Source organism: Actinokineospora terrae (assembly GCF_900111175.1).
GTDB lineage: Bacteria > Actinomycetota > Actinomycetes > Mycobacteriales > Pseudonocardiaceae > Actinokineospora > Actinokineospora terrae.
Map to the genome: position 1 here is coordinate 1 of NZ_FOGI01000007.1, position 230686 is coordinate 230686.

Annotated in this window: 203 protein-coding genes, 2 tRNA genes, 2 pseudogenes and 2 riboswitches (1 of these 209 cut by a window edge); of the genes and pseudogenes, 122 read left to right on the plus strand and 85 right to left on the minus strand. The window is 71.2% G+C overall.

All coding sequences use genetic code 11. The features are described 5' to 3' along the window. Positions 1–187 (plus strand): transposase (locus tag BMY07_RS16465; protein ID WP_425426309.1); only part of this gene is annotated, 187 nt, incomplete at its 5' end. Positions 188–834: 647 nt separating this feature from the next. After that, positions 835–1722, plus strand: coding sequence for a Gfo/Idh/MocA family protein (locus tag BMY07_RS16470; RefSeq protein WP_425426310.1), 888 nt, complete (start codon positions 835–837; stop codon positions 1720–1722). 186 nt (positions 1723–1908) lie between these two features. On the opposite strand, the gene dnaN is transcribed toward BMY07_RS16470, so the two are convergent. From dnaN to BMY07_RS16490, 4 genes are all read right to left on the minus strand, one after another. Continuing rightward, on the minus strand, positions 1909–3003 hold the full coding sequence (dnaN, locus tag BMY07_RS16475) for a DNA polymerase III subunit beta (protein WP_092779184.1): 1095 nt from the start codon (positions 3001–3003) through the stop codon (positions 1909–1911). A 39-nt stretch (positions 3004–3042) separates the two neighbouring features. After that, entirely contained in the window at positions 3043–4281 is a 1239-nt protein-coding gene (locus BMY07_RS16480) for an MFS transporter (protein ID WP_092779186.1), read from the minus strand. A gap of 396 nt (positions 4282–4677) precedes the next feature. Then, on the minus strand, positions 4678–5352 hold the full coding sequence (locus BMY07_RS16485) for a Crp/Fnr family transcriptional regulator (protein WP_018683904.1): 675 nt from the start codon (positions 5350–5352) through the stop codon (positions 4678–4680). Between the two features lie 166 nt (positions 5353–5518). Then, positions 5519–5767, minus strand: coding sequence for a hypothetical protein (locus BMY07_RS16490; RefSeq protein ID WP_092779188.1), 249 nt, complete (start codon positions 5765–5767; stop codon positions 5519–5521). 207 nt (positions 5768–5974) lie between these two features. Between BMY07_RS16490 and nth the strand changes: the two genes are divergently transcribed. Genes nth through BMY07_RS16510 form a run of 4 tightly spaced genes read left to right on the plus strand, consistent with a single transcriptional unit; the run spans position 5975 to position 9151 of the window. Next, positions 5975–6691 carry an endonuclease III gene (nth, locus tag BMY07_RS16495; RefSeq protein WP_218150680.1) on the plus strand — a complete coding sequence of 239 codons (717 nt, stop codon included), beginning with the start codon at positions 5975–5977 and terminating at the stop codon, positions 6689–6691. Beyond that, complete coding sequence (locus tag BMY07_RS16500; protein ID WP_092779192.1) at positions 6688–7284, plus strand: TlpA family protein disulfide reductase; 597 nt, start codon at positions 6688–6690, stop codon at positions 7282–7284. The genes nth and BMY07_RS16500 overlap by 4 nt, the downstream gene beginning before the upstream one ends. Next, a complete protein-coding gene (locus BMY07_RS16505) occupies positions 7281–7970 on the plus strand; it encodes an NUDIX hydrolase (protein ID WP_092779194.1) in 690 nt (229 codons plus the stop codon). Before BMY07_RS16500 ends, BMY07_RS16505 begins: the two co-directional genes overlap by 4 nt. Then, positions 7967–9151, plus strand: coding sequence for a MarP family serine protease (locus BMY07_RS16510; protein ID WP_092779196.1), 1185 nt, complete (start codon positions 7967–7969; stop codon positions 9149–9151). The genes BMY07_RS16505 and BMY07_RS16510 overlap by 4 nt, the downstream gene beginning before the upstream one ends. On the opposite strand, the gene BMY07_RS16515 is transcribed toward BMY07_RS16510, so the two are convergent. The 4 genes from BMY07_RS16515 to BMY07_RS16530 all read right to left on the minus strand — a co-directional run bounded on the left by BMY07_RS16515 (position 9148) and on the right by BMY07_RS16530 (position 12621). Next, positions 9148–10077 (minus strand): alpha/beta fold hydrolase, encoded by a 930-nt coding sequence (locus tag BMY07_RS16515; protein ID WP_177215612.1) that lies wholly within the window; start codon positions 10075–10077, stop codon positions 9148–9150. The genes BMY07_RS16510 and BMY07_RS16515 overlap by 4 nt on opposite strands. A gap of 10 nt (positions 10078–10087) precedes the next feature. After that, complete coding sequence (locus BMY07_RS16520) at positions 10088–10573, minus strand: phage holin family protein (RefSeq protein ID WP_092779198.1); 486 nt, start codon at positions 10571–10573, stop codon at positions 10088–10090. Then, positions 10497–11816: a Na+/H+ antiporter NhaA gene (gene nhaA / locus BMY07_RS16525; protein ID WP_092779200.1), complete on the minus strand. Its 1320-nt coding sequence runs from the start codon at positions 11814–11816 to the stop codon at positions 10497–10499. Before nhaA ends, BMY07_RS16520 begins: the two co-directional genes overlap by 77 nt. A gap of 76 nt (positions 11817–11892) precedes the next feature. Then, positions 11893–12621, minus strand: a complete 729-nt coding sequence (locus BMY07_RS16530) for a VIT1/CCC1 transporter family protein (protein WP_092779202.1) — start codon at positions 12619–12621, stop codon at positions 11893–11895. Between the two features lie 90 nt (positions 12622–12711). Between BMY07_RS16530 and BMY07_RS16535 the strand changes: the two genes are divergently transcribed. Continuing rightward, positions 12712–13428, plus strand: a complete 717-nt coding sequence (locus tag BMY07_RS16535; RefSeq protein ID WP_092779204.1) for a lysophospholipid acyltransferase family protein — start codon at positions 12712–12714, stop codon at positions 13426–13428. A 25-nt stretch (positions 13429–13453) separates the two neighbouring features. Here the strand turns inward: BMY07_RS16535 and acs are convergent, their stop codons facing one another. Continuing rightward, positions 13454–15430 (minus strand): acetate--CoA ligase, encoded by a 1977-nt coding sequence (gene acs / locus BMY07_RS16540; protein ID WP_092779206.1) that lies wholly within the window; start codon positions 15428–15430, stop codon positions 13454–13456. Between the two features lie 527 nt (positions 15431–15957). Beyond that, positions 15958–16173 (minus strand): hypothetical protein, encoded by a 216-nt coding sequence (locus BMY07_RS33735; RefSeq protein ID WP_143073522.1) that lies wholly within the window; start codon positions 16171–16173, stop codon positions 15958–15960. A 389-nt stretch (positions 16174–16562) separates the two neighbouring features. On the opposite strand from BMY07_RS33735, the gene BMY07_RS16545 reads away from it, so the two are divergent. Both BMY07_RS16545 and BMY07_RS16550 read left to right on the plus strand, forming a co-directional pair. Further along, the gene (locus BMY07_RS16545) at positions 16563–17840 is read left to right on the plus strand and encodes a GGDEF domain-containing protein (RefSeq protein ID WP_177215613.1); all 1278 of its coding nucleotides are present in this window, start codon (positions 16563–16565) and stop codon (positions 17838–17840) included. A gap of 32 nt (positions 17841–17872) precedes the next feature. Continuing rightward, entirely contained in the window at positions 17873–18604 is a 732-nt protein-coding gene (locus BMY07_RS16550) for a Fic family protein (protein WP_092779210.1), read from the plus strand. A gap of 455 nt (positions 18605–19059) precedes the next feature. Here BMY07_RS16550 and BMY07_RS16555 read toward each other — a convergent pair whose 3' ends face one another. The 6 genes from BMY07_RS16555 to BMY07_RS16580 all read right to left on the minus strand — a co-directional run bounded on the left by BMY07_RS16555 (position 19060) and on the right by BMY07_RS16580 (position 27207). Further along, positions 19060–19986 (minus strand): N-acetylmuramic acid 6-phosphate etherase, encoded by a 927-nt coding sequence (locus BMY07_RS16555; protein WP_092779212.1) that lies wholly within the window; start codon positions 19984–19986, stop codon positions 19060–19062. Positions 19987–20029: 43 nt separating this feature from the next. Beyond that, positions 20030–20947: a MurR/RpiR family transcriptional regulator gene (locus BMY07_RS16560; protein WP_092779214.1), complete on the minus strand. Its 918-nt coding sequence runs from the start codon at positions 20945–20947 to the stop codon at positions 20030–20032. Between the two features lie 167 nt (positions 20948–21114). Continuing rightward, complete coding sequence (locus BMY07_RS16565) at positions 21115–22791, minus strand: serine hydrolase domain-containing protein (RefSeq protein ID WP_092779216.1); 1677 nt, start codon at positions 22789–22791, stop codon at positions 21115–21117. 3 nt (positions 22792–22794) lie between these two features. Beyond that, positions 22795–24024, minus strand: coding sequence for an exo-beta-N-acetylmuramidase NamZ family protein (locus BMY07_RS16570; RefSeq protein WP_092779217.1), 1230 nt, complete (start codon positions 24022–24024; stop codon positions 22795–22797). Positions 24025–24029: 5 nt separating this feature from the next. After that, positions 24030–25889 (minus strand): glycoside hydrolase family 3 protein, encoded by a 1860-nt coding sequence (locus BMY07_RS16575; RefSeq protein WP_425426311.1) that lies wholly within the window; start codon positions 25887–25889, stop codon positions 24030–24032. Between the two features lie 487 nt (positions 25890–26376). After that, on the minus strand, positions 26377–27207 hold the full coding sequence (locus tag BMY07_RS16580) for an HAD-IB family hydrolase (RefSeq protein ID WP_092779219.1): 831 nt from the start codon (positions 27205–27207) through the stop codon (positions 26377–26379). A 479-nt stretch (positions 27208–27686) separates the two neighbouring features. On the opposite strand from BMY07_RS16580, the gene ssd reads away from it, so the two are divergent. The 8 genes from ssd (at position 27687) to BMY07_RS16620 (ending at position 34245) form a co-directional block, all read left to right on the plus strand. After that, on the plus strand, positions 27687–28748 hold the full coding sequence (gene ssd / locus BMY07_RS16585; RefSeq protein WP_092779221.1) for a septum site-determining protein Ssd: 1062 nt from the start codon (positions 27687–27689) through the stop codon (positions 28746–28748). Further along, on the plus strand, positions 28738–29877 hold the full coding sequence (locus tag BMY07_RS16590) for a TadA family conjugal transfer-associated ATPase (RefSeq protein ID WP_092779223.1): 1140 nt from the start codon (positions 28738–28740) through the stop codon (positions 29875–29877). The genes ssd and BMY07_RS16590 overlap by 11 nt, the downstream gene beginning before the upstream one ends. A 331-nt stretch (positions 29878–30208) precedes the next feature. Beyond that, positions 30209–30739, plus strand: a complete 531-nt coding sequence (locus BMY07_RS16595; protein WP_143073523.1) for a type II secretion system F family protein — start codon at positions 30209–30211, stop codon at positions 30737–30739. 1207 nt (positions 30740–31946) lie between these two features. Further along, complete coding sequence (locus tag BMY07_RS16600) at positions 31947–32387, plus strand: type II secretion system F family protein (RefSeq protein WP_245782441.1); 441 nt, start codon at positions 31947–31949, stop codon at positions 32385–32387. A gap of 17 nt (positions 32388–32404) precedes the next feature. Then, positions 32405–32578, plus strand: coding sequence for a DUF4244 domain-containing protein (locus tag BMY07_RS16605; protein ID WP_092779229.1), 174 nt, complete (start codon positions 32405–32407; stop codon positions 32576–32578). Continuing rightward, positions 32575–32901 (plus strand): TadE family type IV pilus minor pilin, encoded by a 327-nt coding sequence (locus BMY07_RS16610; protein ID WP_092779231.1) that lies wholly within the window; start codon positions 32575–32577, stop codon positions 32899–32901. The genes BMY07_RS16605 and BMY07_RS16610 overlap by 4 nt, the downstream gene beginning before the upstream one ends. Beyond that, positions 32898–33311, plus strand: a complete 414-nt coding sequence (locus tag BMY07_RS16615) for an Rv3654c family TadE-like protein (protein ID WP_092779233.1) — start codon at positions 32898–32900, stop codon at positions 33309–33311. The genes BMY07_RS16610 and BMY07_RS16615 overlap by 4 nt, the downstream gene beginning before the upstream one ends. Positions 33312–33621: 310 nt before the next feature. Continuing rightward, a complete protein-coding gene (locus tag BMY07_RS16620; protein ID WP_092779966.1) occupies positions 33622–34245 on the plus strand; it encodes a bifunctional DNA primase/polymerase in 624 nt (207 codons plus the stop codon). Positions 34246–35359: 1114 nt separating this feature from the next. On the opposite strand, the gene BMY07_RS16625 is transcribed toward BMY07_RS16620, so the two are convergent. After that, entirely contained in the window at positions 35360–37681 is a 2322-nt protein-coding gene (locus tag BMY07_RS16625; RefSeq protein WP_245782442.1) for a DEAD/DEAH box helicase, read from the minus strand. Between the two features lie 254 nt (positions 37682–37935). Between BMY07_RS16625 and BMY07_RS16630 the strand changes: the two genes are divergently transcribed. From BMY07_RS16630 to BMY07_RS16660, 7 genes are all read left to right on the plus strand, one after another. Next, on the plus strand, positions 37936–40233 hold the full coding sequence (locus BMY07_RS16630; RefSeq protein WP_092779237.1) for a sodium-translocating pyrophosphatase: 2298 nt from the start codon (positions 37936–37938) through the stop codon (positions 40231–40233). A gap of 153 nt (positions 40234–40386) precedes the next feature. Beyond that, on the plus strand, positions 40387–41022 hold the full coding sequence (locus tag BMY07_RS16635; RefSeq protein WP_092779239.1) for a hypothetical protein: 636 nt from the start codon (positions 40387–40389) through the stop codon (positions 41020–41022). Positions 41023–41051: 29 nt separating this feature from the next. After that, complete coding sequence (locus tag BMY07_RS16640) at positions 41052–41555, plus strand: hypothetical protein (RefSeq protein WP_092779241.1); 504 nt, start codon at positions 41052–41054, stop codon at positions 41553–41555. Between the two features lie 93 nt (positions 41556–41648). Then, complete coding sequence (locus BMY07_RS16645; protein ID WP_245782443.1) at positions 41649–42251, plus strand: hypothetical protein; 603 nt, start codon at positions 41649–41651, stop codon at positions 42249–42251. 142 nt (positions 42252–42393) lie between these two features. After that, the gene (topA, locus tag BMY07_RS16650; protein ID WP_092779243.1) at positions 42394–45264 is read left to right on the plus strand and encodes a type I DNA topoisomerase; all 2871 of its coding nucleotides are present in this window, start codon (positions 42394–42396) and stop codon (positions 45262–45264) included. 283 nt (positions 45265–45547) lie between these two features. Next, on the plus strand, positions 45548–47557 hold the full coding sequence (locus BMY07_RS16655) for a bifunctional MFS transporter/dTMP kinase (RefSeq protein WP_092779970.1): 2010 nt from the start codon (positions 45548–45550) through the stop codon (positions 47555–47557). Then, a complete protein-coding gene (locus BMY07_RS16660) occupies positions 47557–48747 on the plus strand; it encodes a DNA polymerase III subunit delta' (protein WP_092779245.1) in 1191 nt (396 codons plus the stop codon). Before BMY07_RS16655 ends, BMY07_RS16660 begins: the two co-directional genes overlap by 1 nt. Here BMY07_RS16660 and BMY07_RS16665 read toward each other — a convergent pair. Next, on the minus strand, positions 48744–50279 hold the full coding sequence (locus BMY07_RS16665) for a hypothetical protein (protein ID WP_245782444.1): 1536 nt from the start codon (positions 50277–50279) through the stop codon (positions 48744–48746). The two genes, BMY07_RS16660 and BMY07_RS16665, sit on opposite strands and share 4 nt — an antisense overlap. 90 nt (positions 50280–50369) lie before the next feature. Between BMY07_RS16665 and BMY07_RS16670 the strand changes: the two genes are divergently transcribed. Continuing rightward, positions 50370–50443: transfer RNA gene (locus tag BMY07_RS16670), tRNA-Thr, on the plus strand. Between the two features lie 65 nt (positions 50444–50508). On the opposite strand, the gene BMY07_RS16675 is transcribed toward BMY07_RS16670, so the two are convergent. Then, on the minus strand, positions 50509–51285 hold the full coding sequence (locus tag BMY07_RS16675) for a TetR/AcrR family transcriptional regulator (protein ID WP_092779249.1): 777 nt from the start codon (positions 51283–51285) through the stop codon (positions 50509–50511). Between the two features lie 44 nt (positions 51286–51329). Between BMY07_RS16675 and BMY07_RS16680 the strand changes: the two genes are divergently transcribed. Next, positions 51330–52073, plus strand: a complete 744-nt coding sequence (locus tag BMY07_RS16680; protein ID WP_218150681.1) for a bleomycin resistance protein — start codon at positions 51330–51332, stop codon at positions 52071–52073. Next, entirely contained in the window at positions 52049–52675 is a 627-nt protein-coding gene (locus BMY07_RS16685; RefSeq protein ID WP_092779251.1) for an MSMEG_1061 family FMN-dependent PPOX-type flavoprotein, read from the plus strand. Before BMY07_RS16680 ends, BMY07_RS16685 begins: the two co-directional genes overlap by 25 nt. A 311-nt stretch (positions 52676–52986) precedes the next feature. On the opposite strand, the gene phnE is transcribed toward BMY07_RS16685, so the two are convergent. The 4 genes from phnE to BMY07_RS16705 form a co-directional block, all read right to left on the minus strand. Then, the gene (phnE, locus tag BMY07_RS16690; protein WP_092779253.1) at positions 52987–53754 is read right to left on the minus strand and encodes a phosphonate ABC transporter, permease protein PhnE; all 768 of its coding nucleotides are present in this window, start codon (positions 53752–53754) and stop codon (positions 52987–52989) included. Next, positions 53751–54410, minus strand: a complete 660-nt coding sequence (locus BMY07_RS16695; RefSeq protein WP_245782474.1) for a phosphonate ABC transporter ATP-binding protein — start codon at positions 54408–54410, stop codon at positions 53751–53753. Before BMY07_RS16695 ends, phnE begins: the two co-directional genes overlap by 4 nt. 324 nt (positions 54411–54734) lie before the next feature. After that, positions 54735–55628, minus strand: coding sequence for a phosphate/phosphite/phosphonate ABC transporter substrate-binding protein (locus tag BMY07_RS16700; RefSeq protein ID WP_092779257.1), 894 nt, complete (start codon positions 55626–55628; stop codon positions 54735–54737). Continuing rightward, positions 55625–56740 (minus strand): TIGR03364 family FAD-dependent oxidoreductase, encoded by a 1116-nt coding sequence (locus BMY07_RS16705; protein ID WP_092779259.1) that lies wholly within the window; start codon positions 56738–56740, stop codon positions 55625–55627. The genes BMY07_RS16700 and BMY07_RS16705 overlap by 4 nt, the downstream gene beginning before the upstream one ends. A 145-nt stretch (positions 56741–56885) precedes the next feature. Here BMY07_RS16705 and BMY07_RS16710 point away from each other — a divergent pair, with 145 nt between their 5' ends. Then, complete coding sequence (locus tag BMY07_RS16710) at positions 56886–57632, plus strand: GntR family transcriptional regulator (protein WP_245782445.1); 747 nt, start codon at positions 56886–56888, stop codon at positions 57630–57632. Further along, positions 57629–58303: a phosphonatase-like hydrolase gene (locus BMY07_RS16715; RefSeq protein WP_092779262.1), complete on the plus strand. Its 675-nt coding sequence runs from the start codon at positions 57629–57631 to the stop codon at positions 58301–58303. Before BMY07_RS16710 ends, BMY07_RS16715 begins: the two co-directional genes overlap by 4 nt. 448 nt (positions 58304–58751) lie before the next feature. On the opposite strand, the gene BMY07_RS16720 is transcribed toward BMY07_RS16715, so the two are convergent. Both BMY07_RS16720 and BMY07_RS16725 read right to left on the minus strand, forming a co-directional pair. Further along, entirely contained in the window at positions 58752–60473 is a 1722-nt protein-coding gene (locus tag BMY07_RS16720) for a serine/threonine-protein kinase (RefSeq protein ID WP_092779264.1), read from the minus strand. Continuing rightward, positions 60470–61312, minus strand: a complete 843-nt coding sequence (locus BMY07_RS16725; protein ID WP_245782446.1) for a hypothetical protein — start codon at positions 61310–61312, stop codon at positions 60470–60472. Before BMY07_RS16725 ends, BMY07_RS16720 begins: the two co-directional genes overlap by 4 nt. Positions 61313–61420: 108 nt before the next feature. Between BMY07_RS16725 and BMY07_RS35425 the strand changes: the two genes are divergently transcribed. Further along, entirely contained in the window at positions 61421–62368 is a 948-nt protein-coding gene (locus BMY07_RS35425) for a hypothetical protein (RefSeq protein WP_245782447.1), read from the plus strand. Here the strand turns inward: BMY07_RS35425 and BMY07_RS16740 are convergent. Continuing rightward, the gene (locus tag BMY07_RS16740; RefSeq protein ID WP_092779972.1) at positions 62351–63337 is read right to left on the minus strand and encodes an LLM class F420-dependent oxidoreductase; all 987 of its coding nucleotides are present in this window, start codon (positions 63335–63337) and stop codon (positions 62351–62353) included. The two genes, BMY07_RS35425 and BMY07_RS16740, sit on opposite strands and share 18 nt — an antisense overlap. A 24-nt stretch (positions 63338–63361) precedes the next feature. On the opposite strand from BMY07_RS16740, the gene BMY07_RS16745 reads away from it, so the two are divergent. Beyond that, a complete protein-coding gene (locus BMY07_RS16745) occupies positions 63362–63880 on the plus strand; it encodes a gamma carbonic anhydrase family protein (protein ID WP_092779266.1) in 519 nt (172 codons plus the stop codon). Positions 63881–64054: 174 nt separating this feature from the next. Next, a complete protein-coding gene (locus tag BMY07_RS16750; RefSeq protein ID WP_092779268.1) occupies positions 64055–65056 on the plus strand; it encodes a LysR family transcriptional regulator in 1002 nt (333 codons plus the stop codon). Between the two features lie 5 nt (positions 65057–65061). On the opposite strand, the gene BMY07_RS16755 is transcribed toward BMY07_RS16750, so the two are convergent. Next, positions 65062–65514 carry a DUF4442 domain-containing protein gene (locus BMY07_RS16755; protein WP_092779270.1) on the minus strand — a complete coding sequence of 151 codons (453 nt, stop codon included), beginning with the start codon at positions 65512–65514 and terminating at the stop codon, positions 65062–65064. Positions 65515–65564: 50 nt separating this feature from the next. After that, positions 65565–65653: riboswitch (ZMP/ZTP riboswitch) on the plus strand. Positions 65654–65686: 33 nt separating this feature from the next. On the opposite strand from BMY07_RS16755, the gene BMY07_RS16760 reads away from it, so the two are divergent. The 3 genes from BMY07_RS16760 to BMY07_RS16770 all read left to right on the plus strand — a co-directional run bounded on the left by BMY07_RS16760 (position 65687) and on the right by BMY07_RS16770 (position 69306). Further along, entirely contained in the window at positions 65687–66940 is a 1254-nt protein-coding gene (locus tag BMY07_RS16760) for a serine hydroxymethyltransferase (RefSeq protein WP_092779272.1), read from the plus strand. 162 nt (positions 66941–67102) lie between these two features. Beyond that, on the plus strand, positions 67103–67651 hold the full coding sequence (locus BMY07_RS16765; RefSeq protein WP_245782448.1) for a MarR family winged helix-turn-helix transcriptional regulator: 549 nt from the start codon (positions 67103–67105) through the stop codon (positions 67649–67651). Continuing rightward, positions 67651–69306, plus strand: coding sequence for an MDR family MFS transporter (locus tag BMY07_RS16770; protein ID WP_092779274.1), 1656 nt, complete (start codon positions 67651–67653; stop codon positions 69304–69306). Before BMY07_RS16765 ends, BMY07_RS16770 begins: the two co-directional genes overlap by 1 nt. A 47-nt stretch (positions 69307–69353) precedes the next feature. On the opposite strand, the gene BMY07_RS16775 is transcribed toward BMY07_RS16770, so the two are convergent. After that, the gene (locus BMY07_RS16775; RefSeq protein ID WP_245782449.1) at positions 69354–70199 is read right to left on the minus strand and encodes an intradiol ring-cleavage dioxygenase; all 846 of its coding nucleotides are present in this window, start codon (positions 70197–70199) and stop codon (positions 69354–69356) included. An 84-nt stretch (positions 70200–70283) separates the two neighbouring features. On the opposite strand from BMY07_RS16775, the gene BMY07_RS16780 reads away from it, so the two are divergent. Then, entirely contained in the window at positions 70284–70952 is a 669-nt protein-coding gene (locus BMY07_RS16780) for an SMI1/KNR4 family protein (RefSeq protein WP_143073524.1), read from the plus strand. A 63-nt stretch (positions 70953–71015) separates the two neighbouring features. On the opposite strand, the gene BMY07_RS16785 is transcribed toward BMY07_RS16780, so the two are convergent. Together BMY07_RS16785 and BMY07_RS16790 are read right to left on the minus strand one after the other, a co-directional pair. Then, complete coding sequence (locus tag BMY07_RS16785; RefSeq protein ID WP_092779278.1) at positions 71016–71513, minus strand: inorganic diphosphatase; 498 nt, start codon at positions 71511–71513, stop codon at positions 71016–71018. A 321-nt stretch (positions 71514–71834) separates the two neighbouring features. Continuing rightward, positions 71835–72362, minus strand: a complete 528-nt coding sequence (locus BMY07_RS16790; protein ID WP_092779280.1) for a hypothetical protein — start codon at positions 72360–72362, stop codon at positions 71835–71837. Between the two features lie 159 nt (positions 72363–72521). On the opposite strand from BMY07_RS16790, the gene dacB reads away from it, so the two are divergent. The 17 genes and pseudogenes from dacB to BMY07_RS16875 all read left to right on the plus strand — a co-directional run bounded on the left by dacB (position 72522) and on the right by BMY07_RS16875 (position 89181). Continuing rightward, positions 72522–74045, plus strand: a complete 1524-nt coding sequence (gene dacB / locus BMY07_RS16795; protein WP_092779282.1) for a D-alanyl-D-alanine carboxypeptidase/D-alanyl-D-alanine endopeptidase — start codon at positions 72522–72524, stop codon at positions 74043–74045. Between the two features lie 30 nt (positions 74046–74075). Continuing rightward, positions 74076–75146, plus strand: a complete 1071-nt coding sequence (locus BMY07_RS16800; protein WP_092779284.1) for a zinc-dependent metalloprotease — start codon at positions 74076–74078, stop codon at positions 75144–75146. After that, positions 75143–76111, plus strand: coding sequence for a tRNA lysidine(34) synthetase TilS (gene tilS, locus BMY07_RS16805; protein WP_092779286.1), 969 nt, complete (start codon positions 75143–75145; stop codon positions 76109–76111). The genes BMY07_RS16800 and tilS overlap by 4 nt, the downstream gene beginning before the upstream one ends. A gap of 10 nt (positions 76112–76121) precedes the next feature. Further along, complete coding sequence (gene hpt / locus BMY07_RS16810; RefSeq protein ID WP_092779288.1) at positions 76122–76670, plus strand: hypoxanthine phosphoribosyltransferase; 549 nt, start codon at positions 76122–76124, stop codon at positions 76668–76670. Positions 76671–76901: 231 nt separating this feature from the next. Then, positions 76902–79259: an ATP-dependent zinc metalloprotease FtsH gene (ftsH, locus tag BMY07_RS16815; protein ID WP_092779290.1), complete on the plus strand. Its 2358-nt coding sequence runs from the start codon at positions 76902–76904 to the stop codon at positions 79257–79259. A gap of 45 nt (positions 79260–79304) precedes the next feature. Then, positions 79305–79622 (plus strand): annotated as a pseudogene (locus BMY07_RS16820) (GTP cyclohydrolase I); the annotation flags it as partial. A 459-nt stretch (positions 79623–80081) separates the two neighbouring features. Beyond that, positions 80082–80429: pseudogene (gene folE, locus BMY07_RS34990) on the plus strand (GTP cyclohydrolase I); the annotation flags it as partial. Next, positions 80426–81259: a dihydropteroate synthase gene (folP, locus tag BMY07_RS16830; RefSeq protein ID WP_092779292.1), complete on the plus strand. Its 834-nt coding sequence runs from the start codon at positions 80426–80428 to the stop codon at positions 81257–81259. The pseudogene folE and the gene folP, both read left to right, overlap by 4 nt. Then, entirely contained in the window at positions 81256–81621 is a 366-nt protein-coding gene (gene folB / locus BMY07_RS16835; RefSeq protein ID WP_092779294.1) for a dihydroneopterin aldolase, read from the plus strand. Before folP ends, folB begins: the two co-directional genes overlap by 4 nt. After that, positions 81618–82103 (plus strand): 2-amino-4-hydroxy-6-hydroxymethyldihydropteridine diphosphokinase, encoded by a 486-nt coding sequence (folK, locus tag BMY07_RS16840; RefSeq protein WP_092779296.1) that lies wholly within the window; start codon positions 81618–81620, stop codon positions 82101–82103. The genes folB and folK overlap by 4 nt, the downstream gene beginning before the upstream one ends. Further along, the gene (locus BMY07_RS16845) at positions 82100–82561 is read left to right on the plus strand and encodes a DUF3180 domain-containing protein (RefSeq protein WP_092779298.1); all 462 of its coding nucleotides are present in this window, start codon (positions 82100–82102) and stop codon (positions 82559–82561) included. The genes folK and BMY07_RS16845 overlap by 4 nt, the downstream gene beginning before the upstream one ends. Before the next feature lie 55 nt (positions 82562–82616). Further along, entirely contained in the window at positions 82617–84818 is a 2202-nt protein-coding gene (locus BMY07_RS16850; protein WP_092779300.1) for a DUF6779 domain-containing protein, read from the plus strand. A gap of 27 nt (positions 84819–84845) precedes the next feature. Then, positions 84846–86000, plus strand: coding sequence for a PrsW family intramembrane metalloprotease (locus tag BMY07_RS16855; RefSeq protein ID WP_092779302.1), 1155 nt, complete (start codon positions 84846–84848; stop codon positions 85998–86000). A gap of 136 nt (positions 86001–86136) precedes the next feature. Next, on the plus strand, positions 86137–87027 hold the full coding sequence (locus tag BMY07_RS16860; protein WP_092779304.1) for a Rossmann-like and DUF2520 domain-containing protein: 891 nt from the start codon (positions 86137–86139) through the stop codon (positions 87025–87027). Continuing rightward, positions 87024–87917 (plus strand): pantoate--beta-alanine ligase, encoded by an 894-nt coding sequence (gene panC, locus BMY07_RS16865; RefSeq protein WP_092779306.1) that lies wholly within the window; start codon positions 87024–87026, stop codon positions 87915–87917. Before BMY07_RS16860 ends, panC begins: the two co-directional genes overlap by 4 nt. Positions 87918–87929: 12 nt before the next feature. Next, positions 87930–88403, plus strand: a complete 474-nt coding sequence (gene panD, locus BMY07_RS16870; RefSeq protein WP_092779308.1) for an aspartate 1-decarboxylase — start codon at positions 87930–87932, stop codon at positions 88401–88403. A 1-nt stretch (position 88404) separates the two neighbouring features. Continuing rightward, a complete protein-coding gene (locus BMY07_RS16875; protein WP_092779310.1) occupies positions 88405–89181 on the plus strand; it encodes a type III pantothenate kinase in 777 nt (258 codons plus the stop codon). A gap of 393 nt (positions 89182–89574) precedes the next feature. On the opposite strand, the gene BMY07_RS16880 is transcribed toward BMY07_RS16875, so the two are convergent. After that, positions 89575–90315: a class I SAM-dependent methyltransferase gene (locus tag BMY07_RS16880; RefSeq protein ID WP_092779312.1), complete on the minus strand. Its 741-nt coding sequence runs from the start codon at positions 90313–90315 to the stop codon at positions 89575–89577. Between the two features lie 127 nt (positions 90316–90442). Here BMY07_RS16880 and lysS point away from each other — a divergent pair, with 127 nt between their 5' ends. Further along, positions 90443–91897 (plus strand): lysine--tRNA ligase, encoded by a 1455-nt coding sequence (gene lysS / locus BMY07_RS16885; RefSeq protein ID WP_245782475.1) that lies wholly within the window; start codon positions 90443–90445, stop codon positions 91895–91897. Between the two features lie 182 nt (positions 91898–92079). Further along, a complete protein-coding gene (locus BMY07_RS16890) occupies positions 92080–92421 on the plus strand; it encodes a histone-like nucleoid-structuring protein Lsr2 (RefSeq protein ID WP_092779316.1) in 342 nt (113 codons plus the stop codon). A gap of 160 nt (positions 92422–92581) precedes the next feature. Here BMY07_RS16890 and BMY07_RS16895 read toward each other — a convergent pair whose 3' ends face one another. Further along, complete coding sequence (locus BMY07_RS16895) at positions 92582–93415, minus strand: (2Fe-2S)-binding protein (RefSeq protein ID WP_092779318.1); 834 nt, start codon at positions 93413–93415, stop codon at positions 92582–92584. Positions 93416–93791: 376 nt separating this feature from the next. On the opposite strand from BMY07_RS16895, the gene BMY07_RS16900 reads away from it, so the two are divergent. Together BMY07_RS16900 and BMY07_RS16905 are read left to right on the plus strand one after the other, a co-directional pair. Further along, positions 93792–96341, plus strand: a complete 2550-nt coding sequence (locus tag BMY07_RS16900) for an ATP-dependent Clp protease ATP-binding subunit (RefSeq protein ID WP_092779320.1) — start codon at positions 93792–93794, stop codon at positions 96339–96341. Positions 96342–96439: 98 nt separating this feature from the next. After that, complete coding sequence (locus BMY07_RS16905; protein ID WP_143073525.1) at positions 96440–99706, plus strand: AfsR/SARP family transcriptional regulator; 3267 nt, start codon at positions 96440–96442, stop codon at positions 99704–99706. 606 nt (positions 99707–100312) lie between these two features. On the opposite strand, the gene BMY07_RS16910 is transcribed toward BMY07_RS16905, so the two are convergent. Next, entirely contained in the window at positions 100313–101332 is a 1020-nt protein-coding gene (locus tag BMY07_RS16910; protein WP_177215615.1) for an endonuclease/exonuclease/phosphatase family protein, read from the minus strand. A 115-nt stretch (positions 101333–101447) separates the two neighbouring features. Here BMY07_RS16910 and BMY07_RS16915 point away from each other — a divergent pair, with 115 nt between their 5' ends. Both BMY07_RS16915 and BMY07_RS16920 read left to right on the plus strand, forming a co-directional pair. Beyond that, entirely contained in the window at positions 101448–102416 is a 969-nt protein-coding gene (locus BMY07_RS16915) for an ATP-binding cassette domain-containing protein (protein WP_092779326.1), read from the plus strand. Further along, positions 102413–103210, plus strand: coding sequence for an ABC transporter permease (locus tag BMY07_RS16920; RefSeq protein WP_092779328.1), 798 nt, complete (start codon positions 102413–102415; stop codon positions 103208–103210). Before BMY07_RS16915 ends, BMY07_RS16920 begins: the two co-directional genes overlap by 4 nt. A 48-nt stretch (positions 103211–103258) precedes the next feature. Here BMY07_RS16920 and BMY07_RS16925 read toward each other — a convergent pair whose 3' ends face one another. The 3 genes from BMY07_RS16925 to BMY07_RS16935 all read right to left on the minus strand — a co-directional run bounded on the left by BMY07_RS16925 (position 103259) and on the right by BMY07_RS16935 (position 105822). Beyond that, positions 103259–103981 carry an SIR2 family NAD-dependent protein deacylase gene (locus BMY07_RS16925; protein ID WP_092779330.1) on the minus strand — a complete coding sequence of 241 codons (723 nt, stop codon included), beginning with the start codon at positions 103979–103981 and terminating at the stop codon, positions 103259–103261. Positions 103982–104061: 80 nt separating this feature from the next. After that, the gene (locus tag BMY07_RS16930; protein WP_092779332.1) at positions 104062–104379 is read right to left on the minus strand and encodes an antibiotic biosynthesis monooxygenase family protein; all 318 of its coding nucleotides are present in this window, start codon (positions 104377–104379) and stop codon (positions 104062–104064) included. A gap of 9 nt (positions 104380–104388) precedes the next feature. Next, complete coding sequence (locus BMY07_RS16935; RefSeq protein ID WP_092779334.1) at positions 104389–105822, minus strand: M1 family metallopeptidase; 1434 nt, start codon at positions 105820–105822, stop codon at positions 104389–104391. Between the two features lie 84 nt (positions 105823–105906). Between BMY07_RS16935 and BMY07_RS16940 the strand changes: the two genes are divergently transcribed. Next, positions 105907–106692, plus strand: a complete 786-nt coding sequence (locus BMY07_RS16940; RefSeq protein WP_092779336.1) for an alpha/beta fold hydrolase — start codon at positions 105907–105909, stop codon at positions 106690–106692. Here the strand turns inward: BMY07_RS16940 and BMY07_RS16945 are convergent. Genes BMY07_RS16945 through BMY07_RS16955 form a run of 3 tightly spaced genes read right to left on the minus strand, consistent with a single transcriptional unit; the run spans position 106654 to position 108557 of the window. Beyond that, a complete protein-coding gene (locus BMY07_RS16945) occupies positions 106654–107160 on the minus strand; it encodes a 2'-5' RNA ligase family protein (protein ID WP_092779338.1) in 507 nt (168 codons plus the stop codon). The two genes, BMY07_RS16940 and BMY07_RS16945, sit on opposite strands and share 39 nt — an antisense overlap. 21 nt (positions 107161–107181) lie before the next feature. After that, on the minus strand, positions 107182–108051 hold the full coding sequence (locus tag BMY07_RS16950; RefSeq protein ID WP_177215616.1) for an HhH-GPD family protein: 870 nt from the start codon (positions 108049–108051) through the stop codon (positions 107182–107184). A 14-nt stretch (positions 108052–108065) separates the two neighbouring features. After that, on the minus strand, positions 108066–108557 hold the full coding sequence (locus tag BMY07_RS16955; RefSeq protein WP_092779986.1) for a beta-class carbonic anhydrase: 492 nt from the start codon (positions 108555–108557) through the stop codon (positions 108066–108068). A gap of 173 nt (positions 108558–108730) precedes the next feature. On the opposite strand from BMY07_RS16955, the gene BMY07_RS34390 reads away from it, so the two are divergent. Further along, entirely contained in the window at positions 108731–109432 is a 702-nt protein-coding gene (locus tag BMY07_RS34390; RefSeq protein ID WP_092779340.1) for a hypothetical protein, read from the plus strand. A 194-nt stretch (positions 109433–109626) separates the two neighbouring features. Here BMY07_RS34390 and BMY07_RS16965 read toward each other — a convergent pair whose 3' ends face one another. Further along, positions 109627–110727, minus strand: coding sequence for a LacI family DNA-binding transcriptional regulator (locus tag BMY07_RS16965; RefSeq protein ID WP_092779342.1), 1101 nt, complete (start codon positions 110725–110727; stop codon positions 109627–109629). A gap of 193 nt (positions 110728–110920) precedes the next feature. On the opposite strand from BMY07_RS16965, the gene BMY07_RS16970 reads away from it, so the two are divergent. From BMY07_RS16970 to BMY07_RS16980, 3 genes are read left to right on the plus strand one after another with little or no spacing between them, the layout of a single operon-like run. Next, positions 110921–111904 carry a metal ABC transporter solute-binding protein, Zn/Mn family gene (locus BMY07_RS16970; protein ID WP_092779344.1) on the plus strand — a complete coding sequence of 328 codons (984 nt, stop codon included), beginning with the start codon at positions 110921–110923 and terminating at the stop codon, positions 111902–111904. Next, positions 111901–112740 (plus strand): metal ABC transporter ATP-binding protein, encoded by an 840-nt coding sequence (locus tag BMY07_RS16975; protein ID WP_092779346.1) that lies wholly within the window; start codon positions 111901–111903, stop codon positions 112738–112740. The genes BMY07_RS16970 and BMY07_RS16975 overlap by 4 nt, the downstream gene beginning before the upstream one ends. Beyond that, entirely contained in the window at positions 112740–113585 is an 846-nt protein-coding gene (locus tag BMY07_RS16980) for a metal ABC transporter permease (protein WP_092779348.1), read from the plus strand. The genes BMY07_RS16975 and BMY07_RS16980 overlap by 1 nt, the downstream gene beginning before the upstream one ends. 92 nt (positions 113586–113677) lie before the next feature. Here BMY07_RS16980 and BMY07_RS16985 read toward each other — a convergent pair whose 3' ends face one another. From BMY07_RS16985 to BMY07_RS17025, 9 genes are all read right to left on the minus strand, one after another. Further along, a complete protein-coding gene (locus BMY07_RS16985) occupies positions 113678–114913 on the minus strand; it encodes a DUF445 family protein (RefSeq protein ID WP_092779350.1) in 1236 nt (411 codons plus the stop codon). A gap of 52 nt (positions 114914–114965) precedes the next feature. Then, positions 114966–116195 (minus strand): DUF445 domain-containing protein, encoded by a 1230-nt coding sequence (locus BMY07_RS16990; protein ID WP_092779352.1) that lies wholly within the window; start codon positions 116193–116195, stop codon positions 114966–114968. Positions 116196–116410: 215 nt separating this feature from the next. Next, the gene (gene rlmB, locus BMY07_RS16995; protein WP_092779354.1) at positions 116411–117364 is read right to left on the minus strand and encodes a 23S rRNA (guanosine(2251)-2'-O)-methyltransferase RlmB; all 954 of its coding nucleotides are present in this window, start codon (positions 117362–117364) and stop codon (positions 116411–116413) included. 1 nt (position 117365) lies between these two features. Next, positions 117366–118757, minus strand: coding sequence for a cysteine--tRNA ligase (cysS, locus tag BMY07_RS17000; protein WP_092779356.1), 1392 nt, complete (start codon positions 118755–118757; stop codon positions 117366–117368). Positions 118758–118883: 126 nt separating this feature from the next. Then, positions 118884–119585, minus strand: coding sequence for an HAD family hydrolase (locus tag BMY07_RS17005; protein ID WP_245782450.1), 702 nt, complete (start codon positions 119583–119585; stop codon positions 118884–118886). 11 nt (positions 119586–119596) lie between these two features. Then, a complete protein-coding gene (locus BMY07_RS17010; RefSeq protein WP_092779358.1) occupies positions 119597–119989 on the minus strand; it encodes a PPOX class F420-dependent oxidoreductase in 393 nt (130 codons plus the stop codon). Positions 119990–120023: 34 nt separating this feature from the next. Then, the gene (gene ispF / locus BMY07_RS17015) at positions 120024–120509 is read right to left on the minus strand and encodes a 2-C-methyl-D-erythritol 2,4-cyclodiphosphate synthase (protein WP_092779360.1); all 486 of its coding nucleotides are present in this window, start codon (positions 120507–120509) and stop codon (positions 120024–120026) included. Beyond that, a complete protein-coding gene (ispD, locus tag BMY07_RS17020) occupies positions 120506–121240 on the minus strand; it encodes a 2-C-methyl-D-erythritol 4-phosphate cytidylyltransferase (protein ID WP_092779362.1) in 735 nt (244 codons plus the stop codon). The genes ispF and ispD overlap by 4 nt, the downstream gene beginning before the upstream one ends. Positions 121241–121311: 71 nt before the next feature. After that, positions 121312–121803 carry a CarD family transcriptional regulator gene (locus BMY07_RS17025; protein ID WP_018682461.1) on the minus strand — a complete coding sequence of 164 codons (492 nt, stop codon included), beginning with the start codon at positions 121801–121803 and terminating at the stop codon, positions 121312–121314. Positions 121804–122133: 330 nt separating this feature from the next. Between BMY07_RS17025 and BMY07_RS17030 the strand changes: the two genes are divergently transcribed. Further along, positions 122134–122853 carry a copper chaperone PCu(A)C domain-containing protein gene (locus BMY07_RS17030; RefSeq protein WP_092779364.1) on the plus strand — a complete coding sequence of 240 codons (720 nt, stop codon included), beginning with the start codon at positions 122134–122136 and terminating at the stop codon, positions 122851–122853. 49 nt (positions 122854–122902) lie between these two features. Then, complete coding sequence (gene radA / locus BMY07_RS17035; protein ID WP_092779366.1) at positions 122903–124261, plus strand: DNA repair protein RadA; 1359 nt, start codon at positions 122903–122905, stop codon at positions 124259–124261. Positions 124262–124293: 32 nt separating this feature from the next. On the opposite strand, the gene BMY07_RS17040 is transcribed toward radA, so the two are convergent. The 7 genes from BMY07_RS17040 to BMY07_RS17070 all read right to left on the minus strand — a co-directional run bounded on the left by BMY07_RS17040 (position 124294) and on the right by BMY07_RS17070 (position 134380). Beyond that, positions 124294–124899 (minus strand): hypothetical protein, encoded by a 606-nt coding sequence (locus tag BMY07_RS17040; RefSeq protein ID WP_092779368.1) that lies wholly within the window; start codon positions 124897–124899, stop codon positions 124294–124296. Continuing rightward, positions 124886–126499 (minus strand): VWA domain-containing protein, encoded by a 1614-nt coding sequence (locus BMY07_RS17045; protein WP_092779370.1) that lies wholly within the window; start codon positions 126497–126499, stop codon positions 124886–124888. The genes BMY07_RS17040 and BMY07_RS17045 overlap by 14 nt, the downstream gene beginning before the upstream one ends. Further along, positions 126496–127650, minus strand: coding sequence for a toxic anion resistance protein (locus BMY07_RS17050; RefSeq protein WP_092779372.1), 1155 nt, complete (start codon positions 127648–127650; stop codon positions 126496–126498). The genes BMY07_RS17045 and BMY07_RS17050 overlap by 4 nt, the downstream gene beginning before the upstream one ends. Then, entirely contained in the window at positions 127647–128738 is a 1092-nt protein-coding gene (locus tag BMY07_RS17055; RefSeq protein ID WP_092779374.1) for a hypothetical protein, read from the minus strand. Before BMY07_RS17055 ends, BMY07_RS17050 begins: the two co-directional genes overlap by 4 nt. Before the next feature lie 183 nt (positions 128739–128921). After that, positions 128922–131450: a trehalose-phosphatase gene (gene otsB, locus BMY07_RS17060; protein ID WP_092779376.1), complete on the minus strand. Its 2529-nt coding sequence runs from the start codon at positions 131448–131450 to the stop codon at positions 128922–128924. Between the two features lie 35 nt (positions 131451–131485). Beyond that, a complete protein-coding gene (locus tag BMY07_RS17065; RefSeq protein WP_092779378.1) occupies positions 131486–132916 on the minus strand; it encodes an alpha,alpha-trehalose-phosphate synthase (UDP-forming) in 1431 nt (476 codons plus the stop codon). A 117-nt stretch (positions 132917–133033) separates the two neighbouring features. Beyond that, positions 133034–134380: a threonine/serine exporter family protein gene (locus tag BMY07_RS17070; RefSeq protein WP_245782476.1), complete on the minus strand. Its 1347-nt coding sequence runs from the start codon at positions 134378–134380 to the stop codon at positions 133034–133036. 214 nt (positions 134381–134594) lie between these two features. On the opposite strand from BMY07_RS17070, the gene BMY07_RS17075 reads away from it, so the two are divergent. The 21 genes from BMY07_RS17075 to BMY07_RS17175 all read left to right on the plus strand — a co-directional run bounded on the left by BMY07_RS17075 (position 134595) and on the right by BMY07_RS17175 (position 162974). Beyond that, positions 134595–134670 (plus strand) — tRNA-Thr (locus BMY07_RS17075). 218 nt (positions 134671–134888) lie between these two features. Further along, positions 134889–135362: a DUF4265 domain-containing protein gene (locus tag BMY07_RS17080; RefSeq protein WP_177215617.1), complete on the plus strand. Its 474-nt coding sequence runs from the start codon at positions 134889–134891 to the stop codon at positions 135360–135362. A gap of 142 nt (positions 135363–135504) precedes the next feature. Then, on the plus strand, positions 135505–136233 hold the full coding sequence (locus BMY07_RS17085) for a PP2C family protein-serine/threonine phosphatase (protein WP_245782451.1): 729 nt from the start codon (positions 135505–135507) through the stop codon (positions 136231–136233). Between the two features lie 394 nt (positions 136234–136627). Then, positions 136628–137605 (plus strand): FHA domain-containing protein, encoded by a 978-nt coding sequence (locus tag BMY07_RS17090; RefSeq protein ID WP_177215618.1) that lies wholly within the window; start codon positions 136628–136630, stop codon positions 137603–137605. Then, positions 137602–139065: a serine/threonine-protein kinase gene (locus BMY07_RS17095; protein WP_092779388.1), complete on the plus strand. Its 1464-nt coding sequence runs from the start codon at positions 137602–137604 to the stop codon at positions 139063–139065. The genes BMY07_RS17090 and BMY07_RS17095 overlap by 4 nt, the downstream gene beginning before the upstream one ends. Positions 139066–139142: 77 nt before the next feature. Further along, complete coding sequence (locus BMY07_RS17100) at positions 139143–145343, plus strand: Ig-like domain-containing protein (protein ID WP_245782452.1); 6201 nt, start codon at positions 139143–139145, stop codon at positions 145341–145343. Positions 145344–145395: 52 nt separating this feature from the next. After that, a complete protein-coding gene (locus BMY07_RS17105) occupies positions 145396–146361 on the plus strand; it encodes an AAA family ATPase (RefSeq protein ID WP_092779390.1) in 966 nt (321 codons plus the stop codon). Between the two features lie 3 nt (positions 146362–146364). Next, positions 146365–147549, plus strand: a complete 1185-nt coding sequence (locus tag BMY07_RS17110) for a DUF58 domain-containing protein (protein ID WP_092779392.1) — start codon at positions 146365–146367, stop codon at positions 147547–147549. Continuing rightward, positions 147546–149825 (plus strand): transglutaminase TgpA family protein, encoded by a 2280-nt coding sequence (locus tag BMY07_RS17115; protein ID WP_092779394.1) that lies wholly within the window; start codon positions 147546–147548, stop codon positions 149823–149825. The genes BMY07_RS17110 and BMY07_RS17115 overlap by 4 nt, the downstream gene beginning before the upstream one ends. 184 nt (positions 149826–150009) lie before the next feature. Further along, complete coding sequence (locus BMY07_RS17120; protein ID WP_092779396.1) at positions 150010–150552, plus strand: hypothetical protein; 543 nt, start codon at positions 150010–150012, stop codon at positions 150550–150552. A 27-nt stretch (positions 150553–150579) separates the two neighbouring features. Then, positions 150580–151527 (plus strand): methionyl-tRNA formyltransferase, encoded by a 948-nt coding sequence (locus BMY07_RS17125; RefSeq protein WP_092779398.1) that lies wholly within the window; start codon positions 150580–150582, stop codon positions 151525–151527. A 65-nt stretch (positions 151528–151592) separates the two neighbouring features. Then, on the plus strand, positions 151593–152450 hold the full coding sequence (locus tag BMY07_RS17130; RefSeq protein WP_092779400.1) for a hypothetical protein: 858 nt from the start codon (positions 151593–151595) through the stop codon (positions 152448–152450). A 54-nt stretch (positions 152451–152504) separates the two neighbouring features. Next, positions 152505–153845 carry a lysine N(6)-hydroxylase/L-ornithine N(5)-oxygenase family protein gene (locus BMY07_RS17135; protein ID WP_092779402.1) on the plus strand — a complete coding sequence of 447 codons (1341 nt, stop codon included), beginning with the start codon at positions 152505–152507 and terminating at the stop codon, positions 153843–153845. A 58-nt stretch (positions 153846–153903) separates the two neighbouring features. Beyond that, positions 153904–154695 carry a PIG-L family deacetylase gene (locus BMY07_RS17140; protein ID WP_092779992.1) on the plus strand — a complete coding sequence of 264 codons (792 nt, stop codon included), beginning with the start codon at positions 153904–153906 and terminating at the stop codon, positions 154693–154695. 60 nt (positions 154696–154755) lie between these two features. Then, the gene (locus BMY07_RS17145) at positions 154756–155343 is read left to right on the plus strand and encodes a hypothetical protein (protein ID WP_092779404.1); all 588 of its coding nucleotides are present in this window, start codon (positions 154756–154758) and stop codon (positions 155341–155343) included. An 85-nt stretch (positions 155344–155428) separates the two neighbouring features. After that, positions 155429–156472: an L-glyceraldehyde 3-phosphate reductase gene (gene mgrA / locus BMY07_RS17150; RefSeq protein WP_092779406.1), complete on the plus strand. Its 1044-nt coding sequence runs from the start codon at positions 155429–155431 to the stop codon at positions 156470–156472. 140 nt (positions 156473–156612) lie between these two features. Beyond that, a complete protein-coding gene (ectA, locus tag BMY07_RS17155; RefSeq protein ID WP_092779408.1) occupies positions 156613–157131 on the plus strand; it encodes a diaminobutyrate acetyltransferase in 519 nt (172 codons plus the stop codon). 47 nt (positions 157132–157178) lie between these two features. Further along, positions 157179–158435 carry a diaminobutyrate--2-oxoglutarate transaminase gene (ectB, locus tag BMY07_RS17160; RefSeq protein ID WP_092779410.1) on the plus strand — a complete coding sequence of 419 codons (1257 nt, stop codon included), beginning with the start codon at positions 157179–157181 and terminating at the stop codon, positions 158433–158435. Positions 158436–158452: 17 nt separating this feature from the next. Then, positions 158453–158851, plus strand: a complete 399-nt coding sequence (locus BMY07_RS17165; protein WP_092779412.1) for an ectoine synthase — start codon at positions 158453–158455, stop codon at positions 158849–158851. A gap of 9 nt (positions 158852–158860) precedes the next feature. Beyond that, entirely contained in the window at positions 158861–159778 is a 918-nt protein-coding gene (thpD, locus tag BMY07_RS17170; RefSeq protein WP_092779414.1) for an ectoine hydroxylase, read from the plus strand. Between the two features lie 460 nt (positions 159779–160238). After that, positions 160239–162974 carry an AfsR/SARP family transcriptional regulator gene (locus BMY07_RS17175; RefSeq protein WP_092779416.1) on the plus strand — a complete coding sequence of 912 codons (2736 nt, stop codon included), beginning with the start codon at positions 160239–160241 and terminating at the stop codon, positions 162972–162974. A gap of 187 nt (positions 162975–163161) precedes the next feature. Here the strand turns inward: BMY07_RS17175 and BMY07_RS17180 are convergent, their stop codons facing one another. After that, positions 163162–163947 (minus strand): SGNH/GDSL hydrolase family protein, encoded by a 786-nt coding sequence (locus tag BMY07_RS17180; protein ID WP_092779418.1) that lies wholly within the window; start codon positions 163945–163947, stop codon positions 163162–163164. A gap of 176 nt (positions 163948–164123) precedes the next feature. Here BMY07_RS17180 and BMY07_RS17185 point away from each other — a divergent pair, with 176 nt between their 5' ends. Both BMY07_RS17185 and BMY07_RS34395 read left to right on the plus strand, forming a co-directional pair. Next, the gene (locus BMY07_RS17185; RefSeq protein WP_092779420.1) at positions 164124–164774 is read left to right on the plus strand and encodes a DUF3159 domain-containing protein; all 651 of its coding nucleotides are present in this window, start codon (positions 164124–164126) and stop codon (positions 164772–164774) included. Between the two features lie 485 nt (positions 164775–165259). Continuing rightward, positions 165260–165412: a hypothetical protein gene (locus BMY07_RS34395; protein ID WP_177215619.1), complete on the plus strand. Its 153-nt coding sequence runs from the start codon at positions 165260–165262 to the stop codon at positions 165410–165412. A gap of 37 nt (positions 165413–165449) precedes the next feature. On the opposite strand, the gene BMY07_RS17190 is transcribed toward BMY07_RS34395, so the two are convergent. Then, complete coding sequence (locus tag BMY07_RS17190) at positions 165450–166346, minus strand: N-acetylglucosamine kinase (RefSeq protein WP_092779422.1); 897 nt, start codon at positions 166344–166346, stop codon at positions 165450–165452. Further along, on the minus strand, positions 166343–166873 hold the full coding sequence (locus tag BMY07_RS17195; RefSeq protein ID WP_092779424.1) for a winged helix-turn-helix transcriptional regulator: 531 nt from the start codon (positions 166871–166873) through the stop codon (positions 166343–166345). Before BMY07_RS17195 ends, BMY07_RS17190 begins: the two co-directional genes overlap by 4 nt. A gap of 546 nt (positions 166874–167419) precedes the next feature. Between BMY07_RS17195 and BMY07_RS17200 the strand changes: the two genes are divergently transcribed. After that, positions 167420–168175, plus strand: coding sequence for a GntR family transcriptional regulator (locus BMY07_RS17200; RefSeq protein ID WP_092779426.1), 756 nt, complete (start codon positions 167420–167422; stop codon positions 168173–168175). 1 nt (position 168176) lies between these two features. After that, on the plus strand, positions 168177–169625 hold the full coding sequence (locus BMY07_RS17205; RefSeq protein ID WP_281245071.1) for an MFS transporter: 1449 nt from the start codon (positions 168177–168179) through the stop codon (positions 169623–169625). Positions 169626–169660: 35 nt separating this feature from the next. On the opposite strand, the gene BMY07_RS17210 is transcribed toward BMY07_RS17205, so the two are convergent. Then, entirely contained in the window at positions 169661–170608 is a 948-nt protein-coding gene (locus tag BMY07_RS17210; protein ID WP_092779428.1) for a threonine ammonia-lyase, read from the minus strand. Between the two features lie 76 nt (positions 170609–170684). Next, positions 170685–171356 carry a thiamine phosphate synthase gene (thiE, locus tag BMY07_RS17215; RefSeq protein WP_092779430.1) on the minus strand — a complete coding sequence of 224 codons (672 nt, stop codon included), beginning with the start codon at positions 171354–171356 and terminating at the stop codon, positions 170685–170687. 32 nt (positions 171357–171388) lie between these two features. Continuing rightward, a riboswitch (TPP riboswitch) is annotated at positions 171389–171496 on the plus strand. Between thiE and thiO the strand changes: the two genes are divergently transcribed. The 4 genes from thiO to BMY07_RS17235 all read left to right on the plus strand — a co-directional run bounded on the left by thiO (position 171490) and on the right by BMY07_RS17235 (position 174474). Beyond that, positions 171490–172605: a glycine oxidase ThiO gene (gene thiO, locus BMY07_RS17220; protein WP_092779432.1), complete on the plus strand. Its 1116-nt coding sequence runs from the start codon at positions 171490–171492 to the stop codon at positions 172603–172605. Its footprint overlaps the riboswitch before it by 7 nt. Beyond that, complete coding sequence (gene thiS, locus BMY07_RS17225; RefSeq protein ID WP_092779434.1) at positions 172602–172802, plus strand: sulfur carrier protein ThiS; 201 nt, start codon at positions 172602–172604, stop codon at positions 172800–172802. The genes thiO and thiS overlap by 4 nt, the downstream gene beginning before the upstream one ends. Positions 172803–172804: 2 nt before the next feature. Then, positions 172805–173560, plus strand: coding sequence for a thiazole synthase (gene thiG, locus BMY07_RS17230; RefSeq protein ID WP_092779996.1), 756 nt, complete (start codon positions 172805–172807; stop codon positions 173558–173560). A 476-nt stretch (positions 173561–174036) separates the two neighbouring features. After that, positions 174037–174474 (plus strand): MarR family winged helix-turn-helix transcriptional regulator, encoded by a 438-nt coding sequence (locus BMY07_RS17235; RefSeq protein WP_092779436.1) that lies wholly within the window; start codon positions 174037–174039, stop codon positions 174472–174474. 39 nt (positions 174475–174513) lie between these two features. On the opposite strand, the gene thiD is transcribed toward BMY07_RS17235, so the two are convergent. Together thiD and thiC are read right to left on the minus strand one after the other, a co-directional pair. Next, positions 174514–175347 (minus strand): bifunctional hydroxymethylpyrimidine kinase/phosphomethylpyrimidine kinase, encoded by an 834-nt coding sequence (gene thiD / locus BMY07_RS17240; RefSeq protein ID WP_092779438.1) that lies wholly within the window; start codon positions 175345–175347, stop codon positions 174514–174516. After that, positions 175344–176996 (minus strand): phosphomethylpyrimidine synthase ThiC, encoded by a 1653-nt coding sequence (gene thiC / locus BMY07_RS17245; RefSeq protein WP_092779440.1) that lies wholly within the window; start codon positions 176994–176996, stop codon positions 175344–175346. Before thiC ends, thiD begins: the two co-directional genes overlap by 4 nt. A 296-nt stretch (positions 176997–177292) precedes the next feature. Here thiC and BMY07_RS17250 point away from each other — a divergent pair, with 296 nt between their 5' ends. Then, on the plus strand, positions 177293–177898 hold the full coding sequence (locus BMY07_RS17250) for a hypothetical protein (protein ID WP_092779442.1): 606 nt from the start codon (positions 177293–177295) through the stop codon (positions 177896–177898). A gap of 18 nt (positions 177899–177916) precedes the next feature. Here the strand turns inward: BMY07_RS17250 and BMY07_RS17255 are convergent, their stop codons facing one another. Both BMY07_RS17255 and BMY07_RS17260 read right to left on the minus strand, forming a co-directional pair. Continuing rightward, a complete protein-coding gene (locus BMY07_RS17255; RefSeq protein WP_092779444.1) occupies positions 177917–178519 on the minus strand; it encodes a LysE family translocator in 603 nt (200 codons plus the stop codon). Between the two features lie 40 nt (positions 178520–178559). Beyond that, positions 178560–179132 (minus strand): peptide deformylase, encoded by a 573-nt coding sequence (locus BMY07_RS17260; RefSeq protein WP_092779446.1) that lies wholly within the window; start codon positions 179130–179132, stop codon positions 178560–178562. 194 nt (positions 179133–179326) lie between these two features. On the opposite strand from BMY07_RS17260, the gene BMY07_RS17265 reads away from it, so the two are divergent. Together BMY07_RS17265 and BMY07_RS17270 are read left to right on the plus strand one after the other, a co-directional pair. Further along, positions 179327–179632 carry a DUF3263 domain-containing protein gene (locus BMY07_RS17265; protein WP_092779997.1) on the plus strand — a complete coding sequence of 102 codons (306 nt, stop codon included), beginning with the start codon at positions 179327–179329 and terminating at the stop codon, positions 179630–179632. Continuing rightward, positions 179629–180267: a LytR C-terminal domain-containing protein gene (locus BMY07_RS17270; protein ID WP_092779448.1), complete on the plus strand. Its 639-nt coding sequence runs from the start codon at positions 179629–179631 to the stop codon at positions 180265–180267. Before BMY07_RS17265 ends, BMY07_RS17270 begins: the two co-directional genes overlap by 4 nt. 260 nt (positions 180268–180527) lie before the next feature. On the opposite strand, the gene BMY07_RS17275 is transcribed toward BMY07_RS17270, so the two are convergent. The 4 genes from BMY07_RS17275 to moeA all read right to left on the minus strand — a co-directional run bounded on the left by BMY07_RS17275 (position 180528) and on the right by moeA (position 185998). Then, positions 180528–182765: an AAA family ATPase gene (locus tag BMY07_RS17275; protein WP_092779450.1), complete on the minus strand. Its 2238-nt coding sequence runs from the start codon at positions 182763–182765 to the stop codon at positions 180528–180530. Positions 182766–182820: 55 nt separating this feature from the next. Next, positions 182821–183810 carry a CDP-diacylglycerol--serine O-phosphatidyltransferase gene (pssA, locus tag BMY07_RS17280; protein ID WP_092779452.1) on the minus strand — a complete coding sequence of 330 codons (990 nt, stop codon included), beginning with the start codon at positions 183808–183810 and terminating at the stop codon, positions 182821–182823. A gap of 3 nt (positions 183811–183813) precedes the next feature. Then, positions 183814–184527 (minus strand): phosphatidylserine decarboxylase, encoded by a 714-nt coding sequence (locus BMY07_RS17285; RefSeq protein ID WP_092779454.1) that lies wholly within the window; start codon positions 184525–184527, stop codon positions 183814–183816. Between the two features lie 256 nt (positions 184528–184783). Then, positions 184784–185998, minus strand: a complete 1215-nt coding sequence (gene moeA / locus BMY07_RS17290; protein WP_425426314.1) for a molybdopterin molybdotransferase MoeA — start codon at positions 185996–185998, stop codon at positions 184784–184786. Positions 185999–186069: 71 nt separating this feature from the next. Here moeA and BMY07_RS17295 point away from each other — a divergent pair, with 71 nt between their 5' ends. From BMY07_RS17295 to BMY07_RS17305, 3 genes are all read left to right on the plus strand, one after another. After that, positions 186070–187299 carry a serine/threonine-protein kinase gene (locus BMY07_RS17295; RefSeq protein ID WP_092779456.1) on the plus strand — a complete coding sequence of 410 codons (1230 nt, stop codon included), beginning with the start codon at positions 186070–186072 and terminating at the stop codon, positions 187297–187299. 170 nt (positions 187300–187469) lie between these two features. Beyond that, a complete protein-coding gene (gene groL, locus BMY07_RS17300) occupies positions 187470–189095 on the plus strand; it encodes a chaperonin GroEL (RefSeq protein WP_092779458.1) in 1626 nt (541 codons plus the stop codon). 219 nt (positions 189096–189314) lie between these two features. Further along, a complete protein-coding gene (locus tag BMY07_RS17305; protein ID WP_092780001.1) occupies positions 189315–191528 on the plus strand; it encodes a HelD family protein in 2214 nt (737 codons plus the stop codon). Here BMY07_RS17305 and BMY07_RS17310 read toward each other — a convergent pair. The 6 genes from BMY07_RS17310 to BMY07_RS17330 all read right to left on the minus strand — a co-directional run bounded on the left by BMY07_RS17310 (position 191506) and on the right by BMY07_RS17330 (position 193912). Then, on the minus strand, positions 191506–191982 hold the full coding sequence (locus tag BMY07_RS17310; RefSeq protein WP_092780003.1) for a carboxypeptidase-like regulatory domain-containing protein: 477 nt from the start codon (positions 191980–191982) through the stop codon (positions 191506–191508). The genes BMY07_RS17305 and BMY07_RS17310 overlap by 23 nt on opposite strands. 5 nt (positions 191983–191987) lie before the next feature. Beyond that, positions 191988–192593 (minus strand): RNA polymerase sigma factor, encoded by a 606-nt coding sequence (locus BMY07_RS17315; protein ID WP_177215620.1) that lies wholly within the window; start codon positions 192591–192593, stop codon positions 191988–191990. Positions 192594–192727: 134 nt separating this feature from the next. Then, positions 192728–193045, minus strand: coding sequence for a protease inhibitor I42 family protein (locus BMY07_RS17320; protein WP_092779460.1), 318 nt, complete (start codon positions 193043–193045; stop codon positions 192728–192730). A 90-nt stretch (positions 193046–193135) separates the two neighbouring features. Then, positions 193136–193264 (minus strand): hypothetical protein, encoded by a 129-nt coding sequence (locus tag BMY07_RS35890; protein WP_281245072.1) that lies wholly within the window; start codon positions 193262–193264, stop codon positions 193136–193138. Between the two features lie 109 nt (positions 193265–193373). Then, the gene (locus tag BMY07_RS17325) at positions 193374–193673 is read right to left on the minus strand and encodes a hypothetical protein (protein ID WP_092779462.1); all 300 of its coding nucleotides are present in this window, start codon (positions 193671–193673) and stop codon (positions 193374–193376) included. A 17-nt stretch (positions 193674–193690) separates the two neighbouring features. Next, on the minus strand, positions 193691–193912 hold the full coding sequence (locus tag BMY07_RS17330; protein WP_092779464.1) for a PspC domain-containing protein: 222 nt from the start codon (positions 193910–193912) through the stop codon (positions 193691–193693). A 95-nt stretch (positions 193913–194007) separates the two neighbouring features. Here BMY07_RS17330 and BMY07_RS17335 point away from each other — a divergent pair, with 95 nt between their 5' ends. Beyond that, positions 194008–194850 carry an AAA family ATPase gene (locus BMY07_RS17335; protein ID WP_092779466.1) on the plus strand — a complete coding sequence of 281 codons (843 nt, stop codon included), beginning with the start codon at positions 194008–194010 and terminating at the stop codon, positions 194848–194850. Positions 194851–195295: 445 nt separating this feature from the next. On the opposite strand, the gene BMY07_RS17340 is transcribed toward BMY07_RS17335, so the two are convergent. Continuing rightward, the gene (locus tag BMY07_RS17340; RefSeq protein ID WP_092779468.1) at positions 195296–196654 is read right to left on the minus strand and encodes a M1 family metallopeptidase; all 1359 of its coding nucleotides are present in this window, start codon (positions 196652–196654) and stop codon (positions 195296–195298) included. A gap of 43 nt (positions 196655–196697) precedes the next feature. Beyond that, positions 196698–200570, minus strand: coding sequence for a Pls/PosA family non-ribosomal peptide synthetase (locus BMY07_RS17345; RefSeq protein ID WP_092779470.1), 3873 nt, complete (start codon positions 200568–200570; stop codon positions 196698–196700). Between the two features lie 266 nt (positions 200571–200836). Between BMY07_RS17345 and BMY07_RS17350 the strand changes: the two genes are divergently transcribed. The 9 genes from BMY07_RS17350 (at position 200837) to BMY07_RS17390 (ending at position 210404) form a co-directional block, all read left to right on the plus strand. Then, positions 200837–201136, plus strand: a complete 300-nt coding sequence (locus BMY07_RS17350) for a PadR family transcriptional regulator (protein WP_092779472.1) — start codon at positions 200837–200839, stop codon at positions 201134–201136. Between the two features lie 34 nt (positions 201137–201170). Next, positions 201171–202268 (plus strand): vWA domain-containing protein, encoded by a 1098-nt coding sequence (locus BMY07_RS17355; protein ID WP_092779474.1) that lies wholly within the window; start codon positions 201171–201173, stop codon positions 202266–202268. Beyond that, positions 202261–203373 (plus strand): XdhC family protein, encoded by a 1113-nt coding sequence (locus BMY07_RS17360; RefSeq protein ID WP_092779476.1) that lies wholly within the window; start codon positions 202261–202263, stop codon positions 203371–203373. The genes BMY07_RS17355 and BMY07_RS17360 overlap by 8 nt, the downstream gene beginning before the upstream one ends. Before the next feature lie 179 nt (positions 203374–203552). Continuing rightward, on the plus strand, positions 203553–204044 hold the full coding sequence (locus BMY07_RS17365) for a (2Fe-2S)-binding protein (protein WP_092779478.1): 492 nt from the start codon (positions 203553–203555) through the stop codon (positions 204042–204044). Then, a complete protein-coding gene (locus BMY07_RS17370; protein WP_092779480.1) occupies positions 204044–206479 on the plus strand; it encodes a xanthine dehydrogenase family protein molybdopterin-binding subunit in 2436 nt (811 codons plus the stop codon). Before BMY07_RS17365 ends, BMY07_RS17370 begins: the two co-directional genes overlap by 1 nt. Next, positions 206476–207330, plus strand: a complete 855-nt coding sequence (locus tag BMY07_RS17375; RefSeq protein WP_092779482.1) for an FAD binding domain-containing protein — start codon at positions 206476–206478, stop codon at positions 207328–207330. Before BMY07_RS17370 ends, BMY07_RS17375 begins: the two co-directional genes overlap by 4 nt. Before the next feature lie 13 nt (positions 207331–207343). Further along, a complete protein-coding gene (locus BMY07_RS17380; protein WP_092779484.1) occupies positions 207344–208237 on the plus strand; it encodes an SRPBCC family protein in 894 nt (297 codons plus the stop codon). A 104-nt stretch (positions 208238–208341) separates the two neighbouring features. Beyond that, positions 208342–209280 (plus strand): ribose-phosphate diphosphokinase, encoded by a 939-nt coding sequence (locus tag BMY07_RS17385; protein ID WP_092779486.1) that lies wholly within the window; start codon positions 208342–208344, stop codon positions 209278–209280. Between the two features lie 5 nt (positions 209281–209285). Beyond that, positions 209286–210404: a CapA family protein gene (locus BMY07_RS17390; RefSeq protein ID WP_092780007.1), complete on the plus strand. Its 1119-nt coding sequence runs from the start codon at positions 209286–209288 to the stop codon at positions 210402–210404. A gap of 309 nt (positions 210405–210713) precedes the next feature. On the opposite strand, the gene BMY07_RS17395 is transcribed toward BMY07_RS17390, so the two are convergent. After that, on the minus strand, positions 210714–211667 hold the full coding sequence (locus BMY07_RS17395; RefSeq protein WP_092779488.1) for an o-succinylbenzoate synthase: 954 nt from the start codon (positions 211665–211667) through the stop codon (positions 210714–210716). A 65-nt stretch (positions 211668–211732) separates the two neighbouring features. Between BMY07_RS17395 and BMY07_RS17400 the strand changes: the two genes are divergently transcribed. Then, positions 211733–212539, plus strand: coding sequence for a serine hydrolase domain-containing protein (locus BMY07_RS17400; RefSeq protein WP_177215621.1), 807 nt, complete (start codon positions 211733–211735; stop codon positions 212537–212539). Here the strand turns inward: BMY07_RS17400 and BMY07_RS17405 are convergent. Beyond that, positions 212536–212718: a hypothetical protein gene (locus tag BMY07_RS17405; RefSeq protein ID WP_092779490.1), complete on the minus strand. Its 183-nt coding sequence runs from the start codon at positions 212716–212718 to the stop codon at positions 212536–212538. The genes BMY07_RS17400 and BMY07_RS17405 overlap by 4 nt on opposite strands. Then, positions 212715–214370 carry a DNA repair helicase XPB gene (locus tag BMY07_RS17410; RefSeq protein WP_092779492.1) on the minus strand — a complete coding sequence of 552 codons (1656 nt, stop codon included), beginning with the start codon at positions 214368–214370 and terminating at the stop codon, positions 212715–212717. Before BMY07_RS17410 ends, BMY07_RS17405 begins: the two co-directional genes overlap by 4 nt. A gap of 170 nt (positions 214371–214540) precedes the next feature. Between BMY07_RS17410 and BMY07_RS17415 the strand changes: the two genes are divergently transcribed. Continuing rightward, positions 214541–215131: an LppU/SCO3897 family protein gene (locus tag BMY07_RS17415; protein WP_092779494.1), complete on the plus strand. Its 591-nt coding sequence runs from the start codon at positions 214541–214543 to the stop codon at positions 215129–215131. A 140-nt stretch (positions 215132–215271) separates the two neighbouring features. Beyond that, on the plus strand, positions 215272–216120 hold the full coding sequence (locus tag BMY07_RS17420) for an LppU/SCO3897 family protein (protein ID WP_092779496.1): 849 nt from the start codon (positions 215272–215274) through the stop codon (positions 216118–216120). Between the two features lie 57 nt (positions 216121–216177). Here BMY07_RS17420 and BMY07_RS17425 read toward each other — a convergent pair whose 3' ends face one another. The 4 genes from BMY07_RS17425 to BMY07_RS17440 are packed head-to-tail and all read right to left on the minus strand — an operon-like array spanning position 216178 to position 219605. Next, the gene (locus tag BMY07_RS17425; RefSeq protein WP_092780011.1) at positions 216178–216945 is read right to left on the minus strand and encodes an ABC transporter ATP-binding protein; all 768 of its coding nucleotides are present in this window, start codon (positions 216943–216945) and stop codon (positions 216178–216180) included. Positions 216946–216952: 7 nt separating this feature from the next. Further along, positions 216953–217753, minus strand: coding sequence for an ABC transporter permease (locus BMY07_RS17430; protein WP_092779498.1), 801 nt, complete (start codon positions 217751–217753; stop codon positions 216953–216955). Then, positions 217750–218526 (minus strand): ABC transporter permease, encoded by a 777-nt coding sequence (locus tag BMY07_RS17435; protein ID WP_245782453.1) that lies wholly within the window; start codon positions 218524–218526, stop codon positions 217750–217752. Before BMY07_RS17435 ends, BMY07_RS17430 begins: the two co-directional genes overlap by 4 nt. Positions 218527–218567: 41 nt before the next feature. Then, positions 218568–219605, minus strand: a complete 1038-nt coding sequence (locus tag BMY07_RS17440; RefSeq protein ID WP_092779500.1) for an ABC transporter substrate-binding protein — start codon at positions 219603–219605, stop codon at positions 218568–218570. 653 nt (positions 219606–220258) lie between these two features. On the opposite strand from BMY07_RS17440, the gene BMY07_RS17445 reads away from it, so the two are divergent. From BMY07_RS17445 to BMY07_RS17460, 4 genes are read left to right on the plus strand one after another with little or no spacing between them, the layout of a single operon-like run. Further along, positions 220259–223207 carry a sensor histidine kinase gene (locus BMY07_RS17445; RefSeq protein ID WP_143073529.1) on the plus strand — a complete coding sequence of 983 codons (2949 nt, stop codon included), beginning with the start codon at positions 220259–220261 and terminating at the stop codon, positions 223205–223207. Beyond that, entirely contained in the window at positions 223204–223629 is a 426-nt protein-coding gene (locus BMY07_RS17450; RefSeq protein ID WP_075978064.1) for a roadblock/LC7 domain-containing protein, read from the plus strand. The genes BMY07_RS17445 and BMY07_RS17450 overlap by 4 nt, the downstream gene beginning before the upstream one ends. 29 nt (positions 223630–223658) lie before the next feature. After that, positions 223659–224369, plus strand: coding sequence for a DUF742 domain-containing protein (locus tag BMY07_RS17455; RefSeq protein ID WP_092779504.1), 711 nt, complete (start codon positions 223659–223661; stop codon positions 224367–224369). Continuing rightward, on the plus strand, positions 224350–224955 hold the full coding sequence (locus tag BMY07_RS17460) for a GTP-binding protein (protein ID WP_092779506.1): 606 nt from the start codon (positions 224350–224352) through the stop codon (positions 224953–224955). Before BMY07_RS17455 ends, BMY07_RS17460 begins: the two co-directional genes overlap by 20 nt. Positions 224956–225019: 64 nt before the next feature. On the opposite strand, the gene BMY07_RS17465 is transcribed toward BMY07_RS17460, so the two are convergent. After that, a complete protein-coding gene (locus BMY07_RS17465) occupies positions 225020–227254 on the minus strand; it encodes a helicase-associated domain-containing protein (protein WP_092780015.1) in 2235 nt (744 codons plus the stop codon). 73 nt (positions 227255–227327) lie between these two features. Here BMY07_RS17465 and BMY07_RS17470 point away from each other — a divergent pair, with 73 nt between their 5' ends. The 4 genes from BMY07_RS17470 to BMY07_RS35895 all read left to right on the plus strand — a co-directional run. After that, positions 227328–227510 (plus strand): hypothetical protein, encoded by a 183-nt coding sequence (locus BMY07_RS17470; RefSeq protein ID WP_092779508.1) that lies wholly within the window; start codon positions 227328–227330, stop codon positions 227508–227510. Positions 227511–228105: 595 nt separating this feature from the next. Beyond that, positions 228106–229488: an NAD-dependent malic enzyme gene (locus BMY07_RS17475; RefSeq protein ID WP_092779510.1), complete on the plus strand. Its 1383-nt coding sequence runs from the start codon at positions 228106–228108 to the stop codon at positions 229486–229488. A gap of 14 nt (positions 229489–229502) precedes the next feature. Beyond that, on the plus strand, positions 229503–229979 hold the full coding sequence (gene moaC, locus BMY07_RS17480; RefSeq protein WP_092779512.1) for a cyclic pyranopterin monophosphate synthase MoaC: 477 nt from the start codon (positions 229503–229505) through the stop codon (positions 229977–229979). Beyond that, positions 229976–230686, plus strand: the 5' portion of a protein-coding gene (locus BMY07_RS35895; protein WP_092779514.1) for a molybdenum cofactor biosynthesis protein MoaE. Its footprint extends 204 nt past the window's final position; only the first 711 of its 915 coding nucleotides appear in the window; the start codon lies at positions 229976–229978; its stop codon lies beyond the right edge, outside the window. The genes moaC and BMY07_RS35895 overlap by 4 nt, the downstream gene beginning before the upstream one ends.

The following is a 230686-nucleotide window of genomic DNA, read 5'->3' on the forward strand; positions in this document are numbered from 1 at the left end:
GAACACCAACCGGTTACTCCGCCAGTACTTCCCCAAGGGAACCGACCTCTCGGTCCACTCCCAGGCCCACCTCGACGACGTGGCCCACGAACTCAACGGCCGCCCCCGCCAGACCCTCGACTGGTACAAACCCATCGAAAAGATGAACGAACTGCTGGTCAACCACGGCGGCGCGATCACCGGTTGAGGTCAACGGCCCCTGAACCACCCGTGGCAGGACCGCAAAGCAGGGGCCGAAGAGCATGGCCCTGTCCGCGAACGACGCTACGGGCAGTTCTCCCCCACACAAAACAAGTCCGCCCCATCGAGCCGGGTTGGCACCAGCGACTCCGAGGAGCGGTTGTCGGCCACCGTTGTTCAGGGGTGCGTGGTTGGCCAACGTTGTTCGGGGCGAGTGGTTGGCCAACGGCTGTGAGGGTCGGGGACGGGCCAACGTCTTGGAGGGGCGTGTGGGCCAGTGCACTGGAGGGCATGTGTGGGCTGGCGATCGCCTTGAAGGTGTTGTTCTTGAACTGGCACTCACGATTGTTGGGCTAGGCGTGTCCTTTGTGGCCGTGGTCTTCACCAAGTCCTTGCAGGTGTTGATCCGATGCATTCCTCTATGACATTGGCATAGGCGCCCCGCGCGAACGCTTGGCTCCGCCCGACCCTCGCGGCCGTTGGCTTAAACGTGCGCCTCTGCAACGTTTGGCCCCGGCGCGCCTCTCACAGTCGTTGAGTGGGGGTGGTCTCGCGATCATTTCTGGGTGTGGAGGACGGCAGTGACTGGCGTTGTGGGGGTGGGGAGTGTGACCCGGGCGGTTGGGTGGGGGGCGGATGTCGCAGGATGGGGGCATGGCTGCTGGTGTGCTTCGGGTGGGTCTTGTCGGTGCGGGGCCTTGGGCGGGGGCGGTGCATGCGCCGGGGTTGGTGGGGCATTCGGGGACTGAGTTGACGGCGGTGTGGGCTCGGCGGCCGGAGGCGGCGGTGGGGTTTGGGGCGCCGGTCGTGGGGGACTTCGAGGAGTTGCTGGAGCGGGTGGACGCGGTGGCGTTCGCGGTTCCGCCGTCGGTGCAGGGGGAGATGGCGATCCGGGCCGCTGAGGCGGGGAAGCACGTGATCCTGGAGAAGCCGGTGGCGGGGAGCGTCGCTGAGGCGGAGCGGGTGGTGGCTGCGGTCGAGCGGGCCGGGGTGGCGTCGATCGTGGTGTTCATCCGGCGGTTCGCGCCGGAGGTGGTGGCGTGGCTCGCGGAGATCCACGCCAGGCAGGGCTGGGCGGGCGGCAGCGTGCGCTGGCTCTCCGGCGCGCTGCTCGGGGGCGCCTACTCGCACTCGCCCTGGCGGCACACCGGTGGCGCGCTGGCCGACATCGGCCCGCACGTCATCGACCTCCTCGACGCCGCGCTCGGGCCGATCACCGACGTCCTGGCCGCCCACCGGGGCGAGCCGGACATCTGGCAACTCCTGCTCCAGCACGAGGCGGGCCCGACCAGCACCGCCACCCTGTCGATGGCGCTGCCGACCCGCCCCACGGTCACCGAACTGGCCGTCTTCGGCGTGAACGACCTTGCCAACCTGGAGCTCGCGGGCCGCGCGACCCCCGCCCAGGACTCCTACGCCCTGCTGCTCGACGACTTCGTGCGGATGGTCCACTCCGGCACCACCACCCACCGAGTCGACGCCGCCCGGGGCCTGCACGTCCAGCGCATCCTGGACAAGGCCCTCCGCCTGACCACCAGCTGACCGTCTGACCACCGCTCGCCCGCTTGACCGTCTGACCACCGCTCGCCCGCTTGGCCGCCGCCTGACTGGATCGCCGCCTGGCCGCCGGGACCAGGTCACGCGCCGGGCACCGTCGGTCAGCCGCTCAGGGTGGATGACTCGACGCAGTGCCGCAGATGTCCACTGTGGTCAGGAACCGGTGCGGGCTCAGGGCTTGGGCGGCAGCATCGGCATGAGGATGTAGCGCAGGTCCACCTCCCCGGGTTCCACGGCCGTGACCACGGTTGCCCGCATCCCCGGCTGGATCGCCAGTTCGACCTCCCCGCTGAACGGCCGCAGCGCGTCCAGCAGGTACCGCGACTGATACGACGGACTGGTTCGCCCACCCGACACCGTCGCCTTCACGGACTCCTCCGCCTCGCCGGCGTTGTGGTCCGTCGCGCGCAGTCGTAGTTCGGAGTCGCCCACCTCGATCTTCACCACGCCCCGGGCGTCGCTGTACAGCGCGACCCGGCGGGTGGCGGCGACCAGCGACTCCGCGTCCACGACGACCCGGGTGTCCACATCGGACAGGGCGAGCTTCGTCTCGCTCAGGTAGCTGCCGTCCAGCACGGCGGTGGTGACGGCGGTGCGACCCCACGTCACCCCGAACTGGTTCGCCGCGGCGGTCAGCCGGGCCTGGCCCACACCGGACACCTGCTTGCCCACCTCGGCCAGCAGCGTCGCCGGGACCATCACGTCGATCTCGCCGTCCGGTTCCCACGGGAGGCTGGCGATCGCCATGCGGTACCGGTCGGTGGCGCGTAAGACCAGGTGCTCGCCCTCGGACCGGATGCGCACGCCGGTGAAGACCGGCAGGGCCTCGTCGCGCGCGGCCGTGCTCGCCGCTGTGGCCAGGGCGGTGGCGAAGGCGGAGCCCGAGACCGTGCCGCCGGGTCCGGACACCGTGCTGACGCCGGGGTGCAGCGTGTGGTCCAGCAGCGGCAACGCGAAGCGGGCGCCCGACGCGCGGATGGCGAGGCGGTTGCCCTCCACCACGAGCCGGACCTCGGGGTCGGTCAGCGCCCGCAGCGTCTCGGCCAGCGGCTTGCCGGGCACCAGCACCTGCCCGTCGGTGTGCGTGACCGCGCCGCACGACACCGTCGCGGTGCGTTCCCGATCGCTGGCCGCTAACCCCACCCCGGCGGCCGTCGCGGTCAGCAGGACGCCGCTGAGGACGGGGTCGACGAACTTGCCCGGCACGAGCCGGACGAGGTCGGCTGCGGCTGAGGCGAGTGCCGCGGTGGGCGCGGTGAGATCCATGCGGCCAAGGTAGCGGCGGGGTCCGACAGCCGGGAGAAGTTATCCACAGGCCATGGCGGGGGCTTGCGCCGGAGCAGGCACCCGTTCGCCGACGGTGGCCCGGCGGGCGTAGACGATGCCTGCGAACACCAGCCCGACACCCGTCGCGACCAGGTACGACGACCAGATCCCCACGTGCTCGACGAGCTGGCCGCTGACCAGTTGCCCGAGCGCCAGCCCGAGGGTGACCGCGGTGATGATCCAGCCGAACGCCTCGGTCGCCGCGGTCGGGGGCGCGACCAGGTCGATCGCCGCCGAGTGCGTGGTCGCCTGCGGGGTCACCATGGTGCCGACCAGCAGCAGCGCCACCGCCAGCCACACCAGCGTGGTCGGGATCGCCAGCACCGCCACCAGCACCGCGAACACCGCGAGCAGCGCCGAGAGCCGCAGGTTCATCGCCCGCGGCCACGGCCGGACCCCGTAGACGACGCCGAAGAGCACCGAGCTGATCGACAGCAGCCCCAGCAGCAGCCCACCGGCGGGGGTGTTGCCCGCCGCCGTCGCCGCCGCGGGCACCGCGACCTCGATGAACCCGAGCATCATGCCGAAGCCCATGGCCGCGATGGCCAGGGTCCGCATCCCCGGGAACGCCAGCGGACCGAGCAGGCCCGTGTGCTCGACCGGGTCCGGCCGGTGGCGCCGGATGGTCGGGGTCAGCGCGAACCACACGCTGCCCACGACCATGCACACCGCGGCGGTCGCCAGGCCGGTGCCCGCCCAGGGCAGGGCGATGAGCAGGCCGGAGATGGCGGGGCCGAGGATGAAGAAGACCTCCATGCTGATCGCCTCGTAGGCCAGCGCGGCGTCGCGCACCGGCCCGACCGGGGTGACCCTGGTCCACATCGTCCGCGACGCGGAGGCGACGACCGGCTCGGTCATGCCCACGGCGACGCCGAGCACGATGAGCAGCGCGGTGGGCGCCCCGGACTCGGTCGCGATCAGGGTCAGCCCGACGAAGACGCCGAAGAGGGCAGTCGTGACCAGCAGCGGGATCGCGGCCCCGATCCGGTCCATGATCCGCCCCTGGCCGACCGACCCGATGGCGAGACCGACCAGCGTGCCCGCGGAGACCAGGCTGGCGGTGGCGTAAGAGCCGGTGGACTCGCGGATGTAGAGCAGCATCGAGAAGCCCACCATCGCCACCGGCAGCCTGCCCAGCAGCGAGGCGAGCGCGGGCCCCCGAGCGCCCGGGGTGGTGAGGGCAGCGCGGTAGTCGGCGAGACCGGCAGACTGGGACATGCGTACCAGTATGCATTTTCCGGTACGGCCGTACCAGTATTTACCCGGTGGTTTCCGCCACTCCGCTGTGGGGTATATCTCGGTTCAGTAACGGAAGCGGGGATTCTCCGTGAACCCGGGCAACGTTCAGGGCCTGCGGTGAGTCCTTGAGGGTGAAACCGCTCAAGGATGGGTGGGGCGCCGTGTGCGGGCTGCCCCATGGGGAACCCACCACGAGTTCCCTCCGGTAGCAGGTCGGGGCCTGGTCGGAGGGGCGGGGAGCGTGAGCCGTCGGGGGATGGTTCACGCAACAGCGGGAGGTCGGTGCGCCGCGTCGGGGGCGGCGCCCGGCCTTCCGTCCACGAACGCACAAGAGGACCCGGTCTACCCAGACCGGGTCCTCTTGCCGTGTCAGCTCTAACGCGCGCGCCTGGCCAACCGCTCGGGGTCCAGGATCAGCACGCTCTTGCCCTCAAGCCGCAGCCAACCGCGGTGGGCGAAGTCGGCGAGCGCCTTGTTGACGGTCTCCCGGGAGGCGCCGACGTACTGGGCGATCTCCTCCTGGGTGAGGTCGTGGGTGACCCGCAGCAGCCCGGCCTCCTGGCTGCCGAAGCGCTGGGCCAGCTGCAGCAGCGCCTTGGCGACCCGGCCCGGCACGTCGGTGAAGATCAGGTCGGCCAGCATGCCGTTGGTCCTGCGCAGCCGCCGGGCGATCACCCGCAGCAGCTGCTCGGCGATCTCCGGGCGGGTCGCGATCCACTGCCGCAGCGCGGGCCGGTCCATGGTGACCGCGCGGACCTCGGTGACCGTGGTCGCCGTGGACGTGCGCGGACCGGGGTCGAAGATCGACAGCTCGCCGAACATGTCGGACGGGCCGAAGATGCCGAGCAGGTTCTCCCTGCCGTCCGGGGACTTGCGGCCGAGCTTCACCTTGCCGGACTGGATGATGTAGAGCCGGTCCCCCGGCTCACCCTCTGCGAAGATCACGTGCCCGCGCGGGAACTCCACGGCTTCCAGCGTCTGGGCGAGCGCTTCGGCCGCGGCCGGCTCGACCCCTTGGAAGATGCCCGCACGGGCCAGGGTCTCGTCCACCTCGGTCCTCCAATTTCCACCCGACGCAGGCGCATTCCCGCCAGCGTCGATCACGACATACAGTGTAGGGCGTTGCTCGGGGATCTCCCGTCGGCTCGCCGCCTAGCGGTGGTCGGAACCACCCGTGACGTGCCTGCTCACGCACCCAGCCGCATGACCTTAGCGCCTACGCCCCGCCCCGGCGACCGCGCTTGGCCGCACGGCCACCCAGCCTGCGCAGCCGGAACAGCTCCAGCGCCCGACCGATGCCGTGCCCGTAGAGCGCCCGCACCTCGTCCGGCCGCGCCGACTCGAGGAACTCCTCGACATCGGTCTCCTGCACGGCCACGTGCCGCAGCCGGGCTTCGACGCGCTCCATGAACAGCGCGAAGAACATGATCACCAAAGGTACCGCGAACACGAACCAGACAGCCATGTGTCGTCGATCCTCGCTCCGTAACCGCTGGCCCCGGGTCCGCCTCCGGCCCCGGCGCCGTTGTCACCCTGGTTGACGTCCGGGGCACATCCCGGGTTGTCCGACGGCCCGTAGGCTAGCGAGGTGCCGCCGACCACCCGACGCCCGCCCCGGCCAGCAGCCGAGGAGACCGGGCGCGACCTAGGCCTGACCCGCAGGGTGCGCCGCATGACCCGAGCGCTCGCAGAGGGCTACCCGGACGCGCATTGCGAACTGGACTTCACCAATCCGTTAGAGCTGTCCGTGGCGACGATCCTGTCGGCGCAGTGCACGGACGTCAGGGTCAACCTGACCACTCCTGCCCTGTTCGCCCGGTACCGCACGGCTGCCGACTACGCCTCCGCCGACCGCACCGAGCTGGAGGAGTTCATCCGGCCGACGGGGTTCTACCGCAACAAGACGACGTCCCTGATCGGTCTTGGTGCCGCGCTCGTCGAGAAGCACGGCGGGGAGGTGCCCGGGAAGCTCGACGAGCTGGTGAAGCTGCCAGGCATCGGCCGCAAGACCGCGAACGTGATCCTGGGGAACGCGTTCGGCGTACCCGGGATCACCGTGGACACGCACTTCGGCAGGCTTGTCCGCCGCTGGGGTTGGACAGAGGAAGAGGACCCGGTCAAGGTCGAGCACGCGATCGGCGCTCTAGTCCCGCGCAAGGACTGGACGATGCTGTCGCACTGGGTGATCTTCCACGGCCGCCGGGTCTGCCACGCGCGTAAGCCCGCCTGTGGCGCCTGTCTCCTCTATCGCGACTGCCCGTCCTTCGGTGCCGGTCCTACCGAGCCGGAGCAGGCCGCGAAGCTGGTCAAGGGAGCCGAAGGACCGCATCTGATCGCGCTTGCCGAACGGACCCGTGAGGGTTACCGGCCGGGGAAGCCGACCGAGTGAGCACAGCCGCGAGGTGGGCGCTGGTCGCGGTGATCCTGGTGGTCGCCGGGGCAGTGGCGGTATGGCCTCGCGGAGCTGAACCCACCGCGCCCCCACCCCCAGGACCGGACCTCACAGCGGCTAGGGCGGCTGCGGCGCTCACCGCGTGCCCGACCGGCGCGGGTGTGCAAAGCCTCGTTGACGCTCACGCGGAATGTCTGGCCGATGGCGCGCAGGTAGTCGCGGGCAACGTGTTCGGTGGCCGACCCGTCCTGGTCAACGTGTGGGCTACCTGGTGCATGCCGTGCCGCGACGAACTCCCGCTGCTCGCGGAGTACGCGACCGGTCCCGGCGCGGTTGAGGTCGTCGGGATCGCGGTACAGAGTCAGGACAAGGACGCGCTAGACCTGTTGAGCGCGCTCGGGGTGCGTTTCCCGAACCTGCTCGACCGCGACGGGCAGGTCCAACGCGGCCTGAGGGTGCCGGACGCGTTGCCCGCCTCTTACCTGGTGGCGGCGGACGGCACCGCCACGTTGATCACGCAGCCGCGGCTGTTCCGGTCGGTCGACGACGTGCGCTCCGTCGTCGACCGCCACGTCGGAGGGGGCCGATGAGCACGCATGGACCGCTGGTGGACCCGGGTGGGCTGCCGGACTGGCTCGGCCCGGTGGTCGCCGCGACCGCCGACCTCGACCTCGGGCTGTGGAAGCGGTTCGCCGCGCCCGGCCCCGGTGCCCGCCCCGCCGCGGTGCTGATGCTGCTCGGTGAGACCGCCGAACACGGCCCCGACCTGCTGTTCCAGCTGCGCGCCGACACCGGGGGCAACCACTCCGGCCAGGTCGCCTTCCCGGGCGGCGGCGCCGAAACGGTCGATGGGGGACCGGTCGACACCGCCGTGCGCGAGGCCGTCGAGGAGACCGGGCTCGACCCCGCCGGGGTCCGGCCGGTGGCGTTGCTGCCGACGCTGCACGTGCCGGTGTCCGGGTTCGACGTGACGCCGGTCCTGGCGCACTGGGCCGAACCGAGCCCCGTGCGCGCCGTGGACCCCGCGGAGACCCAGGCGGTCGCGCGGATCCCGATCTCGCACCTGGCCGACCCGGCCAACCGGTTCCGCGTCGCGCACTCCGGCGGCTACGTCGGTCCCGCGTTCGCCGCGCCGGGCATGCTGATCTGGGGCTTCACCGCGGGTCTGCTGACGATGCTGCTGGCCGTGGGCGGCTGGGAGCGGCCGTGGGACACCGGCGACGTGCGCGACCTCGACGCCGCGTGGCGCGCGGTCGGAGCGGGGGTCCAGTCGTGAACTGGGTGGATGTCCTGGTGGTCGCGCTCGCGGTGCTGGCAGCGGTGTCCGGTGCGCGCCAAGGTGTGGTGACCGCGCTGCCCGCCTTCATCGGGGTGCTGATCGGCGCGGTCGCCGGGATCAAGCTGGCGCCACTGGTGGTCGAGCAGATCGACTCGACGCCGACCAGGGTCGCCTTCGCGGTCGCGGTGTTCGTGCTGCTGGTGGCGCTCGGCGAGACGTTCGGGGTGTGGATCGGGCGCACCATCCGGCAGAAGATCTCCTCGCCCAAGCTGGCCGGGGTGGACAGCGCGCTCGGGGCGGTCGTGCAGGGCGCCGTGGTGTTCGTGGTCGCCTGGCTGATCGCGTTGCCGCTGACCACGGTCGGCGGGCTGCCCGGGCTGGCCTCGGCGATCAACAACTCCGCGGTGCTCGGCGGGGTCAACGACGTCATGCCGCAGGCGGCCAAGGGCCTGCCGAACGAGCTGCGGCAACTGCTCGACGTCTCCGGCTTCCCGGCCGCGGTGGACCCGTTCAACCGGACCCCGAACAAGGAGGTCGACCCGCCGGACCCGGCGCTGCAGGCCAGCGAGGTGGTGCAGCGGGTGCGGCCCAGCGTGCTGAAGGTCAACGCCAAGGCGCCGTCGTGCGAGCGGGCGTTGGAGGGCAGCGGCTTCGTGGTCGCACCGCAGCGGGTCATGACCAACGCGCACGTCGTCGCGGGCACCAACGAGGTCAGCGTGGAGTCGGGCGACCGCACACTCAAGGCCACCGTCGTGCACTACGACCCCGACACCGACTTGGCCATCTTGAGCGTGCCCGCACTGAGGGCACAGGCCTTACCGTTCGCCCAAGGCGACGCCTCTAGCGGCCAAGACGGCATCGTGCTCGGTTACCCCCTCGACGGGCCTTACACCGCCGCGCCTGCTCGTGTCCGCGACCGAATCCCCCTGCGGGGACCGGACATCTACGACGCGAACACGGTCAACCGGGACGTGTTCACGTTGCGCGCGAAGGTGCTCAGCGGGAACTCGGGCGGTCCGTTGGTCAATCCCGCCGGTGAGGTGATCGGCGTGGTGTTCGGCGCGGCCATCGACGACTCGGAGACCGGTTACGCGTTGACCGCGGCCGAGGTGCGCGCGGAGGTCGGCCAAGCGGCGGCACTGCGGGAACCGGTTGGCACCGGGCGCTGTTCGAGCTAACCCTTCACGAAGGCCGTTAGCAGCGCGTTGGTCGCTGCTGGCGCCTCTTCGTGTGGGAAGTGCCCGACCTTGGGCAGCTCGTGGTGCTCGGCAGTGCCACCGATCCACTGTCCTGACGCGATGCGCGTGCGAGGTAGTACACACGGGTCGTCAGCGCCGTAGAGCTGGAAGACCGGAACCTCGATCTCGCGACCCAGGGCCTCGGTGAACCGTCGACCCTCGCTGCGGAGTTGGGATCGTGCGGCCCACCGGTAGTACTCATGCGAGCTGTGCGCGGTACCGGGAACCAGCATCGCGGTCCGATAGCGCTCAGCGGCTTCCGGTAGCCCCGACCAGTACTGGCCGGACCAAGATCGGATCCGACGTTCGACGAGCGCGGCGCCGTCCTGGGTGATGCGCCGCTCGGGCAGCATCGGGATCTGGGCGGCGAACAGGTGTCGCATCGCTCGGGCTTGATTCCGCGGCGCCTTGCGCAGGGCCGTGCGGCGGATTTGTCCTCTTAGGGCAAGAGGGTGCGGGGCCGAGATGGTCGCCAAGGAGTGCACAACGCGCGGGTGCAGCGCGGCGACGGTCCAGGCGAGCTGCCCGCCCCAGTCATGGCCGACCAGGTGGGCCTTCGGCTCACCGAGGGACTTCACCAGCCCCGCCACGTCGCCCGCCAGCGTCCACGCGTCGTAGCCGCGGGGTGGCTTGTCGGAGTCGCCATAGCCGCGCAGGTCGACGGCGACCGCCCGGAACCCGGCATCGCCCAGCGCGGTCAACTGGTCGCGCCAGGACCACCAGAACCCGGCGAAGCCGTGCAGCAGCAGGACGAGCGGGCCCTCGCCGGTCTCGGCGACGTGCAGCCGGATGCCGTTGGCGTGCACGTCGCGGTGCGCCCACGGTCCATCGATGCGGACGACCGAGGGATCCGGGTGGGCGGGCACGGGTGGTCGCTCAGGACTGGCGGTCGCCGCGGTGGGTCAACGCGGCCGCGGTGTCCTTGACCGAGGAGATCGTGCGCTCCGGCGCCCGCAGCGACTTGAGCTTGCGGATGCCGAGCAGCGTGAAGACCGCCGCGACGACCAGCATGAAGCCGAACACGATGGCGAAGGCGCCCGAGCGCACCACGCCGAGGTCGGCGATCAGCTCGGCCAGCGCGAAGAAGAAGAAGAACGAGCTGTAGAGCACCACGGTCAGCGCGATGATGAAGAAGACGCTGCCCTTGATCCCCTTCTTCACCTCCTTGGTGACCTCGGACTTGGCCAGCTCGACCTCGGCCCGCACCAGGGTCGACAGGTGCGTGGTCGCGTCCTTGACCAGGTGCCCGATGGACTGCTCGCCCGCTGCCGCGATGGCGCGGTCGTCAGCGAGGGGGATCGAGGGGACTTGCGGCAGCCCCGAACCGTCTGCTTTTCCGTGCGCGCTGGTCACCTGCGTCATCGTGCCATGCTCGGTCATCGGAGGCCGGGCGGGCGGTACCCTCCGCGTTTCGCCGCCGCGCCCGTCCCCGACCGACCAGGAGCGCGGCGGCCAGCAGCGCGGCCACCGCGGAGGCGACCAGCACCGCGGCCTTGGCCAGGTCGGCGTCGGCGGGGTCGAGGGCGAGTTCGGCGATCAGCAGGCTGACGGTGAAGCCGACGCCGCCGAGCATGGCGACCGCCACCAGGTCTCGTTTGCCCAGGTCAGCGGGCAGGGTGGCCAGCTTGAGGCGGACCGCGAGCAGCGCGGCGCCGGTGATGCCGACCAGCTTGCCGACCACGAGCCCGGCGAACACGGCCAAGACGACCTTGTCGCTGGTGAACTGCCGCAGGACATCCCCGCCGACCGAGACCCCGGCGGCGAAGAAGGCGAAGACCGGCACCGCGAGCCCCGCTGACCACGGCTGGAGCCGGTGCTCCAAGCGCAGTGCGGGTGCCTCTCTCTCGTAGGAGTCCTTCTTGACCCGCGTGAGCAACGCCAACGCCACACCGGCGATCGTCGCGTGGACCCCGGAGGAGTGGACCGCGACCCACACCGCGACCGCGAGCGGCACATAGATCCATGCGGAGGTCACCCGGCGGTGCTGAAGGTAGGCATAGAGCCCCAGCAACGCGGCCGCCACCGCCGCGGCGATGAGGTTGAGCCCGCTGGTGAACAAGACGGCGATCAGAAGGATCGCGCCGAGGTCATCCACTACGGCCAGGCTGAGCAGGAACACGCGCGCGCTGCTGGGCATGCCTGACCCCGTTAGCGCCAACACGCCCAGCGCGAACGCGATGTCCGTCGCCACCGGTACCGCCCACACGTCGCCCGCGCGCGGATCACCCCACGCGACCGTTAGCGCCACCAGGGCTGGGACGACCATCCCGCCGACGGCAGCGACAACGGGCAAGATCGCCGCCTTGAAGTCAGACAGCTCGCCCAGCACTAACTCGCGCTTGAGCTCCAGGCCCGCGACGAAGAAGAAGAGCGCCAGGAGTCCGTCCTTGGCCCACTCGCCCGCAGTCAGGTTCAGGTGCAGGAAGTGCGGACCGAACTCGACATCGCGCACCGCCGTGTACACACCGGACAGCGGCGAGTTCGCCAACACCAGGGCCGCGGCGGCGGCCACGAGCAGGACGACCCCGCCGACAGTCTCGGTCCGCAGGTAGCGGGCGAACTCGGTCAGCGCGGCGGGCGGCGATGGACGGCGGCGGTGCGACAAGGGCTGCTCCTAGGCATGGCTGGACCACTTGCCGACCAGACTTCCCGGCGCACCTGGTTCCCACCCTAGTGCCGCGCTAGCCCACAGTCACGCCGAACAGCACTCCTACGAAGTAGGTGACCACCATCGCCAGCACGCCCACTACGACGTTCCGCAAGACAGCGCGCCTAGCGACCGCCCCGCCCAGCCTGGCGCTGACGTAACCAGTCAGCACGAGACCGGCTACGACGGCCGCGATGCAGGTGAGCACTCGCGCGTCCACGGGCGGTACGGCAATCGCGATCAGCGGGATGAGAGCGCCAACGGCGAACGAGAGGAACGACGCCCACGCGGCCTGCCACGGGCTGGTGAGGTTGTCCGGGTCGATCTGCAGCTCCGCCTCGGCGTGCGCGTGGAGGGCGTCCTTCACGGTCAGCTCGTGCGCCACCTGCGTCGCCAGCTCCGGGGACAGCCCCTTGGCCTCGTAGATCTCGGCGAGTTCGCGTTCCTCGGCCTCGGGCATCTCCCGCAGCTCGCGTTCCTCTTTGCGCAACGCCGCCAGCTCGGTGTCGCGCTGGGTGCTGACCGACACGTACTCGCCGCCCGCCATCGACAGCGCGCCTGCCACCAGCCCGGCCACCCCGGCGGCCAGGATCGTGGTCCGGTCCGCGGTCGCCCCCGCCACGCCGACCACGAGACCGGCGGTCGAGATGATGCCGTCGTTGGCGCCCAGCACCCCGGCCCGCAACCAGTTCAGCCGCCCGGCCAGTCCGTTGTGGTGCGGCTCACCCTCGTGCGGGACGCGGCCGTCGCTCTCGGTGCTCACCCGGGCATTCTTCGCGCAACATGGGTGGTTCCACCAAGACCTGTCGGTGTGATGACCGAAGATTGTGGTGTGTCTGACTCGAACAAACCCATGCCGACCTGGCGTGCCCTCGCGTTGATGTTCCGCGTCCCGCGCCGGGGCAGGGGGTTCTGGTTCAGTTTCGCCATCGACCTCATCTGGCCGTTGCTCGCCGTGGTCACCCGGTTGCGATTCCGCGGCGGGGAAAAGCTCCCCAAGTCCGGTGGCGTACTCCTGGCGTCGAACCACCTGTCGTTCGCCGACCCGGTGACCGTGACCGCGTTCTCCCTGGCTTCCGGACGCATCCCGCGCTACCTGGCCAAGGCGAGCCTGTGGCGCATCCCGCTGGTCAAGCGGGTCCTCACGGGAGGCGGCCACATCCCCGTGGAACGCAACACCGCGCAGGCCCGTCACGCCTACCTCGGCGCGGTAGAGGCGGTGAACAAGGGGGAGTGCGTGATGTTCTTCCCCGAGGCAGGGTTCTCCGACGACGAGAACCACTGGCCGTCGCGCAAGGTGAAGAACGGTGTGGCCCGAGTGGCGCTAGAGACAGGAGCGCCGGTCGTCCCAGTGGTGAACTGGGGGACACACGCGCTCTTGCCCGCTACGGCCAAGTTCCCGAAGCTGTTCCCCCGCAAGACGGTCGACATCGTCGCGGGTGACCCGGTAGACCTATCCGACCTCAACGGGACCGACCGCGAGACCATCAACGAGGCGACCAAGCGGATCATGCACGCCATCACCGAACTGCTGGCCACCCTGCGCGCCGAGACGCCCCCCACCCGGTAGGGCAGGGGGCGTCCGGGTGGGCGTCTCAGTCCTCGCTGGGGGCGGACTTCAACCCGGAGCTGATGAGGTCCATCACCGCCGAGTCGGCCAGCGTGGTGGTGTCGCCGATGGCCCGGTTCTCCGCCACGTCGCGCAGCAGCCTGCGCATGATCTTGCCGCTGCGGGTCTTCGGCAGCTCGTTGACGATCAAGACCTGCCGCGGCTTGGCGATCGGGCCGATCTCCGTGGCCACGTGGTCGCGCAGCGTCTTCACCGTGCTGTCGTCCGGCTTCGCCGAGCCGCGCAGGATGACGAACGCGACGATGCCCTGGCCGGTGGTCGGGTCGCTGGCGCCGACGACCGCGGCCTCGGCCACCGTCGGGTGCGACACCAGCGCCGACTCGACCTCGGTGGTGGAGATCCGGTGGCCGGAGACGTTCATCACGTCGTCGACCCGGCCGAGCAGCCAGATGTCGCCGTCCGCGTCGTACTTGGCGCCGTCACCGGCGAAGTAGAAGCCCAGGTCGGTGAACCGCGACCAGTAGGTGTCGCGGTAGCGCTCGTCATCGCCCCAGATCCCGCGCAGCATCGACGGCCACGGCTGGTCGAGCACCAGGTAGCCGCCGCCACCCTTGGCGACCTCGACGCCCTGGTCGTCGACCACCTTCGCCGAGATGCCCGGCAGCGGCTGCTGCGCCGAGCCCGGCTTGGTGTGCGTCACCCCGGGCAGCGGGCTGATCATGATGGCGCCGGTCTCGGTCTGCCACCAGGTGTCCACGATCGGGGTGCGGTTGGCGCCGATGTTCTCCCGGTACCAGATCCACGCCTCCGGGTTGATCGGCTCGCCCACGCTGCCGAGCACCCGCAGGCTCGACAGGTCGTAGCCAGCCGGGATGTCCGCGCCCCACTTCATGAAGGTGCGGATCAAGGTCGGTGCCGTGTAGTAGATCGACACCTGGTGCTCTTGGATGATCTCCCAGTGTCGACCTTCGTGCGGGGTGTTCGGCGTACCCTCGTAGACGACCTGGGTCACGCCGTTGGACAGCGGACCGTAGACGATGTAGGAGTGCCCGGTGATCCAGCCGATGTCGGCGGTGCACCAGTACACGTCGGTCTCCGGCTTGAGGTCGAAGACGGCGTGATGGGTGTAAGAGGCCTGGGTGAGGTAACCGCCCGAGGTGTGCAGGATTCCCTTGGGGTTCCCCGTGGTGCCGCTCGTGTAGAGGATGAACAGCGGGTGCTCGGCGTCGAACGCCTGCGCCGCGTGCGTCTCCGACTGGCGATCAACCAGGTCGTGCCACCACAGGTCGCGGCCCTCGGTCCAGCCGACCTCGCCACCGGTGCGGCGGACCACCAGCACGTGCTCGATGGACGGCGTGTGCGCGGTCGCCTCGTCGGTGTTGTCCTTCATCGGGGCGGGCGCGCCGCGCCGGTACTGCCCGTCGGAGGTGATCAGCAGCTTCGCCTGGGCGTCGTCGATGCGCGAGCGCAGCGCCGTCGAGGAGAACCCGCCGAACACCACGCTGTGCACCAGGCCGAGCCGGGCGCAGGCCAGCATCGAGTAGATGGCCTCGGGGATCATCGGCATCTGGATGGCGACCCGGTCGCCCGGCTCGAGGCCGAGCTCGGCGAGCGCGTTCGCCGTCTTGCTGACCTCGCGCAGCAGGTCGGCGTAGGTGATCGTCCTGCTGTCACCCGGCTCGCCAACCCAGTGGATGGCGACCCGGTCACCCAGGCCCGCCTCGACGTGACGGTCGACACAGTTGGCCGCCACGTTCAGTTTGCCGCCGACGAACCACTTGGCGAACGGCGCGTCGTCCCAGTCGAGCACCCGCTCCCAGCGGGTGTCCCAGCTCAGCCGCTCGGCCTGCTCGGCCCAGAACGCCTCGCGGTCGTCGGCGCCCTGCTCGTAGGCCGCCGCCCCGACGTTGGCCGCCGCGCTGAACTCGTCGGTCGGGGCGAACACCCGGCTCTCCGTCGACAGGTTGTCCAGCGTCGGTGTCTGACCGGACTGCTCGGTCATGGACCTGACCTCCTCGGTGAATCTCCGGTTCCTCCGGCGGGCGCGGCCGGTTGTCGAGAGGAATCTAGTGCTCCCGGCGCCCGCCCGACAGTCCGACACCGCATAGGTATAGACCAGTGGGGCACGGTTCGGAGTTCGGCCGATCGGTGGGTATCTGCTCCGTTCGGCTGTCCTCTTCCGATTCGGCGGAAAGTAGCCTGGTGGGGACGTACCGTGGTCGGCGGTGATCCGGGTAGGGAATGCCGAGAGGTCGACGTGGTGGGGGGATGATGGGTGGGCGTTCACCACTGGCTGCCCCGGAGTTCCGGGCGAAGCGGGTCGCCGACGCGATCCCGACCCCCGTGTTCGCCGCGCTGATCGCGCGCGCAGGACTCCGGCTCCCGATCACGGGGTCGACCACCCGGCGTGAGACCGGGCACGGGGAACTGCGGTTCGGGCCGCGGCCCCGGCCCGCCGCCAGGACCGCCGCCTTCGCCGGGGACGGTGTGGTGCTACCCGACCAGCGCGGGCACGCGGTGGTCGGGCTGTCACGGTTCGCGGCACCCGGAGCAGGTGGCACTTACCTCGCCGGGGCGGCCTGCGTCGAACTTCTCCCGGATCCGATCACCGGGCTTGCCACCGGGGCGGTCCGAACGGGCCTGCGTGCAGGGCAGGGCCAGTCGGTGCTCGTCGGTGGCCGGTCCGCCGTGATCTCCCGGTCCCGCTACGCCGACCAGCACGCTTGCCGGTGTGGTGGCGACCATAGGCTGCGCGGTGGTGGGCTTCGCCTGGCGTCAGGGATGAGCCTCAGTACCGAGAGGGGCGGTGGCATGGCTGGGGATCAGTACTCGCGGTTGCGCATCGCGGCTTCCTCCTCGAGGGGTCGGACTGCTGGGTCGACTCGAACTGCCGTGGCAGCAGTTCGGCTCAGTACTCGCGGTTCCGCACGGTGTTACCTCCCTCTCGGGTCCGGGGGGACCGAACGTACCCCGCCCGCCGCGGGTCACGTTCAGTGTCCCGTCTGTCGCAAAGGGGGACAATGCCCAGTCTGACAAGTCCCCAGGACACCCGCTTGTCCGGCATACCCCTACCGAGGCGGATAAGGGCCCTCGACCTCCTGTCCCACACGACCACCTCCGGATTCGCGTGGATCGTGGCGACCGAGGTGGCGATCTTCGCATGGGCGGTGGTCGGCGCGGTGTCGGCCGGATGGCCGGATTCCCTGTCACTGCGGCTGTTCGCGCTGCTGACGGCCTTCGCGATACTGCACATGGAGGCAACCCGACCGGCGGAAGAACGACGCAGGGCCGCGCATTTGTCGGGTGAGCACATCGACCACACGGGGGTATGGACCTGCGCGGGTGCGCTGGTGCTGCCGATCCCGCTGGTTGTGGCGCTCGTCCTGGTCATCCGCGTCCGGCGGTACTTCATCGCGCGGAAACCGCCAGGACGTTATGTGTTCACGACTTTCGCGATCACCTCGTCCGCGCTGGCGGCCCAGGCGCTCGCCACGGCGACCCCCCTGCACAACTGGGTGCGCGGCGCAAGGGTGGAGCCGAATGAGGTCCTAGCCGCTACAGCGGCGGTGGCGGCCGCGTTCGGTGTGTACTACCTCGCGCAGACAGTGGTTATCGGAATCGCCCGCGGTCTGCGCGGCGACTGGTCGTGGGTGTCGATCCTGGGCCACCGCAAGGAGAACGCGGACCTGGCGATCACGCTCTGCCTCGGCCTCATCGCGGCCTGGGGTGCCGGTGTCGCTTATGGCCTGCTGCTGGCAGCGCTATCGGTCGTGGTCGTCGGCTACACCCGGCACACCCAGCGCATCGAGCAGTTGGAGCTGGAGCGCGACCGGCTGGAGGTCGACGCGCTGCACGACCCGCTGACCGGCCTGGCCAACCAGCGCGGGTTCAACCCGGCCGCCGCCCTCGCCCTCGTCGCCGACCAGGCCCGCCGCCGCCCCACCGCGGTCATGATGTTCGACCTGGACCGGTTCAAGCAGGTCAACGCCCGGCTCGGGCACCTCGGCGCCAACGAGGTCCTCAAGGCACTCGCGGGCGTCCTGCGCACCAGCGTCCGCCGCGACGACCTGGTCTGCCGCTGGGGCGGCGAGGAGTTCACGGTCCTCCTGCCCAGCACCTCCCGCGCCGACGCCTGGGCCATCGCCGAACGCATCCGGAGCGCAGTGGAGTCCATGACGGTCGAACTGACCAAGGCCGCCGGTGGCCGTACCGAGCAGGTCGGCAACTTCACCATCTCCGGCGGGATAGCGCTATCGCCCGAGCACGGCACAGACCTGGCGACGCTCCAGGAGTACGCGGACCAAGCCTTAGCCGAGGCCAAGGACAGTGGCCGAAACCAGATCAGACTGACCCCCGCGGTACCGCTACCCGGCCCGCGTTCGAACCGGGAACGCACCCTGGACCCGAGCTAGCACCCCGGTGACCCGCCGGTAATGTTCGACCGGTGACCGACCCGCTGGCCCCGCTCCTGGACCTCCCCGGCGTCCCCGACGCCGTCGCCCTAGCCAGGGACGCCGTGGCCGAGGTCCACCGCCACCCCACCAACCGCCGCGGCTGGCCCGCCACCGCCGCCGAGGCCTCCGTCCGAGCCGCCCGCGCCTCCGCCGTCCTCGACGGCGGCCCCGCCGACATCCCGGCGGACGGCGAGGTCACCGACCCCACCCTGGCAGGCGCCCTCCGCGTAGCCGAGGCCTTGGGGCCGCTGCTCCCCACCTGGGAACGCGCCCCCATGCAAGCCCTAGCCCGCCTGCACGTTCTCGCCGCTGCCGACCTAACTGGACCCGATAGCCTCGGCCGCCCTCGCGCGGGGCTAGGTGTCGCTAGTCGCTTGGACCTGCTTGCGGGTCTTATTGCGGGCGGCACAAAGGTTCCTGGACCGGTTCTAGCCGCCATCGTCCACGGTGAACTGTTGGCTCTGACTCCATTTGGTACTGCGGACGGGGTTGTTGCCCGCGCCGCCGCTCGCTTGACTCTTATCAGCACCGGTCTGGACCCCAAGGGCCTAGCTGTTCCCGAAGTAGCGTTCCTGCGCAACCCCAACCGCTACCGAGACCTAGCCGCCGCCTTCGCTTCTGGTGCTCCTGACGCCATTGGTGAGTGGATCATCTACAGCTGCGAGTCTCTAGAGGCGGGTGCTCGGGAGGCCGCATCGATCGCGGACGCGGCGACGGCTTGAGATCGTTGGTTGTCCACAGGGCGGTGGCTCGCTTGGTGCGTTGTGTGGGTGGCTCTCGGTAAGCTGTATATCGGGGGCTGCTGTGGGCGGTTTGATCTTGAGCTGGGGTAGGTGGCTCTCGGTCTCGCCTGCGGCGTCGACGATCAACGGCTCGCCTTCGGCATTGCGCTGGGGCGCGAGTTTCGAGCTGTGCTCGATGGGGCGAACTTGTTTTGCGCGGGGCCCCTGCGGCGTCCTGGGAAGAGCACAAAGGCGGGGCCTGAAGAGACGGCCCTCCCCCACGCTGGCGAGTTCACGGACGCCGCCACCCCACACAAGACAAGTCCACCCCATCGAGCAGAGTTGGCACCAGCGACTCCGAGGAGCGTTGTTCGGCCAACGTTGCAGAGGGCTGGGTTGTGGGCCAACGTCTGAGAGGACTCTTCTTTCCTGTGGGTCTCTCCTTGGCGGAGTCCTCAGAAAGCGTGTGCTCCCAGCAAGCCCAGTGCTCGTCTCACGTGTCCACTTGACTCGGCCAACGCCCGAGCCGCATCCATAACGTCCACACCGGACAGCAGGTGCACCATCGCCACCTTCAAATCCCCGTGCGCCGCCAGCAACGCCGCCGAGCACTCCTGCTGCCCAGACCCCGTTGCCTCACGCAGGATCCGCAGACTCCGCCCACGCAGCTTGGCGTTGGTCGCGCGCATGCTGACCATCAGGTTCGAGTAAGTGCGCCCCATCTTCACCATCACCGCAGTCGAGAACGTGGTGAGTAAGATCTTCTGCGCGGTCCCGGCCTTCATCCGGGTCGATCCAGAGATCGCCTCAGGCCCGGTGTCCACCGCGATCACCAGGTCGACGCCAGGGGCGCGGGCGGCGTCCGGGTTGTTCGAGACGAGCGCGGTGCTCGCGCCGATGCGGTGGGCCTCGGCGAGCGCGCCCAGCACGTACGGGGTCCGCCCAGAAGCGGTGAGGCCGAGTACGAAGTCCCCGGGGCGCGCGTCACGGCGCATCTCGGCGGCGCCTTCGGATTCGTCATCCTCCGCGCCCTCCACCGCTTCCCGTAGTGCGGAAGGGCCGCCCGCGTGGTGCACCAGGAACCATTCAGCGGGGACGTTGTAGGTCGGCGTTAGCTCTGCCGCGTCCAGGGTCGCGAGGCGGCCGGAGGTGCCAGCGCCGACGTAGTGCACGCGGTGGCCGGATTGCAGTGCCTCGGTTGCCATGTCCACGGCCCGGCTCAGGTGCGGTAGGGCGGCGGCGACGGCGGTCGGGACGAGTTGGTCTTCCGAGTTGATGGTGCGCAGGATGTCGAGCGTCGACATCCGGTCGATCTCCGTGGTGCGCGGGTTGCGCCGCTCGGTCGGGGAGTCCACATGGACCGACTGACGTGGCACGGTCATCCGAGTTCCCCCTCCCCGGCGCGGTTGGCCCGCGCACCAGGTCTCATTTCCCGTTCTCCCGCGGCTTGCGCCGCCCGTCGTGCCTCGTCTCCAGCCGGTGCGTGCCGACGGCGTCCCTGGTCGAGTCCAGTGCCTTGATCGACTGGTCCAGGTGCCGCTGCGCGACCCCGATGAACAGGCAGTCGACGACGGTGAGCTGCGCGATGCGGCTCGCGGTCGCCCCCGAGCGGAACGTGGTCTCCCGCGCGGCCGTGGTGAGCACGAGGTCGGCCACCTCGGCGATCGGGGACGTCGGGTAGTTCGTCAGGGCGACCGTGGTCGCCCCGTGCTCGCGGGCGGTGCGCAGCGCCTCGACGGTGTCGACGGTGGCGCCGGTGTGCGAGATCGCCACCGCGACGTCGCCGGGGCTCAGCACCGCGGCCGAGGTCAGCATGATGTGCGTGTCGTTCCAGGCGAAGCTCACCCGGCCGATCCGGTGCAGCTTCTGCTGCAGGTCGGCGGCGACGAACGCGCTGGCACCGACGCCGTAGACGTCGACCCGGCCCGCTGTCGCCACGGCGTCGACCACCTTGGCGAGCACTTCGATGTCGAGCTGTTCGGCTGTCTCCTCGACGGCGCGCGCGTCGGAGAAGGTGACCTTGCCGACGACGGTCTTCAGGTCGTCCTCTGGCGCGATCTCACCCCCGAGGTCGCGGTCGACGCGCGCGGCTGAGCGAGCCGTGTCGGCGGCAAGCGCGATCCGCAGCTCGGGGTAGCCCCCGACGCCGATCGCCTTGCAGAACCGGGTCACGGTGGTCTCGCTGGTGCCCGCGGCCTCGGCGACCTCGGTGATGCTGCGCCTGGCGACGGTGGACGGGCTGTCGAGCACAACCTTGGCCACCCGCTGCTCCGCACGGGCTAGGCCGGGCAGGAGCGAGCGAATGCGGACCAACGGGCTTGACTCGCTGTGTTCTGCTGTCATTTGACTCGCACTCACGTGGGAAACTTACTAACAGTTATGGGGTAGTACAAGACGGTGCATGACATCTGGTGGCAACGCTACCCAAATGTGTCCGTACCGGTCGTCGCCCCTGGTGGGGGCTTGCCCACCGCATCGCTGGGCGAACGCGGATTGTTAGCATCCGAAGGTCAACGAGTTTTGGGCTCCCACCCGAGCGGGCGTATCAAGTGGGGTTGTTTCTCACCGTTGAGTAGGATTCGCCTACTGTCGGTGACGATGATTCGATCAAGTGTCACCCCTCGGCCGCTATGGCGACTGTCCGTGACATAACGCCAACGAACCGTCACGGGCGCCCCGACCGGCCCAATCGCGTGGACTGTCCACCAACTACGGTACCCAGAACCGGACAAACCGGTGACTTCCCCCTCGGGGGCGCCCGGCCCGGACACCCGCAGCGGTAGCGCTCGCCACGTCCCGCCGTCCTCGGACTCGACCACGAGGCTGTCGCCCGCGTCCGTGTCGACGAATGCGGCGAAACTCACCGAGACCGGACCGGTCGACCGCAGCGGTCCGGTGAGCAGCGTCGCGCCGCCGGTGGCGGTGTACCAGGCCGTTGGACCCTGGCGCGGGCGCACGGCCAGTGCCCTGGCCAGCCCGGTGGCCAGCGCCTCCCGCGCCGAGTTGATCGAGCCGTTGGTGCGCACCGGGTGGACCCGGTTGGTCAGCAGGACCGCGATGGACCGCGACGCCGGGTCGAGCACGAGCGAGGTCCCGGTGTAGCCCGTGTGCCCGGCCGTCCTGGGGCCCGCCAGGCCGCCCATGTACCAGCGCTGGTCCAGCTCGAAGCCGAGGCCGTGCGCGTTACCGGGATAGGCGGCGTTGTGGTTGGTCAACATCTCCCGGACCGTGGCCTCGCGCAGGATGCGCTTCCCCCGGTACATGCCGCCGTTGAGGATCGTCTGCCCCAACACGGCCAGGTCTTTGGCGGTCGAGAACACCCCGGCGTGACCGGCTACCCCGCCCAGCGACCACGCGTTCTCGTCGTGGACCTCGCCTCTGACCATCCCGCGTGTCGGTGCCGTTTGGTACTCCGTGGCCGCGATCCTGTCCCGCTTGCTGGCTGGCGGGTTGAAGCCGGTGTCAGTTAGGCCCAACGGTGTAGTGATCCTCTTGGTGACCACGGAGTCCAGCGGCTCTCCACGCAGGCGCTCGACCAGGACACCCAGAGCGATGAGGTTGAGGTCCGAGTAGGTGTAGACGCTGCCCGGTGGCGCTGACAGCGCGTGGTCCATGACGGCCTTGATCCGCGCTGCCTTGTCCGGGTAGTCCCGCCAGAGAGGGATGAAGGGCTCTAGGCCGGAGGTGTGGGTCAGCAGATGCTTGACGGTGATGGCTGCCTTGCCGTTGACGCCGAACTCCGGCAGGTAGGTCGACACGGGCTTCTCGATGCCGACTATCCCGTCCTCGACCAGGCCCAAGACGGCGATGGAGGTGAACAGCTTGGTCACCGACGCCACGTCGAAGATGGTGTCCACGCGCATCGGAACCTGCTGGTCGGCAGGTAGCTCGGTCGTCGCGTCCGCGTATCGCACAGCCTTACCGGTCGCGGTCTGGTCGACGATGACCCCGTCGTGCGCCAGCAGGGTCACTGCACCGGGGAAGAGAGGGCTGCCCGCGATAATGGCCTTGGCCGCCTCTATCGGCGCCGGATCGAGACCGACAGACTCAGGGCTACCTTTGCGCAGCACGGTCGTGGCAGCTGCGAAGCCGTCAACCGGCACGTCGAACCTGCCCGTTGGTCCTACGCCCGCCGTGACCGCCAAGACCGCAACCGCCGCTCCGAGTTGTACGAGCACCGCCCCCACCCTTCACGGATACAGCAGGTAGGGCCTCCGCAGTTCCCGGAAGCCCGATAGAGCCGTCTCCCACGACCCGGTGATCTCCGCGGCGCTCGCCCCTGCCGACACCATCTGCCGCAGCCGGTCGGACCCCGAGAGCTTGTCGACGTAGTTGTCCGGCCGCCAGGCGAACACGTCCGGGTGCACCCGCCGAGCCGCCACGACCATGGCCACGGCGGTCCCGATGGCGTCGAACCGGCGCGGGTCGGTGACGTGGAGCTGCACCCCGCCGCAGACCTGCCCGGTGAACTTGCCGGACGTCGGCTGGAAGTAGGCCTCGCGGACCCGGGCGCCTGGCGGAGCGCCGATGGCCTCGGCCCAGCGCCAATCGATGCCGGGAGCGCCGACCAGCTCGAACGGCCGCGTCGTGCCCCTGCCCTCGGACAGCACCGTGCCCTCGACCAGGCCGGTGCCCGGGTACACCAGCGCGGTCGTCTCGGTCGGCATGTTCGGGCTCGGCATCACCCAGGTCAGCCCGGTCTCGCCGAACAGGCGGTCCCGTCGCCAGCCCCGCACGTGCTCCACGGTCAGCTCCCGCAAGCGCTTGCCAGCGTCGGTGACCAGGTACTCCCCGTCGAACATCGTCGCCAGCTCACCCGCGGTCATGCCGTGCTGCTGGGCGATCGGCTTTCGACCGACCGCCGAGGCGAAGGCGGGATCGAGCACCGGACCGGCTGCGGCACCGCCGATGGGGTTGGGCCGGTCGAGCACCATGAAGGCAGCGTCGACCAGTGCCGCGGCGTGCATCGCGGAGTACATCGTCCAGATGTAGGTGTAGAACCGCGCACCGACGTCGGCGATGTCGAACAAGACGAGGTCTACGCCCGCCTTGGCGAACTGCCCTGCCAACTGCTGGGGAGTCTTGCCGTAAGAGTCGTAGACAGGGATACCTGTGCGCGGGTCGAGGTAGTCGCCGTCGGAGCCGCCTGCCTGGGCCGTGCCGCGGAAGCCGTGCTCCGGGCCGAACACCGCTACCGGACGCACGCCGGCAGCCACCATGGCGTCGACGATGTGGGTGCCGTCCCGGGTCGTCCCAGTCGGGTTCGACACGACGCCGACCCGGTGACCGCGGAGGCGGTCCCACCGCTGCTCGGCGAGGACGTCCGCGCCCGGTGTGACCGCGATGGCCTGTGGCGGGGGTCGGATGGCGGCTAGAGGGACCGACAGGGTCGACGCGGCGAGGAACTGCCGTCTGTCCATCTCCGCTACCAGGTCAAGCCGTGGTCGTAGGGGTAGAGCGGCAATGTCGGGTCATTCCCCAGGTTGACGTCTACCGGCAGCTTCCCGCGCGGAGAGACCTCGCCGAACAGCACCCGGGTAAGAGACTCAAGCGAGACAGCACGCCAGGAGTAGGTCACCAGCCAGTTGGGCGCGTTGGCGAACCCAGGGTCGTAGGGCGCCTGCGTGGCGACGGCGACTACAGGCACACCGGAGCCCACTAGGCCCTCCACCAAAGAACGCTGCTCGACGTTGCCTGCGAGGTTGTTGGTGAGAACCACTACGAGGTTGGCACTCTTCGCAGCGGTCACCGCTTGAGCGACCGTCGCAACTGACGGTCGGGTACCGGTGGGCAACGCGTTCGCCGTCGACCCCCGCGCCCCGATCGCGGCAGCCAGGGTGTTGGGGGAGTTGTCCGAGTTCGTCGGATCGCCCACGCCGGTCACCAGGACCCGCCCGGGCGTCGTGCGCAGCGGCAGCGTGCCGTCGTTCGCGAGCACCGTGACGGTCCGGTCGGTCAACCGCTGTATCGCGGCCTTGTGCTGGGGTGCGCCTACGAGCCGACCGACCGTGCGTTCGTCTACCAGCGGTTGCGTCAAGATCCCGCGCTTCCACTTCAGCGCAAGGATTCGCCGCACGCTCTCGTCGATACGGCGCTCGGTAAGCCTGCCTGAGCTGACCGCGCTGATCACGGACTCTTGCGCCAACGCGAGGTCGGGCGGCATGAGCAACTGGTCAACACCGGCCTCTAACGCCAAGACCGGGACCTCGGCGTCACCGAACATCTCGCGGACCCCTTGCATCGCGAGCGAATCCGTGACCACCACGCCCGTGAAGCCCAACTCCTGCCGCAGCAACCCTGTGATGATCGGGCGCGACACCGTGGCGGGTACCCCGGTCGGGTCGAGGCTCGGGAACTGGATGTGCGCCGTCATGATCGAGTCGACCCCGGCCTCGACCGCGGCCCGGAACGGCGGCAGGTCCACCGCCCGCCACCGCTCGGCGGTCCTGGTGATCGCGGGCAGCCCGGTGTGGCTGTCGGTCGCGGCGTCGCCGTGGCCGGGGAAGTGCTTGGCCGAGGCCGAGACGGTGTCGGACGGCTTGCCGCTCGCCTGGTACCCGCGCACCTCGGCGGTGACCATGTCCGAGACCAGGTCCGGGTGCGCGGAGAACGCGCGGGCACCGATCACCGGGTTGCGCGGGTTGGAGTTCACGTCCGCGACCGGGGCGAAGTTCTGGTTGACGCCCATCGCGCGCAGTTCGTTGCCGTTGACGCTGGCCAGCGTCCGCGCGTCGGCAGCACTACGTCCCGCCCCTAGCGCCATCGCGCTGGGGTACTCGGTAGCGGGAGCGGGCACCCTGGTGACGTTGCCGCCCTCTTGGTCGATGGAGATAACCAGCGGCAGGTTTGGAGCGGAGTTGAGCGCGGCGCGCTGCAGACCGTTGGAGAAGGCGGCGAGCTGGGCCGGGCTGTCGACGTTGTCCGTACCGGCGTTGTTGAAGTAGATGACGCCACCGACCTGGTAGCGCCGCACCACCTCGGCCGGGGTGTCCACGCCGTAGCGCTCCCGGTTGGTGGGATGGGCCTCCGCGGCCGACTTCCCCCACACGGTCGCCACGAACAGTTGGCCCACCTTCTGCTCCAGCGGCATCCGGCGCAGCCGGGCATCGATCCAGGTGTGCATGACCGCATCCTGGCTCAGCGGCGGACCCGGCCTGGTCACCGCGCCGTCGTCCGGACCGGCGGTGGCGGGGGTGATGACCAGGGGGACCACCACGGCGGTGGCGACGCAGGCGCACGCGGCGACCACGGCGGTGAACGACCAGCGGACGGCGCGGGTGGGCACTGCGGACTCCCATGCTGTGAGTTCTTCACCACAAGTGGAGCTATCACGGTGAAGTTACCCAGTGCCGGGAGCGGTGGTCAACGCGGGGAAACGATTTGGGCGGTCCCGCTCCGGAGAGCAGGACCGCCCAAAGTCGCGGCGCGAATCACTCGGGTTACCAAGCGTGCAACTGAAGTCGTACCTACCTGGCCTCGGCGTCCGGCGTCCCGGTACGCAGTCCCTTGACGACATGCCTCCCGCGGCGTGCTGCGCGTGGGTGCTCCGGTGTTCGCGCACGGAGCCCGCTCGGGGTGGATCGGGGCTTCTCTTCGCTCCGTCCCTGGCCGACTCGGGGTCCGCACCACCTTTCTACCCAGTGGCGAAGGTCACTTCAAGGGCACTTTCGTGTGCACCGGTCAAGGTCTGCGAAAGCGTCGACCGCGACTGCCCGTGAGCGTAGGCTCCACTGCCCACCCGGGAGAGATCCCTTGTCCGAGGCGGGAACCGGTCATCTCCTTCGACGGCGGTGCAGTCCGTACCAGGCGGCGCCCGCGGTGGCCACGGCGCCGAGCCCGATGGCGGTCACCGCGACGGTCGTGCCGGACGGCGCGTGGAACCGCGACCGCAGCGACACCGGTTTGGTGAACGTCAGCACCGGCCACTCCCGCTCGGCGGCCACCTTGCGCAGCCCCCGGTCCGGGTTGACCACCGACGGCTTGCCGACCGCCTCCAGCATCGGCAGGTCGGTGCTCGAATCGGAGTAGGCGTGGCTGGCCGCGAGGTCGTAGCCCAACTCGTCGGCCAGGTCCCGGATCGCGGTCGCCTTGTTCGGGCCGTAGCAGTAGAAGTCGATCTCACCGGTGTAGCGGCCGTCCACGGCGACCATCCTGGTGCCCACGCTGTGCGTCGCGCCGATCATCGCCGCGATCGGGGTCACGATCTCCTCGCCCGATGCCGACACCACCACCACGTCGTGCCCGTCGGCCTTGTGCGCGGCCACCAGTTCGGCCGCCTCGGCGTACACCAACGGGTCGACGATGTCGTGCAGCGTCTCCTCCACGATGGACCGCACCTGCTCGACGTCCCAGCCCGCGCACAACGCCGTCAGGTGCGCGCGCATCCGCTCGACCTGGTCGGCGTCCGCGCCGGAGGAGGCGAAGACGAACTGCGCGTAGGCGCTCTTGAGCACCCCGCGCCGGTTGATCAACCCGCCCTGGAAGAACGGCCTGCTGAACGCCAGCGCGCTCGACTTGGCGATCACCGTCTTGTCGAGGTCGAAGAAGGCCGCCACCCGACCGGGCGCGGGCGGGAGCACCGCTGGCGCGGCGGAGTCGGTCACCGGGTCAGCATAGGAGCCGCTGTCATGTGGCCGGTTGCCCTGATGTCCGCCGATGCCGTGGGAAGCGCACGTGGACGGTGGTCCGCGGTGCCGCCGTCCGGCCCCGCACAGGTGCCCGGTGGCGCCGCGTTCGAACTCGGCAGGGTGTCTTCTGCCGTATGTGGCCATCGAACGCCGTGGAGGGGATACAGTATGGCTACCCGGCCTTCGAGCCGGGCCGGTTCAGTCCGACCCCCCGGGGCTGAACCCGCTGACGACCCCCGCCCCTCCCCCCTGGCGGGGGTCGTCCCATATCCGGAGCAGGGCAGCCCCCTCCAGCTTGCCCTAGCCCACCGACACTCCGCCGTCCCGATCCGCTCGCGGGCCCCCGAGTTGTCCACATCCCCCCGAATCATCCCCAGCCTGACCAGGCCTCTTTCCGCCGTTGCCAGTTTCACCAGATTCTGGTCACAGCACCGGCGAACGACGAAGGAGGAGCCGTGCACCGACCCACCGCGTGGCTGCGGGACGAGACCCTGGCCGAGCACGTGCTGCGGCTGTGCGCTGCGGCCGGAACCGAGCCGCACCGCGCTGATCAGCTCTCCGACGTGCGCGCCAGGTGGCCGAGCGCGCCCCTGGTCCTGCTGGACGAACCCGCGGCCGCGGCCTGCGCCGACGCGGGATTGCCGCGCAGGAAAGGGGTCGTGCTCGTCGTCGCGGGCACCCCGCCGCCCGGCAGCTGGGAACGTGCCGTGCGGTTGGGCGCCGAGCGGGTCGTCTCGCTGCCCGAGGACGAACCCTGGTTGGCCGCCGCGCTCGCGGATGTCACCGAGGCGCCGGCAGGCACCGCGGGGCGGGTCCTGGCGGTCATCGGCGGCACCGGCGGGGCGGGCGCTTCGGTGTTCGCCACCGCGGTAGCGCTCACGGCGGTCCGGTCGGGGACGAACGCGCTGCTCGTCGACTGCGACCCGATGGGCGGCGGCCTCGACCTGGTGCTCGGCGCGGAGGACGAGCCGGGGTTGCGCTGGCCGGACGTCCGCCTGCGCACCGGCCGGGTGCCGGTGTCCAGTCTGCACTCGTCCTTGCCGGGTAGGACAAAGGGCAAGTTCCGGCTGACGCTGCTCTCCGGTGCCAGGGAGGGGGATGGCCCGGCGCCGGACGCGGTGGTCGCCGTTATGGAAGCGGGCACGCGCGCGGGGGAGACGGTTGTGTGCGACCTGCCCCGCGCCCCGGACCCGACGAGCCGGGTCGCTCTTGATCGTGCCGACCTGACGGTTCTGATCGTTCCTGCCGAACTCCGGGCAGCCGCCGCGACGAGACGGCTGGCCACTTACCTTGCCTCCCAGGGGATCCGCCCGTCCCTGGTTGTTCGGGATTCGCCGCACCTCAGGCCACCGGACATCGCCAAGGCGGTAGACCTACCGCTACTGGCTTCCTACCGACGCGATCCCGCGCTCCCTGCCCGGCTCGACGAAGGCAGCTTTCCCTTGCGGGGCTCTCTCTCCCGGGCGAGCAAGACAGTCCTGCACGCCCTTGAGACGGGGGTCGGTCATGTCCGTTGACCTGATCGACCGGGTGCGGCGGCGGCTCGTGGGCGGCGGCGCTGAGGTGTCGGCTGCTGTGGTGGCCGACGCGGTGCGGGCCGAGGTGGGGGTGGTCGGCGACCGCGATGTGCTGTCCGCGCTGACGTTGCTGCGCCAGGAGTTCGTCGGCGCCGGACCGCTTGAGCCGTTGCTGCGGGACCGTGGCACGACCGATGTCCTGGTCACCGCGCCGGACCAGGTGTGGGTCGACGGGCCGTCAGGGCTGCGCCGCACCGATGTCCGCTTCCCCGACGAGGACACCGTCCGCAGGCTCGCCCAACGGCTCGCGCTGGCGGCGGGCAGGCGGCTGGACGACGCACAGCCCTATGTGGACGGTTGGCTGCCGGGCGGTCAGGTGCGGCTGCACGCCGTCCTGCCCCCGGTCGCCGAGCACACCTGCCTGTCGCTGCGCGTCCTGCGCCCGGCCAATCACCGCTTGGCCGACCTGCGCGCCCTGGGCACGGTCGACGCCGAGGTCCACGACCTGCTCACCGCGATCATCACCGCCCGCCTCGCGTTCCTCATCACCGGCGGCACCGGCGCGGGCAAGTCGACCCTGCTGGCCGCCATGCTCGGCGCCGTCCCGCCGCACGAACGCGTCATCTGCGTGGAGGACGCGGGCGAGCTCCACCCGGACCACCCCCAGTTCGTCCGCCTGGTGGCCCGCCCGCCCAACATCGAGGGCGCTGGCGAGGTCACCCTGCGCGACCTGATCCGCCAAGGCCTGCGCATGCGCCCCGACCGCATCGTCGTCGGCGAGGTCAGAGGCCCCGAGGTGATCGATCTCCTCACCTCCCTCAACACCGGTCACGACGGCGGCGCGGGCACCGTCCACGCCAACTCCCCGCTGGAACTCCCAGCCCGCCTGGAAGCCCTGGCCGCCCTGGGAGGCCTCGACCGAACCGCCCTCCACCCCCAACTCACCGCCGCCATCCACCTGATCCTCCACATGCGCCGCACCCCCACGCCCACCCTCACCGAGATCGCCGTCCTCGCCTCCACCCCCACCGGCCCCATCACCCACACCGCCTACAAGTCCGGCACCTGGACAGCCCACCGCCCCCTCCTCTCCGCCCTGCTCGCCACCCGAGGCATCTCATGGCCATGACCCAACTCCGCCGATATCCCCTTAGCCCCAACGAACTGAGGCAGGGGAAGCGCTCCTGGTGTGCTGGCGTTCGGGCGCGGTGCCTGCGCCTGCGAGGTGTGCCGTGGTTCTGGTGATGCTCGCGATGGCGGTGTTGCTGTGGCCGTCGACGCGGTCTGCCCGGCGGCTTCGGCGGTTGTCAGGGACGCCGGTCCGTCGATGGCAGCCGCGTGCCACCACGCCCGACGCACTGCTCATCGCGCTGGGTTGTGTCGGCGGGTGGGTGGCGTTCGGGTTCGGGGGCGCGCTCGCGGCTGGGTTGGTAGGGGCGGCCCTGCGCCACCGATGGCGGATGAAGCTGCGCCAGCGGCGACAGCTGGCCGAACTGGAAGACCTCGCCGAGGCTGTCACAGGTCTGGTCGCCGACTTGGCGACAGGCGCCCACCCCGTCACCGCCGCCGAACAGGCAGCGCAAGACGCCCCCGCCTGCGCAGCGGAAAGCCTCCGCCTCATCGCCACCGCGTCGCGCCTCGGTGGTGACCTGGAGATCAACCCCCCTCAACTGCGCCAAGCCTGGCACCTCACCGCCCGCCACGGAGTCCCCCTGGTGGCCACCCTCACCGCCGTAGCCCAAGACCTGTCCCACCAAGCCACCTTCACCCGAGCCGTCCAAGCCCGACTCGCGGGCCCCCAGATCACCGCCGCCCTCCTAGCCACCCTCCCCGCCGCCGCCCTAGCCCTAGGCGAGGCCACAGGCGCACACCCGCTGACCACCCTCGCCACCACCCCCCTCGGCCAAACCACCCTCATCCTCGGCGCCCTACTCACCAGCACCGGCCTCACCTGGACCACCCACCTAACCCACCGCGTGGTCCCCACATGACCACCACACCCCTCCCACCCACCCCCCAGCGACGGCACCGAGCCATGAAACCCAACCCCCACCCACATCCGCCCGCCGCCTTCTCCCACCAGCCCGTCCTGAGTTCTTGCCCCGCGTACCTCTCGCGGTCGATCCCCGACCACCTACCGCGCAGCGCGTGCACGACTCTCACGCCTGGCCCTCAGCGATGGCATCGAGCCACAAAGCCCAACCCCCACCCACATCCGCCCGCCGCCTTCTCCCACCAGCCCGTCCTGAGTTCTTGCCCCGCGTACCTCTCGCGGTCGATCCCCGACCACCTACCGCGCAGCACGTCCACGACTCCCACACCCAAGCCCCAGCGGCGGTGTCGAGCCATGAAACCCAACCACCACCCGCATCCGCCCACCGCCGTCTCTCACCAGTCCGCGTCGAGTCCTCATTGCGCGCTTCTCTCTCGATCTATCCCCGACCGCCCACCGGGCAGCACGTACACATCTCCCACACCTAGCCCCCAGCGGCGGGATCGAGCCATGGAGTCCAACCACCGTCTGAGTCCGCCTGCCGTCGTCTCTTTCCAGTCCGCGTTGAATTCTCGCTCCAAACACCTCTCTCGGTCTATCCCTGACCACCCGCCGGGCAGCAGGTACACGTCTCCCACACTTGGCCCCCAGCGGAGGTATCGAGCCATGGAGTCCAACCACCGCTCGCACCGATCCGCCGCTATCTCCTGCCAATCCGCGCTGAGTTCTCGCCCCGCGCACCTACTTCCGTCCATTCCCGACCACCTGCCGCGCACCACTCACATGACCACCGCGCTGAGTCCTCGGCTAGCTCAACCACACCGCCTTCGTCCGGACCAGCCGCGTCGTCCCGAGCCCAACGCCTACTTCGTATTCCGACGTGGTCAACCAGCGCCTCGTGCCAGGGCCGTGCCGACCCGCGTGCGTTCTGCCTGTACCGCCGACTGCGGGGTGTCGAAGTGATTGCCGCGCTTCTGCTTCTGGCGGTGGCACTACTGGTCGTCGCTCCATTGGCGCCAGGGCGGCGGCGGTTTCGTCGGGTCATGGGGCTTGGCCGCAGGGAACGGCCGAAGTGGTTGGTGCCGGTGTTCGCGGGTGTTTCGGCGGCGAGTCTGGGTGTTGTGGTTGTTGGCGTTGCGGGACTGGGCGCTGGTGTCTTGGCTTATCTGGGCGCGCGGCGAGCTCTTAGGCCGCCGCAGGTCAAGGTGGATGAGTTGAGGCTTGCTGCCACCTGGGACATGCTCGCGGCGTGCCTTCGGGCTGGGATGCCGGTGCCGACAGCCATCACCGCTGTGAGTGCGGGCTTACCTGGGCGCGCGGGCGAGGTCCTGCGTGGCGTGGCCGAGCACCTGGCGTTGGGCGCTGATCCACGTCAGGCCTGGGCTGCGGCAGTCGACGCCCCGGAGACGGCGGCGTTGGCCAGGGCGGCTCGGCGGACCGCGCGGTCCGGGGCTGGGCTCGCCGAGGTCGCCTGCCGGTTGGCGGGTGATGTGCGGGCCGGTGTCGAGCACGCCGCCGAGGCGCGGGCGCAGCGGGCCGGGGTGCTCATCACGTTGCCGCTCGGGCTGTGCTTCCTCCCCGCGTTCCTCTGCGTCGGCGTGCTGCCCGTCGTCATCGGCACGGCCGAGCGGGCGTTCCACTTCTGACTGTTCGAAAGAGACCCATGGAGTTCACCGTGCACGACTTCCTCCACGACGAGACCGGCTCGGTCTCCGTCGAGTACGCCCTCTGCGTCATGGGCGCTGCCCTGCTCGGCGGGGTGCTGATCGCCATCCTCATCAGCGACCAGGTGTCCGCGGCGCTGACGAAGATCATCATTGACGCGTTGTCGCCGTGAACGACGACAACGGCTCAGTCACCGTCGAGGCGGCACTGGTCCTCAGTGCGATCGTGGCCGTTCTGCTGCTCGCCCTGACCGCCATCGCCGCCGCGGTGGACCACGTGCGCTGCGTGGACGCCGCCGCCCAAGCAGCCCGCCTGGCCATCAGGGGCGACTTCGGCCGAGCGCAGGCAGCAGCCCAGCAGGCGGCTCCACCCGAAGCCACCATCACCATCCACACCACGTCCGACACGATCACCGTCACCATCGACACCAACCACCCGCTGTTCCCGACCCACGCCACCGCCCACGCTGTGCTGGAACCGGGGGTCACGCCGTGACCACCTATCCGCCGTGGACGCCGGGAGCCGAACACCACCCCGGCGAGGATCAGGGCGACGGCGGGTTCGCGACGGTTTTGGGTCTCGCGGTGATCGCCGGGGTGATGGCAGTGGTACTCATGGTCCTGACGTTCGGTGGTGTGGTCGCGGCCCGGCACCGGGCGCGGGGTGCCGCTGATCTCGGGGCGTTGGCCGCGGCCGCGCACGTGGTCGACGGCGTCGAGTCCGCTTGCGGGCGCGCCCGGTGGGTCGCCGAGCGGATGGGCGCGCGGCTCGTCCGGTGTGCGGTGAGCGGTTGGGACGCGACGGTCGAGGTGGTGGTCCCCGGTGTCGCGGTGGTCGGGACCGCGGTCGCGGCGGCGCGGGCCGGACCGGTCAGCGGCGGCCAAGCGGTCGGCTCCAGACGGTGAACGGCATCACAGGATGTCCGGGGCCGTCCGGGTGGCGGCAGTGGTCACCCACCGTGGCGACCGGTGTTTCCGCAGGTGGCAGGCCCGCTAGCGGCGTCGCCGCGGTTCGGTGTACGGCCGTGCGTGGACCTCGCGGGGGTGTGCGGGTGACCGGTCCGGTGAGTTTGGTCGCTCCGGTCGGCCCACCGGTCACTTACCTCGCCAGACCGACCAGTTGTCGACGGCGAGTTTCGTACAGCGTCCTCGATGCCGTTGAGTGAGGTGTAGGGCGCCGGACCGGCTCCCGTACCCCGAGGAGGCAGTGCCCGAGATGTTGGGAACCGTGAGGTCGGACAACTGGCGGCGAGCGTTCCGCGTCGAGCTGCGCGCCGAGGCGATCGGCCTCGCGTTCCGCGGCTGGCCGGTGCTGCCGGGTACCTACCCGGTCGCGGGCCACTGGGCCGGTCGCGACGGTTCCGAGGACTCCACGGGCCCCGTTCCGATCCACGCCGACTGGCAGGACCGGGTCGGCACCAAGGCCGAGCAGGTCGCCACCTGGTGGACCGGTCAGCCTTACAGCCTGCTGCTGGCCACCGGCCTGGGCTACGACGCCATCGAGGTCGGCGACGACCTCGGCAGGCGCGCGGCCAGGGTGCTGCGGTCGGTCGGGCTGCCGGTGCCGATCCTCGCCACCCCGGAGCACCGCTGGTTCTTCCTCACCCGCACCGGGTCCGGCCTCACCGCCGAACTCGCCGCCAACCCCGACATCGCGCTGCGCGGCACCGGCGACTGGATCCCCCTGCCGCCCAGCCCGTTCCAGCACGGCGTCGTGCACTGGCGGGTCAAGCCCGAGGTGTGCGGCTGGCAGATCCCGACCACCGAGACCATCCAGGACGCACTGCTCGACGCGCTGCGCGAACCGACCACCCGCCCACTGGTCGCCACCGGCGACTGACCGACCACCACCCACCGTGGTGGACCGGATCCCGCCCTCCCGCCAAGGGCGCCCGGTTCGACCACACCCAGCCTGTCCACCGGGCCGACGCTCAACTCCCGCCCGAGTGCGTCCCCGGAGGACAGGCAGCCAGCCGAGCACAAGCTGGGGACTCCGGTCTCCCGCGCACCGCCACGGACAGGGACAGCGGCCCAGCCGCCCAGTCGACACCCCGCCCCGGGATGACCGACCCTGCACCAGGCACCGACCCGCCTCCCGGTGCCTACCCCGCAGGTCGCGAACTCCCCGTCGACGGTCCCGCGCACACACCCGTGGCCACGCGGTAGCAGACCCGAGCCCCCAAGCTCGGCGGCATGCAGCGCGCCGGGAAGCGCGACCGCCCAACCGGTCGCCCCCGGCGCGCTGCCGCATCTCCACCCTTTGCTGTGGGAGGAGAGGGTTCCGGGGCGGCGTTGCCACAGGGCGCGCAGTCGGGCAAGGGCCGCGAGCCTCGCCGCTCGGGCTGAGGTTGGGACGCACGAAGGCCAACGCAGGAGAAACCACTCCACCGCCAACCAACGCTGGCGAGGAACAGGGACGGGTATCGGTTTCCACGATCGTGGGCCACCCACGCGCTTCTCGGATCTGCTGATCCTCACGCGCCCTTCTGCGACGTTGGCCAACCACGCGCCCCTCTCACGCGTTGGCCCCAACGCGCCCCTCTCAGACGTTGGCCGACACGCGCTCCTCGGAGTCGCTGGTGCCAAGCCGGCTCGATGGGGCGGACTTGTTTTGCGTGGGGGAGCAGTGCCCGTAGCGTCGTTCGCGGACAGGGCCATGCTTTTCGGCCCCTGCTTTGCGGTCCTGCCACGGGCGCTGTCGGGGCCCCGCGCAAAACAAGTTCGCCGCATTGAGCAAAGCTCGTAACTCGCGCCCCCACGCAATGCCGAAGGCGAGCCGTTGATCGTCGACGCCGCAGGCGAGACCGAGAGCCGCCTACCCCCAGCTCAAGATCAACCGCCCCAAGATCCCCCGAATACACAGCCTATCGAGCCCTCACAAGCCTCCAGAAGCACAAATTCCCGCCTGTGCACAACAACCTCCCATGGGGACAACTCCGCCACCAACCCCAGACCTACTCAGCCCCAGCCCGCAATGCCTGCACAGCAACCCGCAACACCTTCAAAGCCCCACCCTTGTCCAACGGCTCGTTCCCGTTGCCGCACTTCGGCGACTGGACACAAGACGGGCAGCCCGTGGGGCAGTCGCAGGAGGTTATGGCTTGGTGGGTGGCTTGGAGCCAGGGGAGGAGGGCGGCGTGGCCTCGGTCGGCGAAGCCTGCGCCGCCGGGGTGGCCGTCGTGGACGAAGATGGTGGGGTGGGCGGTGTCGGGGTGCAGGGCGGTGGAGACGCCGCCGATGTCCCAGCGGTCGCAGGTGGCGAAGAGGGGGAGCAGGCCGATCGCGGCGTGTTCGGCGGCGTGCAGGGAGCCGGGGATCTCGGTGCGGGCCAAACCCGCTGCCGTCAACAGGTCCTGGTCGATCGTGTACCAGACCGCGCGGGTGTTGAGGGTCGACTCCGGTAGGTCCAACGGCACCTGGTCCAACACCTGGCCTGACGGCAGGCGGCGGAGGTAACCGACCACCTGGGACGTCACTGCTACCTCGCCCAGGCACACCGTCACGCCGCCATAAGCCTGCTGCGACAGCGTAGACAGCACCGAGATGTCGACGACCTCACGAGGCGAGGTGGTCCAATCTGGGCTCTCCGGGTGCACCAGCGCTAGAAGCCCGTCGAGGTCCAGTTCGTCGACCACATAAGAGCGCCCCTGGTGCAGGTACAGCGCCCCCTCGTGCACCGTCGAACACGCCTTGCCCTGGCTGACCGTTCCCAGCATCCGCCCGGAATCGGCTTCCACGACCGCGACCTGCTCGCCCCCGGAACCCCGGATGTCAACAGCCCCTTGGGGGCGTTCGCGCGAGGTCCAGTACCAGCCGTTGGGTCGTTTCCGCAGGGTTCCGGACGCCACCAGGGAATCCAGCACCGGGCGGGCGCCCGGCCCGAACGCGGGTAGGCACGCCTCGGTCAGCGGCAGTTCCGCCGCCGCGCACGCCAGTTGCGGGGCCAGCACGTACGGGTTGCCCGGGTCGGTGACCGTGGCCTCCACCGGCTTGTCCAGGATCGCCGCCGGGTGGTGCACGAGATAGGTGTCCAACGGGTCGTCGCGCGCCACGAACACCACCAGCGCCGAGTCGCCGGACCGCCCGGCGCGCCCGGCCTGCTGCCAGAACGAGGCCAGCGTCCCCGGGTACCCGGCCACCACCACCGCGTCCAACCCGGCGATGTCGACCCCGAGCTCCAGCGCGTTGGTGCTCGCCACCCCCAGCAGCTCACCGGAGGCCAGCGCCTGCTCCAACGCGCGCCGCTCCTCCGGCAGGAACCCCGCGCGGTAGGCGGCGACCCGGCTGGACAGCGCCGGGTCGACCTCGTCGAGGATGCGCCGCGCCCCCAACGCGGTCAGCTCCGCGCCCAGCCGGGACCGCACGAACGTCAGCGACCGCGCGCCCTCGATGACCAGGTCGGCCATGATCCGCGCGCTCTCCGCGCCTGCCGAGCGCCGCACCGGGGCGCCGTTCTCGCCGGAGAGCTCCGTCAGCGGCGGCTCCCACAGCGCCACCGTGCGCGCCCCGCGCGGCGACGCGTCGTCGGCGACCGCCACGCAGTCCACTCCGGACAGGCGGGTGGCCGACCCGGCCGGGTCCGACACCGTCGCCGACGCCAGCACGAACACCGGGTCCGCGCCGTAGCGCAGGGCGACCCGGCGCAGGCGGCGCAGCAGCAGCGCGACGTGCGAGCCGAACACGCCCCGGTAGGCGTGGCACTCGTCGACCACCACGAACCGCAGGCGCCGGAAGAACGACGTCCACTGGTCGTGCCTGGGCAGGATGCCGCGGTGGACCATGTCCGGGTTGGTGAAGATCCAGCGCGCGTGGGAGCGCACCCAGTCGCGTTCGACCATCGGGGTGTCGCCGTCGTAGGCCGACGCGCGCAGGTCCGGCAGCTCCAGTTCGTGCACCGCGCGGAGCTGATCGGCCCCCAATGCCTTGGTGGGCGAGATATAGAGGGCAGTCGCGCGCGCGTCCTCCGTCAGCGCTGCCGTCACCGGTAGCTGGTACGCCAAGGACTTGCCGGAAGCGGTACCCGTCGCGATCACCACGCTGCGACCCGCGTACGCGTGCTCCGCGGCGTCGACCTGGTGCGTCCACGGCAGCCGGACTCCCGTGCGGACAAACGCCTCCCGCACCGGCTCCGGTGTCCACGCGGGCCACGGCGCGGTGGACTCGGCGCGGGCGGGGAGCTCGGCGACGTGGGTGACCGGGTTCTCGCCGCTGGGCACCCCGGCCAGCACCCGGCCGAGCAGCACGGCGCCGCGGTCGGTCGCCAGCTCGACAGTCACCCGTCGAGCTTCGCACACCGGGCGGACAGCCTGGGCGGCGGTAAAGATGATCATGAGAGTTTGGTCACAGTCCGCCCGCGTAACATCACTGACCGTGCACGGTATGGGACAGCTCGCGTAGGTGATCCGCTTTACCAATAGACTCCGCCGACATCCCACCGATTGTGGTGGCGCACACGCGAAAACGGGGTCGGTAGACGTCTTGTGGTAATGGCGGATGTCGGCGCTGTACAGGCAGATCATCAGGAGGACGGATGTCCGGGCAGTTCCTCGCGGAGGGCCTGACGCTCACCGGCGGAGACCGCGGTGTAGTCGCCGTGGTCGCCGTGATCGCCCTCGCCGCTCTTGCCGTCGGCTATGTCTTGCTCAAGGAGGTCCTGGCCGCCGGTCAGGGCACCGTGAAGATGCAGGAGATCGCCAAGGCGGTTCAGGAGGGCGCGGCGGCTTATCTCAAGCGGCAGCGCAACACACTTCTCATCTTCGGTACAGCCGTGTTCCTGCTGCTGTTCCTGCTACCCGCCGACAGTGCGGGCGAGCGGATAGGCCGCTCGCTGTTCTTCCTGGTCGGCGCGGTCTTCTCGTTCACCATCGGCTACCTGGGCATGTGGCTGGCCACCCAGGCCAACCTGCGCGTGGCCGCCGCGTCGATCGAGGACGGCGGCCGGGAGAAGGCCACCAGGATCGCCTTCCGCACCGGTGGCGCGGTGGGCATGGCGACCGTGGGCCTCGGCCTGTTCGGCGCCGCGATCGTGGTGCTCGTCTACACCGGCACCGCGCCCAAGGTGCTGGAGGGCTTCGGCTTCGGCGCCGCGCTGATCGCGATGTTCATGCGCGTCGGCGGCGGCATCTTCACCAAGGCGGCCGACGTCGGCGCGGACCTGGTCGGCAAGGTCGAGCAGAACATCCCCGAGGACGACCCCCGCAACGCCGCCACCATCGCCGACAACGTCGGCGACAACGTGGGTGACTGCGCGGGCATGGCGGCCGACCTGTTCGAGTCCTACGCGGTGACCCTGGTCGCCGCGCTCATCCTGGGCAGCACCGCGTTCGGCGCGTCCGGGCTGCTGTTCCCGCTGATCGTCCCCGCCCTCGGCGTGATCACCGCGATGCTCGGTGTCTACATCACCAAGGCCCGCCCGGGGGAGAGCGGCCTGACCGCGATCAACCGGTCGTTCTACATCTCCGCGCTCTTCTCGGCCGTGCTGTGCACCGCGGCGGCGTTCATCTTCCTGCCGACCTCGTTCTCCGAGCTCGGCGCGCCGGAGACGGCGCAGATCGCGGGCAGCCCCGCGGTGATCGCGGCCATCGCGGTGATCATCGGCATCGTGCTGGCAGGCGTGATCCTCTGGCTGACCGGCTACTACACCGGCACCGAGTACAAGCCGGTCAAGGAGGTCGGCAAGACCTCGCTGACCGGTGCGGCCACGGTGATCCTGTCCGGCATCTCGGTCGGTTTCGAGTCCGCTGTCTACACCGCGATCGTCATCGGCGCGGCCGTCTACGGCGCGTTCCTGCTGTCCGGCTCGGTGATCGTGGCGCTGTTCGCCATCGCGCTCGCGGGCTGCGGCCTGCTCACCACCGTCGGCGTGATCGTCGCGATGGACACCTTCGGCCCGGTTTCCGACAACGCGCAGGGCATCGCGGAGATGTCCGGCGACGTGCACGGCGAGGGCGCGCAGATCCTCACCGAGCTCGACGCGGTCGGCAACACCACCAAGGCCATCACCAAGGGCATCGCGATCGCCACGGCCGTGCTCGCCGCGACCGCGCTGTTCGGCTCTTACCAGGACGCGATCGGTAAGGCCCTCGGCAAGGCAGGCCAGACGATCGCCGATGGCGGCAACGCGTTCTCGTTCCTGGTCTACAGCCCGAACGTGCTCGTCGGCGTCATCATCGGTGCCGCGGTCGTGTTCATGTTCTCCGGTCTCGCGGTCAACGCCGTGACCCGCGCGGCAGGCGCGATCGTGTTCGAGGTCCGCCGCCAGTTCCGCGAGATCCCCGGGATCATGGAGGGCACCGGCAAGCCCGAGTACGGCCGCGTGGTCGACATCTGCACCCGCGACTCGCTGCGCGAGCTGGCCACCCCCGGTCTGCTCGCGGTGCTCGCCCCGATCGCGGTCGGGTTCGGCCTCGGCGTCGGCCCGCTCGCGGGCTACCTCGGCGGCGCCATCGCGACCGGCACGCTGATGGCGGTGTTCCTGGCCAACTCCGGTGGCGCCTGGGACAACGCCAAGAAGCTGGTCGAGGACGGCAACCACGGCGGCAAGGGGTCCGACGCGCACGCCGCGACGGTCATCGGCGACACCGTGGGCGACCCGTTCAAGGACACCGCAGGCCCGGCGATCAACCCGCTGATCAAGGTGATGAACCTGGTCTCGGTGCTGATCGCGCCCGCCATCGTGACCCTGTCGGTCGGCGTGGACGCCTCGACCGGCGCCCGGGTCGGCATCGCGCTCGGCGCTGTCGTGCTGATCGTGGCGGCCGTCGTGGTCTCCAAGCGGCGCGGTACCGCTATCGCCGACACCCCGGCGGAAACGACCGCGAACGTCTAATCCCGTTCGCGTTAGCCCGATGAGGCAGGTCCCGTTCGCGGGACCTGCCTCATCCGGTCTGCGGGGGTTCACCGGAGCGTGGGAGCATCTTGGGCATTCGCCGGGAGGCTTCCCCGGGCGCCTCCACGGACAACCAATGCAAGGAGAATTGACATGGCACGTCGACTCGTCGCCTTCACCGCGGCGGCCGCTGCCCTGACCATCAGCCTCGCGGGCTGCGGTGGCAGCGACAAGGCCACCGGCGGCTCCTCGAGCGGCGCGGCGGCCACGACGACCACCGCGACCTCCGCCGCTTCCGGCGGCGACGCCACCGCGTGGGCCGAGAAGGTCTGCGCCTCGGTCGCCCCGCAGGTGACCGCGCTCTCCACGCAGCCGGAGATCGACCAGAGCAACCCGGTGAAGGCCCAGGCCTCGCTGGTGGAGTACCTGGACAAGTTCTCCGGCGCGCTGGACAAGATGATCAGCAGCTTCAGCGACGCCGGTGACCCGCCGGTCGCCGACGGCAAGGCGCTGGTCGCCAAGGCCACCTCCGCGCTGGAGGAGGCCAAGACCGCGGTAGACACCGCGAAGACCAACCTGGCCGCCGCCTCGCCGTCGGACCCGGCCGCCTTCCAGGCCGCATTCCTCAAGGTCGGCGAGGACCTGCAGGCGCTGCAGAAGCTCGAGGACCCGACCAAGGGCCTGCGCGGCAGCGCGGAACTGGACAAGGCGTTCAAGGCGGCCCCGAGCTGCAAGGCGCTCGACGGCGACGCCGCGTCCGGCACCGCGAGCAGCACCCCCACCTCCTGATCACCGGGCGCACCTGGCTGGTTCTGGCCGTGGCGGGCACCGCGCTCGCCACGGCCTGCTCGGCCGCGCCCGACCCCGACCCGTCCGCCATGGTCGCCTGGGCCGACCGGTTCTGCGCGGTGGTCGCCGACGCCGGTGCGGTGCTGGCGACACCGCTGCCCGACATCGACCTGGCCGACCCGGACGCCGCCCGCACCGCGCTCGCGGCGTACCTGTCGGCCCTCACCGACGGCCTCAGCAGCGCCGTCACCGCCATCGACGCGCTGGCGCCCTCCCCGATCACCGGCGGTGACCGCGCTGCGCACGTCGCCGCCGACACCTACCGCGGCCTGCGCGCCCCGCTCGACGAGGCGCGGACCGTGCTCGACGACAACACCACCGCCCACGTCGTGGCCGAGGTCGCGGGCGAGGTGGCGCCCGAGGTGGCCGCGCTCGACCTGGCCGACCCGCTCGCCGGGACCGCCGGGTCCGACGTCACCCGATGGGCCGAACGCGCGCCGCAGTGCGACCGGGTCCCCGCGCTGCGCGGCTGACCGCCCCGCGTTCCTCCGTTCGGGGTAAATCCGGTGCCCACCCGGGGTCCGGACGCTTTACCGTGATCGAACTGCTGTTCTATTCTGAGCGCCGTGGCGCAGCAGATGTCGTTCTTCTCCGCCGAGGCGCGCCACCCCAGGGTCGCCGACCTCGCCGGACTGCTGTGCGGGCCGGGTCGGACGATCACCTTCGCCAGGGCCACCGCCCGCCTTGTTGTCCCGATCGATGCGCCGTGGCGGATGAAAGCCCTGGTCAGGGCCTGTGCGGAGCGGGGAGTCGGCGCCGAGGCGGACACCGACGACGACGACGTGAGCCGCTTGCGCACCGCGTTCCGGGTCGACCTCGCACCGCTGGCCGCCGCCTGGGGTGACGGCGCTGCCAAGGCCGTGCCCGCCGGATTCGTCCCCGATGGTGCCGCGTTGCGGATGTGGGTCGCCGCGGCCGGGCGCTGGGCCGACGCCGCCTACCTGCTGCCGCTGGACCCCGACGCGCCCGGCACCCACGAACCTCTCCTGTTCGCCCTCGCGCAGTGCGGTTTACCTGCGACGATGTACCGGGTGGATGATGGTGGGACAGCCTTGCGGCTGATCGGCAGGCGGCGCCTCGGGCGGCTCCGCGAGCTGGTCGGACCACCGGCCGGATCGGGGTGCGCGGAGCAGTGGCCCGCGGTTTCCCGGATGCGCGCCGTGTCCTGACCGTGCTACTGGTGGAAAAAGGGCCATACTTCGTCGGCTGATCCGCCGTGCTGGGGCAACCTGGGAGTGGGCCCCCCTGACGTGGCGTGCACACTGGCAGGCTGACGCGGGACGGACACGGGGTAAGAAGAGAGCAGGACACGTGGCAGGCGCGACTGGGACGCAGAGAAACGGCAACGGCACCGGCGGTGCCGAGCCACGTCGGCTCGTGATCGTCGAGTCGCCTGCCAAGGCGCGCAAGATCGCGTCCTACCTCGGGCGCAACTTCGTCGTCGAGTCCTCCCGGGGCCACATCCGCGACCTGCCGCGCAAGGCGGCCGAGGTGCCGGAGAAGTTCAAGGGCGAGAGCTGGTCGAACCTGGGTGTCAACGTCGACAACGGCTTCGAGCCCATCTACATCGTCACCCCGGACAAGAAGTCGACCGTCACCGAGCTCAAGGGCCTGCTCAAGGACGTCGACGAGCTCTACCTCGCGACGGACGGCGACCGCGAGGGCGAGGCCATCGCCTGGCACCTGCTCGAGGCGCTCAAGCCCAAGGTGCCGGTGCGCAGGATGGTCTTCCACGAGATCACCGAGCCCGCGATCCTCGCCGCCGCGCAGAACACCCGCGACCTCGACCGCGACCTGGTCGACGCCCAGGAGACCCGCCGCATCCTCGACCGGCTCTACGGCTACGAGGTCAGCCCGGTCCTGTGGAAGAAGGTCATGCCGAGGCTCTCGGCTGGCCGCGTGCAGTCGGTGGCGACCAGGATCGTCGTGCAGCGCGAGCGCGAGCGGATGGCGTTCATCGCGGCGAGCTACTGGGACATCTCGGCGTCGATGGACGCCGGTGCCGAGGCCGAGCCGCGCACCTTCGGCGCCCGGCTGCTCTCGGTCGACGGCACCCGCCTGGCCACCGGCCGCGACTTCGGCCAGGACGGCAAGCTCAAGGGCACCACCGAGGTCCTCCTGCTCGAAGAGACCGAGGCACGCCGTCTCACCGACTCGCTGAACGGGGCGGCTCTCACCGTCTCCAGCGTCGAGGAGAAGCCGTACACCCGTAAGCCCTACGCGCCGTTCATGACGTCGACGTTGCAGCAAGAGGCGGGCCGCAAGCTGCGCTTCGGCTCCGACCGCACGATGCGCACCGCGCAACGGCTTTACGAGAACGGTTACATCACCTACATGCGTACCGACAGCACCACGCTGTCGGAGACCGCGATCCAAGCTGCCCGTTCGCAGGCCTCTGACCTCTACGGCCCGCAGTTCGTGCACCCGACCCCGCGCCAGTACACGCGCAAGGTCAAGAACGCCCAGGAGGCGCACGAGGCCATCCGCCCGGCCGGTGAGGTGTTCCGCACCCCCGGCCAGGTGGCCGCCGAGCTCGAGTCCGACGAGTTCCGCCTCTACGAGCTGATCTGGCAGCGCACCATCGCCTCCCAGATGGCCGACGTGCGCGGCACCACGATGACCGTGCGGATCACCGGCAACGCCGCCAGCGGCGAGGAGTGCGTGTTCTCCTCGTCCGGCCGCACCATCACCTTCCCCGGCTTCCTGCGCGCCTACGTCGAGGCCGTGGACTCCGAGGCCGGTGGCGAGGCCGACGACGCCGAGCGCCGCCTGCCGCTGCTGACCAAGGGCCACGCGGTCACCGCGACCGACCTGGCCGCCGACGGGCACACCACCAGCCCGCCGCCGCGCTACTCCGAGCCGAGCCTGGTCAAGGCGCTCGAGGAGCTGGGCATCGGCCGCCCGTCGACCTACGCCTCGATCATCAACACCATCCAGGACCGCGGCTACGTGTGGAAGAAGGGCTCCGCGCTGGTCCCGTCCTGGATCGCGTTCTCGGTGATCGGCCTGCTCGAGCAGCACTTCGAGCGGCTGGTCGACTACGACTTCACCGCGGCCATGGAGGAGGAGCTCGACGGCATCGCCGCGGGCACCCAGCAGCGCACGAACTGGCTGTCCGGCTTCTACTTCGGCGGCGCGGTCGGCCCCGAGGGCTCGGTCGGGCGCTCCGGCGGGCTCAAGAAGCTGGTCGGCTCCGGTGTCGAGCACATCGACGCCAAGGTGGTGAACTCGATCGAGGTGTTCTCCGACGACCAGGACCGCCCGGTCGTGGTGCGCGTCGGCCGCTACGGGCCGTACCTGGAGCGCGAGGTCGACGGCGCGGCGCAGCGGGCGAACCTGCCCGAGGACCTGCCGCCCGACGAGCTGACCGTGGAGATCGCCGAGAAGCTGTTCGCCACCCCGGTCGAGGGCCGCTCGCTGGGCACCGACCCGGTCACCGGCAACGAGATCGTGGCCAAGGAGGGCCGCTTCGGGCCGTACGTGACCGAGGTGCTGCCCGAGGTCGAGGAGCCGCCGCCCGCCGAGGGCGCGAAGAAGACCAGGGCCAAGGCCCCGGCCAAGCCCAAGCCGCGCACCGGCTCGCTGTTCCAGTCGATGTCGCTGGACACCGTCACCCTCGACGACGCGCTCAAGCTGCTGTCGCTGCCGCGCGTGGTCGGCGTCGACCCGGGCAACGGCGAGGAGATCACCGCGCAGAACGGCCGCTACGGCCCGTACCTCAAGCGCGGCACCGACTCGCGCTCGCTCGCGGGCGAGGACCAGATCTTCACCGTCACCCTGGAAGACGCCCTGAAGATCTACGCGGAGCCGAAGAAGCGCGGCAGGCAGGCCGCCGCGTCGGCCCCGCCGCTCAAGGAGATGGGCAACGACCCGGTCTCCGGCAAGCCGATGGTCGTCAAGGACGGCCGCTTCGGCCCGTACGTCACCGACGGGGAGTTCAACGCCTCGCTGCGCAAGTCCGACAGCGTGGAGACGCTGACCGACGAGCGCGCCGCCGAGCTGCTGGCGGAGAAGCGCGCCAAGGGCCCGGCGCCGAAGCGGGCGGCCGCTCCGCGCAAGGCCCCGGCCAAGAAGACCACCACCGCCGCCAAGTCGACGACGGCCAAGACGGCCGCGGCCAAGACCACGGCGGCCAAGTCGACGGCCGCGGCGAAGAAGGCACCCGCCAAGTCCAAGTCCTGATCCGGCGGGATCACGCGAAGTCACCCGTTCCGGTGACAGGCCGGCTAGCCTGTGCCGGTCGGGACGTGCTCGTCACCCGGGTGGACTAGTCCGGTTCATGCCGTTAGCCCGGTGTGACCGGGCCACGGCGTGCCGTGCGCCACCCGGATGACCAGGTCAGACCGGTTCCCCGGTTACCCTGGGGCCAGGTCGGACCGCGTGGAAGGTGGGTGGGGGTCTGAACGGCGAGAGCAGTGCGGGCACCGGGACGGTCGGCGAGACCTCCTCCGGCGCCGAGACCTCGATGGCGCACCGGGCACGCAGCGTGCTCGCCATCCGCCCCTTCCGCAGGCTGTGGGGGGTCACCTACCTGTGCAGCGTGGCTGACTGGCTGTCGTTGCTCGCGTTGACCGGCCTGGTCAGCCAGGCCACCCAGGACTACAAGACGCAGAGCTTCGCCTTCGCCGGGGTCGTGCTCACCCAGCTGCTGCCCGGCCTGCTGTTCGCCCCGCTCGGCGGCCTGTTCGCCGACCGGTTCGACCGGCGCAAGGTGATGGTGTTCGCCGACGTCGGCCGGTTCGGCCTGCTGCTGTCGATCGCCATCGTCGGCTCGCCGCTGTGGCTGTTCGTCGGCAACTTCCTGGTCGGCTTCTGCGCGCTGCTGTGGATCCCGTCCAAGGACGCCGCGGTGCCCAACCTGCTGCGCAGGCCGGACCAGGTCGAGACGGCCAACCAGCTCGGCATGGTCATGACCTACGGCATCGCGGTGATCAGCGCCGGTGGCCTCTACGCGGCCATCACCGGCATCAACACCAACTTCAGCCTGCAACGCGCCGCCACCGAGTCGGGCGCGTCCGAGGCCGGGGCGACCAGGCTGGTGCTGTTCATCATCGCCGCCCTGTACCTGGCCAGCGCGGCCACCATCGCCACCAGGATCCCGGAGCTCTCGCGGCGGGTGACCTCGGCGCCGAAGGCGGTGGAGTCCGACAAGCCCGACACCAGCGGCGGGTTCGGCGCCATGCTGCGCGACGCGGCCACCTTCGTGCGGACGTCGCCGCTGGTGCGCGGCCTGCTCATCGGCATGATCGGCGCGTTCGTCGCGGCCGGGGCGCTGGTCGGGTCCTCGCAGGTCTACGCGACCAGCGTGCTCGGCGGTCAGGCCAGCTTCGGCCTGCTGTTCGTCGCCCTGTTCATCGGCCTGGCCACCGGCATGGGCGGCGCGCCGAAGCTCGCCCGCAAGCTGCCGCGCAACCGGCTCTTCGGCATCGCGATCGTCACCGCGGGCATCGACCTGCTGCTGGTGGCGCTCTCGCCGCACCTGGTGGTCTCGCTGATCACCTGCGCCATCCTCGGCATGTGCGCTGGCGCGGCGTTCCTGACCGGCGTGACGATCATCGGCACCGAGGTCGACGACGCCATCCGGGGCCGGATCAACGCCATCTACCAGTCGCTGATGAAGATCATCTTCGCTGGCGGGATGGCGCTCACCCCGGTGCTGGTCGGCCTGGTCGCCCCGCACAGCGTCACCCTGTTCGGCCGGTCGATGATCATCGACGGCACCCGCCCGGTGCTGCTCGGCGCGGGCCTGCTGGCCACCGTGATGGGCGTGCTCGCCTACCGGCAGATGGACGACCGCCGGTCGGAGACGATCCTGTCCGACCTGCGCGCCGCCATCGGCCGCAAGCCCAAGCGCCGCTCGACCGGGCTGCTCATCGCGGTCGAGGGCAACACCCACATCGACACCTCCACCCAGGCCACGCTGCTGGCCGACTGGCTGCGCGCGAACTCCGGCACCGACGTCCTGCTCGCCGCCGACCCGGCGCTCGACGACGTGCGGCTGCGGTCGGTGCTCACCGAGGCGGGCCTCAACAGCGCCCGCGCGCACGCCCTCGTCGCCGCCGCCGTGCGCGCCGACCTGGTCGAACGCGAGATCCAGCCCGCGCTCGACCGCGGCGCCGTCGTGGTCATGGAGCGGTTCGTCGACAGCCCGCTCGCGCACCTGTCGGTCGCCGCGGGCCTGGACCCGACCGAGCTGGAGGGCCTGGCCGACTGGGCCACCGAGCGGCTGCGCCCGGACATCACCGTGCTGCTCGACCGCGACCCGGCGACCCTGCCGCCGCGCGCCGGGAACGCGGAGCATCATTGGCACGTGCAGAGCGTGCTCACCGACATGGCCGCCGCCGACCCCGACCGCTACGTGGTGGTCGACGGCGACGGGTCCGCCTCCGACGTCCACGACCGGGTCCTGATCGCGGTCAAGACCACCATGGCGGGCCGCAAGCTGGCCCGGTTCGCGCAGGCGGAGTCGTACTGATGACCGTCTGGTCGCAGTTGGTCGGCCAAACCGAGGCGGTCTCGGTGCTCAGCACGGCGGCCACCGCGGCAGCCGAACTGGTCGACGGCACCGGCTCCGCCGCGGGCATGACCCACGCCTGGCTGTTCACCGGCCCGCCCGGCTCCGGCCGCTCGGTCGCCGCGCGGGCGTTCGCCGCCGCGCTGGAGTGCACCACCCCGGGCGGGATCGGCTGCGGCGAGTGCCAGGGCTGCCACACCGCGATGTCCGGCACCCACGCCGACGTGCGGATGGTCGTCCCCGAGGGGCTGTCGATCTCCGTGGCCGAGATGCGCGCCCTGGTGCAGACCTCGGCGCGGCGGCCGACCGGCGGGCGCTGGCAGGTCGTGGTGATCACCGACGCCGACCGGCTGACCGAGGGCGCGGCGAACGCCCTGCTCAAGGCGGTCGAGGAACCCCCGCCGCGCACCGTGTTCCTGCTCTGCGCGCCGTCGGACCACCCGGACGACGTGTCGGTGACGATCCGCTCCCGCTGCCGCGTGGTGGCGCTGCGGACCCCGTCGGCCGCCGCGATCGCCGAGGTGCTCCAGCTGCGCGACCGGATCGACGGCGAGACCGCGACCTGGGCGGCGTCGGTCAGCAGCGGGCACGTGGGCCGGGCGCGGCGCCTGGCCACCGACCCGGCCGCGCGGGAGCGCCGGGACAAGGTGCTGCGCATCCCGATCAACCTGCGGCGGCTCTCCGACGTGTTCGACGCCGCCGACGACCTGGTCAGTGCCGCCGAGGCGGACGCGGGCCAGGTCAGCGGCTCGCGGGACGAGGTGGAGAAGGACGCGCTCAAGACCGCGCTCGGCGCCGGGGGCACCGGCAAGGGCGCCGCGGCGGCCACCAGGGGCAGTGCGGGCGCCATCAAGGAACTGGAGCGCAGGCAGAAGTCCCGGGCCACCAGGACCCAGCGCGACGCGCTCGACCTCGCCCTGGTCGACCTGGCCGGCTTCTACCGCGACGTGCTGGTCACCTCGTCCGGCTCGGCGGCGGCGCTGAACCACCCGGACCACTCCACGAGTTCTCGGCAGGCGGCGGAGAAGTGGACCCAGGAATCCACCCTCCGCCGCTTGGAAGCGGTTCTCGCCTGCCGCGAGGCCATTGAGCTGAACGTCAAACCGCGCATCGCCGTCGAGTCGATGATCACCCAGTTGTATATGGGCTAGACCCGCTTCCTGCGCGGCAGTGCGGCAACGAGGACGACGCCGAACAGCAACATTCCGGTGCCCGCCCAGAAAATGGGCACGGAATGGTAGGCGGCGTTCGTGTAGGCCAGCTGCGGGCCCTTTGGCTGCGGGGCGGGCGGTTGTTGGGGAGTGCTCGTCGCGGTCCCGCAGACCACGCCACCGGTGGGTGCGTACGCCCGGGCCACCTGTTCGCCCAGGGAGATCTGCGCCAGCGCGGACGGCAGGTTCGGCAGGCCGAGGGCGTCGGTGGGCAGCACCTGGAGGTCGAGCAGCCGCGCGGTCGCCCCGAGTTGGTAGCCCTGGAACGGCTGCGTGGAGTCCTCGCCCTTCTGGTTCAGCCCGGCGACGGAAAGCCGCAGCACCCCGAGGTCCAGTTTCGACAGGCCGGTCGGGATCACCTGGCCGTTGCCGAGCAGGTCGCCGATGATGGGCAGCTTCTCCACCGGGTTCTGCAGCGGGATCCCGATCGGGACGTCGAGCCGGGGATTCGCGGCGTCCAGTCGGCCGAGGCTTTTCCCGCCCTGCACCACGTCCAGGATCGGGGCGGTGTAGCGGACGGTCGAAGTGGCTTTGTCGCCAGTGGACGTGACGGTCAGGGTCGGTTGGCTGACGACGTTGACGGACAGTTCGAACGGGGTGCCCGCGAGCAGTTTCACGGCGGCCACCTGCATGGTCGAAGTGGACTCGACGGCCTTGTTCGGGGACCCGGGGATGTCGACCAACCGGACCACGGACCGGGCAGCGAGGGTGTTGGGGAGGCTGAGGAGCGCGGACTTCGCGCCGAGCACGCCACCGAGGGTGCTGAGGCCGCCCGCGAGGTTCTTCAGCCCGTCGACCACGGCCTGGTCGGCTGCGGGGTCGAGGTTCGGGGCGTCGAACACGCCCGCGAGGTCAGGGGTGCTGGGGAGGGTGGGGATCGCGTTGAGGGCGGAGAGGCTGGCCAACTCGGTCGAGGAGTCCGCGATCGTCCCCACGCACGGGCCGAGGGTGTCACTCCACTGCGCGTGCACCTGGCCGTTGAGCAACCCGGCCTTGACGAGGGTGTCTAGCGGCGTAGAGGGAGGGTTGATGCCACCGCTGTTCGGCTGCACATTGTTCGGCGGCGCCGTCTGCGCTAACGCTCCCGGAGTCTGCGGACTGGCCCCCTGAACCGCGATGCCCCCCGGCGACGCCTGCGCGATGACCTTCTCGAAGCTGAGGTACGCCTCCGAGTTGACCTGCGCACTGGCCAACCCGAACCCCACCTCCACCCCGGCCTGCTTCGGCAGCTTGTCCTCAGCCCCCGGGATGATCGACCGCGTAGGCGCCGTGTTCGGTAAGAGCCGGATCACCGCCAACCCCGTCCCCGCATCCCCAACCGCCCGCCCCAACGGCCGCACCCCCACCGGCGCCGAAGCAGGCGGCCCGCCCGGATCCACCACCGGCGGCACCGGGGTGGTCGGTTGCGCCCCCGCGGGCCCGGCAGCCAACACCAACACCGCCACCGCCCCGGGTAAGGCCAACAGCCGCATCACAGCTCCTCTCGCGCACCTACTCCCCAGTAAACGACGTGGGCGCCTGCAAGTCACGCCCCAGCACCCGCTATAGTGGTCACCGGTCACGCCGCCTTAGCTCAGTCGGCCAGAGCGGTTCACTCGTAATGAACAGGTCAAGGGTTCGATTCCCTTAGGCGGCTCAGCCAGAAGGCCCAGGTCAGTTCGCTGACCTGGGCCTTCTTCTGTCACCGGCCAGGATGCACGGTCAGGTGGTGGTCTTCGCGGTGGTGACGCGGGTGGTGAGGGCGTCCAGGAGCAGGGATAGGCCGTGGGTGAAGCGGTCTAGGGCGCGTTGCAGGGTGTAAGGCTGCGTTGTCGACGAGACGGTGAAGGCGCCTCTTGTTGCTAGGGCGGTTAGGTGGGGGAAGCGGTTGTTGAGGCGTTCGTCCAGGAGGGGGGCTCGCGCGGTCCACCACTCGTCGTCGGTGTTGCCGGTGTGGGAGAAGGCTTGTTCGGCTTCGACGACTGGTGCCGCGGCGCCGCGGGTGTAGGAGTCGAGGGTGGCGATGTGGTTCGCGATGTCGAGGGCGGGGAGGTCGAGGCCGTCGAGTAGCGCCAAGGCGGCCTCGTAGCGCGCGATCACGTTGGGGCCGAACACCGTGCGGGACGTCGCGATCTGCAGCAGCCACGGGTGTGCGCGGTAGTTGGCGAGGTCGGACTCGGCGAGGTCGCGCAGACCGGTCTGCCACCCGTTGGCGGCCGAGGGCAGGGATTGGGTGCCCGCGACGCGGTCGACCATCAGTTCCAGTAGTTCCGCCTTGCCCGGCACGTAGGTGTAGAGCGATGCCGCACCGATGCCGAGGGCTTGGGCGAGGGAGCGCATCGACAGGGCGGAGGGTCCCGCGCGGTCGGCCTCGGCGATCGCGGTGTCAACGATGCGCGGCAGGTCGAGCCGTTGCCGAGGTCCGCGCTGCGGTGCGGGAAGCCCGTCCCACAGCAGCATCATCGTGCGCGCCGCGTCCCCGCGTCCGGCGTACTCCATCTCCGCGCCCTCCTCATACTCCGAACAGTGTACGGTCTAGTGGTATGTCCACCGAGTTGGTCATCCCCGGTCTGCCCTGCCGAGATCTCGACGACGTGCTGCCCTTCTACACCGCGCTCGGGTTCGAGGTGACCTACCGCCAGCAACGCCCCAACCCGTTCGCCTCCGTCCAGCGCGGTGGCATCTACCTGCACTTCTTCGCCGTCGAGGGGTTCAACCCGGCCGACTCGATGGGCAGCGTGGTCATCGTCGTCGCGGATACCGAGGTGCTGCACGCCGCGTTCGCCGCCGGGTTGCGGGCGGAGTTCGGGAAGGTGCCGGTGTCCGGCATCCCGCGGATGACCAGGCCGCGGCGCAAGCAGGGCATGTCGGCGGGGTTCAGCGTGGTCGACCCCGGTGGGAACTGGCTGCGGATCTCCGGTCGCACGGGGGACGAGGCCGCGCCGGAGAGCGGGCTCGGCAAGGCGGTGGAGGCGGCGGCGCGGCAGGCCGACGCGCGTGGTGACGTCACGGCCGCGGTCCGCGTGCTCGAGAACGCCCTCGCCCGGCACGCCGACGCGCCGCCCGCAGACCGGCTGCCTGCCTTGGTCTACCTGGCCGAACTGCGAGTCCGCGTGGGCGAGTCCCCTGCCGAGCTCCTGGAACAGATCGACGCGTTGGAGCTGACTCCTGCCGATCGGGAGGCGCTGGCCTCGGACCTCGCCGCCCTCGCGGAGCTGAGGGGGGAGCGGAAATCCCACGACACCGGGGATAGCGTGGACCGGTGGACTACTTCTGGGGAGCGATAGCGGACGAGGCGGGGCTGCGGGAGATCTACGAGGAACCGCAGCGCAAGCACGACAAGGTCATCCACGAGGTGGACGCGTTGGCGCGGGAGTTCGTGGCCTGCGCGCCGATCGTGTTCGTCTCCAGCTTCGACGCGGACGGGCACTGCGACGTGACGCCGCGGGGTGGGCCGCCGGGGTTCGTGCACGTGACGGACGACGGGACGGTCCTGATCCCGGACGCGACCGGCAACCGGCGCATCGACACGTTGCGCAACGTTGTGGCGACCGGGCGGGTCGGGCTGCTGTTCGTCATCCCGGGGCGCGGCCAGACGCTGCGGGTCAACGGGCAGGCGTGCGTGACGGCGCGGGCCGACCTGCTCGAGGGGCTGACGGCGGTCGGGAAGCCGCCGCGGGCCGCGCTGGTCGTGCGGCCGGAAGAGGTGTTCACCCACTGCCCCAAGGCCTTCGTCCGGTCCATGCTGTGGGAACCGGGGACGTGGCCGGGCGCGGAGGCGCAGCCGGACCCGGCTGAGCTGTCGCACGCGCACATCGGCGACCCGGAGCTGACGGTCGAGGACGTGCGGCAGAGCCAGATCGACTCGTTGCGCTACCGGCTTGAGTGATGCGGCTCGGGTCCGCGGTGCCTGCCAGCACGATCCGTCCGCCCGCCGAGGTCAGCCGGTCGGGCGTCGACGGCGTGGACACCATGGCTTGCGCCTGCGCGGGTGGTGTCGCGCCGTGGACGTGGTGGCGGGCGCCGCGGACCCGGGTGGGGTGGTGGGCGGTGCGCTGCCCGCCGCCCCGGCACCGCCCGGTCGCGGGCCCGCGCTGAGGGCGCGGCTGCGTCTCCCGTGACCGGACGGTGTGGAAAGTCCATCGGAGACAGACACCAGCTGTTACTTGAAGGTTCATCTGTCACTCGAACGGCGCAAGGTCAGCCGAGCCGCCGCCGGACCGCCGCGCTGAGCAGGTCGACCGCCACGATCAGCACCAGCACCATCAGGATGTAGGTCGCCATCTGGTCGAACTGGAACAGCTGGATCGACTGGTTGATCAGGAACCCCACCCCGCCCGCGCCGACGAGCCCGAGCACGAGCGAGGACCGCACGTTCACGTCGAACCGGTACAGCAGCAGCCCGACCAGCGCAGGGACCACCGCAGGCAGGACCGCGTTCGCCACCACCTGCGCCTCGCGCGCCCCGGACACCCGCAGCGCGTCGGCCGGGCCGGGGTCGATCTCGTCCATCGCCTCCGACCAGAGCTTGCCCATCACGCCCACGTTGTGGCAGATCAACGCCAGCACGCCCGCGAACGGCCCGAGCCCGACCGCGGTGACGAACACCAGCGCGAACACCACGTCCGGCACCGCCCGCAGGAACGACATGACCGAGCGTGACAGCTGGTACACGATCCGGTTTCGCCCGCGCGTGCCCATGACCGCGAACAGCAGCGCCGCCGGGATGGACAGCGTCGTGCCCAGCAGTCCGATCGCCAGTGTCGTCAGGCAGCCTTCGAGTCCGGGTTGGACGACAGTGTCCCAGTCGAGGTCCGGCGGGAGGGCCTCGGCGAGGAACCGCGCCATTCCCCGCCAGCCGTCGACCAACGCCGCGGGCGAGACTTCCGTTGTGCCCCAGGCGAAGACGTGCGCCACGCCGAGGACCGCGATGACGACGGCGGCGGTGAGGTACTTGCGCGTGGTCATGCCGGGACCCGATCCGGTGCGTACAGCGCGTCGATGTCCACATCGGACAGTTCAGCGGCCGCGGTGGTGAGCCGGATCTCGCCGTGCAGCAGGCCGATCACGCGGTCGGCGTGCCTGCGCGCGAGGTCCGGCTGGTGCAGCACGGCCGCGACGGCCAACCCGTCTCGGTGCGCCAACTCGACCAGCAACTCCATCACCTGGGTCGCGGCAGCGGGGTCGAGCGCGGACACCGGTTCGTCGGCCAGCAGCACTTCGGCCCCCTGGCACAACGCCCGCGCGACCGCGACTCGCTGCTGCTGCCCGCCCGACAGGGATCCGGCACGGTCTCGCGCCCGGTCGGCGAGCCCGACGCGGTCCAGGCACGCCATGGCCTTCTCGCGCAGGTCCCTGGGGAACAGCGCCGGGGTGAGCGACCGCGACAACGGCAACCCGGCCAGCCCGCCCGCGCAGACGTTGTCGATCACGTTGCGCCTGCGCACCAGGTGGATCTGCTGGAACACCATCGCAGCGCGTCCGGAGTGGACGGTGATCTCCCCGGCGTCGGCCTCGGCCAACCCGACGACACACCGCAACGCCGTCGACTTCCCCGACCCGTTCGCGCCGAGCAACACCACCAACTCGCCCGCCCGGACCTCGAAATCAACCCCGTTCAACACGGTCCGGTCGCCGAACGATTTCCGCAGCCCTTTCACCGAAAGCGCATTTCTCACGACTTCCCACTTTCACCCATCCGGCTGACTTCCCTGCTGCTGCTCGTCACCCCAGCTCGCTGACCTGCGGATCCCTCCATCCACAACCCCCGACTTGTCCACAGATCGCCCTCACTCCGCCCCTCGCACCCCCCACCCCCGGTAGACTGGCCCAGGGACGCCCCCCGGGAGTGGTGGGGGCTGGGCGACCAGTCCAGTGGCGGGAAAAGGCGCTGGAATGGGGCGGAAATGGGACGGTAATGGTGCGAGAAAAGGGCGGGAAAGGGAGGGTTAAACGTCGCCTTCGGTGAGGCCGAGGGTGTCGGCCAGGTCGAAGAGGGGCTGGTAGGTGGACTTGTCGACCGCGACGAGGGGGCCTGCGGGGTCGACGTCGAGGAACTTGCCGACGGCGGCCACCTCGGCGGGGGTGAGGGAGAGCAGGGCCTTGCGGGCGGCGGCCTTGAACTCGGGGCTCGCGCTGCCCGCGACGGTGATCGGGTCGTTGGGGATCGGGTCCGACGCCCAGACCTGGCGGAAGCGGGACTCGTCGAAGGTGCCCGCGGCGCGCGCGGTGGCCAGTTGCTGGGTGTTGATCTCGGCGGCGTCGACCTTGCCGTTGGTGAGGGCCAGCAGGGCCTCGGGGTGCCCGCCCGCGTAGTCCAGCTTCAGCGCCGACTTGTCCAGGCCGATCTTGGCCAGCGCGGCGCGGGGCAGCGCGTCGCCGGAGGTGGAGCCGGGCTCGGAGAGGGCGAGGGACTTGCCGCGCAGGTCGGCCAGCGACTGGGCGGGGGAGTCCTTCGGCACCCAGATCCCGGCCTTGTAGCTGGTCAGCGTGCCCTGCGCGTCACCGAAGGAGGCCAGCGGCTCGGCGTTGGCGCGGCGGCTGGCGAACACGAACCCGAGCGGGCCGAACTGCGCCAGCTCCAGCTTCCCGTTCTGCATGGCCAGCACCTCGGCCGAGTAGTCCTGCACGACCTGCAGCTTCACCGGGCAGTTCAGCTCCCGCCGCAGCGCGCCGGTGAGGACCTCGTAGGCGGGGGTCAGCTTGGCCGGGTCCTCGTAGGGCTCGATGCCGAACCTGACCTCGCCGCCCGGGCAGGACGGTGATCCAGTCGCGGCTTCGTTGCTACCGCAGGCGGTCAGCGCCAGCGCCGCGGTGGCGATGAGGACAACGATGCGCTTCATGGTGCTCCTAGGCTGTCGAGAACGGTGGGGGCGAGGCCGAACGCGGTGGTCATGCCGATCCCGGAGGTCACGGACACCACGCCGACCCCGGGGGAGGGGGTGGCGATGAGGAACTCGGACCGCTCGGAAGCCGCGTACACCCCGCGCCAGCGGGCGCGGACGGTGAGCCGGTCGACGCCGAGCAGCCGGGCGGTCTCCCGCAGGACGAGGTCGCCGGTCGGCTCGTCGTCGAACGGGTCGTGGGTGAGGCCGTACCGGTGGGTGTCACCGATGACGAGGTCACCGTCGGGTCGCTGGGTGAACATCAGGTTCATGACGACGTCGAGCAGCGCGGGGTCGGCGCGGGTGATCCGCTCCCGCACCGCGGCCGCCGACGGGCAGGCGGTGAGGCCCGCGTAGCGCAGCATGGAGAGTCCGGAGAGGACGGCGGGGGCGATCTTGATTGAGTCCGGTGTGGACACTTGGAGCATCCGCAGCAAGCACCGTTGCACGCCTGCGGCCTCGGCGACATCCGGCAGCAGGCGGTCGACATCGTGGCCAACGGCAATCACAACGTTGTCGGCGGTCACGGTGCCCCTGGTGGTGTGCACGGCGCCCGACTCGACGCCGGTGACCGTTGTGCGCCAACGGAAGTCGACGCCCTGTTCGGCCAACCACGCAGCCAGTGCCGGTGCCGCCTCGCGGGGGTCGACGCGCAGGTCGAGCGGGAACCACGCGCCGCCGATGACCTCGTCGGAGATCACCGGTAGGTGCGAGCGCACGCCGTTCGCGTCGAGCAGCCGCACCTGGTCGCCACGGTGCTGGGCGAACTCCGCGAGTACCGCGACCTCGTCCTGCGCGCGTGCCGCGACAACGGTTCCTGCCTCTGACACCCAGAAACCCGCCTTCGCGGCCAACGACAGCCACCGCTCCCGCGCCGCGAGCCCGTAGGCGAGGGCGTCGCCGTGCTGGGCGGTCAGGCAGATGTGGCCGAAGTTGCGGATGGACGCGCCGACCGCGCGTTCGTCGCGGTCGAGCACCACCACCCGCAGGCCGCGGTCGACGGCCTCGGCGGCGTGCGCCAGGCCGACGATGCCCGCGCCGACGACGACGAGGTCCGCATGGGTTGTCATGGCACAGAAGGTGCGGCCGGGCGGTGGGTGATCGCAAGACCTTCGCGGCACTTGTTTGGACAAGTTTCCACGTTGTTCATCCAGCTCAAGCCGGATGGCGCGCCGACTTGACAGCGGGTGGTGGGTGACTCGTATGGTCAAGTCTGTGACCCAGCCGCTGCACCACAGGGTGGCCGACTCGCTGCGTGGCCGGATCAGCCGCGGTCAGCTCGCTGTCGGCGCCGCGTTGCCGTCCGAGGCCCAGTTGTGCGAGGAGTTCGGTGCCTCGCGCGGAACGGTGCGACAGGCGCTGGCCGCGTTGCGCAACGAGGGGCTCATCGGCGGCGGCCAGGGCAAGCCGCCGGTGGTGCGCCAGGCGGCGGTGGCGCAGCCGTTCGAGACGTTCCTGTCGTTCACCCGCTGGGCGCGCGAGATGGGGCGGGAACCGGGGCAGCGCACCGTCGAGGTCGCCCGGCGCGGGGCCAGCCAGGTGGCCGCGGACGTGCTCGGGGTCGACGAGGGCACCCCGGTCATCGAGGTGCTGCGGCTGCGGCTGCTCGACGGCATCCCGACCATGCTGGAACGCAGCAGCTTCATCGAACCGGTCGGGCGGCTGCTGTTCGACTTCGACCCGGACGGCGGGTCGATCTACGCCCACCTGCTCGACCGCGGCATCGACCTGCGCGCCGCCCGGCACACCATCGATGCAATCGGTGCGAACGAGACCGACGCGGAGCTGCTGTCGATCCCTGTCGGCGCACCGTTGCTGCGTGAGCGCCGCCGAGCAACCGACGCCACCGGCGCGCGGGTGGAGTACGCCGACGACCGGTACCGACCCGACCTGGTGACCTTCACCATCGACAACGTGCAGGCGGGCCGGGTCAGCCCGCACATCCTCAAGGAGACCTCGTGAGCATCGACCTGGTGGCCCTCGACATGGCGGGCACCACCGTCCAGGAAGGCGGCGCCGTCTACCGCGCGCTCGCCGACGCCGTCGCCGCCGCGTCCGGCTCGCCCGTGCCCGCCGCCGACATCCAGCGCTGGATGGGCGCCGACAAGCGCGAAGCGATCGCCGCCCTGCTCGCGGGCGCCCCCGCCGAGGTCGACACGGTCTTCGACGACTTCCGCACCCGCCTCGCCGCCGCCTACGAAGCCGAACCCCCCACCGCGCTACCGGGCGTCGAATCCGCTCTTACCGAACTCCGTGCCCGCGGCATCAAGGTAGCCCTGACAACCGGCTTCTCCCGCGACGTCGCCGAAGACCTCTTGACCCACCTCGGCTGGAAAATCGGCGGCTGCATCGACGCCCTAGTCACCGCCGACGAGGTAGCCACCGGCCGCCCGGCCCCGTACATGATCTTCCGAGCCATGGAACTCACCGGCGTCCACTCCACCACCCGAGTCCTCACCGCAGGCGACACGGTGCTGGACCTCAGAGCGGGCACGAACGCCTCAGCCCAGTACGTAATCGGCGTCCTCACCGGCTCCCAGGACGCCGAAATCCTAGGCCAGGAACGCCACACCCACCTCCTGTCCTGCGTCTCCGAAATCCCCCTACTCCTCACCCGCAACGGCTCAAATTAGCCCCGATATCAGCCCTTGCTGATATGCCCAGGTGATCGCGCTACCGATATGAGCGACTGATATCGTCCCGCTAGTGCGTCATTTTGAGTACAGCTGACGAGGGCCGGGTGGGAATCCCACCCGGCCCCGACGGGTCGCCTGTGGGTACTAGTCGTCAGTCCAGAACCACAGCAACACCCGGATCGCGATGCCAAGGAGCGTCCAAGGCTGCAACCTTGGGCGCTCCCGGCGCGCACGGACTCGTCTTCGCTGTCCGTCGACCACTCATTCCTCCTAACCATGGGATTTCCCCAACGCGGCGGGAAGCTCCCGCCGCGAGTTCTCGTGGCAGGACTGAATGATCGATCGACAGCCTATCCCCTCGACTTGGATAGGCTTCGGCGGGTTCTTCGTGAAAATTTCAGGCAGTCCTGAAAATTTCACTCTCCAATTAGCCGTGTAATCGTGGCTAAGCGCGGGATCGGCGGGCGGACCAGGCTGTGGCGAGGACGAAGGCCGAGGCTGCGACAGCGCCTGCTAGGGCGGTGGCTATGGCGTGGGGTTGGGAGGGTTCGTGGGTTGTGATGGCGGTGATGAAGAGCCAGAAGGTGAGGCCGAAGAGCAGGCCGAGGAAGCCCGCCACGTAAGGGGCGGCGGGGCGGCGGTGGCCTCGGCGGAGGGCGCGCATCTGGGCTTCTATGTTGGCCAGGGCGAAGAGGGAGAGCAGGAGGCTGCCCGCGCCCATGATGGTGGCCATGGGGTGGGCGGCGGAGCGGAGGGTGAAGGTTTCCGGGTCCGCGTCGCCGAGGGTTATTTCGGCGGTTACGGCGCCGCCTGCTAGCCAGCGCATGAGGGCTTCGGGTTTGAAGGTGGTCTCGAACGTTCCCTCGGGCGTTGGTGCGATGACCTTGCGGACGCGGCCGAGCAGGACGTCGGCGGCGCGGAGATCGAAGCGGAGTTCCACGGCTGCGGTAGCGTGGCCCGCGACGGTGATCTGCTTGCTCAGGTCGACTTCGACCGTCGTGTTCGCGGGTTGGCCGTTCACCAATAGAGCTGACGGCGGGTGGTTCAGGGTTGCCGGGGACAAGAACGGCAGCACTACCAACGCGATAAGAGCCGCCGTTGCCACCAGAGCGGGCCACAGGGGTGACGGACCGCGGCGGGACATGAGTTCGCTGGCGGGGCGGAGTTCCTTGCCGCGGAAGTCGCCCATGGTGCGGGTCGGTTCCGCTGTCATGCCGCGGATGGGGGGTGTGACGACGGTAAGTGCGTCTGGTTGGCGGCTCAGTTGTTGGGAGATCGCGCCGGTGATGCGGGGGGCCAGGTGGACCGGAACGCCGGAGCGTTCGAGCCAGCCGGCGCCGAAGACGGCGGTGGCGGCGGAGCTGAGGTCGGTGGCGAACGCCTCGACGTCGCGGTAGCGGTGCTCGGGGTCGCGGGCGATGCTGCGCATGACGACCGTGGCCAGGGGCGCGGGCACCCGCGGGATCGGCGCCGGGTCGTTGAAGATGCGTTGGCGCATCATGCTCACCGCGCCGCGCGTTCGGTCGTACGGCAGTTCTCCGCACAGCAGTTCGTAGAGGACCGTCCCAGACGAGTAGATGTCCGCGGCCGGTGTAAGAGCGTTGCCCATCGCTTGTTCCGGTGCGATGTAGGCAGGGGTACCGAGCACCTCGCCCGCGTGCGTCATCATCGTCGCGCCCTCGCTGACCACCTGGGCGATACCGAAGTCCACGACCTTGAGCACGCCTGCCGACGTAAACAGCAGGTTCTTAGGCTTAACGTCCAGGTGCAGCACCCCGGCCTTATGCGCCGCGTGCAGCCCACCGAGCATCGCCAGCACTATCGCGCACGACTGCTCACCGGTCAGCCCCGCTCCGTGGAACCTGTCGTAGACAGTGCCGCCGTCGAGCTTCTCCATCACCAGCAGGTTGTCCGCGCCGGTCTGCACGTAGTCGTACACCGGGACGATGTGCGGGTGGTCCAGGCTGGCCAGCACCCGCGCCTCGCGGTCGAACCTGGCGTTGACCGACGGGTCCCCGACCAGGTCCGCGGGCAGCACCTTGATGGCCACCGCGCGGCCGAGCGAGCGGTGGGTGCCCTCGAACACCACGCCCATCCCGCCGGAGCCGATCTTGACCCCGACCTCGTACTGCGGGAGCGCGGTGGCGAGTGCCGCCGGGTTGCTCATCCAGGCCACCTCTTGGTGTTCGGCTGGGTGTAGTGATCCGTGACGCCCTGGGTGACGGCGCCAGGGTCAACGGCGGGCGGTAGCGCCACCGTCAGGTCGCCGTCCGACGCGGGCGCGACCGGGTGCGGGGTGAGGAACCCGAGCACCATGGCGATCGCCGACGCGCCGAACACGATCGGGATCTCGATCAGCGGGTCCGGCGGGACCAGCCGCAGCACCGACAGCGACACGACCGCCACGATCCCGGTGCCGATGCCCGCGGGCAGGAACCGCAGCGCCCGCCTGATCCGGTTCGGCGAGAGCTTGTGCCTGGCCAGCGCGACCAGCACGGTCGCCCAGATCGCCGCCGTCAGCAGCAGCATCACCAGGCCGAACACCCCGTACACCGACCACACCGTGCCGCGCACGTCCGCGACCGTCTCCGCGCTGCCGAGCACCACGCGGTCGTCCGACAGCAGCTCCACCGATGTCGGCAGCAGCCCGATCGCCTGGCCGTCGAGGTCGCGCACGTCGAGCGGGAACGTCCGGGTGACCCGGCTGCCCGGCTGCACCTCGAACGGCAGCGTCGTGTCGTAGGCGAAGAACGTCAGCGCTAGCGCGACACCGGAGAGCCGCACCAGGCGGACCTTCTGCACGCTCTTACCGCGGTTAACGGCTGTTACCGAAACTTCGGCGGCCTTGGCCGGGTCCAGTCGCACCGTACGGTCGGTGATGTCCTGACCGTCCAGAGTGACCGTCACCGTCAACGGGACGTCCGAATCCTGCGCTGCCGCAGGTGTTGCACCAAACAGCAGGGCTACCGTCACGAGAGCAACCGCGGCGGCGATGAGACGTCCCATGGGAAGACTCCCGGTTGAGGCAGGGCTGATCGGGGCGGAATGCTACAGCGGTCCGGGTTCGGGCCGGGGTGTTCCACGAGATCAGGGACATGGACAGGGGTACGAGCTGTGCGCAGTGTTGGACGCTTAGCGAGCATCACCGTTGCCGCGGCGGCGCTTTTGGTCGCGTTGGCACCGCTCTCATCCGCCGCGGTCCCGCCACCAGCGGTGTCGCTGAGCATCAGCCCGACCTCCGGCCCCGCGGGCAGCACTTTCACGATCTCGTGGAGCCTCGGCGTCATGGGCCTGTGCCGCACCCTCACGTTCGCCACGTCGCTCACCACGATCCCCACTGTGGTAACGAATGGCAATATCTCCGGCTCGTTCTCCGTGGTCGTGCCGAGGTCGGCGAAGCCGACGACCTACTCCATCACCGGCACCTGCAACGGCGACGGCGAGCAGGGGATCACGCGGTTCACCGTCACGGTCCCGACCACGACGACGACCACGCCCCCCACGACCAAGCCGACGACCACGACCGTCCCACCTGTGACCACCACCATCCCGCCGGTCACAACGACTACGTCACGTCCGACGGTCACCACAACGACAACCGGGCCGACAACAACAACCACCACGCCTGGTGTGACGACAACCGACACGACGTCGACCACTTCGGACACTACGACGACCACCGAGCCGCCTACGACAACGACGACCCCCATCGTCGACGAGAAGCCCGTTGACGGTGGCCTGAAGCTCGACCGCAAGAGCGTCCGCCCCGGCGACCCGCTCTCCGCCAAGGGCGCGGGCTGCACGCCGAGCCAGACGGTCATCCTGACCTCCGGCGGCGAGCAGGTCGGCACCGCTGTGTCCGACTCCGGCGGTGTGTTCACGGCGCGCGTGGAGTTCCCCAAGATCGTGCCCGGTCGGCACATCGTCACCGCGCACTGCGGCATCCAGCTGACCGGTGCCGTCGACCAGGTCGTCACGAGCGGCAAGGGGGGAACCTCGGGCACGTTGGTCGTGCTCGTGTTCTTCGTGCTGGCGGGCGCCGCTCTAATCCGCGTCGCGTAGGGCTGCCGCGACCGGCGGCGTCACCGTCAGCCTGGTGGCGACGTCGCCGTAGCGGCGCTTGATCTCCGCGGCCGCGGACTTCGGGTCGCCTACGACTGCGAAGGTGTTCAGGACCTCGTCGTCGACAAGAGCGTTCATCTCGTCCCACTGGCCGCGTTTGGACAACGCGTTGAGGTCGTCCTGGAGGGCGCCCCAGCCGTGGAGTTCCAAGACGCCGCGGTAGGCCGGGGTGGAGCCGTAGAACGCGATCTGCCTACGCACTTCGGCGATCGCGGTAGCCAGTTCCTCATCGGTCGAACCGCTAGCGACGAAACTCGGCCCGCTGATGTCGAAGCCGTCGAGCGTCTTACCTACCTTCGCCAAGCCGCACTCCAACGCAGGCAGTGTCACCTCGCGCAGGTAGCGCTCGGTGGAGAAACCGTGGCACAGCATTCCGTCTGCGACCTCACCGGCGACCTCGGTCATCCGCTCGCCGACCGCGGCGAGATAGACCTTGGGGTTGCCGTGCGGGTTAGGCCCAGGATTGAAGAACGGCGTCATCAGCGTGTGCGTGTAGAACTCGCCGAGGAAGCGCAAACGCTCACCGGTCTCGAACGCGGACCAGATAGCGCGAACGGCGAGCACGAACTCCCGCATGCGCGCGGCAGGCGCCGACCACGGCATCCCGAACCGCTTGGTGATGTGCGGCTTGATCTGCGACCCCAGCCCCAGCACGAACCGGCCGCCGGAGAGCAGCTGCAGGTCGTTCGCCTGGACCGCCACCGTCATCGGGTTGCGCGCGAAGGCCACCGCGATGCCGGTGACCAGCTCGACCCGCTCCGTCCGGCCCGCGGCGACGGCGAGTCCCACGAACGGGTCGATCTGCGTCTCGGCCACCCAGGCGCCGTCGTACCCGGCCCGCTCGGCTGCGGCGACCGCGTCGGCGGCCTCGGTCACGGTCGCGGCGTAGCCGCCGGAGTCGAGCATCATGCGGCCCGACATTAGTGTGGGGCGATGCCGTTGTACTCGTTCGAGGGCAAGAGCCCCAAGGTCGACCCGTCGGCGTGGATAGCGCCAACGGCCACCCTCATCGGCGACGTGACGGTTGGGGCGGACGCCTCGGTCTGGTACGGGGCGGTCATCCGCGCCGACTTCGGGCCGGTTGTCATCGGGGCCGGTGCCAACGTCCAGGACAACACGGTCATCCACGTCAACGCCAACGGCTGCGAGGTGGGCGAGAACGCCACGATCGGCCACCTGTGCGTAGTGCACGACTGCGTCATTGGCGCACAAGCCCTCATCGGCAACGGCGCGACCATCCAGGACGGTGCCGTCATCGGCGAACGCGCCTTAGTGGCAGCTGGGGCGATGGTGGGGCCGGGGACCCAGATCCCACCAGAGGTGGTCGCGATGGGCGTACCGGCGAAGCGGCAGGTACCGCTAGAGGGGACTTCGAAGGTGTGGGTCGACCACAACGCGACCGTCTACCAGCACCTCGCCCGGCGGCACGCCACAGGCATCGAGGAAGTGTGAAACCGGTGCCCGGCACGCCGTGGGTGGGCGGTGCCGGGCACCGGGAGTCTGCGGGACCCGGAGGTTGTGCCCCCCGGTCCGGCGCGCCCGACATCGGCGCGCGGCAAACCGGTATCAGAAATATGCCGCGTCGCTCTAGCTTGATCTCATCCGAACGGGGTATCAACTTCAGTTATGGCCGAACTCGAGCTCCGCCACCTCCGGGCGATCTGCGCCATCGCCGAGGAGGGCAGCGTGTCCAAAGCGGCCATCCGCCTCGGCGTGACCCAGCCCGCGCTCACCGCGCAGCTGCGCTCCATCGAGCGGCTGGTCGGCGGTGAGCTGTTCCGCCGCAGCTCCAACGGCAGCATCCCCACCGAACTCGGCCGCAGCGTGGTCCGCTCGGCGCGGGTCGTGCTGGAGGACATGTCGGCGCTGCTGGCCACCGCGCGCACGCACACCCAGAACCCGGCCGAGGCGCCGCTGGTCGTCGCGTCCAGCCCGATGCTGTTCACCAGCGCCCTCATCGCCGAGCTGCGCGCCTGGATCAAGACGTCCGAGCTGCGCACCGAGATCGACTCGTCCGGCCCGGCGCTGCTCGACCTGATCTCCTCCAAGCAGGCCGACATCGCCGTCTTCGAGCGCTTCGAGGGCATGGAGAACCGCACCCTGCGCGACGTCGAGGTCCGCACGATCGTCGAGGAACCGCAGTTCGTCGCCCTCAGCTCGGACAGCCCGCTGGCCGCCCAGGAGGAGATCGACCTGGTCGACCTCGCCGACCTGGACTGGGTCGTCCCCCCGCCCGACCAGGACACGATGCGCCTGGGCTTCCGCGAGGCCTGCGAGAAGCTCGGGTTCACGCCCCGCATCACCCACCACGTGACCGAGGGCCGCACGGCCATGGCCCTGGCCGCCGCGGGGGCGGTGTGCCTGGCGCAACCCGCGTCGCTGAGCGGCCCCGGCTTCGTGATCCGGCCCCTGCGCGGCGCCATCCTGCGGCTGCCGGTCGTCCTGGTGATCCGCCTGGACGGCGTCCTGGGCAGCCGCCGTCACGAGGTCTTCGCCTGCGTCGCCCACGCCTACCGCTCGATCGTCGACCGCAACCCGACCTACGCCCAGTGGTGGGCTGAACACCCGGAGGCCCACGTCGACGTCGACGCCGCCCTGGCCCTGCCCCGCCCTACCCGCCCGAGCTGAGTCCGTTACCGGGGCTTGTGGGGCTTGAGGGTCCAGGTGACGGTCATCTCGGTGGTCGGGGTGCCCTCGGCGTTGTGGATGGTGCAGTCCACTGTGAACTCGGGGCGGGTGCCCGCGTCGAGTTCGGCGGTGACCTCGGTGGCGGGGCGGGTCAGCACGGCGGTGGCGGTCAGCGGGCCCAGGGCGAGTTTGCGGTAGTGGATCTCCGAGCGGACCACCAGCGGGGTCGCGCGGGCCATCTCGGCGGAGAAGGCGGCCAGGGCGAGGGCGCCGGAGGCGGTTTCGGCGAGGCCGAAGATGACGGCGGCGTGGGGGCCGCCGACGTGGTTGCGGTGGGGTTCGGGGTCGGGGAGGGAACAGGTCACCCGGGTGGGCGTGACCTCGACGAACTCCACGCCTGCGGTGGTCACCCAGGGAACGGTCTTCTTCATCGCGTCGGCGACCCAGTCCAGGCTCATGCGGGCGAGATTACTCGTCGGTAACAAATGTCGGCAACGGGTAGGGTGCTACCCAGAGTCGTTACTGGCGTGTACGGGTGGAAGTGACCACTGGGGAGCGGCTGGAGCGGGTGCGACACCGAACGCCTGGGTGTCACCGGTCCCGTCGCCGCACGCTCTGGAAGGAACGACCATGCACCAGCCTGGTATCCCGCACCTGGCCGCCGCTGACGCCGAGGTCGCGGCGCTGGTCGAGGGGGAGGCCCGACGGCAGTTCGAGAAGGTCCGGCTGATCGCGTCCGAGAACTACGTCTCCGCTGCCGTGCTGGAAGCCACTGGCACCGTGCTCACCAACAAGTACTCCGAGGGGTACGCGGGCAAGCGGTACTACGAGGGCCAGCAGTTCATCGACCCCGTTGAGACCCTCGCCGTTGACCGCGCCAAGGCCGTGTTCGGGGTCGACCACGCCAACGTCCAGCCCTACTCCGGTTCTCCTGCCAACCTCGCTATCTACCTCGCGCTGGTAGAGCCGGGCGACACGGTCATGGGCATGGCGCTACCCGCGGGCGGTCACCTCACCCACGGCTGGGGAGTCTCGGCGACCGGTAAGTGGTTCCGCGCCGTGCAGTACGGAGTGCGCAAGGACACCGGCCGGGTCGACCTGGACGAGGTACGCGAACTGGCGCTGGCCGAGCGGCCCAAGCTGATCTTCTGCGGTGGCACGGCCATCCCGAGGACGATCGACTTCCCCGGGTTCGCCGAGATCGCCAGGGAGGTCGGCGCGGTGCTGGTCGCCGACATCGCGCACATCGCGGGCCTGGTCGCCGGTGGGGCGCACCCGTCGCCGGTCGGGCACGCGGAGATCATCTCGACCACCACGCACAAGACGCTGCGGGGCCCGCGCGGGGCGATGCTGATGTCCGACGCCAAGCACGCCAAGGCGCTGGACAAGGCCGTCTTCCCCGGTCTGCAGGGCGGCCCGCACAATCACACCACGGCCGCGATCGCCGTCGCGCTCGGCGAGGCCGCCAAGCCCGAGTTCCGCACCTACGCCGCCGACATCGTGGCCAACGCCAAGGCGCTGGCCGATGCCCTGGTCGAGCGCGGGTTCGACCTGGTCAGCGGCGGCACGGACAACCACCTGATCCTGATCGACCTCACCGGCAAGGGCGTCGCGGGCAAGCCCGCGGCCAAGGTGCTCGACCGCGCGGGCATCGAGCTCAACTACAACTCGGTGCCCTTCGACACCCGGAAACCGTTTGACCCCTCGGGCGTGCGGCTGGGAACCTCGGCGATCACCACGCGTGGTCTCCGGGTGGAGCACATGCCCCAGTTGGCCGAGTGGATCGACCGGGCGATCGCGGCGGGTGACGACGCCGAGGTGGCCGCCGTGGCCGCCGAGGTGCGCGAACTGCTCGCCGGGTTCCCGATGCCCGGGTGGTCTTGACCTGCGCTAACACCTGCTGAACGCCCGGTGTCGCGCGAGCGCGCCGGGCAGTTCGGGGTGTGAGCGGGGTCGCAGGTTATTGGGTTGCGGTCCGTCACCCGAAAAGCGCATGCTTGTATCGACCAACTACTTGGATGATGCAAGCAACTCGGGAGGTGTCGGGTGACCGAAACCGTCGCGGCCACACCGGCCGAACAGGCCACCGGCACCACCGCCGAACTCTCCGCGCGAGAGGTCGAACAGGGCCAGCGACTGGCCACCGTCCTGTTCGCCTTCGGCAAGCAGCAGGCCACCATCGCGGCGCGGATGAGCAAGGCCGGGGTGGACCGGTCCGCCATCGTGCTGCTCAAGAACCTCGTCGCCCTCGGCCCCAGCCGCTCAAGCGCGCTGGCCGAGGCGATCCACTCCGACCCGTCCACGGTCAGCCGCCAGGTCGCGACCCTGGTCAAGGACGGCCTCGTCGAGCGGCGCGCCGACCCGGAGGACGGGCGGGCCAGCCTGCTCGCCGTCACCGGGGCCGGGGTCGACCTGCTCAAGCGCCAGCGCGCCCTGATGGCGCTGTCGCTGGCGAAGATGGTCGCCCACTGGGACCACGACGACCTGGACACCTTCGTGCGGTTGTTCGAGCGGTTCCTCGCCGACCACGCGGACTACCTGCCGACGCTCATCACCGAATGCGCCACCCACGCGCGTTCCGAAGGGGGAAAGTAATGTCAGCACCGGTTTCAGATGCCGCACCAGGGCAGCTGAGCCACCGGCAGATCCTGACCGTGCTCTCCGGGCTCATGCTTGGCATGCTGCTCGCCGCGCTCGACCAGACCATCATGGCGTCGGCCATGAAGACGATCGCCGACCAGCTCAACGGCCAGACCATCCAGGCGTGGGCGACCACCGCCTACCTGATCACCGCCACCATCTCCACCCCGCTCTACGGCAAGCTGTCCGACATCTTCGGCCGCAAGCCGATGTACCTCACCGCGATCTCGTTCTTCCTGGTCGGCTCGGTGCTCTCCGGCATCGCCAACTCGATGTACGAGCTCGCGGCCTACCGCGCGGTCCAGGGCCTCGGTGCCGGTGGCCTCATGTCGCTGGCGCTGGCGATCATCGCCGACATGGTGCCGCCGCGCGAGCGCAGCAAGTACCAGGGCTACTTCATGGGCGTCTGGGGACTGTCCAGTGTGGCCGGTCCGGTCGTCGGCGGCGCCTTCGCCGGGCTCGACACCTTCGCGGGTATCGAGGGCTGGCGCTGGGTGTTCCTGCTCAACGTCCCGATCGGCATCGTCGCGCTGATCGTGGTCGCCCGCTACCTCAACGTCCCGCACCGCCGCGTCCCGCAGCGGGTGGACTACTGGGGCGCCATCGCGCTCACCGTCGGCCTGGTGCCGCTGCTCATCGTCGCCGAGCAGGGTCGGGAGTGGGGCTGGGACTCCGGCCGCGCGATCCTCATGTACGCCATCGGCGTGATCGGGCTCGTCGCGTTCGTCTTCGTCGAGAAGCGCATGGGTGACGCGGCCCTGCTGCCGCTGCGCCTGTTCCGCCGCCGGACCTTCGCGTTGACCAACGTGGTCAACTTCGTCATGGGCGTCGGCATGTTCGGCACCATGATGTCGCTGCCGCTCTACCTGCAGATCGTCAAGGGCGCGTCGCCGACCGAGTCGGGTCTGATGACGCTGCCGATGACCTTCGGCATCCTGGTGGCCGCGATGGGGTCCGGGCAGATCATCGCCAAGACCGGCCGGTACCGGAAGTTCCCGATCATCGGCCTGGGTGCCACCACGGTCTCCCTGCTGCTGTTCTCGCAGGTCGGCGTGGACACCCCGATGTGGCAGGTCATGCTGGTGATGGTGCTGACCGGCGCCGGGCTCGGCCTGTGCATGCAGACGCTGATCCTGGCCATCCAGAACGACGTGCCGGTCAAGGACATGGGGGTGGCGACCTCGTCGGCGACCTTCTTCCGGTCCATCGGCGGCACCGTCGGCACCGCGGTCTTCCTGTCCATCCTGTTCAGCGTGGTGGGCGACCGCATCGGCGACGCGTTCGGCTCGGTGCGCGGCGACGCGGCCTTCACCGCGGCGCTGGCGCAGAACCCCGAGTTCGCGAAGAGCCTGGCGGGCGGGACCGGTGTCGACCTGAACAACACCGCGTTCCTCAACACCCTGGACCCGGTGCTCGCCCGGCCGATCCTGAGCGGCTTCGCCAGCTCGCTGGACACGGTGTTCCTGGTCGGCGGGATCGTCACGCTGGTGGCCTTCGGGTTGATCTGGTTCCTGAAGGAGACCCCGCTGGTGAACAAGTCCGGCATCCAGCGCGCCGCGGACGAGGCTGCGGAGGCCAACGCCGCCGCTCCTGCTGCCGCGATGCACTGATAGCTCTACCGAACGGCCCCGCACTCACCAGAGTGCGGGGCCGTTTGTCATACCCGGACAGTCAGCGTTGCCGCGTATCCGGCTGTCACGTCGCCGGACACGGTGGCGAGTTGGGTCTCGTAGCCATCACCGAAGACGTTGTCGCGCTCCAGGGACGTCTGGGCGAGGTTGCGGACGCTCTGGGAGTAGCCCTCGGTTCCGTAGACGGTGGTGCAAACGTTCTTCGGTAGAGCCAACTGTGTCGTCTTCAGTGGCTCGCCTGCCTTGGTCGCCTCGGACAGGCTCGGGTAGATCTCGAAGTGGATGTGCGGCCACCTGCCGGAGTAAGCGGCGGGGAAGATGGTCGTGAACTTGACCTTCCCCTGCGCGTCGCTCTCCTGGACGCCACGCAGGTAGTTCTCGTTCTCGATGCCCTTGCCGTACATCGAGTAGTTGCCGTTGATGTCGCAGTGCCACAGGTAGACCGCCGCGCCTGGGATAGCAGCGCAGGACTGCGCCGTATCGACGATCGTTAGCTCTACCGTCAAAGCAACGCCCTTGGCCGTGGTGGTAGAGCTACCGAAGCTGGATCGGATATCGCTGCGGACGATCCCGCTCTCCGTCAACACATTCGGCCCGTTGGTCCCATCGGCCGGGTACGGGCCTCCGGTCTCCTCTGGGGTCTCGGTGCCACAGTCCGACGCGGCGGCCGCGCCCTGCGACTGCGCCACGGTGCCCGCCGTGGTCGTAGTGCTGGCGCTCATGTTGTGGCCCGTGTGGTCGGTACCGCAGCCGGTGAGCGCTGCCAGACCCGCACCGCCCATCAACGTCAACAGGCGCCGTCTGCCCAGGGTGGCCAGGTCGAAGGCGAGTCCCCGGTCGTGGTCTTCGGTGTGGTGGTCCATGACGCCCATGCTTCGACTGTTAACCAGGAACGCGCTGTGCACCGGCTGTGTAGGTCTCTGTCATCCTGGCGGGGGACAACGGGGGGTGGATCGGTGCGCGTGGTGGTGGCGATCTTCGCCATAGGTGGGTTGCTGATCGCGGGCGCGTTCGCGCTCGGTGTCGCGATCGAGCAGCACCCGGCGGGCAGGCCCAGCGCCGCGCCGACGCCGGTCGACGGCAGGTGCAGGCCGCCGGAGGGGCCGCTCAACCTCGCCGAGCCCGATCCGGTGGCGGCCGAGCGGGTCACCGTCGCCTGGGAGCGGGTCGAACGGTGGCTGGTCGACAACGCCGCCGCGACCTCGGCGTCCTGGAACGCCCCGGCCAGCCGCACCGAGATGATCGGCCTGCAGCGCGACCTCGGCGTCCGGCTGCCCACCGCCCTCGTGGTCTCCCTCGGCAGGCACGACGGCGTCCGCCTGGACGGCTTCAGCTTCCCGCCCGCCTACCAGCCGCTGACCGTGCGGGAGATCCGCACCACCGTCACCGAGGTGTGCGCCGACCCGAACTGGCGCGAGGGCGACGTGCCCTTCGCCAAGGGCGAGTCCGGCAACTTCCTCTACCTGCACGACGGCGCCGTCTACCGCTACCCGGCGATGCAGCACCACGCCGACGACGTGGTCGACCTGCTCGACCGCACCGCGGCCAGGCTGGAGGGCGCCAACCCGGCCGAGTACCGCCCCGAGGTCGACGCACTGGGCCGCCTGCGCTGGGTCCGCGAGTAGGCCGGGAAAGCGAAAGCCCCCGGCACCGACCGGGGGTGCGCGGGGGCTCTTGGCTGCCTGCGGTCAGTGCAGGGTCAGGCCGGACTCCTTGAGCCGCGCGTAGGAGCGCTCGATCTCGGCCTCGGCCTCGGTGCGACCCACCCAGCTCGCGCCCTCGACGCTCTTGCCCGGCTCGAGGTCCTTGTAGACCTCGAAGAAGTGCTGGATCTCCAGCCGGTGGTACTCGGCCAGGTGGTGGATGTCGCGCAGGTGCTCGGTGCGCGGGTCGTGCGACGGGACGCACAGGACCTTGTCGTCGCCGCCCTTCTCGTCGGTCATGCGGAACATGCCGATGGCGCGGGCGCGGATCAGGCAGCCGGGGAAGGTCGGCTCCTGCACCAGGACCAACGCGTCGAGCGGGTCGCCGTCCTCACCCAGGGTGTTGTCGACGAACCCGTAGTCCGCCGGGTACTGGGTGGCGGTGAAGAGGGTGCGGTCGAGCCGGATGCGACCAGTCTCGTGGTCCATCTCGTACTTGTTGCGGTTCCCCTTGGGGATCTCGATGGTGACGTCGAACTCCACTGACGTGTCCTCGCTCCTGCTCGCTTCCTCTGCTACCTCACTAGTGTGGACCACGGTGTCGCCCCGGCCCGAACCGATCCGGGTGTGACGTTCACCGGGAGCGCAGGGGGAGGACGCGGGGTGCCGCAGCCGGGATCAGAGCACGACCGGGATCGGGAACGAGCCCGGCGACAACCTGATGAACAGGGCGAACGTCTTCCTGACGTGCCGGACAACAACCCAGCGTGGCCCGCTGCCGACGACGCCGCGTGGCCGAGCGTTGATGACGACGGCCCCGTCGGGCCACCCGAGTCGACCACTCGGAGCGCTCGCGGGCCCGCGTTACGTGACGAGACCCACGTCCGCGACACGCCCGGAACGGCGGTTCCACGTTCGAGTGAACCGGCGGATGTCGACGTCACCGTGCACGCGGGCAACCGCGGGCGGCTCCTCGACGGGCCGATCCAGGCCCCGGACGCGCGCGACGGCGACAAGACGCAGCCCGCGCGACGGCCCTCCGGCGACGCGACGGCGGCGTTCCCGGCCGGTCGCCAGGGGCAGGGCCGTCCGCAGGGCGGCCCGCCGTGGCCGCTGAGTGGTCCGCGCCCGCCGCAGCGCCAGGGCCCGCCCGGTCCGGGACAGGCAGGTCAGCTCGGCCGCACCGGCCAGCAGGGATCGCCAGGTCAGCAGGGCCAGCCAGGCCAGCAGGGTCAGCAGGGTCAGTCGAGCCCGCAGAGCCCCGCCGGCCAGCAGGGTCGGCCGGGTCAGGCTGGTCAGCAGGGCCACGCGGATCAGCAGGGCCAGCAGGGGCAGCCCGCTCCTGCCGGTCAGCCGAGCCAGCAGGGTCAGCAGGCTCCTGCCGGCCAGCACGGTCAGTCAGGACAGCCGGGTCAGCCAGGGCAGGCGGGGAGGCAGCGGCCGGGCGCGTGGCCGCCACCGCAGCCGCCGCCGGGTCAGGCCGAGCGCACCCAGGTCATCCAGGTCGGTGCCGTCACCAGGGAGCCCAAGCCCATCCAGCCCGGCCCGCTCGTGCCGCCGGGCCCCGCGGTACCGCCCGGCAGGCCGCTACCCCCGGGTCAGCAGCCCGCGGGTCAACACGGGCAGACCGCCCCGCAGCGGCTCGACCCGGCCGAGGAACCGCAGGAGCAGGTCGAGCGCCGCAAGCCGAGGGTCGGCCTGCTGGTGGCGATGGCGCTGGTCGTCGTCGTGGTGCTCGGCGCGGCCGCGGCCGTCCAGTTCATCCCCGAGCTGCGCGCCAAGCTGGGCATCACGGCCGCCGAGCCCGAGGTCACCATCGCCCCGCCGCCCGGCCCGGTGCAGTTCACGCCCACCCTCAAGGGCCCGGGTGCCGACAACGCCGCGCCATCGGCCGCCGGGGTGCGCGCGGCCCTGGCGGGCCCGGCGAGCGATCCGGTCCTGGGCACGCTGACCGGCACCGTCGTCGACCCGGCCAACGGCGAGGTCCTCTTCGCCCAGAACGCCGACACCACGCTGGTCCCCGCGTCCACCGCGAAGCTGCTGACCTGCGCCGCCGCGCTGCTGGCCCTCCCGCACGCCGCACAGCTCTCCACCAAGGTCGTCGCTGGCGACAAGCCGGGCACGGTGATCATCATCGGCGGCGGCGACCCCACGCTCTCGTCGTACCCCGTCGGCAAGAACACCGTCTACCCCGGTGCCGCGCACCTGGAGGACCTGGTCGAGCAGGTCAGGGCCAAGGGGCCGGTCACCACCGTCCTGCTGGACCTGGACCGCTACTCGGGCGAGAGCATCGCCAAGGGCTGGATCCCCGCCGACGTGGCCGGTGGCTACATCGCGCCGATGGTGCCCGCGATGCTCGACGGCGGCCGGGCCGATCCGACCAAGGCCGTCTCCCCGCGCTCGGCCAACCCGGCCCGCACGCTGGCCGAGGAGTTCGCCAAGCGGCTCGGCGCGACCGTGCCCGCGAAGGCGACCGCGCAGGCCAAGCCCGACGCCCAGGTGCTCGGCGAGGTGCGCTCGGCGCCGGTGGTCGAGCTGGTCGACAACGTCCTGCAGCGCTCGGACAACGTGCTCGCCGAGGCGATGGCCCGCGAGGTCGCCAAGGCCACCGGTCAGCAGGCGTCGTTCGAGGGCGGCTCGGCGGCGACCATCAAGACCCTCAAGGACAACGGGTTCGACACCAGCACCGTCACCCTCGACGACGGCAGCGGCCTGTCGACCCTGAACCAGGTCAGCGCCGCGCTGCTGGCCGACGTGCTCAAGGTCGCCGCCGCGCCGGACGGTGCCGACCCGCGTACCGCGAAGCTCCGCCCGCTGCTCGGCGCGCTGCCCGTCGCGGGTGGCAGCGGCACCCTCGCCGGTCGCTACCAGGGTCCGGCCGCCGCGGCGGGCAAGGGCTGGGTGCGGGCCAAGACCGGCACCCTGTCGAGCGTGAACTCGCTGGCCGGGGTGGTGCTCGACACCGACGGCAGGCTGCTGGTGTTCGCCCTGATGTCCAACGGCTCGGTCCCCGGTGCCGCGCAGCCCGCGCTGGACGCCGTGGCGGCCGCGCTGCGCCAATGCGGCTGTAGGTGAGATCACCCGCGCTCCGGTAGCGTCGAGCAGGTGAACACGACCGGCGCGGACGTGGCGAAGTCGACCGGCGGAGCTCCTCCGGTCGACTGGGATCTGGCGGTCTCGACGGCGCGGCGGCTGGTCCGCCCGGGGCCGGTGGTGACCAGGGACGTCGCCGAGCACACGGTGAGCAGGCTGCGCGACATCACCGCCGACGCGGAGTCGCACGTGCGCCGGTTGACCGGTCTGGGCGCCGACCTGCCGCTGCTGCCGGGTGACGTGGTCGACCGGGACCACTGGATCCAGGCCGCCGCCGACAGCATCGCGGCGCTCACCACGGACGCGTTGCCGAGCAGGCCGAGCCGGGTCGTCGGCGGCGTGCTGGCGGGCACGGCGGGTGTGCAGGCCGGGATGGTGCTGGCGTACCTGAGCAGCCGGGTCCTCGGCCAGTACGACCCGTTCGGCGGCGAGTCCGGCCGGTTGCTGCTGGTGGCGCCCAACATCGTGGCCGCCCACCAGGCGCTCGACGTCCCGCCGGAGGACTTCCGGATGTGGGTCTGCCTGCACGAGTGCACACACCGGCTGCAATTCACCGCTGTTCCGTGGCTGCGCTCTTACTTCCAGCAGCAGGTGGCCGCGTTCCTCGGCGGCCTCGACGACAGCGCCAACGGTGCCGTCGCGCGCCTCCCAGACTTGCTGCGTAGCGCCAGGACCAAGCCCGACCCCACCGCCTCTAGCGGCCCCCTTGGGCTCGTGGAGGCCTTGCAGACCCCCGAGCAGCGCGCGGTGTTCGACCGTCTTATCTCCATCTCGACCCTCTTGGAGGGCCACGCCGATCACGTCATGGACGCCGTTGGCCCGATCGTCGTGCCGACCGTGGCCACGATCCGCGAGCGGTTCACCGTGCGCAGGCGCGGTGGGGGACTGCTCGACCGCGTGCTGCGCAACCTCTTGGGCGTAGACGCGAAGATGAAGCAGTACGCCGTGGGCGCCAAGTTCACCTCGCACATCATCGGCGAGGTCGGCATGGACAGGTTCAACGCGATCTGGACCTCACCGGAGACGTTGCCGCTGAGGTCGGAGCTGAGCGACCCGGCCGCCTGGATCCGCCGCGTCGCGTGAGCACTGCCAAGCCCCACCCGGCCGTGGCCGACGTCCGGCGGGCCGTGCGTGATCTGCTCGAAGAGGTCGAACCCGAGGGCAGGATCACCGTCGCCGTGTCCGGTGGCGCGGACTCCCTGGCGCTCGCCGCCGCCGCGACCCACATCGGCCACAAGATGGGCCTGGCGGTCGTCGGTCTGATCGTCGACCACGGCCTACAAGCCGAATCCGCGCACACCGCCGCCCGCGCCGCCGAGCACCTCGCGGACCTCGGGCTCGACGACGTCCAGGTCCTCCCGGTCGTCGTCGAGGGCAAGGGCGGTCTGGAAGCCGCGGCCCGGCGCGCCCGCTACGCCGCGCTGCGCACCGCGGCGGACGGCGCGTGGGTCCTGCTCGGCCACACCCGCGACGACCAGGCGGAGACCGTCCTGCTCGGACTCGGCCGCGGTTCCGGTCCCCGCTCCATCGCGGGCATGAAGCCGCTGGACCACCCGTGGGCGAGACCGCTGCTGCGCACCCCCAGGACCACCACGCAGACCGCCTGCGCCGCGTTGGGCATCACGCCGTGGCAGGACCCGCACAATGCGGACCCGCGCTTCACCCGCGTCCGCCTACGACATGAGGTACTGCCGCTGCTCGACGACGTCCTGCAAGGCGGTGTTAGCGCTGCCCTCGCCAGGACCGCAGCCCAATTGCGTGAAGACCTAGCCGCACTCGACGCGATCGCCGCGGAAGCGCACACAAGAGCCAGCGAGGGCGACGAACTGGTGGTGGCGGAACTCACCCCGCTACCCCCCGCCGTGCGGCGCCGCGTGCTGCGCACCTGGCTGACCCGGGCGGGTGTCCCCGAGCTGACCGACGCGCACCTGCGGGGTGCCGACGCCCTGGTGTCCGATTGGCACGGACAACGCGGGATCGCCCTGCCGGGCGGGTTGGTGGCTCGGCGTGCACGTGGCAGGCTCACGTGCACTGGTCGGGAAGTGTGAGAGGGGAACCGTGTACGACGGCGACATCGCCTCGGTGCTGATCACCGAGCAGCAGCTCGACGAGAAGATCGCCGAACTCGCCAAGCAGGTGGGGCACGACTACCCGGAGAGCGGTTCCGACCTGGTGCTCGTCGGCGTGCTCAAGGGCGCGGTGATGTTCATGACCGACCTCGCCAGGGCGCTGCCGGTGCCGGTGCAGCTGGAGTTCATGGCGGTCAGCTCCTACGGGTCGGCCACCTCGTCCTCCGGCGTGGTGCGGATCCTCAAGGACCTCGACCGCGACATCGCGGGCCGCGACGTGCTCATCGTCGAGGACATCATCGACTCCGGGCTCACCCTGTCCTGGCTGCTCAAGAACCTCGCCTCGCGCGGCCCGAAGTCGCTGGAGGTCTGCACCCTGCTGCGCAAGCCGGACGCGATCAAGGTCGACGTCCCGGTGCGCTACGTGGGCTTCGAGATCCCGAACGAGTTCGTGGTCGGCTACGGCCTCGACTTCGCCGAGCGCTACCGCGACCTGCCCTACATCGGCACGCTGGACCCGCGGGTCTACACGTCCTGATCACCACCCCGGCCGCCTGAACTGGACCGATCAGGTAGTCGTGGGAACCATGCCCGCCGCGGGCACGTTGTCCCTGTTGCGCACCCAGCCGGCACTTCGCCCGGTGAGGGTGCCGACGCGGACGGTACTCTGGCAAGACCGGAGTGTGTGCCCCGTCCGGCTGGGCAATGGGTCGTCATTGCCCTCAGTGCACGTCAGGGAGGGTGGAGGCCGCCTCGCGGCCGTAAGTGAATGGACCGCAAGCGCCTGCTTCGCAACCCGCTGCTGTGGATCCTGGCGGTGTTGCTGATTTACTTCGCCTTCACCATGCTCTTCGACGACACCCGTGGCTACACCACGGTGCCGACGTCGAAAGCCATCGCGCAGATCCAGGCGGGCAACGTCAAGACCGCCGAGCTCGGTGACAAGGAACAGCAGCTCAAGCTGACCCTCAACGCCCCGATCGACCAGGACGGCAAGCAGGTCACCCAGGTCCTGGCGCAGTACCCGGCCGGGGCGACCTCGGAGATCTACAAGTCGCTGATCGCCAAGACCGGGACCGAGTTCAAGACCTCGGTCACCCAGGACTCCTTCCTCACCCAGATCCTGATCTTCCTCATCCCGCTCGCGCTGCTGTTGCTGCTGCTGATGTGGATGATGAACAACGTCCAGGGCGGCGGGAACCGGGTGCTCAACTTCGGCAAGTCCAAGGCCAAGCAGTTGCCCAAGGACATGCCCAAGACGACGTTCGGCGATGTCGCCGGTGCCGACGAGGCCGTCGAGGAACTGCACGAGATCAAGGACTTCCTGCAGAACCCGGCCCGCTACCAGGCGCTCGGCGCGAAGATCCCCAAGGGCGTGCTGCTCTACGGGCCGCCCGGCACCGGCAAGACCCTGCTGGCCAGGGCCGTCGCCGGTGAGGCCGGGGTGCCGTTCTACTCGATCTCCGGGTCGGACTTCGTCGAGATGTTCGTCGGCGTCGGCGCCTCCCGGGTGCGCGACCTGTTCGAGCAGGCCAAGCAGAACGCCCCGTGCATCATCTTCGTCGACGAGATCGACGCGGTCGGCCGCCAGCGCGGCGCAGGCCTCGGCGGCGGTCACGACGAGCGCGAGCAGACCCTCAACCAGCTGCTGGTCGAGATGGACGGCTTCGACGCGCGCGGCGGCATCATCCTCATCGCGGCCACCAACCGGCCCGACATCCTGGACCCGGCGCTGCTGCGCCCCGGCCGGTTCGACCGGCAGATCCCGGTGTCGGCACCCGACCTGACCGGCCGCAAGAAGATCCTGCAGGTGCACGGCAAGGGCAAGCCGATGGCGCCCGACGCCGACCTCGACAGCCTGGCCAAGCGCACCGTCGGCATGTCCGGCGCCGACCTGGCCAACGTGCTCAACGAGGCCGCCCTGCTCACCGCCAGGCAGAACGGGTCGCAGATCACCGCGGCCGCGCTGGAGGAGTCGGTCGACCGGGTCATCGGCGGCCCGGCCCGCAAGAGCCGGATCATCTCCGACAAGGAGAAGAAGATCACCGCCTACCACGAGGGCGGCCACGCCCTCGCCGCGTGGGCGATGCCGGACCTGGAGCCGGTCTACAAGCTGACGATCCTGCCCCGCGGCCGCACCGGCGGGCACGCGCTCGTCGTCCCCGAGGACGACAAGCAGCTGATGACCCGCTCGGAGATGATCGCCAGGCTGGTGTTCGCCCTCGGCGGCCGCTCGGCCGAGGAACTGGTGTTCCACGAGCCGACCACCGGCGCCTCCAGCGACATCGACCAGGCCACCAAGATCGCCAAGGCGATGGTCACCGAGTACGGCATGAGCGCCCGCCTCGGCGCGGTCCGCTACGGCCAGGAGCAGGGCGACCCGTTCCTCGGCCGGTCGATGGGCCACGGCGCGGACTACTCGCTCGAGGTCGCGCACGAGATCGACGAGGAGGTGCGCAAGCTCATCGAGGCAGCGCACACCGAGGCGTGGGACGTGCTCAACACCTACCGCGACGTCCTCGACGACCTGGTCGTGGAGCTGCTGGAGAAGGAGACGCTCACCCGCAAGGACCTGGAGCGGATCTTCTCCAAGGTGGAGAAGCGGCCGAGGATCACCGCGTTCAACGACTTCGGCGAGCGCACCCCCTCGGACAAGCCGCCGATCAAGACCCGCCGCGAGCAGGCCATCGAGCGCGGCGAGACCTGGCCGGAGGACACCCCCCGCGAGCCGGTGCCGACCCCGGTCGGCGCGATCCCCGGCGCGGGCGACCTGCCCGGCGGTCCGCCGCGGGGCAACCCCGAGCTGCCCCCGGGCAACGGTGCCGCCCCCAACGGCACGCCGCCGTACGGCAGCCCGCCGCCCTACGGTTCGCCGCAGCCGCCGCCTTATGGCACCCCGCCGCCGTACGGTCAGCAGACCGGCAGGCACGCGGGACCGCCGCACTACGGCGCGCCGCCCGGGTGGACACCGGCGACCGGCCCCACCCGACCGTCCGGTCCGCACGACTCCTGGCAGCCGTCGTGGGGTGAGCGCCGCAACGACGCGCAGCAGCAACAGGGTGGTCAGCCCCCCGCGGATCCCACGAACCGGGATCAGGACTCCGGTGGGCGCACCAACGGTTCCTGATGCGATGGTGGCGGCGTTGTGCCGCGACGATGGCGGAGGATACCGATGACAACGAGCCGTGACCGGGTCGGGACGTTCAGCACCCGCGAGGACGTCCCGACCCCGGCTTTCGACCAGGACCGCGCTGAGAAGGCGATCCGCGAGCTGCTGCTGGCCTGCGGCGAGGACCCCGACCGCGAGGGCCTGCTGGAGACGCCCGCCCGGGTGGCCAGGGCGTACGCCGAGCTGTTCGCCGGGCTCTACACCGAGCCGGACTCGGTGCTGGACAAGACTTTCGACGAGAGCCACGACGAGCTCATCCTGGTCACCGACATCCCGATGTACTCGACCTGCGTGCCGCACGGGCAACCGGTGGACGCGGTCGGCGGTCCCCGTGCCGCGCAGGACATCCGGGTCGGTGATCCACTGTGGACCCTGGTGGACGGTCGCCGGGTGCGGACCTCCGTGATCGGCGTCACCGCCAAGCGGTCGCGCGAGCTCGTCGAGGTGTCCACCAGCGCCGGTGTGTTCACCGTCACCGGTGATCATCCACTCGCGACCCCGCACGGCTGGGCCGAGGCCAAGGACGTCGCCGGGTCCCATGTGGAGTGGACCGGGATCGCCGCGCCCGCCAGGGAGTTGGTCACCGCGGGCGCCCCGGGGCACGACGCGGACTGGCTGCTGCGCCACGGGTTCGCCCGCGACGAGCACACCACCACCCTGGGCCAGTCTCAGTGGGTGCGGGTGGAGTCGGTGCGCGCGGTGGCCGGTGAGGCGACCGTCTACAGCCTCACCTGCGACCCGCACCCGACGTTCCTCATCGGCGGGCACCTGACGCACAACTGCGAGCACCACCTGGTGCCCTTCCACGGCCACGCCCACGTCGGCTACATCCCGAACGAGAAGGGCAACGTCACCGGATTGTCCAAACTGGCCAGGCTGGTCGACCTGTACGCCAAGCGGCCGCAGGTCCAGGAGCGGCTCACCTCGCAGGTCGCCGACGCCCTGGTGCGCAAGCTGCAGCCGCGCGGGGTGATCGTGGTCATCGAGGCCGAGCACCTGTGCATGGCCATGCGCGGCATCCGCAAGCCGGGCGCGCGCACCACCACCTCCGCGCTGCGCGGGCTGCTCAAGAGCTCGCCGTCCACCAGGGCCGAGGCGATCCAGCTGATCAACGGGCGCAGCCGGTGACCCTGCTGCCCTCACCCGGTCGGTGCGCGGTCATGGGCGTGCTCAACGTGACGCCCGACTCGTTCTCCGACGGGGGCCGCTACCTGCACGTCGACGACGCCATCGAGCACGGCGTGCGGATCTGGCGCGGCGGCGCCGACCTGGTCGACGTCGGCGGTGAGTCGACCAGGCCCGGCGCGCTGCGGGTGGACGCCGGGACCGAGATCGCCAGGGTGGTGCCGGTGATCAGGGAACTCGCGGCGGCCGGGGTGCGGGTCAGCGTCGACACCACCAGGGCGCTGGTCGCCGAGGCCGCCGTCGCCGCGGGCGCGGTCGTGATCAACGACGTGTCCGGCGGGCTCGCCGACCCGGACATGGCCAGGGTCGCCGCCGAGACCGGGGTGCCGTGGATCCTCATGCACTGGCGCGGGCACAGCAGGGACATGGACTCCCTCGCCGAGTACACCGACGTGGTCGCCGAGGTCAGGGCCGAGCTGCTGGCCAGGGTCGACGCCGCGCTGACCGCCGGTGTCGCCGAGCGGGCCATCGCGATCGACCCGGGCATCGGGTTCGCCAAGAACAGCGACCACAACTGGGCGCTGCTGCGCGACCTGGGCGCCCTGCTCGACCTGGGGTTCCCGGTGCTGGTGGGGGTCTCGCGCAAGCGGTTCCTGGGCAAGCTCCTCGCCGACGCCGATGGCGCTCTCCGGCCGCCGCGCGGCCGGGAGGACGCGACGGCCGCGGTGTCGGCGCTGGTCGCGTCAGCGGGGGCGTGGGGGGTGCGGGTGCACGACGTGCGGCGCTCGCTGGACGCGGTCGCGGTAGCCGCCGCTATGACAGGAGACCGATGACCGATCGGATCACCCTCACCGGGCTGCGCGTGCGCGGCAACCACGGCGTGTTCGCGCACGAGAAGCGCGACGGGCAGGACTTCGTGGTCGACATCACGCTGTGGATCGACCTGCGTGAGGCAGCGGCAACCGACGACCTCAAGCACACCGTGCACTACGGCGAACTGGCCGAGCGCGCGGCGGCTGTCATCGGTGGGCCGTCGAGGGATCTCATCGAGACAGTGGCCGCCGAGATCGCGGACGGCGAGATGACCGATGCGCGCGTACACGCTGTCGAGGTCACAGTGCACAAACCAAGCGCTCCTATCCCGCTCAGCTTCGCCGACGTCGCGGTGACCGTGCGCCGCTCTCGCCGCCGGTGAGCCGGGCGGTCCTCTCACTCGGGTCCAACCTGGGTGACCGGTTGGCCAACCTGCGCATCGCTGTGGACGGACTCGCGAACGCTCTTGTCGCGCTCTCGCCCGTCTACGAGACGGCCGCGTGGGGAGTCACGGACCAGCCTGACTTCCTCAATGCCGTGTGTGTGGTGGAAGACGCGGTCACAGACGCCTGGGGATGGCTGTGGCGCGGTCAGGCACTGGAGAACGCGGCTGGAAGAGTCCGAGAGCAGCGGTGGGGGCCGCGGACGCTCGATGTGGACGTAGTGGTGGTCGACGGCGTCATCAGCTCAGAACCGGACCTGATCCTCCCGCACCCGGGAACCCACGAGCGCGCCACGGTGTTGATCCCGTGGCTGGACATAGACCCGGACGCGGTCGTACCCGGGCTCGGCAGGGCTGACGCCCTGTTGGCGGGCCTGGATGTCAGCGGAGTCCACCGGCGCGACGACCTGGAGTTGCGATGACCTTCACCAAGCCCCGTGACCTGGTGCTCGCCGGGCTGGTCGGCGCGGTCGTCGTCTACTTGGCACTGCGCGTCCTCTACGGCGATCTGCCCCCGTTGCCCCGCCTCGCCGGAATCACCCTATTGGTGCTCGCCGTCGTCGAGGCCTTGTTCGGGTTCGGCCTGCGCGACCGGATCAAGGGGACCGGCAAACCGGTGCAGCCGCTGACCGCGGCCAGGGCCGTCGCGCTGGCCAAGGCGTCCTCTGTGCTCGGTGCCATCATGGTCGGCGCCTGGCTCGGTGTCCTGGGATATGTGCTGCCGGAGAGCGCCGAGGTGGCCGCCGCCAAGCACGACGTCGCCAGCGCGATCGTGGGCGTGGCGTGCTCCGCCGCGCTCATCGCCGCGGCGCTGTGGCTGGAGTCCTGCTGCCGCACCCCGGACGACCGCGATGACCAGCGACGGGACCCGATCAGGTAAACATCGTGCCCGCCATTTGATCTCGCTGAGATAACGGACGGGTACGGTAGGCACCATGACGGGCCGGACTGACCCCACAGCACAGGGCTCCCGCGGTGCGCGCGCCCTGCTGCTCGCCGCTTTAGGCCTGGCCCTGGCCTCGACAGCGGTGCTGGTGCTCAGCGACTCGCTGCGGTGGATGCGGCTCGGCGTCGTCGCCGCGCTGTGGGCCGCCCTCGCCGGGGCCTTCCTCGCCGCCCGCTACCGCAGGCAGGTCGCCGACCGCGCCGACGAGGCGGCCGAGCGGCAGCGCGTGTACGAACTCGAGCTCGAGCGCGAGGTCGCCGCCCGCCGCGAGTTCGAGCTGGAGGTCGAGGCCACCACCCGGCGCAAGGTCGAGGCGGAGACCTCCGACGACCTCACCGCGCTGCGCGAGGAGCTGCACCACCTGCGGCACAGCCTGGAGGCGCTGCTCGGCGGCGAGGTGCTGGTCGAGCGCTTCGCGCTGCACGCCGAGGCCACCCGCATGCGCGGCATCGCCGACAACGCCATCGTCGCCCGGCCCGCCAACCCGGTCCGGCACATCACCGCGGGCGGCGACCCGGACACCCAGCTCATCGGCAGGGTCGCCCGCAACCAGTGGGTCCGCGACGAGGACCCGGACCGCATCGACCCCGACTGGACCCCGTCCTGGGAGTCCTCGCGGCAGTCGGCGCCCATCCCGGCCCAGAACCGCGTCAAGCCGCTGCGCCGCGAGCCCGCCGAGGCAGGCCAGGAGTTCGACCCCATCCGCCGCGACCCCGCCGCCCCCCAGCGCCCCGCGACCGCGCCGCGGGAAGCCGCTCGCTCCGCCACCAACCCACCCCGCCGCGACCCGGCCCCGGCCCGCACCGGCGCCTACGCAGCGATGGCGAGCCAACAGTTCGAACCGGTCCGCCCCGGCCCCGAGTCCAGCCAGGATCTCGCCCCCGTCCGCGCGGGCGCCCAGGGCCGTGACGCGACCGCGACCCGCACCGCGGGCCCGGCCCGGCCGGAGCAGGCCCGCAACGGTGCGTATGCCGCGGAGACCGCTCGCAACGGTGCCCATGGTCCCGAGGCGAGTCAGGAATTCGGGCCGGTTCGAGCCAACGGGCGTACCGGCAGCCCGGCCCGACCGGACGCGAGTCAACAGTTCGAGCCCGTTCGCAATGGTGCTCACGGCCCAGAGGCCAGCCAGGAGTTCGGGCCGGTTCGGGCGCAGGGTCGGGACAGCGTGCGCGCAGGCGGCCCGGCTCGGCCGGACGCGAGTCAGCAGTTCGAGCCGGTTCGCAACGGTGCTCATGGCACTGGGGCCGGTCAGGAGTTCGGCTCGGTTCGGGCCAACGGTCGGGACAGTGTGCGCGCAGGTGGTCCGGCTCGGCCCGATGCGGCGGATGTGGGTCAGCAGTTCGAGTCCGGTCGCAACGGTGCTCACGGTCCTGAGGCGAGTCAGGAGTTCGGGCCGGTTCGAGCCAACGGGCGCGATGGCGTGCGTGCAGGCGGACCGGCGCCGTCGCAGGCCGGTGCCCATGGGCCCGAGGCGAGCCAGGTTCGGCCGGGGCAGACCCGCGCGCTTGGTCCTGCCCGGCCTGAGTCCACCCGCACTGGTGCTGTGGCGCGCAATGGTCACGGTCCCGAGGTGAGCCAGGAGTTCAGCCCGGTCCGCCAGGACGCGAGCCCGGCGCGGGCCGGTGCGCACGGGCCGGAGGCGAGCCAGCAGTTCGGGCCGGTCCAGCAGCAGCCCAGGCGCGAGGTGACCGCGCAGGTGCCAGTGCGCAATGGTGCGGACCGTGCGCCTGAGGTGCGGCGTGAGGGCTCCGCGCAGGCACCGGTGCGGCAGCAGCCCGCTCGGCCGCGCCAGGAGACCGGCCAGGAGTTCCGACCGGCCGCGCGCGAGGCCCAGCCGACGCCCGGTGCTGTCCGCGACATGCCCGCGCCCGGTTCGGTGCAGCGCCCCCGGTCCGCAGAGCGCACCGAGGTCGCCATGACGCCCGCGCCCGACCCCGCCGCCGACCCCGGTGGTCGTAGGCGCGCGGTGACTGGCACCTTCCCCCCGGTCAACGCCCAGCACGCCGACCAAGACCCCGGCGGCAGGCGCCGCAGGTCCGAGGGTGCTCCCGCCTGGCACGAGAGCATCGCCGCCGAGGAGCCGCAGGAAGACACCGGGTCGCACTCCTCGGGCAAGTCCGTCAGCGAACTGCTCGCCGCGCACGGCACCGGTGGCTCGCCGCGCCGTCACCGCCGCCGCGGCGAGGACTGACCGCGCCCGGCCCTATGATCGTCTGTCGTGTCTGACGGGGTTCCGCGACGGCATCTGCCGCGCCGGTTGACGGTTCTGGTTCCGGTGGCGGGCTTGGTCGTGCTCGCCGGGTGCGGGTTGACGCTGCTCGCGTTGAGCTACGCCAGGGTGGGGCTGCTCGCCGAGCTGGTCGGCGTCGGTGGCGCGCTGCTGCCGGTCGGGCCGGTGGTGGCCGCGTTCCTCTGGGTCGACCGGTGGGAGCCGGAGCCCGCCCGGCTGCTGTGGCTGGCCTTCGCCTGGGGCGCGTGCGTCGCGGCGATCACCGCGCTGCTGATCAACAACACCGCCGAGGCCGTCGGCGACCTGCTGCTCGGCAAGGGGCAGGGCGACAAGATCAGCGCCATGGTGTCCGCGCCGCTGTTCGAGGAGGGCGTCAAGGGCGCGTTCGTGCTGGGCATCCTGCTGTTGCTGCGCGAGGAGTTCGACGGCGTCGTCGACGGCATCGTCTACGCCGGACTGGTCGCCGCCGGGTTCGCCTTCACCGAGAACATCTACTACTTCGGCCGCGCGTTCGCCGAGTACGGCTTCGGGGACAGCACCTCGCCCGGTGTGCTGGCCGCGTTCATCCTGCGCGGAGTCCTCTCGCCGTTCACCCACCCGCTGTTCACGGTCATGATCGGCATCGGGTTCGGCGTCGCGGCCAGGTCGACCTCGAAGCGCACCCGGGTGCTGGCGCCGCTGCTGGGCTACCTCGTCGCCGTCGTGCTGCACGCGCTGTGGAACACCACCGCCACCCTCGGGAACGCGGACACCTTCCTCAGCGTGTACTTCCTGGTGATGGTCCCGGTGTTCGGCGCGGTCGTGTACTTCGTGAACTGGCAGCGCAAACGCGAGCAGCGCGTGGTCAGCGAGGGGCTGGCGGCCATGGTCGACGCCGGGCTCATCGTCCGGTCCGAAGTGGACCTGCTGGCCAGCCTCAAGGGCCGCAGGAAGTGGCGCGCGCAGGTCAGGGCCCAGGCGGGCGGGCAGGCGGCGCGGGCGGTCGAGGTGTACCAGAGCGCGGTCAGCGAACTCGCCTTCCACCGGCACGCGATGGCGGTCGGCACCGCGGGACCCACCGCGGCCGACCGGGAGGCGCGGCTGGTCGGGATCGTCCGCGAGTCCCGCCGCGCCGCGGTGGATGTGGCGCGCGCGACCCGGTGAAGCACATCACCCAGCCCCCACCCGGCTCCGCCGCGGTAGCTACGCTCGTGGCGTCGTCCGGTACCCGCGCCGATGCGGGACTGGAACGAGGCGAGGGAGCGCAGTTCGCCATGTCCCGCACGCTAGGTCGCCCGTCATGAGCAGGCCCGCGCGCCTGTCGGTCGGGGTCGTCTCCGCCGGTCGGGTCGGTGCCGTCCTCGGTGCCGCGCTCACCCGCGCGGGACACACCGTGACCGCCGTCTCCGCGGTGTCCCGCGAGTCGTTGCGCCGAGCCGAGCAGTTGCTGCCCGACGCCGCCGTCCTCCCACCCGACCAGGTCGCCGCGATCGCCGACCTCGTGCTGCTCGCCATCCCGGACGACGCGCTGCCCGGCATGGTCCGCGGTCTCGCCGCCGCCGGTGCGCTGCGCCCGGGCCAGATCGTCGTGCACACCTGCGGCGCCCACGGCGTCGAGGTGCTGGAACCGGCCGTCGAGCAGGGCGCCCTCGGGCTCGCGCTGCACCCGGTGATGACCTTCACCGGCCGCGCGGAGGACCTCCAGCGCATCGTCGCGTGCAGCTTCGGGGTCACCGCGGCCGACGACGACGAGGTCGCCTGGAACGTCGCCGAGGCGCTGGTCGTGGAGATGGGCGCGGAGCCGGTCCGGGTGCCCGCCGCGGCCCGCCCGCTCTACCACACCGCCCTCGCGCACGGCGCGAACCACCTGGTCACCCTGGTCGGCGAGTGCGTCGACCTGCTGCGCGACGCCGGGGTCGCCACCCCGCAGCGCCTGCTCGCCCCGCTGCTGTCCGCCGCGCTGGACAACGCCCTGCGCCACGGCGACCGCGCCCTCACCGGCCCGGTGGCCAGGGGGGACGCGGGCACCGTCGTCCGGCACGTGCGGGTGCTCGCCGAGCAGGCCCCGCACATGCTGCCCGCCTACCGCGCACTGGCGATGCGCACCGTCGGCCGCGCGACCGAGGCGGGCCTGCTGCGGCCCGACCTGGCGCCGGACGTGACCGCCGCGATCGAGGAAGAGACCCCATGAGGGCGAAGCCCAGCTTCACCGCAGGTCAGCTGCACCGGCACACCTCGCCGGACGAGCTGGCCAGGACCACCCGGGCGCTGCGCGCCACGGGCCGCAAGATCGCGTTCGTCCCCACCATGGGCGCGCTGCACGAGGGCCACCGCGAGCTGATGAGCCGCGCGCGCCGGATCCCGAACACCGTGCTGGTGGTGTCGATCTTCGTCAACCCGCTGCAGTTCGGCGCGGGCGAGGACTTCGAGCGCTACCCGCGCCCGCTGGAGGCCGACCTGGAGGTCTGCGCGGCGGAGCGGGCCGAGTTGGTGTTCACCCCGGAGCGCGAGGCCCTCTACCCCGATGGCGCGCAGGTCACCGTCCACCCGGGACCGCTGGGCGACGAGCTGGAGGGCGCGGTCCGGCCAGGGCACTTCGCGGGCGTGCTGACCGTGGTGGCGAAGCTGTTCAACATCGTCCGCCCCGACTACGCGCTGTTCGGCGAGAAGGACTTCCAGCAGCTCACGCTGATCAAGAAGATGGTCCGCGACCTGGACATGGACCCGCACGTCATCGGCATCCCCACGGTCCGCGAGCGCGACGGGCTGGCCAAGTCCTCCCGCAACGCCTACCTCGACGCCGGGCAGCGCACCGCGGCGACCGCGCTGTCCGCCGCGGTGACCGCGGGGGCGTACGCCGGTGCCCAGGGCGCTCAGGCCGTGCTCGCCGCGGCCGAAGCGGTGCTGGCGGGCACCCCCGAACTCGAGGTCGACTACCTCGCGCTGCGCGGACCCGACCTCGGCCCCGCCCCCGACCAGGGCGAGGCCCGGCTGCTGGTGGCCGCCCGGCTCGGCGGCACCCGGCTCATCGACAACGCCGCCCTGCACCTCGGCGGCGGCGAACTCGGAACGCACGGATAGGAGAGGTCCGCGATGTTGCGCACGATGCTCAAGTCCAAGATCCACCGGGCCACCGTCACCCAGGCGGACCTGCACTACGTCGGCTCGGTCACCGTCGACCCGGTGCTGCTGGAGGCGGCCGACCTGCTGCCCGGCGAGAAGGTCGCCATCGTCGACGTCACCAATGGCGCCAGGCTGGAGACCTACGTCATCGAGGGCGAGCGGGACAGCGGGGTGATCGGCATCAACGGGGCCGCCGCGCACCTGGTGCACCCCGGTGACCTGGTCATCCTGATCGCCTACGGCGTGATGGACACCGCGGAGGCCGCCGCCTACGAGCCCAGGGTCGTCTTCGTCGACGCCGACAACCGGGTCGTGCACCTCGGCGCGGACGCCGCGCACGCCCCGGCCGACTCCGGCCTGCTCAGCGGCGCCGCGACGGCCGAGCCGCCCGCCGAGACGGTGGACGCGGCCAAGCTCGACGCCCTGCTCGCCGCCGAGAGCTGACGTGCTCCTCACCATCGACGTCGGCAACACCAACATCGCCCTCGGCGTGCACGACGGCGACGAACTGGTGCGCGACTGGCGGATGCGCACCGACGCCAGGATGACCGCCGACGAACTCGCGCTGACCATGCGCGGCCTGCTCGGCGCGCACGCCGACGAGATCACCGGCATCTCGGCGCTGTCGACCGTGCCCGCCGTCCTGCGCGAACTCCGCGCCATGCTCAGCGGCTACTACCCGCGCGTGCACCGCGTGATCGTCGAACCCGGCGTGCGCACCGGCGTCCCCCTCCTGGTGGACAACCCCAAGGAGGTGGGCGCCGACCGGATCATCAACACCCTCGCCGCCCACCACCTGCACAGCACCGCCTGCGTCGTCGTCGACTTCGGCACCTCCACCAACATCGACGTCATCTCCGCCAAGGGCGAATTCCTCGGCGGCGTCTTCATGCCGGGAATCGAGATCTCGGTGGACGCCCTCGCCGCCAGAGCCGCCGCCCTCCGCAAAGTCGAAATGGTCCGCCCGCGCTCGGTCATCGGCAAGAACACGGTGGAGTGCCTGCAATCCGGCATCATGTTCGGCTTCGCAGGCCAAGTGGACGGCCTGGTCCACCGCATCACCGCCGAACTCACCCGAACCGGTCACACAGGCCCAGTAACCGTAATCGCTACCGGCGGCCTGGCACCTCTGGTGGTCGACGAAGCCGAAACCATCGACCACCACCTCCCCAACTTGACCCTCCTGGGCCTCCGCCTGGTCTTCGACCGAAACCGCCGTTAACTCCCCACGGCCGTTGGATCTTGAGCTGGGGTTCTGTGGCTCTCGGTCTCGGCTGCGCCGTCGACGATCAACGGCTCGCCTGCGGCATTGCGGTGGGGGCGCGAGTTTCGAGCTTTGCTCGATGCGGCGAACTTGTTTTGCGCGGGGCCCCTGAATAACCCGTGGCAGGACCGCAAAGCAGGGGCCGAAAAGCGTGGCCCTGTCCGCGAACGACGCTACGGGCCATTCTCCCCCGCGCAAAACAAGTCCGCCCCATCGAGCCGGCTTGGCACCAGCGACTCCGAGGAGCGCGGTTCAGCCAACGTTGTTCGGGGGCGCGTGATCGGCCCCCGTTGTTCGGGGGGCGTGGTCGGCCAACGCCTGTGAGGGCCGGGTGGGGACTAAGACCGTCTGTTAAACCCGAACCGCCCGCACCCCCGTAGTGATGATCGGCCGATCGAACTCGCCCTGCGAAGTCTCCGGTCGCGACCACAGATACGTCCGGATCTTGTCGAAGATCCGCGCCCGCTCCGCCGCGTCGATCACCAGCAGGTGCGAGTGCGTCCCCAAGCTCGCCAGCATCGACTCCACCGTGCGCCGCTGCGAGTGGTGCCAGCTCTGTTCCTCCGCCTCCCCCAACAGCGCGTGCCGAGGCGTGTGGTCGTCGAGTCCCTGCAGGTCGCCCACGCTGGAGCGGGTCAGCTCGTTGAGTTCGGCGAGCCACGGGACCGAGGTGTCGTCGTAGTTCCACAGGGCGCCGAAGACGCCGCCGGGGCGGAGGACCCGGGTGATCTCGGTGAGGGCTTCGGGGGTGTTGAACCAGTGGAACGCCTGGCCGGTGATGACCACGTCGAACGAGGCGTCGGGGGCGGGGATGTGGTCGGCGGTGCCCTTGAGCGCGGGGACGTCGGGCAGCAGGCGGGTGAGCTCGGCGCGCATCTGGTCGTCCGGCTCGACGGCGGTGACCTCGAGGGCGAACTCCAGCAGCGTCTCGGTGAGCTTGCCGGTGCCCGCCGCGAGGTCGAGGACGCGGGTGCGGTCGCCGACCACCCACTCGACGGCCGCGTCCGGGTAGCGCGGTCGGTGCCGGGCGTAGGCGACCGCGTTGCTCCCGAACGACGCGGCGCGCTTGGCGAACATCTCGGGATCGTGCATGGGGCAACCGTATCCACAGCGGGTGTGGATACCCGTTTGGGTCGCCATCGGTGCTCTCCGTACCCTTCCCTGCGTGACCGACGAGCTGCCAACGGACCCCGCTACCGGCGAAGACCTGCCCGAACAGATGCGCGTCCGCCGCGACAAGCGCGCGCGGCTGCTCGCCGGTGGCGTCGACCCGTACCCCGTCCAGCTGCCCCGCACGCACTCGCTCGCCGAGGTGCGCGCCGCCTACCCCGACCTCCCCTCGGACACCGCGACCGGGGACAAGGTGGGCGTCACCGGCCGGGTGATGTTCATCCGCAACACCGGCAAGCTGTGCTTCGCGACGCTGCGCGAGGGCGACGGCACCGAGTTGCAGGCGATGCTGAGCCTCAACAACGTCGGCGAGGACGCGCTGGCGGCGTGGAAGGGCGATGTCGACCTCGGTGACCACGTGTTCATCGCCGGTGAGGTCATCACCTCCCGCCGCGGTGAGCTGTCCGTGCTGGCCGACGGGTGGCAGCTCGCGGCGAAGGCGCTGCGCCCGCTGCCGGTCGCGCACAAGGACCTGGCCGAGGAGACCCGGATCCGGCAGCGCTACGTCGACCTGATCCTGCGCCCGCGCGCCCGCGACACCGTGCGCAGCCGCGCCGCGGTGGTCCGGTCGCTGCGCGAGAGCTTCCACGACCGCGGCTTCGTCGAGGTCGAGACCCCGATGTTGCAGACCATGCACGGCGGCGCCACCGCCCGCCCGTTCGTGACCCGCTCCAACGCGATGGATATGGACCTGTTCCTGCGCATCGCCCCCGAGCTGTACCTCAAGCGGTGCGTGGTCGGCGGCCTGGAGAAGGTCTTCGAGATCAACCGCAACTTCCGCAACGAGGGCAGCGACTCGTCGCACTCGCCCGAGTTCGCGATGCTGGAGTACTACGAGGCGTACGCCACCTACGACACCAACGCGGTGATGACCCGCCAGCTGGTGCAGGAGGCCGCCGACGCCGCGTTCGGCACGCAGGTCGTCACCCTGGCCGACGGCTCCGAGTACGACCTGTCCGGCGAGTGGACCACGCTGACCATGTACGGCTCGCTGTCGGAGGCGCTGGGCACCGAGATCACCCCGCTGACCCCGGTCGAGCTGCTGCGCAAGCACGCCGCCGACCGCGAGCTCGAGGTCGACCCGAAGTACGGGCACGGCAAGCTCGTCGAGGAACTGTGGGAACACCTCGTCGGCAACCACCTGTACGCACCGACGTTCGTGCGGGATTTCCCGGTGGAGACCTCGCCGCTGACCCGCCAGCACCGCACCGAGCCGGGTGTCGCGGAAAAGTGGGATCTGTACGTGCGCGGTTTCGAGCTCGCCACCGGTTACTCCGAACTGGTGGACCCGGTGGTGGAACGGGAACGGCTGGAGGATCAGTCCCGACTCGGTGCCGCCGGTGATGACGAGGCGATGCGCGTCGATGAGGACTTTCTGCGTGCGCTGGAGTACGGAATGCCACCCTCGGGTGGGGTGGGAATGGGTGTTGATCGCCTGTTGATGGCGCTCACCGGTCTCGGCATCCGGGAGACGATCCTGTTCCCGCTGGTCCGCCCGGAATGACCCGTTCGGGTATCAGGCACTAACGCAATCCGCCGGATTTGCGCTAGCCTGCCCCAGGCAAGTATTTCTCCCAGTCGCTGTTGCTCACCGTCGAGTCGGTTCACCGGCCACCGGGTCGTCCGCCGCGCGGGCCAGGCGCGACGCCCGGCGGGAGCAGGCAGTTCCACGCCGGAGGAGGCGCGATGGTGCAGAAGGTCACGGTTTCGCTGGTCGACGATCTCGATGGGTCGACGGGCGAGGAGACCGTCGAGTTCGGTCTCGACGGCGCGGCCTACCAGATCGACCTCTCCTCCGACAACGCGGAGAAGTTGCGCGACATACTCGCCGACTTCGTCGAGCACGCCCGCCGTTCCGGTGGCCGCAAGCGCGTGCCCGGCAAGGTGACCGGTCGACCGCGCACAGCGACCGCGGATCGGGAGCAGAACCAAGCCATTCGGGAGTGGGCGCGCAAGCAGGGCATGAAGGTGTCCGACCGCGGCCGAATCCCGACCGAGGTTCTCGACGCTTACAACGAGCAGGCCTGAGGCCACCCGCGCATAAGGGGCTGCCGCCCGAAGGGGACGGCAGCCTCTTGCGCGTCTGGTGATCTTTTGTTAACGCCCGCCGGAATTCAGCTGCCGCACTGGTGATTCCCAGTGCCCAATCACCCGGAATCGTCTCGACCGGAGACCTTTCGCCTTTGCGCTATGCCGGTTCCGCTTTGCGCCGCAGCCGGGGGCAGGACTCGCACGTCCCCTGGCCCTCGGCGAGCAGGTAGTGGAAACAGCAGCTCTCCCGCCGCCTGGTCCAGCCGCTGCTGCCGGGCGCCGGGCGCAGCGTCGAGCCCGAGGTGAACGGGGCGGGGCCGTCGCCGAGCACCAGCGCCGCGTCGAGCACGCCGTTGTCCTCGGCGCCGCCGTAGCGGCCCGCCAGCCACAGGGAGCTGTCCAGCACGTCGGTCGCCGCGGCCCACAGCATCCGCTTGCCCAACCGCACCTGCGGCCCGTACACCTCGACGAAACGCGCGGCGTGCGCGGCGAACCGGCCGCGCAGCAGCGTCGCCAGCGCCTGCTCGTCGGGCACCACGGTGGCCTCCGGCACGCCTGCGGCCGGGTCGTCGGGCAGGCAGACGAAGCGCGGCGAGAGCACGGCGATCGAGTCCGGGTGCGGCCTCGGCTCGGCCATCCGGAACGCCAGGTCGGCCGGGCGCAGCGACGGGATGCGGCGCTCGTGGTGGAACAGCAGCCCGGCCAGGTAGCCGGGGACCCACAGGTACCAGGTCATCACGTAGCCCGCGGTGGTCCGATCGGGCGAATCCGAGTACTTGTCCCGCAGCCAGCCGCCCAGGCCGTCGCGCCACTGGTCGAAGGCGCCGGGGGTGCGCAGGAACTCGTCGCAGCCCACCCAGCGGTCGGTGGACTCGGGGAGGCCGAACCGCAGCTCGGCGCGCGACTGCCTCGGGTTGACCCGAGCGAGTGAATCCGCGAGGAAGCCGTGCCGACCGCGCGCGGCTACGGTGGTCCGGTAGCCCGCGGTCATCGCGTGCCACGTCCAGGGCGGGTGTCCGCCCAACGGAGGCTCAGGCTGCTCCGCACGGTCGCCCCCTTCCTGGGCCTTCCGCTAGGTGAGGCATGCCTTACCTTACCCGGTGACCCGGGGGTCCGTCCGGCACCTGGCAGGAAGCTGCCCCACCTGGGCGGGTGGTCTTGTTCGCGCTCAGCGGACACGCCATGTCTTGCGGAATCCACCCGGGCACCCGCACGTTGGGTAGACGAGAAGGGGATCGGCAGAGCTGGGCACCGGCCGCGAGTGGCACTGAAGGCCGGGGTCGGGCCTACTACAGTGGTCTCACGGTGCTGACTCCACGTGCAGGACGTGGACAAGGGCCGCCGGCGCAGCTGTCAGGGAGTGGCGAATGTTCGAGAGGTTCACCGACCGCGCGAGGCGGGTGGTCGTCCTGGCTCAAGAAGAGGCCAGGATGCTCAACCACAACTACATCGGCACCGAGCACATCCTGCTCGGGTTGATCCACGAGGGTGAGGGCGTCGCAGCCAAGGCCCTCGAGTCGCTTGGCATCGCCCTGGAGGGCGTGCGGCAGCAGGTCGAGGAGATCATCGGGCAGGGGCAGCACGCGCCGTCCGGTCACATCCCGTTCACGCCGCGGGCCAAGAAGGTCCTGGAGCTGTCCCTGCGCGAGGCCCTGCAGCTGGGCCACAACTACATCGGCACCGAGCACATCCTGCTCGGTCTGATCCGCGAGGGCGAGGGTGTCGCGGCGCAGGTGCTGGTGAAGCTCGGCGCGGACCTCAACCGCGTCCGCCAGCAGGTCCTGCAGCTGCTGTCCGGGTACTCGCAGGGCGGCAAGGAGTCCACCGAGACCGGCGGCCGCAGCGAGGGCACCCCCTCGTCGTCCCTGGTGCTCGACCAGTTCGGCCGCAACCTCACCGCCTCGGCGCGCGAGGGCAAGCTGGACCCGGTCATCGGGCGCACCAAGGAGATCGAACGGGTGATGCAGGTGCTGTCGCGGCGCACCAAGAACAACCCGGTGCTGATCGGCGAGCCCGGCGTCGGCAAGACCGCCGTCGTCGAGGGCCTCGCCCAGATGGTGGTCAAGGGCGAGGTGCCCGAGACGCTCAAGGACAAGCAGCTCTACACCCTGGACCTGGGGTCCCTGGTGGCGGGCTCGCGCTACCGCGGTGACTTCGAGGAGCGCCTGAAGAAGGTGCTCAAGGAGATCAAGACCCGCGGCGACATCATCCTGTTCATCGACGAGATCCACACCCTCGTCGGCGCGGGTGCCGCCGAGGGCGCGATCGACGCGGCGTCGATCCTCAAGCCCATGCTGGCCCGCGGTGAGCTGCAGACCATCGGCGCCACCACCCTCGACGAGTACCGCAAGTACGTCGAGAAGGACCCGGCGCTCGAGCGGCGCTTCCAGCCGATCCAGGTCGGCGAGCCCTCCCTCGAGCACACCATCGAGATCCTCAAGGGCCTGCGCGACCGCTACGAGGCGCACCACCGGGTGACCATCACCGACGCCGCCCTGGTCGCCGCCGCCACGCTGGCCGACCGCTACATCAACGACCGGTTCCTGCCGGACAAGGCGATCGACCTGATCGACGAGGCCGGTGCGCGGATGCGCATCCGCCGGATGACCGCGCCGCCGGACCTGCGCGAGTTCGACGAGAAGATCGCCGACGTCCGCCGGGAGAAGGAGTCCGCGATCGACGCGCAGGACTTCGAGCGGGCCGCGAAGCTGCGCGACAACGAGAAGCAGCTGCTCTCGCAGAAGGCCGAGCGGGAGAAGCAGTGGAAGGACGGCGACCTCGACGTCGTCGCCGAGGTCGACGACGAGCAGATCGCGGAGGTGCTGGCCAACTGGACCGGCATCCCGGTGTTCAAGCTGACCGAGGAGGAGACCTCCCGGCTGCTGCGCATGGAGGACGAGCTCCACAAGCGCATCATCGGCCAGGAGGACGCCGTCAAGGCGGTCTCGCAGGCGATCCGCCGCACCCGCGCGGGCCTGAAGGACCCGAAGCGCCCGTCCGGCTCGTTCATCTTCGCCGGGCCGTCCGGTGTCGGTAAGACCGAGCTGTCCAAGGCGCTGGCGAACTTCCTGTTCGGCGAGGACGACGCGCTCATCCAGATCGACATGGGCGAGTTCCACGACCGCTACACCGCCTCGCGGCTCTTCGGCGCGCCCCCCGGGTACGTCGGCTACGAGGAGGGCGGCCAGCTCACCGAGAAGGTGCGCCGCAAGCCGTTCTCGGTGGTGCTGTTCGACGAGATCGAGAAGGCGCACCAGGAGGTCTACAACACCCTCCTGCAGGTGCTGGAGGACGGCCGCCTGACCGATGGCCAGGGCCGCACGGTGGACTTCAAGAACACCGTGATCATCTTCACCTCCAACCTGGGCACCCAGGACATCTCGAAGGCGGTCGGCCTCGGGTTCACCTCCGGCACCGACACCGGCTCGAACTACGAGCGGATGAAGAACAAGGTCAACGACGAGCTGAAGAAGCACTTCCGCCCGGAGTTCCTCAACCGCATCGACGACATCATCGTGTTCCACCAGCTCAACGAGGCGCAGATCATCACCATGGTCGACCTCATGATCGCCCGCGTCGAGACGCAGCTGCGGAACAAGGACATGGCCCTCGAGCTCACCGACAAGGCGAAGAAGCTGCTCGCCAAGCGCGGGTTCGACCCGGTCCTCGGTGCCCGCCCGCTGCGCCGCACCATCCAGCGCGAGATCGAGGACCAGCTCTCCGAGAAGATCCTCTTCGGCGAGATCGAGCCCGGTCACATCATCCTGACCGACGTCGAGGGCTGGGACGGCGAGGAAGCCAGCGCCGACAAGGCCCACTTCGTCTTCCGCGGCGAGCCCAAGCCCACCCGGGTGCCGGACTCGCTCCCCGTCGAACTCTCCGCTTCCGGGGACTCCGACGCCGCGGCAGGCGAGTGATCCTCTAGCTAGCGCCACCACGGTGGGCGGTTCCCCTCGGGGAGCCGCCCACTGTGCTTTCAGCGCCGGTCAATTCCGTGCGGGGCAGCGGTTCCCGGGTGGATAACCGACAAACCGCCCTGATCGGCGACCGGGTTCGTGCCTTGCGGAAACCACTACCGCCGATCTGGGAAGCTGTAGTCGTGCAGGTGTCGTTGCTCGGCCCGCTGCGCCTCGTCGGGGAGGACGGGGCGGTGCTCGGGGTGGGCGGGACCCGGTTGCGGATGCTGGTGGCCCTCCTGGCGCTGGACGCCGGTCGGGTGGTGTCGGTGTCCGAGCTGGTCTCGGGCCTGTGGGGCGACGACCCGCCCGCGGACGCGACCAACGCGTTGCAGTCCCTGGTGTCGCGGTTGCGGCGGGGCCTCAAGGTGGGGGCGGACGGGCTGGTCGAGTCGCACCCGGCCGGGTACCGGCTGGCGATCGCCGCCGACCAGGTCGACGTGCACCGCTTCGAGCGGCTGGTGGCCACCGGGCGGGCCGCGCTGCGCGAGGAGAGGTACGCGGAGGCCGCCCGGGTGCTCGCGGCGGCCGAGGAGCTGTGGGCCGGTCCCGCACTGGCAGGCCTGGAGGACGCGCCGTTCGCCGGGGCTGTTGTCGCGAGGCTGGAGGAGTTGCGGGTCGGCGCCCGTGAGGACCGCATCGATGCGGCGATCCGGGACGGCGGGCACGGCGAGGTCATCGCCGAGTTGACGACGCTGGTGGCCGAGCACCCGTTGCGGGAGCGGCCCGCGGCGTTGCTGGTGAAGGCGTTGTTCCTGGCCGGCCGGCAGGCCGAGGCGCTGGCGGTCTACGAGCAGGCGCGGCGGGTGCTGGCCGAGGAGCTGGGGGTCGAGCCGTCACCCGAGCTGCGGGAACTGCACGTCTCGGTGCTGCGCGGCGAGATCGCGCCCGCCCCGGCCAGGGTGGCCACGGCGTCGTTGACCAGCTTCGTGGGGCGGCAGGTCGAGCTCGCCGAGGTGACCAGGCTGCTGGACTCCACCAGGCTGGTCACCCTGCTCGGCCCCGGCGGCGCGGGCAAGACCCGGCTGTCCAGGGAGGTCGTGGCCGGGCAGGACGGCATGTCGTGGTTCGTCGAGCTGGCCGGGGTCCGGGCGGCCGACGACGTGACCGCGGCGGCGCTGGCGGCCCTGGGGATCCGGGAGTCCCGGCTCATCGAGACCCACCCGGCACCGCGGACCGGGACCGCGCTGGACCGGCTGGTCGAGGTGCTCGGCAGCCAGCGCAGCCTGCTCGTCCTGGACAACTGCGAGCACCTCATCGAGGCGGCCGCGGCACTGGCGGACGCGTTGTTGGCCCGGTGCCCCCGGTTGCGGGTGCTGGCCACTAGCCGTGAACCGCTGGCCATCACCGGTGAGGCTGCCTACCCGCTCGGCCCGTTGGGTCTACCGGGGGAGACAGCGCTACCGGAGGAAGTGACCAAGGCCGACGCTGTCCGGTTGTTCGCCGACCGCGCCACCTCCGCGTCACCGGCGTTCCGGCTCGAAGAGGACAACGCGCGTGTGGTGGCCGAGATCTGCCGCGGCCTCGACGGGCTACCGCTGGCGTTGGAGCTCGCGGCGGCGCGGCTGCGGTCGATGACGGTCGGCCAGATCGCCGAACGGCTGCACGACCGGTTCCGGCTGCTCACCGGCGGCAGCCGCACCTCGCTGCCCAGGCACCGGACGCTGCGCGCGGTCGTCGAGTGGAGCTGGGACCTGCTGGAGAAGCCGGAGCGGGTGCTCGCGGCCCGGCTGTCGGTGTTCCCGGTCGCCGCGCTCGCCGAGTCCGTCGCCGCCGTCGCCGCCGACGACGACCTGCTGCCCGCCGACGACGTGGTCTACGTGCTGGCCGCGCTGGTCGAGAAGTCCATTGTGGTCGCCGACGCGGGCCGCGACGGCCAGGTGCGGTACCGGATGCTGGAGACCGTGCGCGCGTACGCGGCCGAGCGGCTCACCGAGTTGGGGGAGACCGACCGCGCGCGCGAGGCGTTGTGCCGCTACTTCTTGTCCTACCTCGTGGAGGCCGAACCGCGGCTGCGCGGTCCTGAACAGGTGCGGTGGCTGGCCAGGGTTACCGCCGACCACGAGAACCTGCTCGCCGCGCTGCGGTACGCGATCGCCATGCAGGACGCGGACCTGGCGCACCGGTTGGCGGTCACCGCGGGCTGGTTCTGGATGATCAGCGGCCACCACCGGGAGGCGCTGACGCTGGTCACCGAGGTGGCCGCGATGCCGGGTGACGCGCCGCCGCACGCCAGGGCCACGCTGCGCTCGATGGCCACGTTCGTCGAGGCCGCCGGTGTCCCCGACAAGGACGTCATCCGGCAGCTGCGGGCCGACCTCGTCGCCACCGACGCCATGGCGCACTACCCGATCATGGTGATGATGGAGCCGATGCTGGCCGCGTTCGCGGGCGACGTCGACGAGGCGATCGCCGGGCTCGACCGCGGCGACAAGCACCCCGACCCGTGGGCGCGGGCCCTGTCGCTGCTCGCGGCGGCGTTCCTGCACGACAACCGGGGCGCGTTGGTCGAGGCGGAGGACAGCGGTGAGCGCGCGTTGGCGGCGTTCCGGGCCCTGGGTGACCGCTGGGGGCAGGCGATCGCGATCGGGCAGGTGTCGGACCGGCGGTCGATGCGCGGTGACCACGCGGGCGCGGTGCTGGCCAACGAGGAGTCGGTGCGGCTGGTGACGGAGCTGGGGGCGATCGACGAGATGCCGGGGGCGCTGGGCAGGCTGGGCCTGCAACTCGGCCGCGCCGGTGACCTCGCGGGTGCGGAGGCCGACCTGCGCCGCGCCCTCGACCTGGCCGCGTCGTCGAGCACCCACGAGAACCAGGCCCTGCTCTACGGCTGGCTCGCCTCCGTCGTCCGCCTGCGCGGCGACCTCGCCGAGGCCAAGTCCCTGATGGCCCGGGGCCAGGCCCTCCGCGACGCCGACGGCAACCACAACCACCACTGGTTCGCCCTCTACAGCGGCCTGGCCGCCCAGATCGCCCTCGCCGAACACGACCCGGACACCGCGCGAACCCACCTCGCCGCCGCCCTCACCGCCATAGCCGACATCGGCGACATGCCCATCATCGGCACCATCGCCGAACTCACCGCCCAAACCCTCCTCGCCCAAGGCAGCCCCACCACCGCCACCCACATGCTCGCCCTGGCCGAGGTAATCCGCGGCGCCCCCGACCTGGGAAACCCAGAACTGGTAGACCTCCGCGCCCGCCTCGCGGAAGCCCTCGGCCCGGAAACCTTCACCACCACCTACACCAAAGCCCTAACCCTCGACCGCCCCGCCGCCTTGATCGAACTAAACCACACCCTCATCCCCAACCCGTCCATGCCCTAGCGCCGCCTTCTCCTGGACTGGTTACAGCTGCGGCTCTTCTCTTGCCGCACACCAGATCTGCTGCCTTGTGCGGGATATCCCCTCGCGCCGTCCTCCGCTCCACATCAGACCGCTTGCCCCGCAGCGGACCTTTTGCCTCTGCTGGATCCTTTGCCCCGCAATGGACCTCGCACTAGATCCCGCGCCCCACGCCAGTCCCTTGCCCGTGGCAGGCCCCTCGTTCCGAGCCGGTTCTCTTACCCCTGCGGCAGCTCCCATGGCCGCCTAGACCTCTTACCCCGCGCCGCCCCGCTTACCCCGCCCCCACCGCTTCGCGCGCGCACGCCAGTCCGGCCCCAGCCCCCACCCTCTCCGGGGGGCGTCCCAGGTCCCAGCCTACCGGCACCCCCCGACAGACGATCTTGAAACAGGGCGCCGAAGATCCAGATGTGGATAACTTTTGTCGCCGAACCGGGTGAATCTCGCCAGCGTGACCAACGGGAAATGCCTGGTCAGAAGCAGAACGGCGCGCGGAGGGTGGTGTCGTGGGCACAAGTCGAACGGTCGTAGATCAACGCAAGCCAAAACGGCCGGGTTCTGTCCACAGTGGATCGGAAACGAACAGGACTACCTAGGCAGGGCAAGCTCGGCGAACACCGCGTTGTGGTCGCTGCCGGGCAGGTCGTAGACGGCGACTGAAGGGGCGCCGATGCGGCGGTCCAGGACGATGTGGTCGATGGTCACCGGGGGGCTCGGGGGTGACTTGGAGGACCAGGTCGGCCGCATGCCCTCGCCTGCCAGTTCGGCGGCGTCGTTGTAGCCGCGGTCCAAGAGGCCGGTGAACGCGTGGTGGTCAAGGGTGGCGTTGAAGTCACCTGCCAGCACCCGTGGTCGGCCGTAAGAGTCGGGTCCTGGGAGGCTGGCGAGTTCGCGTTGCCAGGTCTTGCGGGCCGTGTCGTTGGTCGTCGGCGGGACGATGTGGATGGTGACGACCTCGATGTCGACCGGGCCGGACAGGTCGACGACGGCGGCGACGTTCTCGAATTGGGTGTTCTCGACGAGGGAGATCTGGCGCAGGGGGATCCGGGACAGGATCCCGCCGCCCTCTCCGCCCGGTACCGGCTGCACCGCCCGGTAGGGCAAGAGGTCGCCGAGCCCGGCCGCGTCGAGCTTGCTGAGTGCGACAGGAGTCAGCTCTTGCAGCGTCAGCACGTCCACCTTCGCGTCGCGGACCAGGGACACCAGCACGTTCGGGTCGCCGCGGCCGATCATCAGGTTCGCGCTCATCAGCCGCACCCGCTGGCCCTGCGGGATCGGGTCGCCGTCGGCCAGCAGTCGGGGGACGAGCAGCACGCCGAGTGACAGCGTCAGCACCAGCGCCACCGCGGTGAGGACCTTCCGGCGCAGGGCCAGGGCGAGCAGCGTGACCAGCAGGCCGTACCCGGCGATGTACGGGGTCAGCGCCAGGGTGATGGCGGTCAGGTTGTTGCCGTCGATGCCGCCCAGGCGCATCACCGACACCGCGATCAGCGGCGCGACCAGCAGGGACAGGAAGAACGTGACCCCGCGGCGGCGTCGGCGGCGGGGTGGCGCCGCCGCGTCCTCGTCGGTGGGGACCGCCAAGTCCTCGGTCTGGTGCGCCGTCATGCACCCAGGATGCCTGAGAAGTCCGGGCGGCGTTGTCAACCGCTGACAGTGTCCTGTGCTCGGTTTGACAGCGAGGGGGGCGACTCTAGGTTCGAACGAGAAGGAGGGGGCGAACATGTCCTACGCGATCGAGGCCGAAGGGCTGGTCAAGCGCTTCGGCGACACCGTTGCCCTAGACGGGGTCAACCTCGCGGTACCGCCAGGCAAGGTCCTGGGGGTCCTTGGTCCTAACGGCGCCGGTAAGACCACCGCGGTCCGGGTGCTGGCAACGCTGTTGCGCGCTGACGAGGGGTGGGCGCGCGTCGCCGGGTACGACGTGGCCACCCAGGCCACCGCGGTGCGCGGGATCATCGGCCTGACCGGGCAGTACGCCTCGGTCGACGAGGACCTGTCCGGCACCGAGAACCTGGTGCTGATCGGCAAGCTGCTCGGCCTGTCCAAGGCCGACGCCAAGGCCAGGGCGGCCGAGCTGCTGGCCAAGTTCGAGCTGACCGACGCCGCGAGCCGGTCGGTCAAGACGTACTCCGGTGGCATGCGCAGGCGCGCCGACCTGGCCGCCAGCCTGGTCGGCCGCCCGCAGGTCCTGTACTTGGACGAACCCACCACCGGCCTGGACCCGCACAGCCGCAACGAGGTGTGGGCGACGGTGCGCGGCCTGGTCGACGACGGGGTGACCGTGCTGCTCACCACGCAGTACCTGGAGGAGGCCGACCAGCTCGCCGACCTCATCACCGTCATCGACCACGGCAAGGTCATCGCCGCGGGCACCCCGTACGAGCTCAAGCGCCGCACCGGCGGCCAGAGCCTGCAGGTCCGCCCGACGGTGGCCGCCGACACGCCCGCGATCGCGACGATCCTGCGCGAGCTGACCGGCATCGAGCCCCTGGTCAACACCGACGCGGGCCTGCTGTCCACCCCGGTCGACAACCCGCTGCTGCTCTCCAGCGTCGTGCGCAGGCTCGACGAGGCGGGCATCACCGCCGACGAGATCGGGCTGCGCCTGCCCAGCCTCGACGACGTCTTCCTGACCCTCACCGGCCGCACCACCCCCACCACTCCGGTCACCGAAGGGAGCCTGGCATGACCACCGCGACCGCCCCCATCACCCACATCAGCCCCGGCAGCGCGCTGCGCCACGGGTTCACCCTCGCGGGCCGCGCCGTCACCAAGGTCCGCAAGAACCCCGAGTCGCTGCTGGACGTGACGCTCCAGCCGATCATCTTCCTGCTGCTGTTCGTCTACCTGTTCGGCGGCGCCATCCAGGGCAGCACCGACGCGTACCTGCAGGTGCTGCTGCCCGGCCTGATGGTGCAGAACATCGCCTTCGCCAGCCTCGGCACCGGCATGGCGCTCAACGCCGACATCACCAAGGGCGTGTTCGACCGGTTCCGCAGCATGCCGATCGCCCGCTCGGCACCGCTGATCGGCGCGGTGCTCGGCGACATCGTGCGGTTCGTGGTCACGCTGACCGTGCTGCTCGTGGTCGCGGTCATCATGGGCTTCCGGGTGCAGACCGACCCGGGCCGCTTCCTCATCGCGATCGCGCTGCTGATCGCGTTCGGGCTGTGCCTGTGCTGGGTGTCGGTGTTCGTCGGCATGCTGGTCAAGAGCCCGCAGGCCGTCCCGGGCACCCTGGTCGCCTTCATCTTCCCGCTGACCTTCGGCAGCAACGTCTTCGTCCCGTCGGACTCGCTGCCCGGCTGGCTCCAGGTCTGGGTCGACATCAACCCCGTCACCCACCTCGCGAACGCCGCCCGCGGCCTGCTCCTCGGCGGCGACTGGGTCGCCGACGCGGGCTGGGCCTTCCTCTGGGCAATCGGCATCGCCGCGGTCTTCTTCCCGCTGGCCCTGCGCGCCTACCGCAGGCGCGTCGGCTGAGCACCACCAACCGAGAACGGCGCGGCAGGGATGACCTGCCGCGCCGTTTCACGTAGCGAGCCGGGATTGGATCTCGGCGAGGGCTTCCGCCGCGAGCATGGGGAGTGAGATTCCTCTGCCGTGGCGGACTTCCGGCTCGCGGGGGTTGATCCGGATCAAGCGCCCGGACGCCGCACTGGCCAGTTCCGCGTACCGGCGGACAGTCGGAACCGCTTGCCCGGCACCGATTTCCACCACCGCGAGGTCTCGCACCGACCGCCGCCAACGGGCCAACGAGTCCACAGCGGACTGGCTGCGGTGCGGCACCCACCAGGAGTCGCCGAACATCAGGATGTTGGGCCGCGCCAACGCCCCGCACGCCGGGCACGACGGAAGCGGGCCGACCGCGCGCATGGACTCCGGGTCGATCTCCACATCCACCTCCGCCGCCCACACCTCGCTGCGGCAAGGAAGGGTGCACTGGAGGTGGTGGATCGACCCGTGCACCTCGGCGACGTCGGTGAAACCCGCGAGCTGGAACTGGCCATCCACATTGGACGTGAACACCCGGGCTCCCCAGTCCAGGAGCACCCGGAAACCCGCGTGCGGCACCGTCGTCCGGTACAGGTCGAGCCGGTGGCCGTAGAAACCCCAGGCCAGCTCGGGGTCCTCGGTGAAGTGGACCGGGTCGGCCAGTTCCTCGAAGCGCAGGCCGAGCCGGTGGTACGGCGGGTACGCGCGCCAGAAACCCTCGGTGCCGCGGAAGTCGGGCAGGCCGGAGTCGACCCCCATGCCCGCCCCCGCGCACACCAGCACCGCACCCGCCGTGCCGATGGCCTCGGCGGCGCGGTCGAGATCAGGCGCCGTCGTGCTCAGGCCTCACCCTTCAGGCCTGCCGACTGCACGACCTCGAACTCCAGCAGGCTCGACCCGCTGCCGACCGGCTTGGCCCGCTCGCCCGAGTGCGCCTCCTTGGCCGAACCGCCCATCCACGCCTGGAAGTGCTCCTCGGACTCCCAGCGGGTGTAGACGAAGTACCTGCTCTCGCCGCCGCCGGTGGGGCGCAGGAGCTCGAAGCCGAGGAAGCCGGGCTGGCCGTCGACGGCGCCGAGCCGGGCGGCGAAGCGCTTCTCCAGTTCGGGGCCAGCGCCCTCGGGGACCTCGATCGCGTTGATCTTCACGACTGCCATGCCGACAGCCTACTTGCGCAGGCTCCCCGGGTAGAGGTCGTCGTCGCCCGGTTTGCCCGCCTGGCGGAACCACGCGTCCAGGAACCCGCCGAGGTCGGCCCCCGCGACGTCGTCGACCGTCGCCTCGAAGTCGGCCCACGAGGCGTTGCCGTCGCGGTGCGTGCTGGTCCAGCGCTTGAGCAGGGTGTCGAACCTCTCCTCGCCCAGCTTCCTGCGCAGCGCGTGCACCGCGAGCTGCCCCTTGTCGTAGACCGCGGTGAACTCCTTGCCCGGGCCCATGTCGACCAGCTTGCGGTCCCAGTACGAGTCGGTCTTGCGGGCCACCGTGGTGCGGTAGAGCTGGTCGAGGTCGATGCGGTTCTTCTCCTCGTCCCACAGCCACTGCGCGTACGAGGCGAAGCACTCGTTGAGGCACACGTCCGACCAGCGCTCCAGGGACACGCTGTCGCCGAACCACTGGTGGGCCTGCTCGTGCACGACGACGTCCACCCCGGCCCACTTCGCGTAGATCGGCCGGGTCTGGGTCTCCAGCGAGAACGAGATGCTCTCGTTGAGGAAGATCCCGCCTGCCGCGCTCTGCGGGTACGGCCCGAACTTGCCCGCCAGGAACGCCAGCACCTCGGGCAGCCGCGTCTCGACGAACCGCTTGTCCACCACGCCGGGCGCGTACGCGTCGACCACCGGGGTGCCGTCGGGCAGCGCCGACCGGTCGAAGGTCCACTTGTCGATGCCGACGGTGGTCAGGTACGGGGCGATCCGGTTCGGCTCGACCCAGGTCGACGTGGTCCAGCCGCCCTCGGTCCTGGTCGACTCCTCCCGGCCGTTGGAGATCACCGACCAGCCCTGCGGCACCCGCGCGGTCAGCCGGAAGGTGGCCTTGTCCAGCGGGTGGTCGTTCACCGGGTACCAGCTCGACGCCGAGTGCGGCTCACCGGCGACGAACGCGCCGCCGGACTTCGCGATCTGCCAGCCGCTGACGCCCAGCGCGGTGTCCTTCTCGACCTTGGGCATGCCCGCGTAGGTGACCCTCGTGCGGAACACCGCCCCCGCCGCGACCGCCGTGGCGGGCGTGATCACCAGCTCGTGCTCACCCTCCCTGGTGAACCTCGCCGCCGCGCCGTCGATCTCCACGGCGGACACCTCGTAGCCGGTGAGGTCGAGGTTGAACCTGGTCAGCGCCGCGTCCGCCACCGCGACGACCGTGGTGTCGCCTTCGAGCCGCTTGGTGATCGGCTCGTAGCTGATCGCCACGTCGTAGCCGGTGACGTCGTAGCCGCCGTTGCCGTCGTCCGGGTAGTACGGGTCGCCGATGCCCGCCGCCCCGGGCACCTTGGCCTGCTCGGACGGCTCCGGGCGCTGCGGCTCCGGCTGCCGAGTGGGGGGGCTGCACGCCGCGAACGCGCTCGCGACGAGCACCACGCAGACAACTCGGGCACGGACCACTGCGACTCCAAAGCTCCAGGGGGGATACCCCCATCATGGCCCGTCCCCGGACCCACCGGCGACCACTCGGGCAGACTCACACCCATGAGCGGGCCCCACGTGGTCACCTTCGGCGGCACCGGTCCGCCGGTCCTGCTGCTGCACGCCCTCATGGGCCGCGCGTCCACCTGGTGGTCGGTCGCGCCGTGGCTCACCCGCCACGGCCGGGTCGTCGGCGCCGACGCGCGCGGGCACGGCCGCAACCCGCACCGGGGCGGGCGGTGGCGCACGCCGGACTTCGTCGCCGACGCGGCCGACCTGGTGGCGGGCCTGGGGGAGCCCGCTGTCGTGATCGGACACTCGATGGGCGGGCTGCACGGCATCGCGCTCGCCGCCGAGCACCCCGACCTGGTGCGCGCGCTCGTGGTCGAGGACGTCGGCGTCGACCTGCGCGGGCGCACCGCGGACGACTGGCGCGCCCTGTTCGACGCCTGGCCGGTGCCGTTCCCGTCGCTGCGGCACGTGCGCGAGTTCTTCGGCCCGGCCGCGGACTACTTCAGCGAGTGCGTCGAGGAGCGGGCCGACGGGTACCACCTGGTCGCGGGGCCGCACGAGCTGGTCGACATCGCCGCCGAGTGGGGTGAGCGGGCGTACTGGGACCTCGTCGACAGCGTCCGCTGCCCGGTGCTGGTGGTCGAGGCCGAGCACACGGTCATGCCCGCCGGGCAGCAGGCGGAGATCGCGCGGCGGGTGGGCGGCACGCACCTCGTGGTCGAGGGGGCCGGGCACCTGGTGCACGAGTCCGCGCCGAGGGCGTTCCAGGGCGCGGTGGAGGCGTTCCTGTCCTGGGTCCTAGACGAGGACGTCCACGTCACCACTGGCCGTGTCTAGGATCGCGACCCGCGCGACCTTGGCCTCCACCGGCTCGACCGGGAACACGGCCCGGAACGCGACCGCGGCCTGCTCGTCGTCCATGCCGTGCGCGAGCGTGCAGTGCGGCACCCACGATCCGGGCAGGTAGTAGCTGTTGGGGTTCTTCACCTTGCCCGCCAACACGTCGTGCACGGCGGAGTGCACGGCCAGCAACTCGGTGTCCACGACGGCACCGAGCACGAGCACGTTCTCGGTGTGGGAGAACGCGGACAGCGTGTAGAGCCACAGGTTCGGGATCGACAGCACCCGCAGGTCCGCCTTCAGCGCCGCCCGCGTCCTGGCGGGGATGTCCGAGGCCATGGCGAAGGTGACGTGCGGGGGGAACCGGCGCGCACCGGGGACCCCGGCCGCGTCCAGTCCGTCGAGCAGCCGGGTGACCGCCGCGTTGGCCCGTTCGTCGAACAGGACCACAACTCCCTGTGCCATGCGGTCAGCCTCCCACCCCGGTCAGCGGTGCTCGCCGGGCAGGGCGAACCGGCCGTCTGATGTCTGCTCGACCAGGCCGTCGACCAGCAGCGAGTCCAGGCACCGGTCGCGCTGGCCCGCGTCGCTCCACACCACGTCCAGCCTGGTCTTCTCGGCGGGCTCGGCGCTGCCGCGCAGGACGTCGAGCAGCAGGCCGCGGACCTGGCGGTCGGTACCGGCGAAGCGCTGCACCGCCTTCGCCGGGCCGTCGTAGGCCGGTCGACCGGCCAGGACCCACGCGCAGTCGGCGATGACCGGGCAGTCCACGCACTTCGGCGACCTGGCGGTGCACACGACGGCGCCCAACTCCATCAACGCGGCCGACGCCTTCGCCGCGCGCGCCGGTTGCTTCGGGAGCAGCACCTCGGTCTCGGCCAAGTCCCTGGTCGTCGACGGCGGTCCCGCGTCACCCGCGCCGTTGACCGCGCGCGCGACCACCCGGCGGACGTTCGTGTCGACGACCGGGCAGCGCTGGCCGTAGGCGAAAGCGGCGACCGCGCGGGCGGTGTACGCGCCGATGCCGGGCAGGCCGAGCAGGGTGTCCACATCGGACGGGACGACGTCGCCGTGCTCGTCGGCGATCACCCCGGCCGCGGCGTGCAACCGCAGCGCGCGCCGCGGGTAGCCCAGCTTGCCCCAGGCCCGCACGACCTCGCCCTGGGTCTGCGCGGCCAGAGCCGACGGCACCGGCCACCGCGCCATCCACGACAGCCAGATCGGCTCGACGCGCGCCACCGGCGTCTGCTGCAACATGATCTCGCTGACCAGCACGCCCCAGCCGGTGGTGCCGCTGTGCCGCCACGGCAGGTCGCGGGCGTTCTCGTCGAACCAGTCCAGCAGGGTGTCGATCACGCGCAGCAGTGTAGTTACAGCACCTCGGTGAGCGCGGCGGTGCGCACGTCGTAGACGAAGCCGCGCACCTTGCCGGTGTGCGGGATGAACGGGCTGCGCCGCACCCGCTCCACGGACTGCCGCACCGAGTCCTTGACCTCGCGGAACGCCTCGACCGCCCAGGTCGGGCGCAGGCCGGTGTCGGCCTCGAGCTCCTCGCGGAACTCGTCGTCGGTGAAGGTCGACAGGCCGCACGAGGTGTGCTGCATGACGATGACCTCGCGGGTCTGCAGCTTGCGCTGGCTGATCGACAGCGACCGCACCACGTCGTCGGTGACGATCCCGCCCGCGTTGCGCATGATGTGCGCCTCGCCGTGGCGCAGGCCGAACACGTCGAACACCTTGATGCGGGCGTCCATGCAGGTCACGATCGCCAGGTGCAGCCCGGGCACGGGCGTCGGCACCTCGGGGGCCCCGTGGTCGGGCCCGTCGATGTGGCGTTGCAGCAGGTCGTCGATGGCGGTCACGGCAACCTCCGGATCCGGACATTCCAGGCCACCCATTGGAACTCGTTTCCCAGTTGCCAGACAAGGGACTTTGAGAAACCTCACTGATCGTGTCTTCCAGCGTGCGCGACATCGCCCGATAGGGCAGGAGTGTCCGAACGGGAGGACACCTGACCGGCGTTACCGTCCCCGAGGTGATCGAAACCGACGAACCGCTCCCGCGATCGGTCTACCTGCGCCGACGGGTCATCGCGGTCGGCGCGGCGGTCGTGGCGGTGCTGCTGCTGACCTGGATCATCACCGGCTTCCTCGGCGACGACGGCCTCGGCCCCCTCGGCCTCGCCACCGCCCCGTCGAGCGCCCCGCCCACCGCTGCCGCCACCGCCTCTGCCTCGGTGTCCGCCTCGGCCACCGCGTCCGCCTCGGCGGCACCTGTTTCGCCCCCCGCCGCCGCTCCGCCCGCTGCCGCACCCGCTCCGCCCGCGCCCCCGCCGCCGGACCCCAACCTCCCGTGCCCGGACGCCACCATCGCCGTCGCCGCCGAGATGGACCCACCCGCGTTCCGCCCCGGCAACCGCCCCGAACTCCGCGTGGTCATCACCAACACCGGCCCGGTCCCCTGCACCCGCGACATCGGCCGAGCCCAACGCGAACTGCTCATCACCACCGGCCCCACCCGCCTCTGGTCCAGCAACGACTGCACCCCCTCCGACGGCGCCGAGCCGACCATCCTCGCCCCCGGGGTCCGCACCACCTTCGAGGTCAGATGGGCAGGCCGAACCTCAGCCCCCGGTTGCCCCACCCAACGCACCACAGTCCAACCCGGCCCCTACACCCTCACCGCCCGCCTCGGCACGCTCCTGAGCCCACCACTGCCCTTCACCATCAACCCCTGACCTGGCCGCTCCTCGCAGGCGCCGGAGCTGCCTGGACTGATCGCTCACGAGGTCGCTTGTGGACAAAGCCAGGGGTTTGTGGAGGGTGCGCGTGTTGTGGGACGTGGGAAAGGGCAGCGCGAGGCCGCACCTGTGGGGGTGAGAGCTGTGGACAGCTGTCCCCGGGCAGGTGGGATTGCGGCGGATTTGGGACGTTAGGGGCCGAACCAGCGTTCTTCGGCGGTGCGGGGTGGGGCGGCGGTCGAGCCAGGGACCAGCTCCGTGTTGAGGGTGATCTCGCGGGGGCGGGTCGGGTCGACGGAGGCCAGTAAGAGTTTGCCCGCGGCTCGGCCCTTTTCCAGGACGGGCTGGCGGACGGTGGTGAGGCCGACGCGGTCGGCGTCGGCGATGCCGTCGAAGCCGGTGACGGTGAGGTCCTGGGGGACGCGCAGGCCGCGGCGGCGGGCCTCGGCCAGTGCGCCGAGGGCGAGGATGTCCGAGGTGCAGATCAGCGCGGTGACGTGCGGGTCCGCGTCCAGCAACTGGGCCGCGGCCGACGCGCCGCTGGCGATGCTGTGGTCGAAGCGCTCCACCACGGGCACCCGGCCCCAGTCGACGCCGACCGCGCCGAACGCGTCGGTCAGCCCGGCGAGGCGGGCGCGCTGGACGTGGAAGGTCGCCGTCTCGGCGCGTTCGGTGGTGACGAAGCCGTCGTTGCGGTCGCGGGTCAGGCGCATGCACAGCACGCCGACGCGGCGGTGGCCCAGCGAGATGAGGCGCTTGGCGAGCGCGGTGATCGCGGCCCGGTCGTCGATGCCGACCCGGTCGACGCCCTCGACGTGCGGCTGGTCGGCGACCACGGTCGGCACCGGTCGCGACAGGACCGCCGCCAGGTGCGGGTCGTCGTCGGGGACCGAGTAGACGACGAAACCGTCCACGCCCGCCCGGTGCACCGCGGCGACGTCCTCGCGCTCCGGGTTCACCGGGACCAGGTGCAGACCCTGCCCCGCGCCCTCGCACGCCAGCGCCAGGCCCTCCAGGAAACCGAGGGCCGCGGGGTCGCGGAACGCGTAGGAGAGGTTCTCGGTGAGCAGCAGTCCGACCGCCCCGGCCTTGCGGGTGCGCAGCGACCGGGCGACCGGGTCGGGACCGGGGTAACCCAGCCGCCGCGCGGTCTCCAGGACCCGCCTGCGCAGCTCGGGTGAGAGCTGGTCAGGCCGGTTGTACGCGTTGGACACGGTGGTCCGGGATACCCCCAGTTCCGCCGCCAGCGACGCGAGGGTCGCCGGGCGTCGCACATGTGTTGACCGCGCCATGGATTGACCGTAACGGTTCAGAACCAATTGCAGAAGCCCGACCTCTCGGCGGGCTCACCGAACGGGTCTCACCCGGTCGGGTTACGTCCGGGCGCCGCGGTGGCGTACGCTCAAACCGACAACGGTTTCCATTCTCGTGTCGTCGCCGTCCCGCGGTCGGATGAAGGCACACCCGACAGGCCAGGAGTGCTCCATGACCCACCGCCTGACCCCCGCCGCCACGGGGTCCGGACGCCGACCGCTGCGCACCGCCGCCGCCATCGCCGGGCTGGTCGCGCTCACCGCGACCGCGTGTGGGGACTCACAGGGCCAGTCGCCGTCGGACGGTCGGATCACCGTCGTGGCGTCCACCAACGTGTGGGCCAGTGTGGCCACCGCGGTGGGCGGTGATGCCGTCACCGTCACCGCGATCCTCAGCGACCCCGGCGCCGACCCGCACGGCTACGAGGCCAAGCCCTCCGACGCCACCGCCTTCGCGGGCGCCGACGTCGTGCTGTCCAACGGCGGCGGCTACGACGACTTCTTCACCACCCTCGTCGACTCCTCCGGCGTGGACGTCCGCCGCATCGTCGCCGTCGACCTGGCCGACCCGCACGCCGACGAGCGGAAGCCCGAGCCCGCCCCGGCCGACGCCCACCACGACCACAGCGAGAACGAGCACGTCTGGTACGACCTGGAGACCGTGCGCAAGGTCGCCACCAAGGTCGCTGACGAACTCGCCGCCGTCGCCCCCGACAAAGCCGAGCTGTTCCGCGCCAACGCGGCGAACTTCGACAAGGCAGTGCAAGAGCTCATCGTGAAGACCGCAGAGATCGGACAGCGCAAACCGGGCGCGAAGGTCCTGTCGACCGAACCGGTCGCCGCCTACCTGCTGCACACCGCCGGACTGGAGGACGTCACCCCGGCCGAGTTCTCCGAGGCCGTCGAAGAGGAGTCCGACCCGTCCGCGGCCGCCGTCGCCGAGGCCGAGGCCCTGGTGACCGGCAAGCAGGTCGTCGCCGTCGTCTACAACAGCCAGACCGAGATCCCGGTGACCAAGCGGCTCAAGGAGCAGGCGGGCGCGGCGGGCGTCCCGGTCGTGGGTGTGACCGAGACGCTGCCACAGGGCGTGACCGGATACCTTGACTGGATGACCAAGCAGGTCGACGCGCTCGCCGGTGCTGTGGCGGCGGCATGACCGAAGCACGCGGCCGCACCGCCACCGCGGCGGTGTCGCTCTCGGGTGCCCGACTGTCCTATGGCGACCGAACCCTCTGGGACGGCCTCGACCTGGACGTCCAGCCGGGCGAGTTCGTCGCGGTCCTCGGGCCGAACGGGTCCGGTAAGACCAGCCTGATGCGAGTCCTGCTCGGGCAGCAGAAGCTGAGCGCGGGCACGGTGCGCGTTGCCGGTGCGGCGCCTGGTAGGGGTAACCGCAACATCGGCTACATCCCGCAGCAGCGCGCTCTTGACCCAACGGTCGCTGTCCGTGGCCGCGACCTCGTCGGCCTCGGTTACGACGGCCACCGCTGGGGCCTGGGCATCGGCGGTATACGGGAACGCCGCCGCCGGGTCGACGCCGCGCTCGACGCCGTTGGCGCTACCGCCTACGCCGACCGCCCGGTCGGACTGCTCTCTGGCGGCGAGCAGCAACGCTTGCGCGTCGCCCAGGCTCTTGTCGGCGAACCCGAGGTGCTGCTCTGCGACGAGCCGCTGCTGTCGCTGGACTTGGCCCACCAGCGCGCCGTCAGCACCCTGATCGACGCCCGCCGCCGTGACGCGGGCAGCGCGGTCCTGTTCGTCACCCACGAGATCAACCCGGTGCTGCCGCTGGTCGACCGGGTGCTGTACCTGGTCGACGGCCGGTTCCGGATCGGGCCGCCGGAGCAGGTGATGACCTCGGAGACGCTGTCGGAGCTGTACGGCACCGAGATCGCCGTGGTCCGGGTGCGCGGCCAGATCCACATCGTCGGCGCGCACAGCGACCTGTGCGAGGACGGCGCGCACCACACCGAGCAGCTGCTGGAGCGCTGATGGACAAGCTGTTCGACGTCGAGCTGACTCTCAAGCTGCTCGAGCTGCCGTTCGTGGTGACCGCGCTGGTCGTCGCCGCGGTGCTCGGCCTGCTCGCCGGGGTGCTCGGGCCGCTGATCGTCAGCAGGAACATGGCGTTCTCCGTGCACGGCACCGCCGAACTGGCGCTCACCGGGGGAGCGGCCGCCCTGCTGCTGGGCTGGGACATCGGCAACGGCGCCCTCGCGGGCGCGATCGTGGCCGCCCTGGTGCTCGGCCTGCTGTCGCGGCGCAGCTCCGACTACGACTCGGTCATCGGCGTCGTCCTGGCGTTCGGGCTGGGTCTCGGCGTGCTCATGCTGTGGCTCTACAAGGGCCGGTCGTCGAACAAGTTCGGCCTGCTCACCGGCCAGATCGTCGGCCAGGACTTCGCCAGCGTCGCCCTGCTCAGCGGCTGCGCGGTCGTGGTGCTCGGCCTGCTCGCCGCCCTCTACCGCCCCCTGCTGTTCGCCAGCGTCGACCCCGAGGTCGCCAAGGCCCGCGGCATCCCGGTCACCGGCCTCGCCATCGTCTTCGCCGTCATGGTCGGCGCCGCCACCGCCCTCGGCGTCCGCACCGTCGGCTCCCTGCTGGTACTGGCCCTCATGGTCACCCCAGCAGCCGCCGCCTGCCGCATCACCGCCAGCCCCCTCAAGGCCACCCTCCTGGCCGTCCTGTTCGCCGAGGTCTCCGCGGTGGGCGGCATCATCCTGTCCCTGGCCCCCGGCACCCCCGTCAGCGCCTTCGTCACCGCCATCTCCTTCCTCATCTACCTCGCCTGCTGGGCCATCAGCCGAACCCGCCGCACCAGCACCACCCCGGCCTGAGCCCCCGCATCCCTGCACAGGACCTGATCGCCTCGGCGAGCCGGGTGATGAGTTCGCCACGAGTGCCGTGGTCCACCGCGGCTTCCTCGATGTCACCCCAGCATCAAGAGGGCTTGCAGGTGGCCGACCAAGGCGCCGATTACGGCGCCTACGGCGATCAGTTTCCACTCGTCCTGGCGGAACGCGGGGCGCAGTAGGCCCTCGTACTCGACGCGGGTGAGTTGGTTCATCTTGGCGGCGATGGTGTTGCCGATGTCGAGGGCCTTGGTGGCGTACGGCTCGGCTTGCAGGGCGGTGCTGTCGAGGTAGGTCATGGCCTTGTCGGCGGCGGCGTGCTTCATCTCCTGGAAGCGGCGGGTGCCGACCGCGACCGCGACGAAGGGCTTGGCGATGCTGGCCTGGTCGTCGACGGACTTGCGGACCAGTTGCTGGATCATCTCCAGCAGCCGGTCGGAGCGGGGGCCGCGCAGGACGCCCTCGACGATGTTGGGGACGGTCATCACCTCGCGGGCGATCAGCTCGCCGTACTGCCTGGCGACCTCGGCCCGGCGGCGCTGGAAGACGCCCTGCACCCAGAACAGGCCGAGGAACCTGGTGCGTTCGCGGGGGAAGAAGACCAGCTTGATGGCCAGCCAGTCGGTGAACCAGCCGATGGCGGCGCCGAAGACCGGGAGCACCAGGGGTTCGCGGGTCAGCGCCCAGACGACCGTCTGCACGACGCCGAGGGTGAAGCCGAAGTAGATGCCGCAGCGGGCGATGAAGGCCATCTCCGGGCGGGAGATGTCGCGCACCAGCCGGACCAGCAGTTCCTTGTCGCGCTCCAGCGCGGTCACCGCGACCTGGCCTACGTCGAGCACGTCGCCGATGTTGGCCCTGACCTCGGCCATGACCTTGCGGACCAGCGCCGGGGTGCCCGCCTGCACCTGCTTGATGATCAGGTCCTGGGCCAGCACCGGCAGCAGTTCCCACAGCTGCGGGTGGTGCTGCTCCAGCACCTCGCGGGCGATGCGGTCCACGGTCAGCAGCAGCGGGCCCTGGATCTGGCGGGCCACCTCGTCCGGGTCGAGCCGCTCGACCACCTCGCGCGGGTCGACCAGCCTGCTGGTGATCAGCTCGGCCGAGGTCCGGATCATCCGCGCGGAGTTGCGCGGCACCACGCCCTGCCAGCCCAGCCACGGTTCGGCGACGCCCACGAAGCGCAGCGGGCGGAACATCATCTCGATGGCGACCCGCTTGGTCACGTAGCCGATCACCGCGGCCACGAAGGGCATCGAGAGGTAGACCGGCCAGTGCCGGGTGAAGTCGTCGATGATGGCGTCGACGCGCAAACCCGGCCTCCTCGTTTGTTGACTCGCGAGTAGATTAGCGCCGCGGGCCGGCTCAGTGCAGGAGCAGGACGAGCTGGAGCTCACCGACGAGGAACCCGATCACGGCGCCGACGGTGATCAGCTTCCACTCGTCCTGGCGGAACGCGGGCCGCAGCAGCCCCTCGTACTGCACCGGCGTCAGGCCCTGGATCTGCCGCACGATGGTGGCCCGGATGTCGAGCGCGCCGGTCGCGTACCCCTCCAGGTGGCGGACGGTGTCGGGCACGTGCTCGATCGCCCTGCGCGCCGCGGCCGCCTTCATCTCCTGGTAGCGGCGCGACCCCACGGCGGCGACGACCAGCGGCTTGGCCAGGCTGGCCTGCTCGTCGATGGACCGGCGCACCTCGCGCTCGACCATCCGGTGCAGCCGGTCGGCGCCCGGCCCGGTGAGCACCGCCTCCAGCACGTTCGCCACGGTCAGGATCTCGCCCGCGATCAGCTCGCCGTAGTCGCGCGCCACCGCCATCCGCCTGCGCTGGAACATGCCCTGCCAGGTCACCAGCCCGAGGAAGCGGCGCGGCTGCCGGGGGAAGAAGATCATCTTGAGTGCCAGCCAGTCGGTCAGCCAGCCGGTGATGCCGCCGAAGACCGGCAGCACCCACGGGTTCTTGGTCAACGCCCACGTCCCCAGCTGCACGACGCCGATGACCGCCCCGAACCAGATCCCCGACCGCGCGATGAACCGCATCTCCGGCGCCGCGGTGCCCCGGATCAGCCGGTTGAGCACCGCCTTGTCCCGCACCAGCGCCCGCACCGCCATGTCCTTGACGTCGAGCAGCGACTCGATGTCCTCGGCGACCTCCCGCATCAGCCGCTCGACCACCGCGGGCGCCTCCCGGCGGATCCGCCCCAGCACCCGGTCCTGCGCCTGCCTGGGCAACAGCTCCCACAGGTTCGGCTGGTACTCCGCGAGCACCTCCCTGGCGATCTCGTCGACCGCCCGCTCGATCGGCCCCCGCAGCTCCTCGGCCACCCGCTTGGGGTCCAGCCGCCCGAACACCTCCCGCGGCGCGATCAGGTTGGTGGTCATCAACCCCATCGCCACCGTGGCCATCCGCTCGGCGTTGCGCGGGATCACCCCCTGCCACCCCAGCCGCCACACGCCGACGAACTCCAGCGGCCGGAACATCATCTCGATCGCGGCCCGCTTCGTCACGTACCCGATCACCGCCGCCACCACCGGTATCGACAGGTACACCACCCAGTGCTCCCGCAGATCCGCCCCGACCGCCGCCCAGTCCACCCGCCCACCTCCCCACCGGAGGTGAACCTCCCTCCATACAGGACCCACCGAGTCTCGCACGCCCCCCAGCCCCACCCCCCGCCCGCGCGCGACATCTCCCCGACATCTCCAGGGGATGCGAACGTGGTGGTTCCCATCCGCCGTGCCGGGCGGCCCGCGGTGCTGAATGACAAAGGACCCAGCCCGGGTGGGGCTGGGTCCTTTGGCGGGGAGAGCTAGACGCGGCCTGCGGCTCGGCGTTGGCGGGCTACTTCGGCTAGGACCACGCCTGCGGCCACGGAGGCGTTGAGGGATTCGACGCCCGCGGCCATGGGGATGGCGACTGTGGCGTCGCAGGCTTCGCGGACGAGGCGGGTGAGGCCGCGGCCTTCCGAGCCTGCGACGACGACCAGGGGGGAGGTGGCCAGGTGCAGGTTGTCGAGGTCCATGGTGGCGTCGGCGTCGAGGCCGACGATCATCAGGCCCGCTTCGGCGTAGGCGCGGAGTTGGCGGGTGAGGTTGGTGGCGACCGCGACCGGGAGCTTGGCGGCGGTACCGGCGGAGGTGCGCCAGGCGACGGCGGTCATGCCCGCGCTGCGGCGTTGCGGGAGCAGGACGCCGTTGGCGCCGAAGGCGGCGGCGGAGCGGATGACGGCGCCCAGGTTGCGCGGGTCGGTCACCCCGTCCAGGGCCACGATCAGCGCGGGCTCGCCGGTGGCCCTGGCCGCTTCCAGCAGGTCGTCCGGGTGGGCGTACTCGAACGGCGGGACCTGCAGGGCCAGGCCCTGGTGCATGGCGCCAGCGGTCAGCCGGTCCAGCTCGGGGCGGGAGACCTCCAGCACCGAGATGCCGCGGTCGGCGGCGAGTCGGACCGACTCGGCCACCCGGTCATCCGGCTCGATGCCGATCGCCACGTACAGGCCGGTCGCCGGGGCGTGGGCGCGCAGCAGTTCGACGACGGGGTTGCGCCCCGCCACCAGCTCGTTCGCGCCCTTGTCCTGGGTCTTGGCCGCGCGCTTGGCGATGGCGCCTGCGCGGCGGTTGGCGACGTGGCCGGGCCGGTTCTCCGCCTTGGGGGTCGGACCCTTGCCCTCCAGTCCCCTGCGCCGCTGCCCGCCGGAACCGACGACAGCGCCCTTCTTGCTGCCCGGTTTGCGCATCGCACCTTTGCGCTGGGAATTGCCTGCCACCTCAGCCGTCCTTCAATGTCCACTGTGGACCGCCGGGGGTGTCCTCGACGGCGACGCCCGCGATCAGCAGGCGGTCCCGGATCGCGTCGCTGAGCGCGAAGTTCCGTTCGCTGCGCGCCCTGGCCCGCTCCTCGAGCAGGTCGGACACCAACGCGTCCAACGCCTGGCGCAGACCCGTGTCCGCGCCTGCGTCGTCGACCCACCGCTGCGACAGCGGGTCCAGCCCGAGCACCCCGGTCATCGCCCGCACCGACGCCGCGGCCTCGCGGGCACCGGTGTCGTCGGCGGCGTCGAGGGCGGTGTTGCCCTGCCGCACCAGGTTGTGCACCGCGGCCAGCGCCGCGGGGGTCGCGAGGTCGTCGTCCAGCGCGGCCGCGAACTCCGCGCTCACCCCGCCGGGCGCGACGACGCCCGTGCGCTGGGCCACCTTGCGCAGGAACGTCTCGACCCGCTGGTAGGCGCGCACGGACTCGTCGAGCGCGGCCTCCGAGTACTCGATCGTCGACCGGTAGTGCGGTCCGACCAGGTAGTACCGCAGTTCTTGCGCGCGCACCCGGTTCAGCATCTCCGGGATCGACACCACGTTGCCCAGCGACTTCGACATCTTCTCGCCGCTCATGGTGACCCACGCGTTGTGCATCCAGTACGAGGAGAACGCGTCGCCCGCTGCCCGCGACTGGGCCTGCTCGTTCTCGTGGTGCGGGAACACCAGGTCGATGCCGCCGCCGTGGATGTCGAACTCGGGGCCCAGGTAAGCGCGGGCCATCGCCGAGCACTCCAGGTGCCAGCCGGGCCGCCCGGATCCCCACGGCGTCGGCCACGACGGCTCGCCCGGCTTCGCCGACTTCCACAGCGTGAAGTCCCGCGCGTCCGCCTTGCCCTGCGCCGCCGACTCGCCCTGCTGCGCCTCGTCGACCTTGATGCCCGACAGCTCGCCGTAGGCAGGGTAAGAGGCGACGGAGAAGTACACGTCCCCACCGGATGCGTACGCGTGACCGCTGTCGATGAGCCTCTGCATCAGCTCGACCATCTGCGTCACGTGCCCTGTCGCGCGCGGTGACACTGACGGCGGCAAGCAGCCGAGCGCGTCGTAGGCGGAGTCGAACGACCGCTCGTGCGTGGCCGCCCACTCCCACCACGGCCTGCCCGCCTCGGCGGCCTTGACCAGGATCTTGTCGTCGATGTCGGTGACGTTGCGGACCAACCGCACGTCCAGGCCGCCGTGCGCCAGCCAGCGGCGCACCACGTCGAAGTTGAGCCCGCTGCGCACGTGCCCGATGTGCGGGACGCCCTGCACCGTCGCACCGCAGACGTAGATCGAGGCGATCCCGGGTACCAGCGGCGCGAACGGGCGCGAGGTGCGACTCGCGCTGTCGTAGATGTGCAGGGACACGACTATCTCCTGGTGGGAGCACAGCGTTGACTGGGGGAAATGGTACGGGTAACGCGCGGGTCACCCGTCCCCGGTTTGGGTTGACCACCCGTGACCGGCGGTGACCGGGTCCGCTCGGCGTGGCGCCTAGTCCGCGATCCCGTGCCTGCGCAACGCGCCGAGCAGCGCGTCCTGGCGGTTCGCGGTCGCCTGCGGCTCCACCCGCTCGAATCGACAACCGGCCGCCGCGGCGCCGCCGTCGGCCTCCGCGCTGTCGCCGATCATGAGCGCCGCACCCGGTTCGACCGAGAGCCGCTCGCAGGCGATCTCGAAGATCTTGGCGTCCGGCTTGACCACGCCGACGACGTAGGAGAGCACGAACTCGTCCACCAGCTCGGCCAGGCCCCAGTGCGCGAACGTGTCCCGCAGGTCCCAGGCGATGTTGCTGACCACGGCCACCGGGATGCCCTTCGCGCGCAGCAGGCGCAGCGCGGCCTCGGTGTCGGGGTAGGGGCGCCACGACGAGGGCGCCAGCATCAGGTCGTAGAGCTTGCCGGGCGTGTCGCCGCCGAGGCCGAGCTCGGGGTGCACCAGGGAGGCCTCGTAGCCCGCGCGGTGCACCTCGGGGTTGAGGTCGCGGCGGTGCCAGGAGTCGTGCAGGTCCGCGGGCAGGTGCGCCGGGACGCCGGTCGGCACGGTCATCAGCGCGAGGACGTCGGCGTAGCGCTCGGCGGTCAGCGCGGTCCCGTCGGCGTTGTGCAGGCCGTCGACAGCGCCGGGCCCCGGTTCCAGGCGGAACAGGGTCCCGGAGAAGTCCAGCAGGACGCCGCGGATGACCACGGCGTCCACGCTAGAGGTCGCTACGCGTGGCCGGTCACCCGCTCCGGTGTGATGCGCACCACGACGCGCACCGTGTCCGGGGTGTCGCCGCTATAGGGCTTGCCGAGGTACTTCTCGGACAGCTCGTTGATCAGGTCGTCGCCGCCCTCGGTGGTGAGCCGCGCCGCGCCCCTGACCTCGATGTAGCTGTACGGGTTGTCCTTGTTGACGACCGTGACGCTGACCCGCGGGTCCCGGCGCAGGTTCTTCTCCTTCTGCCTGCCCGCCACGGTGGACAGCAGCAGGTCCTCGCCGTCGCGGCGCACCCACAGCACCGAGGTCTGCGGGCCGCCGTCGGGGTTCAGCGTGGCGAGGGTGGCGAAGTTGGCGCCGTCGAGGAGGGCCTTGGCGCCCTCGGACAGAAGTGATCCCATGCCGGGAAACTTACGTGCGACCCCGGAGTACCGCTCAACCTGCGGGAACGCCCTGGTCGGCAGGCACGAGCAGCACCGTGGCCACCGCCGCGACACCTTCGCCGCGGCCGGTCAGGCCCAGTCCGTCCGTCGTCGTGCCGGAGACCGACACCGGGCCGCCCACGGCCGCCGAGAGGGCGTCCTGGGCCTCCGCGCGGCGCTTGCCGATCTTGGGTTCGTTGCCGATGACCTGGACCGCCGCGTTGCCCACCCGCCAGCCCGCCGCCTCGACCCGCGACCGCACCTCGGCCAGCAGCGTGGTGCCGTGCGCGCCCGCCCAGCGCGGGTCACCGGTGCCGAACACCGCGCCGAGGTCGCCGAGCCCCGCGGCCGACAGCAGGGCGTCGCACAGGGCGTGCGCGGCGACGTCGCCGTCCGAGTCGCCGAGGCAGCCGGGCACCCCGGGCCAGTGCAGGCCCGCGATCCAGCACTCCCGGCCTACGTCTATCGGGTGAACATCGGTGCCGATCCCGACCCTCATGGCGCCACTCCCGCAGACAGCACGAACTCGGCAATCGCCAGGTCAAAGGGGGTTGTGATTTTCATCGCATAGGCGTGTCCCGGCACGGTGGCGACCGGTACGCCGATCTCCTCCACCAGGCCCGCGTCGTCGGTGGCCGAATCGCCCGCCTCGGCGTACGCCCTGGTCAGCGTGGCCAGGTCGAAGCCCTGCGGGGTCTGCACGACGCGCAGCGCGGCCCGGTCGGGCGTGGCGAGCACGGTGCCGTCGAAATCGACCTGTTTGACGGTGTCGGCCACCGGCAACACCGGGATCACGGCCGGTGCCCCCGCCGCGACGGCGGCGACCACGGCGCGGATCACGTGGGCGGGGGTGAAGCAGCGCGCGGCGTCGTGCACGAGCACCACGCGGGCGTCCGGGATGACCTTGGTAGCGTGCCGCAGGGCGAGCCGGACCGACTCGGTGCGGTCGGCCCCACCAGCCACGACGTCGGCCGGGATGCCCTCGGCGCGCAGCAGTGCGGCGGTCGACTCGACCTCGGTGGGCGGGGCCGCGACCACGACATGCCGCACGCAGCCCGCGTCGAGCAGGCCGCGCACGGCATGGGTGAGCAGAGCCGTCCCGCGCACCGGGACCAGCGCCTTGGGCACCCCGAAGCCGAGGCGCTCGCCTCGACCCGCGGCGGGCACGATGGCCACGGCGCGAGCCTGCTCAGGGGTGGTGGGGTCGCTGCTGTCCGGTGCGGGTGTCATGCATGTCTCAGTCGGGCGATCCGCCGGAAAGCCCGGTCGGGACGTGCGGTGGTGTTCTCCAGGTGAGGGAGCTAGACGGTCGCGGTGGCCAGGACCTCGTCCAGCAGGACCTCGGCCTTGTCCTCGTCGGTGCCCTCGGCCAGCGCCAACTCGCTGACCAGTATCTGCCGAGCCTTGGCCAGCATCCGCTTCTCACCTGCGGACAGGCCGCGGTCCTTCTCCCGCCGCCAGAGGTCTCGCACCACTTCGGCCACCTTGTTCACATCGCCGGAGGCGAGCTTCTCCAGGTTGGCCTTGTACCGACGCGACCAGTTGGTCGGCTCCTCGGTGTGCGGAGCGCGCAGCACGTCGAACACGCGGTTGAGGCCCTCTTGACCGACGACGTCCCGCACGCCGACGATCTCGGCGTTGTCTGCGGGGACGCGGACGGTGAGGTCACCCTGCGCGACCTTGAGGACGAGGTACTTCTTCTCCTCGCCCTTGATCACCCGGGTCTCGATCGCTTCGATGAGTGCGGCACCGTGGTGCGGGTAGACGACGGTCTCTCCGACCTTGAAAACCATGTGTCCTCTGCCCCTTTCGCTGGTCCCAGCTTAACACGAGTCGCACTGACCAGGAGATGAGGCGTTGAACGTCTGTGCAGGTCAAGGGCCACATCAGGGAATGGCCGGGGGTTGACAAGTGCCGGGGGCGCGTACTCAGCCGGGTACGAGGGCGCGGTGGCGGCACATGTCGATCTCGCGCCACCGCCCGTTCCACTGTGGACCCGGGCGCGGACGTGACGGGCGCGACATCCGACGGGTGATTGTCCGCCCACGCCGCAACCCGCCACCGCGCCCCGGCTAGGCTCCTGAGCCGGTAGGTGATTGTCCGCTAGCGACGCAGGAGCACCCGTGAGCCGTGCACAGCAGAACTCGACCGGCAGGCTGCGCCTCGCCCCGGCCGTGTTGGGCCTCGGCATCGCCGCAGCACTGGTGACCGCGGGCTGCGGCTCCGGTCAGATCACCCAGACCGACTCGCAGCTGCCCGCCGTCAACGGCGCGCTCGCCCAGGCGGGCCAGATCGCGGTGCGCGACGCCGTGCTCGCCTACCCGGAGAACGGCTACTACGCCAAGGGCGCCGACGCGCCGCTGTCGCTGACGATCGTCAACGTCGGTGGCACCCCGGACAAGCTGGTCGAGGTCACCAGCCCGCTGGCCACCGAGGTCGAGGTCTCCGGCGACGGCAACCTGCCCGGCGGGTTCGCGCTGATCGTCGGCAAGGCGGGCGAGGAGGCGGACGGCAAGAAGTCCAGCGCCCCCACCACCCCGACCCCGACCACCACCAGCTCGGTCGCCCCCACCTCGGCGTCGGCTGGCAAGCCCACCTCGGGCGCCCCGAGCACCACGACCACGACCGGCTCGGTGGCGGCCACCTCGGTGACGCCGACCACGACCACCACCAAGGTGAAGCTCGGCACGCTGGAGATCGTCCTCAAGGGCTTCTCCGAGAAGCTGTACCCGGGCAAGAACGTCCCGGTCACCTTCGTCTTCGAGAAGGCAGGCCCGGTCACCGTCAACCTCCCGATCGCCGCCCCGAACGGGCCGCGCGAGGAGCACAAGAGCGAGCACTGAGCGGACTGTCGGTCCACGGCCGTACCGTGCTGGCCGTGGTGATGGTCCAGTGGTGAGCAAGTCCAGTTACCGGTGCGCCGACTGCGGGCACACGGTGGCCAAGTGGTTCGGCCGCTGCCCGGAGTGCCAGACCTGGGGCAGCCTGGAGGACGTCGGCGCGCCCAAGGTCAAGATCGCCGCGGGGGCGCCGAGCTCGCCTGCCCGGCCGATCGCCGAGGTCGACATCGAGGCCGCGCGGGCCCGCCAGACCGGGGTGCCCGAGCTGGACCGGGTGCTCGGTGGCGGATTGGTGCCCGGCGCGGTGGTGCTGCTGGCCGGGGAACCCGGTGTCGGCAAATCGACGCTGCTGCTCGAGGTCGCCTACCGGTGGGCCGCCCGCGACGGCGAGTACGGGCCCACGTTGTACGTGACCGGCGAGGAGTCGGCCGGGCAGGTCCGGCTGCGGGCCGAGCGCACGGGCAACGTGCACCAGTCGATGTTCCTGGCCGCGGAGAGCGACATCGCGGCGGTGCTGGGGCACGTGGACGCGGTCCGGCCGGGGCTGCTGGTGGTCGACTCGGTGCAGACGATGTCCTCGCCCGCGGTGGACAGCGCTCCCGGCGGCGTGACCCAGGTGCGGGCGGTGACCGCGGCCCTGGTGGCGCTGGCGAAGGAACGCGGGCTGCCGGTGCTGCTGGTCGGGCACGTGACCAAGGAGGGCTCGATCGCCGGTCCGCGGGTGCTGGAGCACCTGGTGGACGTCGTGCTGCACTTCGAGGGCGACCGGCACTCGATGCTGCGGCTGCTGCGCGGGGTGAAGAACCGGTTCGGGCCCGCCGACGAGGTGGGCTGCTTCGAGTTGGTGGAGAGCGGCATCGTCGGCGTCCCCGACCCGTCCGGCCTGTTCCTCAACCGGCGTGACACCGGGGTCGCGGGCACGGCGGTGACGGTGGCGGTCGAGGGCAAGCGCCCCCTGCTCGGCGAGGTCCAGTCCCTGGTCGCCAAGTCCCACCTGGGCACCCCGCGCCGCGCCGTCTCCGGCCTGGACTCGGCCCGCGTCGCCATGGTCCTGGCCGTCCTGGAACGCCGCGGCGGCATCCGCCTGGGCGACGCCGACGTCTTCGCCGCGACCGTCGGCGGCATGAAGATCCCCGAACCCGCCGCCGACCTGGCCATCGCCCTCTCCGTGGCCACCGCCGCCCGCGACGTCGCCCTCCCCCCGGACCTGGTCGTCCTCGGCGAGGTAGGCCTGGCAGGCGAAGTCCGCCGAGTCTCCGGCGTCCGCGCCCGCCTCACCGAAGCCCTGCGGCTCGGCTTCACCAAGGCCCTCATCCCCCCGGACTCCGGCGACCTCCCGGACGGCATCGAGGCCCGCGTGGTGGGCGACCTGGCATCGGCGATGAACAACCTGCAGGTGCTGCGGGGATAGCCAGCTTGGTGGCCGGGTGTTGTCTGTCGGGACTAGTCCTCGGCGCGGTCTTCGAGGTAGCGGGTGTGGTCGGATTGTCGGCGGAGGTCGTCGGCGTAGAAGTGGGTGGCGACCTTTTCGGCGTCCAGGTCCAGCAGGTCGAGTTGGGCCAGCAGCTCACCGGCGGCAGAGCGGGTGTTGGAGCGTTTGGCGACGCCGATCCACCACGGCAGGTTCAGGTACGTCTCCACCGCCAGCGGTACGTCGACGCGGACCAGGCGGGTGACGCTGTGGGAGGTTTCCGGGTCGGCGGCCAGGTCGTCGGGGCGGGACAGGACGGCGCCGAGCACCTCGCCGATGTGCTCCAGGCGGTCCAGGGCGCCCTCGGGCATGCGCTTGGTCTCGGCGCGGACCTTCGCCAGCAGGGCGTCCAGATCGGCGCGCAGGCGGGACGCCTCGAGGGCCGGGTCGACCGAGAGCTGGATCCGTTCCGGGGGTGCGGCCAGCGCGCCGACCAGGTACAGCGCGCCGATCACCGGGAGCCAGTAGGCGCCTGCGAAACCGGTCAGGTGCAGCCCAACCCCGCCGAGCCCGGCGACGCAGCCGACGAGGTTCTTGGTCGAGCCGAGGTAGCGGACGACCCGGTCACTGGTAGCCACGGATCTCCCGGAACACGTGCTGCAGGTCGGTGTCGCGCGCGTCGAAGACCTTGCCGCCGGTGCGCCGGGCCACGTCCGCCATCTCGTCCTTGTTGCCCTCGCCGAACAGGACGGTGAACACCGGCACGCCCTTGAGGCGCTCGGGCAGCTTCTCCCGTGCCTGCTGGAACCCGGCGAGGTCGGTGCCGCTGTTGTTCTCGCCGTCGGTCATCAGCACGATCGAGGTGAACCGCCCGTCGTCCGGCTGGGCGCCCAGGTGCTGGTAGGCCCGCTCCAGGCTGGAGTAGATCGCGGTGCCGCCGCCGGAGTCCAGGTCCTCGGCGGTCTGCTTGATCCGGTCGAGTTCGGCGCGCTGGTCGACCTCCGGCACGGAGAAGGTGATCGGCTGCCCCGGCTCGCCGCTGAACGGCAGGAAGGTGACCTCCTCGCGGCCGTGGAAGCGCCGGTAGCGGCCGACCAGGTCGTTGCTCGCGCCGGTGAGCCCCACCAGTGCCGCGCGCAGCTTCTCGATCCGCTCGCCCGCCATCGAGCCGGACACGTCGAGCACGTAGACCGTGCGCGACGGGCGGCGGATCTCGTCGAAGTACGCCATCAGCAGCGCGTCGAAGGCCTGCTCGGTCGCCGGGAAAGGCAGCTCCACCAGCGTTCGCGTGCCGAAGTCCTTGTCCAGTTCGACGCCGGGCACGGCGGGCCTGCGGTGCGTGCGGGACATGATGTCGCGCTGCACGGCCGGGGTGCGCAGGTACTCGGTGAGCTTCTTGTGGTCGGCGCGCGCGTGCTCGGGGGCGTCCTTGAGCGCGGTCAGCGGGTAGTCGGCGGTGACGACGCCGTCGCTGGGGTAGATCAGCGCCAGCGGTTCCGGGAGCTTCCCGCCCGCGTTGAGGGAGAGCAGCACCGACTCGTAGTTGATCAGCCCGTCGATCTTCGCGCCCGGGTCCTCGCCGGTGGCCCGCCGCTGGTAGGCCTCCGACAGCCAGCCGGACGACCCCGCGCTCATCGCCTGCGCCGAGAAGAACCCCTTCAGCTGCGGCTTGACCGCGCCCACCTCGGTCGCGCTGATCGCCGACCCGGTGCCCGCCAGCGCGGAGGCCACGCCGACCAGCGCGGAGAACCCGGAGTTCGACGCGGACGGGTCGGTCATGCCGTAGCTGAACCGCTTGTCCGCCGCGGCTTTCGCGATGTCCGACCAGGACACCGGCTTGTCCACCCAGCCGAGCTCGGTCGCCTTCGAGCGGGCCAGCCCCAGCACCACCGGCGAGGTCATGACCTTCGCCTGGGCGCCGAGCCTGCGCGCGGCGTCCGGGATCGCCTGCGGGTAGCGGTTCGCGGAGAACCACACCGCGTCGTACCGGCCGTCTGCCTTGCCGCTGGCCAGGACCTCCGAGCCCTCGATGGTGCCGCTGAAGGTGAACTCCACCCGCACCCCGGTGGCCTGCGCCGCCTGCTCGAGCACCGGCTTGAGGTCGGCGAGCTCGCTGCCCGCCAGGACCCGCAGCTTGCCCGCTTCCGCCTGGCTGGCCGGTTTCTCGTCGCCCGCGTCCGACGAGCACCCGGACAGGACCGCCGCGACGGCAAGGACGGTGGCGATGACCCGTTTCATGCTTCTCCCCCGGTCTCGGTGTCGTGCGAGCGGCGCAGGTGCTCGCGCGTGCGGTGCAGCTCACCGGTCAGCGCGGCGACGGTGGTGGCCATGTTCTTCGTGGCACCCGCCCGGAACTCGTCCACCGCGTCGATGGCGCGCAGGATCTGGTCGAACGACGCCCGGATGGTGGCCACCGCCGGGTCGGCGGCGCCCTGCTGGATCTGGGCGGTGTGCTGTTCGAGCAGGTTTCCGTTGGCGCGCATCAGTTCGTCGGTCGTCCCGCGCAGCGCCTCGATCTCGTCGAGCACCGCGCGCTGGTTGGCCAGGCCGCCGCTGACGACGAGCGCGATGCGCAACGCGGCCACTGTGGTGGTGCAAGCCCGTTCCACGCCTCGGATCAGCTCGTCGTTGTTGCGCCGCAACAGGTCCAGCGCGAGGTAACCCTGGGCGCAGACTGCGAGCTGGGTGAGGATGTCCTGATGTCGTTGTCGCACCGGCAGAAGCACGTCGGCGCGCAGGGAGGTCGCCGCCGCGGGGTCGGCGTAGTCGAGCACCCCGGCCTGGCGGTCGATGGCGCCGTCCACCGCCTCGGCGAACACCGCCGCTTCCGCCAGGTGGCCCATGGTCTCCCACAGCCGCGACCGCTCGCCCTTGATCGCCGCGTTGTCCCGGCGCAGTTGGTCCTGCCGGGTGCGCAGGTCGACGATGAGCAGGTTGATCGGGGTGTTCGCCGCCTGGTACCGCTCCAGCAGCCGCTTGCCGCCGCCGATCGGGATCAGCCCGAACAGCTTGCGCGGGGCGGTGGGCGCGGCGCCGGGGTCCAGCTCGGCGACCGTGCGGCGCAGCTCGACCAGGCTGGTGGTGATCCGCTGCTCCGGGCCGGACCGCCTGCCCTGCGCGGTGGCCAGCGCGTCGACCGAGCGGTCCAGCAGGGCGGTCGCGATCCCGGCCGCCACCCGCATGTCCGCCTCGCCGACGGCCATGATCTCGTCGACCTTGTCGGAGAAGTCGGGGGAGCGCGGGTCGAGCGCGGTCAGCTCGGCGGTGAAGCGGCCCGCCTTGGCCTCGGCGGCGGCCCGGGTCGGGTCGTCGACCGGGACCAGGCCCGCGGCGCGGTCGAGCGGGACCGGGTCGACCGGATCCGGTGGCGTTAAAGCGATGTCGCTCACCGGTAGTACTTCGCGATCTCGTTGAGCAGCCGCTCCAACGTCTCGTAGCTGGGCACCTCGGCCTGGGAGAGCAGGTCGGCGGGCGCGCTCAGCTTGCGGTCGGCCAGCAGGTCGAGGAACGCCTTCGGGTCGTCGGTGCGGAACCCGAACTCGGCGGCGAGGCGCTTGAGGTCGGGGTCGGTGCTCAGCAGCTCGCCGACCCTGCCGCCCTCGCCCTTGAGCGGCACCAGGGTGTGCTCGGACAGCAGGGTCGGCTGCGGGTAAAGCAGCTTCATGTCGGGGCGGATCGAGCCGTCGCCGCGCAGTTGCCGGTCGAGGAACTGCGACTCGTAGATGAACACCAGCGGCGCCTTGCCCATGCCCGCGGCGAGGTAGTCCTCGAACGGGCCCTCGCTGCTGCTCTGCGTGTACCCCTGGTCGATGAACAACTTCACCGCGGCAGGCAGCACCTTCGCCTCGGCCTCGGGGGTCGCGACGACCTGGTTGTCGTTGAGCACGTGGGAAACCAGCGCCAGGTACATGGCCGCGGAGTTGGAGTTTCGCGGGTCGGTGGTGGTGATCAGGACGTTCTTGCGCACGGGGTAGGCGGTGTTGCCGGGCAACTGGTCCCAGCGGGTGCCCTTGCCGGTCAGCTCCAGGTACTTCGCGATGTCGAGCACCTGGTACTCGCCGAGGCCCTTGTGCACAACGCCTTGCGAGGTCAGCAGGTCCACGATCGGCGCGAACGTCGCGACCGCCATCGGGGACCGGAACGGCGTGTAGACCTTGTTGACCTTCTTGTCCTGTTTGATCCGCTGCGCCGCGGGCCGCGACGACGGGAACGCGAAGTCGTACTGCGCCAGGTCGACCGTGGTCGCGATCTGCCGCGACCCGGCGGAGTCGAACTCCACCCGCAACCCGTGCCTGCCGAACACCTCGACCACCCTGGCGTCGGCGAAGAACGCCGCCTTCTCCGACCCGCCGACGCCCCGCACCACCTGCGCACCCTGCCCCGGCACCGGGTCGTCGTCCCCCGACCCGAAGACGATCGCCACCACCACGGCCGCGAGCAACACCACGGCCAGACCGATGCTGATCCGACGTTTCATGCGCCCCTCCCCACCGGTCCGATGATCCCGGCCCCGCACCCCCTACGACGCCGTTTCGCCCGCACTGGACATGAAGTCGGCATGAACGCCAGGCGACGTCTTGGTTCAGGCGAGGGTCTTGCGCGAGCGCGGGAACGCCGAAGGGCGGGCCCGAGACGGGCCCGCCCTTCGGTGCAGAGTCGGTTACGCGGAAAGGAGTTGGGCGCAGCGGATCAGGCCGAGGTGGGAGTAGGCCTGGGGGTGGTTGCCCAACGAGCGCTCGGCCACCGGGTCGTACTCCTCCGGGAGCAGACCGGTGGGTCCGGCGGCGTTGACGATCTGGGCGAAGAGGTCTTCCGCCTCGGGGCGGCGGCCGGTCAGCAGGTAGGCCTCGATCATCCAGGCGGCGCAGATGTGGAAGCCGCCCTCGTCGCCGGGCAGGCCGTCGTCGCGGTGGTAGCGGTAGACGGTGGAGCCGGAGCGGAGTTCGGCCTCGGTGGCGGTGACCGTGGCCTGGAAGCGCTCGTCGGTCGGGTCGATGAGGCCGACCATGCCGATGAGCAGGGTGGCGGCGTCGAGGTCGGTGCCGTCGTAGGCGGTGGTGAACGAGCGGACCTCGTCGTTCCAGCCGTTGGTCAGCACGTCGTCGGCGATCTTGGCGCGCAGGGCGGGCCAGTCGGGGTGCGCGGTCCTGCCGTGCTTGTCGGCCAGGGTGAGCGCGCGGTCGATGGTCAGCCAGCACATGACCTTGGAGTACACGTGGTGGCGCGGCCGGTGCCGTTCCTCCCAGATGCCGTGGTCGGGCTCGTGCCAGCGGCGGGTGACCGCCTCGGCCATCGCCTCCACCATCGCCCAGTCGCTGTCCGACAGCGACCCCTTCGCCTCGGCCAGCGCCGCGACCAGGTCGACAACGGGGCCGAACACGTCCAGCTGGACCTGCTGGTTGGCCAGGTTCCCGACCCGCACCGGCCGCGACCCGGCGTACCCGGGCAGCGTGTCGATCACGGCCTCCGGGCCCAGCGTGGTGCCCGCGATGGTGTACAGCGGGTGCAGCCGCTCCGGGCCGGGGATGGTGGCCAGCACGCCGTGCACCCAGCGCAGGAACGCCTCGGCCTCCACAGTGGACCCCAGCGACACCAGCGCCTTCGCCGTCATCGACGCGTCGCGCAGCCAGCAGTAGCGGTAGTCCCAGTTGCGGATGCCGCCGATCTCCTCCGGCAGCGAGGTGGTCGCGGCGGCCATGATGGCGCCGGTCTCGCTGTGGCACAGGCCGCGCAGCGTCAGCGCGGACCTGGCGACCAGGTCCTTCTCCACCGGCGGCAGCACGAGCGCGTCCAGCCAGGTGGTCCAGTAGGACGCCGCGTGCGCCTTGCGTTCGGGCTCGGCGACCGGGTGCGCGGACAGGTCCCTGGTGCCGCAGCGCAGTTCGAACACCACCGGCCGCTCCGGCGTCGGCTGCACGACCGCGCGCGCCGAGTCGACCTGGCCGTCGCTGGTGATCTCCCAGACCACCCCGGGCGCCCGCAGCGCGATCGGGTCGGACGTGCCGAGCACCAGCAGCCCGTCGGCGGTGGCCTCCAGCCGCACCTGCACCTGGCCGAACTCCGGGCGCGGCGCGAACTCCACCACCGCGGCCGACGAACCGGACAGCACCCTGGTCAGGTCCGTGCGGTGCGCGGGCACGTCGTGGTCGAGGTAGTCGGTCACCAGCAGACCCGACCAGCGCGTCTCCACCGTCATCGTGCCCGGCAGGTACCGCTGTCCCAGCGGCAATCCGCCGCGTTCCGGCGACACCGAGAAGTGCCCCGCGGTCGGTCCGCCGAGCAGGTCGGCGAAGACCGCGGCCGAGTCCGGTTCCGGGTGGCACAGCCAGGTCAGCCGCGCGTCCGGGGTCACCAGCGCCACCGAGCGCTCGTTGGCCAGCATGGACAGCCGCTCGATGGGCGGCGCCTGCCCGCCGTAGAGCCAGTTGCGGCGCTCCTCCAGCAGCAGCGCCAGCATGGTGGCCACCGACACCGGGTCGTCGATGCGGTACCCGGCGAGGGTCTCGCCGTCACCGACCTTCACCCCGACGTCCGGGCCCGCGAGCCGGGTGAACGCCTTCTCGTCGGTCACGTCGTCGCCGACGAAGATCGCCGCGGTCGCACCGGCCTGGTGGCGCAGCACGTCGAGCGCGTGGCCCTTGTCGGTCTGGACCACCGCGAGCTCGATCACCGCCTTGCCCTCGGTCACCTGCACCCCGGTCCACGTGCACGGCCCGGACCGGACCTTGCCCAGCACGTCGTCGGCGACGTCCTGCGGCGCGCGGCGCACGTGCACCGCGATGCTGGCGGGCTTGACCTCCAGGTGCACGCCCTCGGCGCCCTCGGTCAGCTTCTCCAGCTCCGCCTCGATCCTGCGGTGCAGGTCGCGGGCCTCGGCGTCGAGCGCGTGCACGAAGCCCACGTCGAACTCGGAACCGTGGCTGCCGACCAGGTGCACCTCCGCGGGCAGCCGCGACAGCGTCGCCAGGTCGCGCAGCGCCCGACCGGAGATCACCGCCGCCGTCGTCTCGTGCAGCCCGGCCAGCGAGCGCAGCGCGCCGACCGACTCGGTGTGCGGGCGGGCGTTCTCGGGGTTCTCGACGATCGGGGCGAGTGTCCCGTCGTAGTCGCAGGCCACCAGCAGTCGGGGGGTGCGGGCTACCTGCACGATGGCGCGGCGCAGCTCGGCAGGGAGGGCCTCGGCGGTCAACGCCTTCTCCTTGGCTTGGTTCGGGGCGGGTCTGCTCAGTGGGCGTGCTCGGGGTCCAGCGCGTCGAGGAACGAGCGCGCCCACCGGTCGACGTCGTGGGTCAACACTTGTCGCCGCAGCGCGCGCATCCTACGGCGGCCTTCTGCTGGATCGATCGTGAGGGCCGCGTGCATGGCGTTCTTGACCCCGTCAAGATCATGCGGGTTCACCAGGAAGGCGCTCGTCAGCTCGGCGGCGGCACCGGCGAACTCCGAGAGCACCAGCGCGCCACCGAGGTCGTGGCGGCACGCGACGTACTCCTTGCACACCAGGTTCATCCCGTCGCGCAGCGGCGTCACCAGCATGACGTCGGCGGCGGAGAAGAACGCCGAGAGCTCGGCCCGCCCGATCGACTGGTGCAGGTAGTGCACGATCGGTCTGCCGACCCGGCCGAACTCGCCGTTGATCCGGCTCACCACCTGCTCGATGTCGCCGCGCATCCGCTGGTAGTGCTCGACCCGCTCCCGGCTCGGCGTCGCCAGCTGCACCATCGCCACCTCGGTCGGGTCGACCCGGCCCTCCGCGAGCAGCTCCTGCAGCGCGTAGAGCCGGACGTCGATGCCCTTGGTGTAGTCGAGCCGGTCGACGCCGAGGATCACCTTCTTGGGGTTGCCCAGGTCCGCGCGGATCTGCTGGGTGCGCGCGACGGTTTCCCGCTTGCGCGACAACGCGTCCAGCCCGGCGGAGTCGATGGAGATCGGGAACGCGCCCACCCGCACCGCCCGGTCGCCGAGCTGGATGACGCCGGGGCGGGTGCGCACTCCGACCGCTCCCCTCGTCGGCTCGAGCCCGAGCAACCGCCGGGCCAGCCACAGGAAGTTCTGCGCGCCGCCGGGCCGGTGGAACCCGATCAGGTCGGCTCCGAGCAGGCCACGCACGATCTCCGCGCGCCAGGGCAGTTGCATGAACAACTCGGTGGGCGGGAACGGGATGTGCAGGAAGAAACCGATCCGCAGGTCGGGGCGCAGCTCGCGCAGGATCGCCGGTGCCAGCTGCAGCTGGTAGTCCTGGATCCACACGGTGGCGCCCTGCGCGGCGACCTTCGCGCACGCCTCGGCGAACCGGTGGTTCACCTTCACGTAGCTGTCCCACCAGCCGCGGTCGAACACCGGGGAGGCCACCACGTCGTGGTAGAGCGGCCAGAGCGTCGCGTTGGAGAAGCCCTCGTAGTAGTCGCGCACCTCGTCGGCGGTCAGCGACACCGGGTGCAGCCGCAGACCGTCCTCGGTGAACTCCTCGACGTCCACGTCGGCCACGCCGGGCCAACCGACCCACGCGCCGCTGTGGCTGCGCAGGAACGGCTCCAGCGCGCTGACCAGACCACCGGGGCTGTGCTTCCACCGCTGGGAGCCGTCCGGCAGGCGCTCGAGGTCGACCGGCAGCCGGTTGGCGGCCACGATGAAATCCGCACCGTCTTCGCTGCTCACGCCGGACGCGCCTCCTCAGACCAGGGGATACCCGGTTTGAGGCTAGCCACTGCGGGCACTCCCCGCGTCCTGCGACCGGTGTGAGCGCGCGTGGCGACTCTCACGCCAGCGGGGGGTTTACTCCAGCCTGCGCTCGGTGGGTCGCAGCGGCCCGGACATCCTCGGCCCGGACAGCCGCCGCTCCAACCTGCTCAGACCGGTTCTGACCGGCTGCGCGAGATATTCGCCCAAGACGACGCCCGCGGCGAGTGCCAGTGCGATCGCCGCCGCCAGCATCAGCGTCGGCAGGCCGCTCGTGCTGCGCTCGGCCGCCAGCTCGTAGAGGCCGCGGTAGGTGGTCAGGCCGGGCAGCAGCGGCACCAGACCGGAGACGGCCACGACCAGCGGCGGCATCCGCAGCCGCCGCGAGACCACGCCGCCTGCGAAGCCGATCACCACGGCCGCGATGGCGGACGCGGAGATCGGGCTGGTGCCGGTGAGGGTCAGCGCGCCGTACACGGCGGTGCCCGCGCCACCCGCGGCGGAGGCGACGAGGAGGGCGCGCGGCTTCGCGTAGCTGGCGAGCGCGAACAGGGCGGCACCCGCGGCACCGGCGATCGTTTGCACGGGCAATCGGAAAGCATTGGGGGGCAACGGATCCGCTAGCGGTGTGTACGCCATGCCGAGCGCTGTGGCGATGTTGAGGGCCAGCACGACGCCCGCGATCAGGCCCGCGGTCATCAGCGAGATCTCCATCGTGCGACCGGCGGCGGTCACGTTGTAGCCGGTGATCGCGTCCTGCACCGTGGACACGACGGACAACCCGGACAGCAGCACGGTGATCGCGGCGGCGACCAGCACCGTCGGCCTGCCCTCGATGACGTGGCCCGCCAGCAGCGCCAGCGCCGCGCCCGTCGCCAGCGCGCCGCCGACCACCTGCTGGAAGAAGAACGGCAGCGCCCTGCGGTTGAGCACGCGCCCGACCCGGTCCACCACCGCGGTGGTGATCGCGGCGAACGCGGCCATGTCGGCGGCGCCACCGATGAGGACGGTCACCGCCGCGGCCATCCCGGCGTAGGCCAGCGTCGCCACCCAGCGCGGGTACGGGTGCGGCGCGGTGGTGATCCGCTCCAACTCCGCCCGCGCCCCCTGCACGTCGATCCGGTGCGCGGTGATCTTCCCGACCAGGGTCTCGACATCGGCCAGCCGGGTGTAGTCCAGCCCGCGCGAGCGCACCACCCGCAGCGAGGTGATCGGCGGCTCGTCGGTCCCGCGCTGGCAGGCAACGGTGATCGAGGTGAAGATGACGTCCACCTCGCAGTGCGGCAACCCGTAGGCCGCCGACACCGCGATGATCGTCGCCGTCGCGTCCGAGGCACCCGCGCCCGAGGCCATCTGCACCTCACCGATGCGCAGCGCCAGGTCGAGCACCAAGTGGACGGTCCGCTCCTCCGGCAACCGCGGCCCCTGCACCGGCTGCTCCACGCCGTGCTTGCCGCCGAGCCCGCTGCCGTGCCCGTTGACCTGCCCGTTCCCCGACAGCCCCCCACGCCGCCACGGCAACCACCCCGCCCGCTGCGAGAACCCCGCCACCCCAACCTCCTCACCCGTCCACCCGACCGTCTCGGATCATGAGCCGCCCCGCAACCGCGCCCGCCCACCGCCGTACCATTGCACCCGGCGCCCACCCCGGCGCCACGCCGGCATAGCTCAATTGGCAGAGCACTCGCCTTGTAAGCGAAAGGTTGCGGGTTCAAGTCCCGCTGCCGGCTCCATTCAGCGAAATCCGGGTGTGCGCGCGGGAAACCGGTTGTGGCGCCAAGCACGCGTTGACCTGGCAGGCGTTGCTGTGCGTGCGGTCGCCATCACACCCGTTGTCCACTTATGGGGCTCCGATAGGTGCGCTCACCGGGTCTGGGCTGCGACGATGGGGTGGTCGGCGGGGTTCTGCCGTCGGTCGCGCCTGGTGGTCCGGGGTGATGGGTGGGTTGGCGTGGGTGAGCCGGAGCAGTTGTTCAAGGTCATCTTCGACCTGCCCAAGCGGTCGCCGACGTGGCCGCCCTACGCGACCGAGGGGTTGTGGGCGGAGCGGGTCGGGGTGGATACGGTGCGGTTGCGCAACGTGCCGTTCTACGCGCGGGGGGTGGCGTTCCGGGACACCGTGCGGGTGCGGGTCGACCTGGAGCGGGAGAAGCTCGTGTTCGTCGAGCGGGTCGCGGAGTCCGGGTACTCGACGGTGCGGTTGATCGTGGACGATGCCGCGGTCGCCGTGGTCGAGGCGGTGCTGGACGCGGCGGACTGCTGGTGGGAGATCGACAACACCGGGCTGCTGTGGGCGGTCGGGGTGCCGCCGGAGGTCGACTACGCGGCGTTGCGCCAGGAGCTGCTGCGGCTGCGGGTCGAGGCGGGCATCGACCTGGAGGAAGGCGTCCTCGGCGGCGGCCACCGCAGGTCCGACGTCGGCTGAGCACCCCTGTCCGGCCGGAACCAGGTGTGCAACACCGACCTGGGCTGCGACGATGTCGTCGTCGAGGTGTCGAAGCTGTGGGGGGTGCCCGGTGACCGGGGAGCCGACGATTCGGGCTGGGGCCGCAACCGATGTGGGCCTGGTGCGAGCCGCCAACGAGGACAACTACGTGGTGACCGCGTCCGTGTTCGCCGTGGCGGACGGGATGGGCGGGCACGCCGCCGGGGACGTGGCCAGCGGGCTGGCGGTGGCCGGGCTCGCGCAGCTGGGCACCGAGGGCACCCTGCGGCCGGACGACGTGCGCAGGCACATCGTGCGGCTCAACGGCGACATCCTGGCCGCCGCCGCGCGCAACCCGGAGCAGCTGGGGATGGGCACCACCGTCACCGGCCTGTGCCTGGTCGACTTCGCCGGGTCGCCGCACTGGGTGGTGTTCAACGTGGGCGACTCGCGGGTCTACCGGTACGCCGAGCGCGAACTGGTGCAGTTGACCGTCGATCACTCCGAGGTGACCGAGCTGGTCGCGGCGGGCAAGCTGAGCCCGGCCGAGGCGGCGACCGACCCCAGGCGCAACGTGGTGACCAGGGCGCTCGGCTCGCCGACCGCCCCCGAGCCCGACCTGCTGGTGTTCCCGCCGACCGAGGGCGACCGGTTCCTGGTCTGCTCCGACGGCCTCACCGGCGAGCTGGACGACGAGACCATCGCCGCCGTCCTCGGCCTGGAGGACGACCCCAGGGACGCCGCGGCCTCCCTGGTGCGCGACGCGGTCGCCGCGGGCGGCCGGGACAACGTGACCGCCGTCGTGGTCGACCACGTCGCCGCGCCGACCACCCCCGCCGACGACGAGACGGCGCCGAGAAAGGTCTCCTGAATGCGCGTCCGGTACCGCCCAGGTCGTTGGGTCGCGGTCACCGGACCGCGCACGTGGCTGCTGGTCGACGCCGACCCGGACGCGCCCCTGGTGGCGCGCTGCTGGGCGTTGGCCCGGGCGGGCGCCGACGAACTGGAACTGGTCGGCGCCATCGCCGCCGCGGGCCTGCGCACGGTCGGCGGCTTCGCGGCAGCGGGCTACGCGGACGGCACCGGCCAGGTCATCGTCCACGGCCCGACCACAGTCACCCTGACCAGCACCGACGGCACCCCCCCGCACCCTCACCGCCACCCACGTCACCACCTGAGTCGAAACCCGCCTGGACTCGGCCCTGGCGACCATCACCCTCTCCGGCCCCACCGAGGACGGCCCAGCCCTCCCCCTGGACGTGGGCGTGGCCCTGGCAGGCGACCTGACCATCGACCTCACCCCGCAAACGCTTGCCCCACCCGCCGGGGACACACCCCCGGCGGCCGCTCCCGAGCCTGCGGTGGTTGCCGAGCAGGCGCCCGTCCCCGAGCAGGCACCCGCCCCTGCGCGGGCAGCAGCCGTCGAGCAGTTACCCGAGCCCGCCCCCGCCGCCGTACCCGAGGTGATCACCAGCCTGCCGCTCACCTTCGACCCCGCGACACCCACCGAGCCTGCGGCGGGCCCGGCATCCGCAGTGCCGGGGGCATCCCCGTCGCCTGCGACGTCCCCGGGATCTGCTGAACCCACCGTGGCACCGGTACCGGTCGAGCCCGCAGCTGACCAGGTCGAGGGGAAGACCACCCTGGTCACGGGCCTCCCCACCAAGCCCGAGGACACCGAGGTCATCGGTGGCACCACCGCCGTCATCACTCACCTGCCCTGGGTGATCGCCGATGACCCGGGGGCCACCCGTGCGCGCCCCGCCCTGTCCGCGACCGCGCCGTTGCTGGTTCCGGCGATCCGGTGCGATTCCGGGCACTGGAATCCGCCGCATGCCGTCGCCTGCCGGGTCTGTGGGGCGGGGGTGCCGCTCCAGCAGCCTGTGGAGGTGCCGAGGCCGCCGCTGGGGGCCTTGCGGCTGTCCTCCGGTGACCTCGTGCAGCTGGACCGGGGTGTGCTCCTCGGGCGCGCCCCCGATGTCGCCGCCGTCAAGCAGCCCGTTCGTCCGCACGTGGTCAGGCTGCGCAGTCCGGACGGTGACGTCTCGCGCAATCACGTCGAGGTGCGGTTGCACGGTTGGCAGGTCCTCGTCCTGGACCTGGGTTCGCGCAACGGCACCGAGGTCCGCCCGCCCGCTGACCTCCCCTTCGCGCTCGTGCCGCACCAGCCGGTCGAGATCGCCCCGGGGACCGTTGTCGGGCTGGCCGAGGGTGTGGAGTTCGTGTTCGAGGTGACCGGGTGAGCCCGCCGGAGCTGCCTGGCCTCACCCTCGTGCGGTTCCTCGGCTCCGGCGGCTTCGCCGAGGTGTACCTCTACCGCCAGGCCGAGCCCAAGCGGGACGTCGCGGTGAAGGTGCTCAAGGACGCCGCGCTGGCCGCCCGGTTCGCCGAGGAGGCGGACGCGATGGCCGAGCTCGGGGACCACCCGAACATCGCGCAGGTCTTCTTCACCGGTGTCAGCGCGGACGGCCGGTCGTACCTGGTCATGCCCTACTACCCGAGGGCGAACTTCGCCGAGCGCGCCCGCACCGAGCGGATCCCGGTGACCGAGGTGCTGCGGGTCGGCGTGCGGATCGCGGGTGCGGTGCAGGCGGCGCACGAGGTGGGGATCCTGCACCGGGACATCAAGCCCGCCAACGTCTTGGTCGACCGCCTCGGTGAGCCGCGGTTGGCCGACTTCGGCATCGCGGGCCGCACACCGCCCTCCGTGGACGGTGGTGTGCTGATGTCGGTGCCGTGGTCGCCGCCGGAAGTGTTGCGGGGTGCGGCTTCCAGCTTCCAGTCCGATGTGTACTCGTTGGGCGCGACCGTCTGGCACCTGCTGACGGGCCGGTCCCCGTTCGAGGTCCCCGATGGCGACAACGGGGTCGACGCGCTCGCGGACCGGATCCAGCAGACCGCCGCGCCCCGCACCGGCCGCGCGGACGTGCCGGGGGAGCTGGAGGAGGTCCTGCTGCGCGCGATGGCCCCCGAGCCGGGTGCCCGCTACGCCTCCGCCCGGGAGTTCGCCCGCGCCCTGCGCGCCATCGAGCAGCGCGGCGGCTTCCCCGAGCAGACGACGGTGCTCCCGCCCCAGCCCGTCCGGGTCGAGGCGGCGGAGGAGACCAGACTCCGCCCGGTTAAGCCGAATGGCCTGACGCGGGTCATCGCGCCGCCGACCTACGTCGACCCGCCACCGCCCAAGACCAACCGATCGGCGCTCGACGCGACACCGCCGCCGTGGTCCACACCACCGGCTGTGGCGGAAATTCCCATTGTGGCCTCCGACACAGTGAACCGGCCGCGGTCGCGACCCTGGGCGGCGATCACGCTCGGTGGCCTCGCGCTCGCCGCGGCCGTCGTCACGGGTGTGGTCCTGCTGTCCGAAGGGGAAGCCGGACGGCCTGCGGACCCCGGTCCGGTCGACCCCGGCGTGCGGGAGCAGAACGCGGGCGGACCCGTGGCCCCACCGGGGAAGCCCGCGGTGACCGCCGCCAGGGTCGACCCGGGGATCTTGCGCTTCACGTGGACCTACTCCGCGCAGTTCGCCACCGACAGCTTCGCCTGGCGCACCTCGGACCTGTCACGCTCCGGAACCGCGACCGCGCCCACTGTCGACATTCCCGCCCCCGCGGGCAGTCTGGTTTGCCTGGAGGTGAAGGTCGTCAGGGCCGATGGCAGTAGCGCATCCGCGTCGTTCTCGCCACCCGGGTGTGGAAGCTGACCGGACAAACCTGCAACATTGTCGCCGCCCGACACGATACGGCCGGATGACGGCTCGGGGACTCTGGCAGGGGACACGTGGGTTTTCTCAGGCGACACCGGACCGCCATCGCGTCCTCGGTCGTGCTCGCGATCGGCGCGACGGCTCTGGTCACGTACGCGTTGTCATCGACCGGTTACCCGGTCCGCCAGGTCGACCTGGACGACGGCGGGATCTGGGTCACCAGCGACCGGGACGGCCTGTTCGGCAGGCTCAACAAGCCCGCTGGCGCCCTGGACGCCGCTTTCTATCCCCCGGGTGGTGCGCAGCAGACTTATCAGTTGGACGTGCACCAGGACGGCTCCGCGGTCGCCGCGCGCGACTCGGCCACCGGCAGGCTCTTCCCCGTTGACGTCTCCCGCGCGGTGGCCTTACCCGAGCAGGGCTTATCCATCGGCGGTGACACCGAGCTGGCCATGGCGGGCGGGACGCTCGCCGCGCTCGAGCCCAGGACCGGCCGCGTGTGGGCGACGCGGGTCGACACCCGCGCGGGCATGACCAACCTGGGGACCCTCGACCCGGCCAACGCCCCGATCGCCACCGTCGACCAGGACGCCGCGCTCGCCGTGGCGCCGGACGGCACGGTGCGGGCGGTGTCCAAGAGCGGCAAGGTCGCCACGATCCGGGCCAGCCAGAACACCTTCGAGGAAGCCGACTACTCGAACCTGCCGCACGCGCTGTCCAGCGTCCAGGTCACCTCGGTCGGCGGGGACATGCTCGTCCTGGACACCAACACCGGCACGCTGGTGCTGCCGGACGGCAAGGACGTCACCATCGACGCCGACGAGACCACCCGGTTGCAGCAACCCGGTCCCGGTTCGGACGCCGTCGTCATCGCCACCCAGAAGGCCCTGATCGCCGTCTCCATCGCCGACGGCAGGACCACCCTGCTCTCCGACGCCGGTCGGGGCGCCCCCGCCGCTCCGGTGCGGCTGGGCGGCTGCGTCCACGCCGCGTGGGCGGGCACGCCGTCCGGTTACGTCCGGGCCTGCGGCGGCGACAAGGCGACCCCCGGCAACCTGCGCGACGAGTCGGTGCTGGCCAAGCCGGTGTTCCGGGTCAACCGCGGTTCGATCGTGCTCAACGACATCGCCACCGGCGCGGTGTGGGACCTGAGCACGCGGAAGAAGGTCGACAACTGGTCCGCGGTCAAGCCGCCGCCGGTGCAGAACCCCAGCGACAAGACCAAGAACGACAAGAACACCGACGCGGTCAAGGACAAGCCGCCCAAGGCGGTCGACGACAACCTCGGTGCCCGCCCCGGTCGCACGACCGTGCTGCACGTGCTGGACAACGACTCCGACCCGGCGGGCAACATCCTGTCCATCTCGGCGGTCACCGCCCCGGACAACCCGGCCGTGCGGCTGGCCGTGTCGCCGGACGGGCAGACCGTGCAGGTCACCATGCCGGAGTCCGCTGTGGACACCCGGTTCAAGTACACCATCGACGACGGCCAGGGCCTGTCGGCGACCGCGTCGGTCAACGTCGAGGCGCGCACGGTCGACGAGAACAAGCCGCCGGAGTTGCGCGCGGGCTTCAAGGCCAGCGAGTGGAGCGTGCCCTCCGGCGGGCTGGTGTCGATCCCGGCCATCGCCGACTGGCGCGACTTCGACGGCGACCCGATCGTGCTCGCGGGCGCGAAGGTCGCCGAGGGCTCGGTGACCACGACCCCGGCCGGGTTCGTCGACTTCACCGCGCCGCGCAAGCCGGGCCCGCAGGTGGTCGAGTACCAGGTGACCGACGGCCGCGGGGAGCAGGTGGTCGGCAAGGAGACCGTCACCGTGCAGGACCCGGCCGCCACCACCGCGATCGCCGCGATCGCCCAGCCGGACGTGGTGCGCGGGCAGGTCGGCCAGCCGATCACGGTCCGCCCGCTGGAGAACGACCGCCCCGGCTCCGACCCCACCGACCCGACCGCGCGGCTGCGGCTGGCCGGTGACCTCGCCGCCCCGCCGGGCGCCGCGGTGGTCACCGACATCAAGACCGGCCTGGTCACCGTCACCGTCGCCCGTCCCGGCACGGTGTTCCTGGAGTACTCGGCCGCCTTCGGCAACGCCCCGTTCGCCAAGGGCAGCATCCGCGTCGACGCCACCCCCGCGCCGTCCGCGCCGCTGCCGCCGGTCGCCGTGCCCGACAGCGCCGTGGTCCGCGCGCAGTTGCCCACCCTGGTCGACGTGCTGGCCAACGACGTGGACCCGTCCGGCTCGCTGCTGGTCGTGCAGACCGCGGAGCCGGTGGTCGAGGACCAGGTCAAGGTCGCCATCGTCAAGGGCCGCTGGCTGCGGATCACCGCGCTGACCCCGACGCTGAGCCCGAACCCGCAGGTCGTGCGCTACACCGTGACCAACGGCCTGTCCGGCGCGGTCACCGGCGAGGTGACGGTGACCCAGCTCGGCCCGCCGCCGGACGACACCCCGGTGCCCAAGGACGACTACGCGGTGGTCCGCGCGGGCGACTCGGTGGCGATCCCGGTGCTGGACAACGACACCACCCCCGGCGGCTCGCCGATCTCGTTGCAGGCCAACGTGGAGGGCGCGCCCACCCGCGGCCAGCTCTCGGTCACCGGCATCACCGACCCGGACACCCAGGTCGGCAAGGCGTACGTGACCGGCAACCTGGTCCGCTACGTCCCACCGGCCACTGTGGACACCCCGGTCAAGGTCGTCGTGTCCTACGTGGCGGTCAACCCCAACGGCGACCAGGCCGTCGGGCAGGCGCACGTGACGATCACCCCGGCGCCCACCCCGCAGGTGCCCAACCAACCGCCCGCCCCGCAGGTCGTCGAGGCGCGCGCCATCGCCGGTGACACCATCAAGATCGTCATCCCGACCAGCGGCCTCGACCCGGACGGCGACTCGGTCAGCGTGACCGGCATCGGCTCCGCGGCGGGCCTCGGCCGGATCATCGCCATCGGCGCGACCTCGATCACCTACCAGGCCTACCCGTCGAGCGCGGGCACGGACACCTTCAAGTACCTGGTCACCGACCCGTACGGCAAGACGAGCGAGTCCGACATCCGGGTGGCCATCGTGCCGCCGGGCGACCCGCAGCCCGCCATCGCGGTCGACGACGTGGTCACCGCCGCGCCCGGGATCCGGCTGGCCATCGACGTGATGGGCAACGACCTGCACGCCCCCGGCGACACCATCCAGGTCGAGCCGCTGGCCGAGCGCAACCCGAACCTGCCCAAGGAGGTCTCCCTCAACCGGGAGTCCGGGCTCATCGAGTTGACCGCGCCCGACCTGACCGGCAAGCCGCTGGTGATCGTCTACAGCATCACCGGCGGCTTCGGCGAGCCGTCGATCGCGACGCTGACCGTGCGCGGGCAGCGCGACTACAACATGCCGCCGATCGCGGGCGACACCTACGCCGAGCCGCGGCCGGGCGCCGACACCGTCGAGGTGGACGTGCTCGCCGCCGCCGGTGACGTCGACGGTTCCGCCGAGGACCTGACCATCACCAAGGTCTTCGACGCCCATGCGAGCGAGTCCGGCGGCAAGATCACCATGCCGGTGCTCGACCAGCCGCGCACCGTCGCCTACGAGCTCAAGGACGGCGGCGGCGCAACCGCCCTCGGGCTCATCCACGTGCCCGCCAGCGGCAAGGGCGCCCCGTACGGCAAGCCGGGGCAGAGCATCGAGGTGCCCATCGACGGCACCAAGACCGTCTCCATCACCGACTTCGTGGTCGACCCGGCCGCCAAGCCGGTGAAGCTGACCCTGGCCGACCGGATCTTCGCCTCGCCGTCGATCGGCCTGCAGGTGCGCAACGAGGGCGAGCAGTCCCTCGTGCTCACCGCGGTCCCCGGCTACAACGGCCCGGCCGCGATCACCTTCGAGGTGACCAACGGCCCCAGCGTCACCGAGGGCCAGACCGCCTACATCACCGTCCCGGTGCAGATCGGCCCGGACGTGCCGATCCTGCGCTGCCCGAGCGGCACGATCACGCTCATCGCGGGCGGCACCACGATCGGCATGGACATCACCTCGGTCTGCCACGTGTGGACCGCCAAGCCGGGCGCCTCGGTCGACCTGAAGTACACCGCGAAGTGGAAGGCCGAGGCCGAGGGCGTCGACGTCGAGGGCTCCGGCTCGCGCACCATCCGCCTCACCGCCTCCGGCGCGGCGAGGCCGGGTGCCAACGGGGTGCTGGAGGTCGGGGTCGACGGCTCGCCCGCCCCGGCCACGCCGTTCGCCGTCCGCGTCATCGCCGCGCCCGCGCCCTCGGTGTCACCGGTGGCCGTGGACGGCATCAAGGCGGGGGAGACCGCCGAGGTCAACCTCGCCCAGTACGTGCGGTCCCGGCTGCGCGACCCGGTGATCTCGGTGGTGTCGGTGCGCCAGGTCGACGGCATGTCGGCCAGTTCGAGCTCGTCCGGCGCGTCGGTGCGGATCACCCCGGGCAGCGAGTCGCACGGCTCGATGTCCTTCGAGGTCACCGTCTCCGACGTGGCCGACACCAGCCGCAACGACCGCAAGGTCCCCGGCCGGATCACCCTGCGCGTGCTGGGCGTGCCGGACTCGCCGAGCATCCCGATCCCCGGCCGCACCACGCTGAGCAAGGTCGTCGAGCTGGCCTGGGGCACCCCGGCCAACAACGGCGCCCCGATCGAGGGCTACGAGGTCGCCTGGGACGGCGGGTCGCAGAACTGCGCCGCGTCGCCGTGCTCGATCTCCGGGCTCACCAACGGCCGCGCGTACTCGTTCACCGTCCGGGCCCGCAACCTGGTCGGCTGGAGCAAGCCGAGCCCCTCGTCGTCATCGTCCACACCGGACGAGGTGCCCGGCGCGGTCGGCGGTCTCACCGCGGCGCAGCCGCGCGACGGCGGCATCACGCTGACCTGGACGCCCGCCCGCAACGAGGGCAGCGAGATCACCCGGCACGAGATCAGCTGGACCGGCGGCGGCCGGATGACGGTGCCCGGCGGGGCGACCACGGCCACACCGGCCAACCTGGACAACGACACCGTTTACACCTTCACCGTCATCGCGGTGAACGCGCACGGCCCCGGCCCGGCGGCGACCACCACCGCGCAGTCGGCGGGCTCGCCGAACCGGCCGCCCGCGCCGACGCTCACCGTGGTCCAGTCCACCGACGCCAAGCGCAGCGCGGTGCGGGTGTCGTGGCCGCCGGTGAGCGCCAACGGCCCCGGCCCGGTGACCTACACGGTCACCCGCACCGGCGGCGGTGGCGACAAGGTCGTCTGCGAGAACGTCCGCGGCCTCAGCTGCGCCGACGACGGCATCACCAACGACGGCACCGTCTACACCTACTTCCTCACCGCGACCAACTCCGGGCCCGGCGACGGCCACACCTCGCCGCCGAGCCCCGGCGCCGAGATGGAGGCCAGCGCCAAGCCCGACGCGTTCGGCCCCTCGTACAAGGCGGAGGCCACCGGGGTCGACGGCCAGGCGAAGATCAGCTTCGACGCGCCTGCCTCGCACGGCCGGTCGAACACGGTGACCTGCACCTGGGGCAACGGCAACAGCTGCGGCACCTGGGAGTACCCGGTCGAGGGCAAGGACAACGTCGAGTACACGATCAACGGGCTGCCCAACGGCCAGCAGGTCGGCATCACGCTGCGCACCTGCAACGGCAGCGGCGCCGGGAACGACCCGTGCAACGCGCCCGCGACCGAGCAGGTCACCACCTACGGTCCGATGAAGGACCTGGTGATCTCCACGACCGCCAGCGAGGACAAGGTCACCTACCGGGTCACCGTCAACCCCAACGGCAAGCCCGCCCAGGTGCGGATCCAGACCGACAAGGGCGGCGGCAACGAGACCCTGACGACCCAGGTCGGCCCGTGGAACCACGAGGCCACCCTGAACGTCGGCTACGCCACCACCGTCAAGATCACCGTGACGGTCACCAGCCAGGGCAGGCCGACGCTGACCGAGGAGGCCACGCAGGCGACCGGACCGGAGCCGCCCGCACCGGTGGTCACCGTGTCCAAGGGCGCGGCCTGCGGCGGGGCGAACCCGTGCAGCAGCACCAAGCCGGACGCGTGCACCGACGCCAGCTGCGCCTACATCAAGGTGAAGGTGGAGAACTTCCGCGGCAACACCGTCACCTGCTCGTTCACCGCGGACACCGCGGGCTACCCCTTCGTCAACGAGACCTTCACCCCGGGCGAGGAACGCCAGACCCGCAACTTCTACGGCTCGCCGGGGACCAAGGTGACCGTCACCTGCCGGTCGTCCGGGTCGCCGACCACCTCCGGGACGATCACGTGGTGACCGCGCCGGGCCAGCACTCGCTCAGGCAGTACACAGAGGACAGGAACGGGCAATGACAGCCACACCGGAGCAGGCGCAACTGTTCGCGCAGACCTTCGACCGGTTGGTCGCCAACGTGAGCGTGGCGATCGTCGGCAAGGAGCACACCGTGCGCCTCGCGCTCACCTGCCTGCTCTCCGAGGGGCACCTCCTGCTGGAGGACTACCCGGGGACCGGCAAGACGATGCTGGCCAAGGCGCTGTCGCGGTCGGTGCAGGGCACCAACTCGCGCATCCAGTTCACCCCCGACCTGCTGCCCTCCGACGTCACCGGCGTGACGATCTACGACCAGCGCAAGCAGGAGTTCGAGTTCCACCGCGGCCCGGTGTTCCACTCGATCGTGCTCGCCGACGAGATCAACCGCGCGTCGCCGAAGACCCAGTCGGCGCTGCTGGAGGTCATGGAGGAGGGCAGGGTCACCGTCGACGGCGTCGGCCACGAGGTGGGCAAGCCGTTCATGGTGATCGCCACCCAGAACCCGATCGAGCAGGCGGGCACCTACCGGCTGCCCGAGGCGCAGCTCGACCGGTTCCTGATGAAGACCAGCATCGGCTACCCCGACCACACCGCCACCGTCGCGCTGCTCTCGGCCGCCTCGGTGCGCGACCGGTCGGTCAACGTGCAGCCGGTCATCTCGTCGCAGGTCGTGTCCCAGTTGGCCGCGACCGCGGACCGCGTGCACGTTGACGCTGCCGTGCTGTCTTACGTCACCCGCATCGCCGAGGCGTCCCGCGAGCACGAGCACGTGCGCCTGGGTGTCTCCGTCCGCGGCTGCCTCGCCTACGTGCGGTGCGCCAAGACGTGGGCGATGACCAAGGGCCGCAACTTCGTCACCCCCGAGGACGTCAAGGAGCTGGCGCTGCCGGTGCTCGGGCACCGCGTGCTGCTCAACGCCCAGGCCCAGTTCGACGGCGTCTCGGTGACCGACGTGGTCGAGAAGCTGCTCGCCGACGTCGCACCGCCCGTCGCCAGGGGTTAGGCCGTGGACGGCCTGGCGGAGGCGCTCCGCGCGGTGACGCCCATGGGCGTGGTGGTCGCCGTCTGCTCGGTCCTGTCCTGGATCGCGGGCGGTGTGCTCGGCTGGACCGAGCTGGTCGTCGCCGGGGTGGCCGGGGTGCTGGTGTTCCTGGCCTGCCTGAGCTGGGCGGTCGGCCGCAACCTGCTCGCCGTGCGGTTCACCCTGGACAAGGAGCGCGTGGTCCGGGGCAAGCCCGCGACCTGCGTGGTCGAGGTGGCGGGCAAGCGCGCGGGTGGTCGCCTGCTGGCGATGGAGCTCGAGCTCTCGGTGGACGACGAGGTGCACGTGGTCGAGGTCCCCGGGCTGGTGTCCGGGCAGGTGCACAGCGAGTTCTTCCCGATCCCGACCGAGCGGCGCGGCGTCGTCGCGGTCGGCCCCGCGGTGACCGTGCGCGGCGACCCGCTCGGCGTGCTGCGCCGCGCGGTGGAGTGGGGCGGCACCCGCGAGCTGTTCGTGCACCCGGTGACCGTCGCGCTCGGCCCGCTCGGCGCGGGCATGCTGCGCGACCTGGAGGGCTACACCACCACCGACCTGTCCACCAGCGACCTGGCCTTCCACACCCTGCGCGAGTTCGCCCCCGGCGACGACCGCAGGCACATCCACTGGCGCTCCTCGGCCAAGCTGGCCTCGTCGGGGTCCGAGGGCAAGTTCCTGGTCCGCCAGTACCTCGACACCCGCCGGGCGCGCCTGGTGATCGCGGTCGACGGCGACCGCTCCGCCTACGCCTCCGACGACGACTTCGAGACCGCGATCTCCGCCGCGGGGTCGCTGGCGCTGCGCGCGATCGAGGACGAGATCGACCTGACCCTGTTCGCCGCGGGCCACGTCGTGCACGATGCCACCGCGCAGTCCGCGCTGGACAACCTGGCCAGGGTCAAGCCGGTCACCATGGGCCTGGACGACCTGACCACGCGCGCCGCCCGGCTCGCCCCCGACGCCACGGTGGTCGTGGTGGTCGCCGGTGGCGCGCGCACCTTCCCCGAGCTGCTGCGCGCCTGCGGCCAGTTCCCCTCGGACATCCGCCGCGCCGCGATCACCGTGTCGGCGGCCGGGACCGCGGGGATCGCCGAGAACGTGGGGCTCACCGTCGCCACCGTGCGCGACCTGGACGATCTGCGGGCCGTGCTCGCTGGAGGGCCGCTGGCATGACCAGTCCGACTGCTTCCCGGCCGTCCCTGGTGCCGACCAGGGCGGACCTCGCCGACGCCAGCTACCTGGTGCTGCTGTTCACCGTGGCGCTGGTCGGGTTCACCACCAGCTACACCGGCTGGTCGTTCCTGTGGACCGGTCTCGCGGGCCTCGGCCTCGGCCTGCTGGTCGGGCATGTGGCCAACGTGCTCAGGCAGCCGCTGATCACCGTGATCGCGCTGACCGTCGCGGTGTTCTTCCTGCTCGGCGGGGCCGTGGTGATGCGCGAGCGCGCGGTCGCCGGGTTCCTGCCCGGCCCCGACGCGCTCGGCGGCCTCGCCCGCTCCAGTGTGGACAGTTGGAAGCAGCTGCTGACCACCCTGCCGCCGGTCGACAGCGGCGCGCTGCTGATCATCCCGTACATCCTCGGCCTGCTCTGCGGCGCGGGCGGGTTCACCCTGGCCAGGCGGGTGCGCGTCAGCGCGGCCCCGGTCGTGGCGCCCGCACTGGTGATGATCGCGGTCATCCTGCTCGGCACGACGACACCGGTGCTGCCGACCGTGCTCGGCGGGCTGTTCGCCGCGATCACCCTCGGCTGGATCTCGGTGCGCGCCAGGCGCAGGCGCCGCCAGTTGCGCGACGGCGCGCGGCGGGCGACCAGGGTCATGTCGGCCGCCGTGCTGGTCGGCGCCATCGCGGCGATCACCGTGCTGGCCGGGCCGATCCTGCCCGGCGCCGGTGGCGACCGGACCGTGCTGCGGGAGTACATCACCCCGCCGTTCGACCTCAACGCCTACGCCAGCCCGCTGGTCGGGTTCCGCAAGTACACCAAGGACGCCAACCAGCTCCACGACCAGACGCTGTTCACCGTCACCGGCCTGCCCGAGGGCGGCCTGGTGCGCATCGCCACCCTCGACGACTACACCGGCACGGTGTGGGGCGCCGGTGGCGGCAGCGCGGAAACCGTGCCCGGCCAACCGAAGTACGGGTTCCAGCGGGTCGGCTCGCGCATCCCGTCCGCCGCCTCCGGCGCCAAGAGCACCGTCGAGGTCGAGATCGGCGCCGCGTACGCGACCGCCGACGACGTGAACGCCTGGCTGCCCACCCCCGGTGAGCCGACCGCGATCCGCTTCGCCGGGGACACCGCGGCCGGTCACGCGGACAGCTTCCGCTACAACCTGGCCACCACCTCCGGCATCGTCGCCGACCGGCTGCGCACCGGCGACAAGTACACGGTGGACACCATCGTCGACGCCGTCGAGGTGCCCACCGACCCGCAGCCCTTCGGCCGCCCCGCGCTCGAGCAGTCGGCGTACCAGTTCGTCTCGGCCAAGACCGGCACCTGGGCTGGCGGGGCCACCGACCTCGGCGGCAAGCTCAAGGCGGTCGCGGGGTACCTGCGCGACAACGGCGCCTACAGCGACGGCGGCCCGGGGGAGACCGAGTACCTGCCCGGCCACAGCGTCGGCAGGCTCACCAGCTTCCTCAACGCCCAGCGCCCGGTCGGCGACGACGAGCAGTACGCGGCCGTCTTCGCGCTCGTGGCCAACCAGCTCGGCATGCCCGCCAGGGTCGTGCTCGGGGCCAAGCCGGGTGCCGGTGGCGTCGTGCGCGGCGAGCACGTGCAGGTCTGGGTCGAACTGCACCTCACCGACGGCAGGTGGGCGCGGGTGATGAACACCGAGTTCATGCCCGACCGGTCGAAGAAGCCGGACAAGGTGCCGCCGCAGCAGTTCGAGAACACCGAGGCCTCGATCGTGCCGCCGCCGAACACGGTGCACCCGCCCAGCTCGCTCACCGACGCCAGCCGGGTCGACCCGAACGTCGGGCGCTCCGCCTCGGCCAAGGACGGCGACGGCTGGGAGATCCCCGGCTACCTGCTGACCATCCTCACCTGGGCCGGTCCGCCGATCGCGCTGGTCGCGCTGGTCTGCACGGTGATCATCGGCGGCAAGGCGCTGCGCAGGCGCAGGCGCCGCCGGTTGGGCGAACCGGCCACCAGGGTCGCCTCCGGCTGGCAGGAGATCATGGACCGGGCCCGCGACCTCGGCACCGCCGTCCCGGTCGGGCTGACCCGCCCGGAGCAGGCGACGGTCCTCGGGGACGCCGCCGTGCTGCGGTTGGCGCGGGCGGCGGACGCGACGGTGTTCGGGCCCATCGACCCGAACGACGCGGCGGCGACCCGGTTCTGGGCGTCGGTGGACGAGGCCCGCAAGCAGCTCGGCGCGGGCGTCGGCAGGCTCCGCAGGCTCAAGGCGGCGCTGAACCTGAGCACCCTGCGGGTGCGCGGCTCCTAGCGATCCATCCACAGCCGGGGGCGGCTTTCCACAGGCCGGGCGGTCAGTCATCCCCAGCTGGGGATGACTCTGTGTACAGATCGACTTCGGATGGCGGCTTGACAGCGCCGTCCCCACAGGCAATAACCCCGCGCCCGAGGGGCAGGGCTTACACTTAGGTAAGCCTTACCTATCGGGGGAGACCGTGCGCACCTGCCCGACCACGCCCGCGGAGTTGATCTCCGCTGCCCAGGCGGACTACTTCTTCCTGGCCACGCCGCAGCGCTGGTGGTTCACCACCGGGCGGATCGCCCAGGTGACCGTCGACCGCGACGCCGTCCACCTGTGCAGCGCGGCGGGCGCGGACGTCGAGCCGTGGGTCGACCCGCTGCGGCAGGTGCTCGACCTGCTGCACGCCGTCGCCGGGTCCGGCTGGCGGGCCTTCGGCTGGGCGGAGCCGGAGCTGTGGCACGCGCTGGCCGGTCGACCCGACCTCGTCGGCGGCGACCACCCGCTGTTGCACCTGGTCATCCCGGCCGACATGGCCGACATCACACCGTCACGTTCCGTCGCGGCGGCGAGCCCGGTCGCCGCCTTCCGCGTGGGCGCCACCGAGTGGGTCGTGCCCGACGGTCACCACGTATCGACCGGGTTCCCCAGCTTCCCCAGCCTCGTCGGTGAGCGCTCCGCCGCCGTTCTCACCCTTGACTCTCGAACCGAGCTGGCCGACGTGATAAGGATAGGCTAAGCAAAGTTCAGCGGAGGTGGATGATCCATGCGGGTCGTGATGTTCGGTTTCCAGACCTGGGGTCACCGCACCCTCGAGGCGCTGCTCGCCTCCAGCCACGAGGTGGTCGCGGTGGTCACGCACCCACCGGGCGAGGGCGTCTACGAGAAGGTCTGGAGCGACTCGGTCGCCGAGTTGGCCGAGGCCAACGGGGTCGAGGTCATCGTCCGCGAGCGGCCGGACGACGACGAGCTGTTCGAGCGGCTCACCGAGCTGGACCCGGACGTGATCGTCGCGACCAACTGGCGCACGTGGATCCCGCCGCGGATCTTCGGCCTGCCCAAGCGCGGCACGCTCAACGTGCACGACTCGCTGCTGCCCGCCTACGCGGGCTTCTCGCCGCTGATCTGGGCGATGATCAACGACGAGCCCGAGGTCGGCGTCACCGCGCACATGATGGACGACACCCTCGACGCGGGCCCGATCGTGTTGCAGCGCGCGGTGCCGGTCGGCCCGAGGGACACCTCGGCCGACCTGTTCGCCAAGACCCTGGCGCTGTTCGGCCCGATCACCGTCGACGGCCTCGCCGAGATCGAGTCCGGCCGCACCGACTTCGTCGTGCAGGACCGGTCCAAGGCGAGCTTCTTCCACAAGCGCGCCGAGGAGGACCTGCGGGTCGACTGGACCTGGTCGGCCGAGGAGCTCGACCGGCTGGTGCGCGCCCAGTCCGCGCCGTACCCGAGCGCGTTCTGCTTCCACCGCGGCAAGCGGCTGGAGATCGTCGCCGCGCAGGTGTCGACGGCCAGGTACGGCGGCACGCCCGGTCGCGTCTTCTACCGCGAGGGCGACGGCGTGGCGATCGTGGCGGGCCCCGAGGCGCGCCGCGGCCGCAACCACGCGCTGCTGGTCACCCGGGTGCGCACCGAGGACGGCACCGAACTGGCCGCGCACGACTACTTCAAGCACATGGGTGGATACCTCACCTCGCGACCCTGAGCCCACCGGCGGCCACCGGTACCCCGCCGGTGGCCGCTCCACCGTCGAGGGAGTTGGCCCACACCATGGACACCCTGGAAACGCTCGCGAGACCGGCGGCGGTCACCCGGCCGCAGCTGCGCCGACTGCTCCCCGCCGACCTCACCGCGGCCCTGCTCACCGACGTCCCCGACTTCTACGCGACCGACACCGCTGACGTCCTGCGCGCTGCCCTCGTGGTCGCGGTCGGGGACCGGGGCACTGTCGCCGCGCGCGGTGGGTTGGCAGGCACGGTAAGCAGGCTCAGGGCCGCCACCGACGCTGCCGTCATCGGTTTCCACTACCTGGCAGGTGATCCCGAACTGTCCGCTGTGGTCGATGTCGTCGTCGAGCTGGTGGACGGGCAGATCATGTCCACGTGGTCGTGGCGCGCGGAAGCCCGCACGGAACGGGCCGTGGTCCAACTCTCGCGCGCGTGGTCCGACGCGTTGACCGCCCTGGTGGCGCAGGCTCGCAAGATCAGCCCCATCCCGGACGTCTTAGACCTGGAGTCCCCGAGCATCTCGGTGGACTTACCGGGCTCTGTCAGTCCTGACGCACTCCGCCGCGCGATCGACGCTGTCACGTGCCGGTACCCGTACCTGGCGACCGGGCGGCGTGTGGTCAACGGCGTCGTGTTCGCCGTGCAGGGCGCGGGCACGTCGCTGCGCTGCGCCAGCCACGACGAGTTCCAGCGCGACGGCCGGTTCAACGCGGACTGGTCGCCGATGGTGCAGTTCGACCTCACCCGCGTCGGTGCCGCCCGCAACACGCTCACCATCACCGCGAACCCGCTGCTCGTCGGCGACCTGCCCGGCCTGGCCGGGGAGCTGCGCACCGAGCTGGCGGGAGATCCAGACCACGTCTGGCCGTCGACCATGGACTCCGCACGGCCCGGTAATTAGGTTAGCCTTACCTCTGGCCGGAGGTGCAACGAGATCGTCGACGAAGGGACCGCGGTGACCAGCGACGCCCAGCCGCACGAGGTGCGCGATGTGGTCGGGATCGGCTTCGGCCCCTCCAACCTCGCCATGGCCATCGCCGTGCACGAGCACAACCGGCGCCACCCCGAGCAGCGGGTCGACGCGCTGTTCCTGGAGCGGCAGCCGTCCTTCGGCTGGCACCGCGGGATGCTCATCGACGACGCGACCATGCAGGTGTCTTTCCTCAAGGACCTGGTCACCATGCGCGACCCGTCGAGCGACTTCAGCTTCCTGTGCTACCTGCGCGACCGGGACCGGCTGGTCGAGTTCATCAACCACAAGACGATGTTCCCGCTGCGCACCGAGTTCCACGACTACTTCGAGTGGGCGGCGGCCAGGGTCACCGACCAGGTGCGCTACGGCGCCGAGGTCGTCTCGGTCCGCCCGGTCGAGGTCGACGGCGAGGTCGCGCACCTCGACGTGATCGCCAAGGACGCCGACGGCCTGATCAGCACGGTCCGCGCCCGCAACGTGCTCATCGGCACCGGCCTGCGGCCGAGGCTGCCCGCCGACGCCGTGCCCTCGGACCGGGTCTGGCACAACATCGAGCTGATGCACCGGGTCGGCGACCTCGCGAGGTCCGAGCCGCGCCGGGTGCTGGTGGTCGGGTCCGGGCAGAGCGGCGCGGAGGCCGTCGCCGAGCTGCACTCGGCGCTGCCCAGGACCCAGGTGTGCGCGGTGTTCGCCCGCTACGGCTACGCCCCCGCCGACGACAGCCCGTTCGCCAACCGCATCTTCGACCCGCGCGCGGTCGACCACTTCCACGGCGCCTCCGCCGAGGTCAAGCAGATGCTGCTGGACTACCACCGGAACACGAACTACTCCGTGGTGGACATGGACCTCATCGAGGAGCTCTACCGCCGCGAGTACCGGGAGAAGGTCACCGGCCGCAAGCGCCTCGACATCCGCACGGCTTCCCGCGTCACTTACACGCGCGAGACCGACGAGGCCGTCTACGCCACCGTCGAGTTCCTGCCGACCGGCGAGACCGAGGTCTTGGAGTGCGACGCGGTCGTCTACGCCACCGGTTTCCGTCCGGCCGACCCATTTGACCTCCTCGGCCGTGCTGCCGCTGTGTGTGAGCGTGACGCGGCAGGGCTACCGGTCGTCGGCCGGGACTACCGGGTGCGCACCGCCGCCAACGTCACCGCGGGCATCTACTTGCAGGGCGCGGAGCACAGCCACGGTCTCACCGCGACACTCCTGTCCGCCACGGCCGTCCGGGTCGGCGAGATCCTCGACTCGATCCTGCACGGCAGCCGGGATGAGGCGCCGGTCGAGCAGGTCGCCCTGCCGGAGCGCGTCGCCATCAGCTGAGCGCGTCGCCATCAGCTGACCCGCCGGTGTGTCGGTCGCCATGGGTACCTTGGTGCTCATGGCAACACTGGTGACCTTCCACGCCCACCCCGACGACGAGTGCATCAACTGCGGTGGCGTCATGCGCAAAGCCGCCGACGAGGGCCACCGCGTCGTGCTGGTGGTGGCGACCCGCGGCGAGCTCGGCGAGGTGGAGGACGGGTTCCTCGCGCCGGGCGAGGACCTCACCTCCCGCCGGGTCGCCGAGACGCACGCGGCGGCCGAGATCCTCGGTGTGTCCCGTGTGGAGTTCCTCGGCTACACCGACTCGGGGATGATGGGCGAGCCGACCAACGACACCCCCGGCACCTTCTGGACCGCCCCGGTCGAGGAAGCGGCCGAGCGGCTGGCCAAGATCCTGGTCGAGGAGTCGGCCGACGTGCTCACCACCTACGACGACAACGGCGGCTACGGCCACCCCGACCACATCCAGGTGCACCGGGTCGGCAAGCGCGCGGCCGAGCTGGCCGGGACGAGCCGGGTGTACCAGGCCACCGCCAACCGCGATGACGTCCGCGAGCACATGAGCGCCGCGGCCGCCGACGCCGCGGCCGATGGTGCCGACTTCGGCCCGCAGGAGGAGTGGGAGATCGGCAAGCCGCTGGAGGAGCTGACCGCCCGGGTCGACGTCTCGGCGTACGTGGTGGCCAAGCGGGCCGCGATGCGCGCGCACGCCAGCCAGATCTCCGAGGAGAGCTTCTTCCTGTCGATGCCCGACCCGGTCTTCGTCCAGGCCTTCGGCACCGAGTGGTTCATCCGCGACGGCGAGGGCCCCGGCATCACCGAGACCGACATCATGGCCGGTCTCTGAGGCCCACCATCGGGTGACGGTGCTGGTCCCGGCGCGCCGGGGCGGCTTACGTTCCCGGTCGTGGCCGCCTTCGACGACATGGTCCGCCGGGCCGCGGCGGGGCAGCCCGGCGCGCTCGCGGTGCTGCGCGCCGAGCTGATGACCCAGCCGCGGGCCTGGCTGGTCGACCAGCTGCTGGCCACCGTCGCCCCGTCGAGCGGCTACCGGCCGCGCCCGGTCGAGCTCGACGAGCGGCGCCTGCTCGAGCGCACCGCCCGGCTCGACTCCTGGGACACCACCGCGTGCCTGGTCGGCCCGCCGCCGCCCGCCGGGCAGCTGGTCGACCGCGAGCGCCGCACCGCGCACGGCGAGCAGTTGCTCGACGAGGCGAAGGACCTGCTGCACGCGCTGCTGGCGGGGGAGAGCGGGCTGTCCCCCGTCCGCCGCGCCCGGATCACCCTGACCCTGCCCGACGCCAAGGTCGCGGTGTTCGGCTTCCTGCGCGGCACCATCACCAGGACCCCGGTCGGCGGCGGTGAGACGGCCCTGCTGGTCGAGTACCCGGAGGTCGCCGCCGACCTGGTCGGCGACGCGGTGGTGGCCGCGCTGCGGGTGGTCAACGGGCTGGAGCTCAACGAGGCGGTGCTCTACGCCCGCAAGGCCGGTTGAGCCGCGCCGCGGCGGGCACGATCGGCGCCCGTGCGGCGCGCTGGGCGAGAATCACCCGGTAGCACCCCGCGACCCGAGGAGACCCATGCCGTTCCCAGCCGCGCCGTACCGCGCCGAGGAGAGCCGCTACGACGCCACCGCCTACCGCAGGACCGGGCGCAGCGGGCTGCGGTTGCCGCCGGTCTCGCTCGGCCTGTGGCACAACTTCGGCGACGACCGCCCGTTCGACACCGGCCGGGCCATCCTGCGCCGCGCGTTCGACCTCGGCGTCACCCACTTCGACCTGGCCAACAACTATGGCCCGCCCTACGGCAGCGCCGAGGCCAACTTCGGCCGGGTGCTGGCGAGCGACTTCAAGCCCTACCGCGACGAGATCGTGGTCTCCACCAAGGCGGGCTACGACATGTGGCCGGGACCGTACGGGGAGTGGGGTTCCCGCAAGTACGTGCTGTCCTCTTTGGACCAGTCGCTGACCAGGCTCGGCCTCGACCACGTCGACATCTTCTACTCGCACCGCTTCGACCCCGACACCCCGCTGGAGGAGACGGTCGGGGCGCTCATCACCGCGGTCGAGCAGGGCAAGGCGCTCTACGTCGGCGTGTCGTCGTACTCGCCCGAGGCGACCAGGCGCGCGGCGGAGATCCTCGGCGGCGCCAACATCCCGCTGCTCATCCACCAGCCGTCGTACTCGCTGCTCAACCGGTGGATCGAGCCCGAGCTGCTCGACACCCTCGACGACCTCGGCGCGGGCTGCATCGCGTTCTCCCCGCTCGGCCAGGGCCTGCTCACCGACCGGTACCTCGACGGCATCCCCGAGGGGTCCCGCGCCAGCCGCGAGTCGTCGCTGTCGCCCGACTTCCTCTCCGAGCAGAACCTGGCCAGGGTGCGCGGACTCGACGGCATCGCCAAGCGGCGCGGGCAGTCGTTGGCGCAGCTGGCCATCGCCTGGGTGCTGCGCGACCCGAGGGTCACCTCGGCGCTCATCGGCGCCAGCTCGGTCGGGCAGCTGGAGGCCAACCTCGCCGCGGTCGACGCCGCGCCGTTCACCGCCGACGAGCTGGCCGAGATCGACCGGTACGCGGTGGATTCCGGCATCGACCTGTGGGCGCAGTCGCGCGAGGCGGGCTGAGCACTAACACGATCCCGGTGCGCAGGACAACAACGGTGTTGTCCTCCTCACCGGTGATCCGCTGAAACCCCAGGTGGCGGGCGGGGCAGCGGTGTTCCCCGTCCACACCGGGCGAAATTTCGCTGTTACGTTCCCTGGGTATGTCCGGGGAAACGCACGACGTCCTGATCGCCGAGCCGTCCACAGAGGACGGCTCCGAGCTGTGGCGGATCGCCCGAGATTCGCACACCCTCGACCTGAACTCCTCTTACGCCTACCTGCTCTGGTGCCGCGACTTCGCCGACACCTCCGCTGTCGCGGTGGTCGAGGGCCGCCCGGTCGGCTTCGTGATTGGCTTCGTCCGGCCGAGCGAGCCGGACACCGTGGTGGTGTGGCAGATCGCAGTCGACGGCGACCAGCGCGGCAAGGGCCTCGCGGGCAGGCTGCTCGACCACCTGCTCGACCGACTCGCCCCGCGCGGCGTGCGGCACCTGGAGACCACCATCACCGCCGACAACGCCGCGTCCATCGCGCTGTTCGGCGCACTGGCCAGGCGCAGGGGGGCGCTGATGCGCCGGGCCGACCTGTTCGCCGCCGACCACTTCCCCGACGACCACGCCGCAGAGGACCTCTACCGCATCGGTCCGTTCGAGCCCGCGGCGCAGCCGGTCGGGGTCTAGCGCCCACCACTTGCCCTACTTTCCCGCTGGGGAGGGAGATTTCCGCGATGAGTGTGTTCGAGACCCTCGAGTCCGAGGTCCGCAGCTACAGCCGCGGCTGGCCGGTCGTGTTCGACCGCGCGGTCGGCAGCCACCTCTACGACGAGTCCGGTAAGTCCTATGTGGACTTCTTCGCAGGCGCGGGCGCGCTGAACTACGGGCACAACAACCCGGTGCTCAAACAGGCGGTCGTGGACTACATCATGCGCGACGGCGTCACCCACGCCCTCGACATGAACACCGCGGCCAAGCGCGACTTCCTGGAGTCCTTCCGCGACGTCGTGCTCGCGCCGCGCGAGCTGGACTACAAGGTGATGTTCCCCGGCCCCGCCGGTGCCAACGCGGTCGAGGCCGCGCTGAAGCTGGCCCGCAAGGTCACCGGCCGCGAGTCGATCGTCAACTTCACCAACGCCTTCCACGGCATGACGCTGGGCGCGTTGTCGGTCACCGGCAACTCGATGAAGCGCGGCGGCGCGGGCATCCCGCTCGTGCACGCCACCCCGATGCCGTTCGACAACTACCTCGACGGCCAAGTGCCCGACTTCCTCTGGTTCGAGCGCCTGCTCGCCGACAGCGGCAGCGGCCTCAACGAGCCCGCCGCGGTGATCGTGGAGACCGTGCAGGGCGAGGGCGGCATCAACGCCGCGCGCGTGGAGTGGTTGCGGGCGCTGGCGGAGCTGTGCAAGCGGCACGGGATCCTGCTGATCGTCGACGACGTGCAGATGGGCTGCGGCCGCACCGGCCCGTTCTTCAGCTTCGAGGTCGCGGGCATCACCCCGGACATCGTCTGCCTGTCCAAGTCCATCGGCGCCTTCGGCTTCCCGATGGCGCTGACCCTGATGCGCCCGGACCTCGACATCTGGGAGCCGGGCGAGCACAACGGCACCTTCCGCGGCGTGAACCCGGCCTTCGTGGCCGCCACCGAGGCGCTGCGCACCTACTGGACCGACGACACCCTGGAGAAGGGCACGCTGGCCAAGGGGGAGCAGGTGGAGCGGGTCATGCACGGCATCGCCGAGGCGCACCCGGCCGCCGGGCTCAAGGTCAAGGGCCGCGGTCTGGCCAGGGGGCTGCGCTTCGCCGACGGCGCCACCGCGGGCGCGGTGTGCCACGCGGCCTTCGAGCGCGGCCTGCTGATGGAGACCTCCGGCCCGGACGGCGAGGTCGCCAAGGTCATGCCGCCGCTGACCATCACCGACGACGAACTCGACCAGGGCCTCGGCGTGCTCACCGAGTCCGTCGCCGCCACCCTGGGCCGGAGCTGACCCCGCGAGGAGCAACCATGATCGTCCGCACGCTCGCCGAGATCACCGACACCGACCGCGACGTCAAGACCGAGCACTGGCGCAGCAAGCGCATCGTCCTGGCCGGTGACGGCGTCGGGTTCTCGGTGCACGAGACCGTGCTGGAGCCGGGAGCGGTCAACGACTTCTGGTACGCCAACCACATCGAGGCCGTCTTCGTCGTCGAGGGCGACGGCGAACTGCTGGACAAGGAAACCGGCGCGACCCACCCGCTCGCGCCCGGCTCCATCTACGTGCTCGACGGCAACGAGCGCCACCAACTCCGCCCCCGCACCCGGATGCGCACCCTGTGCGTGTTCAACCCCCCGGTCACCGGCCGGGAGGTGCACGACGAGAACGGCGTCTACCCGCTCATCACCGAAGCCGCCGAGGCCTGAGGAGGGCTGATGACCCTGACCACCGACACCCGGTTCACCGGAACCCGCCCCGTGGACCGGTACCCGACCAGGACCGCAGAACCGCTGGCCCCCTTCGCCCGCTCGGAACCCACGGTGTGGGGCGGGGTCTGCGGCCCCATCGACCCGGCGACCCTGGCCGCGCACGACACGCACGGCTACTCCCGCTACGACGGCCTGCTCAGCCCGGCCGAGGTCGCCACCTTCCGCGCCGAGCTCGACCGGCTGGCCACCGACGAGGCGGTGCGCGCCGACGAGCGCACGGTCGTGGAGCGCGCGTCGGCCGAGGTGCGGTCGATCTTCGAGGTGCACCGCACCAGCGAGCTGATCGCCGAGCTGGTGCGCGACCCCAGGGTGCTCGACCGGGCCAGGCAGGTGCTGGGCTCCGAGGTGTACGTGCACCAGAGCCGGGTCAACTACATGCCCGGCTTCCAGGGCAAGGGCCTCTACTGGCACTCCGACTTCGAGACCTGGCACGCCGAGGACGGGATGCCGCTGCTGCGCGCGGTGAGCATGTCCATCGCGCTCACCGACAACTACCCGTTCAACGGCGGGTTGATGGTGCTGCCCGGTTCCCAGCGCACCTTCGTGCCGTGCGTCGGCGAGACCCCGGCCGAGCACTACAAGGCCTCGCTCACCGAGCAGGAGATCGGTGTCCCGAGCCGCGCGGCGCTGTCCCGGCTCGCCGCGGAACACGGTGTCGACCAGTTCACCGGAACCGCGGGATCGGCGCTGCTGTTCGACTCGAACCTGGTGCACGGGTCGGGCAACAACATCACGCCGTTCCCCCGCTCGAACATCTTCGTCGTTTTCAACTCGGTGGACAACGCACTGGTCGAGCCGTACGCGGCGGCCGCGCCGCGGCCCGGTTTCATCGCCGCGCGCACCGCCGAGCCGCTGGTCCGGTGACCCGCCCGTGATCACGCGTAATCCATCTGTTACCATCAGCGCACGCTCTGCCACTGGTTGATCAAGAGCTGGTCGTGGTTCCCACTCGGGGTGAACCCGGCGTGCTGTGGACCAACTGCGGCGGAGTACGGCCCCGCGCCCACCGAAGTCGGGATCGGTGCGGCAGCGGGGCCGATCCAGTTTCCCGCCCCCCGCGTGCGGTGCCCGCACTCGGCGAGTGGCCCATTCCCCTGCCATTGGGCGGGGGTATCAGTTCATAGCGGTGCCCCATAACGGTTAGGCCATCCGGTTGACTACCACCACAACCACACCCGCGCGTTCTGTTTCGCCCTAGGTTTGTCCTCGGGAGCGCTTGAACCGGCTTAGGGGAGTCGGTCCGATCGGGGGGTGGTACCGAGTGGCGCACGTCGCGCTCGCGCGTCCGGAACAAGGCGGACCGCGGTTTTGCGTATTGGGACCTGTGTGCGCGCTGGTGGGGGAGAACACGCTGGTGCCGGGTGGGCCCGGGTTGCGTGGACTGCTGGCGATGCTGTTGCTGGAGCCGAACCAGGTCGTCTCCGTGGAGCACGTGATGGACGTGCTGTGGGACCACGAGCCGCCCGCCACCGCCCGCACCATCGTGCAGGGCTACGTGTCCAGGCTGCGCCGTTGGCTGTCCACAGTGGACCCGACGCGGGAGACCAGGATCCAGACCACCGGACCGGGCTACCGGCTGGTGGTCGACGAGGCGCGCATCGACGTCGCGCTGGCCCGCGACCTGCTCGCCGAGTCGCGCGACCGCCCCGCTGGCGAGCGCGCCGAACTGCTGGCCAGGGCCCAGGGGCTGTGGCGCGGGCCGGAGCTCTCGGGCATCGGCGGCCGGGTCCGCGCGCCGGAACTGGCCGAGCTGCGGCTGACCGTGATCGAGGCGCGCGTGGACGCCGACCTCGAACTCGGCCGCCACGACGACGTCATCGGCGAGTTGGCCGCGCTGGTCGACACCCACCCGTTCCGCGAGCACCTGGTGGGCCAGTTCGTCCTCGCCCTCTACCGCTGCGGCAGGCGCGCGGCAGCACTGGAGATCTACCAGCGCTTCGCGCACCGCGCCGCCCGCGAACTTGGTCTAGACCCCGGTCCCGGCCTGCGCGAGCTGCACAGCCGGATACTGCGCGACGACACCACGCTGCTCGAACAGCGCCCGACGCCGGTGATCACACCGCGGGTCGGCGTGCTCACCCCGGCCCAACTCCCCGCCGCGCCACCGGGGTTCACCGGCCGCGACGCCGAACTCGGCTGGCTGGACGGCATCCGCGACACCGCGGACGGCACCGCCCCCGCGATCGCCGTGCTGGTCGGCTCGGCAGGCGTCGGCAAGAGCGCGCTCGCCGTGGTGTGGGGAACCCGCGCCGCCGCGGACTTCCCGGACGGCAGGCTCTACGCGTCCCTGCGCGGTTTCGACCCGAGGCACGAGCCGATCGAGCCCGCCGAGGTGCTGGCCAGGTTCCTGCTCGCCCTGGGCGTCGCCGCCGAGCACATCCCCGACGACCTCGCCGAGCGGGCCGCGTTCTACCGCTCGCTGCTGGCCGAGCGCAGGCTGCTCGTGCTGCTCGACGACGCCCGCGACTCCGACCAGGTGCGCCCGCTGCTGCCCGGCGGCCCCGGCTCCATGGTGCTGGTGACCAGCAGGCGCACCCTCGACGGCCTGGTGACCCACGGCGCCGCGTTGCGGGTGCTGGGAACCCTTCCGCCCGACGAGGCCGAGGCCGTCATCGAACACGCCGCAGGCCCACCGGCCGACCACGAACGCGCGCTGCGCACCAGGCTCGCCCGGCTCTGCGACCACCTCCCGCTCGCACTGCGGATCGCGGGCGCCCGGCTGGTCGCCAGTCCACAGTGGTCACTGCGGGAACTGGTCGGCGAGCTGGCCGACGAGCGCACCAGGCTGGGCGCGCTGCGCGTGCAGGACGTCGACACCGGGGTGCGGGCCGCGCTCGACCTGACCGTCGGCGGGCTCGACCCCGTGCTCACCGCCACGCTGCGCCAACTCGGCGCGGTACCGGGCCCGACGTTCGGCCCGCACCTGTTGGCCACCATGGCCGGGAGCTCGCCGGAGGCCGCCAGGGAGCGGCTGCGCGGGCTGGCCGCGCTGTTCCTGGTCACCGAGTCCGAACCGGACGTCTACGGCATGCACGACCTGGTGCGGCTCTACGCCAGGGAACTGGGCGCCGACGACCTGCTGCCGCCGGTGCTGCGCTACTACCTGGTCGCGTCCGACCTGTGCCGCAGGCACTTGCGCGCCGCGGCCGACGACATCGACTACTCCGAGGCGGAACCGGAGGTGCCGCGCCCCCCGGTGCGCGGCCGGGAGGACGCGCTCGCCTGGTTCGAGCGCGAGTGGCCGAACCTGGTCGCCGCGGCCGAGGCGGGCGCGAAAGCGGGCCTGCACACCCAGGTCTGGCAGTTGGCCAGGATGGCGAGCGAGTTCCGCCGGGTCCGCTCCCGCCGCGACGACTGGGAACACGTGCTGCGCCTGGGGCTCGACGCGGCCAAGGCGGCTGGCGACCGCAGGGGCGAGGTCCTGATGCGGCTGAGCCGGTGCGTGCTGCTCACCCGGTTCGACCAGGAGCACGAGACGGTGGCCGACGCCGAGCGCGCCGTGGCCATCGCGACCGAACTGCGCGACTCCAAGCTGATGGCGATGGGCTTCAACACGGTGGCGAGCGCTCTCTACGGGCAGCGCCGCTACAACGAGGCACTGGCCGGTTACCGCAAGGCGCTGGAGCTGTCCGGCCGCGCGGGCTACCGGCTCGGGGAAGCCAACCTGCTCAACAACATCGCGCAGGTGCACCGCAACCTCGGCGCCCCAGCCGAGGCGGTCAGCCCGCAGGCGCAGGCGGTCGCGATCTTCCGCGAGGTCGGCGACCTCGGGTTCGTCGGGCTGGCACTGGCCAACCTGGCCGAACTGGAGCACGAGCTGAACATGCCGGAGGCGGCCGAGACGCACGCCAGGGAGGCGATCTCGCTCGCCGAGGCCAACGGGCTCGACCTCACCGAGGCGTTCGCCCGCGAGGTGTTCGCCAGGGTGCTGCGCGACCGCGGCGAGATCGCGGCGGCCAGGGTGGAGCTGATGCTGGCCCTGGAGCTCTACCGGCTCGTCCAGTCACCGGCCGCGCAGGCCGTCCAAGCCGGACTCGCGGCGCTGCCCACCGACGTTTAGCGAACGCTTAGCCGGTGCGCGAACCGGGCCGGCACCCTCTGCGCGCAGGGTGACCTCGGTCATCCAGGGCCGCGGCGGGAGACGGGGGTGCGGCCCGACGTACCGGCCGGCGCTCTCGGGGGAGGGAGAGCCGGCCGGTCGTCGTCGTGGCCCGTTACCGCCGTGGACGGCCATTTCGGACGTCCACTCACACCCCGGCGGTGCGGTCGTCCTTGCGGACCGGCGCCAGTTCCGGGCGCTTGGGGTACAGGCCGTCGCCGAGCGACTCCCCGGTGATCTGCCTGCGCACCCACGGGATCAGGTGCGTCGTCGTCCACGCGAGGTCGTCCTGCCGCAGCCGCAGCCACGGTTTCCGGTCCTCCGCGGGCAGCGGCTCGCGCCAGTCCTGCGCCACGTCCATGTCGAGCACCTCGGCCGTGCGCAACGCGATCCGGTGGTGCCCCTCGCTGGAGAAGTGCAGCCGGTCGTCGCACCAGGACCTGCGGTCGTGCAGCACGCCCATCGACCACAGGTCGACCAGCCGGGCACCGTGCCGCTCGGCGATCGCGTGCAGGTGTCCGTTGTAGATGGCGACCTTGCCGCGGAACCGGCGGATCAGCGGCTGCACCTTCGGGTCCGGCCCGGTGAACACCACGACCTCGCTGCCCGCCTCGCGCAGCGCCACCACCGCGGTCTCGAACAGCGCGGCCACGTCGTCGACGTCGGTGCCCGGCGTGATGATGTCGTTGCCGCCGCCGCACAGCGTGACCAGGTCGGGGCGCGCGGTGAGCGCCACCGGCACCTGTTCATCGATGATCTGCTGGAGCATCCGCCCGCGCAGCGCCAGGTTCGCGTACCGCAACCCCGGCCGCTGCGCCGCCATCATCTCGGCGAGCCGGTCGGCCCACCCCACGTAGGCGCCGTCGGCATCCACGTCGCTCATGCCCTCGGTGAAGCTGTCCCCGATGGCGATCCAGCTGTTCCACCCATGCACAGCCCGACCTCCCTTTCCCGACCCCGGCTTGCCTCGACCCCGTTGCCCCAGACAACCAAACGCGGCAAGTATGCCCCCGCATTCCCCGGCCCCGCGTCAGCGCAGAGTATGACCCCGGACCGCACACACTATCGACCGCTGTGCGGTGGTCGGCCCCGGTCAGGCAGGCTGGAGGGGTGAGTGACTCCCTGTCCGACCTGCTCGGCGGCCGCCGGGGCGCCCTGGACGCGACCGCGCCCCCGCTGGCCTTCGCCGCCGCCTGGCTGCTCACCGCCGCCATCGGCTGGTCGACCGCGGCCGCCCTGGCCGCCGCCGCGGCCGTCGCGGTGATCAGGCTGGTCAGGGGCGAGAAGGCCACCGCGGTCCTCGGCAGCATGACGGCGGTCGCGGTGGGTGCGGCGGTCGCACTGCACACGGGCCGCGCGGAGGACTTCTTCCTGATCCAACTGCTGTCCAACACCGCGAGCGCCCTGCTCTGGGCCGCCAGCATCGCCGTCCGCTGGCCCCTGCTCGGCGTGGTGGTCGGCCTACTCCTGGGCCAACGCTTCCGCTGGCGCCGCGACCCCGCCCTGCTCCGCGCCTACAGCCGAGCCAGCTGGGTCTGGGTCCTCCAATACGCCCTCCGCACCACCGCCTTCACCACCCTCTGGTGGCTGGGCAGCGTCACAGCCCTAGCCATCACCCGAGTAGCCCTGTCGTGGCCCCTGGTAGCCCTGGTCATCGCGGTGAGCGCGGCCGTGCTCCGCAAATCCCTCCCCACCAACCACCCCGGCCTACGCCACCCCCAACTCCCCACCCCGGCCGAACCCCAGCCCAAGACCGCCTGATCACCGGCCCCTCGCCCGGTCTCCCCACCGAGCGCCCCCACCCCACGCAAGCCTTCCCGCGTCCCACGAGCCCTCTCGCGTTCCTCGAGCCCTCTCGCGTCCCGCAAGTCCCCCCACGTTCCGCAGGCCCTCTCGTGTCCCGCGAGCGCTCCAACCCCGCCCGAGCCCGCAGGCCCGCCCCAGCCCGTAGCCCTGCCCCGACCCGCTTCGCGCGCACGCCCGCGAGGACCCCCGCCCAGCCCCCACCCGCACCGGGGGGCGTCCCAGTGCCAGTCTATCGGCACCCCCCGACAGACGATCTTGAAACAGGGGGTCGGTGATCGACTTGTGGACAACTCTTGTCGCTGGAACGGGTGAAAGTCGAAGCGGGCGGAGATGAAGAACCACAGGTCAGGGGCTTGAAGGGTGCCGCGGTAGCGGGCTCGGCGTCGAAGTCATGCAGCGGGAGATCGACCAGGGGCGAGCGGGTGGTCGAATCGTCCACAGTGGACGAAAGGGGGCCGTCGCGCGGGGAGGGCAAATATCCGGTCAAGCTGCCGGTCGCGCAAGCCCAACTCGCTCCAAGTCGGGCCCACGCCCGCGGCAAGACCAAGACCGAGACCTGCGCCGAGCCGGACCTGCGCCCGCGCCAGACCTAGACCCGAGCCCGCAGCAGGACCTAGACCTGCGCCAGACCTAGACCTGCGGCCGCACCGCGTTGTTCCCAAACGCGTCCAGCGAGGCCAGCCAAGCCGCCCCCACTGTCCCGTCCTTCGCGTCCACCACCTCATGCCCCAGCAGCAACTCCCGCACCCGCGCCCCCACCACCGTCTGCAGCACGGCCCCCGCCAACACCACAGGCCCGCTGTCGTGCACAGCCAACGCCTGGCTCGCCAGCGCCCCCGCGGCCCGCGAAACGATGTCCTGCGCAGCCGGGTCGTCAACAGACGGCACAAGTGGTGCGAATCGGGCCAACCGGATCGGTTCCTCCCGGTTCACCTGACGGATCAACCGTCCGAAGGGGATTCGCGGGTCGCCGGTCAGCGGTAGTCCTGCCGCCGCGAGCACTGCTTCCGCCAGCGGGCTCAGCGGTTTCCCGCTCTGCAGCGCGTACAGCGTGAACCGGACCGCTTCCCGCCCGATCCAGAACGCCGAGCCCTCGTCGCCGAGGAGCCAGCCGAAGCCGCCGTAGGTGGCGACGAGCTCGCGGCCGGTGATGCGGCCCGCGATGGAGCCCGTGCCGGAGATCAGCACGGTGCCGACCGCGGAGGACGTGCCGGAGGCGAAGGCGACCTCCGCGTCGGTCACCACCCTCGGGTGCAGCAGGTCGAACACCACGTCGAACTCGGCGGCGACGGCCGGGTCCAGCAGGGCGGACGACCCGGCCATGCCGATCACGCACGCCGCGACCTCGGAGCCGCTCAGCGCCGCGTTCACCGCGGTCAGCAGTTGGCCCGCCGCCGCGGCGGGGCCGTTGGTGTTCGGGTTGCCGCCGCCCGCGACGCCGCGGCCGACCACGGCTCCGGTGGCGTCCACGGCCAGGGCGCGGGTGGTGCTGCCGCCGATGTCGACGCCCAACGCGACCCCGGTCATCGGACCGCTACTCCGTTCGGCGTAACATGACCATGCCCGCTCCGCTCCACCCCCTCGGCGGAGCGGGCTCCTCCCACCATCGCCGAGCGCGCGCCGAACTGCTCCGCCTCCACCTCCCGCACCAGCAGCGGGTCGCCGCAGGACGCGCAGGTCACCACGGCGTGCGTCTCGTGGCCGCAGGTCCGGTGGCGCAGCCGCACCGGGCGGTCCTCGGTCAGCCAGCGCTCGCCCCAGTGCATGATCGCGGCGAGGGCGGGCCAGAAGTCGCGGCCCATGTCGGTGAGCACGTACTCGTAGCGCACGGGCCGCTCCTGGTAGCGCTCGCGGTGCAGCAGGCCGGCGCCGACGAGGCGGTCCAGCCGCTCGGTCAGGGTGTTGCGCGCGATGCCCAACTCGGCCTGGATCCGGTCGAACCGCCGGACGCCCAGGTAGGCCTCCCGCAGCACGAGCAGGGTCCACTGGTCGCCGAGCAGGTCCATCGCACGCGCGATGGAACAGGGCCACTGCGCGAACGATGTCCTTCGCATCGCCCCAGTCTAGGAAGCCGGGCCGCCCCGCGAAACGTGATCACCGCACCCGGGTGACCCGGCGCGGACCCCTGGGCCAGCGGCAACCCGGCACCGGGCCGGACGGCGCGACCACCCGGCAGGGTGACGTACAGTCCGGTCGTAGTGACGGCCGACACACCTGTGGCGGCGCTCACCGCACTACTCGCGGCGTCGGGGGCGACCGGCCCTGGCGAGATCCGGGGAACCACCCGTCCGGCTGGCCCGGCGCCGAGGAGATCGGATAAATCGGGCACCGCAACACCGGGAACGGCGGCGCCGGAAAGGCCGGATGTCCCCGCGCGCCAACGCCACCGGTGGGTGTTCCCCGGAGCGCCGCACGTCCGCCATCCGGGACACCCCGGGCGGTAAGGTCTAGACCAATCATGCCGTAGGTGGGACGGCGCGGCGGGGCGCGCCGGTGCCCGTGCCGGTCACGGTAGGGCCAAACAGGCGGGGTGTGATCGCGTGCGGCACCCCCGACAAGGCATTCTGTACGGGTCGGGCGCAATACTCAGGAGGGACGCCATGCTGGAGATGTCCACGGCCGACGGGTCGGACACAGTGGCGCGCGTGCAACGGGAACCCAAGTACTGGGGTCTCAAGCGCCACTTGCTCGACCTGCTCGGGTCGCTGCCTCCCGGCTCGCCCATCCCGACCGAACGTTCACTGGCCACCGAGTTCGACGTCTCCCGCACGACCGTCCGCCAGGCGCTCGCCGAGCTGACCGTCGAGGGCAGGCTGCTGCGGGTCCAGGGCAAGGGCACCTTCGCCGCCGAGCCCAAGGTCGCCCAGCGGCTGCAGCTGTCGTCCTACACCGAGGACATGCGCGCCCAGGGCCGCGAGCCCTCCAGCAAGCTGCTGGAGGTCTCCGAGATCCCGGCCGAGGCCGACCTGGCCAGGCTGCTCGGCATCCGGGCCGGTGCCAAGGTGCTGCGGTTGCACCGGCTGCGGCTGGCCGACGGCGAGCCGATGGCCATGGAGACGACGCACCTGCCGCTGGGCCGCTTCCGCGGTCTGCGCCGCTACGTCAGCGGGGGCGGCTCGCTCTACCAGGTGCTGCGTGAGCGGTTCGACGTCGAGATGGGCCACGCCGAGGAGACGATCGAGACCGCGTTGGCCGGTCCGCACGAGGCCGAGCTGCTCGGTGCCGACGTGGGGATGCCGATGCTGCTGCTGTCGCGGCACTCGTTCGACACCGACGAGCGACCGGTCGAGTGGGTGCGGTCGGTCTACCGGGGTGACAGGTACAAGTTCGTCGCCACGCTGAACCGACCGTCCTGACGTGACGGGCCAGGTCCGCTGGGGCACGCCCAGCGCGCGCGGGGTCCTGGCCACCACGATCCTCGGGTCCGGCATGGCGATGCTGGACAGCAGCGTGGTCAACATCGCCCTGCCCAGGCTGGGCAAGGAGTTGGACGCCTCGGTCGCCGGGCTGCAGTGGGTGCTCAACGGGTACCTGCTCGCCCTGGCGGCGCTTGTCCTCGTCGCCGGGTCGCTCGGCGACCGCTACGGCCGCCGCCGGGTGTTCGTGGTGGGCGTCATCTGGTTCGGCATCGCGTCGGCCCTGTGCGGGGTCGCGCTGTCCACGCCGATGCTGGTGGTGTCCCGGATCCTGCAGGGTGTCGGCGGCGCGCTGCTGACCCCCGGGTCGCTGTCGATCCTGCAGGCGGTGTTCCACCGCGATGACCGGTCCCGCGCGATCGGCGCCTGGTCCGGCCTCGGCGGCATCGCGGCCGCGGTGGGTCCGCTGGTCGGCGGGCTGCTGGTGCAGGCGTGGTCGTGGCGGCTGGCGTTCCTGGTGAACATCCCGCTGGTCGTGGTGTGCGTGTGGTTGGCCATGCGGTGCGTGCCGGAGACCCGCGACGAGGAGGTCACCGGGCACCCGAACATCCTCGACTCGGTGCTCGGCGCTGTCGGGCTCGCCGGGATCACGGCGGCGCTGGTCGAGGCGCCGGTGCGCGGGGCGGACTGGCTGGTGGTCGGGGCCGCGGTGGTCGGCCTCGGTGCCCTCACGGCGTTCGTGCTGCTGCAACGGCGCCAGGCGAACCCGTTGGTGCCGCCCGCGCTGTTCGCCAGCCACACGTTCGTCGTGTCCAACGCGCTGACCCTGGTCGTCTACGCGGCGCTGACCGGCGTGATGGTGCTGATGGGGCTGCAACTGCAGACCTCGCTCGGCTACTCGCCGACCGCCGCGGGCCTGGCAGGGCTGCCGATCACCGCGGTCATGCTGCTGCTCTCGGCCCGCTTCGGCCAACTCGCCGCCAGAGTGGGGCCGCGGTGGTTCCTGGTAGCCGGTCCGCTGCTGATCGCGGCCGCGATGCTGTTGATGACCAGGATCGCGCCGGGGGCGTCGTACCTGGGCGCGGTGCTGCCGTCGGTGGCCCTGTTCGGGTTCGGGCTGTCGGTGGTGGTCGCCCCGGTGACCGCGACCGTCCTGGCCGCGGCGCCGGACCGGTACGCGGGCTTGGCGTCCGGCGTGAACAACGCGGTGGCCAGGACTGGCGGCCTGCTCGCTGTGGCTGTCCTACCTGCCGCTGCTGGGCTTACCGGGGCCGCTTACACCGACCCGACTGCCCTGACCTCCGGCTGGCGCACGGCCCTGCTGATCTGCGCCTCACTCGCCGCCGCGGGGGGCCTCATGGCGCTGAGCATCCGGGACAACGTCCTGGCCGCTCCGCCACCGGGCCCCCACTGCGACGTCGAGTCACCCGCCCCGGCACCCCGGGGCTGATCAGGCCCTGTCCGACCAGGCCTGACCAGGCGTGATCAGCTCTGGAGCAGCGCGACCAGGGCGTCCGGGTCGACGTTGCCGCCGCTGAGGACGGCGACCGTGCGGCCGGGCGGGAGCTTGTCGCCGTGGTGCAGGACGGCGGCGGTGGTGACCGCGCCGCTGGGTTCGGCGACCAGGTGGGCGCGGTGCGCGAGGGTGGCCACCGCCGAGCGGATCTCATCCTCTGAGACGGTCACGATGCCGTCGACCAGCGCCCGCTGGTGCCCGAAGGTCAGCTCGGACGGCTGGCTGCGCAGGCCGTCGGCGATGGTCCGGTTGCGGTCGGCGACCGACCACGACACCAGTTCGCCCTTGGCCAGGCTGGCCGCGGTGTCGCCCGCCAGTTCCGGTTCGACCGCCCAGACCTGGGCCTGCGGGCGCAGCGCCTTGATCGCGGCCGCGATGCCGGAGATCAGCCCGCCGCCGCTGACCGGGGCCAGCACCAGGTCGACGTCGGGCAGGTCCGCGACGATCTCCAGGCCGATGGTGCCCTGGCCCGCGATCACGGCCCGGTCGTCGAACGGCGGCACCAGCGTGGCGTCCTCCCGCTCGACGATCGCGTACGCCGCCGACTCCCGCTCACCGGTCTTGACCAGCACGACCTCGGCGCCGTGCGCGCGGGTCGCCTCGACCTTGACCCTGGGCGTGTCCTCGGGGACCACGATCCAGGCGGGCACCCCGAACGCGCGCGCCGCGTAGGCGACGGCCTGGGCGTGGTTGCCGCTGGAGTAGGCGACGACACCACGGGCCCGCCGCTGCGGATCGATGCCGGCCACGGCGTTGAACGCGCCGCGGATCTTGAACGAGCCGACCGGTTGCAGGCTCTCCGGCTTGATCCACAGTGGACGGTCCGCCCACGGGGCGGCCACCAGCGGGGTGCGCACGGCGTGCCCGGCGACGCGCTCGGCGGCGGCGGCGATGTCATCGAGGGTGACGAGGTTCACCCCTCCAGTGTGCACCAGTCCACAGTGGACCAGCGTGTCGCGCTGCTCACCCCTGCGCCGACCGGACCAGCGCCGGTTACGCCGTGCGCAGTCCCGCGACCAGCGCCTCCGCGGCCGACTTGGGGTCAACGGCCTCGGTGATCGCCCGGACGACGACGATCCGGCGAGCGCCTGCGGCGACGACCTCGGGCAACCGCCGCGCGTCGATGCCGCCGATGGCGAACCAGGGCCGTCGCGGATCGGCCGCCGCCGTGGCCTGGACCAGGTCGAGGCCCGCGGCCGCCCGGCCGGGCTTGGTCGGCGTCGTCCAGCACGGACCGGTGCAGAAGTAGTCCACACCGGGCTCGGCCGCCGCGCTGACGGCCTGCGCGAAGTCGTGCGTCGACTTGCCGATCACGACGTCGTCGCCCACCACCCGGCGCGCCGCCGTGACCGGCAGGTCGTCCTGGCCCAGGTGCAGCACGTCCGCCCCGGCGGCCAGCGCGACGTCGGCCCGGTCGTTGACCGCCAGCAGCGCCCCGTGCGCGGCGCAGACCTCGGCGATCACCGACAGCGCCCGCAGCTCCGGCCCCGCCTCCAGCGGTGCCCCGCCCCGCTTGTCGCGCAGCTGCACGATGTCGACCCCGCCCGCCAGCGCGGCGTCCACGAAGTCGGCGAGGTCGCCCTGCTCGGTCCGCGCGTCGGTGCACAGGTAGAGCCGCGCGTCGGCCAGCCTGCGCCTGATCTGGTCCCCGTCGAGTCCTGGCATGGAGGTGACGCTATCGCCTGCGCTACGGTGGAGGTCGGTCGCACGGGAGTCCGGGGAACGGGCTGAGAGGGAGCTGGGTCGCTCCGACCGTCGAACCTGATCCGGGTCATGCCGGCGCAGGGAGCGTGAGGACATGGGAAGTGAGCGGGCTGTCGCCGTGGTCGGCGGCGGTGTCATCGGGCTGTCGGTCGCCTGGGCGGTCGCCGAGGCCGGGTACCCGGTGCGCCTGGTCGACCCGGCACCGGCCAGGGGCGCGTCGTGGCTGGCAGGCGGCATGCTGGCGCCGGTCACCGAGTCGTGGCCGGGGGAGGAGCACGTCCTCGAACTCGGCAGCTCGTCGCTGGCGCGCTGGCCGGACTTCGCCGCCCGGCTGACCGCGGCGGGCGGCGACCCGGGGTTGCGGCTGGAAGGGACGCTCGCGGTCGCGCTGGACTCCGCTGACGTGGGCACACTCGACGTCCTCGCCGAGTTCCTGCGCGGTCTCGGCCGGGAGGCCGTGCGCTGCTCTGGGCGTGAGCTGCGCGCGCTGGAGCCGGGCATCGGACCTGGGGTCCGAAGTGGACTGCACGTGCCCGGCGACCTCGCGGTGGACAACCGCGCCCTGCTCACCGCGTTGCACACCGCGTGCCGCCGATCGGGTGTGGAGTTCATCACGGCCACCGCGCGCGCGGTCCACCCGAACGCGGTGGTCCTGGCCGACGAGTCCACTGTGGATTGTGCGGCGGTTGTCGTCACCGCGGGGGCCTGGAGCGGCCACCTGCACCCGGCGCTGGCCCCCCTGGTCCGCCCCGTGAAGGGCGAGATCCTCCGCCTGCACACCCGCCCCGGCACCCTCCCGGTCCCGACCCGCACCATCCGCGCCCACGTCGAGTCCCGGCCCGTGTACCTCGTCCCCCGTCTTGACGGGGAACTTGTCCTGGGCGCCACTCAACTGGAAGTCGGCTTCGACGAGTCGGTCACCGCGGGCGCCGTCCGAGACCTGCTGCGGGACGCCGAACGAGTACTGCCGGGGATCGCCGAGTACGCCTTGGTCGAGACGGCCGCCGGGTTGCGCTCGGGGAGCCCGGACAACCTGCCCCTGATAGGCCTGCTGGAACCGGGCTTGCTGGTGGCGACCGGTCATCACCGCAACGGCTTGTTGCTGGCTCCGGTCACGGCAGGCGCGGTGGTGTCGTTGCTGCGGGAGGAAGAGTTGCCTGCCGCGGTGCGTGCCGCGGATCCCGCGCGGTTCTTGGGGAGGGACGCATGATCGTGGTGGTGAACGGCGTCGAGCGGAAACTGGCCGATGGGGTGACGGTGGGGGAGTTGTTGGTGGTGCTGGGGGTTTCGGGCGCCGGGATCGCGGTCGCGGTGGACGGGGAGGTCGTGCCCAGGGCGGGGCACGCGTCGACGGTGGTGCGGGCCGGGGCTGTGGTGGAAGTGCTGACCGCGGTGCAGGGAGGGTGAAGGTGGACGACCCACTCGTCATCGCCGACCGGGAGTACGCGTCGCGGCTGATCACCGGTACCGGTGGCGCGTCGAACCTGGCGGTGCTGGAGCGCGCGCTGGTGGCGTCCGGCACCGAGTTGACCACGGTGTCGCTGCGCCGGGTCGACGTCGCGGGCGGCACCGGCATCCTGGAAGTGCTGCGCAGGCTGGGCATCGACCCGCTGCCCAACACCGCGGGGTGCCGCACCGCCGCGGAAGCCGTGCTCACCGCCCGGTTGGCCCGCGAGGCGCTGGGCACGAACTGGATCAAACTGGAGGTCATCGCCGACGACCGCACCCTGCTCCCGGACCCGGTCGAACTGCTCGACGCCGCCAAGACCCTCGTCGACGACGGCTTCGTGGTCCTGCCCTACACCAACGACGACCCGGTCCTGGCCCTGCGCCTGGAGGAATCGGGCTGCGCCGCCGTCATGCCGCTCGGCTCGCCCATCGGCACCGGCCTGGGCATCCGCAACCCGCACAACATCGAACTCATCGTCGCCCGCGCCGCGGTCCCGGTCATCCTCGACGCGGGCATCGGCACCGCCTCCGACGCCGCCCTCGCCATGGAACTCGGCTGCGCCGCCGTACTCCTGGCCACCGCCGTCACCCGAGCCGCCGACCCCGAGAAAATGGCCACCGCCATGCGCGCCGCCGTCCAAGCAGGCCGACTCGCCCGCTCCGCAGGCCGCATCCCCCAACGCTTCTGGGCCCAAGCCTCCAGCCCACCCCGCTGACGCCCGATCACTTCTCGGACTCCGCCCCCGTGCCCCGCTCGCCCCCTCCGACGCCCCCGCCAAGCAGGCCGCCCAAGCCGCCAGGTGGAAGCCGACCTGTCCACAACCCCTCGACCTATCCACACCCCCCGCCGCACCCCTATTGACACACCACCCACCGCGATAGGTTCAGAGATGGGCCCCCGGCCCCCGGGAGGGAGGGCCCCGGGTCGGAGTTGATCTTGACTGGCGTGCGGGTTCGTGCCCGTCGAAGCCGGCGGCGCGCGGAAACCGCCCGCGAGGGAACGGCCCGCGAGGGAACGGCCCGCGAGGGAACGGCCCGCGAGGGAATCGCCTGCTGTGGCGGACCCGTGGCGTATGCGTGGAGTCGCACGTGTTGGTGTGGGTGGGTGTTGGTCTACGCCAGGTGCTCGATCTTCTGTCGGAGCCGCAGGGGTCTGGTCGTGGAACGGGGTGGGGTTCCGGCACAATGAGGTATGACGACATCGGCCGCTGAGTCTGGCGGAGGGGATGTGCCCGCGCGGTTGTACCTCGCGATCGGGCGCCTGTCCCGGGCGTTGCGCCGGTCCGGGTCTCCCGGGCTCGGGCACGGGTCCATCTCCGCTCTGTCCACTCTGGTCAACTGCGGTGAGCTGCGGCTCGGTGACCTGGCAGGCAAGGAAGGGGTTGCCGCGCCGACCATGTCACGGATCGTGGCGAGCCTGGTGGAGTCGGGTTACGTCGTGCGCGAGCCGGACCCGGCTGATCGGCGGGCGTGGTTGGTGCGGGCGACGGAGTCCGGGGAGCGGATCGTGTCCGGGGTGCGCTCGACCAGGGTGTTGGAGTTGGGCAGGCGGCTGGAGCGGTTGTCGCCGCTGGAACGGGAGCGACTGGTCGCCGCCATTCCCGTCTTGGAGGCGTTGCTCGTGGACTGACACCGGTGCCCCGGCGCGGGCCGGGGCACCGGTGTCGGGTCACAGCAGGAACGTGTCCGCGTCCGGCAGCCGCCAGCGCGGCGACACCGGGCCGACGCCGCCGCCGAGCGGGTACGCGTCCTGCACCGACCGCTGGATGAACGCCTTGGCCGCGCGGACCGCCGCCACCATGTCCAGGCCCTTGGCCAGTCCGGAGGTCACGGTGGAGGCGAGGGTGTCGCCGCTGCCGTGGGTGTGCTTGACGTCGTAGCGGGGGCCGACGAACTCGGTGAACTCGGACCCGTCGTAGAGCAGGTCCAGGCACTCCGCGTCGTCCCACAGGTGCCCGCCCTTGACCAGCACCCACGCCGAGCCGAACTCGGCGAGCGCCTTGGCCGCGTCCCGTTGCTGGGCCTGCGACCGCACCTCGATCCCGGTCAGCAGCCGCACCTCGTCGAGGTTCGGTGTGACCAGCGAGGCCCGCGGGAACAGCTGCGACCGCAGCGCGTCGAGGGCCTGGTCGGTGAGCAGCGGGTCGCCGTGCATCGACGCCGACACCGGGTCGACCACGAACGGGGTCACCCCGGACCGCCCGATGCCGACCCGGTCGCACGCCCCGGCCACCGCGGTGATGATCTCCGCGGTGGCCAGCATGCCGGTCTTGGCCGCCTGCACGCCGATGTCGGTGGCCACCACCTCGATCTGCGCGGCGACCACCTCGGGCGGGATGGTGTGCACCCCGCTCACGCCGAGCGAGTTCTGCACCGTCACCGCCGTGATCGCGGTCATCCCGTGCACGCCGCAGGCGAAGAACGTCCGCAGGTCGGCCTGGATGCCCGCGCCGCCGCCGGAGTCGGACCCGGCGATGGTCAGCGTGCGGGGCGGCGTGGTCACTGCCCGACCACCGGCAGGTAGACCTTGTTGCCCTGCTCGGCGAACTCCTCGGACTTGGCCGCCATGCCCGCCTCGATCGCCTCCACAGAGGACAGACCGTGTTCGTCGGCGTAGCGCCGAACGTCCTGCGTGATCTTCATGGAGCAGAACTTGGGCCCGCACATCGAGCAGAAGTGCGCGGTCTTGGCCGGTTCCGCGGGCAGCGTCTCGTCGTGGAACGACCGGGCGGTGTCCGGGTCGAGCGCGAGGTTGAACTGGTCGGTCCAGCGGAACTCGAACCGGGCCCGCGACAGCGCGTCGTCGCGCTCCTGCGCCCTCGGGTGCCCCTTGGCCAGGTCGGCGGCGTGCGCGGCGATCTTGTAGGTGATCACGCCGGTCTTCACGTCGTCGCGGTTGGGCAGCCCGAGGTGCTCCTTGGGCGTGACGTAGCAGAGCATCGCGGTGCCCAGCCAGCCGATCTGCGCGGCGCCGATGGCCGAGGTGATGTGGTCGTAGCCGGGCGCGATGTCGGTCGCCAGCGGGCCGAGGGTGTAGAACGGCGCCTCACCGCACAGCTCCTCCTCCAGCCGCACGTTCTCGGCGATCTTGTGCATCGGCACGTGCCCTGGCCCCTCGATCATCACCTGCACGTCGTGCGCGCGGGCGATGTGCGTGAGCTCGCCCAGCGTCCGCAGCTCGGCGAACTGGGCCGCGTCGTTGGCGTCGGCGATCGACCCCGGCCGCAGCCCGTCACCGAGGGAGAAGGTGACGTCGTAGGTGCGCAGGATCTCGCAGAGCTCCTCGAAGTGCGTGTAGAGGAAGCTCTCCTTGTGGTGCGCCAGGCACCAGGCCGCCATGATCGACCCGCCGCGCGAGACGATGCCGGTGACCCGCCGCGCGGTCAGCGGGACGTAGCGCAGCAGCACCCCGGCGTGCACGGTCATGTAGTCGACGCCCTGCTCGCACTGCTCGAGCACGGTGTCCCGGTAGACCTCCCAGGACAGCGCTGCCGGGTCGCCGTTGACCTTCTCCAGCGCCTGGTAGATCGGCACCGTCCCGATCGGCACGGGGGAGTTGCGCAGGATCCACTCGCGGGTCTCGTGGATGCGCTTGCCGGTGGACAGGTCCATCACCGTGTCGGCGCCCCACCGGGTCGCCCACACCATCTTGTCCACCTCGTCCTCGATGGACGACGAGACCGCCGAGTTGCCGATGTTGGCGTTGATCTTGACGTGGAACTTCTTGCCGATGATCGCGGGCTCCACCTCGGGGTGGCACCGGTTGACCGGGATCACCGCCCGGCCGATGGCCACCTCGTCGCGGACGAACTCGGCCGACACGCCCTCCCGCTCGGCGCAGAACCGCATCTCCTCGGTGATGATCCCGGCCTTGGCGTAGGCCAGCTGGGTCACCGCGCCGCCGACCGGTTCGCGACCGGCCACCCACCCGGCGCGCAGCTTGGCAAGTCCACTGTGGACATCGATGGCGGCGTCCGGGTCGGTGTACGGGCCGGAGGTGTCGTACAGGTCGAGGTGCTCGCCGTTGGTCAGCTCCACCCTGCGGACGGGCACCCGCACCCCGTCTGCGGTCTCCCGGTAGGCCTTGTGCGAACCGGAGATCGGTCCGGTGGTGACGGCTGGTCGAACCGAGGGGTCGTCAAGTGCGGTCACGAAAATCCTCCCTACGCCGGCATTACCCGGTCAGGTTCATCGGTCGGCGGCACCGGGTCCTCGGATGGGACACCAGCCGCCCTCTCAGCCCGCCATGGCGCGAGCTCCCGCGCTGTGTTCAGTTGTCCGCCCGACCCTAGCCAGCGGCGCGGGGGCTGCCAAGTGGCGAGCGCGGGGGCTGCCAAGTGCGAGGGCGGGGGCTGCCGAGTGGCGGGTGCCAAGGACGCCACCTGAGCCGGGTGCTGGGTGCCGCCGAGTGAGCACCGGAACGGGAGCTGCCCACTAAGGTTCCGTGCATGCCGCTGCCGTACCCGCCCGGAGCCCGGCTTCTGGCCAGACCCGAGGCGGTCGAGCCGTGCCCCACCTGCGCGGACCCGCTCGGCCGCGGCTACCGGAGCTGCCCGACCTGCGCCGACAGGGTCGACGCGCTGTGGAAGGCCGACTGGGACGCGCTGCCCGCCGACGACGAGTTGCCTGCCACCGTGCTGGCCGCCCCGGTCGGCACCCACGCGTGGACCTGCGTCGACTGGGCCATGCGGCTGCTGTCGTGCCCGGTCTGCCGCACCGAGTTGGGCACCGGCCCGGCCTGCCTGCACTGCGCCAAGTCCGACCAGGCCCGCTGGGCGTGGGACCACACCGCCCCGGCAGGCGCGATGACCGCGAACGAGCACGCCATCCGGATGGCCGTGGCCGCGCTGCGCGGGGCGGGCGAGCGCCGCGACACCGTGATCGCGTTCTGGCGGTTGGCGCTGCCGCACCTGCTGGTCGGCGCCGTGCCGACCCAGGCGCAGGTCGGCCGCATCCGGGTGCACCTCATCGCGGGCAGGCACGAGGAACTCGACGAGGCCCCCGGTTTCGCGGAGATGGCCGCGCTGGCCGACCTGCCCTGGCGCTCGGCCTGACCGGTCGGGACTGCACGGTCAGGACTGCACGGCGAGCCGGATGCCGAGCCCGATCAGCACCGCGCCGGACACCCGTTCCAGCCTGCGCCGCACCGCGCTGCGCCGCAGCCAGCCCATGAACCGGCTCAGCAGCGCGATGACCAGCAGGTACCAGAGGGTGTCGACCACGACCCACAGCCCGGCGAGCGCCACCAGCACCCACCGCGCCGCGCCCGGTTCGACGAACTGCGGCAGGAACGAGATCGCGAACACGGCCAGCTTCGGGTTGGCCACGTTGACCACCAGCCCGGCCCGGAACCCGGACCCGCTGCTCAGCGCCTCCGGCTCGGCGTCCACGTGCCTGCCGAACAGCGCCCGCACCCCGAACCAGAGCAGGATCGCGACCCCGCCGATCCGCAGCGCCTGGTAGGCGACCTCCGAGGCGACCAGCAGCACCGACAGCCCGAACGCCGCCGCCACCGCCCACACCGCGACGCCGAGCTCCATGCCCGCCACCGTGGCCAGCGCGCCCCGGCGTCCGCCGCGGATCGACTGCCGCAGCAGCATCGCCGTGCCCACGCCGGGAACCATGGCGAGGATCAGGGAGGCCAACAGGAACGCGAGGAAGCCGGACCAGGTCATGCCGGGATGATGCGCCCGGGGGCGCCCCCGGTGCGACCGGTTAATCGGCGAACGGGTCCTCGGAGTTGGCCGGGTCCCACGACAGGCCGGGCACGCCCCACTTGTTGGCCTTGACCATCCGCTTCGCCTCGCGCTGGTTCCGGCCGACCAGGCGGTTCAGGTAGAGCAAACCGTCGAGGTGGTCGGTCTCGTGTTGCAGGCAGCGCGCGAAGAACCCGGTCCCCTCGACCTCGATCGGCGCGCCCTCCACGTCCTGGCCGGCCACCTTCGCCCAGCTCGCCCGCCCGGTCGGGAACGTCTCGCCGGGCACCGACAGGCAGCCCTCGTAGTCGTCGTCCGGGTCAGGCATGCCCTCGGGGACCTCGGAGGTGGTCAGCACCGGGTTCACCACGACGCCGCGGTGCCGCACGCCCTCGTCGTCGGGGCAGTCGTACACGAACACCCGCAGCCCGACGCCGATCTGGTTGGCCGCCAGCCCGACCCCGTTGGCCGCGGCCATGGTGTCGTACATGTCGTCGACCAGCGCCTTGAGTTCGTCGTCGAACCGCTCGATCGGCTTGGTCGGGGTGTGCAAGACCGGATCACCGACGATGCGGATCGGGTGGACTGTCATGGGCGGAAGCCTAACCGGGCCGGGAAAGGCGGTGTCCGCCCACGGGGTTCTCCCGAGCGGTCGCGCGGGTATGAGACGCGTGGTGGACGCGCCGTGGAGGTGACGATCAGCTCCAGCGGTGACGTGGTGTAATGGCCACCGGCGAGCGGCCGGTGGGTCGCCCGCCGGAGCCGAACCGCGAGGCGAGGAGCCAGATGGACGCTGCTGAGTCGCCCCCTCAGCCTGAGCACGCGCACGCGCGGCCGGAGGGCCTCAGCGAGCGCGACCGGGCGATCCTGGCGTTCGAGCGGCAGTGGTGGAAGTACGCGGGCGCCAAGGACCAGGCGATCCGCGAGTTGTTCGAGTTGTCCAGCACCCGCTACTACCAGGTGCTCAACGAGTTGATCGAGAAGACCGAGGCCCTCGAGGCCGACCCGATGCTGGTCAAGCGCCTGCGCCGGATGCGAGCCACCCGGCACCGCGCCCGCGCAGCCCGACGCCTGGGGATGGACCCGCGATGAGCACCGAGCCAAGCGGGCAGGCCCGCACCGCCCGCGTGGTGGGCCTCACCCTCCTCGCCGTCGCCGCGGCAGCGGCCGTGGTCGGTGTGATCACCCTCTTCGACAGCACCGACGACAGCCCGCCCGCCGCCCAGGCCCCACCCAGCGCGGTCATCACCACCACCACGGGCGCGCCCCCCAGCGGTGACCTCACCAGCCTCCCGCCCCGCCCCACCGCGCCCGGCGCGACCACCACCGAGCCGCCCAGCCCGCCGCAGCCGACGGTGACGACGACGGTCCCGCCCGCCGCCACCACGCGGCCCCCGGCGACCTCCCAGCCGGGCAACACCGCCGACGCCCCCAGCGAGCCGCTGCGCATCTACAACAACAGCACCATCGCGGGCCTCGCCGCCCGAGCCGCCGACGACATCGGCTCGACCGGCTGGCAGATCGCCCAGGTCGGCAACTACTCCGGCGGCAAGATCCCCACCACCACCGTCTACTTCGAACCCGGCACCGGCCAGGAAGCGGCCGCCCGCCAGCTGGCCAGCCAGTTCGACTTCCGGGTCGAACCGCGCTTCGACGGCATCAAGGACTCCCGCCCCGGCCTGATCCTCATCGTCACCAACGACTACAAGGTCGCCAAGGAGAAGTAGGGCTCCGTCCCCGCTCTCCCCGTCCCCGCTCCCAGCCGGGTGCGCAGTCCCGCCCGGCACTCTCCCGGCCGGAGAAGCAGGTCCCGCCAGGCAGTCCCGGAGCCGGTGGTCGTGATCACGACCACCGGCTTTGTCGTCTCCTGGTCCTCTTGACCGGCGTGCGGCAGGGGTTCCGGCGGAGACGGTGACCGGAGGAGCACATCATCGTCTCCGCTGAACATCGTCTTGACTGGTGATCACACCGTGGCGGTGCGGTGGGGTCAGCGGGCTTGGCGGTTGGTGGCATACGCCTCCAGGTCGGCCAGTTGGGCGGGGTCGAGTGAGGGGCGGACGTTCTCGCGGGCGGCGTCGAGGTGGTGGGCGGTGACGACGGTGGCGTCGAGGGACTCGCGCATGGCGGTGAGGGCGGCCTCGCGGATGAGGGCGGCGCAGTCGGCGGCGGAGTAGCCGTCGAGGGTGGTGGCGTAGGCGGTGAGGTCGACGTCGTCGGACAGCGGGGTGTTCTTGCTGGTGGCGCGCAGGATCGCGGCCCGGGCCTCGGCGTCGGGCGGCGGGACGTAGATCAGGCGCTCCAGGCGGCCGGGGCGCAGCAGCGCCGGGTCGACCAGGTCGGGCCGGTTGGTGGCGCCGACGACCACCACATCGCGCAGCGGTTCCACGCCGTCGAGTTCGGTGAGCAGCGCGGCGACCACGCGGTCGGCAACGCCCGAGTCCGACGACTGGCCCCGGCGCGGGGCGAGCGCGTCGATCTCGTCGAGGAACACCAGGGCGGGCGCGGCCTCGCTCGCCTTGCGGAACAGCTCCCGCACCGCGCGCTCCGACTCGCCGACCCACTTGTCCATCAGCTCGGCGCCCTTGACCGACAGCACGTTCAGCTGCCCGGTCCCCGCGAGCGCCCGCACCAGGAACGTCTTGCCGCCACCCGGCGGCCCGTACAGCAGCACCCCGCGCGGCGGCGCGACCCCGAGCCGGGCGAACGAGTCCGGGTACCGCAGCGGCCACAGCACCGCCTCGGTGAGCGCCTGCTTGGTCTCGACCATGTCGCCGACGTCGTCGAGCTGGATGTCGCCGGTGCGCACCGACGTCGTGCTGACCGAGGTGGGCCGCACCGTCTGCAGCGCGCCGAACACGTCGTCCGCGCCGATGCTGGTGGCTTCGCGCAACGCCGCCCGGATCGCGGACTCCCGGCGCAGCGCGATCAGGTCCGCGGCCACGAACCCCGGGGTGCGCTCACCCACCGCCGCGAAGTCCACTCCGGACTCGACCGGCAGGTCGCGGTAGAGCACCCGCAGCAGCTCGGCGCGGGTCTTGGCGTCCGGCGACGGCACCCGCAGCTCGCGGTCCACCAGTTCCACACCGCGCAACCGCGGGTCGACGGCCTCCGGGTGCGCGGTCGTGACGACCAGCGCCACCCTCGCGATCCCGATCGCCGCGCGCAGGGTGTCCAGCACCACCGTCGCCACCGGCGGGGGAGAGGTCGCGGGCAGCAGCGCGTCGACGTCGTTGATCATCAGCACCGCGGCCTTGCCCGCCGCCGACACCGCGCGCGCCCGCTCGACCGCGGCCCCGAGCCGGGCGGCCGCCGCATTCGCCTCCAGCACCGCGATCGTCGGGCCCGCGAGCTCGACCACCTCGGCGTCGACCGAGCGGGCGACCGCGCGCACCACGCTGGCCTTGCCCACCCCCTCCGGCCCGCTGACCAGCACCCCCAGCCGGGGCGCGGCACCGAGCCGTTCCAGCAGTTCCGGCCGCAGGAACGCCAGCTCGAACCACTCCCCGAGCGTGCGCACCGCTTCCTGCGCGCCGACCAGGTCCGCGGCCTCGATCGGCTCCGGCGCGCTCACCTCGGCGACCGCGGCCACCCCGACCGGTTCGGCGACGGCCCGCACCACCGTCTCGCCGCCGACCGCCACCGCCGCCCGCTCACCCGTGCGCGCGCCGTCCCGCCAACCGACCACAGTGGACGGATGCACGGTCACCGCGCCCGCTGGCTCGACCGAGGTCACCGTCAGCAGCTCATTGGTCCAGGTCATCCCGATCGCCCGGGACAGCTTGCCGCGCACGGCGGACACATCGGCCTCCGGCGGCGGCGCCAGGTCCTGCGGCAGCAGCGACACCGCGTCGCCGAGGGTCAGCACCTTGCCCACCAGCGCGAGCCGCACCGTCTCCGGCGGCAGCGAGGTCGACGCCAGCCGCGACCCGGCAACGGTGACCGCGCGCGCCAGGGCCACCTCCACCGGCGCCACCACGACCTCGGCGCCCTCGGTGACCCCGAGGTTCGACATGGTCACGTCGTCGAGCAGCACGACACCGGTGGCCGCGCCCCGGTCGCCCTCGGCGGCGAGCGCGGCGCTGACCCTGGCGCCGGTGAGCCGGACGGCGTCCCACTGGCGCAGCCCGAGCGCGTCGAACACCTCGGGGTGCAGCCGGACGACACCGCGCCGGGTGTCCAGCGCGGACGGTGTGAGCCGCGCGGTCAACGTGATCTGAGTTCCCACGTCGACGAGAGTAGAGCGTTCCCGCCGATTGCCGCGGGAGTTGTCCACAGGCTCGTCAGCGGGGCTTGCTCTCCCCGGGCCGCTCGTTCTTCCGCAGGCCGGTGCGCCGCCACGCCTTGCCCCGCGCGCCGGGTGGCCTCGGGTCGGTCGGCAGCGGGACACCGGGCGCGTCGCCGTTGCGCATCGGCCGCAGCACGGCCCGGCGGGCGGCACCGGCGACCCGGCGCAGCGGCGGGCGCAGGCCGAGCCTGCGCCGCGAGCCGTGCGCCCGGCGGATCGCCCTGCGCTCGCGCGGCGGCACGTCCCACGCCTCGGGGTTGTTGGCCAGCCAGTGCTTGCGCCGGACCGCGTAGGGGATGTGCAGCAGGTAGAGGACCAGCACCACGGCCAGCGTCACGAGCGGGTAAGTGATCACCGCCGCCGCGACCAGTCCCACGAGGACCAGCAGCGGCGCCACCGCACGCGGGGACACGCGCGCGGTCTTCACCGACAGCGTGGGGATGCGGCTGATCGCGAGCGCGGCCACCGCGACGATCCACACCATCACGGCCGCCTTGGACTGCCACCAGTGCCCGTTGTCGCCGTACTCGATGGTCAGGATCAGCGGCAGCAGCACCAGCAGGCCACCGGCGGGCGCGGGCACCCCGACGAAGAACTCCTTCGTGTAGACCGGTTGCTCGGTGTCCTCGAGCAGCGTGTTGAACCGCGCCAGGCGCAGGATCATGCACACGGCGAAGATGAGCGCGACCACCCAGCCGACCCGGTCGCCGCCGAAGCGCCAGACGTAGAGCATCAGCGCGGGCGCGACGCCGAAGGAGATGGCGTCGGCGAGCGAGTCGAGCTCGGCACCCATCTTGCTGGTGGCGTCGAGCAGCCGGGCGATGCGCCCGTCGAGGCTGTCGAGCACCGCGGCGATGGCGATCGCGGCGATCGCGGCGGTGGGCTGGCCGTTGAGGACGAACTGGACGGCGGACAGGCCCGCGCACATGGCCAGGACGGTCAGCGCGTTGGGCAGCAACCGGACACCGGGCGCGGTCGGGGCCATCGGTCAGCCCGCCGAGGGCAGCTCGGCCAGCACTGTCTCCCCGCCGATGGTCCGCTGACCTGGCTCGACCAGGACGCGGCTGCCAACGGGGACGTAGAGGTCCACGCGCGAACCGAAGCGGATCAGCCCGTAGGTGCTGCCTGCCAGGACCTTGTCGCCGTCGGACACCTGGCAGATGATGCGCCGCGCGACCAGGCCCGCGATCTGCACCACGACGAGGTCGTGCCCCTCGTCGGTGCGCACGTGCAGGCTGTTGCGCTCGTTGACCTCACTGGCCTCGTCGAGGTCCGCGGAGAGGAACTGGCCGGACTTGTGCGCCGCGCGGACGACCTGACCGGTCGCGGGCGCGCGCTGGACGTGCACGTCGAACACCGACAGGAACACGCTGACGCGCAGCATGGGCTCGTCGCCGAGGTCGAGCTCCGCCGGGGGGACCGCCTCGACCACGTGCGACACGGTGCCGTCCGCTGGGGCCACGGCGATCCCGGGGCGGCGCGGGGTGACGCGCTTGGGCTCTCGGAAGAACCACGCGAGCCAGGCGGTGAAGATCGCGGTGCCCACACCGGCCCGCTTGGACAGCAGCCGCACCGCGAGGGTCGCCCCGAGCGCGCCGAGGATGAACGGCCTACCGCCCGGGTGCACCGGGGGGATGATGCTCTTGGTCAACTCGACGGCGTGCTGGAGCGCGCCTGCCTTCTTGGGCTGGTGAGCGGTCATCGTGGTCGCGGTTTCCTCGTGTCTAGGCCGGATTTCCGCACACGCTACGCCAGCCGGGGGTCAGCTCGGGGAGGTAGCCGCCACCTGGGCGGACAGGGGCACCCGATGGTCCGGGTATGCACCCCCCGACGGCACATACCCGGCCATCGGGCGCCCTCGTGGAACCCGTCCAGTGTAGCCGGCGGCCATCCGGTGGATCAATGACCGGTTGTGAGGAATTGACTTCCTTGGGTCAGTATATGGTTACTTGGCGCCTTCAGTCGAGCAGGACCAGGTCGACCTCGTCGCCCGCCGCCACCTCCGCGACCCCGACCGGGATCTCGATCAGGCAGTTCGACGCCGCGAACGAGGCCAACAGGTGGGAGCCCGGTCCACCTACCGGGACGACCTCGACGTGACCCGCGTCGTGGCGGCCCCTGCGGTACTGCACCCGGTTCGGCGGTGACGACATCGCCGCGGTCGCGCGCGCCCGCGCCCGCGGGCGGTCTGTGTTGGTGTGCCCCATAGCCGCCAGCAAGGCCGGTCGGAGGAACACCTCGAACGACAAGGCAGCGCTAACCGGATTGCCCGGCAGCGTCACCACCGGCAGCCCTTCGAAGTTGCCAAGCCCTTGTGGTCCGCCCGGCTGCATCGCGACCCGGACGAACTCCACGCCTTGACCGGACAGCGCGTCCTTGACCACCTCATATGCGCCTGCGCTCACCCCACCGGAGGTGATCAGCAGATCGGCCTCACCGACGTGCTGCGCGAGGACCGCGCGGAACGCCGCGACGTCGTCCGCGACCGACCGCAGCACGACGGCCTTGGCGCCGATCTCCTCGACGGCCGCGGCCAACAGCACGCTGTTCGACTCATAGATGTGCCCCGGCGGCAGAGGTTCACCTGGTGGGATCAACTCAGAGCCCGTGGACAGCACAAGAACCCGCGGCGGCCGCCGTACTGGCAGACCGGCCAAGCCGACCGCGGCAGCCAAACCGAGCTGCGGCGGGTGCAAGACCGTTCCCGCCCGTAGGATCACGTCGCCTTCGGTGACGTCCTCGCCGACGAATCGCACGTGCGTGCGCGCGGGCACCGACGCGTCAATGCGGACGGTTTCGGTACCGCCGTCGGTCAGCTCAACCTGGATGATCGCGTCGGCACCTTCCGGCAGCGGCGCGCCGGTCATGATCCGTTGCGCGGTGCCAGGGGCGAGCGGGACCACATCGGTCCGCCCCGCCGGGATGTCATCGGCGACCGGGAGCCGCACGGGGTTCTCGGCGGTGGCACTGACCACATCGGACGCACGCACCGCGTACCCGTCCATGGCGGAGTTGTCGAACGGCGGTAGCGACACCGCGGTCGCCACGTCCTCGGCGAGCACTAGTCCTCTGCACATCGCCAAAGGAAGCCGCACCACCGGCAGCGGTGGCAGCAACGCCTGGACTTCGAGCCGGTACTCCTGCGGGGTCAACCCGCGCTTGGCCGCGTTCACCCCGCCAATCTTGCCCGCCCGTTGACCGAACCGGACGCGGCCGTCACAACGCGGACGTTACGCTCGCGTGCGTGTCGGATGACCTAACCGGGCGTCGCCTAGGGCATTACCGCATCGACGGTGTGCTCGGTAAGGGCGGCATGAGCGTGATGTACCGGGCGACCGACATCCGGCTCGGCCGCAAGGTGGCCCTCAAAGTCATCGCCGAGCACCTCACCGAGGACCCCGAGTTCCGCGAGCGCTTCGTCGACGAGGCCCGCAACACCTCCGCGATCGACCACGCCAACGTCGTCCCGCTCTACGACTTCGGCGAGGTCGACGGGCTGCTCTACATCGCGATGCGGCTGGTCGACGGCTTCGACATGGCCACCCTGGTCAAGGACGGCCCGATCGCCCCGCAGCGCGCGCTGAGCCTGCTGGCCCAGGTGGCCGAGGCGCTGGACAACCTGCACGAGCGCGGTCTGGTCCACCTCGACGTCAAACCGGCGAACGTGCTGGTCACCGCCCGCGAGTCCGCGACCGAGCACATCTACGTCGCCGACTTCGGCCTGACCCGCCGCGGCGCCACCGGCCACCGCACCAGGGGCGGCGACTTCCTCGGTTCCCCCACCTACGCCGCGCCGGAGCACCTGCGCGGGGAGCCGGTGGACGGTCGCACCGACGCCTACTCGCTCGCCTGCGTGCTGTTCGCGTGCCTGGCCGGTAGGCCTCCCTTCCACGGTCAAGTGTCGGAAGTCATCCAGGGCCACCTCAACCGTGACGTCCCGACGCTGACCGACTACATCGCGCTGCCGCCCGCGATCAACGACGTGATCCGCCGCGGCATGGCCAAGAGCCCCACGCACCGCTACGCCAGCTGCCGCGAACTGATCGCCGCTGCACGTCAGGCGCTCTCTAACGCCCCGCAGCGCCCGATGGGGCCACCGCCGCCCCGTGTGCCCAACCAGACGCTCGTGGCCCCCATCGAGCAGCTGCGTCCGCAGTACCAGTCGCCACCCCCCGTCCAGCCGGAACCGGTCCGCTTGCGGCCACCCGCTCCCGTGCGGACCACCGCGTTCGACGAGAAGAAGAGCGGCACCCGCTGGATCGCCCCGGTGATCGTCGGCGTCGTCGCGATCGGGGCCATCATCACCGCGATCCTGCTGCTCACGGGCGGTCCCGGCGACGAACCCGGCACCGGTCCCGGCCCGACCGCGCCGCCGATCCAGGTCGGCCCCGGGGGCACCAGCAGGCCCAGTTCGCCGCCGACGACGACCTCGCGCCGACCGCTGCCGACCATCACGATCGTGCCACCCCCGTGAGCTGCATTTCTTGCACTCGCGTGCCCCGAGTGCTAAACACGAACTAGCACTCGGGGTCGCCGAGTGCCAGAAGGTCGGGACGGTGAGGCCGGCGTTGACGCCGGTCGTCCGTCGCGGGCACCGAGCCTGGCCGCGCTACGTGTATCCATCCGATGGAGGACCACACCGCAATGGCCAAGTTGATCGCGTTTGACGAGGAAGCGCGTCGCGGTCTCGAGCGCGGACTGAACACCCTCGCCGACGCCGTCAAGGTGACGCTCGGCCCGAGGGGCCGCAACGTCGTGCTCGAGAAGAAGTGGGGCGCGCCGACGATCACCAACGACGGCGTGTCGATCGCGAAGGAGATCGAGCTCGAGGACCCGTGGGAGAAGATCGGGGCCGAGCTGGTCAAGGAGGTCGCGAAGAAGACCGACGACGTCGCCGGTGACGGCACCACCACCGCAACCGTGCTCGCCCAGGCGCTGGTGCGCGAGGGCTTGCGCAACGTCGCCGCAGGCGCCGACCCGCTGTCGCTCAAGCGCGGCATCGAGCAGGCCGTCGAGGCGGTCATCGAGCAGCTGCACAAGTCCGCCAAGGAGGTCGAGACCAAGGAGCAGATCGCGGCAACCGCGTCCATCTCCGCGGGCGACACCACCATCGGCGAGCTGATCGCCGAGGCGCTCGACAAGGTGGGCAAGGAAGGCGTCATCACCGTCGAGGAGAGCAACGCGCTCGGTATGGAGCTCGAGCTCACCGAGGGCATGCGCTTCGACAAGGGCTACATCTCCGGTTACTTCGTGACCGACCCCGAGCGCCAGGAAGCGGTCCTCGAGGACCCGTACATCCTGCTGTTCGGCTCCAAGATCTCCTCGGTCAAGGACCTGCTCCCGCTGCTGGAGAAGGTCATGCAGTCCGGCAAGCCGCTGCTGATCATCTCCGAGGACGTCGAGGGCGAGGCGCTGGCGACCCTGGTCGTCAACAAGATCCGCGGCACCTTCAAGTCGGTCGCGGTCAAGGCCCCCGGCTTCGGCGACCGCCGCAAGGCGATCCTGCAGGACATCGCCATCCTCACCGGTGGCCAGGTCATCAGCGAGGACGTCGGCCTCAAGCTGGAGAACGCGGGCATCGAGCTGCTCGGCAAGGCCCGCAAGGTCGTCGTCACCAAGGACGAGACCACCGTGGTCGAGGGCGCTGGTGACGCCGAGCAGATCCAGGGCCGGGTGAACCAGATCCGCGCCGAGATCGAGAAGTCGGACTCCGACTACGACCGCGAGAAGCTCCAGGAGCGCCTGGCCAAGCTCGCGGGCGGCGTGGCCGTCATCAAGGCCGGTGCCGCCACCGAGGTCGAGCTCAAGGAGCGCAAGCACCGCATCGAGGACGCGGTGCGCAACGCCAAGGCCGCCGTGGAGGAGGGCATCGTCGCCGGTGGCGGCGTGGCCCTGCTGCAGGCCGCCGAGGCCGCGTTCGCCGGTCTCAAGCTCGAGGGCGACGAGGCCACCGGTGCCAACATCGTCAAGGTCGCCGTCGAGGCGCCGCTCAAGCAGATCGCGATCAACGCCGGTCTCGAGGGTGGCGTCGTGGTGGAGAAGGTCAAGGGCCTGCCGCAGGGCCACGGCCTCAACGCCGCGACCGGTGTCTACGAGGACCTGCTCGCCGCAGGCGTGCCGGACCCGACCAAGGTGACCCGCTCGGCGCTGCAGAACGCCGCGTCGATCGCCGCGCTGTTCCTCACCACCGAGGCTGTCGTCGCCGACAAGCCGGAGAAGGCCGGTGCCCCGGCCGGTGGCGGCGACCCGACCGGTGGCATGGACTTCTGATCCAGCCCCCGCTCGGCGCACGCTGAACAAAGGCCCGGCCCCTCGTGGGGCCGGGCCTTCGTGCGTTTACCGGCACTGGCCGCGACAGGACGCGAAAGAATGCGCTACATTAGCGGAATTGGCGCTGGAGAATGCCGACAGAATTGCGGCTAGTGGCATTATAGGGCAATTGGAGGACGATTGTCAACCGAGATCGACGTGGAGCAGGAATACGTCAGCATGCTCTACGCGCACCTCGACGGACTCCGGGCCGACACCGACTCCCGGCTGGCCAGGACCCTGCGGGAGAGCAGCAGCAACCCGCAGGCGATGACCCAGCGGGACGCCGCCACCTCGCATTACAGCGAGCAGTTGGCGCACTACGGCGCCGCGGAGAACGGGCTGTGCTTCGGCAGGCTCGATTTCGCCGACGGCACCCGCAGCTACATCGGCCGCATTGGCCTGTTCGACTCCGAAGGCGACTACGAACCGCTGCTGATGGATTGGCGCGCCCCGGCGAGCAGGCCGTTCTACCTGGCCACCGCCGCCTCCCCGGACGGGGTGCGCAGGCGCCGCCACATCCGCACGTCCCTGCGCCGGGTCACCGGCATCGACGACGAGGTGCTCGACCTCGCCGACGACCAGGACACCGCGGGTGGCGGTCTGGTCGGCGAGGCCGCGCTGCTCTCCGCGCTCAACGCGACCAGGACCGGTCGCATGTCCGACATCGTCGAGACCATCCAGGCTGAGCAAGACGAGATCATCCGGTCCGGTCTGAACGGTGTCCTGGTAGTCCAAGGTGGCCCCGGCACGGGTAAGACGGCGGTGGCGCTGCACCGGGCGGCATACCTGCTTTACACATACCGCCAGCAGTTGTCCCGGCGCGGCGTGCTGATCGTTGGTCCTAACGCGACGTTCCTCAAGTACATCGGTCAGGTCCTCCCCTCCCTGGGGGAGACGGGCGTGCTGTTGCAGACCGTTGGCGATCTCTACCCCGGTGAGCGCGGCCACCGCCCCGAGCCTGCCCGTGCCGCTGAGATCAAGGGCAGCATCGACATGGTCGCCGCACTGCGCCGCGCGGTGGCGGACCGGCAAGAGGTGCCGCTGGACCCGATGGTGCTCGTCGTCGAGCGCGAGGAGATGGTGCTCGACCTCGCCACCATCACTGCCGCGCGCGGTAGGGCTAGGGGGAACCGTCGCACGCACAACGAGGGCAGGCCTGTCTTCGCCGAGGCGATCGTGGCCGCCCTCGCCCGGCAGGAGGCGAACCGCCTCGGCGCGGAGTTCCTCGACGAGGCCGACATGGCCGACATCCGCCGCGAGCTGGCGGCGGACGACGCCGTGCAGGACGCCATCGAGGACCTGTGGCCGCAGCTGACCCCTCAGGAGTTCCTGGCCGACCTCTACGCGTCCGCGGAGCGCCTGGAGACGGCCCTACCGGACCTCGACGAGGCTGACCGCGCCCTGTTGCTGCGGTCGCCCCGGCTCGGCTGGACCGCCGCCGACGCCCCGCTGCTCGACGAGGCCGCCGAACTGCTCGGCGTCGACGACCGCGCCGAACAGGCGGCCGCGCGGCGCCGCCAGCGCGACGAGCAGGACTACGCGCAGGGCGTCCTGGACATCCTCCAGATGGAAGACGACGCCGACCCGGACATCCTGACCGCCTACGACCTCATCGACGCCGGACGGCTCGCTGAGCGCCACGACGACGAGGACCACCGCACGGCCGCCGAGCGCGCCGCCGCCGACCGGTCCTGGACCTTCGGGCACGTGATCGTGGACGAGGCGCAGGAGTTGTCCGCCATGGCCTGGCGGGTCCTCATGCGCCGCTGCCCGACACGCTCGATGACCCTGGTCGGCGATGTGGCCCAAACCGGCGATCTAGCCGGTACCGACACCTGGGCGGGCATCCTCGCCCCGTACGTCGAGGACCGCTGGCGCCTGACAGAGCTGACGGTCAACTACCGCACACCCGCCGAGATCATGGCGGTAGCGGCGAACGTGCTCGCGGAGCTGGGGACGGGGTTGACCCCACCGAGCTCGGTCCGTGAGACGGGCGTCGAGCCGTGGGTGCGGCAGGTGGCGGAGGCGGAGCTACCGGAGACGGTCGCGGACTTGGCCGCCCAGGACCACCTCGGGACGGTGGCCGTGCTCGTGCCCGCTTGCCTGGTGGAAGACATCGGCCAGGCAGTACTGGCGCGGGTGCCCGACGCGGCGGTGGGGGAGCGGCCGGAGCTGGAGAGCCGGGTCGTCGTCCTGACCGTCCGGCAGTCCAAGGGCCTGGAGTTCGACGGCGTGCTCGTGGTCGAGCCCGCCACCGTCGTCGCCGAGTCCGAGCGCGGGCTCAACGACCTCTACGTGGCCCTGACCAGGGCGACCCAGTGGGTCGGCGTGGTCAGCGCGGCCGAACTGCCCGCCGCGCTGGGTGGGCTCAGAGCTCGACAGTCGGCGTGACCACGGTCCTGGGCTTGCCGCCGTTCATCCGGACCAGGATCTGCGTGGTGCCCCGCGGGATCTCGGTGAGCACGAACCGGCCGCCCTCGTCGGCGGTCGTGGTCTTGGAGCCCTGGTCGGCGACCCTGACCTCGACCCCGTGCTCACCCGCGGGCACCAACCAGCCGTCGATGCGCTGCTTCTCGCCGGTCCTGGTCACGTTGACCATGACGGTCAGGTCGCCGACGAAGAAGGTGATCGTGCCGGGGGCGCCGCCGCGGACACCGGCCAGCGGGCGCTGGTCGGCCCAGCGCGCCGCCTCCAGCTCCACCTCGGCGTCGATGTCCTCGAGGTCGATGGCGAACTGGGCGCGCTCGACCAGCCCCGCGGGGACCGGGTCGAGCTCGTCGACGATCCTGGCCACCTGGGCCAGCCAGAACTCCTGCTCGGCAGGGTCCATCTCGTAGTCGTCCATGGTCCTCATCTGCCACCATCCCCATTGTCGTACAGCGAACGCAGTGCGGTGAGGCAACGACCCCTGGTCGGGCCGATGCTCCCGTGCGGCATCCGCAGCACCTCGGCGACCACCTTGTACTCGGCCCGGCCCGCCAGCACGGTGAGCCGGAGCAGTTCCTGGCAGCGCTGGTCGAGCCGGTGGAACGCCGACCACAGCTGCCGGTCGCGCTCGGTCCGCAGCGCCTCGGCCTCGGGCATCGGCTCCGTGCTCGGCACGTGCTCGGCGACCTCGGGCAGCAGCTCGACCTGGGTGGCCGAGCGCTGGCGGGTCCGCTTGGCCTCGCGCCGGGTCGTGGTGATCAGCCAGCCGACCACGGCCCTGGGTTCGGCGATCGAGTCGACGTGGCGCAGCAGCGCCAGCCACACGGTCTGCGCGACGTCCTCGGCCGCCGAGCGGTCCAGCCCGGCGCCTCTGGCGATGTGCCACACCAGCGGGGTCAGCTCGGCCACGAGGACGTCGAGCGCCCCTCTGTGCCCCTCGCGCGCAGCGATCACACACGCCGCGTGCCGCTCGGTCCCCTCTAGGCCCTCCCACGGCGGGTTCGTCCTCGTCGCGTGGAGCTCGGTCACCGCTCCCACCCCATTCTCCGTCTGCCGGGGTTGTGCATCCTGGTGGCACTGGCTACATCGTCCGATGTCAGGTCGGTGCGTCCCGGCCCATCCTGACTCACTCGTTCGGGTGAAGCTGTACTCCATCAGTGTCACTACTGCGCGTGCAGGACGAACGTCAGTGCCTGCCGCGCCTGCCCTTCCCACGGTCTGGCCAGTTCGGCCCGGAGTTCGTGCTGACCGGTCGTCGTGACGTCGAAGGCCAACCGCCGCTCGCCCGCGGCACCCGGCGCACCAGCGCCGACCGTCGCCGGGACGTGCTCGTCGGCGATCATGCGCAGTGCCTCGGGAAGCCACCAGCGCCACCGGTAGCCGGTGGTCGCGGACTCCGGGAGTCGCAACTCGACGGTATCCCCCCGGTGCAACTCGGTCGGCCGCTCGGCGTCCTGAGCGGACAGCTGCACCAGCGCCACGACGTGCTCCCCCTCCGCTCCCGTCCGCGAGCGCGGCCCGGCGGCCGGACGGGTCCCCTGCACCCATCCGACCGCCGGTCGTCGCCGTGGTCACGCCTGCGCCAGGTCGGTGCGACCTGGCGCGCTGGTGTGGCCATGTCCTCGCTGGTAGAACGCGGTAGCCGGTTGCCGGGCCGCCAGCCGCCACGGGGTGCCCCGCGTGGTGAGGTGCTGGCTCATGGTGGCTCCGGTGGCGAGTAGTTCTACTCAGACACCTACAAGAGCCCCCGCGGCGCCCGCGGATACAAACGTCTGTTGGCCAGTTTGTGCCGTGACACGTTTTTGTCACTCACCCGGTCACCAGCAGGACCATCGCCCCCGCGGCCACCAGCGTTCCCACCAGCAGCGTGCCGCAGCCGCCGAGAACCACCTTCCTGGTGGTCGCGGCGCGGACCGCGATGGCCACCGCGCCCCCAGCGGTGGCCAGGCTGAGCGCCGTGTACGCGATGGTGCCCGCGACCGGGTCGCCGTCCTTGATCGTGGGCCCGAACAGCAGGACCAGGAAGCAGACCACCCCACCCGCGGCGAACACCGCGGCCGAGGCGATCAGCACGAGGACGCGCGCGGTCCCGATCCGCTGGTCAGCCACCGGGTGACACTAGCCCGTCAGTCGTCCTCGGGGAGCAGGATCCAGCAGGCCAGGTAGATGACCGCGCCGGTGCCGAAGCCGAGCAGGGTGGCGGCGACCAGGCCGATCCGCACGATCGGGGCGTCCACCCCCATCGCCCTGGCGATGCCGCCGCACACGCCTGCCACCATCCGGTCGGACCGGCTGCGGCGGAACTTGCGGACGTGGTCCTGGACCTTGGTGTGCGTCTCGTTCGTCATGGCTCAAGAGTGGCTGGTCAACGGCGTCCTGCCATCGGGGAAGGACCCGGGTTCCGGACTAGGGGTCGCTTCCGGGTCGGGCTAGGGTGACCCGCATGCGGGTCCTTACGCCGGAGGACATGGCCAGCGCTCTTGACCGGGTCGGGTACCTGGCCGATGAGGGCCTCTCCACGGCGGCTTACCTCGCCGTGCGGATGGGCAGGCCCCTCTTCTGCGAGGGCGAGCCGGGTACCGGCAAGACAGCCCTGGCGTCGGCGTTGGCCTCAGCGCTGGACGTCGAACTGGTGCGGCTCCAGTGCTACGAAGGCATCGACGCCACGCAGGCCCTCTATGAGTGGGACTTCCCGCGGCAGTTGCTTGAGCTAAGAGCAGGTACATCGGTGGAATCCATCTACAGCAGGCGATTCCTCTTGGCGCGGCCGTTGCTGCGGGCGCTGGAGTCCCCGTGTGTCCTGCTGATCGACGAGATCGACCGCGCTGACGACGAGTTCGAGGCGTTCCTGCTGGAGATCCTGAGCGAGAACGCCGTGACAGTGCCGGAACTGGGCGAGATCCGTGCCGCCGTACCGCCGCTGGTGGTGCTGACGTCCAACCGGACACGGGAAGTGCACGACGCTCTTAAGCGGCGTTGCCTCTACCACTGGTTGGATCACCCGTCGCTGGATCGCGAACTGGCAATTCTGCGGAAGCGACTGCCGGAAGTCGGCGAACGGTTGGCGATCCAGGTCGTTAACGCTGTCCGCCGATTGCGGGAGATGGAGTTGTTGAAGCCGCCAGGAGTGGCGGAGACGATTGACTGGGCAGCGGCTCTTATCGCATTGGGGCGTGAATCAGTCGACGTCGCCACCGCCGCCCTGACCCTCGGTGCTGTCTTGAAATACCGGGAGGACACCGACCGCGTGGTCGCCGCTGGGCTGGACGCGTTGCTGGCGGGCTGATCACCGCGCGTGATCGCCGCCGCCAGGTGCGCGAGACCGGAAAATCGCTCGTCAGCAGGCGTGTCGCGGGTGCATCATGGTCGTGGGAAACCTGCCGGAGGTCACCGTTCGCGGTGAGCGCCCCGAGGCTCGAGTCGGCGTGTGGTGGCGCTGACGCGTGTCCCGAGTCGCGGCCCTGCTGGGCCCCTCCGGTTTCCCGAAACGCCGATTCGGTGCCTTTCCGCGCCCGGCCTCACAAGGCGCTGTCCGGCAGTTCCGGCACGCGCTATCCGCGCCCGCGCGGCCCCTGGCCGCACGGCCGGAAAGCCCAAGTACGTCCAGTACGAGCGGCTTCCCGTCCGCGCACCCAGGAACCACACGGATCACGAATCCCACGCACCAGACCTACCGGACAGCACCTTCCGCGCGGCCGCGGTCGGGCACACCTGGCGCGGGCCAGTCACACTTACCGGTCCGCGCCGGGCGTTCGGCGTGGGAAAGCGGGCAGGATGGGTGAGTTCAACCAGTTCGCGAAAAGCTCGGTCAACGGCCACGGCGTGTGCCGCTGGGCGAGCGCGGTGAAATCGGCGGTGGTCACGTTGCCGTGCCGGTGCGCCGAGGTCCACACCCGCAGCAGCGCGAAGAACGCGTCGTCACCCAGGCGTAGGCGCAGCGCGTGCAGCGTGACCGCGCCACGCAAGTACACGCGGTCGTCGAACAGGTGCCGCGTGCCGGGGTCGCCGATGCGCAGGTCTTGCGGTAGCTCCGACAGTTGTCGCCACGCGCGCATCGCGTGCACGTCCGCCGCGGCCCCGCCGGACACCTCGGACCACAGCCACTCCGCGTAGTTCGCGAAGCCCTCGTTGAGCCAGATGTGGCGCCACTCGGCCACGGTCAGGCTGTTGCCGAACCACTGGTGCGCCAGCTCGTGCGCCACCAGCCGCTCGCTGCCGCGCACCCCGTCGACGTGGTTGCTGCCGAAGATCGACAGTGACTGCGCCTCGATCGGCGCGTCCAGTTCGGCGTCGACCACGACCACCCCGTACTGCTCGAACGGGTAGGGGCCGAACATCCGCTCGAACTCGACCAGCATCCGCGGCTGGCGCCCGAAGTCGTGCTCGAACGGCACGGCGAGGCGGGCGGGGACGGCGGCGTGCATCATCGGCACGGTGGCGAACGAGTACTCCGCGTAGCGTCCGATTTGGACACTGACCAGGTAGGTCGGTGTCGGCTGGGACAGTCGGAACTCCCACGTCGTCGTGCTCGCCGCGGACTGCTTGGACTCCAGGACCCCGGTAGCGACAACCAGGTACGGCGACGCTACCGAGACGGCGATCCGGTACGTCGCCTTGCTGCTGGGGTGGTCGTTGCACGGGAACCACGACGGTGCGCCTATCGGCTGGCTGGCGACGATCACGCCGTCGTCCAGGTAGTCCCACCCGATCTCGCCCCAGTGACTGGGGATCGGCGCCGGTGAACCCATGTACCGGACCTCGATGGTGAACCTGCCGCCGTCCGGTAAGGAGCGGTTCGGCGTGATGTGCAGCTTCCTGCCCCGTTGGGCGTGCCGCACCGGCTTGCCGTTGATGGTCACCTTGGTGCTCCGCAGACCGGAGAAGTCGAGGCTGAACCTCGACAGCGCCTGCGTCGCCACCGCCGTGATCCGCGCGCGGCCCTCCAGCCTGCCCGGACCGACCCGGTAGACCAGGTCGAGGTCGTAGTGCGTCACCTGGTAGCCGCCGTTGCCGTGGTCGGGCAGGTAGGCGTCCAGCGATGTGCTCGCGCCGGGCTGCCCGGCGCGAGCCGGGTCAGCCTTGGCGCTCATACCCACATTCAACATGACGTCTCGGGCCTCGGTCAGGGGCCGGTCAGCGCTTGCCCGGCCACGCGGCGATCGGGTTGCCCAGCCAGCGGCTGCCGTCCGGGACCGACTCACCCCGCATGACCAGCGACGCCGGGCCGACGGTGGTGCGGACGCCGATCGACGCGCCGGGCAGCACGATGCCGTGCGGGCCGAGCGTGCCGCCCTCGCCCACGGTCACCGGGGCCATCCGCATGACGCGGTCGTGGAACAGGTGCGTCTGCAGCACGCAGCCGCGGTTGACCGTGGCGCCGTCGCCGACGCTGACCAGGTCGGCCTCGGGCAGCCAGTAGGTCTCGACCCACGCGCCCTTGCCGATCCGCGCGCCGAGACCGCGCAACCAGACCGACAGCAGCGGCGAGCCGTGCGCCCAGGTCGCGAACCAGGGCACGCCCAGCATCTCCACGAAGGTGTCGGCCAACTCGTTGCGCCAGACGAACGAGCTCCACAGTGGGTGGTCGACAGTGCGGAACCGGCCCACTAGGGCCCACTTGGCCATCACGGCGACGAGGCACGCGGCGATACCGGCACCGAAGAGCACGACACCGCTAAGAGCCAGTCCTAGCCAGAACCCGGCGTAGGTAAGGGTTGCCGCCACCAGGACCAGCAATGCCGCCGAGGCCATCACCGGTACAACGCGGCACACCTCAACCAACGCGCGAGCCATCACAAGACGGCGCGGCGGGTTGAACGTCTTGCTCTCGTCGGCATCCTCAACCGTGCGCGGCAGCTTCATCGGTGGCATGCCGAGGTAAGAGGAACCGGCCTTGGCCTTCTTCGGAGTCGAGGACAGCACGCCGACCAAGCCCCGCTTGGGGACGGCGCGACCGGGAGCGGTCATCCCGGAGTTGCCGAGGAACGCGCGCTTGCCGACGCTCGCCTCGCCGATGCGCAGCCAGCCGCCACCGAGCTCGTACGAGCCGATCATGGTGTCGTCGGCGAGGAACGCGCCGTCGCCGACGGTCGTCATGCTCGGCAGCGCCAGCACCGTGGAGGCCTCGACGCCCTTGCCGACCTTCATGCCGAGCGCCCGCAGCCACACCGGGGTGAGCAGGCTCGCGTACATCGGGAACAGCGCCGACCTGGCCAGCTCCATCAGCCGCTCGGTAGCCCAGGCCTGCCACGCGACCCGGCTGTGCACGGCGTGCCGCCCAGCCCGCATGCCGATCGACAGCAGCCGGACGAAGACCAGGATCAGCAGTGCGTAAGAGCCCATCCACGCCAGCGTCGCCGCAGGTACGGCAACCAGTGCCTGGACCATGGCCTCGCCGAGCGTGGTCGTGCCGTCGAGGAACGCGATGAGGATGAACAGCGCGGGTAGCGCCGCCGCGATCGGGAGCACGCTCAGCACGAACGACGTGGCCGCGTAGATGCCGACCCAGCGCCTACGGCGTGCGGGACGGGACCCCTTCACGCTGGCCTTGCCGGTGCGCGTCGCGGGGGAGCCGGACCAGCGCTGACCGGCCGGGACAGCGCCCTTGACGCCGGAGCCCGGCGCGACCTCGGCCCGCTTGCCGACCCGAGCGCCGGGGAACAGGGTGCTGCGCGCCCCGACCGTGGCGTGCGCGTCGACCCGGACCGAGCCGATGTGCAGGACGTCGCCGTCGAGCCAGTGGCCGGACAGGTCCACCTCCGGCTCCACCGCCGCGCCCCGGCCGAGCCGGAGCATGCCCGTCACCGGGGGCAGCGAGTGCAGGTCGACCTCATCGCCGATCCGCGCGCCAAGAGCACGCGCGTAGTGGGTCATCCAGGGGGCGCCTTGCAGGCCCGCGGCACCCGTGAGGTCCACGAACCGCTCAGCAGCCCAGAGGCGCAGGTGGACACTGCCACCGCGCGGGTAAGAGCCCGGCTGGACACCTCGCAGCAGCAGACGAGCGGTTCCGGCCGCCAGCGCCATGCGGCCCCACGGGCTCAGGAACACGAGCCAGCCCGCGAGCACCAACCACCACGACACGTGAGGGCTCCACGAGAAGCCCAAGATGTTGTTCACGGCAGCGAGCGCGACGACCCACCTGGCGCCGACGACCGTCAGCATCGGCAGGGTCAACAGGACCTGGATGACCTGGGCGCGAACCGGCGTCGGCAGCACTACCCGGTCGGTCTGGGTGCTGGCGACGGCCGCGTCGATGTGGTCGGCGAGCTTGCCCAGCGTCGGGTGCTGGTACAGGTCGGCGACGGCGATGCTGGGGTGCACCTCGCGGATCTTCGAGACCAGCTGCGCGGCGGAGAGGCTGCCGCCGCCGTTGGCGAAGAAGTCGGCCTTCGGGCTGCTCACCGCCACCCCGAGCAGGTCGCGCCACAGGCCGACCAGCCACCGCTGGGTGTCGGTCAGCGCGGCGGTGTCCACGTCGGAGGTGTCGAGGTCCAGCGGCCACGGCAGCGCGTTGCGGTCGACCTTGCCGGACGTGCGGGTCGGCAGCGTGTCGACCTCGGCGATCAGCGGGACCAGCGCGGCGGGCAGCTCGGCCCGGAGCCGCTCGACTGCCACGTCGGCGTCGAAGCCCTCGCTGGCCACGACATAGCCCACCAGGAGCTGGTTACCGGCGGCGGTAGTGCGCACGGCGGCCGCGGCACCCGCCACGTACGGCAGGGCCTGTAGGGCGGCGTCGACCTCACCGAGCTCGATACGCCTACCGCCGAGCTTGATCTGCTCGTCCGCGCGGCCGAGGAACAGCAGACCCTCGGGCTCGGCCTTGACCATGTCGCCACTACGGTAGGCGCGGTCCCACGACAGCGCGGGCAGCGGCGCGAACTTCTCGGCGTCCTTGACCGGGTCCAGGTAGCGGGCCAGGCCAGCGCCACCGATCACCAGTTGGCCGGTGGCACCCATCGGCACCAGCTCGCCCGCCTCGTCGACGACGGCCAGTTCCCAGCCGTCGAGCGGCAGGCCGATGCGCACCGGCCCCTCGCCGGTCATCCTGGCGCCGCAGGCCACCACGGTCGCCTCGGTCGGGCCGTAGGTGTTCCACACCTCGCGGCCCTCGACCGCGAGCCGCTCGGCCAGCTCGGGCGGGCAGGGCTCGCCGCCGAAGATCAGGAGCCGCACGTCGTCGAGCGCGTCGGCAGGCCACAGCGCGGCCAGCGTCGGCACGGTCGACACGACGGTGATGGCCCGCTCCACCAGCCACGGACCCAGGTCGACACCGGTGCGCACCAGCGCGCGCGGCGCGGTGACCAGGCAGGCGCCGTTGCGCCAGGCCAGCCACATCTCCTCGCAGGAGGCGTCGAAGGCGACCGACAGGCCCGCCAGGACCCGGTCGTCGGCGGTGATGGGCTCCTCGGCCAGGAACAGGTCGGCCTCGGCGTCCACGAACGCGGCGGCGCTGCGGTGGCTCACCGCGACGCCCTTGGGCTTGCCGGTGGACCCCGAGGTGAAGATGATCCACGCGTCGTCCTCGGGCGTGGGCAGGCCGGGAGCGCCGTGCGGGGCGGCCAGCGCGGTGATGGCCCGGTGCTCGCCGATCACCGCGCAAGCGTTTGCCTCGCCGAACACCAGGTCGGCGCGCTCGGCCGGGTCGTCGAAGTCGACCGGGACGTAGGCGGCGCCCGCCGTCAACACGGCCAGGATCGAGACGTAGAGGTCGGCGGTACCGGACGGGACCCGGATGCCGACGCGGTCACCCCGGCCGACACCGGCCGAGTTAAGGGCCACCACGAGGGCGTCGATCTCACCGAGCAGAGCGCGGTAAGAGAGCACGGTGGTGCCATCGTCGATGGCGTCGGCGTCGGGGTGACGCGCGGCGGAGGCGTGGAGGACGTCGACCAGGGTTCGGGGGGCGCTCTCGGGCCCTGCGCGGAACACGGCAAGCCCCTGCGCCGCGGCGTCGGCGAGTGGGTCGAGGGCGGAGAGCAGGGAAGCCGGGGGGTGGACCATCGTCATCGCGGCGAACGCATTTCTCACCTTTTCGGTGTTGTCCTAGCAGTCTCGCGGGCCTTCCGGCGCCACGGCCAACGCACGTTACCGGTCTTCTCATCGACCTGTCTCGTCGATCTCTTACCGACGTGTCGCGACTCACATCCTTGTGGCACAACGATTTTCTTATCGCGACTCGATATCGTTCGCCGATATCTACCCGCTGTGGGCTTGTTGTGCTGGGAGTTTGGTTGGCTTTACCGATCGATATCGCTGTGCGATATCGTGGAGCGATGGATGTGGTCCGGGAGTTCGCCAATGGAGCGCTGCGACTGCGCGTGTTGCGGTATGCCTCGAACGAGGAGGTACACGGGGCGTGGCTGACCGAGGAGCTAGCCGCTAGAGGGCACCGCGTGTCACCGGGCACGCTGTACCCGCTGCTCCACCGGCTTCAGGAGGCAGGCTTGCTCAAGTCGCGCACCGAGGTGGCAGACGGCAGGCGTGTGCGGCGCTACCGGGCGACGAAACGGGGCAAGAGGGTGCTCTCCGACTGCAAGGCCGTGCTCGCCGACCTGGCCGAGGACATGGCGTGAGCACCGACCGGGTGAGCTGGGGCACACTGCTGGGGTGACTCAGGTCGACCCGCTGCCCGGGCTTGTCGGGTTCGCTGTCGCGCTGCGAGCCGCGGGCGTCGCGTGCGGCCAGGAGCGCGTGCAGGCCTACTTGGCCGCGGTCGACCTGCTCGACCTCGCAGACGTCAGCCAGGTTTACTGGGCAGGCAGGCTCACCTTGTGCGCCGAGCCGGACGACCTACCGCGCTACGACAGCGCCTTCCACGCCTGGTTCACCGGAGACACCCCACGCGCGCCCAGGCCAACCCGCGATCCCCGACCCAAACGGGGGAACATCGCCGCTCTAATGGCTAGCAGCGCAGGAGAAGGCGATGACGCTGTGCACGTCGACCGGCTCGCCAGCGCCGCGGAAGTCTTGCGACACCGTGACATCTCAGGGCTAACCGCTGCCGAGCGCGCGCACCTGCGGGAGATGATCGACCTACTTCGCCCCGAACCGCCGCAACGGTCCACCGTGCGGTGGCGACCGGACCGACGCGGCCGTGTCGACGAGCGGCGCACCCTGCGGATGATGCGGGCCACCGGCGGCGAGCCCATGCGCATCGCCCGCAAGCGCCGCTCGCACAAACCCCGCCGGGTGGTCCTGCTGATCGACGTGTCCGGCTCCATGACCCCGTACGCCGACGCCCTGCTGCGGTTCGCCCACGCCGTGGCCCGCCGCGCCCCCACCGAGGTCTTCACCCTCGGCACGCGGCTGACCAGGCTCACCCGCCAGCTGCGCCAACGCGACCCCGAACTGGCGTTGACCGCCGCCGCGCGCGCCGTCCCCGACTTCGCGGGCGGCACACGGCTCGGGGAGACGCTGCGGGCGTTCCTGGACCGGTGGGGCCAACGCGGCGTCGCGCGGCAAGCCGTGGTCGTCCTGTTCTCCGATGGCTGGGAGCGCGGTGACCCGTCCCTGCTCGGTGCGCAGACCGCGCGGCTCAGCAGGCTCGCCCACCGGGTGTTCTGGGTAAACCCCCACGCAGGGTCACCGGTCTACGAGCCCGTGCAGTCCGGCATCGCGGTAGCGCTACCGCACGTGGACAGGTTGCTCGCGGGCCACAGCGTGGCCACACTCGATCTCCTGCTCCGGGAGGTGCGCCGTGCGTGATGTGCTCGACGAGGTCTTGCGCCGGTACCGGCTGGGTGAGCCGGTAGCGCTAGGCACCGTCGTCGCCACTTTCTCCTCCGCCCCGCGATCGCCGGGGGCGGCCATGGTCGTCGCAGGCGACGGTTCCGTCACCGGCAGCGTGTCCGGAGGATGCGTGGAGGGCGCGGTCTACGAACTCGGCCGCGAGGTCCTAGACACCGACACACCCACCCTCCAGCGCTACGGCGTGAGCGACGACGACGCGTTCGCGGTAGGCCTGACCTGCGGCGGGATCATCGACATCTACGTCGAACGCATCGCGCCGGACACCTTCCCCGCGTTCGAGACCCTGGCCAAGTCGGTGCACGCCGAGGTCCCCGTCGCCGTCGCGACCGTGGTCGCCCACGCGGACCCGGACCGGTTGGGCAAACGCATCCTGATCTGGCCCGACCGGCACTCGGGTAGCACCGGCTCCGACCGGATCGATGCGGCGATCGTCGACGACGCCAGAGGGCTGCTCTCGACCGGGCGCACCGCGATGCTCGGCTACGGCCTCGACGGCGAACGGCGCGGCGAGGGCATGTCGGTGTTCGTGAACTCCTTCGAACCGCCGCCCCGCATGCTCGTCTTCGGCGCCATCGACTTCGCCGCCGCCATGGCCCGCATGGGCGCCTACCTCGGCTACCGGGTCACGGTCTGCGACGCCCGGCCCGTGTTCGCGACCACGAGCCGGTTCCCCAGCGCGCACGAGGTCGTCGTCGACTGGCCCCACCGCTACCTCGAGCGGCAACTGGCCGAGGGCAGGGTCGACGAGCGCACGGTCGTCACCGTGCTCACCCACGACCCCAAGTTCGACGTCCCGGTGCTCAGCGTCGCGCTGCGCGCCAAGCTCGGCTACGTCGGCGCGATGGGCTCGCGGCGCACCCACGCCGACCGGGTCGACCGGCTGCGCGAGGCCGGGCTGACCGAGGGCGAGCTGTCCGCGCTCGCCTCGCCGATCGGCCTCGACCTCGGCGCCAGGACACCCGAGGAGACCGCGGTGTCGATCGCCGCGGAGATCATCGCCACCCGGTGGGGCGGCGGCGGGCAGCGGCTGTCAGTCCTGTCCGGACGTATCCACGGCTAGTCCACCCGACTCGGCGTCGACCGCGCTGAACAGCGGTTTCGTCCACAGTCGATCGAGTTGTCCACAGGTTCGGCGTCCGGGCTTGTCGGGAGCGGAGAACGGGGGCAGGCTGGGTTGTGAGCCCGATCACGCGGCACGGGCTCGCTGGACCCGCCCACCGCGCGAGTGCTGGAGGCAGGATGCGCATCACCGTCACCGTCGACGGAACGACCTACACCGATGAGGTGGAACCACGCCAGTTGCTGGTCCACCACCTGCGGGACACCATCGGCAAGACCGGCACCGTCGTCGGCTGCGACACCAGCAACTGCGGTTCCTGCACCGTGCACCTCGACGGGCAGAGCGTGAAGTCGTGCTCCGTGCTGGCCGTGCAGGTCGACGGCGCCGAGATCACCACCGTCGAGGGGCTCGCCCGCGACGGCGTGCTGCACCCGGTCCAGCAGGCCTTCCACGACAACCACGCGCTCCAGTGCGGCTTCTGCACGCCAGGGATGATCATGCAGTCGATCGACCTGCTCGCCGACGACCCCGATCCCGACGAGCACGCGGTCCGGCACGGGCTGGAGGGCAACCTCTGCCGCTGCACCGGCTACCAGAACATCGTCCGCGCGGTCCAGGACGCGGCGAGCAAGCTCAAGCCGGGCGCCACCCACCTGGTCGGGGGCGAGTGATGACCGCGACCGCCGAACCCGAGGTCGGCAAGGCCAGGCTGCGCAAGGAGGACGCCAGGCTGGTCACCGGCCGCACCCGCTGGACCGACAACCTGACCGTGCCCGGCCTGCTGCACCTGGCCTTCCTGCGCAGCCCGGTCGCGCACGCCAGGATCACCTCGATCGACGTCGAGGCGGCCAGGCGCAAACCCGGCGTCGTCGCCGTGTTCACCGGCGCCGACATCGCCGACGCCCAGGGCAGCCTGCCCTGCGCGTGGCCGGTGACCGCCGACCAGAAGGCCCCGCAGGCGCCGTCGCTGGCCGTCGACCAGGTCAACTTCGCCGGTGAGGCCGTCGCCGTCGTGGTCGCGCGCGGCAAGGCGCAGGCGCACGACGCGCTAGAGGCCATCGACGTCGACTACGACGAACTGCCCGTCGTGCTCGACCTGACCGCCGCGGTCGCCGACGACTCCCCCCTGGTGCACCCCGACCTGGGCACCAACTCCTCCGCGCACTGGGTGTTCGACTCGGCCGAGGCGGGCACCGGCGGCGACGTCGAGCAGGCGATCGCCGAGGCCGAGGTGCTCGTCGAGCGCACCTACCGCCAGCAGCGGCTCATCCCGGCGTTCATGGAACCGCGCTCGGTCCTGGTCGACCCCACCGGCGAGCAGACCACGGTGTGGTCGGCCACCCAGATCCCGCACATCCTGCGGCTGATGCTGGCGCTGACCACCGGCACCCCGGAGCACAAGCTGCGCGTCATCGCCCCGGATGTCGGCGGCGGCTTCGGCGGCAAGCTCCAGGTCACCCCGGAGGAGGTCGTCGCGCTGGTGGTGGCGACCAGGCTGGGCAAGCCGGTGAAGTGGACCGAGTCCCGCTCGGAGTCGCTGCTCTCGGCGCACCACGGCCGCGACCAGGTCCAGAAGCTCACCCTCGCCGCCCGCCGCGACGGCACCGTCACCGGGCTCAAGGTCGAGCTCCTGGCCGACATGGGCGCCTACCTGCGGCTGGTCAGCCCCGGCGTGCCGATCCTGGGCGCGTTCATGTTCAACGCCATCTACAAGTTCCCGGCCTACCGGTTCGCCTGCACCAACGTGTTCACCACCAAGACCCCGACCGACGCCTACCGCGGCGCGGGCAGGCCGGAGGCGACCTACGCCATCGAGCGGCTGATGGACGAGCTGGCCGCCGAGCTCGGCCGCGACCCGATCGAGCTGCGCGAGCAGAACTGGATCAAGCACGACGAGTTCCCGTTCACCACCGTGTGCGGCCTGGAGTACGACACCGGCAACTACGAGGCCGCCACCGCCAGGGCCAAGGAGATGTTCGGCTACGACGAACTGCGCGCCGAGCAGCGGGAACGCCGGGAGCGCGGCGACTCGGTGCAGCTGGGCATCGGCACCTCCACCTTCACCGAGATGTGCGGGCTAGCCCCGTCGCGGGTGCTCGGCTCGCTGTCCTACGGCGCGGGCGGCTGGGAGCACGCCGCGATCCGGATGCTGCCCAGCGGCAAGGTCGAGGTGGTCACCGGCTCGTCCGCGCACGGGCAGGGCCACGAGACCGCGTGGAGCCAGATCGTCGCCGACCAGCTCGGCGTGCCGTTCGAGGACGTCGAGGTGCTGCACGGCGACACCCAGTCCTCCCCGAGGGGCCTGGACACCTACGGCTCCCGCTCGCTGACCGTCGGCGCGATGGCGGTGCTCAAGGCGGGCGAGAAGGTCATCCGCAAGGCCCGCCGAATCGCCGCGCACATGATGGAGTGCGCCGAGGACGACCTCGAGTTCGCGGCGGGCAAGTTCACCGTCAAGGGCACCGAGCGGGCCACCGCGCTCACCGACGTGGCCCTCGCCGTCTTCGCCGCGCACGACCTGCCGGACGGGGTCGAGCCGTCGCTGGACTCGGAGGCCACCTTCGACCCGGAGAACTTCTCCTTCCCGCACGGCACCCACCTGTGCGCGGTCGACGTCGACACCGAGACCGGGTTCGTGAAGATCCGCAAGTACGTGTGCGTGGACGACGTCGGGGTGGTGGTCAACCCGATCATCGTCGAGGGCCAGGTCCACGGTGGACTCGCCCAGGGCCTCGCGCAGGCGCTCTACGAAGAGGCGGTGCACGACGAAAGCGGCACGCTGACAACGGGAACACTGGCCGACTACCTCATCCCGTCCGCCGTGGACCTGCCGCACTTCGACACCGACCGCACCGAGACCCCCGCGACCAGCAACCAGCTCGGCGTCAAGGGAGTCGGCGAGGCGGGCACCATCGCCTCCACACCCGCGGTGGTCAACGCCGTCGTCGACGCGGTGCGCCACTTCGGCGTCAACGACATCCAGATGCCGTGCACGCCGATGCGCGTGTGGACGGCCATCAACGGCGGCCCGACGGACGCGGGCGGCCTGGGCAGCGAGGCGGGCGGCGGGCTCGGCTCGATCGACACCTCCGGAGGTGCGGCGTGATCCCGGCCGCGTTCGACTACACCGCTCCATCCACAGTGGACGAGGCGGTCCGCGCGCTCGCCGACGCGGGCGAGGAGGCGAAGGTCATCGCCGGTGGCCAGAGCCTGATCCCGGTGCTGCGCATGCGGTTGGCCGCACCGACCACCCTGGTCGACATCGGCCGCATACCGGAACTGCGCGGCATCCGCGACGAGGGCGACGCGCTGCTCATCGGCGCCACCACCACGCACTACGAGGTCCAGCGCGACCCCTCGGTGCGCGAGCACGCGCTGCTGCTCAAGGCCGCCACCGACACCGTCGCCGACCCGCAGGTCCGCCACCGCGGCACCTTCGGCGGCGCCGTGGCCCACGCCGACCCGGCAGGCGACCTGCTTGCCCCGGTGCTGGCGCTGGACGCGGAACTGGTGCTGCACGGCCTGGAGGGGCCGCGCACGGTGGCCGCCGCCGACTTCTTCGTCGACTACTTCACCACCGCGCTGCGCCAGGACGAGATCCTGGTCGGGGTGCGGGTGCCCAAGCACACCGGCTGGGGCGCGCACTACGAGAAGTTCAGCCGGGTCGCCCAGGCGTGGTCCATCGTGGCCGTCGCCGCGGCGGTCCGGGTCGAGGGCGGCGTGATCGCCGAGGCCAGGGTCGGGCTCACCAACATGTCGTCGGTCCCGGTGCGCGCCCGCGCGGTCGAGTCGGCGCTCGTCGGCCAACCCGCCACCGCCGAGGCGATCAGGGCGGCCGCGGCGCACGCCGCCGAGGGCACCAGCCCGACCGCGGACGGCAACGCCGACACCGCATACCGCCAACACCTGGCCCGGGTACTCACCTCGCGCGCCATCACCGCCGCCACCGGCGTCTAGGAGGATCACGACAGTGCTGCTGGAGCACCGGTTCACCGTGCGGGCCCCGTTGTCGGAGGTCTGGGCGGCCCTGCTCGACCCGCACCTGGTGGCGCCCTGCATGCCGGGCGCCACCCTGACCGAGGTCATCGGCGACGCCTTCACCGGCACCGTCAAGGTCAAGGTCGGCCCCATCTCCCTGCTGTACCGGGGAAACGGGCAGTTCCTGGAACGCGACGAGCGGATGCGCAGGCTCGTCATCAAGGCCTCCGGCAAGGACTCCCGGGGCAACGGCACCGCGGCGGCGACGGTCACCGTCACCCTCACCGACGAGGGCGACAGCACCAGCGGCACCGTCAACACCGACCTCGCGATCACCGGCAAACCGGCCCAGTTCGGCCGCGGCCTGATCGCCGAGGTGGGCGGCAAGATCCTCACGGTCTTCGCCAACTGCCTCGCCGACAAGCTCGCCGCACCCCCGCCCGCCGACGTACCCGCCCCGAGCGGGTCGGTCCAGGCCGGTTCCGCCACCGAGGGGTTGGCCGAACCGGACCGGACCGACCCGGCAGCCGAGGACACCCCGGCGGTCGGGCCACCCGACGGGCCCGCCGAGCCAGACACGCCCGACTCCGCAGGGGCACAGCCTGGCCCTGTTGAGCCGGTTCCGGCGCAGTCGGGCACTGCCGAGTCGAGTCCCGTGGAGGACTCGTCCGATTCCACGAGCGCCGCGGACACCGAGCCGGGTGGATCGGTGTCCGCGGGGGAGTCGCGGCGCGCGGGGGACCGGCCGCTGCGGGCCGTCCCGGAGGCGGAACCGGTCGACCTGCTGGAGTTGGCCGGGCCGTCGGTGGCCAAGCGGGCGGTCCCGGTGCTGGCCGCGGTGGTCGCGCTGGTGGTCGTCCTGCTGATCAGGAGGAGGTGGCGCTGAGGTCCGAGTGGGCGGCTCCCCTCCGGGTCGGGCGGCTGACCGGGGGCCACTAGGGTTGGGTCGCAGCGACCGCTGCGGGTTGGGCCTGGTCAACGGGAGTGCGTGTGCGGGACATCGCCTTGTTCGGTGGGAGTGCGCATCCGGAGCTGTCGGCGGAGATCTCCGAACACCTCGGGGTACCGCTGCACCCGGTGCGGGTCCAGCGGTTCGCCAACGACTGCCTGGAAGTGCAGCTGCAGGCCAACTGCCGCGAGCGCGACGTCTACCTCATCCAGCCGCTGGTCCAGCCGGTCCAGGAGAACCTGGTCGAGCTGCTGCTGATGATCGACGCGGCGCGCGGGGCGTCGGCGCGGCGGATCACCGTGGTGATGCCGCACTACGCCTACGCGCGGTCGGACAAGAAGGACGCGCCGCGCATCTCCATCGGCGGCAGGCTGGTCGCCGACCTGATGGTCGCCGCCGGGGCCGACCGGGTGCTCACGATGACCCTGCACTCGCCGCAGGTGCACGGGTTCTTCAGCGTCCCCGTCGACCACCTGCACGCGCTGCGCGAACTGGCGGGCCACTTCCGCAACCTCGACCTGTCGAACACCACCGTCGTCTCGCCGGACCTGGGCAACGCCAAGGAAGCGGCCCGGTTCGCCCGGCTGCTCGGCGTGCCGGTGGCCGCGGGCGCCAAGCAGCGCTTCGCCGACGACCGGGTGGCGATCTCCTCGGTGATCGGCGACGTCGACGACCGCGACATCATCGTGCTCGACGACGAGATCGCCAAGGGCAGCACGGTGATCGAGCTGCTCGCCCGGCTGCGCGAGCACAACGTGCGGTCGGTGCGGGTGGCCTGCACGCACGGGCTGTTCGCCTCCGGCGCGCTCAAGCGCATCGGCGACCAGTCGGAGGTCGTCGAGATCGTCTGCACCAACACGGTGCCGATCCACGAGCGGTCTGAGAAGCTGACCGTGCTGTCGATCGCGCCCGCGTTGGCCGAGGCGGTGCGGCGCATCCACAACGGCGAGTCGGTCAGCGCGCTGTTCGATGCCCCGTGAGGTGGTTGCCTGCTGTCGCGAGCGTCCTGCTCGTGGCCGCGTGCAGCGGTGACCCCACCGTCGGCGAGGTGCCGGACGACCCGCAGGCGACCACGACCGCGCCACCGAGCGCGACCCCGCCGTCGACCCCGGGTTTCACCCTGATCGCGGGCGGCGATGTCCTGATCCACCCGGCGCTCACCGAGCAGGCCACCGCTGATGGCGGCGGCAAGCGGGACTACACGCAGCTGCTCGCCGGGATCAAGCCCGCCATCGAGGCAGCCGACGTCGCGGTGTGCCACCTGGAGGTGCCGATCGCCGGGCCGGACGGGCCGTTCCGGGGCTACCCGAAGTTCAGCGCGCCACCGGAGATCGTCACCGCGCTGGCCGCCACCGGGTTCGACACCTGCTCGACCGCGTCGAACCACACCCTCGACCAGGGCCCGACCGGCGTGATCGGCACCCTCGACGCCCTCGACGCCGCCAAGATCACCCACACCGGCGCCGCCCGCACCGCCGACGAGGCCGCCCGCCCGCTCATCCGCGACGTCGCCGGCGTGAAGGTCGGCTTCCTGTCGTTCACCTTCGGTCTCAACCAGGGCACCGCCCGACCGGCGGGCTCCCCGTGGATGACCAACATCCTCAGCCCGGAAGCGGTGCGCGCGGGCGCCCGCGCGGCCAAGTCGGCCGGCGCGGAGGTCGTGGTCGCCAGCCTGCACTGGGGCATCGAGGGCAAGCACGACCCCAGCCCCGACCAGCTGCGCATCGCCAAGGCCGTCCTCGCCGACCCCGCCGTCGACCTGATCATCGGCCACCACGCCCACGTCGTGCAGCCCTTCGAGCGCATCGACGGCAAGTGGGTCACCTACGGCCTCGGCAACATGGTCGCCAAGCACGAGGAACCCAAGGGCCCCACCGAGGAAGGCGTCCTGGCCCGCTTCCACTTCACCAAATCCGGCCCCACCTGGACCGTCGACCGCGCCGAGTACCTCCCCCTGCTCACCGACCTCGGCCCACCCATCCGCCTCCGCGACCTGACCTCCGACCCCGCGGCCCCCGCCACCCGCAAATCCCAAGCCCTCACCCGCACCGACCAGGCAGTCCTCAGCCGCTCAGCCGCCACCGCAGGCCTCACCCGCCCCTGAACTTCACCCGTTCCAGCGACAGAAGTTATCCACATCTGAATCTTCGGCGGGCTGTTTCAAGATCGTCTGTCGGTGGGTGCCGATAGACTGGCACTGGGACGCCCCCCGGTGTGGGTGGGGGCTGGGCAGGGTCGGGACCGCGTGCGCGCGAGGCGGCTGGGGTGGGGTAAGAGGGCTTGCGCGGTGCGGGGGTGCTGGGAGCGGTCCTGTTGGTGCTAGGGGTCTTTGGCGGGCCTGTGTGACCTTCTTGGTTGCTAGGGCGGGAAACGATGGCGGGCAGGCACGAGGGAGCCGAGAGCCGAGTTCGGCCTAGCGGTGGCCGCTGAGGGCGGTGACGCGGCCGAGGCGGGAGAGCCAGCGGTCGCGGGTTCGGGGGTCGGCTTCGGTGAGGGCGTCTGGGGCTGGGGCGGTGCGGGGGACTGGGAGCCAGCCGTTGGTGGGGCGGAGGGGGTGGGTTACCGCGTCGGTCTTCAGTAGCGACAGGGTGCCTAGGCCGCAGGCGTAGTCGAGGGTGGGGAGAGCAGCGGCGAGGGCCAAGCCTGCGGCAAGGCCGATGCTGGTTTCCAAGGCAGACGAGACCACGCAAGGTAGGCCTGCCGATTCCGCTACGGCGAGGGCTCGGCGGACGCCTCCCAGTGGGGCGACTTTCAGGACCGCGATGTCAGCCGCACCGGCGACCGCGACGCGCAGAGGGTCTTCCGCGCGGCGGATCGACTCGTCAGCGGCGATGCGGACGTTCACGCGGCGGCGGACGGCGGCGAGTTCCTCGATGGTGCGGCAGGGCTGTTCGACGTACTCCAGCCCGCCCGCGGCCCGGTCGAGCGCGGTGATGGCGGCGACCGCCCGGTCCACGTCCCAGGCGCCGTTCGCGTCGACCCGGACCTGGCCGGACGGGCCGAGCGCGTCCCGGACGGCGGCTACCCGGTCGACGTCCTGGCCCAGGGTGGAGCCCGGGTCGGCGACCTTGACCTTCGCGGTGCCGCAGCCGGACTCGCGCACGATCTCGAAGGCGCGTTCCGGGGACACCACCGGCACGGTCGCGTTCACCGGGATCCGGTCGCGCACCGGCGCGGGCCAGCCGTGTTCCGCCGCTTCCAGCGCGCTGGTGAGCCACGGCACGGCCTCGGTGTCGGTGTAGTCCGCGAACGGGCAGAACTCGCCCCAGCCCGCGTCCCCCCGCAGCAGCAGCCCCTCGCGCACCGTGATGCCGCGGAACGAGGTGTGCATCGGGATGGCGTAGACCCGCGTCTGCTCTGCGAACACCGGTGCATCGTCGCAGATCACCGGGGCAGGCCGCTGGCCGGAGCGCGGACCGTAGGGTGGTGGCCATGCGCAGCTTGGACGTGGTGGCCGGGTGGCCGGTGGACAACGCCGCCGCCGCGGTGGTGTCGGCCGACGGGGTGGTGCTGGGCAGCACCGGTGACCAGGGCCGCCGGTTCCCGCTCGCCTCGGTCACCAAGCCGTTGGCGGCGTACGCGGTGCTAGTCGCCGTCGAGGAGGGCGCCCTGGAGTGGGACCAGCCCGCGGGCCCCGCGACCGTGCGGCACCTGGTGGCGCACACCTCGGGCCTTGCCTTCGACTCCACCACCCAGCAGGCCGAGCCGGGCACCCGCCGCATCTACTCCAACACCGGCTTCGACGTGCTCGCCGAGGCCGTGCACCAGGCCACCGGCATCCCGTTCGGCCGCTACCTCACCGAGGCCGTCTTCGAGCCGCTGGGCATGGTGGACTCCGAGCTCCAGGGTCCTGCCGGGTCCGGGGCCGTCTCCACCTGCGCGGACCTCACCAGGTTCGCCGCCGAACTCCAGGCCCCGACCCTGCTCGCCCGGGAGACGCTCGCCGACGCCACGACCGTCGCCTTCCCCGGCCTCAACGGCGTGCTCCCGGGCTACGGCATGCAGAAGCCCAACGACTGGGGCCTCGGCTTCGAGCTGCGCGACGGCAAGAGCCCGCACTGGACCGGGCAGCGCAGTTCGCCGCGCACGTTCGGCCACTTCGGCCAGTCCGGCACGTTCCTGTGGGTCGACCCGGACGCCGGGGCGGCGTCCGTCGCGCTGACCGACCGCCCCTTCGGCGAGTGGGCCATCCAGTCGTGGCCCCCCTTCACCGACGGCGTACTCGCCGAGCTGGCCTAGTTCGGCAGCTTCGGCTCGTCGTCCTCCTCCGGTGGCACGTCGAGCACCTGCTCGTCCTCCAGCTCGGTGGCGGCGTCCCGCGCCTCGTCGACCTTCTTGCGGGACCGGTCCAGCAGCGTCGGATCAGGTTTGGCGTTCACCGCCTGCGGGTGCCCACCGGCGCCGCGCCGGAAACTCACTCGGGGATGGCGGGCCCGAGCAGGTCGTCGGCGTCGCAGATCCGGTAGGCGTAGCCCTGCTCGGCGAGGAACCGCTGGCGGTGCGCGGCGTACTCGGTGTCGAGGGTGTCCCTGGCGACCACGGAGTAGAAGTGCGCCTGCCGCCCGTCGCCCTTGGGCCGCAGCAGCCTGCCCAGCCGCTGCGCCTCTTCCTGCCGCGAGCCGAACGTGCCCGACACCTGCACCGCGACCGAGGCCTCCGGCAGGTCGATGGAGAAGTTCGCCACCTTCGACACGACCAGCGTGCGCAGCTCACCGCGGCGGAACGCGTCGAACAGCTCCTCGCGCTCCTTGTTCTTGGTCGCGCCCTGGATCACCGGCGCGTCCAGCGCCGCGCCGAGCTCGTCGAGCTGGTCGAGGTAGGCACCGATGACCAGCGTCGGCTCGTCCGGGTGCCGGTCCAGGATGGACTGGACGACGGGGATCTTGGTGCGCGCCGTCGAGCACAGCTTGTACCGGGTGTCCGGCTCGGCGGTGGCGTACTCCAGCCGCTCGTTGTCGGTGAGGGTGACCCTGACCTCGGTGCACTCGGCCGGTGCGATCCAGCCCTGCTGCTCGATGTCGCGCCACGGCACGTCGTAGCGCTTCGGGCCGATCAGCGAGAACACGTCGCCCTCGCGGCCGTCCTCGCGGACCAGGGTCGCGGTCAGCCCGAGCCGCCGCCGCGACTGCAGGTCGGCGGTCATCCGGAACACCGGGGCGGGCAGCAGGTGCACCTCGTCGTAGACCACCAGGCCCCAGTCCCTGGAGTCGAACAGCTCCAGGTGCCGGTACTCGCCACCGGACTTGCGGGTGATCACCTGGTAGGTGGCGATGGTGACCGGGCGGATCTCCTTGCGTTCCCCGGAGTACTCGCCGATCTCCTCCTCGGTCAGCGACGTCCGCGCGATCAGCTCCCGCTTCCACTGCCTGCCCGCGACCGTGTTGGTCACCAGGATCAGCGTCGTGGCCTGCGCGAGCGCCATCGCGGCCGCGCCGACCAGGGTCTTGCCCGCCCCGCACGGCAGCACCACCACCCCGGAGCCGCCCGCCCAGAACGACTCGGCGGCCATCCGCTGGTAGTCGCGCAGCTGCCAGCCGTCCTCGTTCAGCGCGATCGGGTGCGCCTCGCCGTCGACGTACCCGGCGAAGTCCTCCGCGGGCCAGCCGACCTTGAGCAGCGCCTGCTTGAGGCGGCCGCGCTCGCTCGGGTGCACCACCACGCTGTCCTGGTCGATCCGGGCGCCGAGCATCGGGTTGATCTTCTTGCTGCGCAGCACCTCCTCCAGCACCGCGCGGTCGGTGGAGGTCATGACCAGCCCGTGCGCCGGGTGGTTGGCCAGCGTGAGCCGCCCGAACCTGGCCATCGTGTCGACCACGTCGATCAGCAGCGGCTGCGGCACCGGGTAGCGCGAGTAGGTCGACAGCGCGTCGACGACCTGCTCGGCGTCGTGGCCCGCGGCGCGGGCGTTCCACAGCGCCAGGGGGGTGATCCGGTAGGTGTGCACGTGCTCAGGGGCGCGCTCCAGTTCCGCGAACGGCGCGATGGCCGTCCGCGCCTCGCCCGCGCTGGGGTGGTCGATCTCCAGCAGCAGGGTCTTGTCTGACTGCACGATCAGCGGGCCGTCGGTCACCCACCCAGTGTCGCAAACCCGGCGCGCGGGCCGGGGCCGGGCACAGTTCGGTAACCGGCGCGACCACGGGCTGTGCGATCCGGTTACCGTCCACCGCCACCAGCACCGCGCCCGGTCGACCCGCCCGCCCGGTGCTCGACGACCCCACCCAGGTAACGCAAAGGCAGCGCATGACCAAGCCCGAAGAGCCGGACACCCCGGCCGAGCAGCCCGTCGCCGAGTCCGCGGACCGGTTGGACTTCCTCGACGGCCACGTCGAACCCGCCGGTCCCCGCAGGCACAAGCTGCTGCCGCTGTGGGCCGTCGCGCTCATCGCGGTGCTGATCACCGGGATCGGGTTCGTCGTCTTCCGCTACGTCCTCGCCGACGACCCCGCGGCCATCGAGTGCGCTTCGGTGACCGGATCGGGTGATTCGGCGAAGGTCGCGGTCGTCGGCTGCGGCGACGCGGCCGCGTTCCGGATCGCCAGCCGCAAGGACCTCTCCGCGCCGGGCTGCGCCGAGGGCGCCTACCGCGAGATGCGGACCGAGAAAGAGCTGCTCTGCCTGATGCCCAACTTCGTCAAGGGCAACTGCTACGTCCCGGACGAGCCGAACCAGGCGTTCAAGGTCGGCTCCTGCGAGTCGTCCGACGCGATCAAGGTGGTCGACGAGTTGCGCGACACCTCGGACCCGTCGCCCTGCCCGAACGGGAACGGCCTGGGTTACCCCGAACCGCCGATTGTGTTCTGCTTGGAGACACCCAACACGACCGGTTCGTGACCAAGGGTGACCGTTAGTCCGGTTGTGGGGTTTCCGTTACGTCCGTTCGAGGGACGCGTTACAGTGCGCCGCCGCACCGTGCGTATCCCAAGGGGGGATGGTGTCGGCTTTGTCGCTTTCCAACGCCATTGAGGTGCACGATGTCCAACCCGCAGCAGCCGGGCCAGTTCCCTCCGCCCCAGGGCGGCTCCACCCCGCCGTTCCCGCAGGGTCCGGGGACTCCGCCCAGCGGTCAGCCCTACCCGCAGCAGCAGGGTCCGGGCACCCCGCCCGGCGGGCAGCCGTACCCCCAGCAGGGTCCCGGTACCCCGCCCGGCGGGCAGCCGTACCCCCAGCAGGGTCCCGGCACGCCGCCCGGTGGCCAGCCGCAGCCCGGCTTCGGCCAGGCGCCGCCGCCCCCGCACGGCCAGCAGCCGGTCGGCTTCCCGGCCGCCCCGCCGCAGGTCGACCAGCCCGCCAAGCGCGGCGGCGGCAAGAAGGTGCTGCTGATCGTGGTCCTGGTGATCGCGGTCATCGGCGTCGGCCTCGCCGCGTGGGGCTACCTGACCAAGGACGCCGCCACCGCCTCGGTCGGTGACTGCATCAAGGTCAACGACGACAGCTCGGACAACGCCGACGTCGAGAAGATCGACTGCGGCGACCAGGCCGCGGTGTTCAAGGTCGGCAAGAAGCTCGACAGCGGCAGCGCGACCTGCCCGACCGACAGCGACTACCTCGAGTACGAGGAGAAGTCCTCCCGCGGCGGCAGCGGCGGCTTCTCGCTGTGCCTGGTCTTCAACGTCAAGAAGGGCGAGTGCCTGACCGACCTGGAGAGCCCGGCCAAGACCAAGAAGGTCACCTGCGGCTCGCACCAGGTCGAGATCATCGACGTCCTGGACGGCAAGTCCGACAAGGAAGCCTGCCCCGCCGAGGCGAACCTGCCCTTCGCCTACAAGGAGCCGGTGCTGACGATCTGCTCGAAGGTCTCCGCACCCGGCGACAAGCCGTAGCACGACGCGAAGAGGGCCCCACCGGATGAGTCCGGCGGGGCCCTCTTGCGTCTGTCCTCAGCGGACGGTGACCGGAGCGCCCTGCAGCAGTCCCGCCACCTTGGCCCGCAGTTCGACGAAGTCGTCGCTGGCCCGGGTGGTGATCTGGTCGCGCACCGGCCCGAGCGGGACGTCCAGGTGCGCCACCACGGTCGCCGGGGACTTCGACAGCACCAGCACCCGGTCGCCCAGGTAGACGCTCTCGTCGATGTCGTGGGTGACCAGCAGGACGGTGGTGTCCTGCTCCCGGCGGATCCGCAGCAGCAGGTCCTCCAGCTCGAACCGGGTCTGCGCGTCGACCGACGCGAACGGCTCGTCCATCAGCAGCAACGACGGTCGGTAGGCCAACGCGCGCGCGATGGCCACACGCTGCTGCATGCCGCCGGAGAGCTGCCACGGGTACTTCTTGCCCGCAGTGGACAGTCCTACCGCCGCCAATGCCTCTACCGCCCGTGCTTCGCGTTCCGTGCGCGACAGGGTCCGCAGTGGGAACTCCACGTTGCGGGTCACCGACAACCACGGGAACAGCGAGCGGCTGTAGTCCTGGAACACCACGGCCAGGTCCGAGGGAACGCCGTCGACCTTGTTGCCGTGCAGGCTCACCGTGCCCCTGGAGGGTCGGATGAGCCCGGCGATCGTGCGCAGCAGCGTCGACTTGCCGCAGCCGGACGGTCCGACCACACACACGAGCTCTCCCGCGCCGACGGTGAAGTCGAGCCCATCGATCGCGGTGTGTGAACCGTCCTTGCCCTTGTAGGTGTGGCCGAGTCCGTCGACCTCCAACATGTTCACGTCAGCCTCCGGTGGCGAGCGCCTGTGTCTCGAGCGAGTGCCGCGGCTGCCAGGCGAGCGCGCGCCGCTCGAGCACGAGGAGCAAGGTGTTGAACAGGTAGCCGAGCACGCCGAGCAGCACGATCCACGCCCACATGGCGGTGGGCTCGTAGTCGCGCTGGGCCCGCACCAGCTGGTTGCCGATACCGTTGGCGGACCCGATCAGCTCCGAGATCACCATCAGGATCAGCGCGATGGACAGGCTCAGCCGCAGGCCCGCGAACACCTTGGGCAGCGCGGAGGGCAGCACCACGCCGAAGGTCCACTGCGCCCGCGACAGCCGGAACACCCTGGCGGTCTCGACCTTGGTCGCGTCGACGCCCCGTGCCCCGTCGACGGTGTTGAGCAGCACCGGCCAGATCGCGCCGAACACGATCGTCGGGAACTGCATGTTGGTCGGGCCGACCGCGGCGACGAAGAACGGCACCAGCAGCGGCGGCGGGATCGACCGCAGGAAGTTGAAGACCGCGCCCAGATAGGCCATGGCCCGCCGGGAGCGGCCGAGCAGGATGCCCAGCGCGATCCCGATGACCCCGGCCAGCGCCCAGCCGCCGAGCATCCGGCTGATGCCGGGTACGATGTGGTCGCCGAACGCCGAGGAGAACCACAGGTCCTTCGCGGTCAGCGCGATCTCGGACGGGGGTGGGAAGAAGAAGCTCTTCTCCGCCTCGGCGGCCTTGGCCAGCTGGGTCACCAGCTCCCAGAGCCCGACCGCGACGGCGAACACGACCCAGCGCTGCGCGGTCCTGGTCACCCGGTTCACTCGGCGCCCACCTTCGGCTGGCTCCAGGCGAACGCCTTGCGGTGCAGCAGTTCCAGCCCGGCGTTGGCGCCGTAGCCGATCAGCCCGGCCAGGACGGTGCCCGCGAGCACGGTGTCCATGTTGAGCCCGCCGCCGCTGGCGACGTTGACCACCTGGCCGAGGCCGATGGTGCCGCCGGAGAACAGCTCGGTGCTGATCACCACCGCCAGCGCGATGGCGAAGGAGAGCCGCACCCCGGTGAGCACGAACGGCGCGGCGCTGGGCAGGGCGACCCGGCCGAGCAGGCCGAGCCGACCGGTGCCGAACGCGCGCGCCGTCTCCACGTGCAGCGGGTCGACCTCGTCGAGGGCGTACATGGTGTTGAACAGGATCGGCCACAGCGCCCCGTACACGGCGAGGGTGATCTTGGTGTCCGGGCCGGTGCCGAAGGTCAGCAGGGCCAGCGGGATCAGGGCGACCGAGGGGATCGGCCGCAGGAACTCGACCAGTGTCATCACGGCCCGGCGGACCGGGGGGACGCTGCCGAGGACGAGTCCGGCCGGTACCGCGATCAGGACCGCGATGACCAGCGCGAGGAGGGTGGCCGCCAGCGTGGCGACCACCGCCCGCACGAACTCCGGGTCGCCGAGCAGGGTGACCATGGTGGGCAGCACCACGCTCGGCGGACGAAGGTAGTAGCCCGGGACCAGGTCGGTCCGGCTGGCGACTTCCCAGATGGCGAAGAAGCCGACCAGACCGACCAGGCTCGCGGGAACTCGGGGAGCTCCACTCACGGTGTGCTGTGGGCTCCCGCAGGGGGAGCCCGCCTCCAGACCTATTTGTTGCTGGTGGAGCTGGGGATCATCGAGGCGACGTCCAGGTTGCCCTTGATCACGCCGAACTCCTGCATCAGGTTGGCGACCCGCTGGATGCGGTTGGCCTCGAGCGAGGTCGAGTACGTCGCGATGGTCACCAGCTGCGCGGTCTGCTGGTCGATCTTGGCGTACTTGACGAACATCGGCTCGACCTTGGTGCGGTCGGTCGCCTCGGCCTGCGCCTTGGCCAGGCCGCGCTGGAAGGCGGCGATGGTGTTCGGGCTGGTGCTGGCGAACTTGCCGGTGCCGCCGATGGCGACGTAGCCCGACATCGGCATCTCGGCGGTCGGGCCGGAGGCACCGTCGAACACCGGGACCGCGCCGATCTTCTTCATCGCGGTGGTGACCCACGGCTCGACGACGACGGCGCCGTCGACCTCGCCGCGCTCCATCGCCGGGATCATCTCGGCGAAGGTCATCTCCCGCCACTCGACCTGGGTGTAGTCGACGCCCTGGGTCTTGAGGACCGACATCGGGGCCAGGTCGGTCATGGTGTTGCGGGCGGTGATGGCGATCTTCTTGCCCGGCGCGTCGGTCGGCTTCTTCAGCGGCGAGTTCGGCGGGGCGACGACCACGATGTGGCCCGGCTTGGCGGTGAGCGCGTCGGCGACGATCTTGAACTCGGCGACCTTCTTGCTCTGCGCGAGCAGCGGCGCCGGGTAGGAGGAGAAGGCGATGTCGACGTCCCCGCTGAGCACCGCGTTGATGGAGGCGGCACCGGAGGCCATGACCACCGGCTCCACGTCGAGGCCCTGGTCGCGGAAGTAGCCCTGCTCGATTGCCCGGTAGAACGGGGCGACGTCGACGACGGGCAGGACGCCCACCTTGACCTTCGCCTTCTCCACCGCACCCGCACTGCCCGTCGACCCCGAGCTGGTGGTGTTGTCGTCGCCGCCGAGCAGCCCGCACCCGCTGAGCGTGGCGAGGAGGGTCATGGCGAGAGCGGCGATGGGCAGCCGGACCCCAGCGGTCCGTCTGGTGGCAACGCGTCGAAGCATTTGGAGCCTCTCCTCGTAGGAGGTCGGTTTTTGTCGAGGGGGGCGCGAGTCCCCCTGCGGCACCAAGGACGCACTCTAGAGACAGCGGGGTGCGGGTCACAATGAGTGCGCACAGGATGCCTTGCGGTGAACTCTCTCACTGATTCGGGCGGCCCTGTTGCGCCAAGTGGGGGAACTCTCTAGACCCTCTGACCTGGGGTTTACGCGCTGTAGCCACATCGGCAAGTGGGTGGTGATTACTCATCCATATGGGCGATGATGAACGTAGGGAAAACCACCACTACATCACGCTGGTGAAATGTTGTCCGTGCTAACTATCCGATACAGGCTGTGATGATGCCCTGGAAGGGTTACATCGCCACGGAGAGTTCGCTACCTTCTGTGTCCACAGTGAGGCGCTCAACCGAGCGGTAGGGATGGGCGGTCGCCACGCTCGCGGGTAACGTTGGGCCACCCGGGTCCGACATCTTGCGGGCAGCCGCGTCCGCACCGGGCGTCCGCGACGGGCCGCGTCCGTCACTGGGTGGAGATGTCCGTTGGAGCAAGGCCTGCGGGATGACGGGCTACTTGGCTCAGATGCAGGGAGTGTGCTGGCAGTGCCCGACCACACCACTGGGGTGGGTTCAGGCCCAGGGAAAGACGGTGGTGCCGCCGTGTCAGAACCAGACGGCAGTAGTGAGGTGGTGGCCGCGAACCCGAGGCCCTCCGGTCGCAAGACCGTGGAGGGTGGCTCGAGGTGGCGGCTGCGCAACTGGCGGCTGCGCACGAAGCTGGTCGCGGTCCTGCTGGTCCCGGTCATCACCGCGGTCGCCCTCGGTGTCCTGCGCGCGACCAACGAGCTCGACCGCGCCGAGACCTTCGACCAGGCCGCCATCGCGGTGACCGCGACCCTCGACGTGACCGCGCTCGTGCACGAGATGCAGAGCGAGCGCAACGTGATGGTCGCCTACGTCGCGGGTGGCCGCACGGGTGACCTCTCCCAGGTCCAGGGCCAGATGCAGAAGACCAACGCCACGCTGACCCGGCTCAACCAGGCGGTCGCGAAGGTCTCCACCAACAACGGCCAACTGCTCGACTCCCTCGCCGACCGGCTCGGCGCGGTCGAGGCGGTCCGCTCGGCCGCGGTGTCCAGCTCGTACCCGGACGTCGGCGTCTACCAGTCCTACACCTCGCTGCTCGAGGCCGTGCTGTCCGCGGGCTCGGAGTTCACCGCCTCGCTGGCCCAGCCCGAGATCGCCCGGCTCGCCGCCGCCGCGCTGAGCATCGTCGAGGCCAAGGAGTTCCTCGGCCGCCAGAACTCGATCCTGATGATCGCCGGCGCCCGCAACTCCTTCCCGTCGAGCATGCTCGACCAGGCCCGCGCCGCGGAGGCCAGCTACAACGCCTCCATCTCCAACTTCCGGTCCAACGCCGACGTCGCCGAGGCCCAGTTCTTCTCCGACACCTTCTCCGGTGCCGAGGTCGACGACCGCGAGCGGATCAAGCAGACCGCGTTCGTGCACGCCGACCAGGGCGTCGCCGACCTGGGCATCCAGATGGACCAGCTGGTCGCCGACTCCAAGGCGACCGCGACCGCGCTGCAGAAGGTCGAGGTGACGCTGCTGGGCAAGCTGCGCACCCTGGCCAGCCAGTCCGCCGACGAGGCCAAGACCAACGCCTGGCGCGACGCGGTCATCGTGCTCATCGCGATCCTGCTCGCCCTGATCGTCACCTTCATCGTCGCCCGCTCGCTGCTGGTGCCGCTGCGCGTGCTGCGCCGCGACGCCCTCGACGTGGCGAACCGGCGGCTGCCGGAGACGGTGCAGCGCATCCTCGCCGACCCCGACCCGGTCGAGGCGTCGAAGAACGCGGTGGAGCCGGTCCCGGTGTTCACCCGAGAGGAGACCGGCCAGCTGGCCCGCTCCTTCGACGCGGTGCACGACCAGGCGGTCCGGATGGCGACCGAGCAGGCGCTGTTGCGCGACAACATCAACTCGATCTTCGTCAACCTGTCCCGCCGGTCGCAGACCCTGGTCGAGCGCCAGCTCTCGCTGATCGACCGGCTCGAGCAGGACGAGCAGGACCCCGACCAGCTGGCCAGCCTCTTCGAGCTCGACCACCTGGCCACCCGCATGCGGCGCAACTCCGAGTCGCTGCTGGTGCTCTCCGGCTCCGGCCTGTCCCGCCAGCTCTCCCGCCCGGTCCCCGCGGCCGAGGTCGTCGGCGCGGCGGTCTCCGAGGTCGAGCAGTACGCCCGCATCGAGGTGCTCTCCGCCCCCGAGGTGTCGGTGCAGGGCCGCGCGGTCTCCGACCTCGTGCACCTCATCGCCGAGCTGCTCGACAACGCGACCTCGTTCTCCGAGCCGGAGAAGAAGGTCTACGTCCGGATGGCGGTGACCCGCAAGAAGGAACTGGCGATCCAGATCACCGACTCCGGCGTCGGCATGACCGACGAGGAGATCGAGACCGCCAACGGCCGCCTCGCCGACCCGCCGGACATCGACGTCGCGGTGACCCGCCGGATGGGCCTCTACGTGGTCGCCCGGCTGGCCAAGCGGCACGACATCAAGGTGCGGCTGCGCGACAACGAGGACATCGAGGGCGGCCTGATCGCCAGGATCACCGTCCCGGCGAACCTGGTGCAGACCTCCGGCTCGGCCCAGCCGACCAGCATCGTGGCGCAGACCCCCAGCCTCGGCGACACCGCGGCCAAGGCCAGCGGCATCGCGGGCGCCTTCACCGGCAGCATGCCGCGGGTGCGCCCGGACACCGCGGGACCGCTCAGCGAGTCCGTCGTCGACCGCCCGGCCGAGGAGGTCGCGGGCTACCCCGCCTTCGACCCGGCCTCGTTCGCGGCCACCGGCAACCCGGAGGACACCGGCGGCTGGGGGCCCCCCGCCTCGCCGGAGGAGATCCGGTCCCGGCTCAACGGCCACCTCATCGACAACCAGGTCACCGGCTCGCTGTTCGGCCTGCCGCTGCCGGAGCCGACCGAGCCGCCGGCCGACGCCCCGCGCAACGGCAGCGGCGTGTACCACCCGGTGACCGAGCCGGAGCGCGTCGTGGACGCGCCCACCGAGCGGCTGCCGATCTACGAGGCCGTCCTCTCCCAGTGGTTCGAGGCCGGTGACACCGGGTCCACCCCGGTCACCGCGCCAGCCGAGCAGGAGACCGACGCCGAACCCGAGCCCGACCACCAGGTCGAGGTGGTGGCCGACCCGACCCCCGAGGCGCAGGTCCCGGACGTCGACGACCACCGCGAAGAACCCGTGGCCACCCCGGAACCCGCCCGTTCGCGGGCGGACGCCTGGCACTCGCCTGGCGACGACGGGTGGCAGCGGGCGCGTGCCCTGCTCGACACCACAGCGGACGCCACCACGACGGCGGGCCTGCCCAAGCGCGTCCCCAAGGCGCACCTGGTGCCCGGCTCGGCGGCACCGCGGGAGACCACGGCGGAGCAACCCGTCGTGCCCGCGCTGCCCCCGCGGTCGGCCGACGCCATCCGCGGCCGCATGTCCCAGTTCCAGCAGGGGGTGCGGCGGGGCAGGCATGCCCTCATCGACGCCTACGCTGGTGACCAGACCGGTTCAGACGAGAGCCGCCAAGACGAGGAGCAGGAGTGACAACCGCGTCCGTACATCAGCCCGGTAGCTTCGGGTGGCTCATCACCGACTTTGTCCGCCAGGTGCCCGGCGCGGCGCACGCCGTCGTGGTGTCCGCAGACGGGCTGCTGCTGGCCGGGTCGCAGGGGCTGCCCCGCGACCGCGCCGAGCAGCTGTCCGCGGTCGCCTCCGGCCTGGTCAGCCTCACCGCCGGGGCCGCGAGGTGCTTCGAGGCGGGCGGGGTGAACCAGACCGTGGTCGAGATGGACCGCGGCTACCTGTTCCTCATGTCGATCTCCGACGGCTCCTGCCTCGCGGTGCTCGCGGCACCGAACTGCGACATCGGCCTGGTCGCGTACGAGATGACCCTGCTGGTCGAGCGAGTCGGCCAGCAGATGACGCCCGAGCTGCGCGCGCAGCTTCAGGGCTCGCAGCGCAGGTAAGAGCGGGCACACGGCGGGGTGAGAACGCGATGAGCACGGGCCGCAGACCCACTGGCAGGCGTACCGAGGACGACTTCTCCTACCGGGACCTGTTCGAACCGGACGCCGCCTACGGTGCGTCGGACAGCGAGCACCCCAGGGACCAGCTGGTGGACGAGCCGGAGCGGAGGCTTGCCGACATGTCGGAACGAGGGTGGGACGACCTGTCCGAACCCGGTCTCGGCGAGCCGCCGAACCGGTTCGACATCGACGGGTTCCGGGCCAGGCTCTTCGGTGGCCCCAGCGCGACCCTCTACGGTGACCCGGGCATCCCGTCGCAGTCGGACTGGGACAGCAAGGAGATCCCGGCGGTCGCCGACCTGGAGCCCGAGCCGGAGCCGGTCGAGCTCGCCCCGCACGAGACCGGGTCGATGGTCCGTCCGTACACCAAGACCGGTGGGCGCACCCGTTCCGACTACGATCTTGCGATTGAGGCACTGGTCTCCACCAGTGACCGGGGCAAGGTGCCGGACGCGGCGGTCCGCCCGGAGCACAGGTCCATCTGCGGCCTGTGCCTGGACACCAGGTCCGTCGCCGAGGTCGCCGCGCACCTGCGGCTGCCACTGGGGGTGGCCAGGGTGCTCATCGGCGACATGGCGGGCATGGGCCTCGTCTCGATCCACCAGAGCGGCATGGTCGTGGGTGACCGGCCGTCGATCGAATTCATGGAAAGGGTGCTCAGTGGGCTCCGCAGGCTCTAGTCCTCTCAGCGCGCGCGGCGCTTCCCCCCAGCCGACCACCTCGGCGAAGATCGTCGTCGCCGGTGGCTTCGGCGTGGGCAAGACGACCCTGGTCGGTTCCGTCTCGGAGATCGTCCCGCTGACCACCGAGGCCGTCATGACCGAGGCCAGCGTCGACGTCGACGACCTGTCCTCGACCCCCAACAAGGTGACCACCACGGTCGCGATGGACTTCGGCCGGGTGTCGCTCGACTCCGACCTGATCCTCTACCTGTTCGGCACGCCGGGGCAGCACCGCTTCTGGTTCATGTGGGACGACTTGGTCCGCGGCGCCATCGGCGCCATCGTCCTGGTCGACACCCGCCGCCTGGCCGACGCGTTCGCCTCGATCGATTTCTTCGAGGACCGCGGCCTGCCGTACGTGATCGCGCTCAACTGCTTCGACCGCGTGCTGCACCACCGGATCGAGGACGTCCGCGAGGCGCTCACCGTCGAGCCGAACGTCCCGATCGTCACCACCGACGCCCGCGACCGCGACTCCACCAAGGAAACGCTCATCACCCTGGTCGAGCACGCCATGCACCAGCGCATGTCCCGCGCCGTCTGACCCAACCCGCCCACGCGAAGGCCCCCGGTGCTCCGGGGGCCTTTTCGCTGTCCGCTGTGGACGGTCAGCCGCCCTGCTCCACCAGGTCCGCGCGGGTGATGCGGTGCAGGGGGACGCGGGTCGGCGACCGGGTGTCCGGGTCGGTGCCCTCCAGCACGCCGCCGCCGATCCGGTTCGGCACCAGCACGCGCTCGCTGGCCACCCCGTTGGCGTCGACCATGCCGACCCACACCGTCTGGTTGGCGTGGATGGCCTGGTGCAGCAGGGCGAGGGTGTCGGCGGTGTTCGTGCTCGACGCGGCGATGGAGCGCCCGCGCTTGCTGTCGGCGGCCCGGTCACCGGCGCGCATGGCCGCGATGATGTCGCTGAGCTGGTCGTCGTCGGGGGCCTTGGTGGCCACCCGGCGCACCGCGCGGACCGCGGCCTGCACCCGGCGGCCGGTGGGGCGCAGGTCGACCACCTGGCCCTCGCTGTCCTCCGCGGCCGGGGTGAAGCCCGCCGCGCGCAGCTCGTCGAGGATCTCCAGCAGCGGCACCGGGCTGACCAGCACCGTCGGCGCGATCTTGCGCAGCCGCAGCGCCGCGGCGGCCGGGCTGGCCGCGACCTCGGCGATCAGCGCCGGGTCGTCGCAGCGCAGGAACGCCGCGGTGGCGCCGCCGCGCAGCCTGCCGTGGCGGCGGGCGACGTCGTCGATCATGTACGTCAGCGACTGCGGCACCGGGGTCTTGGAGTGCGCCCGGAACAGCTCGTGCAGGTCGCCCGCGGTCTGGCCCGCGTCCAGCGCGCGCCGCAGCGAGGACTCGCCGACCCGGTAGACGGTGGCACTGCCCGCGGACTCCACGTCGGCGACCTGGTTGATCTGGGCGGCCAGGTGCGGCTCCAGCGGGCCGGGCGCGACCACGGTCAGGTCGGCCTGCACCAGCACGTGGTCGATCGGCTCCGGCATCGCCTCGGCCATCCGCTTCGCGGCGGCGGCCGTGCCCTCTTCGAGCAACGTGCGGCCCGCCCCGGTCAGCGCGCCGTGCGCGACCAGGCCGAGCGACGTCGCCTCCTCCAGGGTCCAGCGGACGATCTCGTCGCGCAGCCGTCCACCCCGCCGGGGCGCGCGCCACGCCAGCAGTGCCGCCAGCTCGTCCGGGTCGACGATCCCGGTGCCCGGCTTCAGGTCGGCCAACGCGTGCAGCACCCTGGCCCGCTCCAACGGAGCGACGGGGCGGCGCAGGTCCTCCGACAGCGGGGCGAGCAGCCGCTCCTTCGCGTCCCGCAATCCACCGATCCCCGGCAGCCGCGGCAGGTCCAGCCACGCGGCGGCCACGGCGGCCCACTGGTTGGCCGGGCTCGCCACCAGCCACGTGTCGGCGTGCGTGGTCGGCACGTACTCGGGCGTCGCCGCCTCGTTGTCCACCACCAGCGACGCCGCGACGGCCACCTCGACCAGCAGCACCCCGTGCCGCTCGCCGACGTCCAGCGCCTTGGTGAGCTTGCGCAGGTCCCGCACGCCCAGCCCGCCGGACTTCAGCACCGGCGCCGGGTCCTGCGACCACATCCGCAGCACCGTCTGGACGTGCCTGAGGAACTCCAGCGCCGCACCGGCCGCGGTGGAGTCGACCGCCTTGTGCGCCTTGGTCTTGGGCCTCGGTTCGTCGACGACCACCGCGGCCGCAGGCCGCACGGCGACGCCGACCTGGCGGGGGAGCTCGACCGTCGTCGCGTCGACCCTGGTCAGCAGGTGGCGGGCGAGCAGCCGCTGGACGGGGGTGCGGGCCTGGTCGAGCGGCAGGACCGCCGCGGCGTCCCGGGTGTTGCCGATGGGGCCGTTGCTCGCCAGCCGCTCCAGCACGTCCCGCTCGTCCGCGGGCAGCGCGGCGACGGCAGCGGGCACGTCGACGTCGTCGAGCGCGGGGGAGGGGCGACCCAACCCGGTCGGGAACAGCCCCCCGGCCTCCCGCGCGGCAGGCACCAGCGCGATGCCGCTGTCCTCGCCCCAGGCGATCGCGAGGCGCCGCAGCTGCGCCACCGCGGCCTTGACCCGCTGCGCCGGGGCGCCGACGTCGAGCGTCGAGAGGGGAACCGGCGCCCGGTCCGCCCCGGCCGCCAGCAGCGCGTCGAGCACCGCGAGGGTGAAGGTGTCGAGCCCCTCGGCGACCCTGGCGACCGACGCCCTGGTCGCCGCCCGGGCCGCCAACACCCCGGTATTGGCCGGTCGGGGCGTGGCGAGATCGGGCCGGGCCCGCAACACGGCGCCGAGCGCCTCGTCGTCCCGCGCGCGGAGCCAGTCGGTGAGCGTGGTGCCGGACACCCTGACCACGGTATACGGCACCACCGTCGAGTAACCTCAGCAGGCGAGCACTTTCGTCACCCGAGGAGTTCCCGTGGCCAAAACCACCAAGCCCGACCGCGTAGACCCCACCTGGACCGGCGACGACGACAACGGCTCGCACCCGGTCACCGAGCTCACCTCGGACCGCCAGGGTGCTCTCTCCCCCTTCGGCAACACGACCTTCCCCCTGGACACCACCCCGTACGTCCACCCGACCACCGAGATCAACCGCTAGCCCCACCGCGGTCTCGGCTCCCAGGCACTCCCGCTTCGGCGCAGGGGTGCCTGTTGGTCTTTGTGCAGCCGCTAACCGCGCCGGTCTTCTTGCCGCTCACAGGCCTCTACCGCCCTCGCGCCTCTAGCTGCCCCGGGCCTTCTTGCCGCCGCTGCGCCTCTAGCCGCGCCGTGAGCCCTCTTCCCGCCGCGCCTCCAGCCGCCCCCAGGCCCTCTTGCGCCACTCTCGCGCGCGCGGTCCCGACCCTGCCCAGCCCCCACCCACTCCGGGGGGCGTCCCTGTGCCAGTCTATCGGTACCCCCCGACGGGCGATCTTGAAAGTACCCCGCCGAAGATCCAGATGTGGATAACTTCTGTCGCTGGACCGGGTGAATCTGAGGCACCCGGTCAACCAAGATCCCCAGGTCAGCGCCGTGCCGCCAGCTGAGCATGATCACAAAGGCGGCAAGTCGGTCTTGTGCCCAGTCGGAACCGGGGTCGGAGCGGCGGGCGGGAAGTTCTGTGAACAGTGGAGATCACCCGGATGTGGGCGCACCGGGACCAGGGCTAGGCTCACTGCGATTCTGTGAATGCCGTCCTTTCGGGAGTGAACCGCATGCCCGTCCCCGGTCCCGGCTACTCGATCACCGTCCGGGTGGAGGCTCCGCCGAGTGCCAGTGCGGCGGGGGACCTGACCAGCGCGGTCGGGCGGGTCGGTGGGGTGATCACCGCGTTCGACGTGGTGGACTCGCACAGTGATCGGGTGGTGGTCGACATCACCTGCAACGCCATGTCGGCCAACCACGCGCGGGACATCACGACGGCGCTCGAGGGGTTGCCGGGGGTCGTGGTCCGCAAGGTGTCGGACCGGACGTTCCTCATGCACCTCGGGGGCAAGATCGAGGTCACGGCGAAGGTGGCGCTGCGCAACCGCGACGACCTCTCCCGCGCCTACACCCCGGGTGTCGCCCGCATCTGCCAGGCCATCGCGGAGAACCCGGACGACGCGCGCCGCCTGACCATCAAGCGCAACACCGTCGCGGTCGTCACCGACGGGTCGGCGGTGCTGGGCCTCGGCAACCTGGGGCCTGCCGCCGCGCTGCCGGTGATGGAGGGCAAGGCGGCGCTGTTCAAGAAGTTCGCCGGGGTCGACGCGTGGCCGGTGTGCCTGGACACCCAGGACACCGAGGAGATCATCCGGGCGGTGGAGCTGATCGCTCCCGTCTACGGCGGCATCAACCTGGAGGACATCGCGGCGCCGAGGTGCTTCGAGATCGAGGCCCGGTTGCGCGAGAAGCTCGACATCCCGGTGTTCCACGACGACCAGCACGGCACCGCGATCTGCGTCGTTGCGGCGCTGCGCAACGCGTTGCGGGTCGTGGGCAAGGACATGGCGGACTGCACCATTGTGGTCTGCGGTGTCGGCGCCGCGGGCAGTGCGATCATCCGGCTCCTGTTGCAGCGCGGACCGGCTGATGTCGTGGCCGTCGACATCGATGGCATCGTGGACCGCGGCCGCGAGGGCATGGACACGAACCTGGCCTGGGTCGCGCAGAACACCAACCGGCACAACAAGACCGGCCGGTTGCACGACGCGCTGGTCGGCGCGGACGTGTTCATCGGGGTGTCGGCGCCCAACCTGTTCGGCGCCGAGCAGGTCGCCACCATGGCCGACGACGCGGTGGTGTTCGCGCTGGCCAACCCGGACCCGGAGATCGACCCGATCGAGGCGCAGCGGCACGCGGCCGTGGTCGCCACCGGCCGATCCGACTACCCGAACCAGATCAACAACGTGCTGGCGTTCCCCGGCGTGTTCCGCGGTCTGCTCGACGCGCAGGCCAGGACGATCACCGACCCGATGCTGCTGGCCGCGGCGGACGCGATCGCCGACATCGTCGAGGGCGAGCGGCTCAACCCGTCGTTCATCGTGCCGAGCGTGTTCGACGCGGCGGTGGCCCCCGCGGTCGCCGACGCGGTCCGCAAGGCGGCCCAGGCCTGACTAGCATCGGCCACGTGGGTGAACTCAGCCATGTGGACGCCGCCGGGACCGCGCGGATGGTCGACGTCTCCGGCAAGGCGGTGACCGCGCGCACCGCGGTGGCCAGCGGCGTCGTACGCACCACCGCGGAGGTCGTCGCACTGTTGCGCCGCGACGGGCTGCCCAAGGGTGACGCGCTGGCGACGGCGCGGCTCGCGGGCATCATGGGCGCCAAGCGGACACCGGAGCTGATCCCGCTGTGCCACCCGCTGCCGCTCTCCGGCGTCACCGTGGTGCTCGACCTGGGGGAGCGCGAGGTCACCATCACCGCGACCGTCCGCACCACCGGGCAGACCGGGGTGGAGATGGAGGCGCTGACCGCCGTCGCCGTCGCCGGGCTGACCCTGCACGACATGATCAAGGCGGTCGACCCGGCCGCCGTGCTCGACACGGTGCGGCTCGACCGCAAGGACGGCGGCAAGTCCGGCACCTGGAACAGGGACACACCATGACCGAGCGCACGGCCAGGGTCATCACCGCGTCCAACCGGGCGGCGACCGGGGTCTACGACGACCGCACCGGCCCGGTGATCGTGGCCTGGCTGCGCGGCCGCGGCTACGCGGCGCCGGACCCGGTGGTCGTCGCGGACGGCGCACCGGTCGAGCAGGCCCTGCGCGCGGCGGTCGCCGAGGGCGTCGACGTGGTGATCACGACCGGCGGCACCGGCATCAACCCGACCGACCGCACCCCCGAGGCCACCCGCGCCGTCCTCGACCACGAGGTCCCCGGCCTCGCCGACGCGATCCGCGCCGCCGGGCTGCCCGAGGTGCCGACCGCCGTGCTGTCGCGCGGTCTCGCCGGTGTCGCGGGCCGCACCCTCGTGGTCAACCTCCCCGGCTCGACCGGTGGCGTCCGCGACGGCCTCGGTGTCCTCGACCCCGTCCTCGACCACGCCGTCGACCAGCTGCGCGGCGGCGACCACGAGCGGACCCCGACCCGGCAGGCCGCCGTGCTGCGCGCGGACATCAGCGACGCCCCGATCTCGGTCGCCGAACACGAGGAACTGGTCGCCCACCGCTCAGCGGGCGCGGTCGTCACCTTCGCGGGCGTGGTCCGCGACCACGACGGCGGCCGCGGCGTGCTGGGCCTCACCTACGAGGGCCACCCCAGCGCCAAGGAGATCATCGCCGAGGTGGCGGCCGAGGTCGCGCGAGCCGAC

Bases quoted from the DNA above. Each gene is read 5' to 3' on its own strand.
- BMY07_RS16570 (WP_092779217.1), bottom strand. From the start codon at position 24,024: ATGGACAGACGGCAGTTCCTCGCCGCGTCGACCCTGTCGGTCCCTCTA.
- nth (WP_218150680.1), top strand. From the start codon at position 5,975: ATGACCCGAGCGCTCGCAGAGGGCTACCCGGACGCGCATTGCGAACTG.
- BMY07_RS16655 (WP_092779970.1), top strand. From the start codon at position 45,548: ATGGCGCACCGGGCACGCAGCGTGCTCGCCATCCGCCCCTTCCGCAGG.
- BMY07_RS17335 (WP_092779466.1), top strand. From the start codon at position 194,008: ATGCGGGTCCTTACGCCGGAGGACATGGCCAGCGCTCTTGACCGGGTC.
- BMY07_RS16595 (WP_143073523.1), top strand. From the start codon at position 30,209: ATGAAGCTGCGCCAGCGGCGACAGCTGGCCGAACTGGAAGACCTCGCC.
- BMY07_RS17310 (WP_092780003.1), bottom strand. From the start codon at position 191,982: ATGGACGACTACGAGATGGACCCTGCCGAGCAGGAGTTCTGGCTGGCC.
- BMY07_RS17130 (WP_092779400.1), top strand. From the start codon at position 151,593: ATGGACACCCTGGAAACGCTCGCGAGACCGGCGGCGGTCACCCGGCCG.
- BMY07_RS17190 (WP_092779422.1), bottom strand. From the start codon at position 166,346: ATGACCGGGGTCGCGTTGGGCGTCGACATCGGCGGCAGCACCACCCGC.
- panC (WP_092779306.1), top strand. From the start codon at position 87,024: ATGAGGGCGAAGCCCAGCTTCACCGCAGGTCAGCTGCACCGGCACACC.
- BMY07_RS16560 (WP_092779214.1), bottom strand. From the start codon at position 20,947: ATGACAGCAGAACACAGCGAGTCAAGCCCGTTGGTCCGCATTCGCTCG.
- BMY07_RS16775 (WP_245782449.1), bottom strand. From the start codon at position 70,199: ATGGGCGTCATGGACCACCACACCGAAGACCACGACCGGGGACTCGCC.
- BMY07_RS17330 (WP_092779464.1), bottom strand. From the start codon at position 193,912: ATGACGAACGAGACGCACACCAAGGTCCAGGACCACGTCCGCAAGTTC.
- ectB (WP_092779410.1), top strand. From the start codon at position 157,179: ATGAGTGTGTTCGAGACCCTCGAGTCCGAGGTCCGCAGCTACAGCCGC.
- BMY07_RS17425 (WP_092780011.1), bottom strand. From the start codon at position 216,945: ATGTTGGAGGTCGACGGACTCGGCCACACCTACAAGGGCAAGGACGGT.
- BMY07_RS17165 (WP_092779412.1), top strand. From the start codon at position 158,453: ATGATCGTCCGCACGCTCGCCGAGATCACCGACACCGACCGCGACGTC.
- thiS (WP_092779434.1), top strand. From the start codon at position 172,602: ATGATCGTGGTGGTGAACGGCGTCGAGCGGAAACTGGCCGATGGGGTG.
- BMY07_RS16740 (WP_092779972.1), bottom strand. From the start codon at position 63,337: ATGATGCTCGACTCCGGCGGCTACGCCGCGACCGTGACCGAGGCCGCC.
- BMY07_RS16755 (WP_092779270.1), bottom strand. From the start codon at position 65,514: ATGAGCCTGGACTGGGTCGCCGACGCGATGAAGAAGACCGTTCCCTGG.
- BMY07_RS16760 (WP_092779272.1), top strand. From the start codon at position 65,687: ATGCACCAGCCTGGTATCCCGCACCTGGCCGCCGCTGACGCCGAGGTC.
- phnE (WP_092779253.1), bottom strand. From the start codon at position 53,754: ATGACCACGCGCAAGTACCTCACCGCCGCCGTCGTCATCGCGGTCCTC.
- BMY07_RS16555 (WP_092779212.1), bottom strand. From the start codon at position 19,986: ATGACCGTGCCACGTCAGTCGGTCCATGTGGACTCCCCGACCGAGCGG.
- BMY07_RS16770 (WP_092779274.1), top strand. From the start codon at position 67,651: ATGTCAGCACCGGTTTCAGATGCCGCACCAGGGCAGCTGAGCCACCGG.
- BMY07_RS16965 (WP_092779342.1), bottom strand. From the start codon at position 110,727: ATGGCGCGGTCAACACATGTGCGACGCCCGGCGACCCTCGCGTCGCTG.
- BMY07_RS16505 (WP_092779194.1), top strand. From the start codon at position 7,281: ATGAGCACGCATGGACCGCTGGTGGACCCGGGTGGGCTGCCGGACTGG.
- folB (WP_092779294.1), top strand. From the start codon at position 81,256: ATGACCGATCGGATCACCCTCACCGGGCTGCGCGTGCGCGGCAACCAC.
- BMY07_RS16980 (WP_092779348.1), top strand. From the start codon at position 112,740: ATGGACAAGCTGTTCGACGTCGAGCTGACTCTCAAGCTGCTCGAGCTG.
- BMY07_RS17305 (WP_092780001.1), top strand. From the start codon at position 189,315: ATGCTCTACGCGCACCTCGACGGACTCCGGGCCGACACCGACTCCCGG.
- panD (WP_092779308.1), top strand. From the start codon at position 87,930: ATGTTGCGCACGATGCTCAAGTCCAAGATCCACCGGGCCACCGTCACC.
- BMY07_RS16700 (WP_092779257.1), bottom strand. From the start codon at position 55,628: ATGAAGCGCATCGTTGTCCTCATCGCCACCGCGGCGCTGGCGCTGACC.
- BMY07_RS16945 (WP_092779338.1), bottom strand. From the start codon at position 107,160: ATGGCACAGGGAGTTGTGGTCCTGTTCGACGAACGGGCCAACGCGGCG.
- BMY07_RS16705 (WP_092779259.1), bottom strand. From the start codon at position 56,740: ATGACAACCCATGCGGACCTCGTCGTCGTCGGCGCGGGCATCGTCGGC.
- BMY07_RS17235 (WP_092779436.1), top strand. From the start codon at position 174,037: ATGACGACATCGGCCGCTGAGTCTGGCGGAGGGGATGTGCCCGCGCGG.
- BMY07_RS16745 (WP_092779266.1), top strand. From the start codon at position 63,362: ATGCCGTTGTACTCGTTCGAGGGCAAGAGCCCCAAGGTCGACCCGTCG.
- BMY07_RS16940 (WP_092779336.1), top strand. From the start codon at position 105,907: ATGAGCGGGCCCCACGTGGTCACCTTCGGCGGCACCGGTCCGCCGGTC.
- BMY07_RS16880 (WP_092779312.1), bottom strand. From the start codon at position 90,315: ATGCACGATCCCGAGATGTTCGCCAAGCGCGCCGCGTCGTTCGGGAGC.
- BMY07_RS17340 (WP_092779468.1), bottom strand. From the start codon at position 196,654: ATGAGCGCCAAGGCTGACCCGGCTCGCGCCGGGCAGCCCGGCGCGAGC.
- BMY07_RS17140 (WP_092779992.1), top strand. From the start codon at position 153,904: ATGGCAACACTGGTGACCTTCCACGCCCACCCCGACGACGAGTGCATC.
- BMY07_RS17055 (WP_092779374.1), bottom strand. From the start codon at position 128,738: ATGAAACGTCGGATCAGCATCGGTCTGGCCGTGGTGTTGCTCGCGGCC.
- BMY07_RS16490 (WP_092779188.1), bottom strand. From the start codon at position 5,767: ATGGCTGTCTGGTTCGTGTTCGCGGTACCTTTGGTGATCATGTTCTTC.
- BMY07_RS16635 (WP_092779239.1), top strand. From the start codon at position 40,387: ATGGCACGTCGACTCGTCGCCTTCACCGCGGCGGCCGCTGCCCTGACC.
- BMY07_RS16590 (WP_092779223.1), top strand. From the start codon at position 28,738: ATGTCCGTTGACCTGATCGACCGGGTGCGGCGGCGGCTCGTGGGCGGC.
- BMY07_RS16895 (WP_092779318.1), bottom strand. From the start codon at position 93,415: ATGACCGCGGGCTACCGGACCACCGTAGCCGCGCGCGGTCGGCACGGC.
- thpD (WP_092779414.1), top strand. From the start codon at position 158,861: ATGACCCTGACCACCGACACCCGGTTCACCGGAACCCGCCCCGTGGAC.
- BMY07_RS16850 (WP_092779300.1), top strand. From the start codon at position 82,617: ATGACGGGCCGGACTGACCCCACAGCACAGGGCTCCCGCGGTGCGCGC.
- ispD (WP_092779362.1), bottom strand. From the start codon at position 121,240: ATGACACCCGCACCGGACAGCAGCGACCCCACCACCCCTGAGCAGGCT.
- BMY07_RS16660 (WP_092779245.1), top strand. From the start codon at position 47,557: ATGACCGTCTGGTCGCAGTTGGTCGGCCAAACCGAGGCGGTCTCGGTG.
- ftsH (WP_092779290.1), top strand. From the start codon at position 76,902: ATGGACCGCAAGCGCCTGCTTCGCAACCCGCTGCTGTGGATCCTGGCG.
- BMY07_RS17440 (WP_092779500.1), bottom strand. From the start codon at position 219,605: ATGCTTCGACGCGTTGCCACCAGACGGACCGCTGGGGTCCGGCTGCCC.
- BMY07_RS16915 (WP_092779326.1), top strand. From the start codon at position 101,448: ATGTCCTACGCGATCGAGGCCGAAGGGCTGGTCAAGCGCTTCGGCGAC.
- BMY07_RS16675 (WP_092779249.1), bottom strand. From the start codon at position 51,285: ATGGAGTACGCCGGACGCGGGGACGCGGCGCGCACGATGATGCTGCTG.
- lysS (WP_245782475.1), top strand. From the start codon at position 90,443: ATGCGCGTCCGCCGCGACAAGCGCGCGCGGCTGCTCGCCGGTGGCGTC.
- BMY07_RS16720 (WP_092779264.1), bottom strand. From the start codon at position 60,473: ATGAGCAACCCGGCGGCACTCGCCACCGCGCTCCCGCAGTACGAGGTC.
- BMY07_RS16630 (WP_092779237.1), top strand. From the start codon at position 37,936: ATGTCCGGGCAGTTCCTCGCGGAGGGCCTGACGCTCACCGGCGGAGAC.
- BMY07_RS17270 (WP_092779448.1), top strand. From the start codon at position 179,629: ATGAGCACCGAGCCAAGCGGGCAGGCCCGCACCGCCCGCGTGGTGGGC.
- BMY07_RS17105 (WP_092779390.1), top strand. From the start codon at position 145,396: ATGACAGCCACACCGGAGCAGGCGCAACTGTTCGCGCAGACCTTCGAC.
- BMY07_RS17400 (WP_177215621.1), top strand. From the start codon at position 211,733: ATGCGCAGCTTGGACGTGGTGGCCGGGTGGCCGGTGGACAACGCCGCC.
- groL (WP_092779458.1), top strand. From the start codon at position 187,470: ATGGCCAAGTTGATCGCGTTTGACGAGGAAGCGCGTCGCGGTCTCGAG.
- BMY07_RS17260 (WP_092779446.1), bottom strand. From the start codon at position 179,132: ATGACAGTCCACCCGATCCGCATCGTCGGTGATCCGGTCTTGCACACC.
- BMY07_RS17475 (WP_092779510.1), top strand. From the start codon at position 228,106: ATGCCCGTCCCCGGTCCCGGCTACTCGATCACCGTCCGGGTGGAGGCT.
- BMY07_RS17025 (WP_018682461.1), bottom strand. From the start codon at position 121,803: ATGGTTTTCAAGGTCGGAGAGACCGTCGTCTACCCGCACCACGGTGCC.
- BMY07_RS16975 (WP_092779346.1), top strand. From the start codon at position 111,901: ATGACCGAAGCACGCGGCCGCACCGCCACCGCGGCGGTGTCGCTCTCG.
- acs (WP_092779206.1), bottom strand. From the start codon at position 15,430: ATGACCGAGCAGTCCGGTCAGACACCGACGCTGGACAACCTGTCGACG.
- BMY07_RS17415 (WP_092779494.1), top strand. From the start codon at position 214,541: ATGACCAAGCCCGAAGAGCCGGACACCCCGGCCGAGCAGCCCGTCGCC.
- BMY07_RS17045 (WP_092779370.1), bottom strand. From the start codon at position 126,499: ATGAAACGGGTCATCGCCACCGTCCTTGCCGTCGCGGCGGTCCTGTCC.
- BMY07_RS16725 (WP_245782446.1), bottom strand. From the start codon at position 61,312: ATGGGACGTCTCATCGCCGCCGCGGTTGCTCTCGTGACGGTAGCCCTG.
- dnaN (WP_092779184.1), bottom strand. From the start codon at position 3,003: ATGGATCTCACCGCGCCCACCGCGGCACTCGCCTCAGCCGCAGCCGAC.
- thiE (WP_092779430.1), bottom strand. From the start codon at position 171,356: ATGCCAGGACTCGACGGGGACCAGATCAGGCGCAGGCTGGCCGACGCG.
- BMY07_RS17370 (WP_092779480.1), top strand. From the start codon at position 204,044: ATGACCGCGACCGCCGAACCCGAGGTCGGCAAGGCCAGGCTGCGCAAG.
- BMY07_RS17125 (WP_092779398.1), top strand. From the start codon at position 150,580: ATGCGGGTCGTGATGTTCGGTTTCCAGACCTGGGGTCACCGCACCCTC.
- BMY07_RS16750 (WP_092779268.1), top strand. From the start codon at position 64,055: ATGGCCGAACTCGAGCTCCGCCACCTCCGGGCGATCTGCGCCATCGCC.
- thiO (WP_092779432.1), top strand. From the start codon at position 171,490: ATGGGAAGTGAGCGGGCTGTCGCCGTGGTCGGCGGCGGTGTCATCGGG.
- BMY07_RS16520 (WP_092779198.1), bottom strand. From the start codon at position 10,573: ATGACGCAGGTGACCAGCGCGCACGGAAAAGCAGACGGTTCGGGGCTG.
- BMY07_RS16910 (WP_177215615.1), bottom strand. From the start codon at position 101,332: ATGACGGCGCACCAGACCGAGGACTTGGCGGTCCCCACCGACGAGGAC.
- BMY07_RS17250 (WP_092779442.1), top strand. From the start codon at position 177,293: ATGCCGCTGCCGTACCCGCCCGGAGCCCGGCTTCTGGCCAGACCCGAG.
- BMY07_RS17365 (WP_092779478.1), top strand. From the start codon at position 203,553: ATGCGCATCACCGTCACCGTCGACGGAACGACCTACACCGATGAGGTG.
- BMY07_RS35890 (WP_281245072.1), bottom strand. From the start codon at position 193,264: ATGAGCCAGCACCTCACCACGCGGGGCACCCCGTGGCGGCTGGCGGCC.
- BMY07_RS16665 (WP_245782444.1), bottom strand. From the start codon at position 50,279: ATGCGGCTGTTGGCCTTACCCGGGGCGGTGGCGGTGTTGGTGTTGGCT.
- BMY07_RS17115 (WP_092779394.1), top strand. From the start codon at position 147,546: ATGACCAGTCCGACTGCTTCCCGGCCGTCCCTGGTGCCGACCAGGGCG.
- BMY07_RS17350 (WP_092779472.1), top strand. From the start codon at position 200,837: ATGGATGTGGTCCGGGAGTTCGCCAATGGAGCGCTGCGACTGCGCGTG.
- BMY07_RS17195 (WP_092779424.1), bottom strand. From the start codon at position 166,873: ATGCGAAGGACATCGTTCGCGCAGTGGCCCTGTTCCATCGCGCGTGCG.
- BMY07_RS17255 (WP_092779444.1), bottom strand. From the start codon at position 178,519: ATGACCTGGTCCGGCTTCCTCGCGTTCCTGTTGGCCTCCCTGATCCTC.
- BMY07_RS16920 (WP_092779328.1), top strand. From the start codon at position 102,413: ATGACCACCGCGACCGCCCCCATCACCCACATCAGCCCCGGCAGCGCG.
- BMY07_RS16605 (WP_092779229.1), top strand. From the start codon at position 32,405: ATGGAGTTCACCGTGCACGACTTCCTCCACGACGAGACCGGCTCGGTC.
- mgrA (WP_092779406.1), top strand. From the start codon at position 155,429: ATGCCGTTCCCAGCCGCGCCGTACCGCGCCGAGGAGAGCCGCTACGAC.
- BMY07_RS33735 (WP_143073522.1), bottom strand. From the start codon at position 16,173: ATGGTCGCCACCACACCGGCAAGCGTGCTGGTCGGCGTAGCGGGACCG.
- BMY07_RS17420 (WP_092779496.1), top strand. From the start codon at position 215,272: ATGTCCAACCCGCAGCAGCCGGGCCAGTTCCCTCCGCCCCAGGGCGGC.
- BMY07_RS16620 (WP_092779966.1), top strand. From the start codon at position 33,622: ATGTTGGGAACCGTGAGGTCGGACAACTGGCGGCGAGCGTTCCGCGTC.
- BMY07_RS16845 (WP_092779298.1), top strand. From the start codon at position 82,100: ATGACCTTCACCAAGCCCCGTGACCTGGTGCTCGCCGGGCTGGTCGGC.
- BMY07_RS16900 (WP_092779320.1), top strand. From the start codon at position 93,792: ATGTTCGAGAGGTTCACCGACCGCGCGAGGCGGGTGGTCGTCCTGGCT.
- ispF (WP_092779360.1), bottom strand. From the start codon at position 120,509: ATGAGGGTCGGGATCGGCACCGATGTTCACCCGATAGACGTAGGCCGG.
- BMY07_RS16535 (WP_092779204.1), top strand. From the start codon at position 12,712: ATGCCGACCTGGCGTGCCCTCGCGTTGATGTTCCGCGTCCCGCGCCGG.
- BMY07_RS17265 (WP_092779997.1), top strand. From the start codon at position 179,327: ATGGACGCTGCTGAGTCGCCCCCTCAGCCTGAGCACGCGCACGCGCGG.
- BMY07_RS17010 (WP_092779358.1), bottom strand. From the start codon at position 119,989: ATGGGATCACTTCTGTCCGAGGGCGCCAAGGCCCTCCTCGACGGCGCC.
- BMY07_RS16970 (WP_092779344.1), top strand. From the start codon at position 110,921: ATGACCCACCGCCTGACCCCCGCCGCCACGGGGTCCGGACGCCGACCG.
- pssA (WP_092779452.1), bottom strand. From the start codon at position 183,810: ATGGCCCCGACCGCGCCCGGTGTCCGGTTGCTGCCCAACGCGCTGACC.
- BMY07_RS17345 (WP_092779470.1), bottom strand. From the start codon at position 200,570: ATGACGATGGTCCACCCCCCGGCTTCCCTGCTCTCCGCCCTCGACCCA.
- BMY07_RS17455 (WP_092779504.1), top strand. From the start codon at position 223,659: ATGAGCACGGGCCGCAGACCCACTGGCAGGCGTACCGAGGACGACTTC.
- BMY07_RS17200 (WP_092779426.1), top strand. From the start codon at position 167,420: ATGCTGGAGATGTCCACGGCCGACGGGTCGGACACAGTGGCGCGCGTG.
- BMY07_RS16890 (WP_092779316.1), top strand. From the start codon at position 92,080: ATGGTGCAGAAGGTCACGGTTTCGCTGGTCGACGATCTCGATGGGTCG.
- BMY07_RS16930 (WP_092779332.1), bottom strand. From the start codon at position 104,379: ATGGCAGTCGTGAAGATCAACGCGATCGAGGTCCCCGAGGGCGCTGGC.
- BMY07_RS16470 (WP_425426310.1), top strand. From the start codon at position 835: ATGGCTGCTGGTGTGCTTCGGGTGGGTCTTGTCGGTGCGGGGCCTTGG.
- BMY07_RS16480 (WP_092779186.1), bottom strand. From the start codon at position 4,281: ATGTCCCAGTCTGCCGGTCTCGCCGACTACCGCGCTGCCCTCACCACC.
- BMY07_RS16860 (WP_092779304.1), top strand. From the start codon at position 86,137: ATGAGCAGGCCCGCGCGCCTGTCGGTCGGGGTCGTCTCCGCCGGTCGG.
- BMY07_RS16925 (WP_092779330.1), bottom strand. From the start codon at position 103,981: ATGGGGGTCGACTCCGGCCTGCCCGACTTCCGCGGCACCGAGGGTTTC.
- BMY07_RS17285 (WP_092779454.1), bottom strand. From the start codon at position 184,527: ATGACCGCTCACCAGCCCAAGAAGGCAGGCGCGCTCCAGCACGCCGTC.
- BMY07_RS16680 (WP_218150681.1), top strand. From the start codon at position 51,330: ATGTCCACCGAGTTGGTCATCCCCGGTCTGCCCTGCCGAGATCTCGAC.
- ectA (WP_092779408.1), top strand. From the start codon at position 156,613: ATGTCCGGGGAAACGCACGACGTCCTGATCGCCGAGCCGTCCACAGAG.